This is a genomic window from Mycobacterium pseudoshottsii JCM 15466, from assembly GCF_003584745.1.
Taxonomy (GTDB): Bacteria; Actinomycetota; Actinomycetes; order Mycobacteriales; family Mycobacteriaceae; genus Mycobacterium; species Mycobacterium marinum.
In genome coordinates this window covers 2074689-2305374 of record NZ_AP018410.1, presented here as the reverse complement: position 1 = coordinate 2305374, position 230686 = coordinate 2074689, and the positions used below count along the sequence as shown (strand labels likewise).

At 66.3% G+C, this 230686-nt stretch carries 194 protein-coding genes, 4 tRNA genes and 29 pseudogenes (2 of these 227 only partly in view); 79 read left to right on the top strand and 148 right to left on the bottom strand.

Features of this window, described 5'->3' with window-relative positions; all coding sequences use genetic code 11:
• Window positions 1–1287 carry the 3' portion of a polyamine aminopropyltransferase gene (locus tag MPSD_RS10540; protein ID WP_086084648.1) on the top strand. Its footprint begins 294 nt before the window's first position, so 1287 of the gene's 1581 nt are visible here — the last part of the coding sequence; its start codon lies off the left edge, out of view; it ends in the stop codon at window positions 1285–1287.
• A 12-nt stretch (window positions 1288–1299) separates the two neighbouring features.
• On the opposite strand, the pseudogene MPSD_RS30765 reads toward MPSD_RS10540, so the two are convergent.
• From MPSD_RS30765 to MPSD_RS30745, 6 genes and pseudogenes are all read right to left on the bottom strand, one after another.
• Window positions 1300–3262: pseudogene (locus MPSD_RS30765) on the bottom strand (PE domain-containing protein).
• Window positions 3263–3425: 163 nt separating this feature from the next.
• Complete coding sequence (locus MPSD_RS30760; RefSeq protein ID WP_167470894.1) at window positions 3426–4712, bottom strand: hypothetical protein; 1287 nt, start codon at window positions 4710–4712, stop codon at window positions 3426–3428.
• A 46-nt stretch (window positions 4713–4758) separates the two neighbouring features.
• Window positions 4759–5136, bottom strand: coding sequence for a hypothetical protein (locus tag MPSD_RS30755; protein ID WP_020787908.1), 378 nt, complete (start codon window positions 5134–5136; stop codon window positions 4759–4761).
• The gene (locus MPSD_RS30750) at window positions 5133–7193 is read right to left on the bottom strand and encodes a PE family protein (protein ID WP_372509690.1); all 2061 of its coding nucleotides are present in this window, start codon (window positions 7191–7193) and stop codon (window positions 5133–5135) included. The genes MPSD_RS30755 and MPSD_RS30750 overlap by 4 nt, the downstream gene beginning before the upstream one ends.
• 202 nt (window positions 7194–7395) lie before the next feature.
• Window positions 7396–7893, bottom strand: coding sequence for a DUF6790 family protein (locus tag MPSD_RS10525; RefSeq protein ID WP_015355884.1), 498 nt, complete (start codon window positions 7891–7893; stop codon window positions 7396–7398).
• Between the two features lie 181 nt (window positions 7894–8074).
• Window positions 8075–11442: pseudogene (locus tag MPSD_RS30745) on the bottom strand (PE family protein).
• A gap of 460 nt (window positions 11443–11902) precedes the next feature.
• On the opposite strand from MPSD_RS30745, the gene MPSD_RS10515 reads away from it, so the two are divergent.
• Entirely contained in the window at window positions 11903–13120 is a 1218-nt protein-coding gene (locus MPSD_RS10515) for an Rv1453 family transcriptional regulator (RefSeq protein ID WP_086084647.1), read from the top strand.
• Between the two features lie 15 nt (window positions 13121–13135).
• Here the strand turns inward: MPSD_RS10515 and MPSD_RS10510 are convergent, their stop codons facing one another.
• Window positions 13136–13891, bottom strand: a complete 756-nt coding sequence (locus MPSD_RS10510) for a YebC/PmpR family DNA-binding transcriptional regulator (RefSeq protein WP_011741062.1) — start codon at window positions 13889–13891, stop codon at window positions 13136–13138.
• Window positions 13892–14165: 274 nt separating this feature from the next.
• On the opposite strand from MPSD_RS10510, the gene MPSD_RS10505 reads away from it, so the two are divergent.
• On the top strand, window positions 14166–15731 hold the full coding sequence (locus MPSD_RS10505) for a PE family protein (protein ID WP_086084646.1): 1566 nt from the start codon (window positions 14166–14168) through the stop codon (window positions 15729–15731).
• A 26-nt stretch (window positions 15732–15757) separates the two neighbouring features.
• On the opposite strand, the gene pdxT is transcribed toward MPSD_RS10505, so the two are convergent.
• The 11 genes from pdxT to MPSD_RS10450 form a co-directional block, all read right to left on the bottom strand.
• Window positions 15758–16354, bottom strand: a complete 597-nt coding sequence (gene pdxT, locus MPSD_RS10500) for a pyridoxal 5'-phosphate synthase glutaminase subunit PdxT (protein ID WP_036426716.1) — start codon at window positions 16352–16354, stop codon at window positions 15758–15760.
• Window positions 16355–16361: 7 nt separating this feature from the next.
• Window positions 16362–17207, bottom strand: coding sequence for an acyl-CoA thioesterase II (gene tesB, locus MPSD_RS10495; protein WP_012393869.1), 846 nt, complete (start codon window positions 17205–17207; stop codon window positions 16362–16364).
• Between the two features lie 9 nt (window positions 17208–17216).
• Window positions 17217–18065 carry a pyridoxal 5'-phosphate synthase lyase subunit PdxS gene (gene pdxS, locus MPSD_RS10490; protein WP_223161044.1) on the bottom strand — a complete coding sequence of 283 codons (849 nt, stop codon included), beginning with the start codon at window positions 18063–18065 and terminating at the stop codon, window positions 17217–17219.
• A 191-nt stretch (window positions 18066–18256) separates the two neighbouring features.
• Window positions 18257–19324, bottom strand: coding sequence for an NUDIX hydrolase (locus MPSD_RS10485; RefSeq protein WP_086084645.1), 1068 nt, complete (start codon window positions 19322–19324; stop codon window positions 18257–18259).
• Window positions 19324–20448 carry a glycosyltransferase family 4 protein gene (locus MPSD_RS10480; RefSeq protein ID WP_086084644.1) on the bottom strand — a complete coding sequence of 375 codons (1125 nt, stop codon included), beginning with the start codon at window positions 20446–20448 and terminating at the stop codon, window positions 19324–19326. Before MPSD_RS10480 ends, MPSD_RS10485 begins: the two co-directional genes overlap by 1 nt.
• Window positions 20448–21398 (bottom strand): phosphatidylinositol mannoside acyltransferase, encoded by a 951-nt coding sequence (locus MPSD_RS10475; RefSeq protein WP_086084643.1) that lies wholly within the window; start codon window positions 21396–21398, stop codon window positions 20448–20450. The genes MPSD_RS10480 and MPSD_RS10475 overlap by 1 nt, the downstream gene beginning before the upstream one ends.
• Entirely contained in the window at window positions 21395–22099 is a 705-nt protein-coding gene (gene pgsA / locus MPSD_RS10470) for a phosphatidylinositol phosphate synthase (protein WP_015355892.1), read from the bottom strand. Before pgsA (MPSD_RS10470) ends, MPSD_RS10475 begins: the two co-directional genes overlap by 4 nt.
• Before the next feature lie 7 nt (window positions 22100–22106).
• Window positions 22107–22679: an ATP adenylyltransferase gene (locus MPSD_RS10465; RefSeq protein ID WP_020787921.1), complete on the bottom strand. Its 573-nt coding sequence runs from the start codon at window positions 22677–22679 to the stop codon at window positions 22107–22109.
• A gap of 2 nt (window positions 22680–22681) precedes the next feature.
• Window positions 22682–24757, bottom strand: a complete 2076-nt coding sequence (thrS, locus tag MPSD_RS10460; RefSeq protein WP_020787922.1) for a threonine--tRNA ligase — start codon at window positions 24755–24757, stop codon at window positions 22682–22684.
• 127 nt (window positions 24758–24884) lie between these two features.
• The gene (locus MPSD_RS10455; RefSeq protein ID WP_020787923.1) at window positions 24885–25508 is read right to left on the bottom strand and encodes a PaaI family thioesterase; all 624 of its coding nucleotides are present in this window, start codon (window positions 25506–25508) and stop codon (window positions 24885–24887) included.
• An 86-nt stretch (window positions 25509–25594) separates the two neighbouring features.
• Complete coding sequence (locus tag MPSD_RS10450; RefSeq protein WP_012393860.1) at window positions 25595–26455, bottom strand: aldo/keto reductase; 861 nt, start codon at window positions 26453–26455, stop codon at window positions 25595–25597.
• A gap of 78 nt (window positions 26456–26533) precedes the next feature.
• Here MPSD_RS10450 and MPSD_RS10445 point away from each other — a divergent pair, with 78 nt between their 5' ends.
• Window positions 26534–27037, top strand: coding sequence for a DUF1990 domain-containing protein (locus MPSD_RS10445; RefSeq protein ID WP_012393859.1), 504 nt, complete (start codon window positions 26534–26536; stop codon window positions 27035–27037).
• A gap of 32 nt (window positions 27038–27069) precedes the next feature.
• Here the strand turns inward: MPSD_RS10445 and MPSD_RS10440 are convergent, their stop codons facing one another.
• From MPSD_RS10440 to fdxA, 5 genes are read right to left on the bottom strand one after another with little or no spacing between them, the layout of a single operon-like run.
• Entirely contained in the window at window positions 27070–28014 is a 945-nt protein-coding gene (locus MPSD_RS10440) for an NAD(P)H-dependent flavin oxidoreductase (RefSeq protein ID WP_020787924.1), read from the bottom strand.
• Window positions 28015–28016: 2 nt separating this feature from the next.
• Window positions 28017–28361 carry a cupin domain-containing protein gene (locus tag MPSD_RS10435; protein WP_012393857.1) on the bottom strand — a complete coding sequence of 115 codons (345 nt, stop codon included), beginning with the start codon at window positions 28359–28361 and terminating at the stop codon, window positions 28017–28019.
• A 12-nt stretch (window positions 28362–28373) separates the two neighbouring features.
• Window positions 28374–28748: a hypothetical protein gene (locus MPSD_RS10430; protein WP_085979890.1), complete on the bottom strand. Its 375-nt coding sequence runs from the start codon at window positions 28746–28748 to the stop codon at window positions 28374–28376.
• A gap of 47 nt (window positions 28749–28795) precedes the next feature.
• On the bottom strand, window positions 28796–29467 hold the full coding sequence (locus tag MPSD_RS10425) for a helix-turn-helix transcriptional regulator (RefSeq protein WP_011741077.1): 672 nt from the start codon (window positions 29465–29467) through the stop codon (window positions 28796–28798).
• A gap of 9 nt (window positions 29468–29476) precedes the next feature.
• Window positions 29477–29824 carry a ferredoxin gene (gene fdxA, locus MPSD_RS10420; protein ID WP_015355899.1) on the bottom strand — a complete coding sequence of 116 codons (348 nt, stop codon included), beginning with the start codon at window positions 29822–29824 and terminating at the stop codon, window positions 29477–29479.
• A 167-nt stretch (window positions 29825–29991) separates the two neighbouring features.
• Here fdxA and MPSD_RS10415 point away from each other — a divergent pair, with 167 nt between their 5' ends.
• The 3 genes and pseudogenes from MPSD_RS10415 to MPSD_RS10405 all read left to right on the top strand — a co-directional run bounded on the left by MPSD_RS10415 (window position 29992) and on the right by MPSD_RS10405 (window position 33448).
• Window positions 29992–31410 (top strand): MFS transporter, encoded by a 1419-nt coding sequence (locus MPSD_RS10415; protein ID WP_086084642.1) that lies wholly within the window; start codon window positions 29992–29994, stop codon window positions 31408–31410.
• A gap of 189 nt (window positions 31411–31599) precedes the next feature.
• Window positions 31600–32425 (top strand): annotated as a pseudogene (locus MPSD_RS10410) (class I SAM-dependent methyltransferase).
• 129 nt (window positions 32426–32554) lie between these two features.
• Window positions 32555–33448, top strand: a complete 894-nt coding sequence (locus tag MPSD_RS10405; RefSeq protein ID WP_020787927.1) for a universal stress protein — start codon at window positions 32555–32557, stop codon at window positions 33446–33448.
• On the opposite strand, the gene MPSD_RS10400 is transcribed toward MPSD_RS10405, so the two are convergent.
• The 5 genes from MPSD_RS10400 to MPSD_RS10380 form a co-directional block, all read right to left on the bottom strand.
• Window positions 33445–34239, bottom strand: a complete 795-nt coding sequence (locus tag MPSD_RS10400) for a universal stress protein (RefSeq protein WP_020787928.1) — start codon at window positions 34237–34239, stop codon at window positions 33445–33447. The genes MPSD_RS10405 and MPSD_RS10400 overlap by 4 nt on opposite strands.
• 53 nt (window positions 34240–34292) lie before the next feature.
• Window positions 34293–35471 (bottom strand): site-2 protease family protein, encoded by a 1179-nt coding sequence (locus MPSD_RS10395; RefSeq protein WP_086084641.1) that lies wholly within the window; start codon window positions 35469–35471, stop codon window positions 34293–34295.
• Window positions 35472–35560: 89 nt separating this feature from the next.
• Complete coding sequence (locus MPSD_RS10390; RefSeq protein WP_020787930.1) at window positions 35561–36238, bottom strand: hypothetical protein; 678 nt, start codon at window positions 36236–36238, stop codon at window positions 35561–35563.
• A 57-nt stretch (window positions 36239–36295) separates the two neighbouring features.
• Window positions 36296–37723 carry a wax ester/triacylglycerol synthase family O-acyltransferase gene (locus tag MPSD_RS10385; protein WP_020787931.1) on the bottom strand — a complete coding sequence of 476 codons (1428 nt, stop codon included), beginning with the start codon at window positions 37721–37723 and terminating at the stop codon, window positions 36296–36298.
• A gap of 15 nt (window positions 37724–37738) precedes the next feature.
• The gene (locus MPSD_RS10380; RefSeq protein WP_179953033.1) at window positions 37739–38992 is read right to left on the bottom strand and encodes an alpha/beta hydrolase family protein; all 1254 of its coding nucleotides are present in this window, start codon (window positions 38990–38992) and stop codon (window positions 37739–37741) included.
• A 254-nt stretch (window positions 38993–39246) separates the two neighbouring features.
• Here MPSD_RS10380 and MPSD_RS10370 point away from each other — a divergent pair.
• The 3 genes and pseudogenes from MPSD_RS10370 to MPSD_RS10360 all read left to right on the top strand — a co-directional run bounded on the left by MPSD_RS10370 (window position 39247) and on the right by MPSD_RS10360 (window position 43708).
• A pseudogene (locus MPSD_RS10370) lies at window positions 39247–41112 on the top strand (AMP-dependent synthetase/ligase).
• 61 nt (window positions 41113–41173) lie between these two features.
• Window positions 41174–42298 (top strand): Rv2629 family ribosome hibernation factor, encoded by a 1125-nt coding sequence (locus tag MPSD_RS10365; protein ID WP_020787936.1) that lies wholly within the window; start codon window positions 41174–41176, stop codon window positions 42296–42298.
• 99 nt (window positions 42299–42397) lie between these two features.
• Window positions 42398–43708 (top strand): phosphoribosyltransferase, encoded by a 1311-nt coding sequence (locus tag MPSD_RS10360; protein WP_020787937.1) that lies wholly within the window; start codon window positions 42398–42400, stop codon window positions 43706–43708.
• A 33-nt stretch (window positions 43709–43741) separates the two neighbouring features.
• Here the strand turns inward: MPSD_RS10360 and MPSD_RS10355 are convergent, their stop codons facing one another.
• Together MPSD_RS10355 and MPSD_RS30415 are read right to left on the bottom strand one after the other, a co-directional pair.
• On the bottom strand, window positions 43742–44023 hold the full coding sequence (locus tag MPSD_RS10355; RefSeq protein WP_036427414.1) for a DUF1876 domain-containing protein: 282 nt from the start codon (window positions 44021–44023) through the stop codon (window positions 43742–43744).
• 100 nt (window positions 44024–44123) lie between these two features.
• Window positions 44124–46337, bottom strand: a pseudogene (locus MPSD_RS30415) (PE family protein).
• 478 nt (window positions 46338–46815) lie between these two features.
• Between MPSD_RS30415 and MPSD_RS10340 the strand changes: the two are divergent.
• The 3 genes and pseudogenes from MPSD_RS10340 (at window position 46816) to MPSD_RS10330 (ending at window position 49952) form a co-directional block, all read left to right on the top strand.
• Entirely contained in the window at window positions 46816–48018 is a 1203-nt protein-coding gene (locus MPSD_RS10340; protein ID WP_420811897.1) for an ISAs1-like element IS2404/ISMul1 family transposase, read from the top strand.
• Between the two features lie 351 nt (window positions 48019–48369).
• Window positions 48370–48873: a nitroreductase/quinone reductase family protein gene (locus MPSD_RS10335; RefSeq protein WP_020787941.1), complete on the top strand. Its 504-nt coding sequence runs from the start codon at window positions 48370–48372 to the stop codon at window positions 48871–48873.
• A gap of 451 nt (window positions 48874–49324) precedes the next feature.
• Window positions 49325–49952: pseudogene (locus tag MPSD_RS10330) on the top strand (phosphotransferase-like protein).
• 9 nt (window positions 49953–49961) lie between these two features.
• Here MPSD_RS10330 and MPSD_RS10325 read toward each other — a convergent pair.
• On the bottom strand, window positions 49962–51599 hold the full coding sequence (locus tag MPSD_RS10325; RefSeq protein ID WP_086085839.1) for an acyl-CoA synthetase: 1638 nt from the start codon (window positions 51597–51599) through the stop codon (window positions 49962–49964).
• 231 nt (window positions 51600–51830) lie between these two features.
• Here MPSD_RS10325 and MPSD_RS10320 point away from each other — a divergent pair, with 231 nt between their 5' ends.
• Window positions 51831–52487, top strand: a complete 657-nt coding sequence (locus tag MPSD_RS10320) for a DedA family protein (protein WP_012393838.1) — start codon at window positions 51831–51833, stop codon at window positions 52485–52487.
• Between the two features lie 10 nt (window positions 52488–52497).
• Here MPSD_RS10320 and MPSD_RS10315 read toward each other — a convergent pair whose 3' ends face one another.
• Window positions 52498–53103 carry a TetR/AcrR family transcriptional regulator gene (locus MPSD_RS10315; protein ID WP_020787944.1) on the bottom strand — a complete coding sequence of 202 codons (606 nt, stop codon included), beginning with the start codon at window positions 53101–53103 and terminating at the stop codon, window positions 52498–52500.
• A 152-nt stretch (window positions 53104–53255) separates the two neighbouring features.
• Here MPSD_RS10315 and MPSD_RS10310 point away from each other — a divergent pair, with 152 nt between their 5' ends.
• On the top strand, window positions 53256–53696 hold the full coding sequence (locus MPSD_RS10310; protein ID WP_011741090.1) for an anti-sigma factor antagonist: 441 nt from the start codon (window positions 53256–53258) through the stop codon (window positions 53694–53696).
• A gap of 19 nt (window positions 53697–53715) precedes the next feature.
• Here the strand turns inward: MPSD_RS10310 and MPSD_RS10305 are convergent, their stop codons facing one another.
• The 3 genes from MPSD_RS10305 to MPSD_RS10295 all read right to left on the bottom strand — a co-directional run bounded on the left by MPSD_RS10305 (window position 53716) and on the right by MPSD_RS10295 (window position 55453).
• Window positions 53716–54663, bottom strand: a complete 948-nt coding sequence (locus MPSD_RS10305; protein WP_015355359.1) for a catalase family peroxidase — start codon at window positions 54661–54663, stop codon at window positions 53716–53718.
• Between the two features lie 42 nt (window positions 54664–54705).
• Window positions 54706–54996, bottom strand: coding sequence for a hypothetical protein (locus MPSD_RS10300; RefSeq protein ID WP_012393834.1), 291 nt, complete (start codon window positions 54994–54996; stop codon window positions 54706–54708).
• A gap of 97 nt (window positions 54997–55093) precedes the next feature.
• Entirely contained in the window at window positions 55094–55453 is a 360-nt protein-coding gene (locus MPSD_RS10295; protein ID WP_086085840.1) for an Rv2640c family ArsR-like transcriptional regulator, read from the bottom strand.
• A gap of 101 nt (window positions 55454–55554) precedes the next feature.
• On the opposite strand from MPSD_RS10295, the gene MPSD_RS10290 reads away from it, so the two are divergent.
• The 6 genes and pseudogenes from MPSD_RS10290 (at window position 55555) to MPSD_RS10255 (ending at window position 63000) form a co-directional block, all read left to right on the top strand.
• Window positions 55555–56025 (top strand): ArsI/CadI family heavy metal resistance metalloenzyme, encoded by a 471-nt coding sequence (locus tag MPSD_RS10290; protein ID WP_020787946.1) that lies wholly within the window; start codon window positions 55555–55557, stop codon window positions 56023–56025.
• 79 nt (window positions 56026–56104) lie between these two features.
• Complete coding sequence (locus tag MPSD_RS10285; protein WP_011741095.1) at window positions 56105–56482, top strand: ArsR/SmtB family transcription factor; 378 nt, start codon at window positions 56105–56107, stop codon at window positions 56480–56482.
• Window positions 56479–58000 (top strand): annotated as a pseudogene (gene arsB / locus MPSD_RS10280) (ACR3 family arsenite efflux transporter). The gene MPSD_RS10285 and the pseudogene arsB overlap by 4 nt, the downstream one beginning before the upstream one ends.
• 127 nt (window positions 58001–58127) lie before the next feature.
• Window positions 58128–58943, top strand: a complete 816-nt coding sequence (locus MPSD_RS10270) for a hypothetical protein (protein WP_020787949.1) — start codon at window positions 58128–58130, stop codon at window positions 58941–58943.
• A 223-nt stretch (window positions 58944–59166) separates the two neighbouring features.
• A complete protein-coding gene (locus MPSD_RS10260; protein WP_420811896.1) occupies window positions 59167–60369 on the top strand; it encodes an ISAs1-like element IS2404/ISMul1 family transposase in 1203 nt (400 codons plus the stop codon).
• 495 nt (window positions 60370–60864) lie between these two features.
• Window positions 60865–63000, top strand: a pseudogene (locus MPSD_RS10255) (PE family protein).
• 103 nt (window positions 63001–63103) lie between these two features.
• Here MPSD_RS10255 and MPSD_RS10250 read toward each other — a convergent pair.
• Window positions 63104–63175: transfer RNA gene (locus MPSD_RS10250), tRNA-Val, on the bottom strand.
• Window positions 63176–63345: 170 nt separating this feature from the next.
• Between MPSD_RS10250 and MPSD_RS10245 the strand changes: the two genes are divergently transcribed.
• The 4 genes from MPSD_RS10245 to MPSD_RS10230 all read left to right on the top strand — a co-directional run bounded on the left by MPSD_RS10245 (window position 63346) and on the right by MPSD_RS10230 (window position 65145).
• A tRNA-Gly gene (locus tag MPSD_RS10245) sits at window positions 63346–63418 on the top strand.
• 29 nt (window positions 63419–63447) lie between these two features.
• Window positions 63448–63521: transfer RNA gene (locus tag MPSD_RS10240), tRNA-Cys, on the top strand.
• Window positions 63522–63536: 15 nt separating this feature from the next.
• Window positions 63537–63611: transfer RNA gene (locus MPSD_RS10235), tRNA-Val, on the top strand.
• Between the two features lie 130 nt (window positions 63612–63741).
• On the top strand, window positions 63742–65145 hold the full coding sequence (locus MPSD_RS10230) for an APC family permease (protein ID WP_086085212.1): 1404 nt from the start codon (window positions 63742–63744) through the stop codon (window positions 65143–65145).
• Here MPSD_RS10230 and MPSD_RS10225 read toward each other — a convergent pair.
• The 3 genes and pseudogenes from MPSD_RS10225 to MPSD_RS10215 form a co-directional block, all read right to left on the bottom strand.
• Window positions 65123–66789 (bottom strand): annotated as a pseudogene (locus MPSD_RS10225) (tetratricopeptide repeat protein). The gene MPSD_RS10230 and the pseudogene MPSD_RS10225 sit on opposite strands and share 23 nt — an antisense overlap.
• Before the next feature lie 90 nt (window positions 66790–66879).
• A complete protein-coding gene (locus tag MPSD_RS10220) occupies window positions 66880–67782 on the bottom strand; it encodes an alpha/beta fold hydrolase (protein ID WP_232022805.1) in 903 nt (300 codons plus the stop codon).
• A 53-nt stretch (window positions 67783–67835) separates the two neighbouring features.
• The gene (locus MPSD_RS10215; RefSeq protein ID WP_011741101.1) at window positions 67836–68159 is read right to left on the bottom strand and encodes a DUF732 domain-containing protein; all 324 of its coding nucleotides are present in this window, start codon (window positions 68157–68159) and stop codon (window positions 67836–67838) included.
• A 108-nt stretch (window positions 68160–68267) separates the two neighbouring features.
• Here MPSD_RS10215 and MPSD_RS10210 point away from each other — a divergent pair, with 108 nt between their 5' ends.
• The 3 genes from MPSD_RS10210 to MPSD_RS10200 all read left to right on the top strand — a co-directional run bounded on the left by MPSD_RS10210 (window position 68268) and on the right by MPSD_RS10200 (window position 70155).
• Complete coding sequence (locus MPSD_RS10210; RefSeq protein ID WP_015355352.1) at window positions 68268–69011, top strand: Clp protease N-terminal domain-containing protein; 744 nt, start codon at window positions 68268–68270, stop codon at window positions 69009–69011.
• 78 nt (window positions 69012–69089) lie between these two features.
• Window positions 69090–69650, top strand: coding sequence for a hypothetical protein (locus MPSD_RS10205; RefSeq protein WP_020787955.1), 561 nt, complete (start codon window positions 69090–69092; stop codon window positions 69648–69650).
• Window position 69651: 1 nt separating this feature from the next.
• Window positions 69652–70155, top strand: coding sequence for a GNAT family N-acetyltransferase (locus MPSD_RS10200; protein WP_223161269.1), 504 nt, complete (start codon window positions 69652–69654; stop codon window positions 70153–70155).
• Here the strand turns inward: MPSD_RS10200 and zapE are convergent.
• Complete coding sequence (zapE, locus tag MPSD_RS10195; protein WP_015355349.1) at window positions 70133–71245, bottom strand: cell division protein ZapE; 1113 nt, start codon at window positions 71243–71245, stop codon at window positions 70133–70135. The two genes, MPSD_RS10200 and zapE, sit on opposite strands and share 23 nt — an antisense overlap.
• A gap of 21 nt (window positions 71246–71266) precedes the next feature.
• On the opposite strand from zapE, the gene MPSD_RS10190 reads away from it, so the two are divergent.
• The 4 genes from MPSD_RS10190 to msrB are packed head-to-tail and all read left to right on the top strand — an operon-like array spanning window position 71267 to window position 75436.
• Window positions 71267–72049, top strand: a complete 783-nt coding sequence (locus MPSD_RS10190; RefSeq protein WP_086085213.1) for a pyrimidine reductase family protein — start codon at window positions 71267–71269, stop codon at window positions 72047–72049.
• 30 nt (window positions 72050–72079) lie between these two features.
• Window positions 72080–73669, top strand: coding sequence for an alpha/beta fold hydrolase (locus MPSD_RS10185; RefSeq protein WP_085979809.1), 1590 nt, complete (start codon window positions 72080–72082; stop codon window positions 73667–73669).
• Between the two features lie 19 nt (window positions 73670–73688).
• Window positions 73689–74999: an arabinofuranan 3-O-arabinosyltransferase gene (gene aftC, locus MPSD_RS10180; RefSeq protein ID WP_086085214.1), complete on the top strand. Its 1311-nt coding sequence runs from the start codon at window positions 73689–73691 to the stop codon at window positions 74997–74999.
• On the top strand, window positions 74996–75436 hold the full coding sequence (gene msrB, locus MPSD_RS10175; RefSeq protein ID WP_020787957.1) for a peptide-methionine (R)-S-oxide reductase MsrB: 441 nt from the start codon (window positions 74996–74998) through the stop codon (window positions 75434–75436). The genes aftC and msrB overlap by 4 nt, the downstream gene beginning before the upstream one ends.
• Before the next feature lie 8 nt (window positions 75437–75444).
• On the opposite strand, the gene MPSD_RS10170 is transcribed toward msrB, so the two are convergent.
• From MPSD_RS10170 to hemE, 4 genes are read right to left on the bottom strand one after another with little or no spacing between them, the layout of a single operon-like run.
• Window positions 75445–76194 (bottom strand): class I SAM-dependent methyltransferase, encoded by a 750-nt coding sequence (locus MPSD_RS10170; protein ID WP_020724836.1) that lies wholly within the window; start codon window positions 76192–76194, stop codon window positions 75445–75447.
• On the bottom strand, window positions 76191–76886 hold the full coding sequence (gene hemQ / locus MPSD_RS10165) for a hydrogen peroxide-dependent heme synthase (protein WP_011741110.1): 696 nt from the start codon (window positions 76884–76886) through the stop codon (window positions 76191–76193). The genes MPSD_RS10170 and hemQ overlap by 4 nt, the downstream gene beginning before the upstream one ends.
• Window positions 76887–76891: 5 nt before the next feature.
• Window positions 76892–78259, bottom strand: a complete 1368-nt coding sequence (locus tag MPSD_RS10160) for a protoporphyrinogen oxidase (protein ID WP_036426726.1) — start codon at window positions 78257–78259, stop codon at window positions 76892–76894.
• On the bottom strand, window positions 78256–79317 hold the full coding sequence (gene hemE / locus MPSD_RS10155) for a uroporphyrinogen decarboxylase (protein WP_036426728.1): 1062 nt from the start codon (window positions 79315–79317) through the stop codon (window positions 78256–78258). The genes MPSD_RS10160 and hemE overlap by 4 nt, the downstream gene beginning before the upstream one ends.
• Window positions 79318–79439: 122 nt before the next feature.
• Here hemE and MPSD_RS10150 point away from each other — a divergent pair, with 122 nt between their 5' ends.
• From MPSD_RS10150 to MPSD_RS10140, 3 genes and pseudogenes are all read left to right on the top strand, one after another.
• Entirely contained in the window at window positions 79440–80249 is an 810-nt protein-coding gene (locus tag MPSD_RS10150; protein WP_020787960.1) for an enoyl-CoA hydratase/isomerase family protein, read from the top strand.
• 40 nt (window positions 80250–80289) lie between these two features.
• Window positions 80290–80969: pseudogene (locus MPSD_RS10145) on the top strand (DUF3000 domain-containing protein).
• Window position 80970: 1 nt separating this feature from the next.
• The gene (locus tag MPSD_RS10140; RefSeq protein WP_086085215.1) at window positions 80971–82278 is read left to right on the top strand and encodes a ribonuclease D; all 1308 of its coding nucleotides are present in this window, start codon (window positions 80971–80973) and stop codon (window positions 82276–82278) included.
• Here the strand turns inward: MPSD_RS10140 and MPSD_RS29150 are convergent.
• Window positions 82275–83136, bottom strand: a pseudogene (locus MPSD_RS29150) (transketolase C-terminal domain-containing protein); the annotation flags it as partial. The gene MPSD_RS10140 and the pseudogene MPSD_RS29150 overlap by 4 nt on opposite strands.
• A gap of 685 nt (window positions 83137–83821) precedes the next feature.
• Here MPSD_RS29150 and MPSD_RS10120 point away from each other — a divergent pair.
• A complete protein-coding gene (locus MPSD_RS10120) occupies window positions 83822–86428 on the top strand; it encodes a PE family protein (protein ID WP_119571723.1) in 2607 nt (868 codons plus the stop codon).
• Between the two features lie 42 nt (window positions 86429–86470).
• Here the strand turns inward: MPSD_RS10120 and dxs are convergent, their stop codons facing one another.
• Window positions 86471–88384 (bottom strand): 1-deoxy-D-xylulose-5-phosphate synthase, encoded by a 1914-nt coding sequence (dxs, locus tag MPSD_RS10115; RefSeq protein WP_012393811.1) that lies wholly within the window; start codon window positions 88382–88384, stop codon window positions 86471–86473.
• Window positions 88385–88587: 203 nt separating this feature from the next.
• On the opposite strand from dxs, the gene MPSD_RS10105 reads away from it, so the two are divergent.
• From MPSD_RS10105 to MPSD_RS10095, 3 genes are read left to right on the top strand one after another with little or no spacing between them, the layout of a single operon-like run.
• Window positions 88588–89031 (top strand): CBS domain-containing protein, encoded by a 444-nt coding sequence (locus MPSD_RS10105; protein ID WP_012393810.1) that lies wholly within the window; start codon window positions 88588–88590, stop codon window positions 89029–89031.
• 55 nt (window positions 89032–89086) lie between these two features.
• Window positions 89087–90376 (top strand): ArsB/NhaD family transporter, encoded by a 1290-nt coding sequence (locus MPSD_RS10100; protein WP_020787965.1) that lies wholly within the window; start codon window positions 89087–89089, stop codon window positions 90374–90376.
• A 38-nt stretch (window positions 90377–90414) separates the two neighbouring features.
• The gene (locus MPSD_RS10095; RefSeq protein WP_012393808.1) at window positions 90415–91701 is read left to right on the top strand and encodes an ArsB/NhaD family transporter; all 1287 of its coding nucleotides are present in this window, start codon (window positions 90415–90417) and stop codon (window positions 91699–91701) included.
• Window positions 91702–91706: 5 nt separating this feature from the next.
• On the opposite strand, the gene MPSD_RS10090 is transcribed toward MPSD_RS10095, so the two are convergent.
• The 5 genes and pseudogenes from MPSD_RS10090 to MPSD_RS10070 all read right to left on the bottom strand — a co-directional run bounded on the left by MPSD_RS10090 (window position 91707) and on the right by MPSD_RS10070 (window position 97390).
• On the bottom strand, window positions 91707–92471 hold the full coding sequence (locus MPSD_RS10090) for a hypothetical protein (protein ID WP_020724824.1): 765 nt from the start codon (window positions 92469–92471) through the stop codon (window positions 91707–91709).
• Complete coding sequence (locus MPSD_RS10085) at window positions 92468–93178, bottom strand: fluoroquinolone export ABC transporter permease subunit (protein WP_020787966.1); 711 nt, start codon at window positions 93176–93178, stop codon at window positions 92468–92470. Before MPSD_RS10085 ends, MPSD_RS10090 begins: the two co-directional genes overlap by 4 nt.
• A pseudogene (locus MPSD_RS10080) lies at window positions 93175–94074 on the bottom strand (ABC transporter ATP-binding protein). Before MPSD_RS10080 ends, MPSD_RS10085 begins: the two are co-directional and overlap by 4 nt.
• 116 nt (window positions 94075–94190) lie before the next feature.
• Entirely contained in the window at window positions 94191–95396 is a 1206-nt protein-coding gene (locus MPSD_RS10075; RefSeq protein WP_020724821.1) for a class I SAM-dependent RNA methyltransferase, read from the bottom strand.
• Window positions 95393–97390, bottom strand: a complete 1998-nt coding sequence (locus MPSD_RS10070; protein ID WP_015355339.1) for an APC family permease — start codon at window positions 97388–97390, stop codon at window positions 95393–95395. The genes MPSD_RS10075 and MPSD_RS10070 overlap by 4 nt, the downstream gene beginning before the upstream one ends.
• A gap of 132 nt (window positions 97391–97522) precedes the next feature.
• Between MPSD_RS10070 and MPSD_RS10065 the strand changes: the two genes are divergently transcribed.
• On the top strand, window positions 97523–98206 hold the full coding sequence (locus MPSD_RS10065) for a potassium channel family protein (protein WP_011741123.1): 684 nt from the start codon (window positions 97523–97525) through the stop codon (window positions 98204–98206).
• 52 nt (window positions 98207–98258) lie between these two features.
• On the top strand, window positions 98259–98921 hold the full coding sequence (locus tag MPSD_RS10060; RefSeq protein ID WP_011741124.1) for a potassium channel family protein: 663 nt from the start codon (window positions 98259–98261) through the stop codon (window positions 98919–98921).
• A gap of 218 nt (window positions 98922–99139) precedes the next feature.
• On the opposite strand, the gene MPSD_RS10055 is transcribed toward MPSD_RS10060, so the two are convergent.
• On the bottom strand, window positions 99140–99838 hold the full coding sequence (locus MPSD_RS10055; RefSeq protein ID WP_086085216.1) for a DUF3159 domain-containing protein: 699 nt from the start codon (window positions 99836–99838) through the stop codon (window positions 99140–99142).
• A 27-nt stretch (window positions 99839–99865) separates the two neighbouring features.
• The gene (locus tag MPSD_RS10050; protein WP_011741126.1) at window positions 99866–100234 is read right to left on the bottom strand and encodes an OB-fold nucleic acid binding domain-containing protein; all 369 of its coding nucleotides are present in this window, start codon (window positions 100232–100234) and stop codon (window positions 99866–99868) included.
• A gap of 167 nt (window positions 100235–100401) precedes the next feature.
• On the opposite strand from MPSD_RS10050, the gene MPSD_RS10045 reads away from it, so the two are divergent.
• Window positions 100402–101100 carry a serine aminopeptidase domain-containing protein gene (locus tag MPSD_RS10045; RefSeq protein ID WP_036427427.1) on the top strand — a complete coding sequence of 233 codons (699 nt, stop codon included), beginning with the start codon at window positions 100402–100404 and terminating at the stop codon, window positions 101098–101100.
• A 13-nt stretch (window positions 101101–101113) separates the two neighbouring features.
• On the opposite strand, the gene MPSD_RS10040 is transcribed toward MPSD_RS10045, so the two are convergent.
• Together MPSD_RS10040 and dut are read right to left on the bottom strand one after the other, a co-directional pair.
• Window positions 101114–101866, bottom strand: a complete 753-nt coding sequence (locus tag MPSD_RS10040; protein ID WP_051153710.1) for a DUF3710 domain-containing protein — start codon at window positions 101864–101866, stop codon at window positions 101114–101116.
• The gene (gene dut, locus MPSD_RS10035; protein ID WP_012393798.1) at window positions 101866–102330 is read right to left on the bottom strand and encodes a dUTP diphosphatase; all 465 of its coding nucleotides are present in this window, start codon (window positions 102328–102330) and stop codon (window positions 101866–101868) included. Before dut ends, MPSD_RS10040 begins: the two co-directional genes overlap by 1 nt.
• A gap of 25 nt (window positions 102331–102355) precedes the next feature.
• Between dut and MPSD_RS10030 the strand changes: the two genes are divergently transcribed.
• On the top strand, window positions 102356–102835 hold the full coding sequence (locus tag MPSD_RS10030) for a DUF3093 domain-containing protein (protein WP_086085217.1): 480 nt from the start codon (window positions 102356–102358) through the stop codon (window positions 102833–102835).
• Window positions 102836–102839: 4 nt separating this feature from the next.
• Here the strand turns inward: MPSD_RS10030 and MPSD_RS10025 are convergent, their stop codons facing one another.
• Window positions 102840–103142: a DUF4193 domain-containing protein gene (locus tag MPSD_RS10025; protein ID WP_011741131.1), complete on the bottom strand. Its 303-nt coding sequence runs from the start codon at window positions 103140–103142 to the stop codon at window positions 102840–102842.
• Between the two features lie 183 nt (window positions 103143–103325).
• Here MPSD_RS10025 and cei point away from each other — a divergent pair, with 183 nt between their 5' ends.
• On the top strand, window positions 103326–103979 hold the full coding sequence (gene cei, locus MPSD_RS10020) for an envelope integrity protein Cei (RefSeq protein ID WP_012393797.1): 654 nt from the start codon (window positions 103326–103328) through the stop codon (window positions 103977–103979).
• Between the two features lie 5 nt (window positions 103980–103984).
• On the opposite strand, the gene MPSD_RS10015 is transcribed toward cei, so the two are convergent.
• Window positions 103985–104854 (bottom strand): inositol monophosphatase family protein, encoded by an 870-nt coding sequence (locus tag MPSD_RS10015; protein WP_011741133.1) that lies wholly within the window; start codon window positions 104852–104854, stop codon window positions 103985–103987.
• A 277-nt stretch (window positions 104855–105131) separates the two neighbouring features.
• Here MPSD_RS10015 and ppgK point away from each other — a divergent pair, with 277 nt between their 5' ends.
• The 4 genes and pseudogenes from ppgK to MPSD_RS09990 all read left to right on the top strand — a co-directional run bounded on the left by ppgK (window position 105132) and on the right by MPSD_RS09990 (window position 110324).
• The gene (gene ppgK / locus MPSD_RS10010) at window positions 105132–105926 is read left to right on the top strand and encodes a polyphosphate--glucose phosphotransferase (protein WP_020787973.1); all 795 of its coding nucleotides are present in this window, start codon (window positions 105132–105134) and stop codon (window positions 105924–105926) included.
• A gap of 178 nt (window positions 105927–106104) precedes the next feature.
• Window positions 106105–107610: an RNA polymerase sigma factor gene (locus MPSD_RS10005; RefSeq protein ID WP_036427429.1), complete on the top strand. Its 1506-nt coding sequence runs from the start codon at window positions 106105–106107 to the stop codon at window positions 107608–107610.
• 209 nt (window positions 107611–107819) lie between these two features.
• A pseudogene (locus MPSD_RS30525) lies at window positions 107820–109775 on the top strand (PE domain-containing protein).
• A 114-nt stretch (window positions 109776–109889) separates the two neighbouring features.
• On the top strand, window positions 109890–110324 hold the full coding sequence (locus MPSD_RS09990; RefSeq protein ID WP_020787977.1) for a RidA family protein: 435 nt from the start codon (window positions 109890–109892) through the stop codon (window positions 110322–110324).
• On the opposite strand, the gene MPSD_RS09985 is transcribed toward MPSD_RS09990, so the two are convergent.
• Window positions 110252–110632, bottom strand: coding sequence for a DUF952 domain-containing protein (locus MPSD_RS09985; RefSeq protein ID WP_083866433.1), 381 nt, complete (start codon window positions 110630–110632; stop codon window positions 110252–110254). The two genes, MPSD_RS09990 and MPSD_RS09985, sit on opposite strands and share 73 nt — an antisense overlap.
• 126 nt (window positions 110633–110758) lie before the next feature.
• Here MPSD_RS09985 and MPSD_RS09980 point away from each other — a divergent pair, with 126 nt between their 5' ends.
• Window positions 110759–110944 carry a DUF7455 domain-containing protein gene (locus MPSD_RS09980; RefSeq protein ID WP_086085219.1) on the top strand — a complete coding sequence of 62 codons (186 nt, stop codon included), beginning with the start codon at window positions 110759–110761 and terminating at the stop codon, window positions 110942–110944.
• Window positions 110945–111009: 65 nt separating this feature from the next.
• A complete protein-coding gene (locus MPSD_RS09975; RefSeq protein WP_020787978.1) occupies window positions 111010–111984 on the top strand; it encodes a YihY/virulence factor BrkB family protein in 975 nt (324 codons plus the stop codon).
• On the opposite strand, the gene MPSD_RS09970 is transcribed toward MPSD_RS09975, so the two are convergent.
• Window positions 111985–112224, bottom strand: coding sequence for a DUF3039 domain-containing protein (locus MPSD_RS09970; protein ID WP_020728402.1), 240 nt, complete (start codon window positions 112222–112224; stop codon window positions 111985–111987).
• Window positions 112225–112269: 45 nt separating this feature from the next.
• Here MPSD_RS09970 and MPSD_RS09965 point away from each other — a divergent pair, with 45 nt between their 5' ends.
• The 3 genes from MPSD_RS09965 (at window position 112270) to MPSD_RS09955 (ending at window position 114678) form a co-directional block, all read left to right on the top strand.
• Window positions 112270–112698, top strand: coding sequence for a DUF3099 domain-containing protein (locus MPSD_RS09965; RefSeq protein ID WP_020787979.1), 429 nt, complete (start codon window positions 112270–112272; stop codon window positions 112696–112698).
• 164 nt (window positions 112699–112862) lie between these two features.
• Entirely contained in the window at window positions 112863–113834 is a 972-nt protein-coding gene (gene sigB / locus MPSD_RS09960; protein WP_015355326.1) for a sigma-70 family RNA polymerase sigma factor SigB, read from the top strand.
• 151 nt (window positions 113835–113985) lie between these two features.
• Window positions 113986–114678, top strand: a complete 693-nt coding sequence (locus MPSD_RS09955) for an iron-dependent transcriptional repressor DtxR (RefSeq protein ID WP_012393787.1) — start codon at window positions 113986–113988, stop codon at window positions 114676–114678.
• Between the two features lies 1 nt (window position 114679).
• On the opposite strand, the pseudogene MPSD_RS09950 reads toward MPSD_RS09955, so the two are convergent.
• From MPSD_RS09950 to MPSD_RS09935, 3 genes and pseudogenes are all read right to left on the bottom strand, one after another.
• Window positions 114680–115588 (bottom strand): annotated as a pseudogene (locus tag MPSD_RS09950) (DUF4192 domain-containing protein); the annotation flags it as partial.
• A 20-nt stretch (window positions 115589–115608) separates the two neighbouring features.
• Window positions 115609–116811, bottom strand: a complete 1203-nt coding sequence (locus tag MPSD_RS09945; protein WP_420811895.1) for an ISAs1-like element IS2404/ISMul1 family transposase — start codon at window positions 116809–116811, stop codon at window positions 115609–115611.
• Between the two features lie 144 nt (window positions 116812–116955).
• Window positions 116956–117123 (bottom strand): annotated as a pseudogene (locus tag MPSD_RS09935) (DUF4192 family protein); the annotation flags it as partial.
• Between the two features lie 114 nt (window positions 117124–117237).
• Between MPSD_RS09935 and sthA the strand changes: the two are divergent.
• Window positions 117238–118644 carry a Si-specific NAD(P)(+) transhydrogenase gene (sthA, locus tag MPSD_RS09930; protein ID WP_086085828.1) on the top strand — a complete coding sequence of 469 codons (1407 nt, stop codon included), beginning with the start codon at window positions 117238–117240 and terminating at the stop codon, window positions 118642–118644.
• Window positions 118645–118651: 7 nt separating this feature from the next.
• Here the strand turns inward: sthA and MPSD_RS09925 are convergent.
• Window positions 118652–119478 (bottom strand): annotated as a pseudogene (locus tag MPSD_RS09925) (trypsin-like serine peptidase).
• Between the two features lie 242 nt (window positions 119479–119720).
• On the opposite strand from MPSD_RS09925, the gene MPSD_RS09920 reads away from it, so the two are divergent.
• The 3 genes from MPSD_RS09920 to MPSD_RS09910 are packed head-to-tail and all read left to right on the top strand — an operon-like array spanning window position 119721 to window position 122504.
• Window positions 119721–120698 (top strand): proteasome assembly chaperone family protein, encoded by a 978-nt coding sequence (locus tag MPSD_RS09920; RefSeq protein ID WP_012393783.1) that lies wholly within the window; start codon window positions 119721–119723, stop codon window positions 120696–120698.
• 48 nt (window positions 120699–120746) lie between these two features.
• A complete protein-coding gene (locus tag MPSD_RS09915) occupies window positions 120747–121772 on the top strand; it encodes an alpha/beta fold hydrolase (protein WP_012393782.1) in 1026 nt (341 codons plus the stop codon).
• Window positions 121773–121817: 45 nt separating this feature from the next.
• A complete protein-coding gene (locus tag MPSD_RS09910; RefSeq protein WP_020787985.1) occupies window positions 121818–122504 on the top strand; it encodes a PhzF family phenazine biosynthesis protein in 687 nt (228 codons plus the stop codon).
• Window positions 122505–122513: 9 nt separating this feature from the next.
• On the opposite strand, the gene MPSD_RS09905 is transcribed toward MPSD_RS09910, so the two are convergent.
• The 3 genes from MPSD_RS09905 to MPSD_RS09895 form a co-directional block, all read right to left on the bottom strand.
• Window positions 122514–122999: a peroxynitrite isomerase gene (locus MPSD_RS09905; RefSeq protein ID WP_011741150.1), complete on the bottom strand. Its 486-nt coding sequence runs from the start codon at window positions 122997–122999 to the stop codon at window positions 122514–122516.
• A gap of 28 nt (window positions 123000–123027) precedes the next feature.
• Window positions 123028–123492: a transcriptional regulator NrdR gene (nrdR, locus tag MPSD_RS09900; RefSeq protein ID WP_020787986.1), complete on the bottom strand. Its 465-nt coding sequence runs from the start codon at window positions 123490–123492 to the stop codon at window positions 123028–123030.
• A 162-nt stretch (window positions 123493–123654) separates the two neighbouring features.
• Entirely contained in the window at window positions 123655–124197 is a 543-nt protein-coding gene (locus MPSD_RS09895; RefSeq protein WP_012393778.1) for a hypothetical protein, read from the bottom strand.
• Window positions 124198–124505: 308 nt separating this feature from the next.
• Between MPSD_RS09895 and lexA the strand changes: the two genes are divergently transcribed.
• Entirely contained in the window at window positions 124506–125228 is a 723-nt protein-coding gene (lexA, locus tag MPSD_RS09890) for a transcriptional repressor LexA (RefSeq protein WP_020787988.1), read from the top strand.
• 40 nt (window positions 125229–125268) lie between these two features.
• On the opposite strand, the gene MPSD_RS09885 is transcribed toward lexA, so the two are convergent.
• Window positions 125269–127569, bottom strand: a complete 2301-nt coding sequence (locus MPSD_RS09885) for an LGFP repeat-containing protein (RefSeq protein WP_174524139.1) — start codon at window positions 127567–127569, stop codon at window positions 125269–125271.
• Window positions 127570–127863: 294 nt separating this feature from the next.
• On the opposite strand from MPSD_RS09885, the pseudogene MPSD_RS09880 reads away from it, so the two are divergent.
• A pseudogene (locus MPSD_RS09880) lies at window positions 127864–128607 on the top strand (TerC/Alx family metal homeostasis membrane protein); the annotation flags it as partial.
• 24 nt (window positions 128608–128631) lie between these two features.
• Here the strand turns inward: MPSD_RS09880 and MPSD_RS09875 are convergent.
• Window positions 128632–129834: an ISAs1 family transposase gene (locus MPSD_RS09875; RefSeq protein ID WP_420811894.1), complete on the bottom strand. Its 1203-nt coding sequence runs from the start codon at window positions 129832–129834 to the stop codon at window positions 128632–128634.
• A 143-nt stretch (window positions 129835–129977) separates the two neighbouring features.
• Here MPSD_RS09875 and MPSD_RS09865 point away from each other — a divergent pair.
• A pseudogene (locus tag MPSD_RS09865) lies at window positions 129978–130421 on the top strand (TerC/Alx family metal homeostasis membrane protein); the annotation flags it as partial.
• Between the two features lie 28 nt (window positions 130422–130449).
• Here MPSD_RS09865 and MPSD_RS09860 read toward each other — a convergent pair.
• The 7 genes and pseudogenes from MPSD_RS09860 to MPSD_RS09830 all read right to left on the bottom strand — a co-directional run bounded on the left by MPSD_RS09860 (window position 130450) and on the right by MPSD_RS09830 (window position 137972).
• Complete coding sequence (locus tag MPSD_RS09860) at window positions 130450–131610, bottom strand: acyl-CoA dehydrogenase family protein (RefSeq protein ID WP_020787991.1); 1161 nt, start codon at window positions 131608–131610, stop codon at window positions 130450–130452.
• Window positions 131611–131753: 143 nt separating this feature from the next.
• Window positions 131754–133268, bottom strand: coding sequence for a GTPase HflX (gene hflX / locus MPSD_RS09855; protein ID WP_086085018.1), 1515 nt, complete (start codon window positions 133266–133268; stop codon window positions 131754–131756).
• Between the two features lie 46 nt (window positions 133269–133314).
• Window positions 133315–134187: a diaminopimelate epimerase gene (gene dapF / locus MPSD_RS09850; RefSeq protein WP_012393772.1), complete on the bottom strand. Its 873-nt coding sequence runs from the start codon at window positions 134185–134187 to the stop codon at window positions 133315–133317.
• A 4-nt stretch (window positions 134188–134191) separates the two neighbouring features.
• The gene (miaA, locus tag MPSD_RS09845; protein ID WP_086085017.1) at window positions 134192–135136 is read right to left on the bottom strand and encodes a tRNA (adenosine(37)-N6)-dimethylallyltransferase MiaA; all 945 of its coding nucleotides are present in this window, start codon (window positions 135134–135136) and stop codon (window positions 134192–134194) included.
• Window positions 135133–135828, bottom strand: coding sequence for a class III extradiol ring-cleavage dioxygenase family protein (locus tag MPSD_RS09840; RefSeq protein ID WP_020787995.1), 696 nt, complete (start codon window positions 135826–135828; stop codon window positions 135133–135135). The genes miaA and MPSD_RS09840 overlap by 4 nt, the downstream gene beginning before the upstream one ends.
• A 46-nt stretch (window positions 135829–135874) precedes the next feature.
• Window positions 135875–136852 (bottom strand): DMT family transporter, encoded by a 978-nt coding sequence (locus MPSD_RS09835; protein ID WP_011741160.1) that lies wholly within the window; start codon window positions 136850–136852, stop codon window positions 135875–135877.
• A gap of 219 nt (window positions 136853–137071) precedes the next feature.
• A pseudogene (locus MPSD_RS09830) lies at window positions 137072–137972 on the bottom strand (DMT family transporter).
• A 462-nt stretch (window positions 137973–138434) separates the two neighbouring features.
• On the opposite strand from MPSD_RS09830, the gene MPSD_RS09820 reads away from it, so the two are divergent.
• Together MPSD_RS09820 and MPSD_RS09815 are read left to right on the top strand one after the other, a co-directional pair.
• Window positions 138435–140240: a serine/threonine-protein kinase gene (locus tag MPSD_RS09820; protein ID WP_117420656.1), complete on the top strand. Its 1806-nt coding sequence runs from the start codon at window positions 138435–138437 to the stop codon at window positions 140238–140240.
• A 237-nt stretch (window positions 140241–140477) separates the two neighbouring features.
• A complete protein-coding gene (locus MPSD_RS09815) occupies window positions 140478–141830 on the top strand; it encodes a DUF349 domain-containing protein (RefSeq protein WP_086085015.1) in 1353 nt (450 codons plus the stop codon).
• Here MPSD_RS09815 and MPSD_RS09810 read toward each other — a convergent pair.
• The 4 genes from MPSD_RS09810 to recA form a co-directional block, all read right to left on the bottom strand.
• The gene (locus MPSD_RS09810; protein ID WP_012393766.1) at window positions 141827–142438 is read right to left on the bottom strand and encodes an Rv2732c family membrane protein; all 612 of its coding nucleotides are present in this window, start codon (window positions 142436–142438) and stop codon (window positions 141827–141829) included. The two genes, MPSD_RS09815 and MPSD_RS09810, sit on opposite strands and share 4 nt — an antisense overlap.
• Window positions 142435–143973, bottom strand: coding sequence for a tRNA (N6-isopentenyl adenosine(37)-C2)-methylthiotransferase MiaB (gene miaB / locus MPSD_RS09805; protein ID WP_223161124.1), 1539 nt, complete (start codon window positions 143971–143973; stop codon window positions 142435–142437). The genes MPSD_RS09810 and miaB overlap by 4 nt, the downstream gene beginning before the upstream one ends.
• Window positions 143974–144107: 134 nt before the next feature.
• Window positions 144108–144629, bottom strand: coding sequence for a recombination regulator RecX (recX, locus tag MPSD_RS09800; protein ID WP_011741165.1), 522 nt, complete (start codon window positions 144627–144629; stop codon window positions 144108–144110).
• Entirely contained in the window at window positions 144595–145635 is a 1041-nt protein-coding gene (recA, locus tag MPSD_RS09795) for a recombinase RecA (RefSeq protein WP_012393764.1), read from the bottom strand. Before recA ends, recX begins: the two co-directional genes overlap by 35 nt.
• A 170-nt stretch (window positions 145636–145805) precedes the next feature.
• Between recA and MPSD_RS09790 the strand changes: the two genes are divergently transcribed.
• Entirely contained in the window at window positions 145806–146453 is a 648-nt protein-coding gene (locus MPSD_RS09790) for a (2Fe-2S)-binding protein (RefSeq protein ID WP_020788003.1), read from the top strand.
• Window positions 146454–146465: 12 nt separating this feature from the next.
• Here MPSD_RS09790 and MPSD_RS09785 read toward each other — a convergent pair whose 3' ends face one another.
• Window positions 146466–146660 (bottom strand): DUF3046 domain-containing protein, encoded by a 195-nt coding sequence (locus MPSD_RS09785; protein ID WP_407070187.1) that lies wholly within the window; start codon window positions 146658–146660, stop codon window positions 146466–146468.
• A gap of 35 nt (window positions 146661–146695) precedes the next feature.
• The gene (locus tag MPSD_RS09780; protein ID WP_020788004.1) at window positions 146696–147862 is read right to left on the bottom strand and encodes a glycosyltransferase; all 1167 of its coding nucleotides are present in this window, start codon (window positions 147860–147862) and stop codon (window positions 146696–146698) included.
• A gap of 95 nt (window positions 147863–147957) precedes the next feature.
• Here MPSD_RS09780 and MPSD_RS09775 point away from each other — a divergent pair, with 95 nt between their 5' ends.
• Complete coding sequence (locus MPSD_RS09775) at window positions 147958–148398, top strand: limonene-1,2-epoxide hydrolase family protein (protein WP_020788005.1); 441 nt, start codon at window positions 147958–147960, stop codon at window positions 148396–148398.
• Window positions 148399–148406: 8 nt separating this feature from the next.
• Here the strand turns inward: MPSD_RS09775 and pspM are convergent, their stop codons facing one another.
• The 4 genes from pspM to pgsA (MPSD_RS09755) all read right to left on the bottom strand — a co-directional run bounded on the left by pspM (window position 148407) and on the right by pgsA (MPSD_RS09755) (window position 151274).
• The gene (pspM, locus tag MPSD_RS09770) at window positions 148407–149222 is read right to left on the bottom strand and encodes a phage shock envelope stress response protein PspM (protein WP_012393760.1); all 816 of its coding nucleotides are present in this window, start codon (window positions 149220–149222) and stop codon (window positions 148407–148409) included.
• A gap of 15 nt (window positions 149223–149237) precedes the next feature.
• Window positions 149238–150053: a phage shock protein PspA gene (pspA, locus tag MPSD_RS09765; RefSeq protein ID WP_012393759.1), complete on the bottom strand. Its 816-nt coding sequence runs from the start codon at window positions 150051–150053 to the stop codon at window positions 149238–149240.
• 158 nt (window positions 150054–150211) lie between these two features.
• The gene (gene clgR / locus MPSD_RS09760; RefSeq protein ID WP_036427433.1) at window positions 150212–150538 is read right to left on the bottom strand and encodes a transcriptional regulator ClgR; all 327 of its coding nucleotides are present in this window, start codon (window positions 150536–150538) and stop codon (window positions 150212–150214) included.
• 139 nt (window positions 150539–150677) lie between these two features.
• Complete coding sequence (gene pgsA, locus MPSD_RS09755; protein WP_181013034.1) at window positions 150678–151274, bottom strand: CDP-diacylglycerol--glycerol-3-phosphate 3-phosphatidyltransferase; 597 nt, start codon at window positions 151272–151274, stop codon at window positions 150678–150680.
• A 57-nt stretch (window positions 151275–151331) separates the two neighbouring features.
• Here pgsA (MPSD_RS09755) and MPSD_RS09750 point away from each other — a divergent pair, with 57 nt between their 5' ends.
• On the top strand, window positions 151332–151856 hold the full coding sequence (locus tag MPSD_RS09750) for an amino-acid N-acetyltransferase (RefSeq protein ID WP_011741175.1): 525 nt from the start codon (window positions 151332–151334) through the stop codon (window positions 151854–151856).
• A gap of 11 nt (window positions 151857–151867) precedes the next feature.
• Here the strand turns inward: MPSD_RS09750 and MPSD_RS09745 are convergent, their stop codons facing one another.
• The gene (locus MPSD_RS09745) at window positions 151868–154477 is read right to left on the bottom strand and encodes an FtsK/SpoIIIE family DNA translocase (protein ID WP_051153711.1); all 2610 of its coding nucleotides are present in this window, start codon (window positions 154475–154477) and stop codon (window positions 151868–151870) included.
• Between the two features lie 179 nt (window positions 154478–154656).
• On the opposite strand from MPSD_RS09745, the gene MPSD_RS09740 reads away from it, so the two are divergent.
• Genes MPSD_RS09740 through MPSD_RS09730 form a run of 3 tightly spaced genes read left to right on the top strand, consistent with a single transcriptional unit; the run spans window position 154657 to window position 156677 of the window.
• Window positions 154657–154968: a putative quinol monooxygenase gene (locus MPSD_RS09740; protein ID WP_012393755.1), complete on the top strand. Its 312-nt coding sequence runs from the start codon at window positions 154657–154659 to the stop codon at window positions 154966–154968.
• On the top strand, window positions 154968–155801 hold the full coding sequence (locus MPSD_RS09735) for a mycofactocin-coupled SDR family oxidoreductase (protein WP_036426741.1): 834 nt from the start codon (window positions 154968–154970) through the stop codon (window positions 155799–155801). Before MPSD_RS09740 ends, MPSD_RS09735 begins: the two co-directional genes overlap by 1 nt.
• Before the next feature lie 3 nt (window positions 155802–155804).
• The gene (locus MPSD_RS09730) at window positions 155805–156677 is read left to right on the top strand and encodes an SAM-dependent methyltransferase (protein ID WP_086085014.1); all 873 of its coding nucleotides are present in this window, start codon (window positions 155805–155807) and stop codon (window positions 156675–156677) included.
• Window positions 156678–156700: 23 nt separating this feature from the next.
• Here MPSD_RS09730 and MPSD_RS09725 read toward each other — a convergent pair whose 3' ends face one another.
• The 8 genes from MPSD_RS09725 to MPSD_RS09690 form a co-directional block, all read right to left on the bottom strand.
• Entirely contained in the window at window positions 156701–158377 is a 1677-nt protein-coding gene (locus tag MPSD_RS09725; RefSeq protein WP_020788009.1) for a ribonuclease J, read from the bottom strand.
• Between the two features lie 19 nt (window positions 158378–158396).
• Window positions 158397–159299: a 4-hydroxy-tetrahydrodipicolinate synthase gene (gene dapA, locus MPSD_RS09720; RefSeq protein WP_011740207.1), complete on the bottom strand. Its 903-nt coding sequence runs from the start codon at window positions 159297–159299 to the stop codon at window positions 158397–158399.
• Window positions 159300–159416: 117 nt separating this feature from the next.
• Window positions 159417–160169, bottom strand: a complete 753-nt coding sequence (gene thyX / locus MPSD_RS09715) for an FAD-dependent thymidylate synthase (RefSeq protein WP_020788010.1) — start codon at window positions 160167–160169, stop codon at window positions 159417–159419.
• A 10-nt stretch (window positions 160170–160179) separates the two neighbouring features.
• A complete protein-coding gene (locus tag MPSD_RS09710) occupies window positions 160180–161271 on the bottom strand; it encodes a restriction endonuclease subunit S (RefSeq protein ID WP_086085013.1) in 1092 nt (363 codons plus the stop codon).
• On the bottom strand, window positions 161262–162716 hold the full coding sequence (locus MPSD_RS09705) for a class I SAM-dependent DNA methyltransferase (RefSeq protein WP_086085012.1): 1455 nt from the start codon (window positions 162714–162716) through the stop codon (window positions 161262–161264). The genes MPSD_RS09710 and MPSD_RS09705 overlap by 10 nt, the downstream gene beginning before the upstream one ends.
• Window positions 162716–163930 (bottom strand): winged helix-turn-helix domain-containing protein, encoded by a 1215-nt coding sequence (locus MPSD_RS09700; RefSeq protein WP_020788012.1) that lies wholly within the window; start codon window positions 163928–163930, stop codon window positions 162716–162718. The genes MPSD_RS09705 and MPSD_RS09700 overlap by 1 nt, the downstream gene beginning before the upstream one ends.
• Window positions 163927–164424, bottom strand: coding sequence for a dihydrofolate reductase (locus MPSD_RS09695; protein WP_011740204.1), 498 nt, complete (start codon window positions 164422–164424; stop codon window positions 163927–163929). The genes MPSD_RS09700 and MPSD_RS09695 overlap by 4 nt, the downstream gene beginning before the upstream one ends.
• 7 nt (window positions 164425–164431) lie before the next feature.
• Window positions 164432–165232, bottom strand: a complete 801-nt coding sequence (locus tag MPSD_RS09690; RefSeq protein WP_015355295.1) for a thymidylate synthase — start codon at window positions 165230–165232, stop codon at window positions 164432–164434.
• A gap of 98 nt (window positions 165233–165330) precedes the next feature.
• Here MPSD_RS09690 and MPSD_RS09685 point away from each other — a divergent pair, with 98 nt between their 5' ends.
• Window positions 165331–166071, top strand: a complete 741-nt coding sequence (locus MPSD_RS09685) for an alpha/beta fold hydrolase (protein WP_020788014.1) — start codon at window positions 165331–165333, stop codon at window positions 166069–166071.
• A gap of 22 nt (window positions 166072–166093) precedes the next feature.
• Here the strand turns inward: MPSD_RS09685 and MPSD_RS09680 are convergent, their stop codons facing one another.
• The 3 genes from MPSD_RS09680 to MPSD_RS09670 are packed head-to-tail and all read right to left on the bottom strand — an operon-like array spanning window position 166094 to window position 169166.
• Window positions 166094–167197, bottom strand: coding sequence for an acyl-CoA dehydrogenase family protein (locus MPSD_RS09680; RefSeq protein WP_086085011.1), 1104 nt, complete (start codon window positions 167195–167197; stop codon window positions 166094–166096).
• Entirely contained in the window at window positions 167194–168387 is a 1194-nt protein-coding gene (locus tag MPSD_RS09675) for an acyl-CoA dehydrogenase family protein (protein WP_015355293.1), read from the bottom strand. Before MPSD_RS09675 ends, MPSD_RS09680 begins: the two co-directional genes overlap by 4 nt.
• Window positions 168384–169166 (bottom strand): SDR family oxidoreductase, encoded by a 783-nt coding sequence (locus tag MPSD_RS09670; protein WP_020788017.1) that lies wholly within the window; start codon window positions 169164–169166, stop codon window positions 168384–168386. The genes MPSD_RS09675 and MPSD_RS09670 overlap by 4 nt, the downstream gene beginning before the upstream one ends.
• Before the next feature lie 142 nt (window positions 169167–169308).
• Here MPSD_RS09670 and MPSD_RS09665 point away from each other — a divergent pair, with 142 nt between their 5' ends.
• Window positions 169309–169638: a PE-PGRS family protein gene (locus MPSD_RS09665; protein ID WP_172900676.1), complete on the top strand. Its 330-nt coding sequence runs from the start codon at window positions 169309–169311 to the stop codon at window positions 169636–169638.
• A gap of 16 nt (window positions 169639–169654) precedes the next feature.
• On the opposite strand, the gene MPSD_RS09660 is transcribed toward MPSD_RS09665, so the two are convergent.
• The 9 genes and pseudogenes from MPSD_RS09660 to dapB all read right to left on the bottom strand — a co-directional run bounded on the left by MPSD_RS09660 (window position 169655) and on the right by dapB (window position 179160).
• Window positions 169655–172888: an acetyl-CoA carboxylase family protein gene (locus tag MPSD_RS09660; protein WP_086085010.1), complete on the bottom strand. Its 3234-nt coding sequence runs from the start codon at window positions 172886–172888 to the stop codon at window positions 169655–169657.
• A 31-nt stretch (window positions 172889–172919) separates the two neighbouring features.
• Window positions 172920–173327 (bottom strand): PE/PPE C-terminal domain-containing protein, encoded by a 408-nt coding sequence (locus tag MPSD_RS30740; RefSeq protein WP_412176902.1) that lies wholly within the window; start codon window positions 173325–173327, stop codon window positions 172920–172922.
• 282 nt (window positions 173328–173609) lie between these two features.
• Window positions 173610–173918, bottom strand: a pseudogene (locus MPSD_RS30735) (PE family protein); the annotation flags it as partial.
• A 298-nt stretch (window positions 173919–174216) separates the two neighbouring features.
• A complete protein-coding gene (locus tag MPSD_RS09650) occupies window positions 174217–175764 on the bottom strand; it encodes a class I adenylate-forming enzyme family protein (protein ID WP_020788019.1) in 1548 nt (515 codons plus the stop codon).
• Window positions 175765–175863: 99 nt separating this feature from the next.
• Window positions 175864–176971: pseudogene (locus MPSD_RS09645) on the bottom strand (PPE family protein).
• Window positions 176972–177141: 170 nt separating this feature from the next.
• Entirely contained in the window at window positions 177142–177423 is a 282-nt protein-coding gene (locus MPSD_RS09640) for a hypothetical protein (protein ID WP_232022802.1), read from the bottom strand.
• A 75-nt stretch (window positions 177424–177498) separates the two neighbouring features.
• Window positions 177499–177900, bottom strand: a complete 402-nt coding sequence (locus MPSD_RS09635; RefSeq protein WP_085981912.1) for a flavodoxin family protein — start codon at window positions 177898–177900, stop codon at window positions 177499–177501.
• Between the two features lie 50 nt (window positions 177901–177950).
• Entirely contained in the window at window positions 177951–178415 is a 465-nt protein-coding gene (locus MPSD_RS09630; RefSeq protein WP_011740195.1) for a hypothetical protein, read from the bottom strand.
• Between the two features lie 7 nt (window positions 178416–178422).
• The gene (dapB, locus tag MPSD_RS09625) at window positions 178423–179160 is read right to left on the bottom strand and encodes a 4-hydroxy-tetrahydrodipicolinate reductase (protein ID WP_012393728.1); all 738 of its coding nucleotides are present in this window, start codon (window positions 179158–179160) and stop codon (window positions 178423–178425) included.
• A gap of 103 nt (window positions 179161–179263) precedes the next feature.
• On the opposite strand from dapB, the gene MPSD_RS09620 reads away from it, so the two are divergent.
• A complete protein-coding gene (locus MPSD_RS09620) occupies window positions 179264–180601 on the top strand; it encodes an HNH endonuclease signature motif containing protein (RefSeq protein WP_015355286.1) in 1338 nt (445 codons plus the stop codon).
• 6 nt (window positions 180602–180607) lie between these two features.
• Here MPSD_RS09620 and MPSD_RS09615 read toward each other — a convergent pair whose 3' ends face one another.
• Window positions 180608–181696: an NAD(P)H-dependent amine dehydrogenase family protein gene (locus MPSD_RS09615; protein WP_015355285.1), complete on the bottom strand. Its 1089-nt coding sequence runs from the start codon at window positions 181694–181696 to the stop codon at window positions 180608–180610.
• A 5-nt stretch (window positions 181697–181701) separates the two neighbouring features.
• Window positions 181702–182727: a Rieske 2Fe-2S domain-containing protein gene (locus tag MPSD_RS09610; protein ID WP_020788024.1), complete on the bottom strand. Its 1026-nt coding sequence runs from the start codon at window positions 182725–182727 to the stop codon at window positions 181702–181704.
• 123 nt (window positions 182728–182850) lie between these two features.
• Between MPSD_RS09610 and MPSD_RS09605 the strand changes: the two genes are divergently transcribed.
• Complete coding sequence (locus MPSD_RS09605; RefSeq protein WP_012393724.1) at window positions 182851–183492, top strand: TetR/AcrR family transcriptional regulator; 642 nt, start codon at window positions 182851–182853, stop codon at window positions 183490–183492.
• Between the two features lie 5 nt (window positions 183493–183497).
• Here the strand turns inward: MPSD_RS09605 and MPSD_RS09600 are convergent, their stop codons facing one another.
• From MPSD_RS09600 to aldR, 5 genes are all read right to left on the bottom strand, one after another.
• A complete protein-coding gene (locus MPSD_RS09600) occupies window positions 183498–184580 on the bottom strand; it encodes a PDR/VanB family oxidoreductase (protein WP_020788025.1) in 1083 nt (360 codons plus the stop codon).
• 13 nt (window positions 184581–184593) lie between these two features.
• A complete protein-coding gene (locus tag MPSD_RS09595; RefSeq protein WP_020788026.1) occupies window positions 184594–186354 on the bottom strand; it encodes an SDR family oxidoreductase in 1761 nt (586 codons plus the stop codon).
• A 5-nt stretch (window positions 186355–186359) separates the two neighbouring features.
• A complete protein-coding gene (locus tag MPSD_RS09590) occupies window positions 186360–187277 on the bottom strand; it encodes a metal-dependent hydrolase (RefSeq protein ID WP_020788027.1) in 918 nt (305 codons plus the stop codon).
• A gap of 104 nt (window positions 187278–187381) precedes the next feature.
• Window positions 187382–187846, bottom strand: a complete 465-nt coding sequence (locus MPSD_RS09585) for an SRPBCC family protein (protein WP_011740188.1) — start codon at window positions 187844–187846, stop codon at window positions 187382–187384.
• Between the two features lie 28 nt (window positions 187847–187874).
• The gene (gene aldR / locus MPSD_RS09580; RefSeq protein WP_015355280.1) at window positions 187875–188390 is read right to left on the bottom strand and encodes an HTH-type transcriptional regulator AldR; all 516 of its coding nucleotides are present in this window, start codon (window positions 188388–188390) and stop codon (window positions 187875–187877) included.
• A 117-nt stretch (window positions 188391–188507) separates the two neighbouring features.
• Here aldR and ald point away from each other — a divergent pair, with 117 nt between their 5' ends.
• Window positions 188508–189623 (top strand): alanine dehydrogenase, encoded by a 1116-nt coding sequence (gene ald / locus MPSD_RS09575; protein WP_086085009.1) that lies wholly within the window; start codon window positions 188508–188510, stop codon window positions 189621–189623.
• 76 nt (window positions 189624–189699) lie between these two features.
• On the opposite strand, the gene MPSD_RS09570 is transcribed toward ald, so the two are convergent.
• From MPSD_RS09570 to MPSD_RS09540, 7 genes are all read right to left on the bottom strand, one after another.
• A complete protein-coding gene (locus MPSD_RS09570) occupies window positions 189700–190734 on the bottom strand; it encodes a nitronate monooxygenase (protein ID WP_020788030.1) in 1035 nt (344 codons plus the stop codon).
• 4 nt (window positions 190735–190738) lie between these two features.
• Complete coding sequence (locus tag MPSD_RS09565; RefSeq protein ID WP_086085008.1) at window positions 190739–192055, bottom strand: M16 family metallopeptidase; 1317 nt, start codon at window positions 192053–192055, stop codon at window positions 190739–190741.
• A complete protein-coding gene (locus MPSD_RS09560) occupies window positions 192033–194321 on the bottom strand; it encodes a polyribonucleotide nucleotidyltransferase (RefSeq protein ID WP_012393717.1) in 2289 nt (762 codons plus the stop codon). Before MPSD_RS09560 ends, MPSD_RS09565 begins: the two co-directional genes overlap by 23 nt.
• Before the next feature lie 370 nt (window positions 194322–194691).
• On the bottom strand, window positions 194692–195090 hold the full coding sequence (locus MPSD_RS09555; RefSeq protein ID WP_012393716.1) for an SMI1/KNR4 family protein: 399 nt from the start codon (window positions 195088–195090) through the stop codon (window positions 194692–194694).
• A gap of 56 nt (window positions 195091–195146) precedes the next feature.
• Window positions 195147–195680: an LppU family putative lipoprotein gene (gene lppU / locus MPSD_RS09550; protein WP_015355276.1), complete on the bottom strand. Its 534-nt coding sequence runs from the start codon at window positions 195678–195680 to the stop codon at window positions 195147–195149.
• A gap of 11 nt (window positions 195681–195691) precedes the next feature.
• Window positions 195692–195961 carry a 30S ribosomal protein S15 gene (gene rpsO, locus MPSD_RS09545; RefSeq protein ID WP_011740180.1) on the bottom strand — a complete coding sequence of 90 codons (270 nt, stop codon included), beginning with the start codon at window positions 195959–195961 and terminating at the stop codon, window positions 195692–195694.
• Between the two features lie 125 nt (window positions 195962–196086).
• Window positions 196087–197061: a bifunctional riboflavin kinase/FAD synthetase gene (locus tag MPSD_RS09540; protein WP_012393715.1), complete on the bottom strand. Its 975-nt coding sequence runs from the start codon at window positions 197059–197061 to the stop codon at window positions 196087–196089.
• 180 nt (window positions 197062–197241) lie between these two features.
• Here MPSD_RS09540 and mntR point away from each other — a divergent pair, with 180 nt between their 5' ends.
• Window positions 197242–197934 (top strand): manganese-binding transcriptional regulator MntR, encoded by a 693-nt coding sequence (gene mntR, locus MPSD_RS09535; RefSeq protein ID WP_086085007.1) that lies wholly within the window; start codon window positions 197242–197244, stop codon window positions 197932–197934.
• Between the two features lie 16 nt (window positions 197935–197950).
• Here mntR and MPSD_RS09530 read toward each other — a convergent pair.
• The 10 genes and pseudogenes from MPSD_RS09530 to MPSD_RS09485 form a co-directional block, all read right to left on the bottom strand.
• Window positions 197951–199190, bottom strand: a pseudogene (locus tag MPSD_RS09530) (acyl-CoA dehydrogenase family protein).
• Between the two features lie 28 nt (window positions 199191–199218).
• Window positions 199219–200421, bottom strand: coding sequence for a lipid-transfer protein (locus MPSD_RS09525; protein ID WP_020788038.1), 1203 nt, complete (start codon window positions 200419–200421; stop codon window positions 199219–199221).
• Window positions 200422–200527: 106 nt separating this feature from the next.
• Entirely contained in the window at window positions 200528–201433 is a 906-nt protein-coding gene (truB, locus tag MPSD_RS09520; protein WP_015355271.1) for a tRNA pseudouridine(55) synthase TruB, read from the bottom strand.
• Window positions 201430–202113: a 4'-phosphopantetheinyl transferase PptT gene (gene pptT / locus MPSD_RS09515; protein WP_012393710.1), complete on the bottom strand. Its 684-nt coding sequence runs from the start codon at window positions 202111–202113 to the stop codon at window positions 201430–201432. The genes truB and pptT overlap by 4 nt, the downstream gene beginning before the upstream one ends.
• On the bottom strand, window positions 202110–203003 hold the full coding sequence (locus MPSD_RS09510; protein WP_231389696.1) for a metallophosphoesterase family protein: 894 nt from the start codon (window positions 203001–203003) through the stop codon (window positions 202110–202112). Before MPSD_RS09510 ends, pptT begins: the two co-directional genes overlap by 4 nt.
• A gap of 162 nt (window positions 203004–203165) precedes the next feature.
• Window positions 203166–203738, bottom strand: coding sequence for an LppA family lipoprotein (locus MPSD_RS09505; RefSeq protein WP_020788040.1), 573 nt, complete (start codon window positions 203736–203738; stop codon window positions 203166–203168).
• A gap of 57 nt (window positions 203739–203795) precedes the next feature.
• Window positions 203796–204368 (bottom strand): LppA family lipoprotein, encoded by a 573-nt coding sequence (locus tag MPSD_RS09500; protein WP_020788041.1) that lies wholly within the window; start codon window positions 204366–204368, stop codon window positions 203796–203798.
• A gap of 57 nt (window positions 204369–204425) precedes the next feature.
• Entirely contained in the window at window positions 204426–204998 is a 573-nt protein-coding gene (locus MPSD_RS09495) for an LppA family lipoprotein (protein WP_119571722.1), read from the bottom strand.
• The gene (locus tag MPSD_RS09490; protein ID WP_020788042.1) at window positions 204998–206686 is read right to left on the bottom strand and encodes an alpha/beta hydrolase family protein; all 1689 of its coding nucleotides are present in this window, start codon (window positions 206684–206686) and stop codon (window positions 204998–205000) included. Before MPSD_RS09490 ends, MPSD_RS09495 begins: the two co-directional genes overlap by 1 nt.
• Window positions 206677–206988 carry a WXG100 family type VII secretion target gene (locus tag MPSD_RS09485; RefSeq protein ID WP_011740170.1) on the bottom strand — a complete coding sequence of 104 codons (312 nt, stop codon included), beginning with the start codon at window positions 206986–206988 and terminating at the stop codon, window positions 206677–206679. The genes MPSD_RS09490 and MPSD_RS09485 overlap by 10 nt, the downstream gene beginning before the upstream one ends.
• 193 nt (window positions 206989–207181) lie before the next feature.
• Between MPSD_RS09485 and MPSD_RS09480 the strand changes: the two genes are divergently transcribed.
• The 3 genes from MPSD_RS09480 (at window position 207182) to MPSD_RS09465 (ending at window position 212859) form a co-directional block, all read left to right on the top strand.
• Complete coding sequence (locus tag MPSD_RS09480) at window positions 207182–207757, top strand: hypothetical protein (protein ID WP_015355268.1); 576 nt, start codon at window positions 207182–207184, stop codon at window positions 207755–207757.
• 31 nt (window positions 207758–207788) lie between these two features.
• On the top strand, window positions 207789–209501 hold the full coding sequence (locus MPSD_RS09475) for a CocE/NonD family hydrolase (protein WP_086085785.1): 1713 nt from the start codon (window positions 207789–207791) through the stop codon (window positions 209499–209501).
• A gap of 751 nt (window positions 209502–210252) precedes the next feature.
• Window positions 210253–212859 (top strand): discoidin domain-containing protein, encoded by a 2607-nt coding sequence (locus tag MPSD_RS09465; RefSeq protein WP_232022801.1) that lies wholly within the window; start codon window positions 210253–210255, stop codon window positions 212857–212859.
• A 26-nt stretch (window positions 212860–212885) separates the two neighbouring features.
• Here MPSD_RS09465 and MPSD_RS09460 read toward each other — a convergent pair.
• From MPSD_RS09460 to MPSD_RS09445, 4 genes and pseudogenes are all read right to left on the bottom strand, one after another.
• Window positions 212886–213432 (bottom strand): annotated as a pseudogene (locus tag MPSD_RS09460) (DUF1802 family protein).
• Between the two features lie 44 nt (window positions 213433–213476).
• The gene (locus MPSD_RS09455; protein ID WP_020788045.1) at window positions 213477–213704 is read right to left on the bottom strand and encodes a DUF2277 family protein; all 228 of its coding nucleotides are present in this window, start codon (window positions 213702–213704) and stop codon (window positions 213477–213479) included.
• 37 nt (window positions 213705–213741) lie between these two features.
• Window positions 213742–214917 carry a PPE family protein gene (locus MPSD_RS09450; RefSeq protein ID WP_086085786.1) on the bottom strand — a complete coding sequence of 392 codons (1176 nt, stop codon included), beginning with the start codon at window positions 214915–214917 and terminating at the stop codon, window positions 213742–213744.
• 131 nt (window positions 214918–215048) lie between these two features.
• Entirely contained in the window at window positions 215049–216245 is a 1197-nt protein-coding gene (locus tag MPSD_RS09445; RefSeq protein WP_012393699.1) for a PPE family protein, read from the bottom strand.
• A gap of 293 nt (window positions 216246–216538) precedes the next feature.
• On the opposite strand from MPSD_RS09445, the gene MPSD_RS09440 reads away from it, so the two are divergent.
• Together MPSD_RS09440 and MPSD_RS09435 are read left to right on the top strand one after the other, a co-directional pair.
• Window positions 216539–217288 carry an enoyl-CoA hydratase gene (locus MPSD_RS09440; RefSeq protein ID WP_036427437.1) on the top strand — a complete coding sequence of 250 codons (750 nt, stop codon included), beginning with the start codon at window positions 216539–216541 and terminating at the stop codon, window positions 217286–217288.
• Between the two features lie 49 nt (window positions 217289–217337).
• Window positions 217338–218282: an NAD(P)/FAD-dependent oxidoreductase gene (locus MPSD_RS09435; protein ID WP_020788048.1), complete on the top strand. Its 945-nt coding sequence runs from the start codon at window positions 217338–217340 to the stop codon at window positions 218280–218282.
• 29 nt (window positions 218283–218311) lie between these two features.
• Here the strand turns inward: MPSD_RS09435 and MPSD_RS09430 are convergent.
• The 14 genes and pseudogenes from MPSD_RS09430 to infB all read right to left on the bottom strand — a co-directional run.
• Window positions 218312–219396, bottom strand: a pseudogene (locus MPSD_RS09430) (ABC transporter ATP-binding protein).
• Window positions 219389–219829: pseudogene (locus MPSD_RS09425) on the bottom strand (extracellular solute-binding protein); the annotation flags it as partial. The pseudogenes MPSD_RS09430 and MPSD_RS09425, both read right to left, overlap by 8 nt.
• A gap of 15 nt (window positions 219830–219844) precedes the next feature.
• Window positions 219845–221048: pseudogene (locus tag MPSD_RS09420) on the bottom strand (ISAs1-like element IS2404/ISMul1 family transposase).
• A 143-nt stretch (window positions 221049–221191) separates the two neighbouring features.
• Window positions 221192–221834, bottom strand: a pseudogene (locus MPSD_RS09415) (extracellular solute-binding protein); the annotation flags it as partial.
• A gap of 14 nt (window positions 221835–221848) precedes the next feature.
• Window positions 221849–223051: an ISAs1-like element IS2404/ISMul1 family transposase gene (locus MPSD_RS09410; protein WP_420811893.1), complete on the bottom strand. Its 1203-nt coding sequence runs from the start codon at window positions 223049–223051 to the stop codon at window positions 221849–221851.
• 143 nt (window positions 223052–223194) lie between these two features.
• A pseudogene (locus MPSD_RS09400) lies at window positions 223195–223837 on the bottom strand (extracellular solute-binding protein); the annotation flags it as partial.
• A gap of 14 nt (window positions 223838–223851) precedes the next feature.
• Entirely contained in the window at window positions 223852–225054 is a 1203-nt protein-coding gene (locus MPSD_RS09395) for an ISAs1-like element IS2404/ISMul1 family transposase (protein WP_420811892.1), read from the bottom strand.
• A 135-nt stretch (window positions 225055–225189) separates the two neighbouring features.
• A pseudogene (locus tag MPSD_RS09385) lies at window positions 225190–225459 on the bottom strand (ABC transporter substrate-binding protein); the annotation flags it as partial.
• Window positions 225460–225465: 6 nt separating this feature from the next.
• Window positions 225466–226308 carry a carbohydrate ABC transporter permease gene (locus MPSD_RS09380; protein ID WP_086085815.1) on the bottom strand — a complete coding sequence of 281 codons (843 nt, stop codon included), beginning with the start codon at window positions 226306–226308 and terminating at the stop codon, window positions 225466–225468.
• A complete protein-coding gene (locus MPSD_RS09375) occupies window positions 226308–227207 on the bottom strand; it encodes a carbohydrate ABC transporter permease (RefSeq protein WP_011740164.1) in 900 nt (299 codons plus the stop codon). The genes MPSD_RS09380 and MPSD_RS09375 overlap by 1 nt, the downstream gene beginning before the upstream one ends.
• A 64-nt stretch (window positions 227208–227271) precedes the next feature.
• A complete protein-coding gene (locus MPSD_RS09370) occupies window positions 227272–228609 on the bottom strand; it encodes an MATE family efflux transporter (RefSeq protein WP_036426753.1) in 1338 nt (445 codons plus the stop codon).
• 15 nt (window positions 228610–228624) lie between these two features.
• Entirely contained in the window at window positions 228625–229599 is a 975-nt protein-coding gene (locus tag MPSD_RS09365; protein ID WP_036426755.1) for a DHH family phosphoesterase, read from the bottom strand.
• A gap of 4 nt (window positions 229600–229603) precedes the next feature.
• Window positions 229604–230131: a 30S ribosome-binding factor RbfA gene (gene rbfA / locus MPSD_RS09360; protein ID WP_012393691.1), complete on the bottom strand. Its 528-nt coding sequence runs from the start codon at window positions 230129–230131 to the stop codon at window positions 229604–229606.
• 12 nt (window positions 230132–230143) lie between these two features.
• Window positions 230144–230686: the final stretch of a translation initiation factor IF-2 gene (gene infB, locus MPSD_RS09355; RefSeq protein WP_086085816.1), read on the bottom strand. It continues 2274 nt past the right edge of the window; 543 of the gene's 2817 nt are visible here — the last part of the coding sequence; its start codon lies beyond the right edge, outside the window; the stop codon is at window positions 230144–230146.

Below are 230686 nucleotides of genomic sequence, written 5' to 3'. Positions count from 1 at the left end.
GGCGGGCTGTCCGCGGCGGCGCTTTACGTGGCGTTCGCCTTCATCGATGGGTCGACCTGGGTGCTTGCGCTGGGCACCGCCCTGATCGGCGGACTGGTCGGTGCCGAGGTCCCACTGCTGATGACGCTCCTGCAGCGCGGCCGGTTGGCCGAGGCGGCCGACACCGGCCGCACCCTGGCCAACCTCAACGCCGCCGACTATCTGGGGGCCCTGATCGGTGGACTGGTCTGGCCTTTCGTCCTGCTGCCGCATCTGGGCATGATCCGCGGTGCGGCCGCCACCGGCATCGTCAACCTGGTGGCGGCGGCCGTCGTGTCGATCTTCCTGCTCCGTCAGGTCGTTTCCACCCGGCAGCTGGCGATGGCGCTGTGCTCTCTACTTGCCGCGCTCGGGCTGCTGGTCACGCTGCTGGTCCATGCCCGCGACATCGAGACCACCAGCCGCCAAGAGCTTTACGCCGACCCGATCATCGCCTACCGCCACACCTCCTACCAGGAGATCGTGGTGACCCGGCGCGGCAACGACCTGCGTCTGTACCTCGATGGCGGGCTACAGTTCTCCACCCGAGACGAGTACCGCTACACCGAAAGCCTGGTCTACCCGGCACTGGGTGACGGCGCCCGCTCGGTGCTGGTGCTGGGCGGCGGTGACGGACTGGCGGCCCGTGAACTGCTGCGCCTGCCCCGCATCGAGCGGATCGTGCAGGTGGAACTGGACCCCGCGGTCATCGAGCTGGCGCGCACCACCATGCGCCAGGCCAACGGTGGTGCGCTGGATGACCCGCGCGTGCAGGTGGTGATCGGCGACGCGATGAAATGGCTGCGCGGGACTGACTCGGGCCAGTCCCGCCGCTTCGACGCGGTCATCGTCGACCTGCCCGATCCGGATACTCCGGCGTTGGGGCGGCTGTATTCCGCCGAGTTCTATGCGCTTGCCGCCCACGCCCTGGCCCCCGATGGCTTGATGGTGGTGCAGGCCGGCAGCCCGATTTCCACCCCGACCGCGTTCTGGCGCACCGTCTCAACCATCAAGGCCGCCGGATATGCGGTCACGCCCTACCACGTCCACGTGCCCACCTTCGGCGACTGGGGATTCGCCCTGGCCAGGCGGGGTGGCACCGCGCCCATCCCCGCCGTACCGGCCGACGCACCGTCGCTGCGCTTCCTCAACCAGCCGGTGCTCAACGCCGCCACCGTGTTCTCCAGCGACGTCGGACCCAACATGCTCGAGCCGTCCACCCTGAACAATCCGCGCATCGTCGAGGACATGCGCCGAGGATATAGGTGATCGCGGCCGGCTCTAGGGCAGGAATGGGTTGAAAACCGGCGGAATGATTTCGTTGCCGGTCACGCCGGTGAGCCGGATCCAAATCTGCGCGGGGATATTCACCAACTGGTAGACGCCGACTCCGAGCCATGAGACCGGTACCTGCAGGAAGCTGGGCACCGCATTGACGAGGTTTTCTACCTGCTCGTATACCACGAACGGAATCGTGGTCACGAGCGTGCGTGACGCCAGCCTCAGGCTGGTCGGAATATTCGGATACCCCTGCGCGGCGAAATCGGCGCTGAGCACACTGAAAAGGTTGTTGCCGGGGTCAACGTAGGTGCTGTCGAAACTGGGATCCGTCAGCGGCGCACCCTGCATGTACGGCAGCGGAGGAATGTGGAATTGGTCCAGGATTGTTGGTGTGGTGCTGACGATTTGCCATGAATTGTTGATAAATCCATCGTGGGCGTCGTTGTAGGCCTGATCGAAGATCAGGAAGGTTGCGGTCTCACGCGGCGATTGGAAGCCGTGAGTGAGACTGAACTGTTGGGCCCCCGTTTCACCATGGTCGGTGAGCACAAGCGTGGAGAATTCTTCGTGGTGCATTTGCTCCCAGTTGTATACCGCTCCCAATCTCCCACCGCCGTCTTGGGTTTGGGAACCAAGGTTGTAGTCCATGTTCCGAATGGCCAGCTGGTATTGCGGCGAATCACCACCGTACATATGTGCGTTGTTATCGACACCGACAAAGTACGAGAAGATGAGGTTTCCCTGTTGTGGATCGGCGGCCATAATCGCGGCCTGGGTCTTCGTGCCGACCAGGTTCTGCGTCGCGATCCAGTTCGTATCACCGGCGACCTGCGGGACGAACTCGATGTTGTCGGCCGGGTGCGAGCCGGCCCCGGCTATGTCGGCAATGACCGGCCAGTTTGCGATGACGGTGGTGTTGACCTGGTCGCCATAGGTGGCCTCGAGCTGGTTGTACACGGTCGACCAGGTGTCGTATGTCCAGGGAGTGAAGACGTTGTTGGACACGCCCGCCGTCTCGCTCCACACTCCGGTCTGGATGGTCGTCCACGAGGGGTTGGAGATGCTGGTGTGCCCGGAGATCGTCGACGCGGCGGTGACGCTATGCAGCATCAGCGCGTGGAAGTTCGGGGTGCCGGCGGGATCGGCCAGAATGCTGGCCAGGTTCGTGCCGTCGGTGCCGATCAACAGGAAATTCGCATCTGGTGCGGACAGAAAAAGAGCCAGGGCCTGTTGTTGAGACAGGTACAGCACGTCGGCGTGTCCCCCAGGGGTACCGGTGGCACCCGGGTTGCCTAACAAGGACAGCGCACTGCCGCCGAACCCTCCCGCCCCGCCGGCAATGTTTCCCGTTCCCCCCCTCCCGTACCGCCGGTCCCACCATTGCCCAGCAACCATCCGCCCGTGCCGCCGACGCCGCCGACGCCACCGCCGATGCCCCGACGCCGCCGACGCCGCCGTTACCGATCAGCCCGGCGTTTCCGCCAGACCCTCCCTGCTGGCCCGGTGCCCCCGAGCCACCCGCCCCGCCATTGCCCCACAGAATGCCGCCGGCCCCACCGGCTTGGCCGGTGCCGGGCGCGCCATTGGCTCCTTCGCCGATCAACGGACGCCCCAACAGCAGGTTCGTGGGCGCGTTGACCACACCCAGAACGTCATCGATGAGGATCTGCAGTGGGTTGGCATTGGCGGCCTCCGCGGCCGCATACGCCCCGCTGGCCGTACTCAGCGCCTGCACAAATTGCTCGTAGAACACCGCCGCGCGCGCACTGAGCAGCTGGTACTCCTGAGCGTGGCCAGCAAACAACGAGGCGATCGCCGTCGACACTTCGTCTCCGGCAGCGGCCATCAACGTACTGGTCGGAGCAAACGCGGCCAGGTTCGCCGCCATGATCGAAGAAGCGATGCCCTCCGCATCTGCCGCCGCTGTCATCAATAGGTCCGGTGCAGCGATCAGATACGACATGTTGGCCCTCCAACTCGGCAAGCCCGCAACCATCGGCAGCTGTGACCCCGCTCATAATTGCACTTTTTCGGCGCGTTTCCGAGTACTAGATTCAGGCGGCCGACGCGGCATGGCACGCAACCGGCATCGCATCACATACGAATTCGCTGCTGCCGCAATGTGTTCAGCCGCCCCCGGTTCCGCCGTCGCCACCGCTGCCGCCGATGACCCCGTTGGGACCGGAGCCCGCAGAGCCGACCTGGCCGGACCATCCAAAGCCGCTATCGCCGCCATGGCCGCCGGTGCCACCACTTCCGCCGGGGGCACCCGTGCCGAAAGGCGGCGGAGTTCCTGTCCCGGTGCCACCGCCACCGCCGGCGCCTCCGGTGCCACCGCGTCCGGCCCCCGCGGTTCCGGTACCGCCGTCACCGCCATCGCCGCCGGTACCACCATCGCCGGCGTCAGCAAACAGGGACGCGTCAGCCCCGCGGCCGCCGTTGCCCCCGGAGCCGCCCTTGCCGCCCGCACCATTGGTGCCGTTGCCGCCGTCACCGCCGACGCCGCCGGTACCACCCTTGTTGTAAATGCCGGCGCCGGAGCGGCCGCCGGTGCCCCCGGAGCCGCCGTCGCCACCGCTGGAGCCGTTACTGCCGGCGCCTCCGTCGCCGTACTCGGGGTTGACGATGCCACCGCCGTCGGCATTGCCACCCGCGCCGCCATTGCCCCCGGCGCCACCGGCGCCGGTACCGCCAGTGGGGCCTGCCCCGGCCACAGTGACCCCATCACCGCTGGTACCGCCGGCCCCACCGGCACCACCGGTCCCACCACCACCGCCAGCGCCACCGTGGCCCCCGTTGCCGGCGAAGGGTTCAAACACGGTGGCATCGGCTCCGCCGCCGCCGGTGCCACCCTTGCCTCCGGTGCCGCCGGTTCCGCCCTTGCCGCCAAGGCCGCCGGCGCCGGCATCGCCGTCGTGGAATGCTCCGCCAGCGTGGGCCTGACCACCAATCCCACCGACGCCGCCGGCGCCACCGGCGCCACCGCTACCGCCCAGGCCGCCCCCGCCGCCCGCGCCACCCGCACCGTCCTGAACGCCAGCGACACCGGCGCCGCCCGCCGAACCACCGCCGCCCTGCCCGCCGGCGGCGCCGTTCCCGCCGGCACCACCGTTTCCGCCCTTGCCGCCGTTGCCATAGAGTCCGCCGTCACCGCCGACACCGCCGGCCCCACCCTTGGCGCCGGCGGTTGCCGCACTGCCGCCATCTCCGCCGTCGCCTCCGTTACCACCCGCGGTCAGGCGGGACCCGGTCGCGCCGTCAGCACCGGTAGTCAAGCCGGTGCCGCCTTTGCCGCCCGCCCCGCCGGCGCCGTTATTGCCGCCGTGGCCACCGTTGCCGCCAGTGCCTGCGGAGCCCGCGGCCGCGTCTGCACCATCACCGCCGTTACCGGCGAGACCGCCGGTGCCGCCCATGCCGCCGGCTCCCCCGCACCCTCGGCTCCATCCGCGTACGAGGCCGCTAACGCTTTGCCGGCGGCTCCGCCATTACCGCCCTGCCCGCCGGACCCGCCTTTGCCGCCATCGCCGCCGGTTCCCCCGTTGACGTTGCCGCCCGAGACTCCGTGGTCGCCGTTGCTGCCGTTACCACCGACACCACCGCCACCGCCCATGCCGCCGTCACCACCATCGCCGCCCTGCCGGCCATGGCTCCACCCGAACCGCCGGCACCACCGGTACCGCCGGTCCCACCGGTAGAACCGTCTCCCCCGGTTTGTCCGCCCGGGGCGAGGAAGCTGATACCGCCCTGACCGGTGCCGCCGTCGCCGCCCTTACCGCCGTTGCCGTACAGTCCGCCGTCACCACCGTCTCCGCCGGCAGCGCCCTTGCCGCCGATCATGACGGAATCGGCGCCGCGCCCGCCGTTGCCGCCGTTGCCGCCGGATGTGGTCGTGGTCCCGGATGCGCCGTCCGTACCGGTGGTGGAGCCACTACCGCCGGTCCCGCCCGCGCCGCCGGCGCCGTTGTCGCCGCCGTCCCCGCCGGTGCCACCGATGCCATTGCCGCCATTGGCAAACGTGCCGGCCGCGCCGGTGCCGCCATCACCCGCGAGCCCTCCGGCACCACCTTTCCCGCCGGCCCCGCCCACGCCTTGGACACCGTCGGAATATCCGGCCGCCTGCGCATGACCGGCCAGCCCACCGTTACCGCCCTGGCCGCCGGCACCTCCGGCCCCGCCGTCACCGCCGCCGCCACCGTTGGGGTTCGGGCCGGTGACCCCGTCCGCCCCGCGCGAACCGCTACCTCCCGAGCCCCCCTGGCCACCATGACCGCCGGCACCACCGTCTCCGCCGTGACCCGCCATGGCGCCGCCCATCCCACCGGCGCCGCCTTCGCCGCCGGACCCGCCGATGCCGCCGCCACCACCGTCTTGTCCGGGTGGAAAGACGATCGAGAACCGCTCGCACCCCCCATCCCATCGCCGCCGGCGCCACCGGCGCCGCCGTTGCCATACCTTCCGCCGTCACCCCCCGCCCCACCAGAAGCACCGGAAATGCCGGTGCCATAGCCATCCGCACCACGACCGCCATTACCGCCGTTGCCGCCGGTGGTCGGGCTCAGCCCGCCCGCGCCGGCCGCCCCGGCGCTGGATCCGGCACCCCCGGCTCCGCCGGCGCCGCCGCTGCCCGGATCACCCCCGTGACCGCCGTTCCCGCCCGCACCGGTGCCGCCAAAGAACGTGCCGGCGGCGCCGTCTCCACCGTTGCCGGTCCCGCCACCGGCTCCCCCGTCGCCGCCGGCTCCACCCGCGCCCTGCCCACTCAAGAAGCTGATCCACCCGCCCCGGCCGCCGGCGCCACCAACCCCACCGGCGCCTCCGTCGCCACCATTACCGCCGTTGCCGCCCGCACTGCCCAAAGTCACCGCGTTGGCACCAGAACCACCGGCACCGCCGCTACCGCCAGAGCCCACAGAGCCGCCGGCCCCACCACCGCCGACCAACCAGCCACCGCGCCCACCGGCCCCGCCGTCACCGGCGTCACCGCCGCCGCTGCCGGCGTCACCGGCCCCACCCGAAGCACCGGCGCCACCGTGGGCTCCGTCACCACCGTGGCCACCGACACCCCACAGGCCGGCCGCCCCTCCCGTGCCGCCATGGCCACCGCTACCCGCGGCGACGCTCACAATGCCAGCACCGCCAGCACCGCCGACGCCACCGGCACCGCCACCTCCACCGTTGCCGTACACCAGACCGCCGAGGCCACCATCGCCACCGGCCCCGCCGCTGCCGGACCCCGCACCGGTACCGCCGTGGCCTCCGACACCACCGGTGCCAAATAGCCGGGCGTTGCCGCCCTGTCCGCCGGCCCCGCCATCGGTGGTGCCGATACCACCGGCACCACCGACCGCCCCGTTGCCGACCAACCCACTGGCACCACCGGCGCCGCCGTTGCCGATCAAGCCCGCCGCGCCACCGGCACCGCCGGCCTGGCCCGCCGCACCCGAGCCGCCGCTACCGCCATTGCCCCACAAGATGCCGCCGGCCGCACCGGCCTGCCCGGTCCCTGCGGCCCCGTCAGCGCCATTGCCGATCAGCGGCCGCCCGAACAATGCCTGAGTGGGAGCATTGACCAGGTTCAGCAGGTCTTGCTCGACGTTCTGCAGCGGCAACACGTTGACCAGTTCGGCGGCCGAATAGGCGCCGACGCCGTTGGTCAGCGTCTGCACAAACTGCTCATGAAAGACCGAAAGCTGCGTGCTGATCGCCTGGTACTCCAGCGCGTGCGTACCGAACAACGCCGCGATCACCGCAGATACCTCGTCGGCGCCGGCGGCCAATATGGTCGTGGTCGACCCCGCCGCCGCCACATTGGCCGCGCTGATCGTCGACCCCAACCGCTCCAAATCCGATGCCGCGACCGCCACCATTTCGGGAGCCACACCCACAAAAGACATCTCGCACCTTCCCGCAACCCGCCCCTGGCCAGCGGTCACCGATACGTCAAAGCCGTGTCAGGCGACACAACACCGCGCCATGGTTGCTGCTCGGGTTACGGGCGGCCAAGGGCAAAATCCCCCCAACCAATGCGCCCACCAATTGCAATGCACAATTGCCCACGCGGGGCTTGCCGGAAAAGGTTGGGTGCGACCTACCGGCCTACCGGACTACCGGCCGGTCGGGCACCGCGTCACCACCGTGTCGCCGCGACCCGACATACAGCGCCCACACGATGATGGGTAGCACAACGTCGATCCACAGCGGAACCCCGATGTTGTCCGGCTCGACGTTGTGCTCAGCTATCCAGAAATAGATGTGGCCGGCGGCATCGCCGAGGTATTGCACGCTGAGCACCACGATCGTTGCCAGCCAGAAGTGGCCTCGAAACCAGTACGCCATGATCCCCACCACGCCGATCGCCAGGTCACCCATGGCGTTCTCCCACTGGAAGCCGCCGTCGCCGCGGGTGTATCCGATCAATGTGGCGATGTGCGGGCCATCAAGGACGTGAAAGCCGGCTCCCAACAGTGAGTTGAACCCCACTACTGCCACCATCCACCACACCATGTGAACGTCGGCGGCCAGTCGGTCCTTGCTGCGCCAGCTTTGGACGAAGCCGCCGACCACCGCAACGAGAACTGCGGCAATCGTGAACATGTCTACCTTCCTCACTCCGTGTGCCTGCTGCGGGTTTCCGGCGCAATGTCCTCATGGCGTGCTGAGGTGCCTCGATGGCAGGCCGACCAAACCGAGCGCGATCGTGCCGTCGTCCCGGATGCACAGACCCGCTAGGTGGGGTCAAAGATACTGAAGTGGTTGATGCCGACGCGCGTGGTGATCACGTGCCGGCGCCGGCACCGCCGCTTCCGCCGGCTCCGCCGGTTCCACCAAACTGTCCGCTGGGGTCGCCGCCGTCTTGGCCGTCGGTTCCCGACTGGCCGCTAACGAACCCGCTCGACCCGCCGTCACCGCCATTTCCGCCGTCACCGCCGCTGCCGGCCGGAGTGGAACCGAAAGGCGGTTGGGAGCCGTTCCCACCGTTGCCGCCGGTGCCGCCCAACCCGCCATCCCCGCCGGGGCCGACCAGACTGTGGCCGCCGCCACCGCCCCTGCCGCCGGGACCTCCATTCTGGCCAAACCCGCCGGCCCCGCCGTTCCCGCCGTCGCCGCCGTCTCCGCCGCCGGCGACACCAAAGCCGCCCTGACCGCCGCCCCCACCCGGGCTGCCCACACCAAAGGCGGAGCTGCCGGAGTCACCGGCGTCGCCTCCGTCTCCTCCGTGGCCGCCAACCCCGGCCGTTCCTACGCCGCCGAGACCGCCCTGGCCGCCCCAGCCTCCCGTAGCGCCAGGAGAGCTGCCGCCGGCCCCGCCGTCCCCGCCGTCGCCACCTTGGGAGCCATCTCCGCCCACGCCACCCGCGCCGCCGGACCCTGCGGCCTCGAAGAGGCCACCGGTTCCACCGAAGCCACCGTTGCCGCCGTCGCCGCCCGCGGCCTGGCTGCCGTCAAGTCCCGATGCGCCCGAGGTTGAGCCGGCACCGCCTTCCCCACCGAGCCCGCCTGCGCCGGCATTGCCGCCAGCTCCGCCGTATTGGCCATTCGCACCTGGGGTGGTGCCGTGAAGTCCGTCGAAGCCGTTACCGCCGTTCCCGCCCATCGCGCCGTCGCCACCAGCACCGCTGCGGCCACCGTCACCGGCAACGGCCCCGCCATCACCACCAGCACCGCCGGCGCCACCAGCACCGCCGTCACCACCGTCAGCACCCGAGGCCCCGAAAGTCACGGCCGAGGTGCCGTCAACGCCGGCCTTGCCATCACCACCGTTACCGCCAACACCACCATCGCCGACCACCCCGCCGTCACCGCCGGCGCCGCCGGCCTGACCCGCAGCGGTGGCGTCGGCGCCGTCGCCGCCAGCACCACCGTCACCTCCGGTTCCGTATGCGCCCGCAGATGCACCGTTGGCGGCGTGGGTGCCATTGCCGCTGTCGCCGCCGAGGCCGCCACTGCCTCCAACGCCTGCGTCACCGCCGTTGCCGCCGTCTCCGGCGTTGCCTGCCTGCCCGCCGGCACCGCCGGAACCGCCGGAACCATGACTGCCGTCGAGGTATCCAGTCGCCTGCGCCAGCCCACCGGCACCACCGGCCCCGCCGGCCCCGCCATCTCCGCCGTCACCACCGGTTTGACCGGCCGCGCCAGCTACGGTGGCATCGGCGCCCGCCGACCCGCTGCCGCCGTGGCCTCCGTCGCCTCCGTCGCCTCCGGTTCCACCGGCACCACCATCACCGGCGTGCAGGCCGCCGGCACCGCCGGCACCGCCAGTTCCGCCGATGCTCCCGGCACCGCCATCGGTGCCGGAGAGCCCACCCGGGCTGATGAACGTGATGCCGGGGCTACCGTCTGCGCCGGTCCCCCCGTTCCCGCCGACACCACCGTCACCGACCAGACCGCCGTCGCCGCCGGCCCCGCCATCACCGCCGGCGCTGCCGGTGGTGACAGCGGCCGCACCGTCGCCGCCGGCCCCGCCATCGCCGCCGTGACCCGGCCCGTCATCGCCGGCGGTGAGACCTTCCATCCCCGCGGTCGAGCCGGCGCCGCCCTGCCCGCCAGCGCCTCCAAGACCTGGGTCGCCGCCGTCACCACCGTCGCCGCCCTTGCCACCGCCGACAATGGCGTCGGCCCCGTCGCTACCGTTGCCGGCCTGTCCGCCCAGACCTCCATCGCCGCCGGCGCCACCGACGCCTTGCATCCCGGTCTGGCCCTCCGGTCCGGCCCGCCTACACCACCATCACCGCCACGACCGCCGGCTCCACCTCGGCCACCATTGCCGCCATCATTGCCATCCGCGCCAGCACCGGCGGCCGCCGCGCCCTCGGCGCCTTTGCCTCCGGCCGCACCGTCACCACCAATCCCGCCGGCACCGCCGGCCCCGCCCGCCCCCTGGCTACCGTCGGCATAGCCGGCCGCCAACGCGTGACCGCCGGCACCACCCTCACCGCCGGCGCCGCCGGCGCCACCGGCACCACCGGCTCCGCCGACACCGCCATCCTGGCCCGCGCCAGCGGCATCGACACCGACCGAACCATCACCGCCGGTCCCACCGACTCCCCCAATTCCGCCGGCGCCGCCGGTAGTGATCGAGTCCGCACCAGCACCGCCGGCGCCGCCGTTGCCACCGCTGCTCGGGGTGGATCCGGTCGCGCCCGTCGCGGCGCGACTGCCGCCAGCGCCGGAACCGCCGGTCCCGCCCGCGCCGCCGGCGCCGGGGTCACCGCCGTTTCCGCCGTTGCCGCCGGTCCCAAATCCAGCACCCGGGTTCACCGCCATGGAGCCGTGCGCGCCGCCGCCTCCATCACCGGGAGTCCCGCCGGTGCCGCCGGCGCCGCCGACGCCGCCGGTACCGTGAGCGCTGAACAGCCACCCACCGGCCCCGCCATTGCCGCCGCCCTCACCCACGCCGTCAGCGACCCCACCGGTCCCACCCGCGCCGCCGTTGCCATACAGCCAGCCACCGGAACCACCGGCACCGCCAGAGCCGCTGCCCACACCACCGCTTCCGCCGGCACCCCCATTACCCCAGAGCCAGGTGTTGCCACCGGCCCCACCGACCGCGCCGGCACCGCCCACCCCGCCGGCGCCACCATTGCCGTAGAGCCAGCCGCCGGCACCGCCAGCTCCACCAGCACCGCCCGCGCCACCCGCGCCGCCCGCCCCGCCGGAGCCGATCAACCCCGCGGCTCCAGCGGCCCCGCCGGCTTGACCCACCCCGCCTGAGCCACCGGCACCACCGTTTCCGTACAGCAACCAACCGGCTCCACCGGCTTGGCCACTACCGGGCGCCCCGTTGGCGCCGTCTCCGATCAGCGGACGTCCAAACAGCGCCTGGGTGGGGGCATTCACCAACCCCAGCAAACCCTGCTCGGCATTGGCCGCCTCGGCCCGCAGATACGAACCGGCGCCGGTGTTCAGGCTTTGCGCGAATCGGTCATGGAAAGCCGCCAACTCTGCACTGATCGCCTGGTATTGCTGTGCGTGGGTGCCGAACAAGGCCGCGATCGCCGCCGACACCTCATCGGCGGCGGCCGACAATACCGTTGTTGTCGCTGCCGCAGCAACCGAATTCGCCTGGGCTATCGCCGAATTGATTCCCGACAAATCCGAAGCCGCCGCAACCACCATCTCCGGCGTCACACTCACAAATGACATTTGCCCCACCCTCCCGTTAACCCACCAGTACCCACGACGATCAACCCTTTGCCAGCGGTTGCCGACAAAGGGAAATGCGAAAAATATACCGCCAGTTCAAGCCCCTGTAGAGCTGGCGACCTACGAGCTGCGCCCCCAACGATCCCGGTTGCTCAAGTGCAGCCCAATGGACAAAAACTCCGAACCCGCCTTAGAAGACCGGCAGAAGTGCACCTACCAATTCACGCCGGTACGTGCTAATGGCGCACCCGAGTTCAACGAGCCTCGCCCGGCACGAATTACCGGCGTGGATATCTGCGGCCGTCCCGCAAACAACAAACGCGCAGCTAAACAACCTCGGATGCGGCGGCAGCACCCGGCGGGCACCGTCAGCCACGGATCGCTGCGACTGTGCCAAGCCCCGCTCTCCCCTACCATCGGGACCGTGGCGAGCCCAAGCAATCCATCACTCTCCCCACGCATGCGCGAGCTGATCCGCCACACCGCGCGCATCGCTCTCAACCCCACCCAGCAATGGCTCGATGAACTCGACCGCACCACCTTGGCCGCCAATCCGGCCCTTTCCGATGATCCCGCCCTGATCGAAATCATCAGCCGCGCAAACCGTGCCAACCTGATCCATTTCGCCATTGCCATCTTGCGCGATCCCGGCGGCCCGGTGCCAGCAAACTTCGGGCCCGAACCGCTGCGGATGGCCCAAGAGCTGCTCAACCGCGGCCTGGAGGCGCTCGCCGCCGACATCTACCGAATCGCGCACAACGTGGCATGGGAGCGCTGGACCGACATCGCGTTCGGCCTGACGTCCAACCCCCAAGAACTGCGCGACCTCCTCGATGTGGCGTTCCGCTCTTCCAACGACTTCATCGACGCCACCATTGCGGGCATCCCCGCACAGCTACCCCTGGAATACGATGCGCTGACCCGCGAAGTCAGCGCCCAGCGCCGCAAAGTCGTCGAACAGATCCTCGGCGGCGCCCCCGTCAACCGGGAACGCGCCGAAGCGCAGTTGGGCTATCTCCTGGATCGCGCCCATACCGCCGCCATCGTTTGGTCCGACGAGCCCGACGGCGACCACGGCCAACTGGACCAGGCGGCCGACGCGTTCTGCACGGCGCTCGGCTGTCGGGCACCATTGATCGTGGTCACCAATTCCGCGACTCGTTGGGTATGGGTGAACGACGCCGCCACCCCGGTCGGAGACCGTATCCAACAGGTGCTCACCGACGCGCCAACGGTACGGCTTGCCGTCGGCAACACCAGGCGAGGTATCGAGGGGTTCCGACGCAGTCACCGCGACGCACAGACGACGCAGCGCATGCTGACCCGGCTCGGCGCACCCCAGCGCACCGCCCACTTTGCGGACACCCAAATGGTCGAGTTGCTCACCCAAGACCTAGAGGGTGTCGACGAGTTCATCGAATGCACGCTCGGGGAATTCCAGTCGGCCAGCCCGGTACTGCACGCCACCTTGCTGACCTACATCAACCAGCAATGCAATGCCGCACGCACCGCAAAGGCCCTCTACATCCACCGCAATACGCTGGTGCACCGGCTCGAGACCGCGCACCGACTCCTGCCCCAGCCGGTCGAGGCGAACATCGTTCACATCGCCGTGGCACTGGAAGTCCTACAGTGGCGCAGCGATCGGGATGGCGATTCCCTTCGGGCCATCACCTAAGCCCGGGCACCGGGACTACTCCTCGTCGAGCTCCGCCAGCACCTCATCGGACACGTCCACGTTGGTCCACACGTTCTGAACGTCGTCGCTTTCTTCCAGCGCGTCGACCAGCTTGAAAACCTTGCGGGCCCCGTCGACGTCCACCGGCACGGTCACCGACGACTGAAAGCCCGCCTCGGCCGATTCGTAGTCGATGCCGGCATCCTGCAGCGCGGAGCGTACCGCGACCAGTTCACCCGGTTCGGAGATCACCTCGAAGCTGTCCCCGAGGTCGTTGACGTCCTCGGCGCCGGCTTCCAACACGGCCGCCAGCACGTCGTCTTCGGTCAGACCGTTCTTCTCCAGGGTCACCACGCCCTTGCGGGAAAACAGGTAGGACACCGACCCCGGATCAGCCATGGCGCCGCCATTGCGCGTCATCGCCACCCGCACCTCGCTGGCAGCGCGGTTGCGGTTGTCGGTCAGACACTCGATCAGTACGGCCACACCGTTGGGCGCGTAACCCTCGTACATGATGGTCTGCCAGTCCGCCCCACCGGCCTCTTCACCGGCACCGCGCTTGCGGGCCCGCTCGATGTTCTCGTTGGGCACCGAGCTTTTCTTGGCCTTTTGGATGGCGTCGTAGAGGGTGGGGTTTCCCGCCGGGTCACCGCCACCGACGCGAGCCGCGACCTCGATGTTCTTGATCAGCCGTGCGAACATCTTGCCGCGGCGGGCGTCGATGACGGCCTTCTTGTGCTTGGTGGTGGCCCACTTGGAATGGCCGCTCATCGCCGTCCTATCTCAAATCCTTTGAATGATGGCTAGCCGAGTCTACGTGGACGGCCGATCCGCTGACCCGGCCGGGAGACGCAATGCGGCGGTGGCCGCGCTGTGCCGTCGCCCTGCCCAATCTGGTGCATCCGGAGACACCATCCTCACTCGAAACAGCGCCGTTGGGCCCTCGAACGCGCTAGGTTGAGCTTTCTGGCGGATGTTCGGATTCCGATGGCCCCGTGAGCGGACCGTCTTGGCCGGTCACCGCGATGTATGTGTGAGGCGGCCGATGTCGTACATGTTCGCGGTACCCGACACGGTGGCGGCGGCCGCCGATTTGGCCGGTATCGGCTCGACACTCAACGCGGCCACTGCGGCGGCAGCGGCCCCGACCACCGGGGTGCTGGCCGCCGGGGCGGACCAGGTGTCGGCTGCGGTGGCAGCGCTGTTTTCTGGCCATGCCCTGGACTATCAGGCGCTGAGCACCCAGGTGGCGGCGTTTCACACACAATTCGTGGAGGCCGTGACCGGTGCCGGCAACGCGTATGCGGCCGCCGAGGCGGCCAATGCCTCGCCGTTGCTGGGCATATCGCAAGACATGCTGAATGCGGTCAATGGACCCACCGAGGCATTGTTGGGGCGACCGCTGATCGGCAACGGCGCTGACGGGACGGCTCCGGAGCAGGCCGGCGGCGACGGCGGTCTGTTGTATGGCAACGGCGGCGCCGGCGGGCCCGGCGGTGCCGGCGGCAATGCCGGGTTGATCGGCAACGGCGGGGCGGGCGGCAGCGGCGCGGCCCTCGGCCTGTTCGGCGACACCGGCGGCAACGGGGGGCTACTGTTCGGCAACGGCGGCACCGGCGGCGCCGGTGGCGAAGGCGGGAATTCGGCAACCACCGCGGGCGTCGGGGGTGCCGGCGGAGCCGGCGGGCTGCTCGTCGGTGCCGGCGGCCACGGCGGCACCGGCGGCACCTCGGCAAGTGGTACCGGCGCGACCGGTGGCAGCGGCGGGGCGGGCGGGCTGTTGTTCAGCCCCGGCGGCGCCGGCGGCGACGGTGGAGCCGGCTTCAGCGGTGCCGACGGCGGCGCTGGTGGGAACGGCGGGGCCGGCGGGTTGCTGTTCGGTACCGGCGGTGGCGGCGGCGAAGGCGGTGCCACCAGCCCGTCATCGAGTACCGGCAACGGTGGCGACGGCGGTATTGGCGGTACCAGCGGGCTGTTCGGCACCGGCGGCACCGGAGGCGCCGGTGGCGCCGGTGGCGCCGCGGCAAACGCCACGGGCGGCAACGGCGGGGCCGGCGGCGGCGGATTGTGGTTCGGCAACGGCGGCGCGGGCGGAATCGGCGGCTTCGATGCCCACGGAGACGGCGGCGCCGGCGGCAACGCCGGCATCTACGGCGGCAATGGCGGGGCCGGCGGCACCGGCGGCGTCGGGGTTGGTGGAAACCTCTTTACCGGCGGGCAAGGCGGCGCGGGCGGCAACGCCGGCTTGTTGGCCGGCAACGGCGGGGCCGGCGGCACCGGCGGCGACGCCGGGATGTTCGGCAACGGCGGTGCCGGTGGGGCCGGCGGCCACGGCGGCTACGACGATTCGGGCAGCGGTGGCCAGGGCGGTCATGGCGGGGACGGCGGCGCGGCCGGGACGATCGGTAACGGCGGTGACGGCGGCACCGGAGGCGACGCCCTGGTCAGCGGCGGCACCGGCGGCGACGGCGGTGACGGCGGCGACGCTCGGGAAATCGGTAACGGCGGTAACGGCGGCAACGCCGGGGCCGGCGCTACCGCGGGCAACGAAGGCACCGGCGGCACCGGCGGACAACTGATCGGCGTGAGTGGGACCGACGGGTCGACGTAGCCGGCGGTTGGGGCCGAACTTGTTGGCTAGGCCTTGCCGTTGACGATATCGACGAACAACCGATGGATGCTGCGGTCGCCGGTCACCTCCGGGTGAAACGCGGTTGCCAGCACCGAACCCTCCCGAACCGCGACGATATGGTCGCCGGCCCGGGCCAGCACCGTCACCCCAGCACCCACGCGCTCGACCCAGGGCGCCCGGATAAACACCGCGCGCACCGGATGATCAAGACCCGTGAACGCGATATCGCCTTCAAAAGAGTCGACTTGGCGCCCGAAAGCGTTGCGCCGCAACGTCATATCGATCCCGCGCAGTGGCAGCGCCTGGCGTCCTCGGACACCGGCGTCCAGGATCTCGCTGGCCAGCATGATCATGCCCGCGCACGCGCCATAGGCCGGAAGCCCGGCAGCCAATCGGGCACGCAACGGCTCGAGCAGATCGAACCCGCACAGCAGGTGGCTGATGGTGGTGGATTCGCCACCCGGAATCACCAATCCATCCACCGCGTCGAGTTCGCTGCGGCGGCGCACGGTCATCGGCTCGGCGCCGGCTTCGCCCAGCGCCGCCAGGTGCTCGCGGGTATCGCCCTGCAGCGCCAGCACCCCAACCCTCGGAATACTCACAACCCGCTCACTTTTCGCCCGGCTGATATCCGCTTGGGTAGCGGGTCAGCCCTTCCTGCATGACCGCGGCCACCAACTCGCCTCCCTGGGTGAAGATCTTGCCGTGCGTAAGTGCGCGACCCCCGCCTGCCGACGGCGATGACTGATCGTAGAGCAGCCACTCGTCGGCCCGAAACCCCCGCATGAACCACATCGCGTGGTCCAGGGACGCCACCTGCAGATGCTCACGCTCCGCCAGGTGGGTGACCTGCGCCGAACCCAGCAGGGTCAGATCGCTCATATAGGCCAAGGCACAGATGTGCAGCACCGGGTCATCAGGCAGCGGGTCGCGATGGCGAAACCACACCTGCTGCTGGGATGCCTTACCCGGTAGCGGCGCGAGCAGGTCCCGCGGCACGATGCGCACATCCCACTCCTCGAACTGCCGGAACCCGGCGTCGTCGAAGACCCGCACCGACCTCAATCCGGGTAGATCGTCGGGCGGTGGCGCCGCCGGCATCGCGTCCTGGTGGCTGATGCCGTTCTGCGCGGTCTGAAACGAAGCCCCCATGCTGAAGATGACCTCGCCGTGCTGAACGGCGTTGACCCGCCTGGTCACAAACGATCCGCCATCGCGAGTGCGCTCGACCAGAAAAACCGTGGGCTCCTGGGCGTCCCCGGAGCGCAGAAAGTACCCGTGCAACGAGTGGACCTGATAGCGCGGGTCGACCGTGCGCACCGCCGACACCAGTGACTGCCCGGCCACATGGCCGCCGAATGTGCGCTGCAGAAAGCCTGATTCCGGGCTGAAGACACTACCGCGATAGATGTTGACCTCGAGTTGCTCGAGATCAAGAATCTCCTCGATTGCCACGAAAGATTCTTACCACCCGCGCTGCGCCAGGCGATGCGGCTGCGCGATCTCCTCCACGTTGATGCCCACCATTGCCTCGCCCAGCCCGCGTGACACCTTGGCCAGCACGTCGGGGTCGTCGTAGAACGTGGTGGCCTTGACGATCGCGGCGGCCCGGTGTTCCGGGGCGCCGGACTTGAAGATGCCCGAGCCCACGAAGACGCCTTCGGCGCCCAGCTGCATCATCATCGCGGCATCGGCAGGAGTGGCGATACCGCCGGCCGTGAACAGGGTGGCCGGCAACTTGCCCGCCCTGGCCACCTCCACGACCAGTTCGTAGGGCGCCTGCAATTCCTTTGCCGCGACGAACAACTCGTCCTCGGACATCGACGTCAGCCGGCGAATCTCGCCGGCGATGGAGCGCATGTGCGTCGTCGCGTTGGAAACGTCACCGGTGCCGGCCTCACCCTTGGAGCGGATCATCGCCGCCCCCTCGCCGATGCGCCGCAGCGCCTCACCCAGATTCGTCGCCCCGCACACGAACGGCACGGTGAACTTCCACTTGTCGATGTGGTGGGTGTAGTCCGCGGGCGTGAGGACCTCGGATTCGTCGATGTAGTCCACCCCGAGGCTTTGCAGGATCTGCGCCTCGACGAAATGTCCGATACGCGCTTTAGCCATTACCGGAATGGTGACCGCCTCGATGATGCCCTCGATCATGTCGGGGTCGCTCATCCTCGACACCCCGCCCTGGGCGCGGATGTCGGCGGGCACCCGCTCTAGGGCCATGACCGCGACGGCGCCGGCCCCTTCAGCGATGCGTGCCTGCTCGGGGGTGACGACGTCCATGATGACGCCGCCCTTGAGCATCTCGGCCATGCCACGCTTGACCCTCGCCGTTCCGGTCTGGCTTGAACCCGACTGAGCCTGCTTGGACGATGCCGGATCTGGCCGGTCCCCACTGGGCTGGGTAGCGCTGTCCACTGTCTTTCTCCTTCAACTGTTGGAGTCTTACTTTAATGGGAACCACAAGCAAGTTTGCGGGACCGCAGTCCCGCCCGATATTCGGACTAGCGAATCGACCGGGGAACATATGCGGTGCGGACGGTCTGGTCGCCTCCCGCGCCGCCGCAAGCGGCGTCGACAATGCGATTGGCCTCGGCCAATAGCTCCCCGAGTTGGCGCGGGTAGACCTGCTCACCGGAGGCGTTGAGCGCGGCGATGTCGCTGACATCACACCAGCGGGCCCCGTGAACATAACGCCGTTCCAGCTCGGTCCGGCCATCCAGGGACGGCTCGAACCGACTGGTGCGGTGCACCAGATAGAACTCCTCGCTGTCGAGCTTGGAACCGTTGAACTCAAAGACCTCGTTACGTCGCCAGATGGGGCCCACCAGGTCGGCGGGGTCGACCCGCAAACCCGTCTCTTCGGCGAGCTCACGCGCCGCGGCCTGGGCCAGCCGCTCCCCCTTGCCCACCTCGCCGCCCACGGTGAACCACCACCGAGGCGCGCCGCCCTCGTCGAACGCCGCGGAGGCCGGGTCCGAACCGCATAGCAGCAGCACCGCGCCGCGGTCATCGAGCAGCACCACCCGCGCCGAGGTACGCCGGCCGATATCGCCGTCGTCGCTGTGCGCCTGCGCCTGCGGCCGCTCGGCGATCTCGAAATAGGCCGGCAGCGGAGCTCGCCCACCAAGACGGAAGGCGCGCACCATGCGCCGCTCGGCCAGCACCAGGGTGTCGCGCACGGCGTCGTTGTGGAATCTGCGGGCCAGCAATACCCGGGCCTCGGCATCGGCGAGTTCGGCCACCAGCGCCGACGGCAACGACGCCGGATCAACCATCGCCAGCGCGGCGGACAGTTCGTTTTCCGCATTCTCTCGTTCGTGTCGCGTCGCCTGCTCGGCGGCGTCGGCCAGCCGCGCCAACCGGCTGCCCTGGGGCGCGCCGCCGTAGGCATCGATCGCGACGGCGCGCGCCACCACGGCCCGGCGCGCCAGAGCACCGTCGAGCGCCTGCCAGGACAAGTCGTAGCGCACGTGCAATCGATCCAGCCGGTTGGCGCGCTGGTATCCCCAGGCCCCGAACACGACCAGCACGACGAGCAGCACGATGCCGGCGACAACCAACCACGTCATCAGCTCGCCACCTGCACCTTGACCCCGGCCCCGGCGACGGTCTCGTAGACCCGCATGATCTGGCTGGCCACCACCGACCAGTCGTAGCGGCGGACCGCTTCAGTGCCCGCCGCCACATAGCGCTCTCGCAGCTCCTGGCTATCAAGCACCTCGATCAGCGCGGCCGCCAGCGCGTCGCTGTCATCGACTGGAACCAGGCTCCCGATCTCGCCATCGCGCAGTACGCGCCGGAAGGCATCCAAGTCGCTGGCCACCACCGGGGTGCCGGCGGCCATGGCCTCAACCAGCACGATGCCAAAGCTCTCGCCGCCGGTATTGGGTGCGCAGTAGACGTCCGCACTGCGCATCGCCGATGCCTTGCCCGCGTCGTCGACCTGACCGAGAAAACGCATGTGCTCGGCCAGCTCACCCGCCTCATCGCGTAGTTCGTCTTCGTCACCGCGGCCCACGATCAGCAGCTGCACGTCGCTGAAGCGCTCCACCAACTTGGGCAGCGCCTCGAGCAGGACACTCATCCCCTTGCGGGGCTCGTCGTATCGGCCCAAGAACAGCACCGTCTTGCCGGGGCGGGGGTATCCGTCCAGACACGACGAGGACGCGAAAGAACCGACGTCGACACCGTTGGGAATTTCGACCGCGTCCGAGCCGAGCGCCTCCATCTGCCAACGCCTGGCCAGATCGGACACCGCGATGCGACCGACGATCTTCTCGTGCATGGGCCGCAAGATGCTCTGGAAGACGGTCAACGTCAGCGACTTGGTGGTCGAGGTGTGAAACGTTGCCACGATGGGGCCCTCGGCAATGTTGAGGGCCAGCATCGACAGACTCGGCGCGTTGGGCTCGTGCAGGTGCAGGACGTCGAAATCGCCCTCGGAAAGCCACTTTTTGACCTTGCGATGGGTGGCGGGGCCGAAGCGCAGCCGCGCCACCGACCCGTTGTAGGGAATGGGAACGGCCTTGCCGCCGGAGACGACATAGTCCGGCAGGGCCGCGTGCGGCGACGCCGGTGCCAGCACGCTGACCTCATGCCCACGGGCCCGCATCACCTCGGCGAGCTGTAAGACGTGTGACTGCACCCCACCCGCCACCTCGAACGAGTAGGGACACACCATTCCAATCCGCATCAGGGCTCCCGCAGCCGCGCGCGGCGGGCATCGGACAAGTCGGCCAACCATTGTGGCTGAAACATGTGCCAATCCTCGGGATGGTCCACGATGTTGGCTGCGAACCTATCGGCGAGCGCCTGGGTGATCGCTTCCACATCACCGCTGCTGCAATCCAGAGCCGGATAGACCTGAAAACCCCAGCCCTTGGGCTCAAACCAGCAGTGGGTCGGCAGCAGGGCGGCTCCCGTTTGGATCGCGAGTTTGGCCGGGCCCGCCGGCATCCGGGTGGGCTCGCCAAAGAAATCGACTTCAACACCGGTGCGGGTCAGATCACGCTCAGCCATCAGGCATACCACCCGGTTGTCCCGCAGTCGCTCACATAGCACCTCGAAGGGCGGCTCCGCACCGCCCGACAACGGAAGTACTTCGAAGCCAAGGGTTTCCCGATAGTCGATGAATCGCCGGTACAACGACTCGGGCTTGAGCCGCTCGGCGACGGTAGTGAAGGTGCCGTGCCGCTGCGCCAGCCACACCCCGGCCATGTCCCAGTTGCCGCTGTGTGGCAATGCCAGCACCACACCGCGTCCCGCGGCCAGCCCGGCATTGAGGTGATCTTTGCCCCCGATGGAACTGTCAATCTGGGCGGCGACCTTACGCAGGTTCATCGACGGAAGCCGAAACGCCTCCCGCCAGTAGCGGGCGTAGGACTCCAGCGACGCGCGCATCAGGGAGTCCGGGACCGCGCCGGCCCGCACCCCGGTTACCCGGGCCAGGTTCTTGCGAAGTTGCTCGGGCCCGCCGTGGCGGGCCGCGTAGTGCGCCCCGGCGTCGAAGGCGTTGCGCGCGGCGAACTCGGGCAGCGCCCGCACCATCCGCCATCCCGCCGCATACGCCAAGTCCGTCGCGTTGCCGACCAGGAGCTGCCGCGGAGCCCTGACCCATCGCAGGCCGGCCGGGGTGGAGATCACCGCTGGGTCTTTCCGGGGTCACCCGACCTCGGATGGCCCTGCGCGTCGTCGTCGCGCACCGGCGCACTGGGAACCAGCAGATCGGTGGCCCCCGGTGAGGTCCACACAGTGTACAACCGTTGTCCGCAGGTGATCACGCTGGTCACCGCCAGCAGCCACATCGCCACCGGCAGCGCCGGCGGCCAGGCGATGAACGGAAAATCGGACACCCCCGCACCGGCCAGTACGATGATCAGCCGCTCCGGTCGTTCAATGATGCCGCCGTCACCACGCAACCCGCTGGCTTCCGCCCGGGCCTTGATGTAGGAGATCACTTGCGAGGTGACCAGGCAGATCAACGTCGCCACCACCAGCAATCGGTCTCGCATGCCGAACGCGACCCACCACAGCAGCCCACTGAACACCGCGCCGTCGCTGATGCGATCGCAGGCCGCATCCAGCACCGCGCCAAATCGGGTGCCGCCGCCCCGTTCCCGTGCCATGGCTCCGTCGAGCATGTCGAAGAGCACGAAGAACCAGACCACGCACGCGCCGGGAAACAGCTTGCCCATCGGAAAAAGTACGAGCGCGCCGGCCACCGAAGCGGTGGTGCCGATGATGGTGACGGCATCGGGGGTCAGACCGATCCGGAGCAAGCCCCTTGCCAGCGGATTGGTGACCCGCGCAAATGCCGCCCGGGACAAGAAGGGCGCCTTGCTCATCGTTGCCTCATGATTGCCGAGCCCATTCGGTCGCCAGCAGCCGCCGGGTGTCGCGCAGCAACTGTGGGATGACCTTGGATCCGCCGATGATGGTGATGAAGTTCGCGTCCCCGCCCCAGCGCGGAACAACGTGCACATGCAGGTGCTCGGCCAGCGATCCGCCCGCCGATGTCCCCAGGTTCATGCCGACGTTGAAGCCGTGTGGCCGCGAGACGTTCTTGACGACGCAAATCGCTTTCTGGGTGAACGCCATCAGCTCGCCGCTCTCCGGCTCGGTGAGGTCTTCGAGCTCCGATACCCGCCGATACGGCACCACCATCAGGTGGCCGGGGTTGTAGGGGTACAGGTTGAGCACGGCGTAGACCAACTCGCCGCGGGCAACCACCAGACCTTCTTCATCAGACAGCCGCGGGATCTCGGTGAACGGCTGCGAGCGCGCGGAGTCCTCCCGCTTGAGCGGAGCCTCGGCGAGGTAGTTCATCCGGTACGGCGTCCAGAGCCGCTCCAGGTGGTCGCGCTCGCCGACGCCGCGGTCCAGGATGGTGCTGTCCTGTGGCTGCGCGCTTTCCTCGTTAGTCACCGTTACTCACCGCTATCCACCTTGACCAGTTCAGCTGTGGGAGTGGCGTTTTCGCGCCGGGATATCCAGTCCACGATCGCAGCTACCGCAGCCTCGCGTGGCACGCCGTTGATCTGCGTGCGGTCGCCGAACCGGAAGCTCACCGCGTCAGCCTGCACATCGCGGTCGCCGGCCAGCAGCATGAACGGCACCTTCTGGTTGGTGTGGTGCACGATCTTCTTGGCCATGCGGTCATCGCTGGTGTCCACCTCGACCCGCACCCCATGTGACTTCAACTGTGCGGCAACCTGTTCCAGGTAGGCGATGTGTTCGTCGGCAACCGGGATGCCGACCGCCTGAACGGGCGCCAGCCACGCCGGGAAGGCACCCGCGTAGTGCTCGGTGAGGATGCCGAAAAACCGCTCTATCGACCCGAACAGGGCACGGTGGATCATGACCGGGCGCTGGCGAGTCCCGTCGGCGGCGGTGTATTCGAGCCCGAATCGCTCCGGGAAGTTGAAGTCGAGCTGGATGGTCGACATCTGCCAGGTACGGCCCAGGGCGTCCTTGACCTGCACCGAGATCTTGGGCCCGTAGAAAGCCGCGCCACCGGGATCGGGTACCAGCTCCAGACCCGATTCCGCGCCCACCTCGGCGAGCACGTTGGTGGCTTCCTCCCAGACCTCATCGGAGCCGACGAACTTGTCCGGATCCTTGGTGGACAGTTCCAGATAGAAGTCGGCCAGTCCGTAGTCGCTGAGCAGATCGAGCACGAACCGCAGCAGCGAACGCAGCTCGTCACGCATCTGTTCGCGGGTGCAGAAGATATGCGCGTCGTCCATGGTCAATCCGCGCACCCGGGTCAGCCCATGCACCACACCGGACTTCTCGTAGCGGTAGACGGTGCCGAACTCGAAGAGCCGCAGCGGTAGTTCGCGATAGGACCTACCGCGCGCCCGGAAGATCAAGCAATGCATCGGGCAGTTCATCGGCTTGAGGTAATAGTCCTGGCCGGGTTTGCGCACCGTACCGTCCGCGTTGTACTCCGCGTCGATCTGCATCGGCGGGAACATGCCGTCGGCGTACCAGTCCAAGTGCCCCGAGGTGTGAAACAGCTGGGCCTTGGTGATGTGCGGACTGTTGACGAACTGGTAGCCGGCTTCGGTGTGCTTGCGACGCGAATAGTCCTCGAGCTCGCGCCGCACAATCCCACCCTTGGGATGGAAAACAGCTAGGCCAGAGCCTATTTCGTCGGGGAAACTGAACAGATCCAGCTCCACACCGAGCTTGCGATGGTCGCGGCGCTGTGCCTCTTCGATGAGCTCGATGTGCGTATCAAGCGCTTCTTGCGACTCCCATGCCGTCCCGTAGATCCGCTGCAGGCTGGCGTTCTTCTGGTCGCCCCGCCAGTAGGCCGCCGAGCTTCTGGTCAGTTTGAACGCCGGGATGTGCTTGGTAGTCGGGATGTGCGGTCCGCGGCACAGGTCACCCCAGACCCGTTCGCGGGTACGGGGATTGAGGTTGTCGTAGGCGGTGAGCTCATCGCCACCGACCTCCATGACATCGGGATCCCCGGACTTGTCATCGACGAGTTCGAGCTTGTAGGGCTCGTTGGCCAACTCCTCGCGCGCCTGATCCTTGGATTCGAAGACCCTGCGGTCGAAGAGCTGCCCTTCCTTGACGATCTGGCGCATCCGCTTCTCCAGCGCCTGAAGATCATCAGGGGTGAACGGCTCGAGCACTTCGAAGTCGTAGTAGAAGCCGTCGGTGATGGGCGGTCCGATACCCAGTTTGGCTTGTGGGAAGAGGTCTTGAACCGCTTGGGCCAGCACATGCGCGGTCGAGTGCCGGATAACGCTGCGACCGTCGTCGGTATTGGCCGCGATCGGGGTGACCTCCGCGTCAGCGTCGGGCACCCAGCTCAGGTCGCGCAGCTTGCCTTCGGCGTCTCGCACCACGACGATCGCGTCCGACGCGCCGCGTCTGGGCAGCCCCGCCTCACCGATTGCGGCGGCCGCCGTGGTCCCGGCAGGAACCCGGATCGGCTGCCGCGGGTCACCGCCGTCGGCTCCTGGGGCGGGTTGTGCGGGGACGCTCATCGGGGTGGTCTCCAAGGTTCGCGAGTGAATGGGCATGTCGAATCGAACGCGACCATGCTATCGGGGCGGAGCTGGTCGAACCCAAGCCGCGTGCTAGGTCCGCGTCGGCGTCTTGGCCGAAACCGGCTCAAGGCTGGCCGGGCTTGAGCCGCACAAACAACGCATCCGCCTCGGTCAGCAGGGTCTGGCCATCGCGCAACCGGCCGGACACGAAGATCTTGCGCCCGTCCACCCGGTCCACTCCGGCGTCGATTTGCAGCTCCTTTTCGATGGACACGATGTTGCGATAGTCGATCTTGAGGTAGGCGGTGCGCTGGCGCCGACTGCCGGTGAGCACCGACGCCGTCAAGCCCAGGAGCGTGTCGAACAACATGCCCAACGCACCACCATGGACCGCGCCATTGCGTCCGAGGTGGAACCGGGCGAAGCGGGCCCAGCCACCGATCCGGCCGTCTTGCGTCTTGCGCGCCGACATCGGGATGGTCGTGACGTTGCCCCGCATCGGCAAGTCCATTCGGCGCCCCGATGGTGACTCCCATTCGTCGGCGTCGAATGGCGCAAGCAGTATGGAGACCCGTTCGAGCAGGTCGGCGGCCTGGGTGATCACCTCGTCAGGCGCGTCGGCGGCACGCGCGTGGTCCTGCACCTTGCGCACCGCATCAATGAACCTGCCGTAGTCCGGTCCGCCCTTGTCGGTTGGCTGCGGCGGATTGAAGCCGCCGCCAGGGTGTTGCGACTGTTCGCGGGTCACCCTACCACCGTATTGCCTGCCGCCAGCCAAATGGGCGACACCGCGGCTGAGACTGGCTAGCCGGGCTCACGGGTCGCCGCCCGCCCCTACCCGCCGTGGGCGGCTCCGGCCACCGACAATGCTTCGAACTCCTGGTCAGAGAGCACAATCTCGGCAGCGGCGACGTTCTCCTGCAGGTGCGCTACCCGCGAGGTGCCGGGAATCGGCAGCATCACCGGCGACCGCTTGAGTAGCCACGCCAGGGCGAGCTGCGACGGCGTCGCGTGATGATCGTCGGCGATCTTGCGCAACGGACCGTCCGGCGCCGCCAGCGGGCCCGAGGCCAGCGGGAACCATGGGATGAATGCGATCCCCTGGCTGGTGGCCGCCTCCAGCAATGGTTCGGCGCCACGCGCGGCCAGGTTGTACATGTTCTGTACCGACACGATCTCGGTGATCTGTTGGGCCGCCTCGAGTTGGTCGACGTCGATCTCGGACAGCCCGATGTGGCGGATCTTGCCTTCGTTCTTCAGGGCGAGCAGCTCGCCCACCTGGTCGGCCAGTGGATAGTTGCGATCGATGCGGTGCAGCTGGAACAGGTCGATGGTGTCCACGCCCAGACGCCGCAGGCTCATCTCGCATTCCTGGCGCAGATAGCTCGGATTGCCCAGCGGCACCCACACGCCTGGGCCGGTACGCAGCAGCCCGGCCTTGGTGGCGATTACCAGCCCGGTGTAGGGGTGCAACGCCTCGTGAATGATCTCCTCGGACACGTAGGGGCCGTAAGAGTCGGCGGTGTCGATGAAGTTGACGCCCAGTTCGGCGGCCCGGCGCAGCACCCGTACGGCTTCGGCACGGTCGGCGGGCGGGCCCCAGACGCCGTCGCCGGTAAGGCGCATCGCGCCGAACCCGAGCCGGTTGACGGTCAGGTCGCCACCCAGGGTCAACGTTGCGGATGCTGCGGCCATGGCTTTCGCGCTGTGAGCACTCATTTTTCCGACCGTACGCCACGGGGCACACCCGATCCGGCGTGGCAAGCTGGGGGTGTGGACCTTCGCGCGCTTTCCGGGCAACAACTGACCTACCCGGAAGTGGGCGCCACCGCGGCCGGACAGTTGCCCCCGGGATACGCCCACCTCAGTGTGTCCGACCAGATCGGCACCGGCCGGAAGCGTTTTGAGGAGGCCGCCCACGCGGTGATGCATTGGGGCATGCAGCGTGGCGCCGGGCTGGCGGTGCGGGCCACCTCGGATACGGTCGCTGTTTCGACGGTGGCGGTGATCCAGATGATGGGTGTGTTGCGCGCGCCGTGCCGCGTGGTCTACGTCATCGACGAACCCGATATCCGCGGATTTGCCTATGGCACGCTGCCGGGGCACCCGGAATGCGGCGAGGAACGGTTTGCCATTCGCTACGACCCGGACACTTCCGGGGTTTTTGCGGAGGTGTCGTCGTTCTCCCGGCCGGCGACCTGGTGGAGCAAGGCCGGTGGCCCGTTTGTGGCACTGACTCAACGCATCATCGCCAAGCGCTACTTGCGCGGGGTGTAGGCGGCGTCAGCCGAGCCGGCGACAACGCGCGGTCACGCCCATCGCGCCAACAGCTCCCGCGCACCCGAGCACATCTGCTCGATCACCTCGCCGGCCGGCGCGCCGTCGGGGATCATCCCAACTCCCTGGCCCGCGTCGACCGGCGCCACCCGCAGGTCTTCGGCCGCGCTGGCAGCGGCCAGCTCGGCACGAGCATCCGCATCGGCGGCCAGTGCCGTCTCATTGCCGTTCCAGCGCGCGACGAAGTCGTTGGTCAACACCCGCGATGGGAACCGCTGAGGCCAGGGCAGGCCGTCGGCGACGTCGAAGACCCGGGTAGTGCTGGTGTCGGTTTCGCGCGCCGCGATCAGAGCCTGACGGCTCGGCTCCCCCGTCAGCGCCTCGGGGCACGCCGCCAGACGCGTGCCTACCCAGGCCCCCGCGGCACCGGCGGCCAGCACCGCGGCCAGGCTTCGGGGCGAGGCGATGCCGCCGCCGGCCAATACCGGCACCGAGACCGCGGCCAGGACCGCGTCGAGCAACGGCAGCGTTCCCAGCCGCACCTCGCCATGGCCACCCCCCTCGGCTCCGCGCGCCACCACGATGTCCACCCCCGCATCGGCGGCACGCCGGGCCCCCACAGCGTCGTAAACCTGTGTGACGGTGTGGATTCCGGCGTCACGGGCCGGGCCGACCCATGACCAGTCGGTGCCGAAACTGACCGACAACAGGGCGGGCCCGGCGGCAAGCGCATCCTCGAGCAGCCCCGCCTCACTGCGCATCACCCAGTCCACCAGCCCGATCCCGAACCTGCCGCTGACCTGCCGCAATTGTTCGGCCAAGGCAGCCCGGGTGGCCCGGCTTCCCATGCCGATCATGCCCAGTCCACCGGCCGCGGTGACAGCGGCGGCGAGCCGGCCACCGGCGACTCCGCCCATTGGGGCGTTGACGATGGGAACCCGCAGGCCGAAGCCCCGTGACCAGCCGGTAGCGAGCACCCCTAGTGGGCGCCGGGCTGGGACTTGAGCACGGTCAACACCACCACCGAATCCTCGATGGCGTGCAACGCGTGCCGCTGCGGCGGAATCGCGACATAGTCGCCCGTCTTGCCGTCCCAGGCGTCATCGCCGGTGGTGAGGCGCACATGTCCCTGTAGCACCTGCAGGGTCGCCTCACCCGGGCTGTCGTGTTCGCCGAGATTGTGGTCGGCCAGCAGTGCCAGCACGGTCTGGCGCAATTCGTGGGCGTGTCCGCCGTGGATCGTGTGGGCGGCCCGTCCGCTGTGTGACTGTTTTGCCTCGGCCAGCTTTTCGGAGGCGAGCGCGGTCAGCGAAAGCGATTCCATCGGTGAGTCCTTTCAGCCGTTCAGTAGCAGTATTCCCGCAACGATCAAGGCGACCACCTTGACCACTTCCAAACCGACGTACACGTAGTGCGCACGGGAGCGGGGCGCATCCAACCCGGCCAGCACCTGATCGGACCGGCGGGTCAGACGGGGACGCACCGCGAGCAACTGCACCGCTAGCGCTGCGACCACGACACCGAACGCCACGATAATCCGCAGCGGCGCCGGGCCCGACACCGCTATTGCCGCCAGGACCAGCGCGAAGACGACCTCAACGATATTGAGCGCGCGGAAGACCAACCGGCCGATGCCAAGCCCGATCTGCAGCGTCACGTGCGGCGCCCGGAACTTCAGCGGAGCTTCCAGAAACGAGATGGCCAGCACCATGCCGAGCCATATGAAGGTGACGGCGATTTGGGTCGCCGCTGCGGTGCTCAACTGAGGGCTCCTTCCGGCGAAAGGTGGGCCAAGCAAAGATCCGGTTCGACAAACGGGTCGAGCCGCTCGACGGTGACGGGCGCCCCCCAACTTTCCAGCGCCCCGCGCATGAGGCCCAAGTGAATTGGACACACCACGCCCGACCGGTTCTCGGCAAGTTCCAGAAACGGGCAGTGTCGCAGGGCAACCTGTTGCTGTCCGTCGGAGACTCGGCGCTCGGGAGCGAACCCGAGTCCGTCGAGGACGCCGACCAAGTGATCGATCGATTTCTCGGCGCTGTGCGCGGTCGTCGGGGCTTGCAGACGTTCGCCCCAGGCGCGGCCGGCGGCCAGCGCCTTGTCAACCGAATCGCTCTCGGCGGCAAGGCCGTTGCTGAGGATCTCGGCGAGGAGCTGGTAGTGGCGAGCGCCACCGCGGTCCATCTGCTGGACCGCCCGGAACATCAGCGGCGGGCGTCCGGGGCCGCGACGGCTGGGCTGCACGCGCTCCACCTGACCGTCATCGACCAAGCCGTCGAGGTGGAAGCGCACGGTGTTGGGGTGCACTCCCAGGTGCTCGGCGATCGCGACAATGCTCAGCGGATGGCCGAGGGCACGCAATACCCGCAGCACCGCGCGGCGACGCCCCGCCGGCTCCCCGCCCATTCTGGCGATCCGACCCTCTCCCATTTAAGAATCTTAAGCATCTGCGGCTTGAGGATGACCCGCCACGAGTGGCGTATCAACACCCAGTCGGCCAATCTTGGCAGCCCCGCCCGGCGAACCCAGCGGCCCGTCCCGGCCGGGCAGGGTTTCGGTGAAAAACGCCACGTTGTCGGCGAGATGCGGGTGCAGCTCCTGCGGCAGGTCGTCCTCGTAGTAGATCGCTTCGACCGGACACACGGGCTCGCAGGCGCCACAGTCCACGCATTCGTCGGGGTGGATGTACAGCGAGCGCCCACCCTCGTATATGCAATCGACCGGACACTCCTCCACACAGGCCCGATCCGTCACATCGATGCAGGGTTTTCCGATCACATACGTCATGGTTCCGGAGTTTATACAACATGATTTGTAAAAACTAGCGAGGCGGCAAAAGTTCTGTCCGACAACGTACTTGACGTCCGGATCGACGCAGTGACGGCGCGCCACCTCAACCGCTACGATTAAACGCCATGGGCCCAGTCTCCACGACACGGAGTGGAAGGGATTGCATGGGACGCTCACGTCACATCGCGCACTGGGACCCCGAGGATGTCCAGGCGTGGGAAGTCGGCAACAAGGCCATCGCCCGGCGCAATCTCGTCTTCTCCATCGCCACCATGCATGTCGGTTTCTCGATCTGGACCCTTTGGTCGGTAATGGTGCTGTTCATGCCGCAGTCCGTCTACGGCATCTCGGCCGCAGACAAGTTGCTGCTGGGCGCCACCGCGACGCTGGTTGGCGGCTGCGTGCGGATCCCCTACGTGATGGCCACCGCCCGATTCGGTGGCCGCAACTGGGCGACGTTCTCGTCGTTGGTACTGCTGGTGCCCACCGTCGGAGCAATCGTGCTGCTGGCCAACCCCGGACTGCCGCTGTGGCCATACCTGGTCTGTGCCGCCCTGAGCGGCCTGGGCGGCGGCAACTACTCCGCATCGCTGGCCAACGTCGAAGCCTTCTACCCACAACGGCTTAAGGGCGTAGCTCTAGGCCTCACCGGAGGGATCGGCAATCTGGGGGTGGCCGCCATCCAGGCGGTCGGCCTGTTGGTGCTGGCGACCGCGGGCCATGAAGCTCCATATTGGGTGTGCGCCGTCTACCTGGTGCTGATCGCCATCGCCGGCCTCGGCGCGGCCCTGTTCATGGACAACTTGACCCACGTGATCGAGGTCGGGCACGTGCGATCCGTTCTCGCGGTGCCCGATACCTGGGGCGTCTCGTTTCTCTACATGTGCGCCTCCGGCTCGTTCATCGGCTTCGCCTTCGTCTTCGGTCAGGTGCTGCAGTTCAACCTGCTGGCCGGCGGGCAGAGCACCGCACAGGCGTCGCTGCACGCCGCCGAGATCGCCTTCGTCGGTCCGCTGCTGGGGTCGCTGGCGCGCATAGTCGGCGGCAAATTGGGCGACCGCTTCGGTGGCGGCCGCGTCACCCTGGGGGTCTTCGTCGCCATGATCCTCAGTGCCGCACTGCTGGTCGCAGTCAGCACACACGCCGACCTCAACCACGGCGCCGGCGGGCGCATGACAGCTGCGACGCTGATCGGCTATGTGAGCGGCTTCATCGCGTTGTTCATCTTCTGCGGGATGGGCAAGGGAACCGTGTTCAAGCTGATCCCGTCGATATTCGCGGAGCGTAGTCAGCACCTGGACATCAGCGATATGCAACGCCGCCAATGGGCACGCATCATGTCGGGGGCACTGATCGGGTTCGCCGGCTCGGTGGGCGCACTGGGCGGCGTTGGGATCAACCTGGCTCTGCGCCAGTCATATGTGCACAGCGGCACCAAGACGCCGGCCTTCTGGGCGTTCCTGGTGTGTTACCTCTGCGCGGCCGCGCTGACCTGGGCACGGTACGTGCGCCCACGCAGCCCGGTTGACTCGGCGCCCCACAAACCTAACGAGGATCCGCAGCTCTCCGGTGCTGCCGCCTAGGCGCACGGTGGATACCTCGGCATGCATACTGGACCCGACCTGCAGGTCTTGATCCGCGCTGTCCGGGATCGGCCGGCCGAGTAACAAGGAGGGCATCATCGACCCGTATTCCGCCTCCGCGCTCTGGCATTGCACCGCCCATCCACGGCGCCCGCTGGTTGTGGGCCTACCGACCCGACCCACCGCCTGATGGCCGGCACTCAGGGCGAATCCGGACAGCCCCTCCCGCTGTCGAATCGCAGCGACGACCATCTGCAGGGGCACTGGCTGCTGGCGCGGCTGGGCAAACGGGTACTGCGCCCCGGCGGTGTCGAACTCACCCACACCCTGCTGGCCCGCGCCGACGTCAACCATGCCGACGTGCTCGAACTGGCGCCCGGCCTGGGCCGCACCGCGAGCGAGATCCTGGCCCGCCATCCGCGGTCCTACGTCGGAGCCGAAGCCGATCCCGATGCGGCGAACCTGGTGCGCACAATTGTGGCCGGGCACGGTGACGTGCGAGTCGCCGACGCGGCCGACACCGGATTGCCGGACTCCAGCGCTGATGTCGTCATCGGCGAGGCGATGCTGACCATGCAGGGCGATGCGGCCAAACACGCGATCGTCGCCGAGGCGGCGCGGGTGCTTCGCCCCCACGGGCGCTACGCCATCCACGAGCTGGCGCTGACGCCCGACGACGTGCCCGAAGAAATCAGCACCGAGGTCCGCCAGGCGCTGGCCCGGTCCATCAAAGTCAACGCCCGGCCGTTGACGGTGGCCGAATGGTCCCAGCTACTGGCCGGACACGGGCTGGTCGTCAGCCACGTGGCAACCGCGCCGATGGCGCTGTTGCAGCCACGGCGGATCATCGCCGATGAGGGCCTGTTGGGGGGCCCTGCGTTTTGCCAAGAACCTGCTCACCCAGCCGGCCGCGCGCAAACGAGTACTGATGATGCGCAGCACATTCCGCAAACACCGGGACCGCATGGCGGCGGTAGCCATCGTGGCCTACAAGCCCTCGGCATCGGGCAGTTGACGGCCGTAGCGCCGGCCCCCCGTGCGAGTGACAAACGGCTCTGACCGTGGTGACCGTTCGTCGTTAGAGTCGTGGGTAGCGGCCCGCCAATTCGGCCGAGCCGGCTGACCCGCCAACAAAGGACACGCCATGTCCTCCCAGAACCAACGATTGGGAATCATCGTCGGTATCGACGATTCACCGGCCGCGAAGGTGGCCATCCAGTGGGCAACGCGTGAAGCTGAGCTGCGAAACGCCCCGCTGACGCTCGTTCACGCGATCTCTCCCGACGTCGCGACGTGGTTGAACAAGCCATTGCCGCCCGGCCTGGCCCGCTGGCAGCGCGATCACGGCCACCAACTGGTCGAGGACGCGCTCAAGGTCATCGAGGAGGCCGCCGAGCGCGGCGGTCCCGCGGGGCTGGGTAGCGAAATCGTGCCTTCCGCCGCCGTTCCCGCCTTGGTCGACATGTCCAAGGACGCGGAGATGGTGGTAACCGGTTGCCACGGCAGCGGGCGCTGGCCGGGCCGGCCGCTGGGCTCAGTCAGTTCCGGGCTGCTGCGCTACGCGCACTGTCCGGTGGCCATCGTCCACGACGAGGACGCCTCGGCGCCGGATCGCGCCGCGGCGCCGGTGCTGGTGGGCATCGACGGCTCCCGGGCATCGGAATTCGCCACCGGCTTGGCCTTCGATGAGGCATCGCGCCGCCATACCGGGCTGGTGGCGGCGCATTCCTGGAGTGACGTCGATGTCTCGGAATGGCCGGGAATCGATTGGCCGGCAACGCAGTCGATGGCAGAACAGGTATTGGCCGAGCGCTTGGCGGGATGGCAAGAGCAATATCCCGATGTGAGCGTCAGCCGCGTGGTCGCGCGTGATCAGCCGGCCCGCCAGCTCGTGCAGCGGTCCGGCGAAGCCCAGCTGGTCGTCGTCGGTAGCCGCGGACGCGGTGGATTCGCCGGAATGGTGGTGGGTTCGGTGGCCGAATCCGTTGCCCGACTGGCCCGCGTGCCGGTGATCGTGGCGCGCGAGTCGCCGGCCTAGCCGCGGACCACGAGCACCGAGCACTCGGCGTGCCGAAAGATCGGGTGTCCGGATGGCCCCACCAGCCGCGCAACCTGATCGGCCTCGTCGGCGCCGATCACCGCCAACTGAACCCGCTCATCGTGATCGGCCAGAAATCGTGCGATGCCCGCCTGGGTGGTGATCGGATAGACGTGCACATCGGTATGGTGCTGGCCCCATTGCTGTACTCGACGTTCAAATTCCCCGTCCGCGGCGTCGGTGAGCTCCTCGGGGCGCCCACCGAGTGCGAGGATCGGTGCTTGGCGCAGTTTCGCCTCGTGGGCGGCGTATTCGATCACCGCGTCGTTGTCGGGCGCGTCGGTCACCCGCACCACGATCCAGTTGATGTCCGGCGGCGGCTGATCCGAGTTCGAACGGATGACCGCCACCGGGCAGTGCGCCTTTTCGGCGAGCTCGGTGGCCGTCGACCCCAGAATGGCTCGCGCGTAGCGGCCGATCCCTACTGAGCCCACGCAGACCAGCTCCGCATCGCGAGACGCCTCGACGAGCACGGCACCCGCCGGCCCGCGCGGGGTGTCGGTCTCCACTTTGACCGGCGCTGCGGTGACTTCGATCGCGGATTGCGCTGCGCGCAGCGATGTCTCGGCATGCGCGAGATCATGCTCGTACTCTTCGGGGGACGAATGAGCCGTCTTGAGCACCGATATCAGCCGCAACGGCACGCCGGCGCTGACCGCCTCCGCGGTGGCCCACAGCACTGCCGTGATACCCGCCGGTGAACCATCGATGCCAACGATGACCGGTTTCATGTCATTGCCCCTCTCCGGCACTGCTCACGTTCGGTAATCCACCAGATGGCCAATCAACCCGCGTTGGAATACTTTTCGTGCTGATCAGCGGAGTCCGCCGTGGCCCCCGGCCCGGCAAGCCGGTAGACGTTGATCAGCCGTGCGATGTCGCTGGCGGCGACGATGCCGACCACCGCACCGCCGTCGAGGACCAGCGCGCGGCTACCCCGGCCCGCCGGCGCCATCCGCTCGAGCAGCGTCGTCAGCGGCTCCTGCGGCGTTGCGGTGGGCACGTCATGCAGGGGTAGGGCGATTTCGCGGACCGTTGTGCCGCCTCGCCGCTCGGGCGCCAGCTCGCGCAGCTGCCGCAGGGTGACCAGACCCGTGATCGATCCATCCCGCTCGGTGACCGGGTAGGCCGAGTGCCGGTCGCCAAGCACATAGCGCGCAATGAACTCGTCGACGTCGATCCAGCCGGGAGCGGTATGTGGATGCGCGGTCATCGCGTCCGCGACCCGCAGGCCGGTAAAAAGCTGCTGAGTCGAGATCCGGGTTTCCTCCTCGCGGGCGGCGGCGAAGATGAACCAGCCGATGAAGGCCAACCACACACCGCCGACCAGGCCGCCGGCCACAAACTCCGCCAACCCCAAGATGATCAAGATCAGCGCGACCACCCGTCCGGCCCGCGCCGCACCGATTCCGGCGCGCACGATATCGCCGTGGCGTCGCCACAGGTAGGCCCGCACCAGCCGACCTCCGTCCAGCGGCGCCCCCGGCAGCAGATTGAACAGGCCCAGCATCAAATTGACCGCGGCCAGCCACCAGACGACGCTGACCACCAGATCCGGGGTTCGCACCATCGCCAGGGCGACGGCCACCGCGGTGAACATCGCGGACAGGGCCAGGCTGGTGGCTGGGCCCGCGAATGCGATCCGAAAAGCCGCCTTTGGAGTTTTGGCTTCCCCGCCCAGGGTGGTCACTCCCCCGAACAGCCAGAGCGTGACGTTTCCCACGGGTACCCCGGCCCGCCGCGCCGCGATGGCGTGCGCGAGCTCGTGGGCCAACAACGAGGCCAGCAGCACCAGTGCCCCGCACCCGCCGGCTATCCAATAGACCACCGCGCCATAGCCTTTGGCCGTTTCCGGCAATGTTGTGACCAGACTCCAGGTGAATAGCCAAAGAATGACCAGAACGCTCCAGTGAACCTTCACCGCAAAGCCGGCGATTCGTCCCAATGGGATCTCGTCGCTCACCGCGCTACCTCCAACCTGGCGGATTGCCCTGCAACGCTCACCAACGCGATCCACCTACTCCCGAACGTAGGGCGAGCCGGCGGACTGCGCTAGGGCCGTTCGGCCTTCCGATCGCCGGCCGGCTGCGGCTGGGCCGGGGCCAGACGTTCAACTCGGTGCTTGATTCCCAGCAGCAGACCCCGGGTGCCCAGCGAGATCAGCGGCCTGGCCAGCTCCAGGGCAAAGATCTCCCCCGGGTGGCGCAGGGCGATCCTGGCGCGCGTCAGCAGACGCACACGATCCTCCCAGTGCGGCTGAACGTGAAATGACCAGACCGCGTTCCAGCGTTGGTCCGGCTGGGTCGCGTTGAGCACCAGGTACTTTTCGGGCTCGATCGCAGCGACACGCAACGTCAGTCCGTCCGGCAATCCCAGCCACCCCGGCGGAGCCAGTCGAACCACATCGCCTACCGCAAGGTGTTGCCATTCCGGATGGATGCGATCGGCGTCGTAGCCAAGGCCGGCAAGGTTTTTCAGTCGCTCGCCGCCGTACCAGCCACCCCGGTCCTGCCCCATCTGCAGTAGCCAGGGCCACACGGCCGACACGGGCGCGTCGATGCACAACGCCTCGGTGGTCTGAGTCGCCGGATCCCCCACCAAACTGTCACCGGGCAACAGCATCTGAGCCTCTTGCTTGGTCGCGCCCCAGTTGCGGTAGTAGCGTCGCGCGGCGTAAAGCAGCGCCAACGAGGCTGTGGCTTCAGCAATCCGTTTCGTCGTCGTGCCCATATCCCCAGTCTGCGAGCACGGCATGCTCATTGACCAGGGCCAATGGTCCCCCATGCGCTAGCCGATGTGCCCCGACAGTCGGGGTGGCACGCCCACACAAGATTCCAGCTCGGTCAGGCATTCCTCGGTCAGCGGGATGAGGGTGTCGATATCGGGCATCACCTCGCGGCCCGCGACGTAGCCGAACCCGATCCGGTCAGCGTAGGAACACGTGGTGACGTTGAGCGCCTGACCGTCGTAGACGGTCGACACCGGATACATCTCGTCGACGTGTGCTCCGTTCCAATACCTTTCGGCGCGTGGGCCCCCAACGTGGGAAATCGGAAGGTTGTATCCGGTGCGGATTTTCGGGGTGAACGGCAGCAGCGGAAAGACAACGGTGGCAGCGATGCTGGCCGCCGTGGTGAGCAACGATGCCGCCGATCCCCGCGCGCTCACCCAGTGCTTGCCCTCCGACATCGACCGGTGAATCAGATCCAGGCGCCGGTGCGGATCTGGTAGATCGGTGTCCAAGGGGCACAACCAAAGACCGAACATGTTGGCGTGCTCGTCGGGTGCCGAAGGATGCTCGCGATCACGCACGGTGATCGGGCAGATGGCGACCAGGGAGTGATCGGGCAGTTCGGAATGGGCGAGCAACCAGCGGCGCAGCGCGCCGGCGATCACCGCGGTGACCACGTCGTTGGCCGTGACGTCGGCCGCCCGTTGTATCGCCTCGATGCGGTGCCGCGACCAACTGCCCGCCGCGACGGCGCGCTGAGCGCCCAAGCGGCCGTTGAACCGCGTGTAGGGTGCGGTGAACGGCAGCACCGTTGTGTGCCCGATCAAGCTGTCCCAGACCGTGGATGCCTCCCCGGCGACGACGTGATTGATCAGCCCGATGCCCGATGCCGCGGCACCGGCCAGCGAACGCAGCGGCGCAAAAAGGCGCGCCAGCAGCCCGGTCGAGGTAGACGACGGCGGGTGGTCCAGGTGGCGGTCGGCATAGAAGGGCGGCATCGACCGGCATTCGGGATCGGTGCTCAGCGCCTCGGCGATCATTTGAAAACCCGCCACACCATCGACGACGGTGTGATGCACCTTGATGTAGAACGCGAACCGGCCATCCTCGAGACCATCGATCAGATACGACATCCACATCGGGCGGGACAGTTCGAGCCGCTGCGCGTCCAGCTCGGCGATCAGCCGCCAGAACGCGTCGCGGCCGGCATCGACGCTGCGCCGCTGGCAGTGGTACCCGATGTCGACGGCTTGCGCATCTCTCCAGACCCAGACACCCCCGGTGTCCACGCCACGATGTGGGTATCGGCGCAGCCTCGGATCTATCGGTTCACCACCAGCCAGTGTTTCGCGGTGAAGCTGGTCGACGTAGTCGGCCCCGGAACCGGGTGGCGGTGACAGGATCAGCAGCGCACCGACATGCATGGGGTTGGATACCAACTCCGCGGTCAACATCAATGCGTCCAGCGGATCCAGCGGATGCATCCGGTTCCTCCGCAACTAGGCAGGGCGGTCGCGCTGCTCCGAGGGATCGTCGAGCAGGCCCGACTGCTGCAGCGCATCCTCGACGAACTGCTGCACCGGCCGAGATCGGAAGAACCCGGTATGTCCGCCCGGATACCAGACGATGTCGGGCTTACCCCAGTGTTCCCAAAGCCGGGCTACCTGCCGCCGCGGATGCACCAGCTGGTCGGCGACGCCGGCATAGATGAAGCGCCCGGCCCTGGGCGCCAGCGGAGTCAGGGCGAGCGGCGAGATCATGTGGCCGATGGGTTCGGCCAGCGCCACCGTCTCGCGGCGGGGGTCATCGCGACCAAAACCCGAGTGGCGGCCCAGCAAATCGACCAGATCCGCGACCGGCACACCGAGGATCGCGCAGGTCAGGTCGTCTTCCAGGCTGGCCACCAAGGACGCGATGTAGCCGCCGAGCGACAGACCGTTGATTCCGATCAGCGATTCGGGCTCCTGCATCCGGATCCAGGAGATCAGCCGACGGATGTCCCATACGGCCTGAGCGGTGGCATGGACGTTGTCGAGAACATCTTCGCCCAGATATACCGCGCCCTTGGGCAGGTCACGCGCCCGGGGACCGTGCATCGGCAGCACCGGCATGACGATGTTCAGGCCCAACTCGCGATGCAGCTTCCAGGACCGGAACAGCGCCAGATCGAGCGGGGCACGGCCCATCTCGGTGCCGTGTACGCAGACCAGCCAGGGGCGCGGTTCCCGGTGGCGCAGCAACAGCGCGTACTCGCGATTGTTCGCGGTGTACCCCAGCCACCGTTGGCCACCCGGCTCCCCCGGCAGCGGGGTGTACCCGCTGTCGAAGAACATCCGGTAGAAGGAGCGTTTGCGCCCCTTGACCTTGCGGACCGTGACCTCGGAGGGGGGCGGGGGGTCGGCGAAGAATGTCCGCGGGCGCTGCAGCCAGCCCTGATCGCCGTAGAACTGCAGGGCCAGCGCCACTTCGTCATCGATTCGCTCGAACACGTGTGGATCGCTGACCGGGCGACGCGCCTTGAGCCCCATCAGCGCGATCTCGTCCCGAAACGCCTGGGCCGCCAGGGCGATGGTGGGCCGGGCGATCGGGAGCCCGTCGGAGTCTTGATCGAGGTAGTCGCGCCACGACTCGGCGAAGTAACGACCGGTGTGCACGAAGGGCGTGACCACGCTGCCCAAGCCCCCGAGGCCAATCGGGTTGACTTGCCGGGCCCCTGGGCTTTCCTGTGCGTCATCGCCGGCCGGTTTCGCCATGGCGCTAAAGCTAACAGGTCGCCCAAAACGCCGGTTAGGGTCTTACGTCCCGAGCAGGTCACGGGCACCAACGGGCACCAAAGGACAATTGCCAATCGCCTGGATGACTTTGGGCCCTACCCCGGCCCAGGCAACCGCAGAAACATCGAAAGTGTCATCTAGCGACAGAAGAGATGCGTTATGCACTGCTTGCCAGGCCCACCAGAGATCCCGCTCGTCGGCGATGTTTGCACTGGTGAGAGGTGGTTTGCGTGATGCATCCCACGCTGGCCCACGAGCGGCCCGACATCGCCAAGATCGACAACCGGCCACCATCGGTGGCGCGGATGTTCCTAGACCGCGTGGCCGCCTCCCCGAGCGCCGAAGCGTTCCGCTATCCCCACGGTGACGACTGGGAGAGCGTCACCTGGGAGCAGGTTGGCGAGCGGGTAGGCCGCCTGGCGGCCGGCCTGATCTCGTTGGGCATCGCCCCGCAGGATCGGGTCGCGCTGGCATCGTCGACCCGATACGAATGGGTGCTCGTCGATTTCGCCGTGATGTGCGCCGGAGCGGCGACAACCACGGTGTATCCGACGACCATCGCCGCCGACGTCGCCTACATCGTGGCGAACTCCGGAAGTCGAGTCGTGGTCGCCGAGGACCAGACGCAGGTCGACAAACTGGTCGAACACCGCGCCGAACTGCCCGAGGTGGCCAGGGTGGTGGTGATCGACGGCAAGGGTGATGGCGGCTGGGTGATCACGCTCGCCGAACTCGAACAACTGGGCAAGCAGCTGCTTGCCGACTCCCCCGCCGCCGTGGACCAGCGGGTCGCCGCGATCGGCCCCGACCAGCTCGCCAGCCTCATCTACACCTCCGGAACCACCGGACGGCCCAAGGGTGTGCGGTTGACCCACGGGGCTTGGACGTACACCGCCTCGGCGATCGATGCCCTCAACGTGCTCGGCCCGGCCGACCTGAACTTTCTGTGGCTGCCGCTGGCCCACGCATTCGGCAAGGTGATGCTTTCGCTGCCGCTGCTCATCGGGTTCCCCACCGCGATCGACGGGCGGGTCGACCGGATCGTCGACAATCTGGCGGAGCTGCATCCCACCGTCATGGGGGCGGCGCCGCGCATCTTCGAAAAGGCTCACGCCCGGATCGAGCAGATGGTCGCCGAGCAGGGCGGGCTCAAGAAAGCGGTGTTCGACTGGTCGATCGGTGTGGGCTTGAAAGTCTCGGCCTCCCGGCAAGCCGGCCGCCAGCCCGCACTGCTGTCCAGGCTGGCCTACCAGCTGGCCGACCGGTAGGTGTTCTCCACCATTCGCGAGCGCTTCGGCGGCCGGATCCGCTTCTTCGTCTCCGCAGCCGCGGCCCTGGACCGCAACGTCGCGCAGTGGTTCGACGCGATCGGTATCACCGTGCTCGAAGGCTACGGGCTGACCGAGACCGCCGCGGCGTCGTTCATCAACCGCCCCAACGCCTATCGGTTCGGCACGGTCGGCTGGCCGTTTCCCGCTACCGAGGCGAAGATCGCCACGGATGGCGAGATCCTGCTGCGGGGCCCTGGCTTGATGACGTCCTACCACGACTTGCCCGAGGCCACCGAGGAGGCACTCGACCACGACGGGTGGTTTCACACCGGCGACATCGGGGAGATCGACGCCGACGGCTACCTGCGGATCACCGACCGCAAGAAGGACATGTTCAAGACCTCACAAGGTAAGTACGTCGCACCTGCCGCGATCCAGGTGAGGTTCAAAGGCCTGTGCCCCTACGCGGGCGAGCTGATCGTCGTCGGTGAAGCCAAGCCCTATTGCGTGGCCCTGGTCAGTCTGGACAGTGAAGCGATCACCGAGTGGGCCGCGGGGCATGGATTGGCCGGCAAGTCCTTCGCCGAGCTAACCCGCGACCCCAAGACACGCGAGTTGATCGCGGGCTACATCGACACGCTCAACGCCGAGCTCAACCGGTGGGAGCAGATCAAGAAATTCGCCGTGCTCGACCGCGAGCTGTCCATCGAATCCGGTGACCTGACACCGAGCATGAAGCTGCGCCGCAAGGTGGTTCTGGACAAGTCCGCCGACGAGATCTCGGCTCTCTACCAGCAACCAGCGGGCCAGGCACCCAAGAGCGGCTGAGCTCGCGCGACGAGACAGCAAGTATCACAACAACATAAACGACACAGCGGAGAAGTTTGGCATGCAATCAGATCGCCTCCATTGGCTAACAACTGCGGCTGGTCCATTCGCCTCGGTGTATTTCGATGACTCACACAACACCGCCGATGCCGCCGAGCGGCTGGAAGCGACATGGCGCGACATCCGGCGTCACCTCGACGGTCTGAAGGCCGACGATCAGCTCATCGGCCGGCTCGAAGAGGCGGTGTGCAACCACCGCCCGGCCGTCGGGCGGCGGGGCCGGGCGGTGGTGGCGACCAGCGACAAGGTGCTGGTCAACGAACAGCTCATCAGCCCACCGCCGGTAACCGTGGTGCGGCTGTCCGAGTACCCGTACCTGGTGCCGCTGATCGACCGCGAGATTCGGCGACCGACCTACGTGTTCGCGGCGGTGGATCACGCCGGCGCCGACGTCCGGTTGTATCGCGGTGACACGTTCAGCTGCACCAGCATCGACGGCGGCGGCCACCCCATCCACAAACCGGCCACCGCCGGCTGGAAGGGCTATGGCGACTTTCAGCACACCGCCGAGGAGGCCGCCCGGATGAACTACCGTGCCGTCGCCGACCACCTCACCCAGCTGGTGGACGAGGCCGACCCCGAGGTGGTGTTCGTCTCCGGTGAGATCCGATCCCGCTCCGACCTGGTTGCGGCACTGCCGCACCGGGCGGCCCAGCGAGTGTGGCAACTACATGGCGGCGCACGCAACAGCAGCATCGGTGAGGACGAGATCAACGAGCTCACCCTTGCCGAGTTTGCTCGCCGGCGAGACACCGAAATGGCCGAGGTGACACAGCGGTTCGAAGCGGAGCTGGGGCGGCGTTCGGGGCTGGCAACCGAGGGACTGTCAGCGGTCTGCGCGGCCCTGCGCAACGGCGAGGTCGACACCCTGATCGTCGGTGAGCTGCGCGACGCCACGGTGGTAACCGGGGCCGCGCTCACCACGATCGCCCCCAACGCCGACGTGCTGTCCGAGCTCGGCGAGCCCGTGGTGCGGATTGCCCGTGCCGATGAAGCGTTGCCATTCACCGCGATCGCGGCCGACGCCTCGCTGGTTCGAGCCGATGGTCAGATGGCGCCCGCCGACGGGGTGGGCGCGCTGCTGCGGTATCCGGCAAGCGACAGATTGGCCAGCCAGAGTTCGTAAGGCCTGACGGGCGATCTCGCGGGCGTAACGCCGTGGCGAACTCTGGCGTGACATTCGGCCCTGGCGTTACGCTCGCGTTGGTTGAAGGACACCCGAGGTATGAGGCAGTTCAGCGATCGCATCGACGCCGGCCGCAAATTGGGCCGCCGGCTGGAATTCCTACGTGGTCAAGACATTGTGGTGCTGGGTCTGCCGCGAGGCGGTGTCCCGGTGGCCTTCGAGGTAGCCAAAGCCTTGCACGCGCCACTTGATGTGCTGCTGGTGCGCAAGCTCGGTGTGCCGCTGCATTCCGAGCTGGCCTTCGGCGCCATCGGCGAGGGCGGCGTGCAGGTGATCAACAGTGCCGTGGTGCACGAGGCCGGGCTCGGAGAACAGGAGATGGCCGCGGTCGAGACCGCGCAGTGGGCCGAGTTGCAGCGCCGGGTGCAGCGCTACCGTGGCGATCGCCATCCGATCCCGCTGCGGGGCCGGATCGCGGTGATCGTCGATGATGGCGTCGCGACCGGAGCCACCGCCGCGGCCGCTTGCCAGGTTGCGCGCGCCCAGGGCGCCAGCCGGGTCATCCTGGCCGTTCCCATCGGTGCTACCGATACCGCACCACGATTCACTGAATACGCCGACGAGGTGGTGTGCCTGGAAACGCCCACGCCCTACTTTGCCGTCGGACAGGGATACGACAACTTCACCCAGACCTCCGATCAGGAGGTGGTGACGCTACTGGATCGGGCCCGTAGCGAATTCGGTGCGGGCCATCAGCCGCCAGTTCCTGCGCGGCGAGACGATGAGGTTCGGGTATTGGCGGGCCCGGTCTCGGTGATCGGGCGCCTCACCATTCCCGACCGCCCCACCGGAATCGTCGTCTTCGCCCACGGCAGCGGCAGCAGCCGCCACAGCCCGCGCAACCGCTACGTGGCCGAGGTACTCAACCAGGCCGGCCTGGCGACTCTGCTGCTGGATTTGCTGACGCCCGAGGAAGAACACAACCGCGCCAACGTGTTTGACATCGGATTACTCGCCCGGAGATTGGTCGGCGTCACCGGGTGGCTGGCGGCACAACCGGACACCACGGCGCTGCCGGTGGGATTCTTCGGGGCCAGCACTGGCGGCGGCGCGGCTCTGGTCGCGGCCGCGCACCCCGGCGTCAAGGTGCAGGCGGTGGTGTCCCGCGGCGGGCGGCCCGATCTCGCGGGCGATGCGCTGCGCGAAGTGCACGCTCCCACGCTGCTGATCGTCGGTGGTCGTGACGAGGCCGTCCTGGAGTTGAACCGGCAAGCGCAAGCGGCGATCCCGGCGCCGTGTGAGCTTGTGGTGGTTCCCGGTGCCACTCACCTCTTCGAAGAACCTGGCGCCCTCGAGCAAGTGGCGACACTGGCGCGTGATTGGTTCCTCGGCCACCTGCGCCATCACTAGTCAGCGCTCGCACGCGCTGCGATAGCCGGCGATTCAGTGGTGGAGGCCGGAAGCCGGCTCGTGCGTGCTGGCTTGGATGTCGGCCGACGTCGCCGCAAACAGCTGATTGGCCAAGTCGGATAACGCTCGGGCGATCGCGAGTTCATCGCCGATCTGAGCCACCGGCTCATCGGCCGGGTCAAGCCTGGCCAACCCGATACCAACCAGAGTCTGGTCGCCCCAGACCAGTCGCGCCTTTGCCCGGGTGCGCTCGTCGCGCTCTTCGATCAGCACATCCACGTGGCAGGACTTGGCGTTGGTGGTGTTTCCTGTCATCGCCGTCTCCTTTGTCTTGCAGACACATTCGATGCCACCACCACCGAACCCACCGGCAGTAGGGGCAAAGGTCACGAGACGCCGGGATGTCCAGCGACCATCACGGAACAATCTCTCCGGTCTGGCCGTTGCTGCCGGGCACCCCGAGAAGGCCGTCGAGACCGGTGTCGCCGCCCGTACCACCGGCCGCACCGCCGGCGCCGCCCTGACCACCCAGTGCCAAGTCACCACCGGCGCCGCCGGTACCACCGGTCTGGGCCGTGCCGCCGTTGCCACCACTGCCGCCGGCACCACCCTGGCCGCCCTGCCCGCCGGTACCGCCGGCGCCGGTAGCGCCGGTCGAACCAGCCCACCCGATCACGCCGCCGGCGCCACCGCTGGCGCCGGTAGTGCCGCCGGCGCCGCCGTCGCCACCGGTGCCGCCGTCGCCGCCGAGCACGCCATTGGCACCGATGCCACCGGTCGTCGTTCCCGAAGTGGTGGTGGCCGCGCCGCCGATACCGCCGTCCCCACCGGCCCCGCCGATGCCTCCGATTCCCCCGACGCCGCCGATACCGCCGGCGCCTCCGTTGCCCCCGATCCCGATGAACCCGGCCGCGCCGCCGGTGCCGCCGGCACCTCCAGCACCACCGGTCCCGCCGTTGCCACCGAGCCCTCCGACGCCTCCGACAGCGCCGTCGCCTCCGGTCGCCGCGGCGGCATCGCTGAAGGCTGCCCCACCGTCGCCACCGATACCGCCCGCATAGCCGGCCGCTCCGGTGCCGCCGTTGCCGATGAACATCCCGCCACGCCCACCGTTGCCGCCGGCACCGCCGGTGTCGCCATTACCGCCAGTTGCCCCCTGCAGCGTGCTACCGGCACCACCGATCCCGCCGTTACCACCTATCGCAGCACCGCTGATGGTGTTGTTCCCGAAGCCGCCGTCACCGCCGGCACCGCCGTCGCCGCCGCCGGTTCCACTGTCGGCACCAGCACCACCGTCGCCGCCGGTCGCCGTGCCGCCGGAACTACCGTCGGTTCTGCCCTCACCGCCCATCCCGCCTTCGCCGCCGTTGCCACCGTTGGGGCCAGCGGTACCGCCGCCCCCGCCCATACCGCCGGTGCCCGAGTTACCGTCGGTCGACTCGCCGAGCCCACCCGCACCGCCGGTGCCGCCGATTTCGTCGCCCGTGCCGGCGTCACCGGGATCCCCGTTGCCTCCCGTTACGTTGCCGTTGTTGCTTTGGTCAGCACCGGCGCCACCGGTACCGGCTGTGGCACCGGGGTCGGATTAGTCCCGTCTGTCCCCGCCAGACCGGTGCCGCCCTGGCCACCGGCACCACCCGAGCCGAACCAATTCGCGTTTCCGCCGTTGCCGCCCTGGCCGGGCAAACCGCCGAGGATGCCGGTCAGGCCGCTCCGCCACGCCCGCCGTTACCGCCGTCACCCAGGAGCGTTCCGTCGGCACCGCCGTCGCCACCGGCCGCCCCGGCCCCGCCCATCCCGCCATTGCCGCCGTTGCCGATCAGCGGGCCCGCGCCGCCCATGCCCCCGGCCGCCCCGACCCCTCCGGTACCGCCGACACCGCCGCCGAGGAAGCTGCCGGCACCGCCCGCGCCGCCGACGGCACCGTCGCCACCATCGCCACCGAACCCGCCGTTGCCGAAGAAGCCACCGGTGCCACCGGTGCCGCCCATGCCGCCGTCACCACCCATGTTCGAGGCCCCGCCCGCGCCCCCGGTCCCGCCGTTGCCCAAGAATCCGGCAGCCCCGCCGGTACCGCCGGCCAACCCGGTGGCGCCAACCCCGCCCACTCCGCCCGCCCCGCCGTTGCCCAGCAGCAGCCCGCCCCGTCCGCCCAGGCCGCCGGCGGCGCCCTCGCCACCGGTACCCCGGTGCCGCCATTGCCCCCATTGCCAAGCAGGATCCCGCCGTCGCCTCCGGCAGCGCCGGTGCCATCGGCACCGTTGGCGCCATGGCCGATCAAGGGGCGCCCCAATAGGGCCTGTGCGGGGGCGTTGACCACACCCATCAGTTGATCCAGCGGCGAGGCATTCGCGGCCTCAGCGGCCGCGTAGGCGCCGGCGCCGCCCGAAAGTGTTTGGAGGAAGCGCTCGTGAAACGCGGCCGCCTGAGCGCTCAGGCTCTGGTAGCCCTGGGCGTAGGACCCGAACAGCGCCGCGACGGCCGCCGATATTTCATCACCCGCTGCTGCCACGACGGTCGTTGTCGGCAGCGCCGCAGCGGCATTGGCCGTTGTGAGCACCGATCCGATGTTCGCCAGATCCGAGACCGCGGCCGTCACCGCGTCCGGAACAGCAATCACAAACGACATCTGCCAACCTCCCATACAGGACAAGCGATGATCGAGCGCTGGGCAGCATCAAATCCTATCCCCGTCACGAATAACACAATGGATATTCGCCCAACAGCGTGCGCGCGTCGGGGAAATTCGGTTGCCCCGCAAGCCCTTCTCCAACGCCCGACCGGACCAAACACGCCGCACTCCAGCTATCGCCGCACCCACGATCCGGCGCAATTGGCAGTCGCGACAAACTGAAATCCCCTGTACCGCAGATTGTTAATGGCGGGTACCGGAGAAATCCGTCCCGGCCGACCGTCGAAACCCGATAGATTCCGTTTTCGATACCAAAACCTAATCCCCGCACCCAGGGCTCCGGCGTTGTTGATTAGCAGGCTTGTGAGCTGGGTTGATGATCTTTGGTGCCGCGCTATTGGGGCCGGAGTGTAGGCACGGGCTATCTGGAGAACGATCGAGTTGGTTACTGTTCGTCGTTGGTCTGGAGTTGCCCGTGCCTACCGTTTCAGTATTGCCTGTGTCGTCGGTTCCAGAGGTGTTCGACCGCTGGAGTCCTGGTGAGCGCAGCGAGCTCATCGGATCGGAGTTTCTCGATGTGTTGGCCTCGGTGCCAGACCCGAGGGGCCCACGCGGTCGGAGGTATTCGCTGATGGCTTTGTTGGCGATCGCGGTTCTGGCCACTGCCGCGGGGATGCGCGGCTATGCTGGTTTTGCCACATGGGCGGCCACCGCTCCCGATGATGTGTTGGCCCAATTAGGGGTCCGGTTCCGGCGGCCCAGTGAGAAGACCTTCCGCGCTGTTTTGTCTCGGCTAGACCCCGCCGACCTCAACGCCAGGATGGGCAGTTACTTCACTGCACACGTGGCCAGCAGCGACCCCAGTGGATTGGTGCCGATCGCGTTGGACGGCAAGATGCTGCGTGGTGCTTTACGCGCCAAAGCGACAGCCACGCATCTCGTGTCGGTGTTCGCCCACCGTGCCCGATTGGTGCTCGGTCAACTCGCTGTCGCCGAGGAAAGCAATGAAATTCCCTGCGTACGTGCCCTGCTCACGCTGCTGCCGGGTAGCTTGCGGTGGCTGGTCACCGTGGATGCGATGCATACCCAGGTCGTCACCGCGAAGTTGATCTGCGCCACCTTGAAGTCGCACTACCTGATGATCGTCAAGTCCAACCAAGCCAAAATATTTGCGCGTATCACCGCGCTGCCCTGGGCCGAGGTGCCCGCAGCCGCTACCGACGACTCCCGCGGCCACGGCCGTGTCGAGACCCGCACCCTGCAAATCATCACCGCTGCACGAGGAATCGGCTTCCCCTACGCAAAACAAATCATCCGGATCACTCGTGAACGCTTGATCACCGCCACCGACCAGCGCAGCGTGGAGGTGGTCTATGCCATCTGCAGCCTGCCGTTCGAGCACGCCCGCCCTACCGCGATCATGACCTGGATGCGTCAACACTGGGGAATCGAGAACAGCCTGCACTGGATACGCGACGTCACCTTCGACGAAGACCGTCAAAGGGCACATACCGGAAACGGCGCACAGGTCCTAGCAACGCTACGCAACACCGCGATCAATCTGCACCGCCTCAACGGCGCCGACAACATCGCCGAAGCCTGCCGGATCACCGCTTTGACCGCCAACCGCCGCCTAGACCTCCTCAATCCACAATTCCCCAGCTCACAAGCCTGCTAATCAACAACGCAGGAGCCCTGGCCCCGCACCGAGCTTGGCCGAACTCCCAACTCGTCAAATCCCGATGAGACGATCGAAATCCTGTTCGAGCGGGGCGGAGCCGGGTTGAGCCATGAGCCCCTAGCGGGCAGCGATGCCACCGCCCGAGACCGAAAGCCATCGCAGCTAGCAAAAGCCCTGTGCCGCAAAGTCCCCCACACCATGGGCCGTCAATCCACGTCGAGCGACCGAACGCTCCGGGCAGACGGCGCGCTCGGGTCGAGCGCCGCGGCCGGCTCGAGAACGCACAACCGGTCAATATGTCGCGCCCATTGCACACGCTCAGCCCGATTCCGGTGAGACCCTTGACTCATGCCTCATGAAGGACCGAACCAGCTGTATGGCCTCTACCTGAGCATGCTGCGCCGAATAGGCCACTACCGATGGTTCGCGGCGATCTTCAAGCGCGTCGGCACGCCGGTAGACCGGGCGCTGATACGGGTGAGCCGGGGCCGGCTCTCCATGGGTGGTTCCGAGATGCCGACGATGCTGCTTACCACGAAAGGCAGGCGCACCGGCAAAGAGCGAACGGTTCCGCTGCACTACGTGTGGGATGGCTCGAACGTGGTCGCCGTGTGTGAGAACTTCGGCTTGGATACGGCCTCGAGTTGGCCGTACAACCTGCTCGCTGACCCGAAGGCCCGCATCGAGATTGACGGCGCTGCTGCTGACTATCTGTCGCGACCCGCCACGGCGCAAGAGGTGGACCGCAACATGCCGAGGCTGATCGCGCTGTGGCCTGCGCATGACACCTATGTCAAGCGCACCGGCACCCGCAAGGTGTTCGTCTTCGAGCCCGTGAGCGCGCGGCGCTGACGGACTGACGGGCTGAGGGGCTGAGGGGCTGAGGCCAAAGCGGCTACCCGTCGCCGCCGTTGCCGCCGAGCGCGAAGTCACCGCCGGTGCCGGCGGTGCTGGCACCGTTCCCACTGGCTGCGCCGCCGCTCCCGCCGTTGCCACCCGCACCGCCCTGACCGCCCGGACCGCCCGTGCCGCCAACCCCGGTGCCACCGGCAGCCCCCCGCCCAACATATCGAGCACTCGGTGGCTACCGATCCTAGGCCGCGGGCAACTCCCCGACAGGCATTCTGGAAAAGGTTGTATTCAGATCATCACAAGCCTGACCTCCGCGCGAAATCCGTCGTTGCGCTCATTCGGAAACTAAAGCGCAGCCACGCCCGCCACCCGCGTGATTGGCGATTTGCCCAGCAAATCTGGCTCGCAAACGGGCCCAACGCGCGAGCAGCTGCGATAGCCTCATGCCGCTATGACAGAAATGGCAAAGGGCAAGCTCATCCTCCTTAACGGCGGATCCAGCGCGGGAAAAACTTCGCTCGCGCTGGCATTCCAGGATTTGGCTGCCGAATGTTGGATGCACCTGGGTATCGACGTGTTTTGGAAGGCGCTGCCGCCCAAGCAACATGACCTCGCGCGAGTGTGGCCGCAGTACTACACCTGGGAAAGCGTGGTCGAGGCCGACGGGCTGGACTGGTTCACCGTGCACCCGGGGCCCATCCTGGACCAGGCCATGCATGCGCGCTACCACGCAATCAGGGCCTACCTGGACAACGGCATGAACGTCGTCGCCGATGACGTGATCTGGAAACGGGAGTGGCTCATCGATACACTCCAGATTTTCGAAGGTGCTCAGGTCTGGATGGTCGGGGTTCACGTCTCCGATGAAGAAGGCGCCCGTCGGGAAGAAGAGCGCGGCGACCGCTATGCGGGATGGAACCGCGGCAGCGCGCGCTGCCCACCGCGATGCCGAGTACGACTTCGAACTCGATACCACCGCGAGCCCGGTTCGGGAGCTGGCGCGCGAACTCTACGAGTCCTACCAGGCCTGCCCGCAACCCACGGCTTTCGACCGATTGCGCAAGCGCTTCCTGCCCTGAGCCGCAGCCTCAATCTTGCGGGGCGACGGTAGCTTTGGCCCACCGGTAATCCGGCTTGCCGGCCGGCGAACGTTGCACCTTGGGGCAGAAGACAATCTCCTTCGGCAGCTTGTAGCGGGCGATGTGTCGCGCGGCCTCCCCGATGATGCTGTCGGGGTCGGGGGCCGCGCCCTCGGCCAGCTGCACGATCGCGACGACTTCGTTTCCCCAGCGCGGGCTGGGCCGCCCCGTCACCACGACGTCATAGACGGCAGGATGCTCGGCGATCGCGGCCTCCACCTCCTCGACAAAGATCTTCTCGCCACCGGAATTGATGGTGACCGAATCCCGGCCCAGCAGCTCGATCGTGCCGTCGGCGTCCCAGCGCGCCCGGTCGCCGGGAACCGAATGCCGGATTCCTTCGATGACGGGAAAGGTCCGCGCGGTCTTGGCTTTGGCACCGAGGTAGCCCAGCGGTATCACGCCCTGCTGGGCAAGCCAGCCGATCTCGCTGTCCCCCGGCGTGAGGATTCTGGTCAAATCCTCGCTGACCACCACCGCACCCGGGATCGGGTCGAAGCGTCCGCTTGCGGGAAGCACCCGACTGGACACCTGGACCATTTGTGATCCCGATTCTGATGACCCGCCCGCGTCCAGGATCGTCAACTGCGGCAACAGATCGACGAAACGCTGCTTGACCCCGGCGCTGAGCGCGGCGCCACCCGAAATCAGCACCGACAGGGCGGACAGGTCGTAGTCGCCGGACTCGAGTTCGTCGAGCAATGGCCGGCCGAAGGCGTCGCCGACAATCGACAGCGACATCACCCGTTCCCGAGCGGCCATCGCCCACGCCGCGGCTGGATCGAAGCGGGTGGCCATTTGCGGCATCACAAACGGCCGGCCGCCGCACAGGCTGATGAACGCCGCCCACTGCGCAGCGCCGTGCATGAGCGGAGCGACCGTCATCGAGCCCGGTCCTCCTTGCCGGGATCGCTCGACGATGTCGTCGAGCCCGGTCACCAGCTCGCCGGTGCCGAACGTTCGCCCACCCATCGAGTTCATAAAGATGTCGTGCTGACGCCACAGCACCGCCTTCGGCATCCCGGTGGTGCCGCCGGTGTAGAGCATGTACAGGTCGTCTGGCGACAACTCGACGTCTAGCGGCTCGTCGGATACCGACGCCAGTAGCTCCTCATAGCGCACCGCGCCGGGCAGCGGATCATTTCCGGACTCATCGTCCACGTGGATCAGCTGCGGTTCACCGCCGGCCTTCTCCAACGTCTCGGCCAACGTCGGACCGAACCGAACGTGGCAGATGACCGCATCCGCGCCGGCATTGCGCAGCAGGTACGCGAGTTCGTCAGCAACGTAGCGATAGTTGATGTTGAACGGGGCGACCCGCGCCTGGTACGCGCCGACCATCCCTTCGAGGAACTCGTTGCAGTTGGTCATATACAGGCCGAGGTGACTTTGACCCGACTCGTAGGGCGCCAATTGCGACCGTTCCCGGCTGGCGCCGAAACCCCACTGGTGCAGCGCCCGAGCCAAGCGGCGGGCACGCCGTTCGGTTTGAGCGAAGGTGAATCGCCGATCCCCGTAGACGATGCAGTCTCGGTCCGGGTTGGCAGCGGCCACCGCCGAGAATACCTGGGCGATGTTGTATTCCACCGGCTCTCCTCAGCTCGTTCAAGCCAACGTCTGGGCCCCTAGCAACGCTATAACGCCGACCCCGATCTGCATGGCGAGTTGCGGCTGAACTTGGCGCCAGTTGCGCGAATTCGCCGAACCGCCGGCGAGTCGACCGTAATTGGCTGGATGCGACCGAGGCGCGGACGCGCCGATACATTGCTCGGCTGCGTTTCGGACGCACATCTCGCGTCCGTCAGGCATCCTTTAGCCATGGATGTGGAAGCCCTGCTGCACACGATTCCGCCACTAGCGGTCTACATCCTGGTCGGCGCCGTCGTCGGGGTCGAGAGCCTGGGCATTCCCCTTCCCGGGGAGATCGTGTTGGTCAGCGCCGCCCTCCTGTCATCGCATCACGAGCTGGCCGTGAATCCGGTCGGGGTTGGGGCGGCGGCCGTGATCGGCGCGGTGATCGGCGACTCGATCGGTTACACGATCGGACGCCGGTTCGGCATGCCGCTGTTCGACCGGCTCGGGCGGCGTTTTCCCAAGCACTTCGGCCCGGGGCACGTCGCGCTCGCCGAACGGTTGTTCAGTCGCTGGGGCTCTCGGGCGGTCTTCTTCGGTCGTTTTATCGCGCTGCTACGGATCCTGGCCGGCCCGCTGGCCGGTGCCCTGAAGATGCACTACCCGCGATTTCTGACCGCCAACGTGTCCGGGGCGATCTGCTGGGCGGGCGGTACCACCGCGCTGGTGTACTACGCAGGCATGGCGGCCGAACACTGGCTGCAGCGGTTCTCCTGGGTCGGGCTGGTGATCGCCGTCGTGGGCGGCCTCATCGCGGCGATCCTGCTGCGCGAACGCACCGCCCGGGCCATCGCCGAATTGGAGGAAGAACACCACCGCAAGGCGCAGACCGCCGAGGCTTGACCTGGCCTGACTAGCAGGCCGCCGCACCGGCCGCGCGGTGCTGTTCGATGAGCACCTGGGCCATGCGCTGGGCGCGGCGGGCCGAATCCGGGTCACCCACCGCTGCCAAGATAATGGCGCCCTTCATCAGGATGTGCCAGGACCAGGCAAAATCCTCGACGTCGTGCAGCCCTGCGGCCACCGCTCGTTCACGCACGATGCCGCGGACGTGGTCGATGTGGCCGATGCACGCCCGCCCGGCGGGGTGATCGGCCCTCAGTTCGAGCAACACGTTGATGAATGAGCAGCCTTCGTAGCCGTCGCGGCTTTGGAACCACTCGTGCAGGACGTCGAAGATCGCCAGCAACTGTTCCTCGAGCGTGTTGCCGCGCGCCCGTGACTTCTGCTCGATCAGACCGAAAGTCCAGAGTTCTTCGCGACGCTGCAGCACCGCCAGCACCAGGTCGTCCTTCGTGGCGAAGTGCCGATAGAGCGTGGCTCTGGCCACCCCGGCACGATCGATTACCTCATCGGTGCCGACGGTCCGGATGCCCCGCCGACTGAACAGATCGTATGCGGCCCCCAAAATGCGCTCGCGAGCCGACACAGCCGGCGTGGTGGCCTCCGGGATTGCCATAGCGAGGATTAACCATACTCTCAGGCCGAAGAGGTAGACAGACCACCCTGTCTTGTTATACAAATGAGATTCGAGCGACGAAAGTCTGTCTTCAGACGCGCAGGACGGGCATCCATCGCGGCGTTACGACGCCAGTCGATTAGGAGCGCACCATGAGCGTGGATATCGCAGAACCCTTTACCCCTCACCCAATGCTCAGCATCCGGCTGCTCCGCGAGTTGGGCGACCCGCACAGCACACTGCGGGCCGCCACCGACTTCCGCAGCACCGCGGTGTTGATCCACGCGGGCGGCGAGGTGGACGCGGCCAACGAACACACCTGGCGCCAGCTGATCGCCGAGACGGCCGCCAGTGCCCCGTCGCCGGGATTGTTCGTCGTCGACGTGAGCGGCCTTGATTTCATGGGCTGCTGCGCGTTCGAGGTTCTGGCCGAGCAGGCCGGCCGATGTCGCGCCCGCGGCGTCGAGCTGCGCATCGCCAGTGCCGCCCACACCCGCGTGACTCGCATCGTGGCGGCGTGCGGGCTCAGCGACGCACTGCCCGTCTACCGGTCGGTGGACGCCGCCCTAGCGTTGCCCGCCCCATCGGATTGAGCACCCGGCCCCGTTGGGTTCAAGCGGGGTCAGGCGGGGCCTGCGGGCCGCGATCCACACCGGTACGCAACTTGACCGACGCCGAGTACGCGAGTGTGCGAAAGCGAAGCACCGGGTCATCAGAGGCTTCGATGCCGTCGGTCACCCGCATCGGGTCGAACACGACGATATCGCCGTCGTGTTCGCGTTCGGTGTCAACGCCAGTGACGTCAAGGGTGCCGACGGTGACCATCTCCGAACCCTGCCAAGGCACCGACGGATCGACGATCGAATCCCCCGGGCCGGCGATTTGGACGCGAAAATAGAACCGCACCGGCCCGGCGGCGAGGCGGGTTTGCAGTTCGTCGGTGAGGAAGTCGGCGCCCTGGTTGCGGGCCGCCAGCGGCGACAGGAATTTCTCCCCGACCGCGGGAATCATGTGGTAGCGAACGAATCTCGCACTGCCGTCAGCGGCTACCCAGCGAAAAGCGTGCAGCCCGTGATATTCGCAGGTGGCGTAACTGGCCGGAATTCTGTTCGCCGCGCCCAGGATCGGCAGCGCGGCCAGCACGCGCGGGTGGGTGACCAGATACTTCGCAATGCGCGCCGGGGTGGTCAGGCTCGGCCGCAGCGCTTTGAGCAGATCTACGAACCCCTCCGGCGTGCTCGAGGTGAACAGCCGCGCGGTCTGCATCGACACATCGGTGGTGGACTTGTCGGGCAGTGTGAATTTCACTGCCATGCCGCGCACTCCGGGCGCGCCGTCGCGCTGGGTGGGCTTGCCCGATCCATTGGAAAACCGGATCAGCGCCGCGACGGTGGCGCCGTCGAAGTGTTTGGCGCGAGAAAGCCCGGCCGCCTCGGGGGTCGCGGTGAACGTGCCGCGATACAGGGTTCCCTTGGCGTGCAACGCCCGGTAACCGGGACACGCTCCCCCGGTCCCCCGGATCGCTTCGATCGCCTCGTCAGGAGTGACTGAACCGCCCATTGGCGAATCCTAAGTCCTGCCGTCGCCCCGCCGGGGCGGTGGCTACAGGTACGGGACCGTCGCGGTTGCGTACATCTGGGCGGGGTCGGCGAGCAATTCGTTGTATTTGTTCTGCAGCGTCGCGATGGAGTCCCCCACGGGTTTGTCGCAATAGCGGCAGTGCGCTTTGAACTGGCCCTGCCCGTCTTCGTCCGGCCAGAATCGGCGTGGCCCGACCTGTGCACCGGGGTCGAATTGGACCGACTGATGCGCGGCCTCTTTGAGGATCCTGCCCACCGGATGACCTTGCGGGCATTCGAGTTTCAACACGCCCAGCCCGTCGGAAAAGCTCATCGTCTGCCATCCTCCGTGTTGTTTTGGACAACCTGCCAAGGCTGACGGTATGCCATCGCGCCGGGTAGCGCCTCGCCGTGCGGCGACCGCGGCCGGCTCAGGTGCAGCAGTCGGGACTGAGCACCGCGCACAACGCCTGCAGGCCCTCGGTGTGCACTCGGTGAAAGACGTGCATGCCGCGCCGCTCGGAGACCACCAGGCCCGCCTTGCGCAGCTGGGTCAGGTGATGGCTGACGGTGCCATCGCTGAGGTTGAGCGCGGTGGCGAGGGTGCCACTGATCTCCTCCCCGGCCGGGGAACCGAAGAGCAGCGACATGATCTTGACCCGCGCCGGGTCCGCCAGGGCCTTGAGCCGCAGGGCCACCGCCAAGGCGTCGTCGTCGCCGATCGGTCCGGCGGCCACCGGGGCACAGCAAACGGGTGCGGAGATGTCGATCACGGGCAGGGCCTTGGGCACAAGTTCACTCTGCCAGATACCTTGACATATATCAAAAAAGTGACGACACTGGGCAGCGGCGCCACTTTGATATATGTCTAACCAGCCGGAGGTTTCACCCGATGTCCCGTGTTCAGCTTGCCCTCAATGTCGATGACCTTGACGCGGCAATCACGTTCTATTCCAAGCTGTTTAACGCCGAACCGGCCAAACGCAAACCCGGATACGCCAACTTTGCGGTGGCCGATCCCCCACTGAAGCTGGTGCTGCTGGAAAACCCCGGCGCTGGCGGCACCCTCAACCATCTCGGCGTGGAAGTCGGCGATAGCGACACCGTGCATGCCGAGATCGCCCGCTTGGCCGAGACCGGAATGTTCACCGAGGAAGAGATGGGCACGACGTGTTGTTTTGCCACCCAAAACAAGGTGTGGATGACCGGCCCCGGCGGTGAGCGCTGGGAGGTATACACCGTGCTGGCCGACTCCGAAACCTTCGGCACCAGTCCGCAACACCCCGCCGACCAGGAGAGCGACGCGGCCGAGGCGGGTGGGTGCTGCGGCGCGCAGACCGCGGCCGCGACATCCTGCTGCTAGGTGATGACCCGAGGCGGGTGGGGCGGCTGGGCCGAGCGCCCCACTTGCCATCGGATTCGATATCCATCAATATCGATGCATGTCGAATCGTGTCGAAATGGATGCGCCGTGCTGTGTGACAGCGCCGCTGCTGCGTGAGCCGCTCGAGGCCAGCTCAGCGGTCGAAATGGCGGCCCGATTCAAGGCATTGGCCGATCCGGTGCGGTTGCAGCTGCTGAGCTCGGTAGCAAGTCATGCCGGAGGCGAAGCCTGCGTCTGTGACATCTCCGCCGGAGTCGAGGTGGGCCAGCCCACGATTTCCCACCATCTCAAGGTGCTGCGGGACGCGGGTTTGCTCACTTCACAACGGCGCGCCTCGTGGGTGTACTACGCCGTGGTCCCGGAAGCACTCAACGCGCTGTCGCGGCTGTTGAGCGTTCACGCGGGCAGCGCAACCGAGCTGGAGACATCGGCATGACCGGCACCGTCGACCACCAGCCCGCGCCCGCGGTGGTGGGCAAGCTTTCCACCCTGGACCGGTTCTTGCCGGTATGGATCGGGCTGGCGATGGCCGCCGGGTTGCTGCTCGGGCGCTGGATTCCAGGCCTGAACACGGCATTGGAAAAGGTTCAGGTCGACGGGATCTCGCTCCCGATCGCCCTTGGCCTGCTGATCATGATGTATCCGGTACTGGCCAAGGTGCGCTACGACCGCCTCGATAGCGTCACCGGCGATCGCAAGCTGTTGATCAGTTCCCTGCTGCTGAATTGGGTGGCCGGCCCGGCGCTGATGTTCGCACTGGCCTGGCTGCTGCTGCCGGATCTGCCGGAGTACCGAACCGGCCTGATCATCGTCGGACTGGCCCGCTGCATCGCCATGGTGATCATCTGGAACGACCTGGCCCGCGGGGATCGCGAGGCGGCCGCGGTGCTGGTCGCGCTGAACTCGATTTTCCAGGTGGCGATGTTCGCGGTGCTGGGCTGGTTCTACCTGTCGGTACTTCCGGGTTGGCTGCATCTGACACAGACCACCATCTCCACCTCGCCGTGGCAGATCGCCAAATCGGTGCTGATCTTCCTTGGTATCCCGCTGCTGGCCGGATACCTGTCCCGGCGGTTGGGCGAGCGGGCGAAAGGCCGCGGCTGGCATGAATCCCGGTTTCTGCCCAAGGTCGGGCCGTGGGCGCTCTATGGCCTGCTGTTCACCATCGTGATCCTGTTTGCGCTGCAAGGCGATCAGATCACCAATCGCCCCCAGGATGTCGCGCGCATCGCGCTGCCGCTACTGGTCTACTTCGCCGTCATGTGGGGCGGCGGCTACCTGCTGGGCGCGGCGCTGCACCTGGGCTACCAACGCACCACGACCATGGCGTTCACCGCCGCGGGCAACAACTTCGAACTGGCCATCGCCGTGGCCATCGCCACCTACGGCGCAACCTCGGGTCAGGCGCTGGCCGGAGTCGTCGGCCCGCTGATCGAAGTGCCGGTTCTGGTGGGACTGGTCTATGTGTCCCTGGCGCTGCGCAACCGCTACTACGGTCCGGCCCCACCGGCGCAAGCACGACATGATCAAGCCCAGCGTCTTGTTCGTCTGCGTACACAACGCCGGACGTTCGCAGATGGCCGCCGGATGGCTGCGCCACCTCGCCGGTGATCGCATCGAAGTTCGCTCGGCCGGTACCGAGCCCGCTGACCGCATCAATCCCGTCGCGGTAGCAGCGATGGCCGAACTGGGCATCGACATCACCGCCAACACACCCGAGGTGCTCACCGGGGCGTGGGTACAGACCAGCGACGTCGTCATCACCATGGGCTGCGGCGACGCCTGCCCGTACTTCCCCGGCGTCAGCTACCGCGACTGGACCCTGGCCGACCCGGCCGGCCAGCCCCTCGACGTCGTGCGGCCGATCCGGGACGACATCGGCGAACGAGTGCGAGCCCTGATCGCCGAGTTGCTCAACGAGCATCCCGATACCGCGCAGATTTGCCGGGGATAGCCATTTCGGCCTCTTCCGAGGCGAGGTTTGCTAGGTTTTGTCGGGATCGTTACTGCCGGTGCGAAATCGCCCGCCGAGGAGACCTGTCAAATGAGCCAGCTCACGAGCCAGCCCGCCGGCGATCCATATGCGTGAGGCCGGTACTACTCCCGGGCCGGGGCAAATACTGCGGGTCGCCGTTCCCAGCTTCCTGTTGTTGTTCCTCGTCGCCTGTGGCGGGTCCGGACGGGTGAGCCACCCGGCGGCTCATGGCTCGTCGTCAGCGCAGGAAACCACCACTGCGCCAGAATTGAGCGCCGAACCGTTGCCCTTCAATGCCGGCGGCCTGCTTGCCGGTTCGGCGCACCCCAGCTTCCCCGAGGGGGAGCCGAACAAGATGTCCGTCGTTCAAGTCGGTCCGCTGACCGTGCATGAGGGCGGATCAGCCAAGCTCCCGTTTGCCTTCCGCAACAACACGAGCGAGACGATCTCATTCATCGACTGGACGGGGCTGGTCCGCAGTGAGGGCACCGTCATCAAGACCGGCAGCAGCCAGGGCACGATCCCCGCGCGGGTGAAGTCCGGCGAGGTGGGCCTTGCGTTCATCTACTTCGACGACAGGACGCCACCTCCACCCCCGGATGCCAAGTACGAGTTCTCGGTGAACAGCACCACCACCGATGCGGACCTGTCCGGCACGGCACTGCTCAAGGCCACCGAGGCCAACATGACGCCGTATTCCATCGTCGGAGCGGCCATCAACAACACCGGGAAATCCGTCGAGGGCCCATTCTCCGTCGCGGCCTACTGCTTTGACGGCAACAATTTGCTTAGCGAAGCGGACGCATTTGCTGAGCCGGATGATTTCGTCGCCGCCGGCAACCAGGTCACCTTCACCGTGGACCTCTTCGGCGCCGACTGCCCGACGTTTACCGTCGGGGTCAGCGGGTACTTCGCGGCCTGACCGGGGTCCGCTGCCGCGGCCTTGCCGTGCCCCAGGGGTAGCCAGGTGCCGCGGCGCACCTACCGGGCGGCCCCGGAGCCCAGGGCTCCGGCGTTGTTGATTAGCAGGCTTGTGAGCTGGGTTGATGATCTTTGGTGCCGCGCTATTGGGGCCGGAGTGTAGGCACGGGCTATCTGGAGAACGATCGAGTTGGTTACTGTTCGTCGTTGGTCTGGAGTTGCCCGTGCCTACCGTTTCAGTATTGCGTGTGTCGTCGGTTCCAGAGGTGTTCGACCGCTGGAGTCCTGGTGAGCGCAGCGAGTTCATCGGATCGGAGTTTCTCGATGTGTTGGCCTCGGTGCCAGACCCGAGGGGCCCACGCGGTCGGAGGTATTCGCTGATGGCTTTGTTGGCGATCGCGGTTCTGGCCACTGCCGCGGGGATGCGCGGCTATGCTGGTTTTGCCACATGGGCGGCCACCGCTCCCGATGATGTGTTGGCCCAATTAGGGGTCCGGTTCCGGCGGCCCAGTGAGAAGACCTTCCGCGCTGTTTTGTCTCGGCTAGACCCCGCCGACCTCAACGCCAGGATGGGCAGTTACTTCACTGCACACGTGGCCAGCAGCGACCCCAGTGGATTGGTGCCGATCGCGTTGGACGGCAAGATGCTGCGTGGTGCTTTACGCGCCAAAGCGACAGCCACGCATCTCGTGTCGGTGTTCGCCCACCGTGCCCGATTGGTGCTCGGTCAACTCGCTGTCGCCGAGAAAAGCAATGAAATTCCCTGCGTACGTGCCCTGCTCACGCTGCTGCCGGGTAGCTTGCGGTGGCTGGTCACCGTGGATGCGATGCATACCCAGGTCGTCACCGCGAAGTTGATCTGCGCCACCTTGAAGTCGCACTACCTGATGATCGTCAAGTCCAACCAAGCCAAAATATTTGCGCGTATCACCGCGCTGCCCTGGGCCGAGGTGCCCGCAGCCGCTACCGACGACTCCCGCGGCCACGGCCGTGTCGAGACCCGCACCCTGCAAATCATCACCGCTGCACGAGGAATCGGCTTCCCCTACGCAAAACAAATCATCCGGATCACTCGTGAACGCTTGATCACCGCCACCGACCAGCGCAGCGTGGAGGTGGTCTATGCCATCTGCAGCCTGCCGTTCGAGCACGCCCGCCCTACCGCGATCATGACCTGGATGCGTCAACACTGGGGAATCGAGAACAGCCTGCACTGGATACGCGACGTCACCTTCGACGAAGACCGTCAAAGGGCACATACCGGAAACGGCGCACAGGTCCTAGCAACGCTACGCAACACCGCGATCAATCTGCACCGCCTCAACGGCGCCGACAACATCGCCGAAGCCTGCCGGATCACCGCTTTGACCGCCAACCGCCGCCTAGACCTCCTCAATCCACAATTCCCCAGCTCACAAGCCTGCTAATCAACAACGCCGGAGCCCTGGCCCTGCCCCGGAGCCGGGATCGAACGGAATTTGTTTGCCGAATCGGCATGCCATTGACCAGCGTTACCCCCTGGCCCGCAAGGCTTTTAGCCGTTAACTCAGCAACAGCAGACGTCAACACGTAGTGCTTGTGATCGCACACGAACCCTGGCTGATCAGCAAACAAACACCTGAGGCACCGAGACGCGGCCGACGCGCCGCTAAGCAGGCAGATAGATCAATCGCACCCGAGTGGAGTCGCAGCTAGCAAAGTTTGCTATCCGAATAATTGGAATGGCATTCCACAATAGGAATTTCCGTTCTCGACGGTCACGAATTGCGGCAATGTACCGGCTCATCAAATGGCGGTTAAATACTCTGCAGATACCATCAAAACCCTGAATTCGCGAATGGTCGTGCCTAACATTGACGGCTGCGACTATTCGCCAACGAAACAGTGCCCCTCTGGCACGGCCAGGGGCTGGGAGGACACCGATGTCGTATGTGATCGCGGCCCCGGAAATGCTGGCGGGCGCAGCCACGGACCTGGCCGGCATCGGCGCTGCACTGCAGAGTGCCAACGGCGCCGCTGCGGCCCCGATCACCGGCGTGCTGGCCGCCGGCGCCGACGAAATCTCCGCGGCGGTGGCCGCACTGTTTTCCGGCCACGCCCTGGACTACCAGGCCCTGAGCACCCAGATGGCCGGGTTCCACCAGCAGTTCGTCACAGCCCTCAACAGCGCCGGGGCCTCCTATGCGGCCGCCGAGGCGGCCAGCGCCAACCCGCTGCAAGCTATCGAACAACAACTGCTCGGGGTGATCAACGCGCCCACCCAAGCCCTGTTGGGGCGGCCCCTGATCGGTGACGGCACCGCGGGCGCGCCCGGGCAGAACGGCGGCGACGGCGGACTTCTGTGGGCAACGGCGGGGCGGGTGGCGTCGGGACCGCCGCGCATCCCACCGGCGGCAGCGGCGGATCGGCCGGACTCATCGGCACCGGCGGGGCCGGCGGCGCCGGCTACGGCCCGGCCGCCCAAACCGGCGCGACCGGCGGCAGCGGCGGGGTTGGCGGAACCGGGGGCTGGCTGTACGGCAATGGCGGGGCCGGCGGAATCGGCGGCACCGGCGGCAGCGGGCTGGATGGGCCCGACAGCGGCGCGGCGGGTGGCGCCGGCGGTAGCGGCGGCAGCGGCGGTGCGGCCCGGCTATTCGGCAATGGCGGCGCCGGCGGTAGCGGCGGGCAAGGCGGCAACGGCGGCAGCGCCATCGAGACGGGCAACGGCAGTGCCACCGGTGCCGGCGGCACCGGTGGACACGGCGGCTGGCTAGTCGGCAACGGAGGAATCGGCGGCGATGGGGGCAGCGGCGGCGTAGGCGGCGACGCGGGCGCCTATGGACCCCCCGCAAACGGTGGCGCTGGAGGCCACGGCGGCATGGGCGGCGTAGGCGGCGACGCCGGGTTGCTGTGCGGCAGCGGCGGCGCCGGCGGGGTGGGCGGCAATGGCGCCATCGGTGGGACCGGTGTGATGAGCGGCGCCGGCGGCGCCGGCGGTGACGGCGGCAACGGCGGATACGCCCAGCTGATCGGTGACGGCGGCGGCGGCGCCGGCGGCGACGGGCTGCTGTTGAGCTCGGCCAGCGCCGCCCCGCTGTACGCGGTCGAACAACAGGTGCTCGGAGCGATCAACGCGCCCACCCATGCCCTGTTGGGGCGCCCGCTCATCGGCGACGGCGCCACGGGGGCAGCCGGGCAGAACGGCGGGGACGGCGGACTTCTGTGGGGCAACGGCGGAGCCGGCGGGACCGGAACCGCTGCGCATCCCACCGGCGGCAGCGGCGGATCGGCCGGACTCATCGGCAACGGCGGCGCCGGCGGCGCCGGCTACAGCGCGAGTGGCCTGCCCCCGCAGGGATCGGCGCACCCGGCGGCGCCGGCGGGGCCGGGGGAAGCGGCGGCTGGCTGGTCGGTAACGGCGGAGCCGGCGGAATCGGCGGAATCGGCGCCAGCGGCAGCTTCGGTGCGCCCAGCGGTCAGGGCGGCAACGGCGGCATCGGCGGAGCCGCGGGGCTGTTCGGCCAGGGCGGCGCCGGCGGCAACGGCGGGCAGGGCGGCGACGACTTCGCCCTGTCGGCTGGAGCGGGCGGGGCGGGCGGTGCCGGCGGGCACGGCGGCCAGCTTTACGGCGATGGCGGCGGCGGCGCCGGTGGCATGGGCGGCAGCGTTGACATCGCGGAGAGCGGGGTAACCGGTGGTCGCGGTGGCAGCGGCGGCGTGGGCGGCGGCGCCGGGCTGTGGGGCGCCGGCGGGCAGGGCGGCGACGGCGCGCAGGGCGGGGACGGCGGGGCGGGCGTCGACACCACCACCGGCGCGGGCGGCGACGGCGGCGCCGGCGCTGGTGGCGGAACCAGTGGGTTCCTGTACGGCAACGGCGGAGCCGGCGGTGCGGGCGGGCATGGCGGCGGTGGGCCAGGCATGGGCGGTGATGGCGGGACGGCGGCAGGGCCCAGCTGATCGGTGACGGCGGCAACGGCGGAGCGGGCGGCACCGCCGCCCCTGGCGGGACCGACGGGACCGCTGGCGCCGCCGGCAAAGGTGGAGTGCTGTTCGGAACCGACGGGGCAACCGGGTAACCACCACCGACCGCTGCCCGACGGCCGCTCGCGGCGCCTACGCCGGTGCTTGACTGCGAGTTCGCATCGGGCATGGGTGAAGAAAACCCATAAACAAACCTTGTGGTCCCGGCTGGGATCGAACCAGCGACCTTCCGCGTGTGAAGCGGACGCTCTCCCACTGAGCCACGGGACCGGCGCCGAACGGCAACGAGGAGGAAGACTAGCACGATCCACGGCGTCAATGAACGCGCCGTCTGAGCCGGCGACCACCAAAGCGCCCCAAAGGACCTCGCGATTTGTGCCCGTCCGCTCAAGTGGACTAGTGTCTTGCTTCGCACCGGACGACGATCTCGCCCGTTGCGCGCGGATGTAGCGCAGTTGGTAGCGCATCACCTTGCCAAGGTGAGGGTCGCGGGTTCGAATCCCGTCATCCGCTCGAAGGTGCAAGTGGCATCAATCCCCAGCGGTGGAGTGGCCGAGTGGTGAGGCAACGGCCTGCAAAGCCGTGCACACGGGTTCGATTCCCGTCTCCACCTCCAGATTTGATCTCCCCAGCGCGATTAGCTCAGCGGGAGAGCGCTTCCCTGACACGGAAGAGGTCACTGGTTCAATCCCAGTATCGCGCACCAGAGTCAGCGCAGTTCGCAGGTGCTACTTAGCACTGCTCATCAATTCTCGTGGTCGAATTCGGCTACACCGTCGCCTACCGTTCGAACCGCAGAGACGGTCGTCTCCGCTGCGGAGGTGTACGTAGTACTCATGTCTGAAGGGCCACAGCGGCGGGCCGAGGCCGCGCCGGCAACTCTTGCGGCATCGGCGCTACGGCCACGCAACGTGCTGGCGATCGCGGTCTCCGCGATTTCCCCGACGACGTCGGTGTTCTTGATCTACGGCGACGGGCTGCAGATCGCCGGAACCGGCGTCGTGTGGGCGTTTGTCATTGGCTCCGCCATCGCGGTGTGTATGGCGCTGTGTTACGCCGAGGTCGGCTCGGTCTTTCCCTCCGCCGGCGGCGCCTACACGATCGTGCGCCGCGCCATCAGCCCCGTAGCGGGTGGCGTCACCAGCGTGCTGTTCCTGCTGCTCGGAGTGGTCTCGACGGCCGCCATCCTGGTCGCCGCGGCGACGTATCTGTCGTCGCTGATCGGCGCCGCCGTACCGGTGCAGTGGCTGGCGCTGGGGATGATGGCGCTCATCACGGCGCTATCGATCGGGAAGATCGCCCCGGCCAGCTGGGTTGTCGCCGCCATGCTGGCCCTCGAACTGGCCGTGATCATCGTCTTCACCGTCGTGGCCTTCGCGCACGCTTCCGCGGTTACCAAGCCGTTCACCCAGCCGGTGACGGCCGGGCCCGGCGGCGCCCTCGTTGGTGTCGGCATCGCCGGTATTTTCGCTGCGGTCGGTCCGGCGCTGTTTGCCTTCAATGGCTACGACTGGCCGCTGTATTTCTCCGAGGAGACGGCGGGATCACGACGCGCGATTCCGCACGCCGTGGTCTTGTCCGCGGTCCTGGCCGTCGTGGTCGAGTGCGTCGCGGTGATCGCCGCGACCCTGGCCATCCGCGACATTCCCGCCGCCATCACCGATGGTTCTGCGGTCGAGTTTCTTGCCCGCCAAATAATGATGGGTCCGGCCGGCGCGACGGTTTTGGTCGCCGGCGTGGTGGTGGCGATGTTCGATACCGGCCTGGCGGCAAACCTCGGGTATGCGCGCGTCTACTACGCCGCGGCCAGGGATGGAATGCTGCCGCGACGGCTGCAACCTCTGTTCGGTCGACTGTCAGCCCGGTCGCGGGTCCCGGTGCACGGATTCCTCTTCCTCTTCCTCGGCAACGGCCTGCTGTGCGTCTTCATGTCGCTGCCCAAGCTCATCACGTTCACCGGCGTGGTCATCGCCATCGTGTATCTGCTGGTGGCGTTCTCGGCGATCGTCTGTCGTGTTCGGGACCGCGACTTGGTGCGGCCCTTTCGGATGCCGCTGTGGCCGCTGCCGCCGCTGCTGGCAGTCGTGGGCGTCGTCGTGACGCTGGCCACCCAGGAAGTCAAGGACCTCGCTATCGGCGCCGGCCTCGCCGCCGCCGCGGCCCTGGGTTATCGGATACCCCGGCGAAGGTTGCCCGCGCGCCCGGGCGGCGACCCCGTCACTGGTCGCAGCACGCCGTAACTCGGCATGCACACGAGGCGCGGATCGGCACGTCGGCACGGGCGGCGGCCAGCGCGAGCTGCTGGCCGATGATGGCGGCCTCAGCGGTTCGACCGAGCCGCTGCAGGCACTCGTGATACCCGTGCAGGCTCCAAACGTTTCCGGGATGCTGACGCGGCCGGGCCAGGGTGGGGTCCAGTCCCAGGTCGGCGGCATACACCGCGGCCGCCTCCTCGACATGGCCCTGTTCGAGCAGCAGCGCCCCATACGCATGCCGGGTGGGCTGCATCCAGCCCCAGGGCTCGTCGTAGGGCAGCGTGTCATCGAGTGTCACCGCGCGCCGTAGGTGCGCGAAGGCCTCGTCGAAACGCCCGTCGCGGTAGGCGATCTCACCGTCGAGCATGGCGGCGGCCACCGCGAGGATGTCGCGGCTGGTGTTGTTGAACAGGTACCGCGACTCCGGCACCCGCGCGCAGGCCTCGACGAACGCGGCGCGCTCGGCATGGGCCTGAGCGAGTTGGCCGGTGGCCGCCAGGGCGACACCACGGCCATAGTGAATCGTGGCCGTCGTGGTGCAGTAGAGGTCCCGGTCGCATGGCAGTGGTTGTGCGATCAGCTCCTGCCATCTGCCGAACCGCACCAGCACGTGGGTCCGTAGCGGCACGAACGCCTCGAGCCAGTCGGCCATCGGCGGAGATTCGATCGATAGCAGCTCGGCCCCCAGCTGGCCGGCCAGCTCGTCGGCAGCCCGCAGCGCGATCTGCGATTGCCCTTCGAACATCGCCGAGTACACGATGAAGTGCAGGTCGTGCGCGCGGTAGAGCGAGTAGAAGTTCAGCGGGCCCTCGCGACTGACGAACCGCCGATCCGCCCGCACCGCGGCAAGATTGGCCAGCACCGAGCTGCGGTAGTCGCCGCACAACACGTCGATATGGCTAGGCATGTGCTGCAGATGCCCGGCGTCGGGCACCAAGCCGCGCAACAGGTCGGCCGCCGGCAGGGCAACCTCGGGGGTCGCCGACATCTCCATGCGTGCAGGTACAGGTGCAGGATTCCCGGATGGGCCCGGCCCGCGGGGGTGGCCAGTGCCTGGTCCAGGAGGCGCTTGGCCTCGAGCACCCGCGAGCCGGCGGCCGGCTCCCCGGTCGCCGTGTCCCACAGGGCCCAGGCGGTGACGTTGAGCAGCGCGTCGGCGGCCAGGGCCTGCACGTCGACATCGGCCGGATAGGCGGCGGCCAGCTCTGCCATTGCGTCGGCGTAGGCGCCCAGGCCGGCGCGCAGCGCCTCCGCGTCGTCGGGGTCGTCGGTCGGGAAGCGGGCTTGCAGCGCCGCGACCAGGCCTTGGTCGACCGGACTGGCCCGTCCCTGGGCGGCCAGGGACAGCTCCATGCGTGCGCGGGCCAGTGACGTGGTCATATCGACGGGGTCGAACGCCACCCACGGCTTGTTGTAGTTCGGGCCCACCGCGTAGGCGATCCCCCACCGCGCAATGGCCAGGCCGGGATCAAGGTCCAGCGCCCGTTCAAAGCAGCGGATCGACTCTTCGTGATTGAACGCGTACGCCCACACCATCGCCCGGTCGAACCAGACCTGCGCCTGGGCGGAGGGGGTCTGGACGGGCCGGTGGTAGCTGCCGAGGTCGAAGTATTGCTCGCCGGCGGTCATCGCCACACCCCCGCCGCGTGGCCCCGCATCATCACCGCTGCGCCGCAAAGGATTCGACGACTTCGGCCAGCTCGTCGACCGCCTCCCAGTTCAGCAGGTGTCCCGCGCCGGGCACGGTGACCAGCCGGGCACCCGGGATTCCGGCGGCCAGCCGGTGCGAGTGGCTGGGCGGGGTGGTGCGATCCGAGGATCGCCTACCATCACCACCGCCGGCACCGAGATCTCGGCCAGCCGTGGATAGCGATCCTCGCGCGAGAACGCCCGCACGATGGGTAGGTGCGGTCCGTGCCGGTCGAGATGTTGATGGAACCACTCGAGGAATACCGAGATCATCGCCGGTGACGGACGCGCCCCGCACTGTGCCGCCCCGAACAGCACCGCGATGGTCCTGCTGCGCAGCAGCCGTTGCAGGATCCCGCGTTCCAGCAGCGGGATCTGTAGGCGGTTCTGCGGAGCCCCGTCCAGCACCCGGCCCGCCCAGGTGGCGAACAGCACCACCGCGCGCAGCCGCTGCGCCAGGGCGCCATGGTCGAGCAGGGCGCGGATGCTGACGAAGCCCCCCATCGAATGTCCGACCAGCACGCCGTCGCGGATGTCGAAGTGTTGCAGCACCGCGGCAAGATCGTCGGCCATGGGCTCCGATCCGATTCCCTCGGCGCCCAGTGTCGACCGGCCATGGCCGCGCTGATCAAAGGCAATCACCCGCAGGCCCCGGGCCAGCAGTTCGTCCCAGACGAAATTCCACTCGGTGAGGCTGGCGCAGTAGCCATGGACCAAAATCACCGGCGTCCCCCGGCCTGCCACCAACGCATGCAGCACGGCCCCGTCGGGGCGGGTGATCGCGACCCGCTCACCTTGTGGTTCGGCCAGCAACCGTTCCCTGGGAAACGGGTCGGGATTGCGCTCGATTCGGCGGGCCAGGGCCCGGGCACCACCCCAGCCGACCAGACCGCTGGCACCGGCTAGGGCCGCGGCGGCCAGCGTCGGTCTCATCCGTCCAGCTTGCCTGATTTGCCCGGCTCAGAGCACGCAATGGCCTAGCGGGCTCAGCCGGGAGGGTTTGCGCCGTGGCCGGAAAGGATCGCGGGGCAATAGGCATTGGCCGCGATCGCGGTGAACTTGGCTGCGCCATCTTCTTGGAGCCCGGAATTGGAGCTCTGTACCTGCTTGACAACGTCGACCGTCTGAGTCCCGTTGTTCACTTGCTGACATATCCATTTGGCGGCCGCGATCGCTCGTGCCGCGTCCGGATAGGTGATGCCGGCCTTTCCCAGCGCAACCAGGAATGCGTCATCGTTGGCATCGGCGTGTGCGGGTGCGGCCAGGCCGACCATGACGGCCAACCCTGTCACCCCAACCAAGAGCTTCATATCCCCCTGATGGTCCCAGACCGGCGCCATCCCTGCATCCCGGAGAACACGCCAAGATCGTCAACCTAGCGTTGACGAAACCGCTATCGTCAACCTATCGTTGACGACGTGGCCGATCCGACCAAAATCACCTATCCCGTCCGCCTCGACGAACTGATCGACGCGATCAAACAGGTCCACACCAACGCGCTGGACCAGCTGACCGACGCGGTCCTGGCCGCCGAACACCTCGGCGAGATCGCCGACCATCTGATCGGACACTTCGTCGACCAGGCGCGTCGTTCCGGAGCCTCATGGACCGACATCGGCAAGAGCATGGGAGTGACCAAACAGGCCGCGCAGAAGCGATTCGTCCCCCGAGCCGAAGCCACCACGCTGGACCCGGAGCAAGGCTTCGGACGCTTCACGCCGCGCGCTCGCAGCGCGGTGGTCGCCGCCCAGAACGCCGCCCACCAAGGCGCCAACGACGAGATCACCCCCGACCACCTGCTGCTGGGAGTGCTGGCCGACCCCGCCGCGCTGGCCACCGCGCTGCTGCGGATGCAAGCGATCGACACCGAGGCCCTGCGCGCGTCGGTGCGCCTACCCGCGGCCACCGGCGAAACCCCCGCCCTCATCCCGTTCAGCGGACCGGCGCGCAAGGTGCTGGAACTGACCTTCCGTGAGGCCCTTCGGCTCGGCCACAACTACATCGGCACCGAGCACATGCTGCTCGCGCTGCTCGAACTCGAGGACGGAGCCGGACCGCTACACCGATCCGGTGTCGAGAAGTCACGTGCGGAGGCCGATCTGAGCAGCGCGCTCGAGTCATTGACCGGCCACGGACCGGACGGCCGCCCCGGCAAGTCCTGAAGACTCAACCCCTCCCCTTCGCATTGCCGCATGTGTAATCATGCGAAGGTCCCAGAACAGGGCGCCGAGGAGGCAAACATGCACCGCTGGCCGAAGGTTGTTCGCTCCGCCCTCGTCGTTCTCGTGGCCCCCGTCTTTGCCGTCTTGCTCGCCGCCGGTGCCGGGGTGCTGGCATTGAACTCGGCCGCTCCCCGCGCCTGGGCCGGCGATGCGCCGATCGGACACATCGGTGACACGCTTCGAGTCGATACCGGCACCTATGTCGCCGACGTCACCGTGAGCAACGTGGTACCGGTCGATCCGCCGCCGGGATTCGGCTACACCCGCACCGGCGTGCCGGTGAAGAGCTTCCCCGGCAGCTCGGTGAACCGCGCCGACGTGACGGTCCGTGCGGTCCGGGTGCCCAATTCCTTCATCATGGCCACCAATTTCAGCTTCGACGGCGTCACCCAATTCGCCGACGCCTACAAGCCGCGCCCCTGCGACGCACCGGATTGGCTGGACGCCGCACTGGGCAACGCACCACAAGGCTCGATCGTGCGCGGCGGGGTGTACTGGGACGCCTATCGCGATCCGGTCTCCGTCGTCGTGCTGCTGGACCGCAAGACCGGCCAGCACCTCGCACAGTGGAACCTCTGAACTGAACGTCCAGATCGCCGCGGCGGGCCCCGTCGACGCCGCCGAGTTGGGTGCGGTGGCCGCGCGCACCTTCCCGCTGGCTTGTCCGCCCTCGGCACCGGCCGAACACGTCGCGTCGTTCATCGAGACCAACTTGTCGGGCGACCGGTTCGCCGAATATCTCAACGATCCGCAGCGCACCATTCTTGCCGCTCGCGCTGGCGGCCGAATTGTGGGCTACGCCATGCTTGTTCGCGCCGATACCGACGACTGCGATGTCGAGTTGTCCAAGCTGTACCTATTGCCCGACCAGCACGGCACCGGAACCGCCAAGGCGCTGATGGACAATGCGCTCACTACCGCCCAAGACTGGGGAGCCCGCCGGGTATGGCTCGGGGTGAACCAGGAAAACCAACGGGCACAACGCTTCTACGCCAAACGCGGGTTCACGGTGAGTGGCACCAGAACATTTCAGTTGGGCCCCCACCAAGAGAACGACTACATCATGGTTCGCGAGCTTCGCTGACCGGGGCCGTCAAAGCCAACAGTCGCGAGGTGGCACGTAGATACTTCTTGCGGTAACCGCCCGCCAGCATCTCCTCACTGAAAATGGTGTCCAGCTTGGCCCCGGATGCCACCACCGGGACGCCGGCGTCATAGAGCCGATCGGTGAGCGCCACCAGCCGCAGCGCAACATGTTGGTCCTCGATGGGGTGCACACCGGTCAGAAACACCGCGCTCACACCGTCGATCAGGGTCAGATACCGCGATGGATGCATGGTAGCCAGGTGGGCACACAGGGCGTCGAAGTCATCGAGGGTCGCGCCGCGCACCGTCGCAGCGCGCTGGGCGACCTGATCATCGGACAACGGCTGCGGCGCCGGCGGCAGGCCACGGTGGCGATAGTCCGGCCCCTCGATCCGCACCGTGGTGAAAATACTTGCCAGCGTGTTGATCTCGCGCAGAAAGTCCTGGGCGGCAAAGCGCCCCTCGCCCAGCTGTTCGGGCAGCGTATTGGAGGTGGCGGCCACCGACACGCCCCGCTGCACCAACGCCGAGAGCATCCGGGAGATCAGCGTGGTGTTACCGGGGTCATCAAGCTCGAACTCGTCGATGCACACGGCCGTGTGGTTGGCCAGCAGGTCGATGCATTCGGCGAAGCCGAAAACGCCCGCCAACTGGGTCAGCTCACCAAAGGTCGCGAACGCCTTGGGCTGTTCGGGTGCGTCCGGCCCCAAGCCGGGCAGCTGGTAGTAGGACGAGGCCAGCAAGTGCGTCTTGCCCACACCGAATCCGCCATCGAGGTACAGCCCGACCCCGGGCAACACCTCACGCCTGCCCAACAGCTTCTTGCGGCCAGCCCGGCGCTGCACCGCCTCCTGGCAGAAGTCCCGGCAGGCCACCAGGGCGGCGGCCTGGGTCGGTTCCGCGGGATCCGGCCGATACGTCGAGAAGCTCACCTCGGCGAAGGTTGGGGGCGGGCGCAATTGGGCAATCAGCCGCTCTGGCGACACCGACGGATGACGGTCCACCAGATGCGCCACCCCTCCCCAAGCACCCGCAGAAGTGGACCCGTGCATGCTGGCACTGTAGCGGCGTGTTGCAATCAACTTCATAGCCGACGTGGAGGTCTGCCCATGCCTGACCCAACCTCAGGCCGGTCCGCCGATGCACAGCTGACGCTGCTCGGAACCGACCGCCAACTCACCGACGAGGACCTGCCCGAGTTCTACGGCTATCCGGCGAAGCTGAGCGGCACCTGGTTGCGGGCCAATTTCATCACCAGCCTCGACGGCGGCGCGACCGTCGGGGGCACCAGCGGCGGCCTAGCGGGGCCGGGCGACCGAGCCGTGTTTGTCCTGCTGCGTGAGCTGGCCGACGTCATCCTGGTCGGCGCGGGCACGGTGCGCATCGAGGGCTACTCCGGCGCGCAACTGGGCGTCGCGGAACGCCAGCAGCGGCAGGCCCGCGGACAAAGCGAAATCCCGCAACTGGCGATCGCCACCAACTCCGGTCAGCTGGACCGGGATCTGCCCGTGTTCACCCGCACCGAGGTACCACCGCTGGTTCTGACCGCCGCGGCGGCCGTCTACGACACCCGCCGGAGGCTGACCGGCCTCGCCGAAGTGGTCGACTGCTCCGGCAAGGACCCCCACCGGGTCGACGAGGGCCTGCTGCTGGCCAGACTCGCCGGGCGGGGCATGCGCCGCATCCTCACCGAGGGCGGGCCAACGCTGTTCGGATCGCTGATCGAGCAGGATCTGCTCGACGAGTTGTGTCTGACCATCGCCCCCGTTGTGGTGGGTGGTCTGCCCCGGCGCATTGCGTCCGGCCCGGGCCAGCTGCAAACCCGGATGCACTGCGCTCACGTCATCACCGACGATGCCGGGTACCTCTACACCCGCTACGTTCGAGCCTGAACTGCACGTCGCGCAGCATCGCTGAGCGGAGTGGTTAGTGTTGTCGGCATGAGTCGGCGCCTCCCGTCCACCCCGATTCTCGTCGCGGTGGCCTTCTCGGTGACCACAGTGCTGGCTGCCTGCGTTCCGGTACTGGGCGCTGACCCGCGCTTTGCCACCAACACCGGCGCGCGCCCGCAGGGCGCCGCCACCACCACACCACCGCCCAGCGGCCCGCCGCCGATCGCCGCGCCCAAGAACGATCTGTCCTGGACCGACTGCACCTCACAGGTCTATTCCGATGCCGGCGTTCAGGGCGCCCCCGGCACCCGGCTGGAGTGCGCGACCTTCGACAACGACCTGGATCCGGTCAACGGCGGATCCGGGTCGGTCAGTATCGGCGTGGTGCGCGCCCGCTCCGGCCAGACGCCACGCGACGCCGGCCCGCTGGTCTTCACCACCGGCTCCGATCTGCCGTCGTCGACTCAGTTGCCGGTCTGGCTGTCTCATGCCGGCGCCGACGTGCTGCGCACCCACCCGATCGTTGCCATCGACCGCCGCGGGATGGGCATGTCGAGCCCGATCGACTGCCGGGACCACTACGAGCGCACCGAGATGCGTGATCAGTCGCAGTTCCAAACCGGCGATGACCCGGTGGCCAACCTTTCGACGATCTCCAACGAAGCCACCACCGATTGCACCGACGCCATCGCCCCCGGCGCATCCGCCTACGACAACGGACACGCCGCATCCGACATCGAGCGGCTGCGCAATCTGTGGGATGTGCCGGCACTGGCGCTGGTCGGCATCGGCAACGGCGCCCAGGTGGCCCTCACCTACGCCGGATCACGACCCGACAAGGTCGCCCGGCTGATCCTCGACTCCCCGGTGGCTTTGGGGGTCAGCGCCGAAGCCGCCGCTGAACAACAGGTCAAGGGTCAGCAAGCGGCGCTGGATGCGTTCGCCGCACAGTGTGTCGCGGTGCACTGCGCGCTCGGATCCGATCCCAAGGGCGCCGTCGCCGCACTGCTGAACGACGCCCGTTCCGACAACGGCCCCGGCGGCGAGTCGGTGGCCTCGATCGCCACCGCCATCACCACCGCCCTGGGCTTTCCCACCGGGGACCGCATCCGCACCACGACCAACCTGGCGGACGCGCTGGTGGCCGCCCGCGCGGGTGACATGAACCAGCTGTCCAACCTGATCAACCGGGCCGATGCCCTGCAGCACACCGACGGCCAGTTCGTCAGCTCGTGCAGCGACGCGGTGAATCGCCCCACCCCGGACCGGGTTCGCGAACTGGTGGTCGCCTGGGGCAAGCTCTATCCACAATTCGGCACGGTCGCCGCACTCAACCTGGTCAAGTGCGTGCACTGGCCCAGCGGCTCGACAACCGATGCCCCCAAGAGCCTCAAGGTCAACGTTCTGTTGCTGGGGGTGCAAAACGACCCGATCGTGGGCAACGAAGGCGTCGCCCAGACCGCGGCCACGATCATCAACGCCAACGCCGCCAGCAAGCGAGTGATGTGGCAGGGCATCGGACACGGTGCCAGCATCTATTCGTCCTGCGCGGTACCACCGCTGATCGGCTATCTCAACGACGGCAAACTGCCGGGCACCGACACCTACTGTCCCGCCTGAAACCGGCTCGACCGCCCCGGTGTACGGTGCGCTGGTGACCGCGGCTGACTCGACCCGAACCGGCTTGCGTGAATGCATGCAAGCCGCATTCCGTCCCCGTACCGGCCCACCGAGCGCGTCGGCGATATTGCGCTCGGTGCTGTGGCCGGCGACCATTTTGTCCGTACTGCATCGCGCCATCGTGCTGACGACCAACGGGAACATCACTGACGACTTCAAGCCGGTGTATCGGGCGGTGCTCAACTTCCGCCGCGGCTGGGACATCTATAACGAGCATTTCGACTACGTCGACCCGCACTATCTCTACCCGCCGGGCGGCACGCTGCTGATGGCCCCGTTCGGGTACCTGCCCTTCGCGCCGTCGCGCTACCTGTTCATCTCGATCAACACCGCGGCCATTCTGCTGGCGGCGTACCTGTTGCTGCGGCTGTTCAACTTCACGCTGACCTCGGTCGCCGCCCCCGCCCTGGTATTGGCCATGTTCACCACCGAGACCGTGACCAACACCCTGGTCTTCACCAACATCAACGGCTGCATTCTGCTGCTCGAGGTGCTGTTCCTGCGGTGGCTGTTGGACGGCCGGGTCAGTCATCAATGGTGGGCCGGGATAGCTATCGGATTCACGCTGGTGCTCAAACCACTACTCGGCCCGCTGCTGCTGCTGCCCCTGCTCAACCGCCAGTGGCGCACGCTGGTGACCGCCATCGTGATCCCCATCGTCATCAACCTGGCCGCCCTGCCGCTGATCAATCATCCGATGGACTTCTTCACGCGGACATTGCCCTACATCCTGGGCACCCGCGACTACTTCAACAGTTCGATCCAGGGCAATGGCATCTACTTCGGCCTGCCGACCTGGTTGATCCTGTTCCTGCGGCTGCTGTTCACCGCAATCGCGATCGCCAGCTTGTGGCTGCTGTACCGCTACTACCGCACCCGCGATCCCCTGTTCTGGTTCACCGCATCCTCGGGTATGCTGCTGCTGTGGTCGTGGCTGGCGATGTCGCTGGCCCAGGGCTACTACTCGATGATGCTGTTCCCGTTCCTGATGACGATCACGCTGCGTAACTCGGTGATCCGGAACTGGCCGGCGTGGCTGGGGATCTACGGCTTCATGACGCTGGATCGCTGGCTGCTGTTCAACTGGATGAGGTGGGGCCGCGCCCTCGAGTATCTGAAGATCACCTACGGGTGGTCGCTGCTGTTGATCGTGACGTTCACCGTGCTGTATTTCCGCTACCTCGACGCCAAGGCCGAAGACCGGTTGGACAGCGGGATCGATCCGGCGTGGCTGACGGCCGAGCGAGAGCGCGCTAGCGTGGACGCATGACCTCCTCCGACGCCGGCTCGCAGCGTCCGAAACTGCAACTCAGCGAAGACGAGTGGCGCAAGAGGCTCAGCCAGCGGGAGTACGACGTGCTGCGTCTGGCCGACACCGAACGGCCGTTCACCGGCGAGTACACCGACACCAAGACGCAGGGCATCTACCAATGCCGGGCCTGTGGCGCGGAGTTGTTCCGCAGTACCGAGAAGTTCGAATCCCATTGCGGCTGGCCGTCATTCTTTGACCCGTCGGCCAGCGAAGCGGTGATCCTGCGTCCCGACCACTCACTGGGCCAGCTGCGTACCGAGGTGCTATGCGCGAACTGCCACAGCCACCTGGGCCATGTGTTCGCCGGCGAGGGGTATCCGACACCGACGGATCTGCGTTACTGCATCAACTCGATCTCGCTGCGCCTGGTTCCCACGGACTCAGCAGCGCAATAGCAGGGGGGTTAGTCCAGCCGGGTGGCGTGGACTTCCCAGAACGGGACGTGCGCGATGCCGTCGGTCAGCCAGGGCTGGATCGTCTTGAACCGCTCCACCAAGGGCCCGACCTGGTCAGCCACCTCGGGGTTTCGCGCGGCCATAGTTTCCAGCGTCTCCATGCTCACCGTGGTGCGGTAGGTGGTCGGCCCCAGATAGGTGATCTCCCAACCGCCAAGTGGCAGCATCTCGCGGAAGTTTTCCTCCGGCAGCGACCGGATCGCGGTCAATCCGTTGACCTGGTGGGCGCCGAACTCGTACATGTAAAGCCGTGCGCCCGGCTTGGTCGCCCGCCACAACGCCTGCACGTAGGACCTCTGCAGCTCGGGCGCGGTACCGAACGTGTGATAGAAGGCGCAGTCGACGACGGTGTCGAATCGGTTGTCCAAGCCTTCCAGCCTCGTGGCATCGGCCACCTGGAAGTTCACCGACACCCCGGCCTTAGCCGCGTTGTCCCGGGCCCGCTCGATGGCGGTCGCCGATCCGTCGATGCCGGTCGCCGAGTAACCCTTGGACGCGTAATAGATCGCGTGGTGGCCGGGCCCGGTGCCCGGGTCGAGCACCTCCCCCTTGACCGCGCCCAGCGCGACCAGCTGCTCAACCACCGGTTGCGGGCCGCCGATGTCCCACGGTGTGGCCGCCGGCAAGCCGTGTGCCACCCGCTGGTCGCGATACATCTCCTCGAAGCGGGTGGGGTCGGTCGGATCCGGGGCGGTCATGGCAGCGAGGTCACCAGCTGCTCGACGGGCACCCGCGGCCCGCTGTAGAACGGCGTCTCCGCACGGGTGTGCCGTCGGGCGTCGGTGGCCCGCAGGTCACGCATCAAATCGACGATGCGGTCCAACTCGGGGGCCTCAAACGCCAGGATCCACTCGTAGTCCCCCAGCGCGAACGCCGGCACCGTGTTGGCCCGAACGTCCTTGTAGCCACGCGCGGCCATGCCGTGCTCGGCGAGCATGCGACGTCGCTCCTCGTCGGGCAGCAGATACCACTCGTAGGAGCGCACGAACGGATACACGCAGATGTAGGCGCCGGGCTCCTCGCCGGCTAGAAATGCCGGGATGTGGCTCTTGTTGAACTCGGCCGGACGATGCAGCCCGACGCTGCTCCACACCGGAGTGCAGGCCCGCCCCAAGGTGGTGGTGCGCCGAAAGTCCGAATAGGTCGCCTGCAACGTTTCGATGCGCTCGGCGTGGGTCCAGATCATGAAATCCGCGTCCGCCCGCAGGCCCGCGACGTCGTAGAGGCCGCGCACCACGACGCCGCGTTCCTCCTGCTGCTTGAAAAACGTCGCAGCGTCGTCGATCACGGCTTCGCGGTGGTCACCGAGTTCGCCCGGCCGCACAGAGAACACCGAGAACATCAGGTACCGAATGGTTGCGTTCAGGACGTCGTAGTCGAGGCGTGCCATGGCACCTATCGTGCCACTTGCGGGTTGAGCGCCCCAACGACGCCGTCCACCGCGCGGCTTGCCGCCCCGACACAGGCCGGCACCCCGATTCCGTCCAGATAGCTGCCGGCCACGGCCAATGTCGGGGGCAGCCCGGCCCGCACTTGCGCGACCAGCACCCCGTGACCGGGACCGTATTGCGGCATCGCCTCGATCCACCGCTGCACACGTGAATCGACGGGATCCACCGTCACACCGAACACCGTGGCCAGGTCGTCGCGCGCCCACGAAAGCAGCTGATGGTCGGACACGCGCTCGGCCAGGTCGTCGCCGAACCGCCCGAACGAAATCCGCAGCTGCTGGACGTCGCCCTGGATACCCCATTTCCGCGACGACAACGTGATTGCCTTGGCCCGCAACGGCTCACCGTTGGCCACCAGCACCCCGGAACACTGCGGGAAGGGGGTATCTGCCGGCACCGCCAGCGCCACCACAGCCGAGGAGGCACTGCGCACCCGGCTCGCGGCCGCGACGCTGCGCGGATCCACCCCGTCGACACCGTCGAGGATCCGCACCAGGCGCGGGGCCGGGATGGCCAGGATGACGGCGTCGGCGTGCCAGCGCCGGCCGGCATCGTCGTGCAGTGCCCAACCGGGTTCGATCTTGCTGACCGCGGCCTGCACCCACTGCACCCCACTGCGTGCGACCAGCTCCTCGACCAGCACCTGATAGCCGCCCGTCAAGGCACCGAACACCGGGCCGGCACTGGCCGGCGGCAAGCTCTGCCGAACCGCCTCGGTCAGGCTGGTGGCGCCGCGGTCCAGCTCCGCCGCCACCGCCGGGATGGCCGCGCGCACACCGATCGTGGCGGCCGAGCCCGCATAGACGCCGCACAGCAGCGGATCGACCGACCTGGTCACGGTCTGCTCGCCGAACCGCTCGGCCACCAGTTCGGCCACCGCGGGATCGCCGCCCGGGCGCCAGTGCAGCGGCCGGTCCGGTTCGGCCTCGATCTGGGCAATCGTGGCGTCGTCAACCAGGCCGGCAAGCGAGCGCGCCGAAGCCGGGATCCCCATCACGGTGCCCGTTGGCAGCGGGTGCAGCTCTTGGCAGCTGTAGATCAGCGGCCGGGCGCCCGTGGTGGAGCGCTGCAGCCCGGACAGACCGAGTTCGGCGAGCAGGGCGGGCATCTCCGGACGGCGCACCACGAACGCTTCGGCACCCAGATCCATCGGCTGTCCGCCGACCCGCTCGGTGCGCAAGATTCCGCCCAGCCGATCGCTGGGGTCCAACAGGGTGATCAAGGCGTCTTCACCGACCGCCAGCCGCAACCGGAAGGCCGCGGTCAGGCCCGAGATTCCACCGCCCACAACACAATACGAGCCCGGTGTCATAGCGAGTGAACCAGTGACACCAGGTCGGTCAGCACCCCCGGATCGGTCTGCGGCAGTACCCCGTGCCCCAGATTGAAGACGTACCCGGCCGCACCCGCGTCGACGGCCCGACGTCCATCGTCGACGACGGCGCGTGCGGCCCGTTCCACCGCGGGCCAGCCCGCCAGCAGCACCACCGGATCCAGGTTGCCCTGCAGCGCGGTGCCGGGTTGCACCCGGGCGGCGGCATCGGCCAGCGCGGTGCGCCAGTCCACCCCGACCACCTTCGCCGTCCCCGGCTTGACCGCCTCCGACATCGCACCCAGCAGTTCAGCGGTGCCGACCCCGAAGTGCGTCATCGGAACACCATGCTCGGCTAGCGTGGCGAATACCCGTGCGCTGTGCGGCAACGCGTACTGGCGGTAGTCGGCCAACGACAACATTCCCGCCCACGAGTCGAACACCTGGATGGCATTCACGCCGGCACGGATCTGACCGAGCAAAAATTCGATGGTGAGGTCGGTCAACTTGGTCATCAACGCATGCCAGGTCGCGGGCTCGGCCAACATCATCGCCTTGGTCCGGGCATGGTGGCGGCTGGGTCCGCCCTCGACCAGGTAGGAGGCCAACGTGAAGGGCGCTCCGGCGAATCCGATCAGCGGAGTGTCACCCAGCTCGGCGACCAACAGCTCAACCGCGTCGAGCACCGGCGCAATCGACTGGGGGTCAATGGGTTTGATGGCGTCGACATCGGCAACCGTACGCACCGGCGCAGCGATGACGGGTCCGACATCGGCCACGATGTCCAAGTCCACACCGGCCGCGCGCAGCGGTACCACGATGTCGGAGAACAGGATCGCGGCATCGACGTGGTAGCGGCGGATCGGTTGCATGGTGACCTCGCAGGCCACCTCGGGTTCGAAGCAGGCGGCCAGCATGCTGTGCTGGCGGCGCAGCGCCCGGTATTCCGGCAGTGAGCGGCCGGCCTGCCGCATGAACCACACCGGTACTCGGCTGGGTTTGCGGCCGGCCACCGCGGCCAGATAGGGCGACTGCGGAAGGTCGCGACGGGTACTCATCGGCCTCAATGCTGCCATGAGGGCTGCCATGAGGCGGTTTGGGCGGCCCCGCAGGCCATCGGGCCGCTGCGTAACATCACGACGGCAACCAGCTGGCAACCAGCAACGGTCAGGAGCGCCGCATGCCACTCACCTACCAAGATTTCCCCAGCCTTCGCTTCGAGCCGGGTGAGCACGGCGTGCTGAATCTGGTGCTGGACTCCCCCGGGCTGAATTCGGTCGGACCGCAGATGCACCGCGACCTCGCTGACGTCTGGCCGGTGATCGACCGTGACCCCGACGTGCGGGTGGTGCTGGTTCGTGGTGAGGGCAAAGCGTTTTCGTCCGGGGGCAGTTTTGAGCTCATCGACGAAACGATCGGCGACTACGAAGGCCGAATCCGCATCATGCGCGAGGCCCGTGACCTGGTGCTCAACCTGGTCAACCTCGACAAGCCGGTGGTTTCGGCGATTCGCGGCCCGGCCGTTGGCGCCGGTCTGGTGGTAGCGCTGCTCGCCGATATCTCGGCGGCAAGCGCAACCGCGAAAATCATCGACGGCCACACCAAGCTCGGGGTGGCGGCCGGTGACCACGCCGCGATCTGCTGGCCGCTGCTGGTCGGCATGGCCAAGGCCAAGTACTACCTACTCACCTGCGAGACACTGTCCGGCGAAGAAGCTGAACGCATCGGCCTGGTCTCGACGTGCGTCGATGACGATGAGGTGCTGCCCACCGCAACCCGGCTGGCCGAGAATCTGGCGCAGGGGGCGCAAAACGCGATCCGCTGGACCAAGCGTAGCCTCAATCACTGGTACCGGATGTTCGGGCCGACCTTCGAAACGTCGCTTGGCCTGGAGTTTCTCGGGTTCACCGGCCCCGATGTGCAGGAAGGCCTGGCCGCGCACCGGCAGAAGCGTCCCGCCCGGTTTACCGACCGCACCGAGGGGCCCTAGCCGGCGACGAAACGGCGCGCCTGTCCCCGCGTGTCGACCGATGGGTCTACCGTCGAATTCTGTGAACCGCGCCGACGATAAGACGGGGCGCAGCGATTGGGGGGCACCTCCCGCTTGCGGGGGAGAGGAGCGGCGCTTGTGACCTCAGCCGAACCGACCCCTTTCCGCGAGGCGGTAGCGGCGATGAACGCTGTCACCGTGCGGCCCGAGATTGAACTCGGCCCCATCCGCCCGCCACAGCGGCTGGCCCCGTACAGCTATGCCCTGGGGGCCGAAGTCAAGCATCCCGAGCTCGACATCGTGCCCGAACGATCCGAAGGCGACGCTTTCGGACGGCTGATTCTGCTCTATGACCCTGATGGTTCTGACGCGTGGGACGGCACCATTCGCCTGGTTGCCTACATTGAGGCCGATCTGGACTCGCACGAGGCGATCGATCCGCTGCTACCGGAAGTGGCGTGGAGTTGGCTGGTGGAGGCGCTGGAATCACGCACCGAACACGTGACCGCTCTCGGTGGCACCGTCACCGCCACCACATCGGTGCGCTACGGCGACATCTCCGGACCGCCGCGCGCCCATCAGCTCGAGCTACGAGCGTCGTGGACGGCGACCACACCCGATCTAGGCAGCCACGTCGAGGCGTTCTGCGCTGTCCTCGAGCACGCCGCGGGCCTGCCGCCGGCCGGGGTCGTCGACCTGGGCTCGAGGTCGCGCGCCTGATATGTGCTCAGCCCTATCTCCTGAGGGGAACGAACCGCCGGAGGGCACAGCACCCGAAGCCACTCCCCTGCTGAGCCCGGCGAGCGGGGTTCCGGAACTCTCCGTGACCGCCGGCCAGATCGAGGCGGCCGCGACACTCCTGGACCGCGGCAGCGGGCCCTTTGCCGTCGACGCCGAGCGCGCATCGGGCTTTCGTTACTCCAATCGGGCCTATCTGATCCAGATCCGGCGGGCCGGCGCCGGAACGGTGCTGATCGACCCGGTCAGCCACGGCGGTGACCCGCTGACCGTGCTGCAACCGCTGGCCGAAGTGCTGGCCAAAGACGAGTGGATCCTGCACTCGGCCGACCAGGACCTGCCCTGTCTGGCCGAGGTTGGGATGCGTCCGTCGGCGTTGTACGACACCGAACTGGCGGGGCGATTGGCCGGGTACGACCGGGTGAACCTGGCGACCATGGTCGAGCGGCTACTCGGCATGGGCCTGGTCAAAGGCCACGGCGCCGCCGACTGGTCCAAGCGTCCGCTGCCGTCGGACTGGCTCAACTACGCCGCGTTGGATGTGGAGTTGCTCATCGAGCTGCGCTCGGCGATCTCGGGGGTGCTGGCCGAGCAAGGTAAATTCGACTGGGCCGCGCAAGAATTCGAGTATCTGCGGACGTTCGAATCACGGTGGGTGCCGGCGACCGCCAAACCGGACCGCTGGCGGCGAACCTCGGGGATCCACAAAGTGCGTGACCGGCGAGGTCTGGCCGCCGTTCGCGAGTTGTGGATAACCAGAGATCGCATCGCCGAGCGTCGTGACATCGCGCCCCGCCGGATTCTGCCGGACTCGGCGATCATCGATGCCGCCCTCTCCGACCCGAAGTCGGTCGAAGACCTGGTGTCATTGCCGGTGTTCGGCGGGCGCAACCAGCGCCGTAACGCGACGATGTGGCTCGGGGCCCTCGACGTCGCGCGCAAGAGCCAGCATCCGCCGGAAGTGGCCGAACCCTCCAATGGGCCGCCCGTTCCGGCGCGGTGGAGCCGACGCAAACCCGAAGCTGCCGCGCGCCTGGAGGCCGCCCGCGCGGCGTTGTCCGAGGTGTCGGATTCGGTGGGAGTGCCGACGGAGAACCTGGTCACGCCCGAGCTGGTGCGGCGCCTGTGCTGGGACTGGGCACCGGTGGCCGCCGCCGAGATAACCAGCACCATCGATGAATTCTTGGCCACCGGGCAAGCCCGGGTCTGGCAGCGTGAGCTGGTGGTACCCGCCCTGGCCGCAGCGCTGGCCAATGCCGCCGAACCCGAGACCGAACCGGGCGCCCGCTAGTCGAGCTGTTCGGTGATCTCGGTTTCGACAACGCTGGAACCCAGCGCGACAACCCAGCCGGTGATGCGGCGGGCGACATCCTGGTCGGTGAGACCCAAGTCGGCCAACACCTCGCCACGCGACGCGTGATCGAAGAAATCCTGCGGCAGGCCCACATCGCGACACGGCAGGTCGATCTCGGCACGCCGCAGCGCTGCCGACACCGCTGACCCGGTCCCCCGGTTGACCCCGTTGCCTTCGAGGGTCACCAGCAGCTTGTGCGCCACCGCCAATTCGAGCACCGCGTCGGGGACGGGCAACACCCAGCGTGGGTCGACCACCGTCACCCCGATGCCCTGGTTGTGTAGCCGCTTGGCCACCGCCACCGCCAGCGCCATCGACGTCTCCGCGCCGCTCCAAAGCCGGAATATCGTCACCGACGTCACCTCTGGGGAATCATAAAGCCGTCGGACCATCACTGAACTCGAGCGCATCCCCCAGTTCCTCGCGCAACCGGGTGGCATCCCTGGGCGCGGCTACCCGCATTCCGGGGACGATGCCCAGCATCGACAAATCCCGCATGCCGTTGTGGGCCGGACCATCCGAACCGGTGATCCCTGCCCGGTCGAGCACCATGGTGACGGGCAGCTGGTGCAGCGCCACATCCATCCTCAACTGGTCGAATGCCCGGTTGAGGAACGTCGAATAGATCGCCACTACCGGGTGCATCCCACCCATCGCCAGCCCAGCTGCCGACGTGATCGCATGTTGCTCGGCAATGCCGACATCGAACAGGCGGTCCGGAAAGCGCTGCCCGAACGCCGTCAGCCCGGTCGGCCCCGGCATGGCCGCGGTGATGGCCACAAGGTGGCAACGGCGGTTCCGGCGTCGGCGCGGGCCTGGCCGGCGAAAACGGCGGCGCCGGAGCGGGCGGCACCAGCGCCGGAAGCCTAGGGCTGCCATCCCCAGCAGGGCCGGGGGACGTCGAGGCGCGGGTGAGCGAAGCCGTAGGACGGTGCGGCACATTTCGAATGTCGATAGACAAAGCGATTTATTTAGACGTGGTGAATTACAACTGCAGCAACCGCATCCGAATTAACTCCATAGAGAATTAATTTCCTGCCAGAAATTCAGCAGTGAATGACTTAAGAAAAGTGCTCAAATTAGTGGAAATAGCTACACATTGGAGTACATTCGTCCAATCTAATTCCCACCACATTCCATGTGAATGGCAAGCGAGGCAGATGTGTGGTTCCACGCCGAGAACTCCCTGCTGCTACACAGTAGCGCTGGTCGACAGCAGCGCAACCAGTCGCTGCGAGAGTCTGCCGAAGGGCCGGAAAAGAACTCTTTCTCATGTAATGGACGGCACGGTTCACAGCGAATTTCCGGTAGCCCGAGACATTGCCGACAACGAACCTTCGGTTCGAGACCGGGTGCGATCGCTGTCGCCCGACCGTGCGGAAACCATTCGGCCGTCCGGTGTTTTTCAGGGCGCGGTCAGCATTTGTCGACCGCGCTGCCTGAAGCCTGCGTTGTTGTTTGAGTTCGGAGGAGAAACCTGATGTCCTACCTAGCCATTGCACCGGAGATCGTGGCCGCCGCGGCCGCGGCTATGGACGGGATCGGCTCGGCCATCACCGCCGCCAATGCCGCCGCGGCGATCCCAACCAGCGCCATCGCGGCCGCGGCCGCCGATGAGATTTCGGCGGCCATCGCCGAACTGTTCGGCAACCACGCCCAGCAATATCAGGCCCTGAGCGCCCAAATGGCGCGGTTCCACGACCAGTTCGTGCGCAGCCTGTCCGGCGCAGCACAGACGTACGCCAGCGCCGAGGCCACCGGAGCCGCACCCCTGCAACCGGTGCTAGACCTGATCAACGGGCCCACCCAAGCACTGTTGGGACGCCCGCTGATCGGCAACGGCGCCAGCGGGGCCCTAGGCACCGGGCAGGCCGGCGGTGACGGGGGCCTGCTGATCGGCAACGGCGGCGCCGGCGGGGCCGCCGGACTGATCGGCTCCGGCGGCGCCGGCGGCATCGGCGGAACCGGCGCGGCCGGCGGAAAAGGCGGCAACGCCGTCCTCTTCGGCGCCGGAGGCAACGGCGGCATCGGCGGGACCGGAGCCGTTGGCGGGACCGGGGCGGCCGGCGGAGCCGGCGGCAACGGCGGGTTCCTCTTCGGCCACGGCGGTGACGGCGGCACCGGCGGCACCGGCGCCAGCGGCGTTGCTGGCGCCAACGGCGGTGCGGGCCAAACCGAACTAGCCGGAACCGACGGCGGTACCGGCGGCGTCGGCAGGGCCGGCGGCAAAGGCGGGCTGCTGTTCGGCGCCGGCGGCGAGGGCGGGGCCGGCGGCGCCGGCGGCACCGGTGGCGACGGGCTGCCCGCCACGACCGCTGGCGGCACTGGCGGCAACGCGGGCGACGGCGGCGAGGGCGGCGCTGGCGGTAACGCTGGAGCCGGCGGCGCGGGAGACCAAGGCGGCCTGTTCGGCAATGCGGGTACCACCGGCGCCGGCGGCGATGGCGGTAATGGCGGCAACGGCGGACTCGCAGGCAACGGCGGGGCCGGCGGCAACGGCGACGCTAGCAACCCCAACGGCGGGACCGGCGGCAACGGCGCCAACCCGGGAGCCGGCGGGGCCGGCGGCGCCGGCGGCAACGGGTCGCGCACCGGTGCACCCGGTACCACTGGCAACACCCCCACCACCGCGGCCGGCCACGGCGGCAAGGGCGGAGACGGCTTTAGTCCCGCCACCTCCGGTCAAGACGGCGGGTCTGGCGGCAAGGGCGGAGACGCCGGCCAATTCGGCAACGGTGGCAACGGCGGCAACGGCGGCAACGGAGCCGCCGGTGACGCGGCGGGCAGCGGCCACACCGGCGGCAACGGGGGCGCCGGCGGCGGCGGCGGTAACGCCGGTCAATTCGGTGAACCCGGCACGGGCGGATCCGGCGGGAACGGTGGCAAAGGCGGCGACGGCGCGGCCGGCGGCTTAGCCCAAGCCGGCGGAAACGGCGGCGAAGGCGGGGCCGGTGGCAACGCTGGCGCGGGAGGCCTGAGCGGCACCGGCGACAGCACCGGCAACGCCGGCACCGGCGGCAACGGCGGCCCCGGCGGCACCAACGGCACCGGCGGCAAGGGCGGCATCGGCGGCATCGGTGGCGACGGCCGCAACGGCAGTACCGGCGCCAACGGCGGCAACGGCGGGACAGGCGGCACTGGCGGAATCGGGGGTACCGCCGGGAGCGGCGGCACCGGGGGTAGCGCCGGCAACGCCGGCACCGGCGGCACCGGCGGCAATGGTGGCGCTGGTGACAGCGGCGCCTCTGGCGGCGCTGGCGGCGCTGGCGGCGAAGGCGGCGCCGGAATCGGCGGTAAAGACGGCGGTACCGGGGGCACTGGAGGCACTGGAGGTGCGGGCGTCGTCAGCGGCTTATCCGCCTTCCCCAGCGGCATCGGTGGCACCGGCGGAGCCGGCGGGCAGGGCGGCCAAGCAACCGGCGGCGGCAATGCCGGCGACGGCGGCACCGGCGGGCAGGGCGGAACAGGCGGGCAGGGCGCAACAAGCCCCTTCGAAGCCAGCTCCAGCGGCACCGGCGGGGCCGGCGGAGCCGGGGGGCTGGGCGGCCAAGCAGCCGACGGCGGCAATGCCGGCGACGGCGGCACCGGCGGGCAGGGCGGAACAGGCGGGCAGGGCGGAACAGGCGGGCAGGGCGCAGCAGCCCCCTCAGCCGCCAAGGCCGCCGGCAACGGCGGGGCCGGCGGCGACGGCGGGAACGGCGCCGACGCCAGCGGCGGCGGCAACGGCGGCGACGGCGGAAAGTCCGGCGGGGGCGGAACCGGCGGAACCGGCGGCAAGAGCTTAGGCAATCTACCCTCAGGTGACGGCGGAGTTGGAGGCAACGCCGGCACCGGCGGCAACGGTGGCAACGCAACCGATGGCGGTGCCGGCGGCAAAGGCGGAGACGGGGCCGCCGGCGGCACGGGCGGCAACGCCGGCGAGTTCCAGTCACTCCTCGGCATCGGCAAAGGCGGAGACGGCGGCGACGGCGGCACCGGCACACCCGTCGGGGCAGGCGGCCTGGCCGGTACCGGCGGTGCCGGCGGGTTTGGCATTTTCCCCGGCGGCCAGACCGGCCAGAATGGCACCGACGGCAAGGCCGGATGAACCCGTCCAGCCAACCGGGGCGGCAGCTAAGTCAGCGGAACCCTAGTCGAGATGTTCTTTGATCTCGGCTTCCGAAACGCAAGCACCCAGCGCGGCAACCCAACCGGTGACCCGGCGGGCCACGTCCTGATCGGTCAACCCCAGGTCGGCCAGCAGTTCACCGCGCGAGGCGTGCTCGAAGAACTGCTGCGGCAACCCCACATCGCGACAGGGCACGTCAATCTCGGCACGCCGCAGCGCAGCGGACACCGCTGACCCGACGCCACCGTTGACGCCGTTGTCCTCCAGCGTCACCACCAGCTTGTGTGCCACCGCCAGGTCGCCGATCCCATCGGCCACCGGCAACACCCAGCGAGGGTCGATCACCGTCACCCCGATCCCCTGGTTGTGCAGCCGTTTGGCCACCGCCAGCGCCATCGACGCCAATGCACCTACCGCTATCAGCAGCACGTCGTGGTTCAAGCCGCTAGCCGGCACAGCCAGCACATCCATGCCATCGCGCCGTTCCAGTGCCGGAATATCTTCGCCCACATCGCCTTTGGGGAACCGCAACGCCGTCGGTCCGTCATCGACGTCGAGCGCCTCGCCCAGTTCCTCGCGCAACCGGGTGGCATCCCTGGGTGCGGCTACCCGAATTCCGGGAACGATGCCCAGCATCGACAAATCCCACATGCCGTTGTGGCTCGGACCATCCGAACCGGTGATCCCGGCCCGGTCGAGCACCATGGTGACCGGCAGCTGGTGCAGCGCCACATCCATCATGATCTGGTCGAATGCGCGGTTCAGGAACGTCGAGTAGATCGCGACGACCGGATGCATTCCGCCCATCGCCAGCCCGGCCGCCGACGTCATCGCGTGTTGCTCGGCGATACCGACGTCGAACAGGCGGTCCGGGAACTGCTGGCCGAACGCGGTCAAACCGGTGGGGCCCGGCATGGCCGCGGTGATGGCCACGATGTCGCGGCGCTTGCCGGCGTATTCGATCAAGGCATCGGCGAACGTCGTCGTCCAGCCCGGGCCCGCCAGCTTGGTGGCCTGTCCGGTGGCCGGGTCGATCGGAACCGTGGAGTGCATCTGCTCGGCCACGTCGGCCTCGGCCGGGCCGTAACCCATGCCCTTGCGGGTGACCACGTGCACGATCACCGGGCCGCCGAAACCGCGGGCACTGCGCAACGCGACCTCTACCGCCCGCTCGTCGTGTCCGTCGACCGGGCCGACGTACTTCAACCCGAGGTCGGTGAACAGCAACTGCGGCGACAGGGAGTCCTTGATACCTGCCTTGACGCTGTGCATGAAGTGGTAACAGACTTCGCCGACCAGCGGCACCGCCCGCACCACGTCTCGGCCCTTCTCCAGCACCTGTTCGTAGGCCGGCTGCAACCGCAGCTTGGCCAGGTGGTCGGCGACCCCGCCGATGGTCGGCGCGTAGCTGCGGCCGTTGTCGTTGACGACGATGACCACCGGCCGGTGCGAGGCGGCGATGTTGTTCAGCGCTTCCCAACACATGCCGCCGGTGAGCGCGCCGTCGCCGACCACCGCAACCACATGCCGATTACGGAGCCCGCTCAGCTCGAACGCCTTGGACAGACCGTCGGCGTAGGACAGCGCCGCGCTGGCGTGGCTGGATTCCACCCAGTCGTGTTCGCTCTCGGCCCGGCACGGATAACCCGACAACCCGCCCTTCTTGCGCAGGCTCTCGAAGTCCTGGGCGCGGCCGGTCAGCATCTTGTGCACGTAGGCCTGGTGCCCTGTGTCGAAGATGATCGGATCGTGCGGCGAGTCGAACACCCGGTGCAAAGCCAGCGTCAGCTCCACGACCCCAAGATTCGGTCCCAGGTGTCCCCCGGTGGCGGCGACTTTGTGGACCAGAAACTCTCGGATTTCCTGAGCCAGCTCACGCAGCTGCGCCTGCGACAGGTGCTGCAGATCAGCGGGACCACGGATCTGTTGCAGCATCTCGCCAGTGTACGCAGCGCCTGCGCATCGGAGCCATCAATGACCTCCGCCGCCCATCGACCGGACGGCTTGATAGCGTCGGAGACCGGTGAGCCGGGAAGCCTGGTCGGCGTCTGATTGTCCTGCAAGCACTTACGACGCGAAAGAACACGATGGGTGCAAATGAGCTAACCCTGACCACACCGGCAACGTATGGTCACCATATGCGCGCCGAGGACATCGCCGAGGAGTATCCCGTAATCAGCATCGACTCAGACGCACTCGAGGCGGCACGCACGCTGGCCGAACACCGCCTGCCCGGGTTGCTGGTTACCAAGAAAACCGGCAGCCCTTACGCGGTGTTGCCGGCGTCGCAGGTGGTCCGATTCATCGTTCCCCGCTATGTCCAGGACGACCCATCGCTGGCCGGTGTGCTCAACGAATCGATGGCAGACCGCTGCGCGGAAAAACTGCGCGGCAAGAAGGTCAGCGATGTGTTGCCTGATCACCTCAATGACGTTCCGCCGGTCAATGCCGACGACACCATCATCGAGGTGGCCGCGCTGATGGCTCGGTTGCGCAGCCCGCTGCTCGCGGTGGTCAAGAACGGCAAGTTGCACGGGGTGATCACGGCATCGCGCCTTCTGGGAGCGGCGCTAAGGCCTTGATCTCAACGGATTCAGCGATAGACGGTCTGCGGGCAAAGACACAGGTAGCGACTCGATGAGCATTGTCGCGGTCGCCATCTTTGTGGTGGCCTATGCGCTGATCGCCAGCGAACGCGTCAACAAGACCCTGGTGGCGTTGGCCGGTGCCGCGATCGTGGTGATGCTGCCGGTCATCAATTCCGAGGACGTCTTCTATTCCCACGAGACCGGGGTCGACTGGGACGTCATCTTCTTGCTGCTCGGCATGATGATCATCGTCAGCGTGCTGCGTCAGACCGGTGTGTTCGAATACGTCGCGATCTGGGCGGCCAAGCGGGCCCGCGGCAAACCACTGCGGATCATGATCCTGTTGGTGATCGTCACCGCGGTCGCATCGGCGCTGCTGGACAACGTCACCACGGTGCTGCTGATCGCCCCGGTCACCCTGCTGGTGTGTGACCGGCTGGTGATCAACCCGGCGCCGTATCTGATGGCCGAAGCGTTCGCCTCCAACATCGGCGGCACCGCGACACTGGTCGGTGACCCGCCCAACATCGTCATCGCCAGCAAGGGCGGGCTGACGTTCAACGACTTCCTGGTCCACCTGGCTCCGATCGTGGTCATCGTGATGGCGGTGTTCATCCTGATGCTGCCGCGCCTGTTCCCCGGCTCATTCGAGGCCGACCCCGAGCGAGTCGCCGACGTGATGTCGCTGGAAGAGAAGGAGGCCATCCGCGACCACGGCCTGCTGATCAAGTGCGGCATCGTCCTGCTCCTGGTGTTCACGGCATTCGTCGCGAACTCCGCGCTGCACGTGAAGCCGTCCATGGTGGCGCTGATCGGTGCCGGCATCCTGGTGGTCGTCTCCCGGCTGGACCACTCCGACTATCTGTCCAGCGTCGAGTGGGACACGCTGCTGTTCTTCGTGGGTCTGTTCATCATGGTCGGTGCCCTGGTGAAAACCGGTGTGGTCACGCAGGTCGCGCAAATGGCGGTGACCGCGACCGGCGGCAACACCCTGCTGGCGACCATGGTGATCCTGGCCGCCTCGCTGGTGATCAGCGGCATCGTCAACAACGTTCCCTACGCGGCCACCATGACGCCGATCGTCGCCGAGTTGGTGCCGGTCCTGGGCGACAAGGGCAACCCGGACGTGTTGTGGTGGGCCCTTGCGCTGGGCACCGACTTCGGTGGCAACCTCACCGCGATCGGCGCCAGCGCCAACGTCATCGTCCTGGGCATCGCCAAGCGGGCCGACAATCCCATCTCCTTCTGGGAATTCACCCGTAAGGGCATCGTGGTCACCACGATGTCGCTGGTGCTGGCCGCCATCTACCTCTGGGTTCGCTACTTCGTACTGAGTTGACCCGTGCACACACCAGATAACGATTCATCGGAGACCCCGTGAGCGTCATTGCGATCGGGGTGTTCGTCGTCACCTACGCGCTCATCGCCAGCGACCGGGTCAGCAAGACCCGTGCGGCGCTGGTGGGTGCGGCGATCATGCTCGCGGTGGGCATCGTCGACTCCCACGACGTGTTCTACTCCCACGACACCGGAATCGACTGGGACGTCATCTTTCTGCTGCTGGGCATGATGATCATCGTCAGCGTGCTGCGCCAGACCGGCGTCTTTGAATACATCGCCATCTGGGCCGTCAAACGCGCCAATGGCTCCCCCACCCGCATCATGATTCTGCTGGTCCTGGTGATGGCGTTCGGTTCGGCCTTGTTGGACAACGTCACCACGGTGCTGCTGATCGCCCCCGTCACCCTGCTGGTGTGCGACCGGTTGGCGATCAACCCATCGCCGTTCTTGATGGCCGAGGTTTTCGCCGCCAACATCGGTGGCGCGGCAACACTGGTCGGCGACCCACCCAACATCATCATCGCCAGCCGAGCCGGACTGTCGTTCAACGACTTCCTGCTGAACATGGCCCCGGTCGTGCTCATCGTGCTGGTCATCTTCGTCGCACTGCTGCCCCGCTTGTTCGGCTCGGTCACCGTCGAGCCCGAACGGGTCTCCGACGTCATGTCGCTCAATGAGCGCGAAGCGATCAGTGACCGCAAATTGCTGATCAAGTGCGGCGTGGTGCTGCTGGCGGTGTTCGCGACCTTCATCGCCCATCCGGTGCTGCACATCCAGCCCTCGGTGGTGGCCCTGCTGGGCGCCGGCGTGCTGATCATCATCTCCGGACTGGGCGGCCGCGATTATCTGGCCAGCGTCGAGTGGGAAACGCTGCTGTTCTTCGCTGGGCTGTTCATCATGGTCGGGGCGCTGGTGAAGACCGGCGTCGTGGACAAACTCGCGCGCGCCTCGATCGAACTGACCGGCGGTAACGAACTATTCACCGTCTTGTTGATCATCGGGGTGTCGGCTCCGGTGTCGGGCATCATCGACAACATCCCCTACGTCGCCACCATGACGCCTATCGTCACCGAACTGGTCGCGGTGATGCCCGGTCAGGTCAACCCGGACGCGCTGTGGTGGGCGCTGGCCCTGGGTGCCGACTTCGGTGGCAACCTCACCGCCGTCGGAGCCAGCGCCAACGTCGTGATGCTGGGAATCGCCCGCCGGGCAGGCACTCCCATCTCATTCTGGGAATTCACCCGCAAAGGCATCGTGGTCACCACCATCTCACTGCTGGTGGCGGCGGCCTACCTGTGGCTGCGCTACTTCGTTTGGAGTTGACCCGGCTAGACCGAGGCCACGTGTTTGGCGTGGAAACGGCGGAACAGCGCCCAGGCCAGCGCCAGGTTGTAGGCGCTTCCCGCCACCAGGTACGGCCACCAGGTGGCGTGATCGCTGGCCAGCCAGAACGCTTTGGCCGGCCAGTACGGGGGCAACACCGCGAACACGAAGTTCCAGTTGGAGTGGATGAACCAGGGCAGGCAGGGCAATCCCGCGATCAGCATCCCCAGCGCGCGGACGGCGGCCAGCCCCTGAATCTTGTTGTTGGCCACGGCCAGAATCAACAGCAGGGTCACCACCGCCGACAGTCCCGCGAGCAGGCCGATCGGGATCAGCGAGGGCAACAGCCGCAGCTCGAGTATGCCGCTGAGCGACAACGTTGCCACCACATAGATGGTGGTGACCACCATGACGGTGGCGGCACGATAGACAAAGAAGGTCGACAGCGGCACCGGGGTGACCCGCAGCGCGGCCAGCGTGCCGGCGTCCACCTCGTCGAGAACGAGAAACGCCGCCAAACCACCGACGATGATGATGCTGGTCAGCAGCAGGAATGCGGTCAAGATCAGCGGATAGTAGGGCCTCAGGTCGAACCCGTTGCGATCGGCCAGCATCGTGGTCACCCGCGGCGTCAGCAGCGCGACTGCGCTGGTCCAGATGACGGGTGCGACCACGATCATGACCAACAGCGGCTCACGATAGGTACCGCGGATGTCGTTGCGCCCAAACGCGATCAGTGCGCGTATCGACGCGCCGGCCGGGGCGCTCACCAGCTACCCGCCGCTGCGACGACGTAACGGGCGAAGCTTGCCTCAGCCACTCGATACAGCACCCCGACACACACCGACGGATACAACAGCGCGTATCCGATTTGCCAGGGCGCCAGGGTCAGCTGACCGAAGGCCGCGCCGAGCAGCAACAGCGGCCCCTGGGTGGGAATGGCATACAGCACCGGGTGCGGCCACACCCCGGAGTAGTACAGCACCGGCAGATTCATTACCGCCAGCGGGATCGTCGCCACCAGGAACCAGTCGCTGATCGAGGCGAATGGCAACGAGCTGATGAACCCCACCAGCAGCATCAACAACGTCCCCAGCGCCACCGCGACGATCATCGGCGCGGCCGAGTAGGAAAACCCATGCGCGATGGTGGCCACCACCACCGCCACCCCGACCGAAACCATCAGCAGGACGGCCAGTTTGGCCGCCAGATATTCCCCGAACCGCAGCGGGGTGGCGATCACCGCGCTCAGCGTGCGCTCCTGCTTTTCGAAGAAGACCGTGCCGGCGACAAAGAAGAACCCGATGATGGTGATGTCACCGGAGAGCACGTAAGGTTCGGCAACCGAACGCAAGTCGGCCGGCATCGGCAGCAGCACCGCCAGCCAGATCAAGCCCGAAAACACCGCGGCATGCAGGAACCGCTGACGGTTTTGCAGCGTCAGCTCCAGCCGCAGCGCCGTGCTCAAGCGGCTCACGACAACCGCCGGCCGGTGACTTCGACGAATACGTCCTCGAGGCTGGCTTCCCTGCTGTGGATCGTCTCGACCTGATGTTCGCGCAGCACCGCGTGAAATGCCGGGTCGTCGGCCAGCGTGTCCAGCGAAAACTCCGCGGCGCTCAAACCACCGCCGTTGCCGCGATATTCGACCGTGACCAGGCGCTGGCTGCGGGCGATCTTCAGCTCGGCGGGCCGGTCAGACGCGACGATGCTCCCGTCGACGACAAAGGCCACCCGGTCACACAGCTCGTCCGCCGTCGCCATGTCGTGTGTGGTGAGAAACACCGTGCGCCCGCGTGCCTTCAGATCCATGATCATGTTCTTCACGCTGCGGGCGTTCACCGGATCCATCCCCGAAGTCGGTTCGTCCAGGAAGAGCAACTCGGGGTCGTTGAGTAGCGCCCTGGCGAACGTCAGGCGCATCTGCATGCCTTTGGAGTACTTGCCCGCCCGGGTATCTGCGTGGTCGGCCAATCCGACCGCCTCGAGTAGCTGCATCGGATCCAGCGTCGGCGCGCTGTAGAGCGAGGCGAAGAACTGCAGGTTCTCCAGCCCGGTGAGTTTCTGATAGTGATTGGGCAACTCGAACGACACGCCAATGCGCTCGTAGTATTCGGAGCCCCAGCTCGCCGGGTCTTTGCCCTACACCGCCACTTCACCGCCGTGGCCACGCAGTAGCCCGATAAGAATTCGTTGCGTCGTCGACTTGCCCGCACCGCTGGGACCGAGAAAGCCGAAGATTTCACCTCGGCCGACACTGAAATCCATGCCGCGCACCGCGGGTGTCGACGCTTTCGGATACGCGAAGGTGAGTCCACGGACCCGGATCACCTCGCCCACGGCGCCGGACACGGCCGGCTCGGGGTCGCGCATGCGCGCTCCTTTCGTCCAGTTCCGACCAGACTTCCCGGAGCGCCCTCGCCAGCATAATCAAGTTCGCGGCGCTTCGGGCCTCGGCGCGCGCGCATTCGGCCCCGACGCCCAACGGGCTAGCGGGTTAGCAGGGCAACGCACTCCACGTGATGGGTCAACGGGAAGGCATCGAACACCTTGATGGCGTCGACGCCGTACCCGTGGCCCCGATACAGGCCGAGGTCGCGAGCGAAAGACGCTGCTTCACAACCAATGTGAACCACACGGCGCACTCCGGCATCGGCCAGCAGATCAATGACCTCACGCCCGGCGCCCGATCGGGGCGGGTCCAGCACCGCAATATCGGCGCCACCGTCCTGAGCCGCCAGCACCCGTCGCACCGAATCGGTGACCACCTCGACCTGGGGCAGATCAGCCAGGGCGACGCGGGCCGCGGCCGAGGCCGCGCGCGCGGTGTCCACGCTCAAGACCCGTCCCGACTCCCCCACCGCGTCACCGAGCACCGCCGCGAAAACACCCGCTCCCCCGTAGAGATCCCAGGCGGTCATGCCGGCGCCGGGTTGGGCCCAGTCCGCGACCAGGCCGCTGTACACCTTCGCTGCGTCGCGGTGTGACTGCCAGAACGCCGTCGCCGGAATGCGCCAGCTGCGCTCACCCACCCGCTGCAGCACACGCGGGTCGCCCTCGACCACCTTGGCGTCGGTTCGCCGGCCCCGGCGCACCGTGAGCACCACGTGGCGTGCCCCGTCGTCACCGAGCGCCACATGCAGTTGCGCCCCGGCCGGCCAACCGGCCTTGGCCGACCGCTGCGCCAGCCCGTCCAGCATTCCGTCGGGCAGCTGCCCACAGCTCAGATCGGTGACCAGTTCGTTGCTGTGGTAGCGGTGGAAACCCACGCAATGGTCCGCTCCCACCTCGAGCCGAACCCGGGTACGCCACCCCGTCGGGCCGGCATCCGAGAGCGGCTCAGCCGCGCCGGACCAGCTGAAGCCGCCAAGGCGTTGCAGCTGTTCGCCAACCACGCTCGACTTGATCGCCCGGGCCGCGTCCGGGGCCGCAAACGCCAGATCACAACACCCGGCACCATCCACCCCGGCGATGGGGCACAACGACCCGATCCGGTCCGGCGACGGGTCGATGACCTCGATAACCTCTGCGTTCCAATAGGAACCACGTTGCGCGGTGACTCTGGCGAGCACCCGCTCCCCCGGTAGCGCATGGCGGACGAAGACCACTCGCCCCTCGTGGCGGGCCACGCAGCTACCGCCGTTGGCGGCCGCACCGGTGACCAGGTTCAGTTCAAGTGCCTGATTCGGGTTCAATCGAAAATGCCCCGCCGCATGTCGCCGGGAGCCGCATGCGGCTCCAACGTGTTGATCCGCTCCGACGACGTCAGCTGCCATGGCACCGAGGTGACCATCACCCCGGGCATGAACAGCAGCCGCGTCTTGAGCCGGAAGGCACTTTGGTTGTGCAACAGCTGCTCCCACCACCGGCCCACCACGTACTCCGGGATGAACACCGTCACCACGGTGCGTGGCGATTCCTTGCTGACCCGTTTGACGTAATCCAATACCGGACGGGTGATCTCGCGATAGGGCGAAGCAATGACCTTCAGCGGCACGCTGACGTCGCTGTCCTCCCACTGCCGCACCAGCTCGCGGGTCTCGACATCATCGACACTGACGGTGATCGCCTCGAGCACATCCGGACGGGTCGCCCGCGCGTAGGACAGGGCCCGCAGCGTGGGCAGGTGCAACTTCGAGACCAGCACCAAGGCGTGGTTGCGGCTGGGCAACACCACCTCGTTGTCATGGGCGGCGGCTTGCTCCTCCAGTTCCCGATTGACCGTGTCGTAGTGCCTTCGGATCATCTTCATCAGAATGAAGACCGAACCCATTGCCACAATGGCGATCCACGCGCCGGCAAGGAATTTGGTGACCAGGACGATCAACAGGACAGCCCCGGTGGACACCAGGCCGACCGAGTTGACCACCCGGGAGCGCACCATCTTGCGCCGGGCCGCGACATCGGTTTCGGTGCGCAGCAAGCGAGTCCAGTGCCGGACCATTCCGATCTGGCTCAGCGTGAACGAAATGAACACGCCGACGATGTAGAGCTGGATCAGCGCCGTCAGCTCAGCCCGGAACGCGACGACCGCCCCGACGGCCGCCGCGGACAAGAAGATGATGCCGTTGGAAAACGCCAGGCGATCCCCGCGGGTGTGTAGTTGGCGGGGCAGGTAACTGTGCTGAGCCAGCACCGAGCCCAGGACCGGGAAGCCGTTGAAGGCGGTGTTGGCGGCCAGCACCAAGATGAGCGCAGTCACCGCAGCGATCATCAGGAAGCCGAGGTGAAAGCTGCCGAATACGGCCTGCGCCAGCTGGGCGACCAGCGTCTTTTGCTGGTACCCGTCCGGAGCACCGGTCAACTGGGTATCCGGGTCGTCGACGACTTGGGCCCCGGTCTGCACGGCCAGCGCGACCACACCCATCAGCAGGGCCACCGCGATGGCGCCCAGCATGAGCAGCGTGGTCGCGGCGTTGCGCGACTTCGGCTTCTGGAAGGCCGGTACCCCGTTGCTGATCGCCTCCACACCGGTGAGCGCCGCACAGCCGGAGGAGAACGAGCGGGCCACCAAAAAAACCAGCGCGATGCCAACCACCTTGCCGTGCTCGGCGTGCATCACAAATCCAGCGGATTCGGCGCGTACCTGATTGCCCAGCACGTAGATCCGGAACAAGCCCCAGCCCAGCATGGCGCTGATCCCGATGATGAATGCATAAGTCGGGATGGCGAATGCCAGCCCTGATTCGCGGACGCCGCGCAGATTCAACGCCGTCACCAGCAGGATGGCGGCCACCGCGAAGAACACCTTGTGGTCATAGACGAATGGGATCGCCGAGCCGATGTTCGACATCGCCGAAGCTATCGAGACCGCAACGGTGAGAACGTAATCCACCATCAAGGCGCTGGCCACCACCAGGCCGGCGGTGGGCCCGAGGTTGGTGCTGACGACCTCGTAGTCCCCGCCGCCGGATGGGTAGGCGTGCACGTTCTGGCGGTAACTGGAGACCACGACGAGCAACACCGCTGCCACCGCCAGCGCGATCCACGGCGCCATCGAGTAGGCCGCCAGGCCCGCCACCGACAGCATCAGAAAGATCTCCTCCGGGGCGTATGCCACCGAGGACATCGCGTCGGAGGCAAACACCGGCAACGCGATCCGTTTTGGCAATAGCGTGTGGCTAAGCCGATCGCTGCGAAACGGCCGGCCGATTAGCAGCCGGCGCGCGGCCGTGGAAAGTTTGGACACGAGAGCCAAGGGTAAGCCCCATCGGCGTTGACGGTAGCGTTCCCTAGGCGAGAATTTTCCATAGGGGAATCGGCTGGCCAGTGTGGTTACCGATTGCGTTCGACGCGAGGGATACGGCCGAGAGGACGTCAAGTGCGAGTGGTAGTGATGGGCTGCGGCCGAGTCGGCTCTTCGGTGGCCGATGCACTGTCGCGAATCGGCCACGACGTGTCGGTGATCGACCGCGACGGCACTGCCTTCAACCGGCTCAGTGCCGAATTCGCCGGCGAGCGTGTTCTGGGCCAGGGATTCGACCGAGATGTGCTGCTCAGCGCGGGAATCGAGGGCGCCGACGCCTTCGCCGCGGTGTCCTCCGGAGACAACTCCAACATCATCTCGGCGCGTTTGGCCCGGGAGACCTTCGGCGTCAAACGCGTCGTCGCGCGGATCTATGACGCCAAGCGCGCCGAGGTCTACGAACGCCTCGGCATTCCCACCATCGCCACGGTGCCGTGGACAACCGACCGCCTGCTCAACGCCCTGCTCCGGGAGACCGAGACCGCCAAGTGGCGCGATCCCACCGGCACCGTCGCGGTCTGTGAAGTAGTGCTGCACGAAGACTGGGTCGGCTGCCGCGTCTCCGACCTGCAGCAGGCCACCGGTGCCCGGGTCGCGTTCCTACTCCGTTTCGGCACCGGCGTGCTGCCCGAACCGAAAACGGTGCTACAGGCCGGTGACCAGGTCTATGTCGCCGCCATCTCCGGGCGGGCGGCCGAGGCCGTCGCCATCGCGGCGCTGCCGCCGAGCGAGGATTTCGAGTCGGGGACCGCCAAATGAGCCGCGCTCGCGACGCACACATCGGCGCAGCCGGGGTTGAGGGGTGGGGCAAATGAAAGTCGTTGTCGCCGGCGCCGGCGCGGTCGGCCGCTCAGTCGCCCGCGAACTGATCGCAAACGCCCACGACGTGACCCTGATCGAACGCAACAGCGATCACGTCGACGACGACGCCATTCCGGCCGCGCATTGGCTGCTGGGCGATGCCTGCGAACTGAGCCTGCTGGAGTCGGTTCATCTCGAAGATTTCGATGTCGTGGTCGCCGCCACCGGCGATGACAAGGCCAACGTGGTGCTCAGCCTGCTGGCCAAGACGGAGTTCGCGGTGCCGCGGGTGGTGGCCCGGGTCAACGATCCCCGCAACGAGTGGCTTTTCACCGATGCCTGGGGCGTGGACGTGGCGGTGTCGACGCCCCGCATGTTGGCCTCACTGATCGAAGAGGCTGTCGCCGTCGGCGACCTGGTGCGGCTGATGGAATTCCGCAAGGGTCAGGCCAACCTGGTGGAAATCACCCTGCCCGACGACACGCCCTGGGGCGGTAAACCGGTGCGCAAACTGCAACTACCGCGGGATGCGGTGCTGGTCACGATCCTGCGCGGACCCCGCGTCATCGTCCCGCAAGCCGATGAACCCCTTGAAGGTGGCGACGAGTTGCTCTTCGTCGCGGTCACCGAGGCAGAGGAAGAGCTGAGCCAGCTGTTGCTGCCGTCGAGCTAGCCACCCGCGCGCTGTCGTTGCGCGAGCCAATGTGCGATTACGGCGCGCACTGTGCGCCGGTGGCGATGCAACGGGGGCAACGCCGCCCTCAGCGCGCACTCAAAGCCCTCCAAGGACACTGAACGCCCCGCCGGCTCCTCACGGCCCATGGGGAGCCCGCCGAGCACGCTCAACGCGGTACAGGGGCTCTCAGCGCCCTAAATGCGTCCGAACCGGGTCTAGAGCTCCCGGCAGGCCTCGGTGTCGACGGCAGCGACTTCTGCGGCCTCGGGCTCGTCAGCGGCCGGCATGGCCCGCCGGGCCGCCTTGATCGCCGCATAGGTCGCCAGCGCCGCCACCGCGGTCAGCGGCCAGCCCATCCCGATCCGCGCAACCCCTAGCCAGCCCGTCTTGTCGGCATCGTAGAGAAGCCGCTGGACGATGAACCGGGCCGCGAACACCAGCGTCCAACCCAGCGTTGCGACGTCAAACGCGTAGACGGCGCGGGGCACCTCACGCCAGCCCTGGTCACGCCCGCTGGTCCAGCTCCACAGAAAACCGACCACGGGCCGACGAACAACGATCGACAGGGCGAACACGACCGCCCACAGCAGCGACATCCAGATGCCGAGCAAGAAGTAGCCCTTGGACTGCCCCACCAGGTAGGCGACCAGCGCGCACCCGGCGACCCCGAAGAACCCGAAGAACCCGAAGAACCCGAAGAACCCGGAGACCGCAGGTTGGGTGGACTCGCGCCGGATCAGGCGCAGCAGCAGCACCAACCCGGCCGCGGCAAGCGCGGATCCGATGGCGGGCAAGAGTCCGCCGATACTGGATACTGCGACGAAGATCACTACCGGAACCGACGAGTAGACCAGCCCGCTCACCCCGCCGGCCTGTGCTAGCAAGCTCTCGGCGCTGACCCGGTTAGCGCTCACCGGCCGCCTCCGCCACCAAAGCGATGATCACCGCTGGATTTCGTAATGCGGGTTGTAGATGGCCTTGCTCCCGTTCTCGAGCTTGCCAAGCCGTCCCCGCACCCGCAGTGTGCGGCCCGAGTCGATGCCGGGGATCCGGCGTTGACCCAACCACACCAACGTCACGGTGTCGCTCCCGTCGAACAATTCGGCCCGAACACCGCCGGAACAACCCTTGCCGTTGGTTTCCACACTGCGCAGCGTGCCTACCATCGTGACTTCCTGGCCGCGTTGGCAGTCGATAGCCCGCTGCGCTCCGGTATTGACGACTTCGTCGGACAATTCTTCGACGTCGCGCTGCTCCGGGTCCTCCGTCAACCGACGGGTGAGCCGGCGCAGATAACCTTCGGCCCCCATGGCCTCTCCTGACACTCCAACGTCGTTTGGAAGCTGTGCTAGCTAGTGGCACTAGCTAGCAGCATTCCACAATGCCAACGGTCACCGTAGACCTGTTAGTTCCCGTCCGCCACACGGATCGCCCTACCGACGTTGGAGTACCTGAAATGACCGGGCACTATCGTGGGGTGCCAGTCGATCTGCGCGGTGTACCCGTCGCATTACTGCCCGGAACCGGCTCCGACGACGACTACGTCTACCGGGCCTTTTCCGGCCCGCTGCAAAGCGTGGAAGCCATCTTGGTGACACCGCCGCCGCAGCAAGAACACCTAATCGAGGGCTATCTGGCCGCACTGGATGAGGCCGCCCAGGCCGGTCCGATCGCCGTGGGCGGCGTGTCGATCGGTGCCGCGGTGGCCGTCGCGTGGGCGCTGGCCCATCCCGACCGGTGCGTTGCCGTGCTGGCCGCGCTGCCCGCATGGACCGGGGAACCTGGGCCGGCGCCGGCCGCCCACTCGGCGCGCTACACGGCAGCGCAATTGCGTCGCGACGGCCTGGCCACCACAACAACGCAGATGCGGGCATCCAGCCCACCCTGGTTGGCCGACGAGCTGGCTCGGTCCTGGCGGGTGCAATGGCCGCAGCTTCCCGATGCGATGGAACAGGCGGCCGACTACGTGGCGCCAAGCAGCACCGAATTGGGCCGCCTTACCGTGCCGCTGGGGGTGGCCGCCGCGACCGATGACCCGGTCCATCCACTGCAGGTCGGTCTCGACTGGGTGTCCGCAGCGGCACACGCCGCCTTGCGGACGGTGACGCTGGAGCAGATGGGGGCCGACACTTCGGCGCTGGGCGCCGCCTGCCTGGCCGCTCTGGCCGATATTTGAGCGCTGGGTACGCCTAGCCGCCGGTGGTGCTGCGCAGCTGCTGCATGGCAGATCCTTCGGCCCCGCGCCGCGGTGCCGGCTGGTCGGGCTCCTGCTGTCCCTGCTGTCCCTGCTCGTGCTGGGCCGCCGCAGCCTGCCGCAGTTGCTCCACCATCGACTCAGGCAACTGCACCGGCAGCGGGGTGCGCACCGGCAACGGCTTGTCGCCGCGGCGAATCACCGTGTCGGCCAGCGCCTCGCGGGCCTCATCGGTCAGCGTGTCGATGGTCTCGTGCGGACCGTTGACCACACACCGGACCATCCACCGATAGCCGTCGACGCCGATGAAGCGCACCACCCCGGAGGCGGTGCCGATCACTTCCCGACCCCACGGGCCATCCTTGATCGATACCTCGGCCGAATCCTTGCGCAGCGAGTCGGCGAGCTCCGATGCGACCTCACGCCACAGGCCGGCGGACTTGGGCGCCGCATAGGCAGCGATGGTGAAGCGACCGTTGGCCGTGACAACCCACACGGCGCTGGGAACTCCGCTCTCGGTCAGTTCGACCTGGACCTGGCCGCCTTCCGGCATGGGAACCAAGACCGATCCCAGATCGAGTCGGGCCAGCTGGGCAACCGACGGGTCGTCGAAGTCTTCGATGTCGAACGGGCCTACCAGGTCCACGTCATCTGCAGCCGGTTCGCCGACCTCGCGCGCTGCGGGCCCATCGGGTTCCACGGGGCTGCCGCTGCTGTCGCCTTTACGGGTGCGTCTACCGAATGCCATCACAAACTCGCATGTCCGCCGGAGGAACCATGACCACCATCACCACGGGATGTCGCGGCCAGCCCGGCCTCGTCGAAGGACGAAACCTCGACCAGCTCTAGCAACTCGACCCGCTGCACCAACAGCTGAGCGATACGGTCACCGCGGTTAACCACGATTGGCGTGGCCGGGTCGAGATTGATCAGCGCGACCTTGAGCTCGCCCCGGTACCCCGCGTCGATGGTGCCCGGGCTGTTGACGATCGAGAGCCCGACGCGGGAGGCCAGCCCCGAGCGGGGATGGACCAGACCCACCATGCCGAAAGGAATCGCGACCGCGACACCCGTGCGCACCAGGGCCCGCTGCCCCGGGGGCAGCACCACGTCTTCGGCGCTGTAGAGGTCTACCCCCGCGTCGCCATCGTGAGCGCGGCTGGGCAGCGGAAGCCCGGGGTCAAGACGCACAACGGCGAGACTGTTCGACACGGGGCCACAGACTACTCTTGACCGGATGTCCGAAACGCGCGTCGCGCCGCACAGCGTGCGATATCGCGAACGACTTTGGGCCCCCTGGTGGTGGTGGCCGTTGGGCTTCGCACTGGCAGGACTCATCGCGTTCGAGGTCAATCTGGGTATAGCCGCTCTCGCGGACTGGCTCCCGTACGCGATTTTGTTCACTGTGGCGGCCGCCGCATTGCTGTGGCTAGGCCGAGTCGAGATCCGAGTCATCGCCGGCGCGGATGGCGAAGTCGAGCTATGGGCCGGCGAGGCGCATCTGCCTGTCACCGTCATCGCCCGCTCCGCCGAAGTTCCACGCACGGCGAAGTCCGCGGCTTTGGGCCGTCAACTCGACCCAGCAGCGTATGTCCTGCACCGAGCGTGGGTCGGGCCCATGGTTCTGCTCGTTCTGGACGACCCAGACGACCCGACGCCGTACTGGCTGGTGAGCTGTCGCCACCCCGAGCGGGTCCTATCTGCATTGCGCAGCTGACCGATCAGGCGGCGCAGTCGGTACAGATCATCAAGCCGTTCTTCTCGCTGGCCAGGCGGCTGCGGTGTTGCACCAGGAAGCAGCTCGAGCAAGTGAACTCGTCAGCCTGCTTCGGAATGACACGCACCGACAGCTCTTCGCCGGATAAGTCAGCCCCTGGCAGCTCGAATGACTCAGCGGATTCCGATTCATCCACGTCGACCACCGACGAGGCGGCCTCGTTCCGTCGAGCCTTCAGCTCCTCCAGCGAATCCTCTGACACGTCGTCAGACTCTGTCCGCCGTGGAGCGTCATAGTCGGTAGGCATTGTTCCGTCCCCTCGCATGCCCTCATCACTTCAAGCAACGCTTTGTACCAGCGTCGAACGCATCCACCAAACGATTCGTGCCCGTATCTTGCTTGATTCAACTGTGATTTACGTCACATCTCTGAATCGGCCCTTGTAATCAGGCCTAAACGGTGCGGACAGCGTGCGGACTAGAGTGCACGTATGGTCGCACAAATCACCGAGGGTACCGCCTTCGACAAACACGGTCGGCCATTCCGGCGACGCAACCCCCGGCCCGCCATCATCGTCGTGATTCTGCTGGTGGTCTTGACCGGTGTGGTGTGGACAGTCGCGCTGACCCGCCCACCGGACATCACCGAGGCCGCGGTGTGCAACCCGCCGCCCCAACCGGCCGACGCGACGGCAACGGTCAAACTCGGTGAGCGGGTGTCGCGCACCGAAATGACCGACGTCACACCCGCACAACTGGGCGAGACCAAAGTCCGGGTGCTCAATGCCAGCGGCCGGGGCGGTCAAGCCGCCGACGTCGCTGGGGCGCTAAAAGACCTCGGATTCACCCAGCCGACCGCAGCAAACGACCCCGTCTATGCCGACACCCGTCTGGACTGCCAAGGCCAGATCCGATTCGGCACCGCCGGACAAGCGACCGCGGCGGCGGTATGGCTGGTCGCACCGTGCACCGAATTGTTCAACGACGGCCGGGCCGACGACTCCGTCGACCTCGTCCTGGGCACCGACTTCACCACCCTGGCGCACAACGACGACATTGACGCGGTGCTGAGCAGCCTGCGCCCGGGCGCCACCCAACCGCCGGACCCAACCCTGATAGCAAAGATCCACGCCAGTAGCTGTTAGCCGACTCAGTCCAGGGGTTCGAGCGCATTGAGTCGCTTCAGGACCCCCAACAGCTCATCGGCGACCCCAGGCGCGGCGGCGACGACCAAACCGGCGCCAACGACATCCGAGGCGGGCAACACCACCCGCGCTCCGGCCTCGGCGGCGATCAGCGCTCCCGCGGCGCGATCCCACAACTGCAGCCCGTGCTCGTAGTAGGCGTCGAGACGGCCGGCCGCGACCATGCACAGGTCCAGCGCCGCCGAACCGATCCGGCGCACGTCGCGGACCATTGGCAGCATCCGGGCCAGCAGGGCGGCCTGGGTGGCCCGGCGTCCCGCCGAGTAGCCAAACCCGGTGCCCAGCAACGCCATCGACAAATCCTCCACCGCGGTGCAGCGCAGCTCGCGGGTTCCCTGCTCGTCGGTGACGTGGGCGCCCTGGCCAAGCGCCGCCGAATACACGCTGCGGCCCACCACGTCGGCGACCGCCCCGGCCACCGACACGCCACCCACCTGGGCGCCGATCGACACCGCATAGGCCGGGATGCCGTAGACGAAGTTCACGGTGCCGTCGATGGGATCCAGCACCCAGGTAACGGCATCGTCGGGCGCCGGCGCCGAATCCGCGGGACCGCCACCCTCCTCCCCCACAATCGGGTCCCCGGGCCGAAGTTGCGCCAGTCGACTGCGCAGCAACCGTTCCGCATCGGTGTCGACGACGGTCACCGGGTCGGTCGGGGTGCTCTTGGCCCGCACCGCGTCCGACTCGTCAGCCGCGGCCGGATGGGCGCCAAACAGCTCGGCGCGCCGGCTGCGCACGAATTCGGCCGCCTCGGCGGCCAGGGTCTCAGCCACCACACGCAGCCGCGCAGGGTCGTTGTCAGGTCGTGTCACCGCTCTATCGCATCACAGTCGCCCCACGCAGCCCGCTCCTCACCACGCCAAGCCTGGTTTGTCGCCGGGCTCACCCCAAACAGCCCGCTCCTCACCAGGCCAAGCCTGGTTTGTCGCCGGGCTCACCCCAAACAGCCCGCTCCTCACCAGGCCAAGCCTGGTTTGTCGCCGGGCTCACCCCAAACAGCCCGCTCCTCACCAGGCCAAGCCTGGTTTGTCGCCGGGCTAAGGTGATCCGGACACAAAACGTCTCGCCACGTCTCGCCGAGGAGATCCGATGAACAGCACCGACCCAATGGCCCAAACCGCCGGTGCCGCACAGCCGCATCGCGGATTCGGGATTGACGTCGGCGGCAGCGGCATCAAAGGCGCGATCGTCGACCTGGACACGGGCCAGCTAATCGGCGAGCGCATCAAGCTGGCGACCCCGCAGCCCGCAACTCCGTCAGCGGTTGCCAAGACCATCGCCGAGGTGGTCGATCGATTCGGCTGGACCGGCCCGCTCGGGGTGACCTATCCGGGCGTGGTCACCCACGGCATCGTTCAGACGGCGGCCAACGTGGACAAGTCGTGGATCGGTACCAACGCGCGCGAGGTCATCAGCGCCGAATTGAACGGCCAGGACGTGACGATCCTCAACGACGCCGATGCGGCCGGGCTCGCCGAGGAACGGTACGGCGCCGGGAACAACCAGCCCGGCCTGGTGGTGCTCCTCACCTTCGGAACCGGTATCGGGTCGGCGGTCATCAACGACGGCACGCTCATACCCAACACAGAATTTGGCCATCTCGAGGTCGGCGGCAAGGAGGCCGAGCAACGGGCCGCGTCGTCGGTCAAGGAGAAAAACGACTGGAGCTACGAGAAGTGGACCAAGCAGGTGACGCGGGTCCTGGTGGCCATCGAAAACGCGATCTGGCCTGACCTTTTCATCGTCGGCGGTGGCATCAGCCGCAAGGCCGACAAGTGGGTGCACCTGCTGGAGAACCGCACGCCGGTGGTGGCGGCGACCCTGCAGAACACCGCCGGGATTGTCGGCGCGGCAATGGCCTCCAGCACCGATGTGACGCACTGAATTCTGCCCGCTCGGGCGGTGCACGCGCGCAGTGAAGTTACAATGGTCGTCGGCGACAGCCCAACCGATAGCGCGCGAGTATTCACGCTGATATCAACGCCGACATTCGACATAACAGACACTTTCGGTTAAGCACGCCCAGCCGCAGCCGGAAGTGAGTACCACCGAAGGGGTGTATGTGGCAGCGACCAAGGCAAGCCCGGAGACCGGTGAGCCGGTGAAACGCACCGCCACCAAGTCCCCGGCCAAGGCTGGGGCCAAGCGACCGACGAAGACCGCAAACGGCGCGGCCCCCGCCAAGCGGGCCGCAAAAACACCAGGTCAAGCCGACGACGCCACTACCGGCGACGCCCCGAAGAAGACGCGTCCGTCGGCCAGAGACACCAAGGCCGCCCGCGGAACCAAGGCGCCGGGCGAAGGCGCAACGGACCCAGACGCCAATCTGGACACCGCTGACGATCTTGATGCCGATCCGGACATCGACGTCGACTCCTCCGACGATCTCGACCTCGACTTGGATGACCTCGAAGACGAGGACGAAGCGGCCTCCGACGAGGCCGAGGGCGACGACGACTCGGACGAGGGCGACGACGCCGAGGACGGCGATGGGGCCAAGGCACCCGCGGCCGCGGCGCCGGGAACCCCTAGCGATGAAGAAGAGATCGCCGAGCCCAGCGAGAAAGACAAGGCTTCGGGGGACTTCGTCTGGGACGAGGACGAGTCGGAGGCATTGCGCCAGGCGCGCAAGGACGCCGAACTGACGGCATCCGCCGACTCGGTCCGCGCCTACCTCAAGCAGATCGGCAAGGTGGCGCTGCTCAACGCCGAGGAAGAGGTTGAGCTCGCCAAGCGCATCGAGGCCGGTCTCTACGCGACACAGCTGATGGCTGAGTTGACAGACCGCGGCGAGAAACTGCCCGCAGCCCAGCGCCGCGACATGATGTGGATCTGCCGCGACGGTGATCGTGCGAAAAACCACCTGCTGGAAGCCAACCTGCGTCTGGTGGTCTCGCTGGCCAAGCGCTACACGGGCCGCGGGATGGCGTTTCTGGACCTCATCCAGGAAGGCAACCTGGGCCTGATCCGTGCGGTCGAAAAGTTCGACTACACCAAGGGCTACAAGTTCTCCACCTACGCGACGTGGTGGATCCGCCAGGCCATCACCCGTGCCATGGCCGACCAGGCCCGCACCATCCGGATCCCGGTGCACATGGTCGAGGTGATCAACAAGCTGGGCCGCATCCAGCGCGAGCTGCTTCAGGACCTGGGCCGCGAGCCCACGCCGGAGGAGCTGGCCAAAGAAATGGACATCACCCCGGAGAAGGTGCTGGAGATCCAGCAGTACGCCCGGGAACCGATCTCGCTGGACCAGACCATCGGTGACGAAGGCGACAGCCAGCTCGGTGACTTCATCGAAGACAGCGAAGCGGTCGTCGCGGTGGATGCCGTGTCGTTCACCCTGCTGCAAGACCAGCTGCAGTCGGTGCTGGACACGCTCTCCGAGCGCGAGGCCGGCGTCGTACGTCTGCGCTTCGGTCTCACCGACGGCCAGCCGCGCACGCTCGACGAGATCGGCCAGGTCTACGGCGTCACCCGGGAACGCATCCGCCAGATCGAGTCGAAGACGATGTCCAAGCTGCGCCACCCCAGCCGCTCGCAGGTGCTGCGCGACTACCTGGACTGACATCCCGCGTAAGCGCACCGGATCAGCGGTTCTCTTGCAGCTCCGGCGCGCCCGCCGCGCGTTGTGGGGACCGTTGGCGTCGCCATCTACCTGAGGTGTCGAATAGCTGCGACCCGCCAGCGATTGCTGACATCCGGTGCACCAGGGCATAGTGTTCGGCGTACACATCGTGTTCTTTGGCAGTACTGACGCTCCCCGGGAGGTCGCCCATGCCGTCCTATGTGTTCGCCACGCCCGAGGCTCTGACCACGGTTTCGTCGGACCTGGCCGGGATCGGCATCGCCATTCGGTCGGCGAATTTGACGGCTGCGCCCTCGACAACGCAGGTGTTAGCCGCGGCACAGGACGAGGTCTCGGCGGCGATCGCAGGGTTCTTCAGCGGCCATGCCCAGCAATTTCAGACGCTCAGTGCGCAGGCCTCGGCCTTTCATGACCAGTTTGTGGAGACACTGAGCGGCGCCAGTGGCGCCTACGCGGCAGCCGAAGCGGCCAGCACCTCGCCGCTGCAGAACCTCGAACAGAGCTTGCTGGCGGTGATCAACGCCCCTAGCCAGGCGCTGACGGGGCGCCCGCTGATCGGCGATGGAGCCAACGGATCCCCGGGCACCGGGCAAAACGGCGGTGACGGCGGATGGCTGTGGGGCAATGGAGGCAATGGCGGCTCGGGTGCGCCCGGCGGCGCCGGTGGGGCCGGTGGGTCGGCGGGGCTGTAGGGCCGCGGGGGCGACGGGGGCGTCGGCGGGGACGCCACTATCGCCGGCGGGCCTGGCGGTAACGGTGGCGCCGGCGGAGCCAATGGGCTGATCGGAGGCGGTAACGGTGGCGCCGGTGGCGCCGGTGGCGCTGGCGCCCCAGGCGGCGACATCGCCGGTGGTACCGGCGGTGCCGGTGGCATCGGCGGGGCCAACCGTCAGCTTCTTTCACTAGACGGGACCGGTGGCGCCGGCGGCGGCGGCGGGTTCGGCGGCATCGGCGCTGCTGGAGGTGATGCCGGTGCCGGCGGGGCCGGCGGGGCCAACCAGGCGCTGTTGGGCGGTACCGGCGGCACTGGCGGAAACGGCGGCAACGGCGGTGCCGGCGGCGCGGGCGGCGGGCTCGGTGGCCAGGGTGGCGTGGGCGGTACCGGCGGCGTCAACCACGCGCTGCTGGGCGGCACCGGCGGTCACAATGGCCTTAACGGCAGCAACGGCAGTGACGGCATCACCGGGACGGGCTCTACCGGGGTGTACAAGCCCTACGTCGACATCACGCTGTGACCCTACCCGGATGGATCCGGATACAACTTCTCTGACGCCGCCAACGCGGGCATCACAGACGTCACGCTCGCGTTCATCACCGCCGACACCACAAATGGCCAAGCTGCCTGGGGTGGGTATACCGCCTACGACGTCACCGGCGGCTCCCAAATCTCCTACATCGAGAACCAGATCACCAACATGACCAACGCCGGCATCAACGGGACCATCTCCTTCGGTGGCCAGGCCGGCACCCCGCTCGCTGTGTACGCCGCGAACAACTCTCTCACCGCCACCCAGTTGGCCGCGCAGTATCAAGAGGTGATGAGCACCTATGGGATCTACAACATCGACTTCGACGACGAAGGCGCCATTCTGACCAACAGCTCGGCACTGACGTTGCAGGCCCAGGCGATCGCGCTCTCCCAGGCGTGGGGCACGGCCAACGGGACCCCGGTAACGGTCTCCTACACCGTTCCGGTGGCGCCCTCGGGTCTGACCGCTGAGGGCATGGCGCCGATCAATGCCGCGATCAGCAGTGGCGTGAACGTGTCGACAGTGAACATCATGGCGATGGACTACTACGACGACACCACCCAGATGGGCACCGCGGCAATCGACGCCGCGACCGCCACTCATGGTCAGCTGATGACGCTGTATCCCTCGCTCAGCAGCGATCAGGCGTGGGCCATGCTCGGCGTGACGCCCATGATCGGCGTCAACGACGACACCAGCGAAATCTTCACCCTCACCGACGCCCAAACGTTGACCTCGTTCGCGCAGGACAACAACATCGGCCAACTGTCGATGTGGCAGCTTCCTCGCGACCAGACCGGCGATATCGGGGTATCGAACAACAACGGCAGCGGAGTGGAACAGACGCCCTTCGAGTTCTCCGAGATCTTCGAGCAGTACGCCAGCAACTCCTGAGCCCGACCGCGGCCTGCCAACACATCTCGGCCTGCCCTCCCGCTGCATCGGCTTGAACTGCGGCTCAAGAAATTGAGCTGCACTCAGGGCCACTGAGGTCCTACTGTGACGCGCATGTCAACCAGCCGCACCATCATTTCGTCGGAATCGGATTTCGAGTCGGCCGTCGGTTACTCGCGCGCAGTTCGCATCGGCCCCCATGTCGCGGTGGCCGGAACGACCGGCAATGGCCCGGCCGGTGACATCGCCGCGCAAACCCGAGACGCCCTGCGGCGCATCGAGGTCGCACTCACCGATGCCGGGGCCAGCCTCGCCGATGTGATCCGCACCCGGATCTACGTGACCGACATTTCACGGTGGCGCGAAGTCGGCGACGTGCATGCGCAGGTCTTCGGCCACATCCGTCCGGTAGCCACCATGGGCGAGGTCTCCGCACTCATCGCGCCCGACTTGCTGGTCGAGATCGAAGCCGACGCCTACGTGCAGTCGCCAGGCGGGCAGCCAAGCCCCGAGACCGACCCGAAGGTGCCGTCGGGGCCTGGCCGGTAGGCGGTCACCCCGACCACCGCCTGCACCGGCAGCGGCCCATACAAATGCGGGAATAGCATCGAGGCCGGATCCGTTGGAACGCCTGGTTGCCACCGCACCGGTGACTGCAGCGCAGCAGGGTCGATGTGGAGCAGAACCAAGTCTGGACGGCCGTGGAACAGTCGATTCGCCGGAAGGTGCACCTGTTCGGGCGTCGACAGGTGGATGAACTCGGCACCAGGTTGTGGCGTTATGCACCCATGGTGACGAGCGTGCAACCACTCCTCGGCACCGCACATGTGCACCAGTGAACCGACCGTCGCAGACATACAGTCAGCTTGCCCGACCCGCAGGTCAAAAACTCGTGAGAAACGACACACCTCACAGCGGTCGGGGAACAAGGCGAAATCCCCATACGTCTGACAGAGTGAACTTACGCCAGGAACGGAGAAGCCATGACCGCAACTCTGACCAGTCCCGAATTGACTAGAGCAGACCGCTGCGACCGCTGCAGTGCAGCAGCGCGGGTGCGTGCGAAGCTGCCTTCTGGAGCCGTACTTCTCTTCTGCCAGCATCACGTCAACGAGCATGAGGCCAAGCTGCTCGAGCTAGCCGCAGTGCTGGAGGTCAGCGGCGACTAGATGCACCGAGCCAGCCCGGAGCCAACGTCGGCTGACCGAGCAGTCTTCGGTAATGCTGGACTGGTATGAGCGACCAAGTCCCCAGGCCGTCCCGCCATCACATCTGGCGTATTAGTTTAAGAACCCTCTCCAAAAGTTGGGACGACTCGATCTTTTCCGAGTCGGCGCAAGCGGGTTTCTGGTCGGCGCTGTCGCTGCCGCCGCTGCTGTTGGGAATGTTGGGCAGTTTGGCTTACGTGGCTCCGCTGTTCGGGCAGGACACGTCGCCCGCGATCGAAAAAACGATCATCTCGATGACCCACCGCTTCTTCTCCCCCAGCGTGGTCGACGAGATCATTGAACCCACCATCCGCGACATCACCGCCAACGCTCGTGGTGAGGTGGTATCGGTGGGTTTCCTGATCTCGCTGTGGGCAGGGTCATCGGCGATCTCGTCCTACGTCGATGCCATCGTCGAGGCCCATGACCAGACTCCCCTGCGTCATCCGGTGCGCCAGCGGTTCTTCGCACTCTTTCTCTACGTCGTGGGATTGCTGTTCATCGTCATCTCGGCGCCGGTGGCGGTGATGGGCCCGCGCAAGGTGAGCGAACACATCCCCGACAGCATGTCCAACCTCATGCACTACGGTTACTACCCGGCCCTGATCGCGGTACTGACCGTCGGGGTGATCATCTTGTACCGAGTATCGCTGCCGGTGCCGCTGCCGACCCATCGACTCATCCTGGGTGCCGTGCTTGCGATGGCGGTGTTTCTCATCGCCACGTTGGGGCTGCGGTTCTACTTGGGATGGATCACCCACACCGGCTATACCTACGGTGCACTGTCCACCCCGATCGCTTTCCTGCTGTTCGCATTCTTCGGCGGTTTTGCGGTCATGATCGGCGCCGAACTCAACGCCGCCATCCAAGAGGAATGGCCGGCACCGGCAACCCACGCGCACCGGCTGCGCAATTGGCTGCGGGCACGCACGGCTGCGGCTACCGGGTCCGCGGATTCGGAGTCACCGCAGTCCAACACCGCGGTCGACCCGCCGTCCTGATCAGTCCCTCTTGAGCTGTTCGTAGATCTGCTTGCAATCCGGGCAGACCGGCGAGCCCGGCTTGGCCGCCCGAGTCACCGGAAAGACCTCGCCGCACAACGCCACCACGTAATTGCCCATGACCGCGCTCTCGGCGATCTTGTCTTTCTTGACGTAGTGGAAGAATTTGGGGGTGTCGCTGCCGGTCCCGTCGTCGACGCGTTCTTCGGTATCGGGACGTTCGATCGTCTGCGTCTCCATGTATGACATTGTGCCTCCTGACTCGCTCCTGCCGGAATCCACCGGATGTGGGAGAGTGGAGGTATGACGCGAGACTCGGAGTTGAGTTTCGACGACTTCGACGACAAGCACCGCCCAGTGTTGATCACCGGCGCTGCGCCGTCCTACGAGGTGCAGCACCGAGCGCGAGTGCGCAAGTACCTGACCCTGATGGCCTTTCGGATCCCGGCGCTGATCCTTGCCGCGATCGCCTACGGCCTCTGGCACAACGGTTTGATTTCACTGCTGATCGTGGCCGCCTCGGTGCCGTTGCCATGGATGGCCGTACTCATCGCCAACGACCGGCCGCCGCGTAGCTCCGATGAGCCCCGCCGCTTCGACGACGCCCGGCGGCATACCGCCCTGTTCCCCACCGCTGAGCGGTTGGCGTTGGACGCCGGGCTGGAAGACCCCGCGCCACGGTGGGACGCGCAGCGCTTCGACGAGCGGGGCTAGTCCGGGTTCCGGTCAACCGACCCGGCGACACATTTCTCAGGACATTCTCAGCTCGGCGGCACATTCCTGCACGTCACGGGGTGTGAGATGACAGCTGCGCGGGAACTCTGCGGTGGAACCTGTCGTTAATCCTCATGACAGCACAAGCCGATCGGGAGGGCGAAATGGCACAGCCCATAGCAAGGGGCATCGTAGGCCGGGTTGACAGCGATCTGGACGCTCAAAGCCCTGCAGCGGACTTGGTGCGCGTGTATCTGAACGGCATCGGCAAGACGGCGTTGCTCAACGCCGAGGGCGAGGTGGAACTCGCCAAGCGCATCGAGGCCGGGCTCTACGCGGAGCATCTGTTGGCAACCCGCAAGCGCCTCGGCGACAACCGCAAACGCGAACTCGCCGCCGTGGTGCGCGATGGCGCGGAAGCGCGCCGCCACCTATTGGAAGCGAACCTGCGGCTGGTGGTGTCGTTGGCCAAGCGCTACACGGGTCGGGGCATGCCGTTGCTGGATCTCATCCAGGAGGGCAACCTGGGCCTGATCCGCGCGATGGAGAAGTTCGACTACACAAAGGGATTCAAGTTCTCGACGTACGCCACCTGGTGGATCCGTCAAGCCATCACCCGCGGCATGGCCGACCAGAGCCGCACCATTCGGCTGCCGGTCCACCTGGTCGAACAGGTCAACAAGCTGGCCCGGATCAAGCGTGAGATACACCAGAATCTGGGCCGCGAAGCCACCGACGAGGAACTCGCCGCCGAATCCGGCATTCCCGTCGAGAAGATCAACGACCTGTTGGAGCACAGCCGCGACCCGGTGAGCCTGGACATGCCGGTCGGCTCGGAGGAAGAGGCCCCGCTGGGCGACTTCATCGAAGATGCTGAGGCCATGTCCGCGGAGAACGCGGTCATCGCCGAACTGCTGCACACCGACATCCGCAGCGTGCTGGCCACCCTCGACGAACGTGAGCATCAGGTGATCCGGCTGCGCTTTGGCCTCGATGACGGCCAGCCACGCACCCTGGACCAGATCGGCAAACTGTTCGGCCTTTCCCGCGAGCGGGTACGTCAGATCGAGCGGGACGTGATGTGCAAGCTGCGCCACGGCGAACGCGCCGACCGGCTGCGCTCATACGCCAGTTGAGTAGTCAGCCCGTTGCCCGCTAGGTTGAGAGGCTAGGTACGAGACGGTGTGCCCGCCGCTATACGCGGCGGGCATACTGCTGCGGTGGGGTGTTTTGGCAGACCATGCAAGCAGCTGGCCAAGTAGACTCGGCGGCAACGGAGGATGCTGAATGAACGACTTGGTTGATACCACCGAGATGTATCTGCGGACGATCTATGACCTCGAAGAAGAGGGTGTCACCCCATTGCGCGCCCGGATCGCCGAGCGGCTCGAGCAAAGTGGGCCCACCGTCAGCCAGACCGTGTCGCGGATGGAGCGTGACGGGTTACTGCGCGTGGCCGGCGACCGCCACCTCGAATTGACCGACAAGGGCCGGGCCCTGGCGGTCGCGGTGATGCGCAAGCACCGCTTGGCCGAACGTTTACTCGTCGATGTCATCGGGTTGCCGTGGGAAGAGGTGCACGCCGAGGCATGCCGGTGGGAGCACGTGATGAGCGAAGACGTCGAACGGCGTCTGGTCAAGGTGCTCAACAACCCCACCACCTCCCCCTTCGGCAATCCGATTCCGGGTCTGCTGGACCTCGGTGTGGGACCGGAGTCCGACTCCTACGAAGCCAACTTGGTGCGGTTGACCGAATTGCCGTCGGGATCACCGGTCGCGGTGGTCGTCCGCCAGCTCACCGAGCACGTTCAGGGCGATATCGACTTGATCAGCCGGCTCAAGGACGCCGGCGTGGTACCCAACGCGCGGGTGACCGTCGAAACCAGCCCGGCCGGCGGGGTGACCATCCTCATCCCGGGACACGAGAACGTGACCCTGCCCCACGCGATGGCACACGCGGTCAAGGTCGAGAAGGTCTGACCTAGCCGGCGCATCGACCGTAGGGGCCCGATGCCCGCCGCGGAGGTAACTGCACCCCCAGCTGCTTTGCCAGCCGATAACCGGTGACCGCGAGGTCACGGATGTGCTCGGGGCGCAGACCGGACTGCAGCGCCGTGTCCAGCATGCCGGCCATGCGATGTCCTGGCGCGCAGCGCAGCGCCGCGTCCAGGGAAACCCCGGTCAGCGGCCCATCACCGCGCACATAGGCGCTGAACGCGAGCAAGACCAGCGCTTCGGCCCGGCATGGCGCCGGGAGCGCCCACGCCAGCACGCCCCACAAGGATTCGGCCTCATCCGCGTTTTCACCGACGGCAAGGGCATACAGCGTGTCGCGGACCTGAACGTCGGTCAGCGCGCATCCCAGCCGCGCCAGCTCCACCTCCGACAGGGATTGCCCGTCGGCAACCCGCGCGGCGGCGGCCATCGCGCTCTCGACGTCGCGGCGGGCGCATCGCGACGGGTCGGCCCGGTAGGAGATCTCCCGCTCGGCCGCGTGTTCGGCGAGGGCCCCGGCCAACTCGCCGGCACGCGCCGACTCGTCCAGCTCGACGACGGCTTGCAGGTCGGCACGCCGCGGGTAGAGACGGCGCCCGTCCAACACCGCCGCAACGGCCAGCGGCGACGCCGCCGGGTCGTCTATCAGCCCGCTAGAGCCGCACCCATCGACGCAATGCCAGCGTCCGCCCACCGCGATCTGGTCCACCACATGCGCCGCCCGCAGCACCACGTTGTGTTGCGAGAGCGCCTCGGCGAGCGCCGCGCACACTCGCCGGTACACCTCATTGCACGCCGGGCACTGTGCGCCGCCCTCGTCGACGATCACCGCGATGGCGGCCTGCGGATCGGCCCCTCCCGCGACCTCGGCGAGATGCTCGACCCGGTCAACAAGCAGGGCTCCGGCGTTGTTGATTAGCAGGCTTGTGAGCTGGGGAATTGTGGATTGAGGAGGTCTAGGCGGCGGTTGGCGGTCAAAGCGGTGATCCGGCAGGCTTCGGCGATGTTGTCGGCGCCGTTGAGGCGGTGCAGATTGATCGCGGTGTTGCGTAGCGTTGCTAGGACCTGTGCGCCGTTTCCGGTATGTGCCCTTTGACGGTCTTCGTCGAAGGTGACGTCGCGTATCCAGTGCAGGCTGTTCTCGATTCCCCAGTGTTGACGCATCCAGGTCATGATCGCGGTAGGGCGGGCGTGCTCGAACGGCAGGCTGCAGATGGCATAGACCACCTCCACGCTGCGCTGGTCGGTGGCGGTGATCAAGCGTTCACGAGTGATCCGGATGATTTGTTTTGCGTAGGGGAAGCCGATTCCTCGTGCAGCGGTGATGATTTGCAGGGTGCGGGTCTCGACACGGCCGTGGCCGCGGGAGTCGTCGGTAGCGGCTGCGGGCACCTCGGCCCAGGGCAGCGCGGTGATACGCGCAAGTATTTTGGCTTGGTTGGACTTGACGATCATCAGGTAGTGCGACTTCAAGGTGGCGCAGATCAACTTCGCGGTGACGACCTGGGTATGCATCGCATCCACGGTGACCAGCCACCGCAAGCTACCCGGCAGCAGCGTGAGCAGGGCACGTACGCAGGGAATTTCATTGCTTTTCTCGGCGACAGCGAGTTGACCGAGCACCAATCGGGCACGGTGGGCGAACACCGACACGAGATGCGTGGCTGTCGCTTTGGCGCGTAAAGCACCACGCAGCATCTTGCCGTCCAACGCGATCGGCACCAATCCACTGGGGTCGCTGCTGGCCACGTGTGCAGTGAAGTAACTGCCCATCCTGGCGTTGAGGTCGGCGGGGTCTAGCCGAGACAAAACAGCGCGGAAGGTCTTCTCACTGGGCCGCCGGAACCGGACCCCTAATTGGGCCAACACATCATCGGGAGCGGTGGCCGCCCATGTGGCAAAACCAGCATAGCCGCGCATCCCCGCGGCAGTGGCCAGAACCGCGATCGCCAACAAAGCCATCAGCGAATACCTCCGACCGCGTGGGCCCCTCGGGTCTGGCACCGAGGCCAACACATCGAGAAACTCCGATCCGATGAGCTCGCTGCGCTCACCAGGACTCCAGCGGTCGAACACCTCTGGAACCGACGACACAGGCAATACTGAAACGGTAGGCACGGGCAACTCCAGACCAACGACGAACAGTAACCAACTCGATCGTTCTCCAGATAGCCCGTGCCTACACTCCGGCCCCAATAGCGCGGCACCAAAGATCATCAACCCAGCTCACAAGCCTGCTAATCAACAACGCCGGAGCCCTGGGTCAACAAGGTCCTCGGACAAGTCGGCGCGCAGCACCGAACCCAGTTCGCCGTCATCGAGAGATACCAAGACCAGAGACTTTTCCGGCACGAATCCGAGAATGGCCAGAAGTGCCGCAATAAGTGCGGCAGGACGATTCAGTTCAAATTCAGATCGATGCTTCGTCATAGGCCTCAACGCTGGCCCTGCACACCGTCAGCCGGTGCACACACCGGGCGACCCAACTGCCCTCCTGTGGACGAATTGCCCACTGTGCGTTCTACTGTCTATTCCATGGGGTCGATGCGCGAATACGACATGGTGGTTATTGGTTCTGGGCCTGGCGGCCAGAAGGCCGCCATCGCCTCGGCCAAATTGGGTAAATCCGTCGCGATCATCGAGCGCGGCCGCATGCTGGGCGGGGTATGCGTCAATACGGGCACCATCCCGTCAAAGACGTTGCGCGAGGCGGTGCTTTACCTCACCGGCATGAACCAGCGCGAACTCTACGGAGCCAGCTACCGCGTCAAGGACCGAATCACCCCCGCCGACCTGCTGGCACGGACTCAGCACGTGATCGGCAAGGAAGTCGACGTGGTGCGTAACCAGCTGATGCGCAACCGGGTCGACCTGATCGTCGGCCATGGCCGCTTCGTCGACCCGCACAGCATCGTGGTCGAAGACCAGACACACCGGGAAAAGACCACGGTGACAGGCGATTACATCGTCATTGCCACCGGCACCAGGCCGGCCCGGCCATCCGGGGTCGAGTTCGACGAAGACAAGGTCCTCGACTCCGACGGGATCCTGGATCTCAAGTCGCTGCCGGCCTCGATGGTCGTGGTGGGCGCCGGAGTGATCGGGATCGAGTACGCGTCGATGTTCGCCGCGCTGGGCACCAAGGTGACCGTCGTCGAGAAGCGGGACAACATGCTCGACTTCTGCGATCCCGAGGTCGTCGAAGCGCTGAAATTCCACCTGCGCGATCTGGCGGTGACATTCCGGTTCGGCGAAGAGGTCACCGCGGTCGACGTCGGCTCAGCGGGAACGGTCACCACCCTGGCCAGCGGCAAGCAGATCCCCGCCGAAACGGTGATGTACTCCGCCGGACGCCAAGGCCAGACCGACCACCTGGATCTGGCCAACGCCGGACTCGAGGTCGAAGGTCGCGGGCGGATCTGGGTGGATGACAAGTTCAGGACCAAGGTCGAACACATCTACGCGGTGGGCGACGTCATCGGCTTCCCGGCGCTAGCCGCAACATCGATGGAGCAGGGCCGTCTCGCCGCCTACCACGCATTCGGCGAACCCACCGACGGCATCACCGAACTGCAGCCGATCGGCATCTACTCCATCCCCGAGATTTCCTACGTCGGGGCCACCGAGGTGGAGCTGACCAAGAACTCGATCCCCTACGAGGTGGGCGTAGCACGCTACCGCGAGCTGGCCCGCGGTCAGATCGCCGGCGACTCCTACGGCATGCTCAAGCTGCTGGTCTCCACCGAAGATCTCACCCTGCTGGGCGTGCACATCTTCGGTACCAGCGCCACCGAGATGGTGCACATCGGGCAGGCCATCATGGGCTGCGGCGGCACAGTCGAGTACCTGGTCGAGGCGGTGTTCAACTATCCGACCTTCTCCGAGGCCTACAAGGTGGCCGCGCTCGACGTGATGAACAAGGTCCGGGCGCTCAACCAGTTCCGCCGCTGATCGGGCCTCACAAGCACGCGTCGTCGAACTCGACCGGCGGGTCGTCGCCGGGTCCGCCGGCTTCGGCACGAACCAGAAGGGCAGCGGCGTGTTCGTCCAACGGTGCCGAATACGAGACGCTCTCGGTGCAGCCACCGCCTTCTAGACCACCGATTACCCCAGTGACGGTCCCAGCACTGACCCAGGGCGCCCCGCTTGTGCCGGCCACCAGGCCGTCGCATGACAATTCCGGAAACCCGCCCTCCGTGACCTCGGTGTTCGCCGAACAGGCGATGGGCGTGTCATCCAGACCCGCCGGGTAGCCGGTGACGGTCACCGGGGCGCCCCGCGCCGGGGCTCGGCCCAACAGCAGCGCGGAGCCGACCCGTGCTTGCAGCGATCCATCGCCGCTGACGCGGGCGATCGCGTAGTCGGCGCGCGGATCCTGGTTGGCGATCCAGCGTGGATCGAAATAGACCTGGTCGATCTTCCATCTCGACGGCGGCGGGTCGGCGCCGCCGAATCCCGGGATGAAGGACACCGCCGTGTGACCGCCCAGCAGGCAATGCGCGGCGGTCAGGACGAGGTCACCGCTGGTCGAATGCAACACCGCGCCCGTGCAGATGTGCACCGGCCCGTCATCGAGGAAGATCGCGCCACCCGCGGGTCCGGATCCACCGGGACGGCCACCGCGGCCTGGTTGCCGGGCGGGCTGGACCGCTGCCCGGGCAAGGAAGTTTGCTCAGACCGCTCACCGGCGCTGGGGGCTTGGCTGGTTGGCCGCCCGCAGCAACTCAGTAGCAGCGCCAGGCCGCCCCACAAGCAAATCACCGCAGCCAGGTTGCGCATCGACACCCATCTTGACCCATCTGGCCCCACCGCCGGGCGGCAAGCGGATGCGGATCGCTTTCACCTCGCCAATACACTTGTCAGCAACCCGCGCCACCGCATGACGCCGGCGACAGCGAATACAGCCGGGCGCTCGCGCGTTATGTATGAAACGAACAAACGAGTTTGTAATTAGTCACTGGTGCCCACTGATCTGCGAGACACTGATCAGGGCACCCTGGTCCGACCCCTGAGAGGAGGCAACACCCATGGCGCATGACCAAGACCCAGGCGAGGCGCAGGACTACCAGCCGGGCCAATCCGGCATGTATGAGCTTGAGTTCCCCGCGCCCCAGTTGTCGACGTCCGATGGCCGCGGTCCGGTGTTGGTGCATGCTTTGGAGGGCTTCTCCGACGCCGGTCATGCGATCCGGCTAGCCGCCACCCACCTCAAGGATGGTTTGGACACCGAGCTGGTCGCGTCGTTCGCGATCGACGAGTTATTGGACTATCGCTCGCGGCGACCGATGATGACGTTCAAGACCGACCACTTCACCAAGTATGACGATCCAGAGCTGAGCCTTTACGCACTGCGTGACAGTGTCGGCACACCGTTTCTGCTGTTGGCCGGGATGGAACCCGACCTGAAATGGGAGCGGTTCATCACCGCTGTTCGCCTGCTGGCCGAGCGGCTGGGGGTGCGCCAGACCATCGGATTGGGCACCGTTCCCATGGCCGTCCCGCACACGCGTCCCGTCACGATGACCGCTCACTCCAACAACCCGGAGCTCATCGCGGACTTCCAACCGTGGATTTCCGAAATCCAGGTTCCGGCGAGCGCATCCAACCTGTTGGAGTACCGGATGGCTCAGCATGGCCACGAGGTCGTCGGATTCACCGTGCACGTCCCCCACTACCTCACCCAAACCGACTACCCCGCTGCCGCGCAGGCACTGCTGGAACAGGTGGCCAAGACCGGTTCACTGGACCTTCCTCTAGCCGCACTAACAGACGCATCGGCGCAGGTCGGAGCCAAGATCGATGAGCAAGTACAGGCAAGCGCGGAAGTCGCTCAAGTGGTGGCAGCCCTCGAGCGCCAGTACGATGCGTTCATCGACGCCCAGGAAAACAGATCACTGCTAACGCGCGACGAGGATCTGCCTAGTGGCGACGAGCTGGGCGCGGAGTTCGAACGATTCTTGGCCCAGCAGGCAGAGAAGAAGTTCGACGACGACGACCAGCCATAACGCCCCCAAAAAATACGCCCCGGTCGGCCAGACAATGAGGTTGCCGAGATGACCGAGCGCAAGCGCAATCTTCGCCCGGTGCGGGAAGTGACTGCGCCGTCGCTTCAGTTCCGCACCATCCACGGATACAAGCGAGCGTTCCGGATCGCCGGGTCAGGTCCCGCGATCCTGCTAATCCACGGGATTGGCGACAATTCCACCACTTGGACCGGTATTCACGCCAAGCTCGCCCAGCGGTTCACCGTCATCGCCCCCGATCTGCTGGGGCACGGAAGGTCCGACAAGCCGCGCGCCGACTACTCGATCGCGGCCTATGCCAACGGCATGCGCGACCTGCTCAGCGTGCTCGACATCGAGCGCGTGACCATCATCGGCCATTCGCTCGGCGGCGGCGTTGCCATGCAATTCGCCTACCAGTTCCCACAGTTGGTGGACCGACTCATTCTGGTCGGGGCCGGTGGAGTTACCAAGGATGTCAACGTCGTCTTCCGTTTGGCCTCGCTGCCGATGGGCGCCGAGGCGTTGGCGTTGTTGCGGCTGCCCATGGTCCTGCCAACGGTTCAGCTCGCCGGCAAGGTGTTGGGCATGGCACTCGGCTCCACCGCGCTCGGCCAAGACCTTCCCAATGTGCTGCGAATACTCGACGACCTCCCCGAACCAACGGCCTCGTCGGCTTTCACCCGCACATTGCGGGCCGTGGTCGACTGGCGCGGCCAGATCGTCACGATGCTCGATCGCTGCTACTTGACCCAGGCCATCCCGGTGCAGATCATCTGGGGCAGTCGAGATGCCGTGGTCCCGGTTCGCCACGCCGAAATGGCACACGCGGCCATGCCGGGATCCAAGCTCGAGGTCTTCGAGGGATCCGGACATTTCCCGTTCCACGACGACCCCGCTCGTTTTATCGACATCGTCCTGCGCTTCATCGACAGCACCCAGCCTCCCGAATACGATCAAGCGGCGCTTCGGGAACTGCTGCGCACTGGCGGCGGTGAACGAACCGTTTCGGGCCCGGCCGACACCCGCGTGGCGGTGCTCAGCGCCATGGGTTCTGACGAACGCAGCGCCACCTGACCAGCCCTTATGCCGACGCCTAGGACGGCGTCGTAGAGTCGGGCCATGGGCATCGACGTAACGGTGTTGCGGGTCTTCACCGATCCAATCGGCAACTTCGGGAATCCACTCGGGGTGGTCGACGCCAGCAAGGTTGAACCCCGTGACCGGCAGCATCTGGCGAGCCGATTGGCCTACAGCGAAACAGTTTTCGTCGACCTTCCGGCCACCGGCTCGCACACCGCACACGCCACCATCTACACCCCCCGCACCGACATCGCATTCGCCGGCCACCCGACCGTTGGTGCGTCCTGGTGGCTGCGCGAGCAGGGAACACCGGTCAACACCCTGCAGGTGCCGGCCGGTCTCGTGCAGGTGCATCACGACCGCGACCTCACCACGATCAGCGCCCGCGCGGAGTGCGCACCCGAATTCGCTATCCACGACTTGGATTCCCCTGATGCCCTCGCGGCCGCCGACCCCTCTGACTTTGCCGATGACACGGCGCACTACCTATGGACATGGACCGACGACGCCGCCGGTGAGCTGCGGTCGCGGATGTTCGCCTCCAACCTGGGAGTCGAGGAAGACGAAGCAACCGGTTCCGCCGCAATGCGGCTTACCGACTACCTCAGCCGCGACCTCACCATCACCCAGGGCAAGGGATCAATAATCAACACGACCTGGAGTGCCGAAGGCTGGGTCGCGGTTGCCGGACGAGTCGTCAGCGACGGCGTGACGCACGTCGACTGACCGGGCGGATCAGGACTTTCGGCGCAACCGAGCGCCCAGATGGTGTTGCAGCGGCAGTCCGACCGCTCCCATGCGCAGCCGGTAGGACAGCTCGTCTCCGACCATCCGGAAAGATCGGCTCAGCGCAGTCACCTCTTTTGCCGTGGGGGTCATGCCGATGGCCGTGGTGACCATTTCCATCTCGATCACCCCGCCGCTTGCCGAATAGGTGCCCACCTCGATTTCGGTGATGCCACTCGGATGAGCCAGGACCAGCTCGACCTGGCCTGGTTTCGGCACGCGCAGATATCCGGTCTCCGCATGCAACGGCGTCCCGTCGGCAACTGCCCTGGTCTTCTGTGCGTAAACCAGGAACGGCTTGCCTACATGAGAGAACACAACCTCTTCGAGATATTCGAACGGCTCGATCGTCGGATACTCGCCGGCACCTTGTCCCGCCCAGGTGCCCAGCAGCGGGGCCAGCGCATCAAGATCCGGGTGCAAGTCGGCAGGCATGGGGCCAGCCTAACGAGGCGGCAATGGCTCAGCTCGAAGTAGGAACCTGGCGGTGTGCGCGCAACGCCTCGATTTCGCGCTCGAAATCCTCGGCCGAGGAGAACGAGCGATACACCGATGCAAATCGCAGGTAAGCCACCTCGTCGAGTTCACGCAGCGGCCCAAGGATGGCCAGGCCGACTTCGTGACTGGGGATTTCCGGCGAGCCAGCGGCGCGAACCGAGTCCGCCACCTGCTGGGCAAGCAGGTTCAGCGCGTCGTCGTCAACTTGGCGCCCCTGGCACGCCCGGCGCACCCCGCTGATGACTTTCTCCCGACTGAATGGTTCTGAGACACCGCTGCGCTTGACCACGGCAAGGACCGCGGTCTCGACAGTGGTGAATCGTCGCCCGCATTCCGGACATGACCGGCGACGCCGAATGGCCTGGCCCTCATCGGTTTCCCGCGAATCGATCACCCGGGAATCGGGATGCCGGCAGAACGGACAATGCATGGCCGCTCCTTCGGCGTCCTGACAATGCGGTACCTCGGACCTTTCCGAGAGTACCTGCGCGCTCCCCCGCACTGCCAACGCCGTCGCAATCCACCTCCGCTCGACGCCGCGGTAGCCGAGGAGCGTTGATGTGGAGCGGTTTTCGCTGTTCATCGGAGTGCGCTAGCCAACCGGCGCAATCAGCGTCTGCCCGGAAGCCGGCATCGACGAGCCCAACGCGTTCAATTCCCGGATGCGCTCGACGACCTGTCGAACCGGCGCGTCCGGAGCGACTCGAGCCGCCACGTCCTGCAGCGACTCCCCCGCGTCCACCCGGACCACCGCGAGCCGGTCCGGCACGCCCGATGAGATGGGTGACACATTGGCGGAGCCGCCATTGGCCATCTCGCCGAAGTGGGCGACCAACCCCAGCCAGAGCGTGATGATCGCGGCGAGCAGCGCCAGGCCCACCGTCGTCGCAACCGAAGCGGGACGCCGGCGATGGGCCGTGGCCGACAGCGCCACACCGGTGCCCCGGTAGCTCAGCGGGGCAACAGCCGGACGCGATGGGCGGACCCGCCGCGACGTGGCCAGCCTGCCCCGGCCGGTGACAGGCTCGTGGATGGCCCCCCCGACCGGCCCTCGAATGAACCTGCGCGCCTCACGGGTGCCCAACCGGACGGGCACGGCGGGCGAGACGGGCTGGACTGCCTGCATGAGTGTCATGTTCGTTCCTCCGGCTGACGGTTTATCGCTCAAGTGTTCGATACTGTAGTCGCTCACGTGTTCGATTTACCGAACATTTGATCGAGGCGTGTCGCTCGAGCAAAACGCTAGACCAAGCCACCGACAAGACCTGCCGGTCGCAACCAACTCCCATTTGCTGCGAATACCCGGCCTCGCGCCGAGTTACACCTTTGTGATTCGCCAGTTCGCGCCGCCGCGGCGGGCACCTGAGGCATGCCACTAACCCCGCGACACACTGGTCGAACACATGTTTGATTCTTGGGCGCGGTACGGCTACATTCAGTCCCATGAGCGACAGCAGCGACACCACGGTCGACGGGGCGAGTGACGGAGCCAGTGGAGCGGACAATCGCGCGCAATTAGTAGACACGGCGTTGACGGAGCGGCAGCGCACCATTTTGAACGTCATCCGGACGTCGGTGAACGATCGCGGATACCCACCGAGCATCCGGGAGATCGGCGATGCCGTCGGCTTGACGTCGACCTCGTCGGTCGCGCACCAACTACGCACCCTGGAGCGCAAGGGCTATCTGCGCCGCGACCCCAATCGCCCCCGCGCCGTCGACGTGCGTGGCGCTGACGACACGGTGACCGCCGCCCCGGTCACCGATGTCGCGGGTTCGGACGCGCTGCCGGAACCCACGTTTGTCCCGGTCCTGGGACGCATCGCGGCCGGCGGACCGATCCTGGCCGAGGAAGCCGTCGAAGATGTGTTCCCGCTACCGCGTGAGCTGGTTGGCCAGGGAACACTGTTTCTGCTCAAGGTTGTCGGGGAGTCCATGGTCGAAGCCGCGATCTGTGACGGCGACTGGGTGGTGGTGCGACAGCAGAACGTCGCAGACAACGGCGATATCGTTGCGGCGATGATCGACGGCGAGGCGACGGTCAAGACGTTCAAGCGCGCGGGAGGCCAGATATGGCTGATGCCGCACAACCCCGCCTTTGATCCGATCCCCGGCAATGACGCGACCGTGCTCGGCAAGGTGGTCACGGTTATCCGCAAGATATAGCGGCACCCGGGGTGCCAACCACCACGGGCAGTGCGGCCCTCTAGTCGGCCTTGATGAAACCGTTGGCTTGCGCGGCCGCTTCGGTGGCGAACCAGATCTCGGCAAGGGTGTCGTAGTACAGCGCACTGCTCGGCGTGTAGTACAGGCCGAAGCGGGCGCTGGCCTTGATGGGATATCCCTCCGGCGCCTGGTACGGGTCGTGGTCGAGCGGCATGTGGATCGTCGGTCGCGCCCCCGCGCTTGGCCCAGCTGCGGCGGCCGCTGGGGCATGGGCTTGCCGAGCATGCACGGTGACCTCGTCCTCGGAGTCATCCTCCGCCGTTTCGGCCGCGGCGTGCCGTCCGGCCCTGGGTGGACGAGGCGATCCGGCCGCTTCCGGGAGCACGCGGATCTCGGTCGTGGCGTCTGCGGTACCACCGCCGGGCATGAAGCTTTTCGGGAAATCGTCCTCGTGGACCGCGGTTTCCGGAACCGCTGCCTCCGGTGCCGCGGTCTCCGGAACGACTGGTTCCGGAACATACCGGTGCGGTAGCCCGAAGGCCTCGGTGACCGCGGTTTCCGGCACGGCGGTCTCCTGCCGCACCGCTTCGGCCAAGTCGGCGATGGAGATCACGGGGGTGGGTGTGGTGTCCACCGCGTCGGGGTCTTCGTCATCGGCCCCGAAGTCCTCGTGTTCGAAGTTTTCGTGCTCGAAGTCCTCATCTTCGAAGTCTTCATGTTCGAAGTCCTCGTGTGCGAACTCGTCCCGCTCGAAATCTTCGTGGAACGAGGGCGGCATCTCCTCGCCGTAGGCAGGGCCACCACCACCACGCGGCCAGCTGACCCGGGCCCCGGTGCCGGAGTCCGACGCCGCATGCGCCAGATCGTGATCATCAGGCGGGAAGTGTTCGGAACCGAAGTCCAACTCGTCATGGGGCCACTGGCCACCGATGGCGTCGTAGCCGGATTCCGCATCGTGCTCGGCCGGCTCATAGCCGTGGGTCTCCTGGCCGGCGCGACGCCGGCGCAGGCCAACAGCCATCACCACGAGGAATACCACCAGCAGCAGCACCGGGATGGCGGCCGCCAGCCACCACCAATGCCAGGTGAACTTCTTGCTGTGCGGGGGCGCCGCCGACGTGCTGGGCTGATTCTGGCCGGACACCTGAAGGCCCGAGAGCAGCGGCGCCAGGTTCGCCGGGTCGGTGCTGAAACTATTGGTCGCCCGGTTCCACGAAATCGTGCCGCCGGTGAACTTCTGCGACACCACATCGCCGGCCTCGGTCTGATCGGCGACCGGTGCGCCCAGTTTCCCGGTGGCACCCTTGAGCTTGTCCCAGGCGACCTTCATGGCTCCGCGCACGACGAAGGCGCCGTGATCGGGCGTCCAGAAGATCACCGGCTTGTCGGCCGCCGAGAAGGCAGCGACCCGGCTCGCCGGCTCGATGCCGCCGTCAGACTCGTTGGCGGTGGGGAAACCAAGGTCGCTGCTCACCGGCCCACCCAGCGACTCGTACTTCGCCAGAATCTCGCCCTCGACCGCGTTCGCACCGGTAGCCGGGCTGAAGAAGACCTTTCCGCCCTCGAACTCCTGGGCGATACCATCGCCGCCGATCGGGTACTGGGCGCCCTTCCTGGCGCCCAACGGGCCGGTGGCGCCGCCGGCGGCGCGCCAGGCCATATTGATGGCCGCGGTGGGGTCGATCGCCACCTGCAGGCCCTTGAGCTGATCGGCCAGTACCGTCGGGGTGGTGGTGAACTCCTTGGTCTGCCGGTTCCAGGACACCTCGCCGCCGGTGAACTTCTGCGAAGTGACCTCGCCGTCGAATGTCGCGTCCCCTATCGGGGCACCCAATACACCGCCGGAGCTGCCCAGCTTGTCCCACGCGGCGTTCATCGCGCCACGCACGACGAACGCCCCGTGGTCGGGCGTCCAGAAGATCACCGGGTTGTCGCTGGCGGAGAAGGTGCTCACCCGGCTATCGGGGCCGGCCAGACCGGGGACTTCATTAATCGTCGGAAAGCCCAGATCGCTGTCTGCCGGACCGCCTAGCTCGTCATACTTCGCCAGAATCGGGCCGTACATGTACTTGGCCCCAGTCTGCGGGGTGAAGAACATCTTTCCGCCGTCGAAGTCCAGCGCGAATCCGTCACCGACGGGATAAACGTCGCCCTTGCGGGCACCGAGTGTTGACGTATCGCCGCCGGCCTTGTCCCAAGCTTCCATCATGGCGGCTTCGGCGTCGCCGATCGGCGACGCCGTCGCGGTAGGCGCCAGCAACGTGACTGCCACCACCGAAGCCGCCAAACTGAGCAATGCACGCCCAATCAGCCTGCTCAATTGACCTCTCTGCCCGTTCACCAAGCCTCCCAGCCGATGCCGCTGCCCCGCCTAGCGTTTCAATGGACCGCCACCCTTGAGCCGTCCTCTAGCTACGATCCGCGTCGCTGCCAGGGGCCCCCATTACTTTGCTACAGCGAGTGACAAATGCGAAGTCAATTCGCAGATATTACGAAACGGATACCCAGCTGATGTCGAATCGATGCGGGGCCGAGCTCCTTTCGCGATGAACCGAACTGCTACCCGCACGGCGATTAGGTTACCGTGCGCACGAGCCTAACTCGACTTACACCGCGAGAGGAAACCCAGCTGGAAATGGGTGTTCCCACTATTGTCTGGGCCCTCACGATCGTGATGGTCGCGGCTCTGATGCTGTTCGACTACGTATTTCACGTACGTCATACCCACGTGCCGACGCTGCGTGAAGCCGCTTTATGGTCAGCGATCTACATCGGGGTTGCGATCCTGTTCGGTGTCGGCGTGGTGATCTTCGGCAGCATCGGCATGGGGATCGAATACTTCGCGGGCTACTTGAGCAACGAAGCCCTTTCTGTCGACAACCTATTCGTCTTCCTGGTGGTGATCAGCAGCTTCGGGGTCCCACGGGTCGCTCAGCAGAAGGTCTTGCTGTTCGGTGTTGCATTCGCACTCATCGCACGCACCGGTTTCATCCTGCTCGGTGGCGCAGTCATCGAACACTTCAACGCGGCCTTCTATGTGTTCGGTCTGACGCTGCTGATCATGGCGGGTAACCTCGCCAAACCCGCCGCAGCGGAAAGCCGCGACGCCGACAATCTCGCCATCCGCCTGGCCAATCGGTTCCTGCGTACCTCCCAGAACTACAACGGCGACCGATTTTTTATCGTGGAGAACGAAAGTCGGGTCATGACTCCGCTGCTTCTGGTAATGCTCGCGGTTGGCGGCAGCGACGTGCTGTTCGCGTTCGACTCGGTGCCGGCGCTGTTTGGCCTGACCCAGAACGTCTATCTGGTGTTCGCTGCGACCGCGTTCTCATTGTTGGGTCTGCGACAGTTGTACTTTCTGATCGACAATCTGCTGTACCCAGGGCTCCGGCGTTGTTGATTAGCGGGCTTGTGAGCTGGGGAATTGTGGATTGAGGAGGTCTAGGCGGCGGTTGGCGGTCAAAGCGGTGATCCGGCAGGCTTCGGCGATGTTGTCGGCGCCGTTGAGGCGGTGCAGATTGATCGCGGTGTTGCGTAGCGCTGCTAGGACCTGTGCGCCGTTTCCGGTATGTGCCCTTTGACGGTCTTCGTCGAAGGTGACGTCGCGTATCCAGTGCAGGCTGTTCTCGATTCCCCAGTGTTGACGCATCCAGGTCATGATCGCGGTAGGGCGGGCGTGCTCGAACGGCAGGCTGCAGATGGCATAGACCACCTCCACGCTGCGCTGGTCGGTGGCGGTGATCAAGCGTTCACGAGTGATCCGGATGATTTGTTTTGCGTAGGGGAAGCCGATTCCTCGTGCAGCGGTGATGATTTGCGGGGTGCGGGTCTCGACACGGCCGTGGCCGCGGGAGTCGTCGGTAGCGGCTGCGGGCACCTCGGCCCAGGGCAGCGCGGTGATACGCGCAAATATTTTGGCTTGGTTGGACTTGACGATCATCAGGTAGTGCGACTTCAAGGTGGCGCAGATCAACTTCGCGGTGACGACCTGGGTATGCATCGCATCCACGGTGACCAGCCACCGCAAGCTACCCGGCAGCAGCGTGAGCAGGGCACGTACGCAGGGAATTTCATTGCTTTCCTCGGCGACAGCGAGTTGACCGAGCACCAATCGGGCACGGTGGGCGAACACCGACACGAGATGCGTGGCTGTCGCTTTGGCGCGTAAAGCACCACGCAGCATCTTGCCGTCCAACGCGATCGGCACCAATCCACTGGGGTCGCGGCTGGCCACGTGTGCAGTGAAGTAACTGCCCATCCTGGCGTTGAGGTCGGCGGGGTCTAGCCGAGACAAAACAGCGCGGAAGGTCTTCTCACTGGGCCGCCGGAACCGGACCCCTAATTGGGCCAACACATCATCGGGAGCGGTGGCCGCCCATGTGGCAAAACCAGCATAGCCGCGCATCCCCGCGGCAGTGGCCAGAACCGCGATCGCCAACAAAGCCACCAGCGAATACCTCCGACCGCGTGGGCCCCTCGGGTCTGGCACCGAGGCCAACACATCGAGAAACTCCGATCCGATGAACTCGCTGCGCTCACCAGGACTCCAGCAGTCGAACACCTCTGGAACCGACGACACACGCAATACTGAAACGGTAGGCACGGGCAACTCCAGACCAACGACGAACAGTAACCAACTCGATCGTTCTCCAGATAGCCCGTGCCTACACTCCGGCCCCAATAGCGCGGCACCAAAGATCATCAACCCAGCTCACAAGCCTGCTAATCAACAACGCCGGAGCCCTGCTGCTGTACCGGCTGATCTATCTGCCCTACGGCCTAGCGACGATTCTGGGCTTCATCGGCATCAAGCTGATGCTAGAAGCGTTGCATCACAACACCATTGCATTCATTAACCGGGGCAGGCCGGTCACGACCGTGGAGATGAGCACCGCGATGTCGTTGACCGTGATTGTCGTCGTCCTACTTCTCACAACGGTGGCGTCATTGGTTTCGGTACGCGGACGCAGGGAAAACGCCGCTGCCCGAGCCCGTCGACACGCCCTGGAGTATCTCGATCTGCATCACCCGGCGGATCCGGTCGAACGAGAAGGGATCTTCGCAGCGCTGCTACAGGCCGAAGACGAAATCAGCTCACTCCCATTGAAACACCGCGCCCAGGTGCAGCAGGACACGGAGCTGACAACGCTGCTGCAACAGGCCCACAACGCGCGCGAAGCGCGCGAGTGAGACCCGTCAGAGCCACACCGCGGTGCGGCTAGATACCCAGGCTGCGGCCGATGATCTCTTTCATGATTTCGGTTGTGCCACCGTAAATCGTCTGCACCCGTGAATCCAGATAGGCTCGGGCAACTGGATATTCGCGCATGTACCCGTAGCCCCCGTGGAGCTGCAGGCACCGGTCGTTCAAGGACACCTGCTTCTCGGTGGAGTACCACTTGGCCATGGCGGCCTGCTCGGCCGTCAACTTGCCGTCAAGGTGCAACTCGATGAACTCGTCGACCATGATGCGGACCATGGTGGCCTCGGTGGCCAGCTCAGCCAGGACAAAGCGACTGTTCTGAAAATTGCCAATGGACCTGCCAAATGCCTTACGTTCCTTGGTGTATTGCAGCGTCTGGTCTAGCACCGATTCCATCCCGGCGGCGGCCATGATGGCGATGGAGATGCGCTCCTGGGGCAGGTTCTGCATCAGGTAGATGAAGCCCATTCCCTCTTGGCCAAGCAAGTTTTCGACCGGCACCTGCACGTCGGAGAAGGACAGTTCCGCGGTGTCCTGGGCATCCAGGCCGATCTTGTCGAGATGACGGCCCCGTTCGAAGCCCTCCATCCCGCGTTCGACCACCAGCAGCGAAAAGCCCTGGGCGCCTTTCTCGGGATCGGTCTGAGCTACCACGATGACCAAGTCCGCGTTGATCCCGTTGGTGATGAAGGTTTTTGAACCGTTCAGCAGGTAATGATCACCCTGCTTGACGGCGCGGGTCTTGATGCCCTGCAGGTCACTGCCGGTTCCCGGCTCAGTCATCGCGATCGCCGTAATGAACTCCCCGGTACAGAACTTCGGCAGCCAACGCTGCTTTTGCTCTTCGGTTGCCAACGCCAGCAGGTAGGGGGCCACGATGTCGTTGTGCAACCCGAAACCGATGCCGCTATAGCGCCCGGCGCTGGTCTCCTCGGTGATGATCGTGTTGTACCGGAAGTCGGGGTTGCCCCCGCCGCCGTACTCCTCGGGTACCGCCATGCCGAGGAAACCTTGTTTGCCGGCTTCAAGCCACACGCCTCGATCGACGATCTTGGCCTTTTCCCATTCGTCGTGACATGGCGCTACATGGCGCTCCAGAAAGCCGCGGTAAGACTCGCGGAATAGATCGTGCTCAGGTTCGAATAGAGTGCGCTGGTACTTGATGGCACTGCCCATGAATAGACCTCCGCCGAAGATAATCTTGCTGCACACCGTATACCAACCATACGGTTGGTAGGCCTGTTGGGGCCGTTATTGGGCATCCGGTTGCAACGAGTGGCAGGCCAACGCGAAATTTGCGGCAATAACCCGGGCGGCCGCTACTCCCCCGGCCCGGCAGGCGATGCAGCGAATTCCCGCAAAGTGGCCGCCAGTGCACCAGGCACCCGGGCCCTGATCCGGGTGCCCTCCGGCTGATGCTCCGCCTGCTGCACCCGCCCATCGGCGTGCATGCGCGCCACCAGGTCACCGCGGTCATATGGGATCACCACATCCACGGCGGTATCGGTGGGAGCGGCGAGCTCTGCCAGCTTGCGCCAGAGCACATCGATACCGTCGCCGGTGTGTGCGGAGACGAATAGCGCGCCGGGCAGAGCGTGACGCAGCTCGGCCAATGCCAGGTCACCGGCGGCATCCACCTTGTTGACGACCAGCAGCTCCTGCGGCGCCTCGGCGCCGGCACTGCCGGCCCTCCCATCACTGGCCTCACCGCCGCCTGTGGCCTCGTCGGCGATGACCTCGGAGATCACCTGGCGCACCGCGTTGATCTGGGCCAACGGGTTCGGGTCGGAGCCGTCGACGACGTGTAACAGCAGATCCGCGTCGATGACCTCTTCCAGCGTGGACCGAAACGCCTCGACCAGCTGGGTGGGCAGATGGCGCACGAAACCGACGGTGTCGGTGAACAGAAAGGGTCGCGCACCATTGGAATCGGGGTCGAACTCCGCGCGCCGGGTGGTTGGATCCAGTGTCGCGAACAACGCGTCCTGCACCAGGACCCCGGCGCCGGTGAGCGCGTTGAGCAGGCTGGACTTGCCGGCGTTGGTGTAGCCGACGATCGCAATCGAGGGCACGTCGCTATGCAGCCGCCGGCTGCGCTGAGTGTCGCGGGCCTGCTTCATCGCCTTGATCTCGCGCCGTAGCTTGGCCATCCGCTCCCGGATGCGACGACGGTCGGTCTCGATCTTGGTCTCACCCGGGCCGCGCAAGCCGACCCCGCCGCCGCTGCCACCGGCTCGGCCACCGGCCTGCCGCGACATCGACTCACCCCAGCCGCGCAGCCTCGGCAGCATGTACTCCATTTGAGCCAGCGCAACCTGGGCTTTGCCCTCTCGGCTGGTCGCGTGCTGGGCAAAGATGTCCAAAATCAGCGCGGTGCGGTCGATGACTTTGACCTTGACCGCCTTCTCCAGGGCGGTCAGCTGGGCCGGTGACAATTCGCCATCACAGATGACGGTGTCGGCCCCGGTCGCCACCACCACTTCGCGTAGTTCGGCGGCCTTGCCCGAGCCGATGTAGGTGGACGGGTCGGGCCCGTCACGACGTTGGATAAGCCCTTCGAGCACCTGGGAACCGGTGGTTTCGGCCAGTGCGGCCAGCTCCGCAAGGCTCGCCTGGTTGTCGGCCGCGGTACCTTCGGTCCACACGCCGACCAACACCACACGCTCCAGTCGCAGCTGTCGGTACTCGACCTCGGAGACGTCGGCGAGCTCGGTCGACAGCCCGGCGACGCGGCGCAGCGCGGACCGGTCTTCGAGGGCGAGCTCGCCGATGCTGGGCTCGGCGGCGGGCTGAGAAGCCCGCCGAACGGAATCGGGAAATTCGGAATATGTCATAGGCAATTAGCAATAGTGCACGGTGGATGGGTGTCGCGCACCTGAATTAACGCCGTTGATCGCGCCACCATTCCTCGCTGATCTCACCGCTGGCGACCAGCACCGACGGCCCGCGCAGCAGGCTGGTCGCATCGGTGATGTTGACCGTGACATCCCCGCCGGGAATGCGGACGGTCAGCGTGCCGGTCTCCTGTCCTGCGCTCGCCAGCGCGGCGACGGCGGCGGCGACGGTGCCGGTGCCGCAGGAGCGGGTTTCACCAACGCCGCGTTCATGAACACGCATGCACACCACGCCGGCGGCCGGCGCGGTGAGAACCTCGACGTTGACGCCCTCGGGAAATTGCGCGTGATCGAAGCTCACCGGGGCCCCCACATCCAACGCTGCCAGCTGCTCCGGTGTCAGCCCCGGATCAAGGCATGCCAGGTGCGGATTACCGACGTCAACGGCCACGCCGGATAACCGCCTGCCGCCAACGACGGCCTCCCCCGGCCCCAGCTTGTTGGCCTTGCCCATGTCGACGGTGACGTCGGCGTGGGTCTGATCGGCGTGGTGCACGGTAACCGGCCGCGGGCCGGCCAGTGACCCGACCACGAACTCATCGCGCGTCTCCAACCCGCTGGCTCGCAGGTAATGGGCGAACACTCGCACGCCGTTGCCACACATCTGAGCGGTCGACCCGTCGGCGTTGCGGTAGTCCATGTACCAGTCGCCCGGACTGACACCGTCGGGCAGACGGTGCAGAACACCGGCCGCCACGGCCGCATCCGCGGTGGTGACCCGCAGGATGCCGTCAGCGCCCAAACCCCGGCGGCGATCGCAGAGCGCCGCAACCTGCGCGGCGGTCAGCGACAGCCGGGCCGCCACGTCAGGCAACAGCACAAAATCGTTCTGGGTGCCGTGGCCCTTGGCGAAGATCACCAGATCAGGTTACGTGCCGCCACACCCGCAGCGCCTCATCGACCATGGCGACGCGATCGGAGGGACCGGTTGCGCCGGCGTCGCACCAGTGCACTCGGTGGTCCCGGCGAAACCACGACCGCTGCCGTCGGACGTAACGGCGGGTACCGAAATAGGTCTGCTCACGTGCGTCGTCGAGTAGCTCCGCGCCGCCGCCGGCGTCGAGAGCCGCGAGCACCTGGGCATAACCCAGCGCACGCGCGGCGGTCACCCCGTCGCGCAGACCCGCGCGCAGCAACACGCGCACTTCCTCGACCAGGCCCCGCTCGAACATCGAATCGGTGCGCACCGCCAGCCGATCATCCAGAATTGTTGTGTCGCAATCCAACCCGATAATCGCGGTGCCCCATTGGGCGGCGCCGATGCGCGGCGCGGATGCGGCGAACGGCTGCCCGGTGAGCTCGATGACCTCGAGCGCGCGCACGATGCGGCGACCGTCGGTGGGCAGGATCGTGGCGGCGGCGGCCGGGTCGCGCCGAGCCAGTTCGGCGTGCAGCTCGCCGACCCCGAGTTCGGCCAGACATTCTTCCCATCTGGCCCGCACCGCCGGATCGGTTGCCGGAAACGACCAGTTGTCGAGCAGCGACTGGACGTAGAGCATGGAACCGCCCACCACGATCGGCACATGCCCGCGAGCGATAATCGCCTCGATGTCGGCCGCCGCCGCCTGCTGGTAGCGGGCGACGGTCGCCGTTTCGGCGACGTTGAGGACGTCGAGTTGATGATGCGGGATGCCACGGCGCGCTGCGACCGACAGCTTCGCGGTGCCGATGTCCATGCCGCGATAGAGCTGCATCGCGTCGGCGTTCACGATCTCCGCGGGTACCTCGCCGGCCAGCCGCTCGGCCACGTCGAGCGCCAGTTGCGACTTTCCGCTGCCCGTCGGGCCGATGATCGCCAGTGGTCTCATGGCTGCCAGACACCGACGAAGCACCCCACACCGAAGGGTGCCCCGCGATAGAGCTCCGTGGCCGATCGGGGCCCGGCACCGCAAAGGCCGGCCAGCACCTGGAACGCGGGGCGCCCGAGCACTCGTTCGGGCAACCGCGCCAGGGCGGCGACGTCACCGCCGGCCAGCGCGTCGTCAAGGAGCAGTTGGGCCGGGGCGCCGGTGGGGTCATAGCCGCCCGGCGCGCTTGGGGTCAACGTATTGACGCCGTCGGCAACGACGAGCACACCGACCGGATCGGCCGTCCGGTCGATCTCGGCGCGCAGTAGCTTGCGCTGCACCAGTGCGTCTTCGGATTCCCGGCCGTGGGCGTAGACCTGGATTTTCGCGGTGGCGGCGGGCCGTACCTGACCGCGAACCCAACCCGCCAGCAATGCGCAGAGCGGAAGGTCGGACGGCGGACCCGGTTGCTCGCCAAGCGCTGGGGCAAGGCGGACCTGCACGTCTACCCCGAAGCCCGCAAAAGTCCCGACCGCGTCGGGGCCGGCTACCTGATCTTCGGGGCCGACCCCGATGCCAACCCAGTGGTTCGGCAACGAGCTCGCCGCTGCGACCACCGCCGACCTCAGGTCGGCCACTTCGGCGCCGGCCAGTCCGGTCAGTTCGGGGACAAGCACAGGCGCGGACGGGATGATCGCGATGGCGCTCAGCACGTCACCAAACTAGTGTCTCGGCGCGCGCCGGTTCGACCGGTTGGGGCTAACCCGCCGGCGCCCTGCGCAACCGGTCGGTCTGCACGTCGTCGTCGGCGGGCCCGAAGTGCATGGTGACCGCCCGGTGGGGCATCGTTGCCGGAATATGGCCACTCTCGACCGCCTCTTCGGCCACCTTCTCGGCCTCTCCGCGGGCCAGCGCTATCGTCGCGACGAGCACCAGGACCACGCCAAAGGCCACCACGACAAGCCCGGGGCCGGTGGTATCGAGTGTTTCGCCCAGGACGACCATGCCCAGCACCGCGCCCATCAATGGTTTGGCCACCACCACCGTCGGCAACGAGGCGGTCAACGTGCCCGCGCGAAACGAGGACTGCTGGAAGATCATTCCGCCCAGCGCGGCGGCGATCCAGACATAGAACTCCGGCGCGCGAAACAGTGCGCCGGCTCCCCCGCCGACCACTTCGACGACCGCCTTGGTGAGCACGGCGAACAGCGCCAACGAACACCCCGAGACCACCGCCAGCAGCACCGCGGCCACCGATCCTGACCAGATCCGTGCACCAAGCACACAGAACACCATTACCGGGCCCAGCACCGAGGCCACCACCATCCAGGTCGCCAGTGAACCACGCGACACGCCGACATCCGGGTCGCCAACGATGACCACCACCGCCAGCGAAACGGCCAACAGCACAGCCCAGGTCCACTCCCAGCGCGTCACCCGGCGCCGAGTAACACGGGCGTATATCGGCAGCGCGAACAACAGCGCCGTCACCTGCAGCGCCGACACCAGCACCACCGATCCCAGCGTCAGGGCGGCGGCCTGCAGCAGATAGTTCGCGATCGCGCCGAGGGCTCCCAGCCACCAGCGCGAGTCGCGCAATGACAGCCAGAACAGCTCCAGGTGGCCCACCTGTTCGTCGGTGATCTCCTGAGCGGAACGCTGACGCGTCACGTTGCCCAGCGCGGATGCGAACGCGGCACCCAGCGCGAGAACAGCCGCGATCTCCGTCGTCGTCATGGCCAACCTCCTCGCCAAAACTCGCCCTCGGGAAACCGTTCGTACATCCGGTATCCACTACCCGTTTTGGTGGTGTTCTCAACCAGGCTTACCCCGCCGGGCTGGCAACTAGCTGGATTCGAACCGACCCCAAATACCCACCGTGCACCCACCTAACAGCGGCAACTCTTTAGGAAGCTATGCAGAACCTGTGTGCCAGATGTGTTTCGGTTCACACGGCTACGGCATGGCAAGCTGGCCGGCCGCGTTGAGATTGTCGGCGGGCGCCATCATGGCGGCTTCGTCGCGAGCCAGCGCCACGGTGGCCACGATCACCACGGCAACGGCAACCAGCAACACAAACACGCCCAAGTCGCCGGCCTGTAGCACCTCGTCGAGCACCGTGACCCCCAACAGCGAAGCAATCACCGGCCTGGCCACGGTGATGGTCGGCAATGACGCGGTCAACGAGCCGGCCCGCAGCGATGATTGCTGAAGCATCAGACCGATCGGCAGCACCGTCATCCAGGCGTAGAACTCGGGGGCGCGCACTAGCGGCCCGAAGCCGGTGCCGATGAGCGTGACAACGCCTTTGGTAAACACCGTGAACACGGCCAGCACAGCTGGCCGAAGAGACCGCTAGTAGCACCGCCGACAGAGCACCGGAGGTGACCCGCGCCGCTACCACGCAGACCACCAAGGCCGGAATCATCACCGCGGCAACCACCGCCCAGGTCGACAGCGGGGCGCGCGCGTGGCCAGCCGTGGGATCCCCTGCCGTCACGATGACCGCCACCGCGCCGGCCAGCAAGATCGCCCACATCCACTCTCGAGCGGTGATCCGATGCTGAGTAAGCCAAGAATCGATCGGCAGGGCGAAAAGCAGCGCGGTCGCCTGCAGCGACTGCACCAGCACCACAGACCCCATGGTCAACGCGATGGCCTGCAGGGTGAAGCTGGACAGAGCCGCGGCGCTGCCCAGCCACCACTGACCATGGCGTAGCGAGAGGTGCAGCAGCGTGAAGTGACCAACCTCGTCCTCGGTGACCTGCTGCGCTGACCGCTGCAGCACCACGTAGCCGACCCCGGCCAGCAGCGCCGCGCCCAGGGCGAGCGACGCCGAGACTTCGACATTGGCCATTTGGTGCCCTCCCACCGCATTCAGCTGCAAGCTGTCTGCGTAAACCTTCCGTTAGGCAGTTGTTCAATAATGACCCGTGTGTGCTGGTTAAGCATCTCAATCGCGCGATCCCATAGAAATGGTTGCCTCACCCGGGCATCGGGCCGCGCATTTCGCAGCCGACCGGTCGGCCGCGACACCAGCTGGACGGTCCGCACGCCAGCAGCGCGCACACCCGATCACCGCAATTCACAAAATCGATCGGGGCGCCGGCTATGCCGATCCGACCTGCCCAAATTCCCGCGCGAGCACACAGCGCAACTAACGGAACGGTTGCAGCTATAGGACGGATGCTGCAGTTTTGGTGCATCCACAATGGTGAGCAATTACCGTCATGGTTGCTAGACCGGGGTATGCGGTCGGCAGGTCGGCCGGTGAGTGTGGCTTGCCGGTGCGATTACCCGCTGGTTTGAGGAGTAGGCGATGAGCGCCTCCGCGCGACGCTCGCGAGTAGGTACCCGCTTCGGGCCCTACTACCTCAAGCGACAGCTTGGCACCGGCGGCATGGGCGAGGTCTACGAGGCCGTGGACACCGTGAGACAGCGCGTGGTGGCACTGAAGTTGATGTCGGAGTCGCTCAGCCACGATCCCGTGTTTCGCATGCGGATGCAGCGTGAGGCCCGCAACGCGGGCAGGCTGCAAGAGCCGCACGTGGTGCCCATTCACGATTACGGTGAAATCGACGGGCAGCTCTACCTGGACATGCGCCTCATCGAGGGCACCCACCTGGCGCTGCTGCTGGAACGGTTCGGTCCGGTGACACCCCCGTGGGCGGTGGCGCTGGTGCATCAGGTCGCCTCCGCATTGGACGCCGCCCACGCGGCCGGCGTGATGCATCGGGATGTGAAACCGGAAAACATCCTGGTGACCCAGGATGACTTCGTTTACCTGGTGGACTTCGGGATCGCCAGTGCGGCGACCGACGAGAAACTGACGCAGATCGGCAGCGCGGTGGGGACCTGGAGGTACATGGCCCCGGAGCGGTTTTCCGACGCCGAAGTGAATCAGCGTGCCGACATCTATTCGCTGACCTGCGTGCTCCATGAGTGCCTGACCGGAACCCCGCCATATCGGGCGGACAGCGCCGGCATGTTGATCACCGCGCATCTGATGGCGCCCATCCCGCGTCCCAGCCAGCTGCGGCCCGGTATCCCCGCCACGTTCGACGCGGTGATCGCGCGCGGAATGGCCAAACGCCCGGAGGACCGCTTCGCAAGCGCGGGCGAACTGGCTGCGGCGGCGCACCAAGCGCTCAGCGCACCGCACCAGGCTCAAGAATTTCGCATCCTCAAACGTAGTGAGGAGGCCGGTGGCCTGCACACCGACGCCGCGGCAGAGGCCGGTATCACCTTTGCGAGCCCGTCGACGGCGTCACCATCGGCACCCACCCCGGTCGCATCGACTTCGCAGCCCGACCTGAGGATCTCCGGGCCCCTGTCGATTCCGTCATTCCCCACATCGGAAGCCAACGTCCCGTTATTCGACGCGAGCACGAGTTCTTGGGGCGATCTGACGGCCGCACCACCACCACAGGCACCCCCGGCGCCCCTGACACCCCCGACTCCCCCAGTTCCCCCGACGCCCCCGCAACCGCCGAAGCAGACGAGCGACACATCACCGTCGGGCCCGGGCCCACACTTCTTGGCCGCACGCCTGCGCAACCCGTGGATGCTGCTCGGCGCCGCCGCCCTGGTGGCCCTGATCGTCTTCGCCGCCCAGGGCATCTGGCTCAGCTTCCGGCCGAAGTCCGAGTCCGCTTCCACCAGCCCGTCGACGGCTTCGCCCAGCGCGCCCTCGCCGGCGTCGGCGGACGCGCTGGCCCGCCTACTGAGCACGCTTCCACTGGGTTACGCACCGGGCACCTGCCGGGCCTTTCTGCCGGCCAAGGACTCGCTGGCCAGGGTCACCTGCGACAAGAACGTCGACCCTGGGGGCCCGTCCCGGGGCGTGTACACGCTGTTCGGGGAAACGGCGACGCTGCGCCAGTATTTCGACGGCCTGCTGCGCACCGACATCATGGTCGACTGCCCAGGCGAGAAGAAGTCACCGACCGCCTGGCACCATCCCGATAGCCCACAGGTCGGCGGCATGATCTTCTGCGCGATCCAGGAGGGCAGTCCCTCGGTGGTGTGGACAAACGAAGCCCAGTTGATGATCAGCGTGGTCCAGGGCGATCCGCGGGGCCCCAACCTCGAAGAGCTCTACAGCTGGTGGAAAAAGCACTCGTGATAGCCGGCCTCGTTTGTGAAACTGTCCAGATGGGCAGTTAACCAACACCGACCAAGGTGTCGGTGTATGGCGGGGCAAGCTGCTTCAATACTGTTGGAACTGTTAGAACCGGTCTGTGCCCTCTGGTGAAGCCGTCGGCCCCATCAGAGCTGCAGATCGGATATTGGGTGCCACTTCGCGCGGCAGGTGCGCGGGATACGGACCGCGCAGAGGGTGCAAAGGGTAGGTGACGAGCGCATGACGGCTGACGAACCCCGCGGCAACGATTTGCACCCGACGGTTTCGGGCCCCGGCCCACGGCCGGGACCGCGGCCGGGACCCAGGCCCGGCCCCAGGCCGTCGCCCCGGCCCGTTGCCCATCCGGTGGTGGTATCCGCACCCAGCGATCCCCACCGGTTCGGTCGTGTCGACGACGACGGCACGGTCTGGCTGATCACCACCGCCGGCGAGCGCATCGTCGGGTCCTGGCAGGCCGGGGACGCCGAGGCCGCATTTGCGCATTTCGGCAGGCGTTTCGACGACTTGAACACCGAGATCACGCTGATGGAGGAGCGGCTGGCCGCCGGCACCGGAGACGCCCGCAAGATCCGCGCCAACGCCGCAGCGCTGGCCGAGACACTGCCGATCGCGTCGGTGCTCGGGGACCTCGATGCGCTGGCCACCAGGCTGGCCAGCCTGTGCGAACAGGCCGACAGCATGGCCGTCGCCGACCGCACCAAACGAGACGAACATCGGGCCGCCCAGACCTCGCGCAAAGAGGCGCTGGCCGCCGAGGCTGAGGAACTGGCCGCCAACTCGACCCAATGGAAGGCCGCCGGCGACCGGCTGCGCGCGATCCTCGACGAATGGAAGACGATCAGCGGCCTGGACCGCAAGGTCGATGACGCGTTGTGGAAGCGCTACTCGGCGGCCCGTGACACCTTCAACCGTCGACGGGGCTCCCATTTCGCCGAACTCGACCGTGAGCGATCTGGGGTCAAGCAGAGCAAAGAGCGGCTCTGCGAGCGCGCGGAGGAGTTGTCCGACTCCACGGACTGGGCCCCCACCAGCGCTGAATTCCGCAAACTACTCGCCGAATGGAAAGCGGCGGGACGCGCCAGCAAGGACGTCGACGATGCGTTATGGCGTCGTTTCAAAGCCGCCCAGGATGCCTTTTTCACCGCGCGCAACGCCGCGACCGCGGAGCGAGACGCCGAGTTCCGCGCCAATGCCACCGCCAAGGAGGCCCTGCTCGTCGAGGCGGAGAAGCTCGACACCACCAACCGCGACGCCGCGCGAGCAGCGCTTCGCACCATCACCGACAAGTGGGACGCGATCGGCCGCGTGCCCCGCGAGCGCACCGCCGAATTGGAGCGTCGGTTGCGCGCGGTCGAGAAAAAGGTGCGCGAAGCCGGCGAATCCAATTGGTCGGATCCACAGGCTCAGGCGCGCGCCGAGCAGTTCCAGGCCCGAGTCGAGCAGTTCGAACAGCAAGCCGCCAAGGCAGCCGCGGCGGGTAAGACCAAGGAAGCCGAACAGGCAAAGGCCAACGCCGAACAGTGGCGGCAGTGGGCGGCAGCCGCGGCCGACGCGCTGACCCGCAAAACCTAGTCCTGGTCTTTTTCGGCCGCGGTCCCGTCGGACTCATCGGGTGTGTTGAAGCTGTCCAACAAGGTCTGCGACTGTTGTTCGGCGACCACGCGACGACGCTGCTCTTCCGCAGCAAGCTGCACTATCGTGCGCTGCCACACCACCCGTGCCCAGTGAAACGTCAACAGGATCACCGCGATCCAAGACACGATGAGCCCGACGCCCGGACCCGGTTGACCCGCGGCCACGGTCTGGCGCGACCACACCGCCAACAGCCCGGTGCCACTGGCCAACGCCGAACCCGCCAGGGCCACCCACGCCAGCGTCCAGCGTCGTGTCATCAACGCCAGCATCGAGAAGCCCACGCCGAATACCAGTGTCAACCAGGCGAACACCTGCGACGGCAGCGTCACCGCGGCGTCGGTCGCCCCATTGCTGCTGAACAGCACATCCCATCCGCGCACGTTTCCGGTGTGCGGCAGGATGAACGACCCCAGCAGCACGAACACGAGGATCGCGACGACCAAAGCTCTGGCGCCGGGGTCGATCTCACGCGCCACCCGGCGTTCTGCCGCCTCGATTTCAGACCGGTAGGCGTCGAAATCCGCCACGTCAACCTCTCCGTTCATTGCGGGTCACCCGCGCTAGATCCAGCCCCGTCCGCCGATCCGCATCCGCCCGCCGATCCGCATGAGGTGGCTTCGGCCGCAACGGGAACCACGGGCCGCCCGATGCCGGGCATGCCCAGGCCGATGCCCCGAACGGTCTGTCCGTCGGCGTGCGCGTCACCGGCACGGGTACGGCGGTGGGCCAGAATGCCCCCGTCGGCAATCAGGTGGTGCGGAGCGGCATCGGTGACCTCCACGGTGACGATGTCGCCGGGGCGAACCGGCCCGTCACCGGCGCGGAAGTGAACCAGGCGCCCATCGCGCGCCCGGCCGCTCATGCGCGCCGTCAGGGTGTCCTTGCGTCCTTCTCCGGTGGCCACCAGCAGCTCGACGCGCTGTCCGACGATGGCCCGGTTGCCCTCCAGCGAGATCTGCTCCTGCAACTCGACGAGCCGCTCATACCGTTCCTGCACAACAGCTTTGGGCAACTGCCCGTCGAGTTCGGCCGCCGGGGTCCCGGGGCGCTTGGAGTACTGGAAGGTGAACGCGGCCGAGAACCGGGCCTGCCGCACCACATCAAGGGTGGCGGCAAAGTCCTGTTCGGTCTCACCCGGGAATCCCACGATCAGATCCGTGGTGATGGCCGCGTGCGGCATGGCGGCCCGAACCCGCTCGATGATGCCCAGATAGCGTTCGGCACGATAGGAGCGCCGCATCGCGCGCAGCACCCGATCCGATCCGGACTGCAGGGGCATGTGCAGGGCGGGGCACACGTTGGGTGTTTGTGCCATGGCCTCGATGACGTCATCGGTGAACTCGGCCGGGTGCGGCGAGGTAAACCGGACCCGCTCCAGCCCGTCGATGTCTCCGCAAGCCCGCAGCAACTCGGCGAAAGCGCCCCGGTTGCGCGGCAGTGCGGGGTCAGCGAAGGAGACGCCGTAGGCGTTGACGTTCTGCCCCAGCAGGGTGATCTCGACTACACCGGTATCCACCAGCGACTGGACCTCGGCCAGGATGTCTGCCGGGCTGCGATCGATCTCTTTGCCGCGCAGCGACGGCACGATGCAGAAGGTGCAGGTGTTGTTGCAGCCGACCGAGATCGATACCCAAGCGGCGTACGCAGACTCACGGGCGCTCGGCAGCGACGACGGGAACTGCTGCAGCGCCTCGGCGATCTCCACCTGAGCCACCCGGTTGTGCCGGGCGCGGTCGAGCAGCGCGGGCAACGACCCGATGTTATGGGTACCGAAAACCACGTCAACCCAGGGCGCTTTGCGCAGCAGCGCGTCGCGGTCTTTCTGGGCCAAGCAACCACCGACGGCGATTTGCATGTCCGGACTGGTGCGCTTGCGCGGGGCCAGGTGGCTGAGGTTGCCGTAGAGCTTGTTGTCGGCGTTTTCCCGTACCGCGCAGGTGTTGAAGACCACTACATCGGCATCGGTGCCCTCGGCCGCACGACGGTAGCCGGCGGCTTCGAGCAGGCCCGCCATTCGTTCGGAGTCGTGGACATTCATCTGGCAGCCGTAGGTGCGGACCTGATACGTGCGCGCCGACATGGGATCAGCATCATCGGCCGGGCCGGCAGACCCGGCGCCGTGCGCCACCGTCGAAGTCACGGGGCCATGGTACGGCGGCCGGCTGGCCGACAGCGTGTCGGCCGGTGGCCGAGCCCCTCCCGGACAGAGTCGGGCTAGACCCGCCGGCGATCTCGTTCGGCGGCCAGTTCTGCGATGACCACCTCGCACGCCACAGTCTGGCTGTAGCCACGACGCGCCAGCATCGCCACCAATCTGCGGGTCACCCGGGCGTCATCCTCGGTCAGCTTTTCGCGCCTGAGCTTGGTCCTGACGAGTTGCTCGGCCCTGCCTCGCTCGGCACCCGCGTCGAGTCCGGCCAGCGCGGTGCCGATCACATCCTGATCGACCCCTTTGGCCTGCAGCTCAGCGGCCAGTGCGCGCCTGCTCTTTCCCGCATTGGCCCGACGGGATTGCACCCAGTCCGCGGCAAAGTCGGCGTCGTCGACCAGACCTACCGCGGTAAGCCGATCCAGCACGCGATCGCCGACGTCCTCGGGGTAGCCACGTTTCGCCAGCTGACCGGCCAACTCTGCCCGAGTCCGGGATCGCGCGGTGAGCAGGCGCAGACATAACGCCCGCGCCTGCTCTTCGCGAGATGGCTCAGAAGTCGACGGGGGCGGGAAGGACACCGTCATCAGTCACCACTGCACCGATACCGAGCTTTTCTTTGATCTTCTTCTCGATCTCGTTGGCCACTTCGCCGTTCTCCAGCAGGAAGTTGCGGGCATTCTCCTTGCCCTGCCCGAGCTGTTCGCCCTCGTAGGTGAACCACGCACCGGATTTCCGGATGAAGCCCTGATCCACACCCATATCGATCAGCGAGCCTTCCCTGCTGATACCCCTGCCGTAGAGGATGTCGAACTCGGCCTGTTTGAACGGTGGCGAGACCTTGTTCTTGACGATCTTGACCCGGGTGCGGTTACCGACCGCATTGGTGCCGTCCTTGAGCGTTTCGATCCTACGCACATCCATGCGCACCGACGCGTAGAACTTCAGCGCCTTTCCACCCGTCGTCGTCTCGGGTGAGCCGAACATCACCCCGATTTTGTCGCGGAGCTGGTTGATGAAGATCGCCGTGGTTCCCGAATTGTTCAATGCGCCAGTCATCTTCCGCAGCGCCTGGCTCATCAGCCGGGCCTGCAGGCCGACATGGCTATCCCCCATTTCGCCTTCGAGCTCCGCGCGTGGCACCAGTGCGGCCACCGAGTCGATCACCACGATGTCGAGCGCCCCCGAACGGATCAGCATGTCGGCGATCTCGAGCGCCTGTTCACCGGTGTCCGGCTGGCTGACCAGCAGGGAATCGGTATCGACACCAAGCTTTTTGGCGTACTCGGGATCCAGCGCATGCTCGGCATCGATGAATGCCGCGACGCCGCCGGCGGCCTGGGCGTTGGCCACCGCGTGCAATGCCACGGTGGTCTTACCCGAGGATTCCGGGCCGTAGATCTCGATCACCCGGCCACGTGGCAGACCGCCGATGCCCAGGGCAACATCGAGTGCGATGGATCCGGTCGGGATGATCGAAATCGGTTGCCGTACCTCGTCGCCAAGGCGCATCACCGAACCTTTGCCATAACTCTTCTCGATCTGGGCCATCGCCAGTTCGAGTGCCTTTTCGCGGTCGGGAGCTTGCGCCATCGTGCCTCTCCTATAGTCGGTGTTCGATGACCGGTATGGGTCGGTTGGCTGTGACACTAAAGAAGACCACCGACAGATCGCGTCTTCGAGTGATGACCACAGTAGCCGAACATCTGTTCGATTCAAGTTTCGACACGCCGCGTGTGGCAATATCGGCTACCGATGGACGCATGAACATCTCCGCCGAGCTGGCCGAAATCGCCTCCTACGGAGGTTTTTTCGGGCTGACCGTGGGCGGCGACCCAACGGGATGGCATCCGGTCACCCAGGCCTATGCCAACGGGTTCTCGGACTTGATCGACGCCACCATCGAGCGCTATGGCACGCCAGAGGTGCGAATCGGCGCATCCCTGGTGCATCTCGGCCATGCCGCCCGGCTGTGGTCACCAGTGCTCGCATGCGTCTTGAGCCAGGGGGTAGTTCCCGACCTGACCAACCTGCAGCGTGCCGACAACGCCGCGCTGCTGCGGCTGCCCGAACCCATCGGCGAGCCCGCCGCACCGTCCCCGGAATTGTTGTATCGCGTCGTCATCAAGGACCACATGGAGCCGTTCGCAGCGGGCCTGCGCGCCAAGTTGGCGCCCGCGCTGCTGTCCGGCAACATCGCGTCGGCACTCGTCGGGGCGTCACGCGCGCTGATCTCGGCGCGGCCGGACTTGCGCCAGTCCGTAGCCAGCACCACCGCCGAGTTGCTGAGCATGGGCCGCCTGGCCGGATCAGGGGTGATCGCAGGCGCCGATCTGAGCTTCCGGCGCAACAGTTGCTGTCTCTACTACCGCCTGCCCGGCGCGGGGAAATGCGGCGACTGCCCGCTCTAGCGGGCGCCTAGATCACCACTGCTCACGGGGAACATCGAAGTCAGCGCACAACGCCCGCCACACGTCGCGAGGCTCCACACCCGCCTCGATCGCCTGGGCGGCGGTCCGGCCATCGAAGACCGTCAAGACGTGGTCGACCAGAACCGATGCGCCGTAGGCGGCACCAAACCGCAGCGTGATCCGTTCGTGAAACTCTGTCAGCCGCACGCCAGCCAACATACTGGGCCGGCCAGCCAATCCGGTCATCCCGCAAGCGCCAGCGCTTCGTGGCAGACCTGCACCGGATCGGCCACGTCGGCAATGCTGGCGGCGGCCCGTTGCGCCGCCTCCCGGTAACCGGGCGACGACAGCACCTCATTCACCGCGGCCGCCAGCGCATCAGCGCCCAGCGGCCGGATCAGCCGAGCGCTGCCCTGGCGTACCACGCGATTGGCTATCTCCCACTGGTCCCCGCCGCCGGGAACCACCACCAGGGGCACCCCGGCCAGCAACGTCTTGGAGACCATCCCATGACCGCCCCCGCAGATCACCACGTCGGCGTGGGTCAACAGCTCGGCCTGGCTGCCCAGCCCGACCGCCGCCCACGACGGTGTCACCAGATCGTCGCCGCCGAGCCGGGAGACCACCAGCCGCGATCCCGACGGCAGCGTGTCGCCCGGAATCAGCGACTCCAGTGCGACCGCGGCCAGTCCGGCGGTTCCGGACAATGCCGTGGACGGCGCGATGACCAGCACCGGACCCGAACCGGCAGGGACTTTCAGCAGCTGATCGGTCGGTTCGAAGTGCAACGGGCCGACCACGATCGCCTCGGCAGGCCAGTCCGGACGCGGCACCTCGAGGGCGGGCAGCGTAGCGATCAATCGCCGCAGCGGGCCCGGATCATGCTCTGCCAGGCCGATCTCGGCCCGCACCGCGGCGCGCTGTCGCAGGCCCGCACGCCAGGACCGCGCCGTCAGCGCCCGCATGGTGGTGTCGCGCAGCCGGCCGCGAATTCCGGTGCCCGGCGCCAGACCGCTGCCGATCGGCGGCAGGCCTTTCGACGGCCGATACAGCGGATGCGGGTTGAGCTCGATCCAGGGGATCCCCAACCGCTCGGCCGCCATTCCCCCGCAGGCGGTGATCACGTCGGACACCACCAGGTCGGGCGCCAGGTCGGACAGCGCCGGAGCGTTGAGCAGGGCCATCTGAGCGGCCCTGCGATGAATCCTGGCGCCGGCATCCAGATCCTCGTCGGTGGCGACCAGCCCCGCCAACTCAATGGCGTCAACGCCGGCCGCCCGAGCGGTGTCCAACCACTCCACACCGGTCAGCAGCGTTGGAATATCGCCGGCCGCCAAAAAGCGCCGGCACAGCGCAATCGCGGGAAACGAATGGCCGGGATCCGGCCCGGCGACCACGGCGACACGCACCGCACCACCCTGCCACAGTGCCTGGCCGGTGCCCAGCCACCGCCCAATCGCCGACCAGCCACCGCAGTTGCCCGTACTCGCTTACCCTGGCAACCATGACCGAGCTGACTCAAACAAGCCAAACAAGCACCGACAACATCCGCACGGTCGAGGGCTTCCTGAGTGCGCTTCAGGACGCGGACTACGAAGCGGCGAACGCGGCCCTAGACGACCACCTGGTGTACCAGAACGTCGGACTGCCGACGATCCGTGGCCGGAGCCGGGCGATGCGGCTGTTCCGCCAGATGGACGGGCGCATGGGGTTCGAGGTGAAGATCCATCGCGCCGCCGCCGATGGAGCCGCCGTACTCACCGAACGCACCGATGCATTGATTCTCGGCCCGCTGCGAATTCAGTTCTGGGTCTGCAGCGCGTTCGAGGTACACGACGAGCGCATCACGCTGTGGCGCGACTACTTCGATTTCTACGACATGACCAAGGCATTGCTGCGCGGGGTGGCCGGCGCGGTGATCCCAGCGCTGAAGGCACGCATGTAGGTGCACACCTAGCGGCGCGGTAACCCACCCAGTTCGTCGAAGGCCTGCGCCCAGCCGGCCAGGCGATCGGTAGCTCCGACCAGTTCGTGGCGGTAGCGCTGCTGCGACACCGCCTCGGCCACGGTGGCACCGTTGGCCGACGAAACCAATTGCGCTGCCGCGGTCACCATCTCGTTGTACTGACGCACGCCGGCGCCTAGTTGGGCGGTAAAGGCATTGATGGTGGGCACCAGTTGGCCACGCGAGGATTCCGAATACTGCGCCGCCCGCTCCATCGATACCACCTGGGCAGCCGTGGCGGCCATCGCCGCGGCGCTGTGGTTGGCCGCATCGGTCAGGTCCTGGATTTCGGCCGCAGGTACCAGCGCGCCCCGCTCCATCACACCCAACAGCGAGAAGAATCCACGTTCGGAGGCGCCCAGGGCGGCCATCGCGGGGCGGGCGGCCGAACCCATCGGCGGCAACCGCCGGGTGGTGGTCGGCCGCTGTGACGGCAACGGCTCCGACCGCAGCCAGTAGTAGCGGAAGAACAGCAACGTCGCGGGAATCACCTGCACCACCGCGATCGCTCCTGTGATCTGCAGCAGCAACGCGAACCAGCCCCACGCTGCCAGCACCGCCGTCACCGCGGCCCAAAAGACGCAGCCGGCGCTGAAGATCAGCGCCCACCGCAGCGCACGGCGGCGGCGGCGCAGCTGGCGAGCTCGCGGATCGGTGGCAGCGCTGATCTTGCGGGCGGCGAAGTCGGACAGATCACCCACGAAGTCGAGACCCCGCTGCAGCAACGCACGCCGCTGGCCGCGCTGAGCCGACTTCACCGCCATGTGAGACTCTCCGCCCTACTGCTGACCAAAAGGTTTCTCTGCGACCGCCCCACCGGTTTCGGTGGCCCCAGTGGCACCGGGAGTGGCCGCGCCTCCCGCCGGCAGCGACTCGCCGCGCATCGAGGCCCGGATCTGTTCCAGCCGGGAATGACCGGCCATCTGCACGCCGGCCTGCTGAACTTCGAGCATGCGGCCCTGCACCGAACTTTGGGCGAGCTCGGCCTGACCGAGTGCGGTGGCATACCGGCGTTCGATCTTGTCCCGCACCTCATCGAGGCTGGGGACGTTGCCGGGGGCGGCAAGCTCACTCATCGACCGCAGCGACGAGCTGACCTGCTCTTGCATCTTTGCCTGCTCCAGCTGGCTGAGCAGCTTGGTGCGTTCGGCAATCTTCTGCTGCAGCACCATCGAGTTCTGCTCGACTGCCCGCTTGGCCTGAGCCGCGGCATTGAGGGCCTGGTCGTGCAGCGCTTTGAGGTCTTCGACGCTCTGCTCGGCGGTCACCAGCTGGGCGGCAAACGCTTCGGCGGCGTTGTTGTACTCGACCGCCTTGGCCGCGTCGCCAGCGGCGGTGGCCTGGTCGGCCAGCGTCAGCGCCTGACGCACGTTGACCTGTAGCTTTTCGATGTCGGCCAGCTGGCGGTTGAGGCGCATCTCCAGCTGGCGCTGGTTTCCGATCACCTGTGCGGCCTGTTGGGTCAGCGCCTGATGGGTGCGCTGGGCTTCCTCAATAGCCTGCTGAATCTGCACTTTGGGGTCGGCGTGCTCGTCAATCTTGGAGTTGAACAGCGCCATGAGGTACTTCCACGCTTTGACGAACGGATTGGCCATCGGTTAGCTCCGCCTTCGTTTCTTGTGGGCCGGGTGGGTCCCGGGTAGGGCCCGATTGAGCTCAGCACACTTACCCTGTCGCTCAATTTAGTGGGTCCGGGCCGATCTCCCCACCCGTGATCCCATAACTGATCGACACCAGATCGGCTGCGCCGCGCTCAGGCCACCGCCAGCGACGCTACCTGGGGAATGACCAATCTGGTGCCGGCATCGATGGTGGCTCCGGTCGGCGCGGTCTGGATCGCGCGTTCGTCACGCGCCATCCGCTCACCCGCACCGATGAGCACCTCAGACAGCGGGACCTGCAACGCGTCGCAGATTGCATTGAGCAATTCGCTGGACGGCTCCTTGCGGCCACGCTCGATCTCGGACAGATACCCCAGACTCACCCGAGCGGTGTCGGACACCTCCCGCAGCGTCAGGCCCTGTGAAGTTCGCTCCCCGCGCAACACGTCGCCAATGACCTCGCGCACCAATGACGCCATCGCGCTCTCCTCCATCTGCCTTCAACATCCATGACGACCAAATCAAGCACCCAAATGCGGTTCAAGCGCCCGACCAGCAGCGCCCAAGAGCACTGGTTCTTAGATGAACGCGGCGTGAGCTGGTGTGGTTCCCGCTGGCTTACGACGCGCGTTTTCCGGCACGAATTTCGCGGACGGTCGATGCCACGTAGTCGATCCCGGTCACCACCGTGAGCACGATTGCGGCGGCCATCACGACCACCGCCGCCATGTGCAGCGGGCCGGAAAGCGGCAGGACGAACAGCCCGATCGCCACCGCTTGGACGACGGTCTTGAGCTTGCCGCCCCAGCTGGCGGGAATGACACCGCGGCGGATGACAGCCAGCCGCAGCATGGTCACCCCGAGTTCGCGGCTCAGGATCAACACCGTGACCCACCACGGCAGGTCGTTGAGCATCGATAGCCCGATCAGCGCCGCCCCGATCAGGGCCTTGTCCGCGATCGGATCAACAAACGCCCCGAATTCGGTGGCCATGCCGTAGTTGCGGGCGAGCAGTCCGTCAAATCGATCGGTGATGCTGGCAACCGCGAATACCGCCCATGCCGCTATCCGGAAAGTCGTTTGGTGACCTCCGTCATAGAACAGGAGGTACAAGAAAATCGGGACCAGCACAAAGCGCAGGCCAGTCAGGACGTTGGCTAGGTTGGCGATCCCTGCGGTTCCCGGCACCTGACCTGTTTGCGGCTGCCCTGACACCGCAACAGAATAACGTTTGACCAGCCGCCCCGCCGCCGATGTCGATACTGTTTTCTCGTGACCGAAAGTCAACAGGATTTCCGGCCGGTGGTCCGGCGTGCCAGAACGTCCGACGTCCCGGCGATCAAAAAGCTTGTCGACACCTATGCGGGGAAGATCCTGCTGGAGAAGAACCTGGTCACCCTTTACGAAGCGGTTCAGGAATTCTGGGTTGCCGAACACCCCGAAATCCAGGGCAACGTGATCGGCTGCGGGGCCCTGCACGTGTTGTGGTCGGACCTCGGTGAGGTCCGCACCGTCGCGGTGGATCCCGCTATGACCGGGCACGGCATCGGCCACGCGATTGTCGACCGACTGCTCGAGGTGGCCCGGGAACTGCAGCTAGAGCGACTATTCGTGCTGACGTTCGAGACCGAATTCTTCACCGCGCACGGGTTCACCGAGATCGAGGGCACGCCGGTGACCGCGGAGGTGTTCGAAGAGATGTGCCGCTCCTACGACATCGGCGTCGCGGAGTTTCTGGATCTGAGCTACATCAAGCCCAACATCTTGGGCAACACCCGGATGCTGTTGGTGCTTTAAGCCGTCACCGATCAATCCTCGTCCGGCGCGTCGTCGGCCACCCCGCCCCTGATCAAGGCCAGCGTTCCGGCCAATTCATCGGGCTTGACCAGCACCTCGCGGGCCTTCGAGCCTTCGCTCGGCCCGACGATGTTGCGCGTCTCCATCAGGTCCATCAGTCGGCCGGCTTTGGCGAACCCGACCCGCAGCTTGCGCTGCAACATCGAGGTGGAGCCGAACTGACTGGACACCACCAACTCCACGGCCTGCAGCAGCACGTCCATGTCGTCACCGATGTCCGAGTCGACGTCGGTGCGCTCACCGGTGGGCTTGGCGTTGGTGACACCCTCGGTGTACTCGGGCTCCGCCTGATCCTTACACGCGGTGACAACGGCGTGGATCTCCTCGTCGGTGATGAACGCGCCCTGCAGCCGGATCGGCTTGCCGGCGCCCATCGGCAGGAATAGGCCGTCACCCATACCGATCAGCTTTTCCGCGCCCGCCTGGTCCAGGATCACCCGGCTGTCGGTCAGTGAGGATGTGGCGAACGCCAGCCGGGACGGCACGTTGGTCTTGATCAAGCCGGTGACCACGTCGACCGAGGGCCGCTGGGTGGCCAGCACCAGATGGATGCCGGCGGCGCGGGCCTTCTGGGTGATCCGCACGATGGCTTCCTCGACGTCACGCGGCGCGGTCATCATCAGGTCGGCCAACTCGTCGACGATCGCAACGACATAGGGATAGGGCTTGTACACCCGCTGGCTGCCCAGTGGCGCGGTGATCGCTCCCGATCGCACCTTCTCGTTGAAGTCATCGATATGACGCACCCGGGACGCTTGCATGTCCTGGTAGCGCTGTTCCATCTCCTCGACCAGCCATGCGAGAGCGGCCGCCGCCTTCTTTGGCTGCGTGATGATCGGGGTGATCAGGTGCGGAATGCCTTCGTAAGGGGTCAGTTCCACCATCTTCGGGTCGATCAGGATCATCCTGACCTCTTCCGGGGTGGCCCGGGTCAGCAGGGAGACCAGCATGGAGTTGACGAAGCTGGACTTTCCGGACCCGGTGGAACCGGCGACCAGCAGGTGCGGCATCTTCGCCAGGTTGGCCGAGATGAAATCGCCCTCGATGTCTTTGCCCAGGCCGATCACCAGCGGGTGGTGGTCGCGGCGGGTCGTCGGAGCGGTGAGCACGTCGGCAAGCCGCACCATTTCGCGGTCGGTGTTGGGCACCTCGATGCCGACCGCCGACTTGCCGGGGATGGGAGCGAGCATCCGCACGCTCTCGGTGGCCACCGCGTAGGCGATGTTCTTCTGCAGCGCGGTGATCTTCTCCACCTTGACGCCGGGCCCCAGCTCGACCTCATACCGCGTGACGGTCGGACCGCGGGTGCAGCCGGTCACCGCCGCGTCGACCTTGAATTGGGTGAGCACATCCCCGATGGCGCCGGCCATGTGACTGTTGGCGGCGCTGCGCTTCTTGGGCGGATCTCCCGCCACCAACAGTTCCATCGATGGCAGTGCGTAGGGCCCCTCGACGACACGGTCGAGTACCAGGGTTTCCTGCTTCTCCGCCGGGGCGCTGCGGCCGGACTTTCCGGCCTTGCCGGCGCCGCGCGCGACGGCAGGTTCTGGAACGGTCGGCGCATCCGGCTCCCCGATTTCGCCGTCGGGCTCCGTGTTCGGCGAGGGCCAGGCCCGCAGCTCCTCGTCGGGCCGCAGCGGCACCTCGTCGTAGTAGCCGTCGGAGAAGTCCTCACGCGCGACTTCCACCGTGTCGGCATCATCACCGGCGAAATCCGAGTAGCCCTCGTAGTCATCGCCGTCGTCGAACTCGTCATCGTAGTACTCGCGCTGCAGCAGCCGGGTTCCGAACAGGCCACGTAGCACATCGGGAACCTCGCGGATTGTGGTCCCGGTCAACAGCAATAGTCCGAACAGCGCCCCGATGAACAGCAACGGAGCGGCGATCCACACGGTCAGCCCGTCGGATAGCGGTCCACCGATCGTGAATCCGATGAACCCCGCGGCACGCTGGCGCAACTCCGGGGATTCCGGCGAACCCGCCCACAAGTGCCGCAACCCCAGGAAAGACAGCGCGATCAGGCTGGACCCGAGAATCAGCCGGGGCCTGGTGTCGGGGTTCGGCTCGGTGCGCATCAGCACTATCGCCGTGCCTGCAAGAACGATCGGGAGCAGCACCACCGCCGAGCCGATGAACGTTCGCAGTACCGCATCCACCCACGCGCCGACCGGGCGGGCGGCGTCGAACCATGAACTCGCGGCGACGACCACCGCAATGCCCAGCACCACCAGCGCCACGCCGTCACGGCGATGCCCGGGTTCGATGTCACGAGCGCGCCCTATCGACCGCGCCGCCCCGCCGGTGCCCTTGGCCGCCATCATCCAGGTAGCGCGCATGGCTCGGCCGCCCGCGAGCCCGGCCACCTTGAGCACGGACTGATTGCGCCGCGGGATCGGCTTGGCTACCCGCTTGGCCGGCTTGCCCGCCGGCTTTCTGGTCCCCTTCGCCGGCCTTGCCGGCCCGGCGGAGGCAGTAGCTCTCCCGCCTCGGGAAACGCCCCCTGAAGCGGCCTTTGACCTGCTCGTTCGGGCTCCGGAGCGCACAGCGGTCTTACTAGCCATGCCAGCAAGACTAGTCGCAATTGCATCATCTGCACCACTTGCCACACTGGTAACGCAGGCTTCACCAGCATGTGCCCGCCTCGTTATCTTCGGGCCTGAGTAGGGTGGCCAAAGGTGACCAAAGTCATGCCCGGTCACACCACCAAAAACCCGCCGCAGTCTCCCCAGGAGGTCCCAGCATGCCCGTCGTCGTCGCCACGCTGACCGTCAAGCCGGAGTCGGTCGACGCCGTCCGCGACATCCTCACCACGGCGGTCGAAGAGGTGCACGGCGAACCCGGCTGCCAGCTCTACTCGCTGCATCAAACGGGCGAAACCTTCGTTTTCATCGAACAGTGGGCCGACGCGGAGGCACTGACCGCCCATAGCACCGCGCCCGCGGTGGCCAAGATGTTCACCGCGGCCGGCGAACACCTGGCCGGGGCGCCGGACATCAAGATGCTGGCGCCGATCCCCGCGGGAGATCCCGACAAAGGTCAACTCCGTCAGTGATGAGCCGGCCACTGGACGGCCCACTGAGCGGCCGTGTTGCCTTCATCACCGGGGCGGCGCGCGGGCAGGGTCGCGCGCATGCGCTTCGACTGGCCCGCGACGGCACAGATGTCATCGCGGTCGACCTGTGTGACCAGATCGCCAGCGTGCCGTATCCGCTGGGCACCGCCGAGGAATTGGCAACCACCGTCAAGCTCGTCGAGGACACCGGCGCCCGCATCGTGGCCAGCCAGGCCGACGTCCGGGATCGGGAAGCACTGGCCGCGGCGCTGCAAGCCGGGATCGACGAATTGGGCCAGGTCGACATTGTGGTGGCCAACGCCGGTATCGCACCGATGCAGTCCGGCGACGACGCCTGGCGTGACGTTATCGACGTCAACCTCAGCGGCGCCTACTACACGGTCGAGGTCGCGATACCGACCATGATCGAACAGGGCCGGGGCGGGTCGATCGTTCTGATCAGCTCGGCGGCCGGATTGGTTGGCATCAGCAACGCGGACGCCGGCGCCATCGGCTACGCCGCCTCCAAACACGCGTTGGTCGGGTTGATGCGCGTATACGCGAACCTGCTTGCACCGCACAGCATCCGGGTCAACTCGCTACACCCATCCGGGGTGGATACCCCGATGATCAACAACGAGTTCATCCGGCGCTGGCTCGCCGACCTGGTCGCCGAGACCGGCTCCGGCCCCGGCGCGGGCAACGCGCTGCCGGTGCAGATCCTGCAAGCCGATGACATCGCCGGTGCGCTGGCCTGGCTGGTGTCCGACGAGGCCCGTTACATCACCGGCGTCGCCCTGCCGGTGGATGCCGGCTGTGTGAACAAGAGGTAGTTGATGACCCGAAATCCCGCTGCGCAGACCGCCTTCGGCCCGATGGTGCTGTCGGCTGTCGAACAGAACGAGCCCGCCGAGCACCGCCTGGTCGACGACGACCTGGCGGATCTGTTCCTGCCCAGACCGCTGCGGTGGCTGGTCAGCGCGACCCGGCCGGCCGGCATTCGGCGCCTCTTCATCCGCTGGTCGGAGTGGTCCGGCAGCGGGCTCTGGGTCAATCTGACCTGCCGCAAACGATTCATCGGCGACAAACTTGGCGAGGCGCTCGACGACGTCGATGCGGTGGCGATTCTGGGCGCCGGGCTGGACACCCGCGCCTACCGACTGACCCGCAAGGTGCGCATTCCGATCTTCGAGGTGGACCTGCCGGTCAACATCGCTCGCAAGGCCAAGACGGTGCGACGGGTGCTGGGCGAACTACCGTTGTCGGTTCGGCTGGTGGCGTTGGACTTTGAGCATGACGACCTGCTCACCGCATTGGCCGAACATGGCTACCTCACCGACTTCCGGGTGTTCTTCATCTGCGAGGGCGTCACCCAATACCTCACCGAAGAGACCGTCCGGCGGACCCTGGAGGGGCTGCGCGCGGCGGCACCGGGCAGCCGCCTGGTGTTCACCTACGTCCGCCGCGACTTCATCGACGGAACCAATCGCTACGGCACCCGGACCTTGTACCGCTCGGTGCGCCAACGGCGTCAACTGTGGCATTTCGGCTTGCTGCCCGACGAGTTCCCCGAGTTTCTTGCCGAATACGGCTGGCGGCTGGTGGAACAGGCGGGGCCCGACGAGCTCGTCCAGCGCTATGTCGAGCCGGCCGGCCGCAAGCTCAACGCATCTCAGATCGAATGGTCGGCCTACGCCGAAAAACTCTGAGCCGGGCCGGAAGCGGCCGGTCCTCAGACTTCGATGACCGTGGGCACGATCATCGGCTGCCGGCGGTAGGTCTCACCGAACCATTTTCCGACGGTGCGGCGCACCCCCTGCGCGATCCTGATCGGATCGGTGACGTTGGCGGCAACCAGAGATTCCAGCTCGGCTTCGACCTTGCGCACGGCGGGCTCCAGCGCCTTGGGGTCTTCGGAGAATCCACGCGAATGCAGATGCGGCACAGCCGCGGGACGCCCGGTGCCCCGGTGCACGACCACGGTCACCGCGATAAAACCCGACGACAGGATCAGCCGCTCGCCCAGGGTGATTTCGCCGACATCGCCGGTGATCAAACCGTCGACGAACATCTTGCCAACCGGGACCGCACCGGCGATCGAAGCCTTGCGCCCCACCAGATCGACGCTGACCCCGTTCTCCGCCAACAGGATTGACTCCGGCGCCACCCCGGCGCTGGCGGCCAGCTTGGCGTTGGCCCGAAGCATTCGCCAGGTTCCGTGCACCGGCATGACGTTGCGTGGTCGCACCCCGTTGTACAGGAACAACAGCTCACCGGCGTAGGCATGGCCGGAAACGTGCACCCGGGCTTGGGCGTTGGTGACCACCCTGGCGCCGATCTTGGAGAGCGAGTCGATGACGCCGAAAACCGCTTCCTCATTGCCGGGGATCAGCGACGACGACAAAACGATGAGATCACCGGCAGTCAGCGTGATGCTGCGGTGCTCACCGCGCGACATCCGCGACAACGCCGACATCGGTTCGCCCTGGGTGCCGGTGGTAATCAACAACACCTGTTCGGGCGGCATCATCTCGGCGGCACCGATGTCGATCACATCGGAATCGTCCACCCGCAGAAAGCCCAGTTCCCTGGCGATGCCCATGTTGCGCACCATGGAGCGCCCCACGAAGGAAACTCGCCGGCCCAGTGCCACCGCGGCGTCGATGATCTGCTGCACCCGGTCGACGTTTGAGGCGAAACACGCCACGATGACCCGACCGTCGGCACCCCTGATCAGCCGGTGCAGGGTGGGACCCACCTCGCTTTCGGAGGGCCCGACACCGGGGATCTCGGAGTTGGTCGAATCACACAGGAACAGGTCAACACCGGCATCGCCGAGGCGCGACATGCCCGGTAAGTCGGTGGGGCGACCGTCGAGGGGCAGCTGATCAAGCTTGATATCACCGGTGTGCAGCACGGTTCCCGCGCCGGTGTAGACGGCGATCGCAAGGGCATCCGGCACGGAGTGGTTGACGGCGAAGTATTCGCACTCGAACACGCCGTGTCGACTGCTCTGCCCCTCCGCGACCTCGACGAACACCGGTTTGATCCGGTATTCGCGGCACTTGGCCGCAACCAGCGCCAGGGTGAACTTGGATCCGACGATGGGGATGTCCGGACGCAACCTGAGCAAGAACGGGATAGCCCCGATGTGGTCCTCGTGCGCGTGCGTGAGCACCAGCGCCTCGATATCGTCCAGGCGGTCCTCGATACGGCGCAGGTCGGGCAGGATCAAATCGACGCCCGGCTCGTCGTGGGTCGGGAACAGCACGCCGCAGTCGATGATCAGCAGCCGCCCCAGATGCTCGAACACCGTCATGTTGCGGCCGATTTCGTTGATGCCGCCCAGCGCGGTGACCCGCAACCCCCCGGAAGCCAACGGCGCTGGTGGGGGAAGTTCTTCGTTCACCGTCGACTCACCCTGGGATTCACCGAAGCACGGAGGCCGCGCGCATGTCAGCGGCCAACACGTCGATTTGCTCAGCGGTGGCGGCGACCTGCGGCAGCCTCGGGTCACCGACCTCGATACCTTGCAGCCGCAAGCCGGCCTTGGACAGCGTCACCCCGCCCAGTCGGGTCATCGCGTTGCACAGCGGACTGACCGCGACGTTGATCTTGCGGGCGGTGGCGACGTCCCCGGAACTGAATGCCGACAACATCTCCCGTAGCTGGCCAGCCGCCAGATGACCGATCACGCTGATGAAGCCGATGGCGCCCATGGCCAGCCAGGGCAGGTTGAGGGCGTCGTCGCCGGAGTAGTAGGCCAGTCCCGTGTCGGCCATGATCTGGGCACCGCTGGGCAGGTCCGCTTTGGCGTCCTTGACGCCGACGATGTTCGGGTGCTTTGCCAGGGCGCGGATTGTTTCGGACTCGATCGGCACCGCAGACCGCCCGGGGATGTCGTAGAGCAGCACGGGCAGCTCGGTCGCATCGGCCACCGCGGTGAAGTGCGCCAATAGCCCCGATTGTGGCGGCTTGGAGTAATACGGGGTCACCACCAACAGACCATGGGCGCCTTCGGCCGCAGCGGCCTTCGCCAGCCCAATGCTGTGCGCGGTGTCATTGGTGCCGGCCCCCGCAATCACCCGAGCCCGGTCGCCCACCGCTTCCAAGACGACTCTGAGCAGCTCACGCTTCTCGTCGTCGGTGGTAGTGGGCGACTCGCCGGTGGTACCGGAAACCACCAGTCCATCGCACCCCTGGTCCACCAGGTGATTCGCCAGTCGCGCCGCCGCGGCAAGATCAAGGGCGCCGTCGGAGCCGAATGGTGTCACCATCGCGGTCAGCAGTGTTCCCAGGCGTGCGGGAACGTCGAATCCGACGGTGCTCACGGTTCCCAAGATTACCTGGCGGCAGCAATCTTTTTTGCACCGGCGCAAGCGTGCGTGTTTGTCCGCCGACACGCCGCGAAGGCTGCCCGGATACGCACCCTCGCGCCAGGGCCGGACTCAGAACTCGGTGGCCAGCGGGCTGGTGGCGACCTCGCTGCCGTCGGCCAGGGTCGTGACCTCGAAGTCGGCGAACACCGCTGGCGCCACCGCGACGAGCTGACGCAGGCACTCGATGGCCAGCCGCCGGATCTCCACATCGGCATGCTCGCTGGCCCGCATGGCTATGAAGTGCCTCCACGCTCGGTAATTACCGCTGACCACGATCCGGGTTTCGGTCGCGTTGGGGAGCACGGCACGAGCGGCCTGGCGAGCCTGTTTGCGCCGCAGGACGGCGTTGGGCTGGTCAGCGAACCTGGCTTCCAGCTTGGTCAGCAGTTCGATGTAGGTGGCACGGCTGGCGTCGGCGGCGGCGATCAGGATTTCGCGCAGCTCGGGATCGTCCTCCAACCCCGGCGGCACGACGACCCGCGAGTCACCTTCGGGCACGTAGCGCTGGGATAGCTGCGAGTAGGAGAAGTGGCGGTGCCGGATCAGCTCGTGGGTGCACGATCGCGAGATGCCGCTGATGTAGAACGACACACTGGCGTGCTCGAGCACGGCAAAGTGCCCGACGTCGATGATGTGGCGCAGGTAACCGGCGTTGGTCGCGGTCTTGGGGTTGGGCTTGGACCAGCTCTGGTAGCAGGCGCGACCGGCGAACTCGACCAGCGCCTCGCCTCCGTCGGCGTCGGTGGTCCAGGGCACGTCGGGGGGCGCCAAGAACTCGGTCTTGGCGATCAGCTGTACGCGTAGCGGCGCAGTCTCGGCCACGGCGCTCACCTTAAGGCGTGCCGAGCGGCGACGCGAGGAGGAGCTCTCCCCCACTGACGGCGACCTCGCCGGTGACCAATCCCGGTAGCAGCGCGTCGCGCAGCGCGGCCAGCTGCGCGCACTGGCCACGGCGGGCATGACACAACGCGCCCAGATCGGTGATCGTCGCGGACTGGGCGGCTCCCAAGCGCCGGACGTCTGGCACCTGAAGGTCGAGCAGGTCTTTGGGCCCGATGCGCTGGTGACTTCCCGATGTTCCGGCGACCAGCTGTGCCAGCGAGGTTGAGACTTCGGGCTGACGCAGCGCCGACCACAGCACCGAGGTATCCACCCCGAACGGGCTCAATACGACGAACTCGCAGCTGGCCAGCGCCATCTGGGGCGGCAGGCGCACCACGTTCCAGATTCGCGGTACTCGGGGGTTCAGTTTCGCGAACAGCACACAGGGTTCGGACAAGTGGAACTTGCCGCTTTTGACCGATGCCCCGGCAACCGGCCGGGCGTGCGCCCCCGCATCAAAGGCGGGAAGGCTGAAATGGGCAACAACGTCGTCGAAGTCAGCGGGATTGACCAACTTCGTCGACCGGCGCGCCAGGCCCGACAGCCCGACGCGCGCATCGACCGACCCGACCATCGCGACCATCAGGGCCTCGGCGGCCTCGATGACCCGCTCGTTGTTGGCGATCTTGTCGTCCAGGGCGCCTAGCACCTCGGCGATTCGCCGACGCTCAGGTGCTTGGGCAACGTGGACCGAGACCTCGCGAAGAGTCCGCTGATTCAGCAACGGCTGTCCGGATCCCGCCCGGTGTTCATTGAGCCGGCACGTCTGCAGTGCGTAATACCAGTACCGGGTTTCCGCAGGGTCATTGGCACGGCAAACGTAGGCGTTATCGGTGACCCAGACATCGGAGTCGCAGTAGCGCACACTGCCGCAATAGGATCCAACGCGCCCCACCACAATCAGCGGACCGCTGACGTTGTGTTCGGCCGCGAAGCCGATCGGCCCGTTCGCACCGTATACGGAAACCCGGCCCCGGGCGCGTCGCGGCGGAGAGCAACTGCCGCTGCGGAATTCGAGGTGCTCGCCGAGCCTCACCTCCACCGCACCCGCCCCAACTGCGCACGCACCGCCTCGTCCAGTTTTGTCGATTCATCCAGCGCGGCCAGCAACTGGGTGGTCAACCTTGTGAGTTTGTCGCCGATCGGTTCGCCGTCAGCACAGGACGCTCCAGTCCCCACATAGCGCCCCGGCGTGAGCACGTACCCCTCGGCGCGGATCTCATCCAACGATGCCGGCCTGCAAAATCCCGGAATATCCTGGTAAACAGCACCTTTCGCGACGGCTGATGCGGATCCGAACCAGCCGTGATAGGTATCGCCGATGCGGGCTACGTCGTCATCGGTCAGGGTTCGCTCGCAGCGGTCCAACATGCTCCCGAGCCCGCGCGCGTCGATGAACAGCACCTGGCCCGAACGAGCTTTCTTGTCCTTGGCGAAGAACCACAGACACACCGGAATTCCGGTACTGCGAAACAGCTGCGTCGGCAGGGCGACCATGCATGAGACCAGGTCTGCATCAATGATTCCAGCGCGAATCCTGTCCTCTCCATTGGTTTTCGATGACATCGAGCCATTGGCCATCACCACCCCGGCCTGACCTGTCGGCGCGAGCTTGGACAGGATGTGCTGAATCCAGGCGAAGTTCGCATTTGCGGCGGGCGGAGTGCCGAACCGCCAACGCGGGTCCTGTTCGTCGCGGGCCCAATCCTTGATGTTGAAGGGCGGATTGGCCATCACGTAGTCCATCGGCACGCCGTCGTGTTGGTCGGTGGCGAAGGTGTCGCCCCAACGCGCGCCCAGGCCCGCATCATCGATCCCATGGACGGCCAGGTTCAACTTTGCCATCCGCCAGGTCTGCTCGACGCTCTCCTGACCGTAGATCGATATCTGCGCGGGGTCCCCGTCGTGGGCGCAGATGAAGCGCTCGGTTTGCACGAACATCCCGCCCGATCCGCAGCACGGGTCATAGATCCGACCGCTCGAGGGTTCGAGAATCTCCACGATCACTCGAACGACGCTGGGTGGGGTGAAGAATTCGCCGCCGCGTCGTCCCTCCGCGCGCGCGAAGTTGCCGAGGAAGTATTCGTACACCTCACCCATCAGGTCACGCGCGCGATGACTTGGCCGGCCACTGAATCGCGCCGCGCCGAGCACCTCGACCAGTTCGCCGAGCCGCCGCTGATCGACCTTGTGATACAGCTGCGGCAGGGTCGCGGCCAGCGACGGATTGGCCGTCATTACCGACAGCATCGCCGTGTCGATGAGCTGGCCGATGTCCGGTGATTTCGCATTGCCGGCCAACGCTTCCCAGCGCGCTTCGGGGGGCACCACGAATGGCTTGCGCCCGTCTCGGGCATCGGAAACGAACTTGAGAAAGACCAGGCCGAGAATGACGTCTTTGTACTGGCTGGCCGGAATGGACCCGCGCAGCTTCTCGGCGCCTTTCCAGAGCGTGTCTTTGAGCTCTTTCATCGTCGACGGTGCCATCAGCCGGTCCGCCTGACGGCGATCGCCAGCTCCCCGGCCAGATCACCCCGTCCGGACACGCTGACCCCGCTCAATCCCAGCCACGGCGCCATCGACGCCAACTCACCGGCGAGTGCCGCGGCGACCCGCGGCCCCGATGCGTCGGGTTCGGCGAACGCGCCCACCACCAGCAGGGTGTCGGTGGAACGGTCGGCCTTGAGGTCCACCCGTCCCACCAGCTGCCCGTCCAGCAGCAGCGGCCAGACGTAGTAGCCGTATTGGCGTTGGGCGGCCGGGGTGTAGATCTCGATGCGGTAGTGAAAGTCGAACAGGCGCTGCACCCGGGGCCGGAAAAAGATCAGCGGGTCAAACGGACACAACAGTGCGGTGCCGCGATCACGTCGTGGCAGGGATCGGCCCGCCCGCAGATATGCCGGGGCCGACCAACCCTGCACCTGCACCGGCTCGACCTCACCGGCGGCTACCAGATCGGCGAGCGCGGGCTTGACCTGCTGCGCGGACAGCCGGAAGTAGTCGCGGATGTCGGCCTCGGTCCCCACCCCCAGCGCGGAGGCCGCCCGCAATACGAGTTCGCGAACCGCCTCGTCATCGTCGACCTGCCGGGCCAGCACTTCGGGCGGCAACACCCTTTCCACCAGGTCGTAGTGACGAGCGAAGCCCAACCGGGTGGCGGTGGTGAGCACGCCGGACGCGAACAACGCCTCGGCAACCCATTTGGTGTCGCTGCGATTCCACCAGGGCCCCTGGCCCCCGCGCGGCTCCGCTGCCAGGTGAGCTTCGATCTGTCCCGCGCTGGACGGGCCGAGTTCGGCAACAGCGGCAACGACGTCGTCCACCAGGCGCGGGTTGGCCTTGACGATCTCGGTGCCCCACCTGCCGTGCCGGTACTGCCGCATCCGCCAGCGCAGCAACGGCCAGTCTTCGACGGCCATCAGCGCGGCCTCGTGCGCCCAGTATTCGGCGAGCAGCCGCGACGAGGGCGGGCCCCACGCGACCCGGTCCAGCACCTCCCGGTCGTAGGGCCCGAGCCGGCTGAACACCGGCGCGTAGTGGGCGCGCACCGACACCGACACCGAATCCAGCTGCAGCACCTGGATCCGGGAGATCAGCCGCCTCAGGTGTGCCTTGTTGATCCGGCCGGCCGGCTTGGGTTCGGCGAACCCCTGTGCGGCGACCGCCACCCGGCGGGCCTGGGCAACGGTCAAGGTGCTCATAGTCGGCGGTAGCTGTGCATCCGGTATCGCAGTCCCGAGCGGCTGACCAGCCACTCCCCCGAGGTGCCAGCCCAGGTCTGGTCGAGCACGGGGGCCAGGGCGTCCTCGTCCTCGGGCGGTAAGTCGACGTCGACCTCGGTGACTTCACACCTGTTCGCCAGGGGCAGCGCCAGCGCGTAGATCTGGGCGCCACCGATCACCCATGTCTCGGCATCCGGCTCGGCCGGACACAACGCCTGCTCGAGGGAACCCACCACCTGCGCTCCGTGCGCCACCAGACCAGTCTGGCGGGTCACTACGACATTTCGCCGGCCTGGCAGTGGCCGGTGGGCGGCGGGCAGGGAGTCCCAGGTCCGGCGGCCCATCACCACGGTGTGCCCCATGGTGAGCCGTTTGAAGTGCGCGAGATCCTCGGGCAGTCGCCACGGGATGCCGCCATCACGGCCGATGACCCCGGAGGTGGACTGAGCCCAGATCAGGCCCACCGACGTCATCTGCGCCTCATACAGCGACGGGAGCTTTGATCGCGGGATGGGGATCATAATCCTGCACGACGACGTCCTCGTAGGTATAGTCGAAGATCGAATCCCGTTGCGACAAGATTAGTTTCGGATAGGGCCGAGGCTCGCGACGCAGTTGCTCGGTGACCTGTTCGACGTGGTTGTCATAGATGTGGCAATCGCCGCCGGTCCAGATGAACTCGCCGACCGAAAGACCGGCCTGAGCGGCCATCATGTGGGTGAGCAGGGCGTAGCTGGCGATGTTGAAAGGCACCCCCAGAAACAGGTCGGCACTGCGCTGATACAGCTGGCAGCTCAGGCGGCCGTCGGCGACGTAGAACTGGAAAAAGGCGTGACACGGCGGCAGCGCCATTTGCGGGATCTGGCCGACATTCCAGGCCGACACGATGATGCGCCGCGAATCGGGGTCGGTACGCAGCAGTTCCAATGCGGCACTGATCTGGTCGATGTGCTCACCCGACGGAGTCGGCCAGGATCGCCACTGAACTCCGTAGATTGGGCCGAGATCGCCTGTTTCGCTGGCCCATTCGTCCCAGATGGTCACACCGTGCTGCTGCAACCAGCCCACGTTGGAGTCGCCGCGCAGAAACCACAGCAACTCATAAACGACCGACTTGAAGTGCACCTTCTTGGTGGTCAGCAAGGGGAAACCGCAACCGAGGTCGTACCGGATCTGCTGGCCGAACAGGCTGCGGGTCCCGGTGCCGGTGCGGTCGGATTTGGCGGTGCCCGTTTCGAGCACCCTGCGCAACAGATCCTCGTAAGGCGTCGCGATCGGCACGCGGTCAGCTTAGCGGTGATCGCGAGCCCAACGAAGCCAGGCACGGCGCGACGGCGCCGCCGAAGCTGGGGCGATCTAGCAGGAGTAGAACGGGTGCCATGCCGATAATCAGTGACAGCGTCTCCACTCCCGACGGCACCTGCCCGGTCCGTTTGTTCACTCCTGCCGGCCCGGGTCCCTGGCCAGGCGTGATCATGTTTCCCGACGCCGGCGGGGTGCGCGAGACCTTCGAGCAGATGGCGGCCACATTGGCCGGCCACGGCTACGTCGTGCTGCTGCCCGATGTGTACTACCGCGAGGGCGATTGGACGCCGTTCGCCATGGAAACGGTGTTCGGCGACGCGGACGAGCGCGCTCGACTCATGTTCATGCTCGGAACCCTGACGCCGGACCGAGTCACCCGCGACGCGGGCGCATACTTCGACTACCTGGCCACTCGCCCGCAGGTGAGCGGCGAGCGTTTCGGTGTATGCGGCTACTGCATGGGTGGGCGGATCTCGGTGCTGCTGGCCGGCCGGCAGCCGGACCGGGTGGCCGCCGCGGCGTCCTTTCACGGCGGTGGCCTGGTGACCGACAATCCCGACAGCCCGCATCTGTTGGCCGACCGGATGACCGCCAGGCTGTATGTGGGCGGCGCCACAAACGACCCGTCGTTCACCACCGACCACGCCGAACAATTGGAGAAGGCGCTGACGGCTGCGGGTGTCGAGCACACCATCGAGTGGTACCCGGGCGCGCACGGGTTCGCGGTTCCCGATAACCCGCCCTACGACGAAGCCTGCGCGCAGCGGCACTGGACCGCGATGACCGACCTGTTCGCCGCGACGCTGTCCCGCTAGGCCCCCGGCCCCGCCGCAGGATTCAGCTCACCGGGAGGTTGACCAGCTTGGCCAGTCGACCGCGGTGGCGATACGCGGTGCCGAGCGCCAACTGGTCGCTCTTGGCTCGCTTCAGGTAGAGATGGGCCGGATATTCCCAGGTCATCCCGATGCCTCCATGTAGTTGCACACACTCCTCAGCGGCGTGCACCGCGACATCACCGCAGTAGGCCGCGGCGATCGCCGCCGCAATCGCCGCGTCCTCATCACCGCGAGCACAGGTGTCGGCGCCGTAGCGGGCCGCGGCCCGCGCTGAGCCGACTTCCAGCCACAGGTCCGCCAGCCGGTGTTTGATCGCTTGATAGGAACCGATGGCACGGCCGAACTGTTTGCGCTGCTTCGTGTAAGCCAGCGTGGTGTCAAAGCACCACTGCGCAATCCCGAGCTGCTCGGAGGCCAGCAGCGCGGCACCTGTCTGCAACGCCTCAGCCAGCGCGGCCTCCGCCGAGCCGAGACCGACCGGTGCGGACGCGGCCCCCGAAAACACAACGTCGGCAAGCGGTCTGGTCATATCGAAGGCCAGCAACGGCACTATCTCGACGCCGGGCGCATTGGCGCGCACCGTATGCAGTTCCACTCCGTCGGCCCCGGCGACCGGCACCACCAGCACGTCGGCCTCCCGGGCACCCGCCACGCCGCAGACTCGCCCGGACAGCCCAGCGCTGCCACGACTCACCCCGGCAACGGGGTCACCCGGCGCCGTGGCCAACGGCACCACCAGGGCCGCGGTGAGCTCACCCTGCGCCAGCTCCGAGAGGGTCTCGGTCTCCCCGGAATGCAGCAACGCGACGGTGGCCAGTACCGCACTGGACAGGAACGGGACCGGCGCTACCGCCCAGCCGACTTCCTCCATGACCACCGCCGCCTCGCGCGCGCTGGCGCCGGCCCCACCAAGGGACTCGGGCACCAGCAAACCCGCGACCCCGAGCTCGGCGGCCAGCGTGCGCCACAGCTTGGCGAAGTCCGCCGAAGGCGAGTCGTAGGCGGCCACCACCGATTCGGGCGGGCAGCGCTCGGCGAACAACTGCCCAACGCTGGCCCGCAGCGCTTCCTCGGTGTCGGAGTACAGCAAGTCCCCGGTGCTCATCGGTCCAGGTCCTTCCAGGCGAGGGTCTTGTCCACGCGGTGTTCGCCGGGCAATCCCAGGACCCGCTCGGAGATGGTGTTGCGCAGGATTTCTGAGGTGCCTCCCTCGATCGAGTTACCGCGAGCCCGCAGGTAGCGGTAACCGGGCCCGCGTCCGGTGAGATCAACCGTGTCGGGTCTGCGCAGCGTCCAGTCGTCGTACTGCAGACCGGATTCGGGGTGTAATTCCAGTTCGAAGCCCGAGATCTGTTGCGCGAGCCGGGCAAACGCCACCTTCATGCCCGCCCCCTCCGGCCCGGGCTGACCCGAGGCGGCCTGCTGGCGCAGCCGTTCACCGGCCAGCCGCAGCACCTCCGCCTCGACCCACAGCCGCATCATGTCGTCGTGCATCGCCGGGTTGCGCAGCGCCGGTTCGGCGCGCCACGCTTCGGTGACCTTGCCGATCATGCCGCCCTCCCGCGGGACACCGGTTCGGGAGCCGATAGCGACGCGCTCGTTGTTGAGAGTGGTGGTCGCCACCCGCCAGCCACCGCCTTCGGGACCAAGCCGGTTCGCGTCGGGCACCCGGATGTCGGTCAGGAACACCTCGTTGAACTCCGCTTCGCCGGTGATCTGGCGCAGTGGCCGGATGTCGATCCCCGGTTGGGTCATGTCGCACAGTAAATAGGTCAAACCGGCGTGTTTGGGCACGTCGGGGTCGGTTCGCGCGACCAGGATCGCCATTTGCGCATGTTGCGCCATCGACGTCCATACCTTTTGCCCGTTGACAATCCAGTCCTGGGGCCGGTGTGGATCGCGAACGGCGCGGGTTGCCGCGGCGGCCAAGTCGGATCCGGCCCCGGGCTCGCTGAACAACTGGCAGTAGAGATGCTCTCCGGTGAACAACGGGCGCAAGAACTTCTGTTTCTGCTCCGCGGTGCCGAACGCGGCAATGGTCGGTGCCGCCATGCCGATGCCGATGATGTTTCGCCCGCCGCCGGCCGGCGGTGCACCGGCGGCGGCCAGCTGCTTGTCGACCTGCGCCTGGTAGGTGTGCGGCAGGTCGAGCCCGCCGAACCCGACCGGAAAATGCACCCAGGCCAGCCCGGCGTCAAATCGTGCACCGAGAAACTCGCGCGGGTCACTCGTGGCCGGGGGGTGCGCGTCGAGCAGAGTCTGGACCCGCGATTGCAGGTCGTCGGCGGCCGTCACGAGGCGCTGCCCGGCCGGGACTGGAAACCCGCCGCGCTGCCGAGCAGCAGACCGCCGTCAATCACCATGGTCTCGCCGGTGATCCAGCTCGCCGCGTCCGACACCAAAAAGCCGACGGCTTCGGCGACATCCACCGGTTCCCCGATCCGTCCGAGCGCGATGTTGGCCGCCAGCGGGTCCTCGTGGTCTTTCCACAGCGCTTCGGCGAGCTTGGTGCGCACCACACCGGGGCAGATCGCATTGACGCGCACCCGCGGTGAAAGTTCCAGCGCGAGCTGCTTGGTCACATGGATCAGGGCGGCCTTGGTGGCGTTGTACATCCCCATGGCCGGCGATTGGTGCATTCCGCCGATCGAGGCGGTATTGATCACGACGCCGCCGTGTTCGCCCATCCAGGCCTTGACCACCAGCGAGGTCCACATCAGCGGGGCCCACAGGTTGACATCGAAAATCTTGGTGAACCGGGCATGGTCCTGCCCGATCAGCGGACCGTAGGCCGGGTTGGTTCCCGCGTTGTTGATCAGGATGTCCACGCTGCCGAAGCGCTCGAGCGCGAGGTCGACGCACCCTCGCGCAGCCTCCTCATCGACCGCGTGAGCGCCGACGCCCACCGCCCGCTCACCCACCTCAGCGGCGGCGGCGTCGGCGGACTCCTGCTTGCGCGCGGTGAGCACCACGTTGGCGCCCGCGCCGGCGAGACGTTGTGCGATGGCCAACCCGATACCCCTTGAGGCTCCGGTGATTATCGCGGTGCGGCCGGTCAGATCCAGTGAGGTCATCGTGGTGTGCCTTCGGTTGTCGGTGAGCCGGACTCAGTCAATAACATCGTTGACGGGCACCTGTTGCACTCAATCCCTGCTGCCATGTTTCGGGCAGGCGCGCGCGTGGTATGCGATAAGGATGTTAGCGAAATCACACCTCATCAAACCACTGGTGGTGGCTGGGGCTGTCGCTACTGCGATCGCCGCAGCGCCGGTTGTCACAGCCGATGCCGTCGCGGCGGCCGGCCCGGCAGCGGCCACCACAGCAATCACTTTCCTCGCCACCGAACAGCCCGGCGGCAGCGGCTGCGACAGCAACGGCAACTGCGGATCCGGAGGGGTCAACGGTGGCCCCGGCGGCGGACCGGGCGGCCAAGGCTGCATCCCCGGCGTCGGTTGCGGCTCCGGAGGCCAGTTCTCCGGACCCGGTGGCGTGCCGGGCGGCCAGGGCTGCATCCCCGGCGTCGGTTGCGGCTCCGGCCACGGATAACCAGCCGCGCGAACCGTCAGCGTCCCGGCAGTCTGGTGATCCAGGCCCGGGACTCTGCCAGGTCTATCACGTCATCCAGTTCGAATGTGGTGGCCGACCGTAGCGCTTTGCCGTGTTGGTAGGCGGCCTGAACAAGACGATCGAAGAGTTCTTGGCGCTCGATGTCGTCGGCGGCCGCCGCGAGTTCTTTGCTAAAGCCAAGGCGGACCGCCCCTTCCAAGCCCATGCCGCCGATCTCCCCGGTGGGCCAGGCGATGGTGAATTCGGGGGCATGAAAGGAGCCGCCGGCCATCGCCATGGCTCCCAGCCTATATCCCTTGCGCAAGATGATCATTCCGAGCGGCACCGTCAACCGTGCGCCGGCCAGAAACATCCGGCCGAACCGGCGGACCGAGGCCTGCGTTTCCGCGTCTGGCCCAACCATGAACCCGGGCGTGTCACACAGTGAGATCACCGGAAACCGAAACGATTCGCAGAGCATGAGGAAGTCGGTCGCCTTGTCCGATGCTTCGGCATCGATGGCACCACCGAGGTGGTGACTGCTATTGGCGATCAAACCGTAGGCAACACCCTCGATCCGAACGAGTGCGGTGACGATGCCCACCCCATAGTCGGCGCGCAACTCCAATACCGAACCGACGTCCACAATGGACTCGATCGCACGGTGAACATCGTAGGCGCGCAACCGATTCTCCGGCACCACCTGGCGGGCCAACCGCGGATCCGGCGCCTGCCAACCCTCGACCTTGCCCTGGAAGTAGCCGAGATACCGTTTGGCAAGCGACACCGCATGGGCTTCGTCGCGGGCGACCAGACTTACCACGCCGTTTCGTCGTTGAACATCGATCGGGCCGATCGCCTCCGGGGGGTACACCCCGAGCCCACCGCCCTCGATCATTGCGGGACCACCCATCCCGATGTTGGCGTCCGGGGTCGCAATGATCACGTCGCATACTCCGTCGAGTGCGGCATTGCCGGCGAAGCAGCGGCCGGAAACGATCGACACCAACGGCACCCGCCCGCTGAGTCCGACCAGCATCCGGAAGGTCGGCACATCGAGTCCGGAAATGTTGCCGAGGTCGGTGTCCCCCGGCCGGCCACCACCGCCCTCGGCAAACAGCACGACCGGAATCCGTTTTCGAGCGGCCAGTCCGAAGACACGATCGGTCTTGGCGTGGTTGCGCATGCCTTGGGTTCCGGCCAGCACGGTGTAGTCATAGGACACCACCACCGCCTCGGCGGCGTTGCTTCCGAAGCGATCCGCGCCGATGGTTGCCAGCCCGGCCACCAGGCCGTCGGCCGGAGTGCTCACGATCAGGTCTTGCTCGGAGCGCCGGCTGCGTTGCGCCGCGATCGCCAGTGCACCGTATTCGACGAAGCTTCCGGCATCCACCAGGTCGGCGATGTTCTCCCGCGCCGTGCGTCGGCCTTGCTTGTGCCGCTTGCCGACGGCGAGTTCCCTGCCCTCGTCCAGAGTCAGCCGGTGGCGCGCCCGGACCTCCTCGAGATCGGCCCGCGAGCGATCCAGATCGACGGCCGCCAACGATGATTCGACGTCTTCTCCAGCATCGGTGCGGCAGAAGACTACTAGCGGGTCGCCCGTCGCAACGACCTGACCGGGCGTCACCAGTATCCGGACCGTGTGAAGCCGATGCGGCGCCGCCAGCACATGCTGCATTTTCATCGCTTCCAGAACCACCAGTTGGTCACCGGCGCCGATATCGACGCCCTCGGGCGGAACCTCGACGACGGTGCCCGCCATTTGGGCGCGCAGCGCCTGTTCACCGGGGTACAACTCGAGGGCCACCACACGGACCTCGCGCTGCTGCGACTGCGCCGCCTCTAACAGCGCCGGGAGTATCTCGTCGAGGAAGGTCGTCGGCACCACTCCGGACACAAGACGCTCATCCGAGAGCACTTCCCGCAACAGACCGGCGTTGGTCGCGATGCCCTCGATGCTGAAATCGGACAACACGGTCCGGGCCTTGCGCAACGCTGCCGGAAACGAAGAACCGTGTACGTGGGTGATCACCTTGGCCAGCAGCGAGTCGTAGAGCGGGCTGGGGACCAGGCCTGGCCGGCCATAGGTATCGACCCGCACGCCCGGACCGCTTGGCGGCGAGAACACGTTCAGGGTGCCGGTAGCGGGCGAGACCGAGCCGTCAGCGGCGAGGGTCTCCATGTTGATCCGGGTCTGGATGGCGATCCCGCGGCGCACGGCGGGCTCGCCGATGACTTCACTGCCGTCAGAGGCGATACCGGCGGGTAGTCCGAGCTGATGACCCAGTTCATAGTAGGAGGCGCCGCCGGCGATCGCCAACTGTGCGGCCACCAGGTCCACCCCGGTGACCTCTTCGGTGATGGTGTGTTCCACCTGAATTCGCGGATTGATCTCGAGAAAGACGAACTTGTCCCCCGCAACCAAGAATTCGACCGTGGCCACCCCGCGCAGGCCTACCCTGGCACACAACCGCGCGGCGGCCTGATGCAGCTGACGCCGCAGCAGGTCCGAAAGTTGCTGGGCTGGCGCTATTTCAACCAGCTTCTGGTAGCGCCGCTGGATACTGCAGTCCCGGTCACCAAGAGCCAGGGCACGTGTTTGGTGCCCGACGGGGGCGGCGACCACCTGGACCTCGATGTGGCGCGCGTTGTGCAGCAACGCCTCAGCGAACAGCGCGGGATTGCCGAATCCGAGTTGCGCTTCGGCCGCGCACTGCCAGTATGCGTTGTCGATCTGGTCACCGCACTCGACCTTGCGCATTCCGCGGCCGCCACCGCCGGCCAGCGCCTTGATCATGATGCCGCCATCCTGGTCAGCGAAGAAGGCACGGACGTCCTCGACGCTGCTCGGCCCTTCGGTCGCGGCCAACACCGGCACTCCGGCGGCAGTCGCGACGCCACGGGCAGAGACCTTGTTGCCCACCAGGTCCAGTACGTCGGCGTCCGGCCCGACAAACGTGTAGCCCGCGGCCGTGCAAGCCCACACAAATTCGGAGTTCTCGCTGAGAAATCCGTAGCCAGGATGGATCAGGCGGGCCCCGGCCTTCGCGGCCGCCGCGAGGATCGCCGCTCGGTCCAGGTAGGCGGATGCGCCCTTGCCAGGCAAACCGATCGCCTCATCGGCAGCGTGCACGTGTGGGGTCTCGGCGTCGTCTTCGGCATACACCGCCACCGTCGCGATTCCCAATTCATTTGCCGTGCGGATGATTCGCAGCGCAATCTCACCGCGGTTCGCGATTAGCAGAGTCATGAGTCCCGTCGGTTTTTCAGGTCAGTGGGGATCACACGACAACTTGCTTGGGCATGACGGTGGGTTTGAATCCATAGCGTGGCCCGGCAAAGCCCCCGCCCTTGCCTGCTACTGCCATTCCCGGTCCACCCGGCATCGCCGCTATTGGCCCGGATTCCTCGGGTACGGCCCAGCCGCTGCCGTCCAGCGCCGTGGTGCCAGAGGTCAGCGCGGGCGCGGCGCTGGACCAACCGACCGGAACCGACAACTTGCCCACCCCGGCGGCCTGCCCCAGACCCGCCTCAACGCCGGCCCCGCCGAAGCTCAACGGCGCCACCGCATGCCTTAGGCCCGCCGCGGGCGCGAGGGCTGGGGCAAGATCGGCAGCCACGGGCGCGCCCGCGGTCTCGATGGCGTTGAGGGTGTGGCCGAGGAAGACCGAATTGGGGATGGCCGCCATGACGAACCATGCCGCGGTGTTGACCGCACCGTTGATGGCGTTCTGCAGGAAGGGTGTCCCCAGCACGCTGCTGATGTCCTGAACCAGGGTGCTCAGCCCGGTCGCATCGACCAGTGATGCCGCCGGGGATGCCAGACCCATGACCGCCCCTGGCACGTTGGTGATCAGATTGCCCAGGCCCACCTGCTCGACAGTGGTGGCCGCGGCGGCCTGGCTCACGGCGGCCGCCTGGCTTGCCAGCCCGGCCGGGTTGGCGATCTGCGCGGGCGTGGTCAAAGGATTCAGCGTGCCGGCGGCCGCCGACGAATTGGCCGTCTCTGCGGCCGCATAGGTGCCAGCGCTGACCCCGAGCGTTCTGACGAACATGTCGTAGAGGGTCGCCGCCTCGGCGCTAACCTGCTGATACAGGGTTCCGTAGGCGGTGAACAGTGACGCCTGCAGCGCCGACACCTCGTCTGCTGCCGCGGGAATGACTCCGGTCGTGGTCGGAGCCACGGCGGCCACGTTCTCCGCATCCATCGTCGCACCGATGGTCTCCAGCTTGCCCGCCGCTGCCGCCAGCTCTTCGGGCTGTGTAGTCAGAAAAGACATCTATTGCTCCTTCCTTGTGAAACATTCCGGCTCATTGCCGCGACCGAATTTCCTGTACATTTGCTGAACACTTTCTGAATATTTTCCGATTGGCTCCTGTGCACTGAGATAAGGCTAGTGATATGCACCCCCGCACTTCCGGCCCAAAGACGCAGGCGAGGAATCCATTTACGGTTTCTTAACGCCGACGCCGACAGCGCTAACACTGTCCATTCGAGCGTGTCACCTTGGCACGGCCGACCGCACCGAATTGAGCCTTGTGGCGAAAAAATTTCTGCGGGCCGTGCGCGCGCGTCAGTCACCGCAAGGCCGCGCCCCACTGGATCTGCTCGCGAAGCTTGGCCTTGAGCAGCTTGCCTCCGGCGTTGCGCGGCAACGGATTGGTCACCACGGTCACGTATTGCGGGACTTTGAAGTCCGCGAGCTGGGCCCGACAGTGTTGCAGCACCGCGGCCACATCGATCGGGTCGGCGCCCCCGAACAGCACCGCTCCGACCTTCTCCCCTATCACCTCGTCGGGCACGGCCAACACACACTCGTCGGCGATGCTGGGCGCGGACAACAACACGGATTCGACCTCGACACTCGAGACGTTCTCCCCACCCCGGTTGATGATGTCTTTGAGTCGATCGATGACGTGCACCCGGCCCGCATCGTCGACGCGGACCACGTCACCGGTATGCAACCAGCCGTCCACGATCGTCGCCGACGTGGCCTCCGGCCGATTCCAGTAGCCCGCCGTCACATTGGCGCCACGCACCACCAGCTCGCCTACCAGCTCACCTGGACCGGTCCCGCCGTCGCGCAACGGAATTACCCCCAGGTCCACCGAAGGAACCGCATATCCGACCGAATCGGCGTGCTCGACGGCCTCCGGGTCGGGCAGCACGGTCATCAGCGAGGCGGACTCCGTCATGCCGTATCCATTCAACACCGTGGCCCGCGGAAACGCTTCCTTCACCCGCCGCACCAGCGACGGCGCTATCGGCGCACCCCCGTAGCAGACCTGGCGGACTCCCGAAACATCGGCAGCGCCAAAATCCTTGTGCCACAGCAGTAAAGAATACACCGCCGGAACGGTCACCAGGAGCGAGATCCGCTCTGCGAGAAGCGTTACGAGCGCCTGGTCAAGGTCGAGTGCAGGCAGGATCACCGCGACGCCGCCAAGCCGGGCGGCCGTCAACAGCTGTGAGTTACAGCCTGTCACATGAAACAACGGTACCGTGATCAGGGTGCGCAGTTGCTCACCGAGATCCGTCGCCAATCCGAGACATCTGAGCCCGTTCTCGGTGTTGGTCAGGAACGCCTCGTGGGTCGTTGGCACGCCCTTGGGGTGTCCGGTGGTGCCCGACGTGTAGAACAGCGCTGCGACATCACGCCGGCCGAGTTGCTCGGTCACATACGGATCGCCATCGGGCAGCGCGTCCTGTGGTGCCAGGTCGATCCGTGCCCCGCAGTCGTTTAGCACGAATTCGACCTCGGGGCGGGCCGAGCGTGTGTTGACCGCAACCGCGATCCCCCCGGCCATCAGTACCCCCCAAAATGCCAGCACCCAATTGATGCCCGCCGGGTATCGCACGGCCACCCGGTCACCTGGTTTCAGGCCGTCGGCCCGCAGCCCTCCGGCCACTCGCGATGCGCGGCACCACAACTGGCGGTAGGTCAACCGGTCGCCACCGACTTCGATCACCGCCATGGCGTCGGGACGGCTGTCGAACTGCTCGCCGAGCATTTCCAGCAGGGTGGCCGGCAGTTCGTCGTAGCGCGCGACGCCGTTGCGATCGACGCAAACCCCTACTCGCGGGAACGGGTTGTGGTCGCGGGAGATTTCGATGACCGAACTCATGTCCCAATCCTTTTGCTACTACATCAGCGCTCACCGGTGTCGTTGTTGCCCCATATCAACAAACGGTAGGAGCGGCCGGCTGCGTAGTCCAGGTTCAGGTCAGACGAGGACTTTCTTCGGCATCACCCTCGGTTTGACTCCGTACCGCGGGCCTGGCCGCGCACCAGCACCGTTGGTGCCGGCGACCATCCCCGCCGGGCTCGGCACGTCCTCGTCGGGAACCGCCCAGCCCGTGCCGTCGGAGGCGGCGCCGCCGGTCGCAGCCGGTGCCGCGGTAGTCCAGCCCACCGGCACCGACAGCGCACCGACCGAGGATGCATCGCCAACGCCCGCGGAGGTGACCGTTTGGGCCAGTGCGGATCCCGCCGCGGCCGCCGGGGCGACCCCGCCCGCGGAGGTTGCGGTATTGGCGCTGGTCTGCAAGGTCAGCAGATTGGCAGCGATCATGGTGGCATAGTCCGCGGTCGCGCCCAGGCCGTGAAACGCGGACTCTACGAACCGCGGAATATCCAGAAAGATGATGTCCTCTATGAAAGCGCCGAGTGACGTCACATGCGGTGAGGATGTCACGGGAGCCGACAGGCTCATGACCGCATCGGAAACCGTGCTGATCAGGTTCTCGAAACCCGCCTGCTGCACCGAAACAGAGGCGGCAGCGTGGCTGACCGCGACCGCCTGGCTGGCGATCCCGCCCGGATTGGTGGTCTCCGACGGCCGGGTCAGTGGATTCAGTCTTACGGCACCCGCGCAAGAGGCCGCATAGCCGTACATGGCCGACGCGTCTTGGGCCCACATCTCGCCGTAACGTGCCTCGGTAGCCGCGATAGCCGGCACATTTTGCCCAAAGATGTTGGTCGCCATCAGTGCCGCCAGCCGCGCTCGGTTCGCCGCAACCTCGGCCGGGGGCACTGTCATGGCGAATGCGGTTTCGAAGGCGGCCACCGACGCCGCGGCCTGCGCCGCAGCAAGTGCTGAGGATTCAGCGGTGTAGCTCAACCAGGCCAGCAACGGCTGTGCCGCGGCGGCCAGTACCCAACCACTGATCGGAACTGAGCCGGGTGATGACCGACTCGATGGCGGACGCGGCGGTGCTCAGCTCGACAGCGATGTCGTTCCATGCCGCCGCGGCCCCCAGCAGCGGAGCCGCTCCCGCGCCGAAGTACATGCGCGCGGAGTTTATCTCCGGAGGTAGAGCTCCAAAATCCACTTGGGATTCCATTTCTCGTTCTAGCCGGGGATATTGGCGTTCTGTGCTCCAGGTGTGCCATCCATTATCCAACAGCCTGCCCGCCAATGCGGGCTCAAGCGCGCCGATTGCAGCTTCTTATTGCAACGCACTCGAAGTTTGCCTGCACCCGAGTTCCTTGCCGGACACAATTACCGTCTCGGCGTAGGTGTCGCCGATTGTGCGAGCAGGAAGTCCGCGCAGCGCTCTCCGATCATGATCGAGGGGGCATTGGTGTTGGCGCGGGGAATGCGAGGCAGCGCCGAGGCGTGGCTCCCCATCGCGACGCTGCAAGCGGGATGGCGGGTGGTGATCGCGGTTTCTCGAATGCATGCCTTCACATCGGAACCCGGGCCTGGGAGAAGTTCAGGCCCGACAGCGGATGCGATCGGCTCGGTGGCGACGATTTCCCTTGCCCGTTCCAACGCGCGCACCAGCGCATCGACGTCGTCGCGCTCGGCTCGAATGCCCCTGTCTTGGGATCGGCGCGCATCACGGCAGCACGGGACTCACTCCATCAATTGCGCGGCGACCGTCGCGCCGAGGTTCCAACACGCCTCGACATCTGCCTTGGTCGGCTTACCCATCACCACGACGGTCTCCGCGGCCTTTACCCACCCGAGTCCGGCGGTGATGCCGTCGATGGCACGTAGGGCTCCCTCGGTGCCCTCATTGCCGTGCATCCAGGCCCCGAAGGGCCGACCTCGCGTCGAGTCGAGCAATTGGTAGTAGGACTGGTCAAACGCGTGCTTGAGCGCGCCCGAGATGTAGCCAAGGTTCGCCGGGGTGCCCAGCAAGTACCCGTGCGCCTCCAGCATCTCTACCGGTGAGACGGTCAACGCGGGCCGCCGGACGACCTCCACACCCTCGATCTCAGGGTCAGTCGCCCCGGCCACCACCGCCTCGAACATCTCCTGGCAGTGCGGCGACGGCGTGTGGTGCACGATCAACAGTCGCTTGCTCACTGCCGCGCCTGCAGTTCGACAGCGGTTCTCATGGCTTCGCGGGCACGGCGGCGGTCCCCCGCGTAATCGTAGGCACGGGCCAGCCGGTACCAGCGCCGCCAATTTTGCGGGTCCTCTTCCAACTCGGCGCGCATCGTGTCGAACAACGCGTCAGCCGCATCGCGCTCGATCCGGCCCGACGCGCGCCGCGGCAGCCCGTCGGCGTCGAGTTCTAGTCCCTCTTCGGCGATGAGGCGGGCCAGCTTCTGATGCGTGAATCCAGCTCGTAGCGTCGCGACCATCGCCCATAACCCGATCAGCGGCATGATCAGCAGCGCCAACCCCAGCCCCACCGCGGCCGCGCGACCCGAGCCGATCATCGCGAACGCAAGCCGGCCGAGCATGACGAAATACGCCAGTAGGGCTACGCACATGAAGGCAATCAGCACCTGAACACGCACGGTGCGCACAGTGTCACTCATTGGTCACTCACTGCAGGTTGAGCAGCGGCTCAATACCTATGGTCAGGCCGGGACGCTCCCGGACCCGACGCACCGCCAGCAGCACACCGGGCACAAACGATGTCCGGTCCAGGCTGTCGTGGCGGATTGTGAGCGTCTCCCCCTGCGTACCGAACAACACCTCCTGGTGAGCGACGAGTCCGGCCAAGCGCACCGCGTGCACCGGGATCCCGTCGACGTCGGCGCCACGAGCTCCCGGCAGGCTGGTGCTGGTGGCATCGGGGTTGGGCGCCAGGCCTTCCCGCGCCTCGGCGATCAACTTTGCGGTACGGGTGGCCGTGCCCGATGGTGCGTCCGCCTTTTGTGGATGATGCAGCTCGATGATCTCAGCGGAGTCGAAGAACGGCGCAGCCTGCTTGGCGAAATGCATGGATAACACCGCCCCGATAGCAAAATTCGGCGCGATCAACACTGCCGTGCTTGGCTTTTTGGCCAGCCATGATTGCACCTGCTCGACCCGCTCGGCGGTGAAACCTGTGGTTCCGACCACGGCGTGAATTCCATTGTCGATCAGGAACTCCAGGTTGCCCATCACCACGTCGGGGTGGGTGAAGTCGATGACGGCCTCAGTGTTTGTCTCGGTCAAGGTACTCAGTGGATCACCGGCGTCCACCTCGGCGGACAGGGTCAAGTCCGCAGCGGACTCGACCGCCGAAACCATCGTCGCACCGACTTTTCCCTTGGCTCCCAATACGCCTACTCGCATGGCCTTCACCCTAGACCCGGCACCGTCATCCACAGTCCGGCGTTCATCCACAGCGGCCGTTGACCGCCGCACCCGTGTTGCCGCACACACATAGAATTCGAACATGTATTCGATATCCGCCTTGTTGGACGCGCTGGACGCGGCGGTGGCGGCGATCGGTGAAGCCGACCTTGGCCACCTCGAGCCCGCCGCTCGGCTGCGCGCGCTGCAGCGGCTGGAGAACGCGCGACGACGCCAAGCGGTGGTCAGCCACGACGTGATCGCGGGCCTGGCCACCGAAGATCCGGCCGACATCGGCGGCCCGGTCTACAAGGTGGTCGCCGACTGGCTGCGCATCAGCTGCGCCGAAGCCCGTCGCCGGGTTCACGATGCCCAACAACTATCACCGCGCATCACGCTGACCGGCCAACCGCTGCCGGCGGAACTGCCCGCCACGGCACAGGTGTGGCGCCGGGGCCTGCTGGATGGCCAGCACGTAAAGGTCATAGCGGCCTTCGTGCGCGATCTCCCCCAGGACACACCGGCCAACACGGTCAGACAAGCGGAACAATTTCTGGCCCGGCAAGCGGTGCAGCTGCGGCCCGACCAACTCGAAAAGGTCGCCAACCGCGCCGCGGTGCTGATCAATCCCGACGGAAAGTTCTCCGACGCCGACCGGGCCCGCCAGCGTGGCTTTACCTGGTGCGCTCAACGCCCCGACGGCATGAGCATCGGCAAACTCATCGCCACCCCACAACTGCGTGCCCATCTCGATGCATGGCTGGCCCGGTTCGCCGCACCCGGAATGTGCAACCCCGATGACGAAACACCCTGCGTCAAAGGCGAACCCACCGACGAGGTCACCGACAAAGATCTGCGCAGCCCCGCCCAGCGCCGCCACGACGCCCTCAACGCCCTGCTCGACGGCCGGCTAGGTGATCCAAAACTCGGTGCCCACAACGGATTGCCGGTGACGGTCATCGTGTCGACCACGCTGCGGGAACTGACTTCGGGCACGGGCCGCGCGGTGACCGGCGGTGGGACGTTTGTGCCCATGCGCGACGTGATCCGGATGGCCAGCCGCGCATATCACTACTTGGCAGTTTTCGACGAACATTCAAATCGCCCCCTGTATCTCGGACGATCTCGCCGACTAGCCTCGGCCGATCAGCGGCTGGTCCTCTACGCGCAGGACCGCGGCTGCACCCACCCCGGCTGCGACGTGCCCGGCTACTGGTGCGAAGTGCACCACACCGACGAGTGGGCGGCCGGCGGCCCAACCGACGTCGACAAACTCACCTTTGCCTGCAAGCCCGATCACAAGCTGGCCGGAAATGGCTGGCAAACAACGAAACTCCCCAACGGACGGACCGCATGGATCCCGCCCCCACAGCTCGACCGCGGCGCACGCACCAATGACTACCATCACCCCGAGCGCCTCTTCGACGACGGGGGGCCCTGACCGGGGCTAGTTCTTGAACCGCCCGGCAAACCCGCGCAATGGAAGCTCAGCGCTGGTGATCAAGCCGGGCCGTGCCGCCACCACCGACTTGATCGAGTTGAGGGCGGGCATGCCGGTGACCGTCATGCCGATGGAGGCGAAGTTGTCCGGGTTGGACAGGTCCACACCGGCTTTCGGGAAGATCATGTGCTTGTTGTAGATGCACGGGTCACCCTTGATCTGGGTGATGTAGCAGCCCTTGATGTTCCAGCTCGGGTCGGTGTGCGGCGTCATCTGCCACTCCAGGTGTGTCTCCACCCGCGGCACCCCGCCGACCATGCCCTGATACTTGAGATAATTACCGCCGAGTGAGCCCTTGGGCAGCGTGTACCAGCCCAGGTCGACGTCCTTGGTGCAGGCCCCGAGTTCGTAACTGAACTTGACCTCGTCGAGCGGCAAGTCGAAACAGTCCGCCATCATCAGCACGCTGTCGGCGAAGACCCGCGTGTACTTCTCCAGCTTGGCCGGAATGTCCGGGTCATCAACCGGTTGACCGTAACCGACCTCGATCCAGGTCTCCTTGGAGTGGTGGCATGACACGTCGACGGACTCGATCGTGGTGACGTTCTCGATCTCGGCCACATCAGCTGAGCACACCACACCCAGGATCTGGTTCAGGCCGGGGTTCATGCCGGTGCCGTAGAACGTGGCGCCGCCCTTTTCACACGCCTCGGCCAACAGCTGCGTCACCGGCTTGCCCGATGGATGTGGATGGTTGTGATCGCGGTGCCACCCGGTGATCCAGTCGGCGGTGGTGACGATATTGATGCCCGCCTCGAGCACTTTGACATAGAGGTCTTCGTCGGGGAACACACCGTGAAACGTGAGCACATCCGGCTTGGCCGCGACGATGTCGGAGACGCTGCCCGTGGCCGTTACGCCGATCGGGCCGATACCGGCCAGTTCCCCGGCATCTGCGCCGACCTTGTCTGGCGAATAGCAGTGCAGCCCGATCAGCTCCAGGTCGGGCCGGGTTTGTAGCCGTTTGATCATCTCGCGACCGACGTTGCCGGTGGCGACCTGAAAGACCCGAATCGGTTGGGGCCGTGCACTCATTCGGTTCAGCCTTTCTGCAACGCTGCATACACCTCGGCGGCGCTGCCGCCGATGCCGTCGGGATAGAACTGCTTGGCCCATCGGCGAATTGCGGTGAATCCGGCGAGTTCATCAGTGGTTAGCGCTGGCGGGTCGCAGTAGCGCTGATGAGCCCAAATCTGGATGTCTTGCTTGAACTGACGGATCACTTCCCGGCCGAATTCGGCAGTTTTGAGTTCGGCTCGGGCCGGATCCTTACCCGGGGTACGGCCGATGTAGACCATGAACCGGACATCGGAAGTGGATTCGTCGACCGGCGTGATCGCCGAAATGGTGCGATTGTCGACCATGCCCCAGCTCTTGGTGACCGCCACTCCCAGGCCGCCGTTGATCGCCTCCACGCCGCTGTTGATGTCCTCGATCTGCTGGCCGTCATCGCCTTCGAAGGTGATGGTGAAGTCGACGAAAGACACTGGGCCGTCGAAGTCGTGGCGGGTGAACACCGGCACTATCGGAGTGTTGTGCACGTACTTGAAGTGCGCGAAATCCACCCCGTTCTCGAGCACGTATTGCGGATGCAGTTCCAATGTGTGCCGGTAGAGGCGCTGCTGCGGATAGTAGTCGGCGACGCTGCTGCCATCGTTGAAGCCGGCGAACACATCCGGGGCGTCGAAGAACGGCGCACGGCCTTCGACATCGTGCCAAAGGTAGACCGACGCATTGCGCTCCACCACGGGATAGGTACGAATGCGGCGCCCTCGATTTGGCCGGTCCTGATACGGAATGCACACGTTGCGACCCAGCTGATTCCACTGCCACCCATGGAACGGACACTGCAGCACCTCGCCAACGACCTTGCCGCCGTAGCCGAGGTGGGCGCCAAGATGTTCGCAATAGGCGTTCATCACGGTGAGCTGGCCCGACTCGGCCCGCCAGGCGATCAATTCCTGGTCGAAGTACTTCATGGTGCGTACGTCACCCACGCCGATCTCGTCGGACCAGGCGACCTGGAACCATCCGGTCGGCTTCATCGACAGCGGCGGCTTGGCCATCTGAGCAGTCCTCCTTGGCGGCTTCGTACGAATGATAGGCCGCCCCGCCAAAAAATCACAGCACCTTCTATGAAAATGTGGATTTGCCCCTACTGCCATCGCGACAGCCGATACCATCGGCACATGACTCGGGCCGGAGTCGCAGGCAGACGCCCCAACCGGCGCGGCAACGCCACCCGCGAGAGCATGCTCGAAGCGGCGCTGACGTCACTTGCTTCCGGGGATCCGGGCTCGGTTTCGGCCAACCGCATCGCCAAGGAGATCGGCGCCACCTGGGGTGCGGTGCAATACCAGTTTGGCGACGTCGACGGTTTCTGGGCCGCCGTACTGCACCGCACCGCCGAGCGGCGTGCGGGGTCGATGTTGGCATTGTCGAAGCCGCTGCAGTCCGGCCGGCCCCTGCAGGAGCGAGTTGCCGCCGTCATCGAGACCCTGTTTCACGGCCTGGCATCGGCCGATTCACGCGCAATAGAGAACCTGCGCGCCGCGCTGCCCCGAGACCCAGGCGAACTCGAGCGCCTCTATCCCCGCACCGCGGCCGAGCTGTTCTCCTGGGGCAGAAGCTGGCTCGAAACGTGCCAGAACGCCTTCGCCGATCTCGATGTCGACCCCAACCGGGTGCGTGAGGTCGCCGCCCTCATTCCCGGCGCGATGCGCGGGCTGGTGTCAGAGCGACAACTGGGTTCCTACGCCGACCTCGAGCTGGCACGACGCGCGCTCACCAATGCGCTGGCGGGTTACCTGAAGAATTCTCGAACACCCTGAGTCGCTCAGGCGTCGATGACGACCCGAGCGCTGTGCCCCCGCGAAACACAGACCAGCATTTCGTCGTCCCCCTGCGCCGCCCGGCCACGGTGATCAACCTGTCCGGCAAGCACTTTGACCTTGCACGTGCCACAGAATCCCTGTTGGCAGGAGTACGCGGTCGTCGAATCGTGGTCGAGCATGACGTCCAGCGCTGTCCGATTCGCCGGGATGCTCAGCACCTCGCCGGTGCGCGCGAGCTCCAGCTCGAACGGCACCCCGTCCACGACCGGCGGCGGGCTGAATCGTTCGTAGTGCAAAGGTGCACAGGGATATTCAGCACGCGCCGCGCGTACCGCCTCCAGCATTGGGGGTGGCCCGCACACGTAGACGGCCGTCTTCGGTCCGGCGCCGGCCACCAGATCTTCCACTTGGGCAAAGCGCCCGTGTTCGTCGTCGGCCCACACCGACACCCGCTCCGGTGCCATAGCCACGAGCTCATCGAGTAGGGGCATGTACTCGCGGCTGCGACCGGCATACATCGCGCGCCAATTGACGCCGCGCTGGTGGGCCAGCGCGACCATCGGCAGAATCGGAGTCACCCCGATACCGCCGATCACAAAGAGCATGTCGTGCTCGGCAGCACCGAGATAGAACGCGTTGCGCGGCCCCTCGAAGACCAGGATGTCTCCCGGTTGGTAAGCGGCGTGCATCTCGATGGAACCGCCGCCCCCGTCGGCGATGCGGCGCACCGCGATGCGGTAGTCGGTGCGGCGCCCCGGTGGGCCGCACAGCGAATACTGGCGGCGCCGGCCAGAGGGCAGCTGCACGTCGATGTGCCCCCCGGGTGACCAGGACGGAAGCAATCCGCCGTCCGGGTCTGCCAGGGTCAGCGCGACCACGTCGGGCGCGACGAGCTCGCGCTCAACCACCCTGGCGCGATGTGTCCGGCCCACCGGCGTTACCCGCGACGGATTCCACCGCGAGAACCGGGCGAATCCACCGAACATGGTGCGCACACCCCACAATGCGGTGGCAAAGCGATCCCGGTGGCTGCGACCGTACAGATCGGCGGGCCTGCTGGTCCAGCTGCTCTCCGACACCGCCATATCCCCCAACTTTCTACCGCTGCCGGATGTCCAAGCGTGCGAACATCCGAATCATCGACGGGCTGATGCGCCGCATCGCGTAGCCCACCTTGGATTCCGCGGCCACCGGCAACACGGCCGGCCCGGACCTGATGGCCTTCACGATCGCCCTTGCGGTCGCTTCCGGGGTGAAATTACGACGCCGATAGGCCGCGTCCGCCTTCTGCCGGGCGCGCTCTTGTTGCTCGGTCGACATCCCGGCGTAGACAGTGCTCTTGGCGATGTTGGTGTTGACGAAGCCCGGGCACACCGCTGTGACGCTGATGCCTTCGTCGGCTAGGTCGGCGCGCAACGCTTCGCTGAACCCCAGCACCGCGGCCTTGGTGGTGCTGTAGGCGACCATCGATTTCGACGGGAGATACGCGGCGGCCGACGCGATGTTGATGATCGTTCCGCCCTGACCGCGCTCGACCATCTGGGCACCGAATGCTCGGCTCCCGCTGATGACGCCACCGACATTGATCCCCAGGATCGCGTCCCAGTGCTGCGGGGTCGTCTCCAAAAACCTGCCCGCCATCCCGATTCCGGCGTTGTTCACCAGGATGTCGACGACACCATGTTCGTCAAGGACTTGCGCGGCAAGGTCGTTCATCGCCGTTTCGTCGCTGACATCGACCTGGTACACGGCCGCCGCCGCGCCCGCGGCGCGCACCTGTGTTGCGCTCTCGTTGGCCGCGGCAAGGTCACGGTCGGCGATTATCACCATGCGGGCGCCCTGGCGCGCCAGCTCCACCGCGGTGGCTCGGCCGATGCCCGCACCCGCCCCGGTGACCAAAGCGAGCTGACCGCGCACCTCACCCGGGCCCGCGCGCACCACGGTCGCCGCGGCGTCGCCCGTACCCGCAACGACCCGGTCCACCCAGTCGGCGGTCAGCCGTGCGACCACGTCCGGACGCGAGGTCACCACCCAGTGCCCGCCCTCGATCGGGACCACCCTGCCGCCGCCCGGAATCGCGCCGGTGAAACGTTGCAGAGCCGGCGTCACGAACATGTCTTTCCTGGGCACCAACACCTGAACCGGCACGCTGGTCTGCGGGAGTGACGACCCATCGGTGACAAATCCGGCGGGCATGTTGGCCCGATAGAGGTTGAGCGCGTTCACATAGTCCCCGATCGAGCGCGGCGTCTGACCACGCTGACTGCGGGTGCTCGATTGACCGATGCGCTCAAACGCCCCAACGAGTTTCACCCCGATGCCGGAACGGAAGAAGAGTTCCGGCACGACCGGGCACAAGAAGAACCCGATGTATCCCGAACTGGCAAGCTGCCTGGCAACCTGGGCCGCCGAGCGGGGGGTGCGCCCCGAGCGCAGGAACGCACCCGCGTACTGCAGGTGCGGGCCCGAGATAGAGGTAAATGAGGCGACCTTTTCCATGACCGAGTCGGCGGTCACCGCGGCCCAGCCCTGAATCGAGCCCCAATCGTGTGCCAGCAGGTGCACCCGATCGACGCCCAGGCTGTCGATCACCGCGCCGGTGTCAGAAACCAGCTGTTCCAGCCGGTACCCGGAACGACTGGCAGGACAGGATGATTCGCCGGAGCCGCGCACGTCATAGGCAACCACGTTGTAGCGATCGCCGAGCAGCTCGGCCACCGGATCCCACAGGTGGTGGTTATCGGGCCAGCCGTGAACGGCCAAAATGGTCGGGCACTGCGGATCTAGCGGCGTGTAGTGATACACAGCCAGGGTGGCGCCGTCGGATGCGGTGATTCCCGTTCGCGAAGCGGTGTTCATTGGCCTCAGTGCGACGCCCGGGCGGCGGGAGAGACGGCCAGGTAGTCGACGGCCCGCTCGAGTCCACCCAACTGCGAGGGGTGAAAGCCCGGCTTGTAGTAGTCGCCTACCACCCGGATCAGTCGCCACGGGCCGGGCGTCAGACCGCGACGCGCGGACCTGACGTAGTCCCGCCACCGTGGTTTGGTGCCCGGCGCCAGCAGCGGATCCACCGTATACATGAACCGGACCCCGCGAATCCACAGCAACAGCATCACCGGCGTCACGGCCAGCTGCGCACGCACTTGCCGCCAATACCCCGCGCGCAGGTGCTTCACGGTGTCGAACGCCACCGCCTTGTGCTCGACCTCTTCTGCGCCGTGCCACCGGAGCATGTCCAGCATCACCGGGTCGGTGCCGACCACGTCGAGTTGCGGCGAGTTCAGAATCCACTCCCCCAATACGGCGGTGTAGTGCTCGATTGCCGCGATGAAGGAGACCTGCTCCAGCAGCCAGCGGTGCCGTTGTCGCGGATTGCGTCCCGGCTTCTCCGCCAGCAGCTTCCCGAACAGCCACCTGATCTGGTCGGTATAAGGCGTCACGTCCACGCCCTGGGCCTCGAAGTGGGCCAGCACACCGGAGTGTGCCTGGGAGTGCATCGCCTCCTGGCCGATGAACCCCTGCACATCCAGCCGCAGCTGATCATCCTTGATCAATGGCAACGTCTTCTTGAAGACCTCGACGAAGAATTCCTCGCCGGCGGGCAGCAGCAGGTGCAGCACGTTGAGCACATGGGTGGGCAGCGGCTCGTTGGGAACGTAATGAAACGGCAGGTTCGCCCAGTCGAACTCGACATCGCGAGCCTCGAGAACGAGACGCTCGTGGTCGGCCGCACCCGATTCTCCAGAGTGCGGCCCCACTGCGCGGTTATCGACGGTGAACATAAGGCCCCCTTGCCTTGGACGTTTACATTAACGCCTCATATGTCGCCTCAATAGACAACTCGTGCTCGCAAGTATAGTGATGCAATCCCCCGATGGTGAAGAACTCAGTCGCCAGCCTCAGCACGTTGCTTCAGGCGCTGCAGCGTGGTCGCGATGTGCTCGGCGTTTGTCGCGGCCCGATCCTTGACCCCGGTCGCCAGGCCGGCCACCTTGCGGAACCACCCGGGCCGCCGGTCCCAGGTGCTCTCGGTGACCCGGCAACCGCCATCGGCACCGACGATGTCGTACTGCCACCGCGACACCGGAATGAAGATGGAGTGGACATCGAACGCGAAGATCCGGCCCGGTTCCGCGTCGGTCACCGTGCAGGTCGTCTTCCAGCGCCGGCCACCGTTTCGGTTGTGGCCGACGAACACGGCCCCCTTACCGACTCCATCGCCTTTCTGCAGTTCCATCGCCACCGCCTCCTCGGCCAGCGACGCCAGTGTCCTCAGGTCGGTGATCAGTCCGTACACCCGCTCGGGGGTGGCATCGATCTCGACAGTGGCCGCCACAGAAGGCTTGGTCATTGGGTGATCATAACCAGGGCGGACCGGCCTAAAGGGGCGCGGCCCCGCGTAGATGTTCGAAGATCAGCGACGTTTGGGTGCCCGCGACGTTGATGTCCGCGTTGAGGTTCTCCACCACAAATGAGCGCAGGTCATCGGTGTCCCGAGCGGCGACATGCAACAGAAAGTCTTCGGCACCGGCCAGGAAGTAGACATCCATCACCTGTCGCTTGCGGCGGATCTGCTGAATGAAGCTGCGGATCTTGCCACGGGCGTTGGCCTGCAGGCTGACCGAGATCATCGCCTGCAGCGGTTGGCCCACCGCGACGGGGTCGATATCGGTGTAAAACCCGCGGATCACGCCGAGATCGACCAGTCGGCGAACCCGGCCGTGGCATGTCGAAGGCGCGATCCCGACCGCCTGGGCCAGGGCATTGTTGGTGATCCTGGCATCGCCATGCAGCAGCAGCAGGATCTTGCGGTCCATGTCGTCAAGCACAGCGGGCCGAACATCCTTCGGCGAGTCTCCCTCTCGGCCGCTAGATCCCGTTAGGTCATCAGACATGCATCCACATTACAGAATTATCATCAGTGTAATTGCATAACTTCCGAAGTTTTTTCACACTTATGGAACCGCGTCACACAAGCCCGTCAAACCCCCACCAAATCGGCAGGAGCGAATATGCGAGTCGGTATTCCAACCGAAACCAAAGACAACGAATTCCGGGTTGCGATCACCCCGGCCGGCGTCGCCGCCTTGACCAAGCGCGGCCACGAGGTGCTGATCCAGGCCGGCGCCGGAGAAGGCTCCGCCATCTCCGACTCCGACTTCAAGGCCGCCGGTGCCCAGCTGATCAGCACCGCCGACCAGGTGTGGGCGGATGCGGACCTGCTGCTCAAGGTCAAGGAACCGATCGAGTCCGAGTACGGCCGGCTGCGCCGGGGCCAGACCCTGTTCACCTACCTGCACCTGGCCGCCTCGCGCCCCTGCACCGATGCCCTGCTGAAGTCCGGCACCACGTCCATCGCCTACGAGACGGTGCAGACCGCCGACGGCGCATTGCCGCTGCTGGCCCCCATGAGCGAGGTCGCCGGGCGCCTGTCCGCCCAGGCTGGGGCCTACCACCTGATGCGCACCCACGGCGGTCGCGGCGTGCTGATGGGCGGCGTCCCCGGCGTCAAGCCTGCCGACGTCGTGGTGATCGGCGCGGGCACGGCCGGCTACAACGCCGCCCGCGTCGCCAACGGCATGGGCGCGATGGTCACCGTGCTGGATGTCAACATCAACAAGCTCCGCCAGATCGACGCGGAGTTCGGCGGTCGCGTCCGGACCCGCTACTCGTCGACCCTCGACCTTGAGGATGCGGCAGTCAACGCCGACCTGCTGATCGGGGCCGTGCTGGTGCCCGGCGCCAAGGCACCCAAGTTGATTCCGAACTCGCTGGTAGCGCGGATGAAGAAGGGTGCCGTGCTGGTGGACATCTCCATCGACCAGGGCGGCTGCTTCGAGGACTCCCGGCCGACCACGCACACGTCGCCGACGTTCACCGTCCACGACACGGTGTTCTACTGCGTCGCGAACATGCCCGGCGCCGCGCCCCGCACGTCGACCTACGCGCTGACCAACGCGACCATGCCCTACGTGCTCAAGCTCGCCGACCTGGGTTGGCAAGCGGCCTGCCTCTCGGATTCCGCACTGGCTAAAGGCCTTTCGACTCACGAAGGCGCGCTGCTGGCAGATCACGTGGCCGCCGACCTCGACCTGCCGTTCACCGACCCGGCGAGCGTGCTCGGCTAACCGAATCACAACCGACGCTGGCCACCTGCCCACCATGCAGGTGGCCAGTGTCGCGTCGGGGGCCGTTGGGCCGGACCTACAGCGACCACACGTCCGGCGCCAGGGCGGCAACGATGTCGGCCGCCGGTCCCGCCTGGGCCGCCCGGTAGGCCGTCCCCGCCCACAGGTTTGTTCCGTGGGGGTCGTCCGCCTCGATCGCCGCCGCCCGGATGGGCTTGGTCATCTGATTGACCTCCGGATAGCCGAGCGGCGCGACCCGGTCAAGCAGTCGAGTGAAGTTGTTCGCCAGCCCTCGCGCATAGCGGCCGGAGAAAGCACGGGTGACTAGCGTGGAGTCGAACTCCGGGTTCTTCAGGGCAACTCGGTGCACCGAGCTGGTACCCGCTTCATCAGCAAGCAACAGCGCCGTCCCCACCTGTGCAGCAACCGCTCCCCTGCGCAGCACGGCTGCCACTTCGTCGGCGGTACCAAGACCGCCCGCCGCGATCAGCGGCACATCGTGGGTACGGCCGATGTGATCGAGTAGTTGGTGCAGGGACTCCTCGCCCGGCTCCGTATCCGGCGCGAACGTACCGCGATGCCCGCCCGCGCCGGGGCCCTGAACCACCAGGTTGTCAGCGCCGGCCGCGATGGCCACCCCGGCCTCATAAGCCGACGTCACCGTGACCGAAACCAACAAACCCAGCGCACTGAGCTGGCGGACCACATCGGGCGGCGGCGCACCGAAGGTGAACGACACCAGCTCCGGACGAATGTCGGCCACGACTTCGAGCTTGCGTTCCCACTCGTCGTCATCACCGTGAATGGGTTGTCCCACCTCGACGTGGTAGTACTCGGCGACCTCCGCGAGTTCTTCTGCGTAGTACTCCAGCTGCAACCAGTCGGCGACGCTGGGCTGGGGCACAAAGATATTGGCTCCGATCGGGCCGGTGGTGGCGGCCCGCGCAGCGGAGATGTCATCGGCGAACTGGTCGGCGGTCCGATACCCGCCAGCGACGAAGCCCAGCCCGCCCGCGTTCGACACGGCCGCGGCCAAGGCCGGGGTTCCTGGGCCGCCCGCCATCGGAGCACCCACGATGGGTACCGCGATGTCCCAGAAACCCAGTACCATCGACCTAATTTACCATCGCTCGAAGTTGTTGCGGCAGCTGTCGTTTCGAGGTATACGGGCCGAGAACCGCGGCGCCGTATCGTTTCACCAGCAGCCGGCGGGCCAGTGCGTTGACCTCGTCGACCGTGACCCGATCGATTTGCTGCAAAGTGTGTTCGATAGCGCGGTGCTTGCCGTAGTTCAATTCGCTGCGGCCGATGCGGCTCATTCGCGAGCTGGAATCCTCTAGCCCCAGCACCAGCCCGCCACGCAGCGAACCCTTGGCAATACGGCATTCGGACTCGGTGATGCCGTCGCGTGCCACCGCCTCCAGCACCTCTCTGGTCACGCGCATCACTTCGGCGAAACGTTCCGGAAGACAGGCGGCATACACCGACAGCGCTCCACTGTCAGCGAAGATGTCCAGCGCCGAATAGACCGAATAGGCAAGACCGCGGGACTCGCGGATCTCCTGGAACAGCCGCGAGCTCAATCCGCCGCCGAGCGCGGTATGCAGCACCGACAAAGCCCAGCGGTGCTCCCAGCCACGTCCGGGCGTGCGGACTCCCAACGACACGTGGGTCTGTTCGGCTTCCCGGTCCGCCAGCACCAGCTGCGGGGTGCCGTTGACCCGGCCCGTGCCTTTGCGCGGGGCGACGGGCCGGCGGCCGCGGACCAAGCGTGGCCCGAAGTGCTCGCGCACCAACCCGACCACCTGGTTGTGGTCGACATTGCCGGCTACCGCGACGACCATCCGATCCGGTGTGTAGCGGCGCATGTGAAACGAGTGCAGCTGGGCTCGCGTCATCGCCGAGACGGATTGCGTACTGCCGATCACCGGCCGGCCGACCGGATGGTCACCGTACATGGCCGTCAAGAACATGTCCGCCAGTGCGTCCTCGGGGTCATCGTCGCGCATCGCGATCTCCTCGAGAACGACGTCACGTTCCAGCTCGACATCGTCGGCGGCGCAGCGTCCGTTGAGCACCACGTCGGCCACCAGTTCCACGGCCAGCTCTAGGTCGTTGTCGAGCACGTGCGCGTAGTAGCAGGTGTGCTCCTTGGCGGTGAACGCGTTGAGCTCCCCACCGACGGCGTCCATCGCCTGAGCGATGTCCACCGCGGTGCGGGTCGGGGTCGACTTGAAGAGCAGGTGCTCGAGGAAGTGCGCGGCACCGGCCACCGTCGTGCCCTCGTCCCGCGACCCGACCCCTACCCAGACCCCGACCGACGCGGAGCGCACCGCAGGCAGGTATTCGGTGACGACCCGCAGACCGCCCGGCAGTGTGGTGCGGCGCAGTGCCGGGACGGCCGCAGGGTCAGCTGCTTGCCGTGGCGGCATCGGCCGGCGCCGGGGAATCGGCGGCCGCCGCAGCGGCTGAATCGTCGTCCTCGGCCACCAACACCAGCGAGATCTTGCCGCGCTTGTCGATGTCGGCGATCTCCACCCGCAGCTTGTCGCCGACATTGACGACGTCCTCGACCTTGGCGATGCGCTTGCCCTTGCCCAGCTTGGAGATGTGCACCAGGCCATCGCGACCGGGCAGCAGCGACACAAAGGCACCGAAGTCGGTCGTCTTGACCACCGTGCCCAGGAACCGCTCACCAACGGTAGGCAGTTGCGGGTTGGCGATGGCGTTGATCTTGTCGATGGCAGCCTGAGCCGACGGCCCGTCGGTGGCGCCGACGAACACGGTGCCATCGTCCTCGATGGAGATTTGCGCGCCGGTCTCCTCGGTGATCGAGTTGATGACCTTGCCCTTGGGCCCGATCACCTCACCGATCTTGTCCACCGGAACCTTGATGGTGGTCACCCGAGGCGCGTACGGGCTCATCTCGTCGGGCGTGTCAATGGCCTCGGCCATGACCTCGAGGATGGTCAGGCGCGCATCCTTCGCCTGGGCCAGCGCACCGGCCAGAACCTGCGACGGGATCCCATCGAGCTTGGTGTCCAGCTGCAGTGCAGTGACGAAGTCCTTGGTTCCGGCGACCTTGAAGTCCATGTCACCGAACGCGTCTTCGGCGCCCAGGATGTCGGTCAAGGTGACGAAACGGCGCTCGGTCTTGCCGTCCACCTCGACATCGTCGGACACCAGGCCCATGGCGATACCGGCCACCGGCGCCTTCAACGGCACGCCGGCGTTGAGCAGCGCCAGCGTCGAAGCGCACACCGACCCCATCGAGGTCGAGCCGTTGGAACCCAGCGCTTCGGATACCTGGCGAATGGCGTACGGGAATTCCTCAACGCTGGGCAGCACCGGCATCAGCGCCCGCTCCGCCAGCGCACCGTGCCCGATCTCCCGTCGCTTGGGCGAACCGACCCGGCCGGTCTCACCAGTGGAGAACGGCGGGAAGTTGTAGTGGTGCATGTACCGCTTGGTGGTCTCCGGCCCCAGCGAGTCGATCTGCTGCGCCATCTTGACCATGTCGAGCGTGGTCACGCCGAGAATCTGGGTCTCACCGCGCTCGAATAGCGCGCTGCCGTGGGCCCGCGGAACCAGGGCGACTTCGGCCGACAATGCGCGGATGTCGGTGATGCCGCGGCCGTCGATGCGGAAGTGATCGGTGACGATGCGCTGCCGTACCAGCTTCTTGGTCAGCGAGCGAAACGCGGCGCCGATCTCTTTTTCCCGGCCCTCGTAGGTGTCGGCCAGCCGTTCGAGCACCTCGGCCTTGATTTCCTCGGTGCGCTGGTTTCGTTCGGCCTTACCACCGATGGTCAACGCCGCGGCCAGTCCATCGGTAGCCACCGAGGACACCGCGTAGTAGACGTCGTCGCCGTATTCGGGGAACACCGGATATTCGGCACCGGTCTTGGCGGTGGCCCCAGATGCGTCGGCCAGCTCCTGCTGCGCGGTGCACAGCGCCGCGATGAACGGCTTGGCCGCTTCCAGACCCTGCGCGACCACGCTCTCGGTCGGCGCCGGGGCGCCACCCTCAACCAGCTCGATGACCTTGTCGGTGGCCTCGGCCTCGACCATCATGATCGCGACGTCGGGCGTGCCGTCTTCCTCGGTGCCGACAATCCGTCCGGCAACCACCATGTCGAACACGGCGCGCTCGAGCTGCTCGACGTTGGGGAATGCGACCCACTGGCCGTCGATGAGGGCCACCCGCACGCCCCCGACGGGACCGGAGAACGGCAGCCCGGCCAGTTGGGTCGAGGCCGACGCGGCGTTGATCGCCACCACGTCGTACAGGTCGTTGGGGTCCAGGCTCAGGATCGTCACCACGACCTGGATCTCGTTGCGCAGTCCGTTGACGAACGACGGCCGCAGCGGGCGGTCGATGAGCCGGCAGGTCAGGATCGCATCGGTGGAGGGGCGGCCCTCACGACGGAAGAACGAACCGGGGATGCGGCCGGCGGCATACATCCGCTCTTCGACATCGACGGTCAGCGGAAAGAAGTCGAAATGCTCTTTGGGGTTCTTGCTGGCGGTGGTCGCCGACAGCAACATGTTCTCGTCGTCGAGGTATGCGACCACCGAGCCGGCAGCCTGCTGGGCCAATCGGCCAGTCTCGAAACGGATGGTGCGGGTGCCGAAGCTCCCGTTGTCGATGGTGGCGGTTGCTTCGAACACGCCTTCTTCAGTTTCAGCTACAGACATAACGTCCGTGCGGCCCTCTCTGGGTTATTCAGCTGTTTCGCGGCGTCACACGCAACCCGATGAGTTTGCAGGACTCCTCGCGGACCCAGATGGGCCGGCCTGGATGCGGCTACGGCCGTCGATCGAAGCGGCCGGACTTTCCCCAGATCCGGGGTGCCCGGCAGCCACTACCGAAGACCGCCCGATACAGGCAGGGCTGCTCCCTCGGACATACGTAGCGACTCGCTGGAACGGCGCACGCGGATCTGCGTGAACCGCACCACAGTGCCTGGGCCGAATGGGCCCAGAACTTCCTCACTGTACACCGGCCAATTCGCCACGATGCCCGGCCATGATGGGAACCTGTCGACGATTATCGAGGGCTCCGGTTCTAAGCCAATTCCAGTTCCGTGAAATCGTCGGCGACCTTCTCGAGCTCGCCCAACTCGTGGTCCCAGCAGAAGACCTCGTCGCGCAATGCCGAACCATTCACACCAGGCAACAAGACGAGCCGGTCGCCGCAACCGTTGGCCCCAATGGCGACGGCGTTGACCGGAAAGCCGAACCATTCCTTGGAGCTTGCCGTCTCGCGGACAATGTCATTGCAGGTCCGCTTCAGCCGCTGTTTGTCGCTCGTGTCGAAGAAGGGGTGCAAGTCCCAGACGTCCGACGACGTCTCGACAGCCCCACCGTTATCGGCCATCATCTTCGCCCGGAACGCCGCGGGGAAGGTAACTCCGAGCTTCTCCTCGGTGTCGAGGATGTACTTCTCAGCGACCGGGAAGGGCATCAACTTCTCCTGATGGAACGATCAAATTCTCCTGATGGAACGATCAAACTCACCCACTACGTCTGGGAACTGCCGCCGACGTCCTCCACACAGACAACGAACCGCCGTTCGGTGTAGGTGTAGCCCACACCGCTGGCGCACTGATCCACGGTGACCGGGGATGCGACATCTTGGAGAATCTGGGTGGCCCGTTGCCGGTGCGGCGCCGACGCGTCGTTGCAGCCCACTCGAAACGGGTCGGTCTTGTGGTCCGGGTCGACACTCATACAACTGCCCAGCACCCAGTCGACGTCCAGGCACAGGGTGCTGTTTGCGCCGCCCAGCACGTTGCGGCTGGAGTACGACGAATCCACGTCGGCCGGGCACTCCGTGTGGTCGGTCCCATCCTTGGCGACGGCAACGACCTTGAAGTTGGAGTCCTCGCTGCCGCACGCAGCCTTGGTGGCCTGCGGCCGGTCCGGCGGTCCGGCAAGTTTGAGGCAGTCACCCACCGCCAGGTCGGCGGCCTTGGTGGTTGACGAGCAACCCACCAAGACGCCGGATGCCGGCACCGCCAGAACCATCAGCACGGCCAAGAACAAGGCGCGCATCGCGCCGGGGGTCAGCGACGCAGGCCCAGACGCTCAATGAGCGAGCGATAGCGCTGCACATCGATCTGGGAGATGTACTTGATCAGCCGGCGCCGGCGCCCCACCAGGAGCAGCAGTCCACGCCGCGAGTGGTGGTCGTGCTTGTGCACCTTGAGGTGCTCGGTGAGGTCAGAGATCCGCTTGGTCAGCAGCGCAATCTGCGCCTCCGGGGATCCGGTGTCGGTCTCATGAAGACCGTAGGAATTCAGAATTTCCTTTTTCTGCTCGGCAGTCAGCGCCACGAAACATCTCCATCAATTGGTCCGCGATCAGGGATTAGCCGGCGCGGCCACCGCGAACCGCAGCACGCGCCGATGTCGTCGGGCAGTCTAGCAGCGGTGTGGCCGACAGACACAAACGCCGCGGGTCAGCCGGTCGACAGCAGGACCCGGGTCCGTTCGGTATCCGCCCCGATCTCGGCGACCAATTCGGGCACGGAAGCGAATTTCTTCTGGCCTCGGATGCGGGCAACAAAGTCCAGCGCCACGTGCTGACCGTAGAGGTCCGCGGCGGTGTCCAGGACAAACGCCTCGACCGTGCGGGTGCGTCCGGAGAACGTCGGGTTGGTCCCGACCGAGACGGCCGCCTGGTAACGCTCCCCCGGTATGACCGCGCCGGTCACCGGGCCGTGTCCCAGGACGGTGAACCAGGCGGCGTAGACCCCGTCGGCCGGTATGGCCGAATACATCGGCGGCGCAACGTTAGCGGTGGGGAACCCCAGTTCGGCGCCACGCCCGTAGCCGCGGACCACGACGCCCTCGACACGATGCGGGCGGCCCAGGGCTTCGGTGGCCGCCATGACATCACCGGCGTCCACACACGACCGGATGTAGGTGGACGAGAACGTCACGGTCTCGTTGCTGTGGTGCTCGGACACCAGCGACATGGCCTCCACGGCGAACCCGAATCGCTCGCCGGCGTGGCGCAGGGTGTCGACGCTGCCGGCCGCCTTCTTGCCGAAGGTGAAGTTCTCACCGACCACGACCTCGACCACGTGCAGGTGCTCGACCAGCAGTTCGTGGATGAAGCGATCCGGTGTGAGCTTCATGAAATCGGTGGTGAACGGCATCACCAGGAACACGTCGATGCCCAGCTCTTCGACCAATTCAGCGCGACGGGTCAGCGTCGTCAGCTGCGCCGGGTGGCTGCCGGGGTAGACCACTTCCATCGGGTGTGGATCGAAGGTCATCATCACGGTCGGCACGCCGCGCGCCCTGCCGGCCTTCACGGCGTGCGCGATCAACTCGGCATGCCCGCGGTGCACACCGTCGAATACCCCGACGGTGAGCACGCACCTGCCCCAGTCCGTGGGGATCTCGTCCTGGCCACGCCACCGCTGCACAACCGCAAGCCTACGGCGCGATGGGACCGCGGCGTACAGCATCGCTGGGGTTGGCGGGTCTTGCCGGCACTGTCCGAGCGGGTTCGGCGCGCGCTCGGACGGTCATCGGGGTCCACCGGGACACGCTCGTTTGGCGGGCTGGACCGCCGATCAGGCGTGGGTTGCCTAAACTTTCTCCTTGTGAGGGCTGACGAGGAGCCTGGCGGTCTCACCACGGTTGCCCAGGACTATCTGAAAGTCATTTGGGCGGCGCAGGAGTGGTCGCGGGAAAGGGTCAGCACCAAGATGCTGGCGGAGAAGATCGGCGTGTCGGCCAGCACCGCTTCGGAGTCGATACGCAAACTAGCCGAGCAGGGCTTGGTCGACCACGAAAAGTACGGTGCAGTGACCCTGACCGACTCGGGGCGGCGAGCCGCGCTGACGATGGTGCGCCGGCACCGGCTCTTGGAAACCTTCCTGGTCAATGAGCTCGGCTACGGCTGGGATGAGGTGCACGACGAGGCCGAGGTGCTCGAGCACGCGGTATCGGATCGCCTGGTGGCCCGGATCGACGCGAAGCTGGGCTTCCCGCGGCGGGATCCCCATGGTGATCCCATTCCCGCCTCCGACGGGCAAGTGCCCACCCCACCGGCCCGCCAGCTGTGGGCCTGTCGGGATGGTGACACCGCGACCGTGGCACGCATATCCGATGCCGACCCGGAGATGCTGCGGTATTTCGACAGTGTCGGGATCAACCTCGACTCGCAGCTGCGGGTCCTGACCCGGCGTGAGTTCGCCGGCATGATCTCGGTGGCGATCGAATCGGCCGACGGCGCCGCGAACACGGTCGATTTGGGGAGCCCCGCGGCGCGAGCGATCTGGGTGGTGGCCTGATCGGTCTGATCCGACCTCAGCCAAGAAGGCCCTTGGCGATGTGAGTTACCTGGACCTCATTGCTTCCGGCATAGATCATCAGCGACTTTGCATCGCGCGCAAGCTGTTCCACCCGGTACTCGGCCATGTAGCCGTTGCCGCCAAATAACTGGACGGCCTCCATCGCGACGTCGGTGGCGGCTTCGGAGGAGTACAGCTTGATCGCCGACGCTTCGGCCAGTGTCGGTTCCCTGCCCGCCTTGAACTTCTCGAGTGTCTGAAAGACCATGTTCTCGACGTTGATTCGGGCCACCTCCATCTTGGCCAGCTTGAGCTGGATCAGTTGGAACTGCCCGATGTTCTTGCCCCACAACGTACGAGTCTTTGCGTAGTCCACGCACAATCGGTGACATTCGTTGATGATGCCCAGCGCCATCAGCGCCACCCCGAGACGTTCCACGGCGAAATTGGCACGGGCGCTCTCACGTCCGTCACCGTCGCCGTGGTGTTCACTCTCGCCGAGCAGACGGTCCGGAGTCAGCCGCACGTTGTCGAAGAACAACTCACCGGCCGGCGAGGACATCATGCCCATTTTCTTGAATGGCTTGCCTTGCGTGAGGCCTGCCATACCCGATTCGAGCACAAAGATGAGTACCGGCCGGTCCCGCCGGTCCGAGGACGTGGCTCCGGCCTCGTCGAGTTTGGCGTACACCAACAACACGTCGGCGTAAGGACCGTTGGTGATGAAAGTCTTCTGACCGTTGAGGATGTAGTCGGCGCCGTCACGTTTGACGTGAGTCTTCATGCCGCCGAACGCATCCGAGTCGGAATCCGGCTCGGTGATCGCCCAGGCCGCGATCTTTTCCAGCGTCATCAACTCGGGCAACCAGCGCTGCTTCTGCGCCAGCGTGCCGCGGCTCATGATGGTCGCCGCGCCCAATCCAAGGCTCACCGCGACCGTGCTCAGCAAGCCGATGCTGACTCCGGCGAGCTCGGACACCAGCACCGCGGCCCATCGACGCCTGGGGCCCCAGGCCACCCGAACCGCTGGTTCGGTGCCGCTTTTCGCCTTGGTTGGCGCGCTCGGCGTCCAATATCGACTTGACCGATTCGGCGGCCAGCACATCCAAACCGAACTGACTGAACAGCTTGCGCATGATCGGATACGGCGATAGCGCACCGGTTTCCAGTTCATCCAGATTTGGCCGAATCTCCCTGTCGATGAATTGACGAACCGCGTCGCGCATCATCAGATCTGTGTCGGACCACTCGATCATCGGAGCCGCCTCGCCGCCCGCTCGCCGCTCAGCGTTCGGCGCGCTGGTAGGCGGTGACCACGGCGGCGCCACCGAGCCCGATATTGTGCTGTAGCGCGGCCGTGACGTTGTCGACCTGCCTCCTGTCGGCGGTGCCACGAAGCTGCCAGGTGAGTTCGCAGCACTGGGCCAGACCGGTCGCACCGAGCGGATGCCCCTTGGAGATCAGCCCACCCGAAGGGTTGACCACCCAACGTCCGCCGTAGGTGGTGTCGCCGTTGTCGATCAGTTTGGGCGCCTCACCTTGGCCACACAGGCCCAGCGCTTCGTAGAGCAACAACTCGTTGGCCGAGAAGCAGTCGTGCAGCTCGATCACTTGAAAGTCTTCGGGGCCAAGTCCAGATTGTTGGTAAACGCGCTGTGCCGCTTGAACATTCATGTCGTATCCGATGAGGTTCTTGGCGCTGCCGTCGAAGGTCGACGCGAAGTCGGTGGTCATGGCCTGGCCGACGATCTCGACCGCTCGCCCGGCCAGCCCGTGGCTGTCGACGAAGGATTCCGACGCCAGGATCGCCGCCCCCGAGCCGTCTGAGGTCGGCGAACACTGCAGCTTGGTGAGTGGTTCGTAGATCATCCGCGACGCCAGGATGTCGTCGAGCGTGTAGGCCTCCTGGAACTGCGCGAACGGGTTGTTGACCGAATGCTTGTGGTTCTTGAAGCCAATCTTGGCGAAGTGCTCGGCCGTGCTGCCGTACTGCTGCATGTGTTCGCGTCCGGCGGCCCCAAACATCCAGGGAGCCACCGGAAACGCGAATTCGGCTATTTGGGCCAGCGCCTTGACGTGTTTGTCCATCGGTTGCGTGCGGTCGTCGTAGGACGAGGACAGCGAGCCCGGCTTCATCTTCTCGAAGCCCAGCGCGACGGTGCAGTCGGCGAGTCCGCCGCGGATCGCCTGTGCCGCCAGGAACAACGCGGTGGAACCGGTGGAGCAGTTGTTGTTGACGTTGACGACCGGAATGCCCGTCATACCCAGCTCGTAGACCGCCCGCTGACCCGACGTCGACTCTCCATAGACATAGCCGACGTAGGCGTGCTCGACTTCGCGGTACTCGATGCCGGCGTCATTGAGCGCGTTGGTTCCCGACTCGCGCGCCATGTCGGGATAATCCCAGCCTTCACGACAACCCGGCTTCTCAAACTTCGTCATGCCGACGCCGATGACAAAAACCCTGTTCGACCCGTTGTTAGGCATCTTTACCCCTACTACCCTTCCAGGCCCCCCTTAGCGGCTGAAAGGCCGGAACGACCCCTCTTGCACAGTGTGCAACCCGGCCGCATCGACTTTAGGGGCGGGTCCCCTACATCGTCGCCGGGCGGATCACCACCACCGACTTGGTGCGGCGCCCCTCGTCGCGCAACAGCGCAATCACCCGGCCATCGGCATCGCTGGCGGCGTAGATGCCGTCGATTCCGGCCGGTTCAAGGGGACGACCGTTGCCCACGGACTGAGATTCGTCGACGGTGAGGTCGCGGCGCGGAAACATCAGCAGGCAGGCCTGATCGAGGGTCAGGCTCAGCGCCGGCCGCTCGGCCAGCTCGTCGAGTGACGCGGCCTGGGACAGGTCGAAGTGACTAACGCGAGTGCGCCGCAGCGACGTCAAATGGCCGCCCACATCGAGCGCCGCACCAAGATCGCGCGCCAGGGCGCGGATGTAGGTCCCTGACGAGCAGTCGACTTCGACGTCGATATCGATCACATCGGCGCCGCGCCGAAGATCCATCAGCTCGAATCGGTCGATGCGCACCGGGCGCGCCGCAAGCTCGACCGTCTGGCCTTCCCGGGCCAGTTGATACGCGCGCCGGCCGTCCACCTTGATCGCGCTGACCGCCGACGGAACTTGTCTGATGTCGCCAGTCAAATCCAAGATCGCCGCCGCGATTGCCTCGGGTGCGACATGTTCGGCGGACACCGAGGCCAGCGGCTCGCCTTCGGCGTCCTCGGTGGAGGTCGTCTGGCCCAACCGGATGGTGGCGGCGTACGACTTCGACGTGGCGGTCAGCAGGCCAAGGATCTTGGTGGCACGCTCGATGCCGATCACCAGCACACCGGTGGCCATCGGGTCCAGGGTTCCCGCGTGGCCGACCCGGCGGGTGCCAAAGATCCTGCGGCAGCGCCCAACCACGTCGTGGCTGGTCATTGCGCCCGGCTTGTCGACCACAACGATGCCCGGGCCAAAGCCGGGACCGGCGTTCTGCCGGCTCATAGCACGATCGCGGTCAGCACCAGCCCGCGCTCAACCGACCATCGACCGTGAAGTGTCGTCAGGGGCGGGCCCCACAGCGCACTCGGATCGATCAAGATGCGGGAGACAAAGCGGCCGGTCCGCCCCGAGTCGTCGGCCTCGAACGTGATGTGCGCGTCCTCGAATCCCAGCCACCGATTGGTCAGCGGAAACCATACTTTGTAGGTTGCTTCCTTGGCGCAGAACAGTATTCGGTCCCAGTGCAGGCCGTCCGGCATTGCCGACGGTATCTCGTCGCGCTCTTCGGGCAGGCTGATCGCATCGAGCACGCCGTTGGGCAACACGTCATGCGGTTCGGCGTCGATGCCCACCGAACGCACCGCGGCGCTGCGACCGACCACGGCACCGCGGTAGCCCGAGCAGTGGGTGAGGCTACCCACCACGCCGTCGGGCCAGCACGGTTGCCCCTTGTCGCCCTTGAGAATCGGCACCGGCGGCACACCGAGGTCGCCCAACGCGACGCGAGCACAGTGGCGGACGGTGATGAACTCGTTGCGCCGCTTGGCAACCGACCTGGCGATCAGTGGTTCCTCTTCGGGCAGCGGCACCAGGCCGGGCGGGTCCGAGTACAGCTCCGCATACGCCAGATCATCGACCACGGTGCCGGGTAGAACCGACGACACCAACATGCTGATTGTCACCGCTCCTGCCGCTGCCGCAGTCTTTCCCGGAACTTGGTGGCCTGCGCCCTCATCTCCGGAGTGATCACGAAATGACCGCCGAAGTCGTTGAGGTACCCCGGCGCGTACTGGGGGTCCGGCAACACCTGACGCAGCCAGCTGTAGGGCTTGCGTCGACGCCATTCCCGCGGGTAGCCCACCGACACCTCTTCAAAGCGCACGCCGTCATGCCATGTGGTGCGCGGGATGTGCAGATGGCCGTAGACCGAACACAGCGCGTTGTAGCGGGTATGCCAGTCGGCCGTCTTAGTGGTTCCACACCACATCGAGAATTCCGGGTAGAACATCGCGTCACACGGTTCGCGCAGCAGCGGGAAGTGATTCACCAGCACGGTGGGCTGCATCCAGTCGAGCTGTTCGAGACGGGCGCGGGTAGCGGCAACCCGCTCGCGGCACCAGGCATCCCGGGTGGCATAGGGCTCGGGCGAGAGCAGGAATTCGTCGGTGGCCACCACATTGCGTTGCTTGGCGATGGCCATACCCTCGGCTTTGGTGGTCGCGCCGCTGGGCAGAAACGAGTAGTCGTACAGCAAGAACATCGGCACGATGGTGGCCGGGCCACCCCGTTCGGTCCATACCGGGAAGGGGTGCTCGGGTGTCACCACGCCCATTTCGTCGCACATGTTGACCAGGTAGTCATAGCGCGCCCGGCCAAAAATCTGCATCGGATCGCGGGTGGTGGTCCAAAGCTCATGGTTTCCGGGCACCCAGATCACCTTTGCGAATCGCCGCCGCAGCAAGTCCAGCGACCAACGAATCTCGTCGGTGCGCTCGGCAACGTCGCCGGCGACGATCAGCCAGTCCTCTGGCGAGGAGGGGTACAGCGACTCGGTGACCGGCTTGTTGCCCATATGACCGGTGTGCAGATCGGAGACAGCCCACAACGTCGGCTGCGCCCCGCCGGTCGATTCGTGTCCTGTCACGACTCACCAGCCTAACGACCCGGTGAAGTGGAGACGAAATCCTTGGGTCCCGCACACCTCGGGCGCAGCGGCGGGGTTCAAGGCCCCAGGCTAAGGGGTCGGCGGTGGGCTGGGTGTGTCGGTCTCACTGATCCGGCAGTCCGACTGCGCCGTGAGCGATGAGGCCACCTGGGTGCCCAGTTTGAACTCGACGCCCCCGTGCCCAGCGAGGTAGACGTCATGGTCACCCGGCTTGTCCTTCATCACCCCAAAGGTGGTGGCACCGAACTGCTGCCCACCATCTTTGACAATCCGAACAGCCTGCGGCCACTTGTCGTCGGGAATCGGCCCGCTGAATCCGACCATGAAATACGCCGTTCTGGCCCTGGTCCACTCGTAATCGCCTCCACACCCATTCCAGCTGTCCACATCCATCGACCAGGTCAACCCCGGCACCAGGGCCGCGATCGCATCGGCCATCCGGGTCACCGCGGCGCGGTACTGATCCTTGGCCGCCTCCAACGAAGGCTTGGCCCGCAACGGGTTCTCCAGTTCAGCAACCTTCTCCGGACTCAACGGGCCCTCCTGCTCACCACCACGCCCAAGACCACCAGAACCACTGGAACCACATCCCAGCACCAGCACACAAACCAGCGCCAGCAACCCCACCAGCCGCCACCGCATCAATACCCCCCTTCACACCGCTGCGGCAGGCGCCGACAAGCACCGTCCGGCAACCGGCTACGGGGGCGGCGGTGGGCTGGGTGTGTCGGTTTCACTGATCCGGCAGTCCGACTGCGCCGTGAGCGATGAGGCCACCTGGGTGCCCAGTTTGAACTCGACGCCCCCGTGCCCAGCGAGGTAGACGTCATGGTCACCCGGCTTGTCCTTCATCACCCCAAAGGTGATGGCGCCGAACTGCTGCCCACCATCTTTGACAATCCGAACAGCCTGCGGCCACTTGTCGTCGGGAATCGGCCCGCTGAATCCGACCATGAAATACGCCATTTTGGCGTTGGTCCAGACGTACTCGCCACCGCAATGATTCCAGCTGTCCACATCCATCGACCAGGTCAACCCCGGCACCAGAGCCGCGATCGCATCGGCCATCCGGGTCACCGCCGCGCGGTACTGATCCTTGGCCGCCTCCAACGAAGGCTTGGCCCGCAACGGGTTCTCCAGTTCAGCAACCTTCTCCGGACTCAACGGGCCCTCCTGCTCACCACCACGCCCAAGACCACCAGAACCACTGGAACCACATCCCAGCACCAGCACACAAACCAGCGCCAGCAACCCCACCAGCCGCCACCGCATCAATACCCCCCTTCACACCGCTGCGGCAGGCGCCGACAAGCACCGTCCGGCAACCGGCTACGGGGGCGGCGGTGGGCTGGGTGTGTCGGTTTCACTGATCCGGCAGTCCGACTGCGCCGTGAGCGATGAGGCCACCTGGGTGCCCAGTTTGAACTCGACGCCCCCGTGCCCAGCGAGGTAGACGTCATGGTCACCCGGCTTGTCCTTCATCACCCCAAAGGTGATGGCGCCGAACTGCTGCCCACCATCTTTGACAATCCGAACAGCCTGCGGCCACTTGTCGTCGGGAATCGGCCCGCTGAATCCGACCATGAAATACGCCATTTTGGCGTTGGTCCAGACGTACTCGCCACCGCAATGATTCCAGCTGTCCACATCCATCGACCAGGTCAACCCCGGCACCAGAGCCGCGATCGCATCGGCCATCCGGGTCACCGCCGCGCGGTACTGATCCTTGGCCGCCTCCAACGAAGGCTTGGCCCGCAACGGGTTCTCCAGTTCAGCAACCTTCTCCGGACTGAACGGGCCCTCCTGCTCACCACCACGCCCAAGACCACCAGAACCACTGGAACCGCACCCCAGCACCAGCACACAAACCAGCGCCAACAACCCCACCAGCCGCCACCGCATCAATGCCCTCCCGCCAATACGTGGCCGGGCGCTGCCGGCATCCCGCCGCCCAGAACCGGCGGAAGCAACGGCGCGCCGACCTTATTGTCCGGCAGCCCAGCGGCGATCGCCGCCAGGTTATAGCCCGACATCCGCAGCTGTGGCTGCCCGGCGGCATCTTGGAAGACTCGCGGATAATCACCATGGGCATACACCCCGTCCCGCCAGATCCCACCGGGATCGAAACCGGCCTGTGACGACAACTCCGTCAAGCCGGGAGTCAGATACGGGTCCGGCCCCCAACCGTGCAGCGGGGCCAGCGGGGCCACCACGCCGGTGATCAAATCGTGCGGCGCCTGCATGACATAAGCATGCCCGTGCTCGAGTCCCAGTTGAGCCGGGCTGTAGAGCTCCAGGCCGGGTGAACCGTAGAACACGACATCGTTGACGGGATGCGCGCCATGGGCGTTGAGGTCCTGCAGGGCCAGCGACGCCGTCAACGAGCCATAGGAGTGCCCCAACACGGTGAGGTGGCCGGAGGGGTTATTGGCGCGCACCTGCTGCAAATACCTGGACAAATCGCCGGCGCCCGCACGTGCCTGCCCATCGGTCATGGTCTGCCACAGGTCACCCGCAGTTGCGGTGTCGAGCGGGTTGGGGGGCGGCTCATAGCCCATCCAGGCGATCGCGGCGACCGACGTCGGTTTGCCGGCATTCTTCAACTGCCGCATTTCTTCGCTTTGTAGATTCCGCGCCTCTGTGACCATGCCCGGCAGGGTGCCCCGGGTGGTGGAACCGACTCCGGGCACGGTCACCGAAACATTGGCTGCGGTGTCCGGATTACCCACAGCCACCGCAGCCAGCACCTGCTGGTGCGGGTCGTCCGGAACCCGCAACTGGGCCAGGTAGGTTTCCGGGGCGTTTCGCAGTGCCTGATCAACAGCATCTAGATCGCCCAGCCGGCCCTTGGCGGCGGTCAGCTGATCGCCAAGGGCGGCGAGCTGGCCCATCGCATCGCTGTCGAGGATGCCGTTGTTGTAGTCGCTGGCGGCCCGCGCCGCCAGCTGGTCATAGCGCCCCTGCAACTGCCCAATCCGGGCTCGCAGCTTGGCGCGTTCCTCACGCAACAGCTCCTCGTTGGCATCGCTGGCCCGCTGAGTCGGTGTCAGTCCCTCGGGTCCGACCGGCGCACCGGCCTCGGCCGGGATGGGCGAATCACCGTCGGCCATGTTGACCGCTGACGCCAATTCCTCGTCGATGGTGTTCGCCTCAACCACAATCGCCCCCAGGTCAGCCTGCAGCTCGGCTTGCTTGGCAAGCACCCGCGCCCATTCGGACTCGGTGTGGCGCAAGCCCGCAATCGGCACCACCCGGCTGCTCAGCGCATCGATCTGCAGTTCGGCGGCCGCGGCGGCATTGCGCAACGCGGCCAACTCCGATTGGACCTTCACAATCCCATCAGCGGCCCGATCCGCCGCCCTCGCAACTGCCAACGCTTCATTACCGTGGGCGTCGAGATCGCGGCGAAGTCCCGCGTTCTGATGCGCGGCAGCCTCGGCGGTCTTGCCACGGGAGTTGGCAAAAATCGACAGCGTGGCCAGCTGACGCGACACCTCCAAGCTCACCTGGACTCGGGCGGTGGCCGCGTGGAACACCTCCCGAACCGCTTGCGCGTCCCACCGATCGATATCGGCGACCGTCAGCGACATCGATCAAAACCAACGCCCACTTGGGCGAGCGCGCGGGCCCGCTCCTCCTCCGCCGCCGCATGCGCGACGGCGGCTTGATGCAGGCCGCGTGCATGATCGCCGATTCTGCTCAACAACGCCCTCGACATTTCCAACCAGTCGTCCATGGCGGCATTGAGAGCCAGCGCCGACGCGCCCTGCCACCCGGACTGAGCGGCCTGGATCCGATGATCGGACGACAAATGTCCGGCCGCCAAGTCCTCCCCCTGCCCGGTGACATGCGCCGCTGAGCGCACCCATTGCTCCGGGTTGATCTCAAACACCCAGACATTCTTGCACTGGGCGCCACCAAGCGCACTTCATCGCGGGTCAGGGCGAAATTCGAGCTGCGCCACGCTCGAGTTGGCCACCAAGAAATCAACCCCCCGGACTAGAACAAGTTCTCGTTTGACTGTGGCGGCGCGGAGCCGACTTGTACACTCCGGGCAAAGGGACCGCCCAAAGGCAGGGGGTGTCGTGCTTACCAAAGTGCGTCTGGCCGGAGCGCTTGGCGCACTGGTCGCAGCGGCGGTGATCGGCTGGCAGGGCGTCGCGCCGGCCCCCACCAGAGGCGAAAACATCGATCTGCGCTCAACCACCGCGCCGCTGTCGAGCACGATGAAGAGCCCGATCGTGGAGACCAACAACGTACGCCCGTTCGACGCGTGCGAAGACATCCCGTTCGACGCCGTGCAGCGACTCGGTCTGGCCTACACGCCGCCTGAACACGAGGATGGGTTGCGGTGCCACTTCGATGCGGGCAACTACCAGATGGCCGTCGAAACGATCGTCTGGCGCACCTACGCTCAGACCCTGCCGCCGGATGCCATCGAGACCACTATCGCGGGCCACCGGGCGGCTCAGTACTGGGTGATGAAGCCGACCTATCACAACAGCTTCTGGTTCTCCTCCTGCATGGTCACCTTCAAAACCAGCTACGGGGTGATCCAGCAGTCGCTCTACTACTCCACCGTCTACTCCGAGCCCGATGTCGACTGCCAGGCAACCAACCTGCAGCGGGCAAATGAACTTGCCCCCTACTACGTTTTCTAGCTCCGCTAGCGAGCGTGGCTAACCTGGGGATATGAGCATCACTTCAACCGACGTCGGGCAGCCCACGCTGCGCGCCTTGACCAAACGAGTCGGCGGCAGCGCGGCCGGCGGCGCTCTCGGCGGCTTATTGGGCCTACCGCGCGCGACCACTCGCTACACCGTGAGCCGCGTCGGAGTCCCGATGCGCGACGGTGTCCACCTGGTGGCCGACCACTACTGCCCCACTACGTCGCGACCTGCCGGGACCGTGCTGGTCCGCGGACCCTACGGGCGCGGATTTCCGTTCTCGTTGGTGTTCGCCCGCCTGTATGCCGCCCGCGGCTACCACGTCGTGCTGCAGAGCGTGCGGGGAACCTTCGGGTCCGCCGGGCAGTTCGAGCCAATGGTCAACGAGGCGGCCGACGGCGCGGACACCGTCGAGTGGCTGCGCCGGCAGCCCTGGTTCACCGGCCGGTTCGCCACCATCGGGGTGTCCTACCTGGGGTTCACCCAGTGGGCGTTGTTGCAGGATCCGCCTCCGGAGCTGGCCGCGGCGGTGATCACCGCGGGCCCCCACGACTTGCGGTCCTCGGTCTGGGGCACCGGCTCGTTTGCCATCAACGACTTCCTGGGCTGGAGCGAGTTGGTCGCCCGCCAGGAGGATCCGGTGCGCATCCGGACCGGAATCCGCCAACTGACCGCCCCGCGCCGGGTGGCGCGAGCGGCGGCCGAATTACCGATGGGTGAATCGGCCAGGACGCTGCTCGGTACGGGGGCGCCGTGGTTCGAATCGTGGCTCGAGCACACCGACCACAGCGATCCGTTTTGGGACCGGATGCGCTCCCCGGACGCATTGGACCGGGTGCAGGTTCCGATACTTCTGGTCGGCGGTTGGCAAGACGTCTTTGTGCAACAAACGTTGCAGCAGTATCGGCATCTGCGCGACCGCGGCGTGGACGTCGCGCTGACCATCGGCCCCTGGACTCACTCGCAGCTACTCAGCAAAGGGCTGGCCGTCAGCGCACAAGAGACGTTGGACTGGCTCGACACCCACCTGGGCGGCACGGCCGAGTTGCGCCGGCCCGACGCGGTTCGCGTCTACGTGACCGGCGAGGGCTGGCGCCACCTTTCGGACTGGCCGCCGAAAACCACTGACCATGAGCTCTACCTGCACCCCACCGGCCGCCTCAGCGAGATCGCGCCGCCCGACGCAACGACACCGGCAACGTTCCGCTACGACCCCACCGATCCCACCCCGACCATCGGCGGCCCGCTGTTGTCCTCCAAAGCCGGCTATCGCAACGACAGTCGGCTCGCGTCACGCAATGACGTGCTCACCTTTACCGGCTCCGCGCTGACCCATGATCTGTGGATTCACGGGCACCCGGTGATCGAGTTGACCCACAGCTCGGACAATCCCAACGTCGACGTGTTTGTCCGGATCAGTGAGGTCGACAGCAACGGGCGATCCCGCAACGTCAGTGACGGTTACCAGCGACTGGGCGACGCGCCCGAAACGGTCCGCATCGAACTCGATCCGATCGCTCACCGCTTCAAGGCCGGCTCGCGTATTCGCGTCTTGATTGCGGGCAGCTGGTTCCCGCGTTATGCCCGCCACCTGGGCACCGACGAGCCGACCCTGACCGGACGGCAGGTGCAACCGGCCACCCACTCGGTGTACTTCGGCCAGTCGCGGCTGCTGCTGGGTGTCGACCAGTCAGCCAACGACATCACGGACGCGGGCAGCGACGAATCACCCGAATGACGCGTCCGCACGGGATCTGCGATTGAGACGAATTAGCCTGGCAGTCAATGCGATTCGGCCGAGAGAGCCGAAATGGCGGCTCGACGGGCTTGGCCCGGAGATGCGCCGACCGCGGATTGAAATGCGCAGTAGCGCAGTGCAGCACGTCAACGATCAATGAGCGCCCAACGCGGGCGCTAGCATCCCTGAACTCCTCCGCCGCGGCACGGTCGGTCAGCAAAATCTGGAGCCGGCAGTTTCCGCCTCTGCACCTCAATAGCACTGCTTTCCATAGCATTTGGGATATCTGCCCGTCATTGATTGCAGCGTCGCGCGATTTGGCTGGGGTGCAGACCCGCGCTGCCTGTGTGGTTCGCGTCCGCGACCGGCTCTGGGTATGCTCGGCTCCCGTCGAGTTCAAGACCGACTTGCTCACACGGCGCAAGCCGCCGGACCCGTACCGATTGGACGGGGTCAAGCCCACCCATGATGGAACTATTGACGATTTGGTGCGTTACATGATCGAGGTATTGACCAGTTGTTCGCTGGGCGGCGCGGGCGCTGTGGTGCCCACCGCCGCGCGATCCGCCCTCAGCGCAGCCGACTTCGGAGTCGAACGGCCCACCGTGCCGGGCGCACGACGTTCACCTGGGGGTTCGCTCACGTGAAGGCCGACCAGAATGCCCACCGGGCCGATGTGACCCCGGCGTTTCAGACTCGAGCGCGCCGCGGTCGGCTCTTAACCCGATTCTGCACCGTTGTTGCAGCCGGGATGCTGACCGCTTCCGCCGTGGCACCGAGCCAGGCGACCCCGGCAGCGGCCGATCGCTGCGATGGTGGACCAGGTTGGGAGTTCACGTCTGACGAGTTCGACAACTCGTATGGCCGGCACGCCTTCGTCGGCAACGGCTACCTGTCGCAACAAGTGCCGCCGGCGGGCATGGGGTATGCGCAGACCGGTGAGGAGACCGGATTCCCCCTCTTCACACCGCGTTTCGACGGCGCTTTCACCGCGGGCTTGTACTCCGTGGCTCCGACCAAGCAGAGCTCCGTGCCCCGGCGTGCCATCGCGGCGATACCCACGTGGTCGACGTTGGAGGTACAGCAAGGCGCCCACAAGTACTCGCCCGATGTGTCCCCGAAGCAGGTGTCGAATTTTCGGCAGACGCTCAACGTCAGGTGCGGGCTACTGCGCACGTCGTTGACGTGGACGACACCAGACGGGCGTGCGACGGACCTGGAGTACCAGGTGCTGGCCGATCGAGCGAACCCGCACGTCGGGGCGGTGCGCCTGAAGATGACGCCGCACTGGAGCGGACCGGCTCAGGTCGTCGACCGAATCGATGGGGCCGGAGCACGGCGGGTACAGCCGACCGGGTCTGGTGCCGACGAAAACACCATTCATGTCGGCTTTTCCACCGACGGGGTGGGTGTGAACGGCGCGGTCGCGTCAACGCTGCAGGCCGGTCCGTCAGCAAAGGTGCGCGAACACCACCACCGCGCCGACGGTCTGACCGCTGAGCATGCCGTCGATTTCCAAGTCGAGCCGGGTCACACCTACGAATTCGCAAAGTTCGTGGGCGTGGACACCAGGCGCCGAGATGCCTCGACCGCGGTGCGGTTCTCCCGGGATGCGGCCGAGCGCGGTTGGGGCAATGTGTTCGCGACGCATGCCGAGCAGTGGTCGCGGCTGTGGCGAAGCGACGTCCGAGTTGTCGGGCGTCCACAGCTGCAGGACGCGTTGCGTTCAACGAACTACGCCCTGCTGTCCAGCATCCGTGAGGGTCAGGCCAGCAGCGTCGCGCCGGCCGGGCTGAGCAGTGACAACTACGCCGGGCTGATCTTTTGGGATACCGAGCTGTGGATGTACCCGAATCTGCTGCTCGCGCACCCCGAAATCGCGCGCAACATCATCGATTACCGGGTGACAACGCTGCCGGCAGCGCGCCGTAACGCGCAATCGATCGGCGAGAAGGGCGCTTTCTACCCGTGGACGAGTGCGGACACCGGCGATGTATACGCCGACTGCCACAGCTGGGATCCGCCGCACTGCCTGACCCAAAACCATCTGCAAAGTGACGTCGGGTTTGCCATGTGGCAGTACTACCTGGCCACCGGCGACCGGCAATGGCTACGCCACGACGGCTGGCCGGTCCTGCAGGCGGTCGCCGAGTACTGGGCCGGCCGCGTGCGGGTCAATCGTGACGGGAGCTACTCGGTTGCCAACGTCGCCGGGCCCGACGAGTACAGCAACGGTGTCACCGATGGCGTGTTCACCAACGCGGGCGCCGCCATGGCGCTCACCCGCGCCACCGAAGCGGCGCGGCTGATTGGCGAAACGGCACCCCCGCGATGGGAACAGATCGCCGAACACCTGCGGATTCCGTTCGACCAGAGCCACAAGGTGTTCATGCAGTACGACGGCTACCGAGACAGCACGATCAAGCAGGCCGACTCCGTATTGCTCCAATATCCGTTGGAGTGGCCGATGTCACGTGAAGCCGCGACCAACACCCTCGACTTCTACGCACCGCGCACCAACCCGGACGGTCCTGCCATGACGGATGCCGTGCACGCAATCGACGCGGCCGCCACCGGCGAACCGGGGTGTGCGACCAACACCTACCTGGACCGTTCCGTGCTGCCATACCTCAGAGCGCCATTCGCGCAGCTTTCGGAAACTCGCGATGACAGTGGCAGTGCGCGCACAGGGCCTCCGGCGTTTAGCTTCCTGACCGGCGGCGGCGGATTCACGCAGGTGTTCACCTTCGGTCTGACCGGCCTGCGACTGCGCGCCGACGGCATCGTCGTCGACCCGATGCTGCCGCCGCAGCTCGCCGACGGCGTGGAAGTTGCCAACCTGCATTGGCAGGGCCGCACCTTCGACATCGCCATCGGGCCCCAGACCACACAGGTCAGCCTTCGCGACGGTGAGCCATTCACGGTGCACGCCACGGACGGGGACCATGTGGTGAGCGCGCAAGAGCCGCTGGTCCTCCAGACCCGGCGCCCGGATCTCACACCGACCAGCGATGTCGCTCGGTGCCGACCCGCGACCGCCACATCGGAGGAGCCGGGACGGTACGCCGAGGCTGCGGTCGACGGCAACAACGCGACCAGCTGGGCGCCCAACGGAACCGCGGGCTCCCTCACTTTCGACTTGGGCCAGCCACGGCAGCTCACCAAGATCGCGACGGCGTGGACTGATGTTGCGCCGAGCTCCTTGCGCCTGTTCACCTCCGTTGATGGTGAGCATTTCAGCGAAACGGGGACCGAGCTTACGCCGCCGCGGCTAGCCCGCTACGTGAAACTGGAAGTCACCGGGCCAGCGCAGCAACATGTCGGATTGCGTGAATTGGTGGTAACCGATCGGAGTTGACGTTGCGGGTTTCAGGCGCCGGCTAGTCAGCCGACGGCATCACGGACGCGGGCAGCGACCTGCGATAGCAGCGCCTCGTCGTGCACCGGTGCCGCGTTGCTCGGCGCAATCGGCAACCGGACCCAACTGGTGCACCCCCCGAACTCCGGAACGCGGCGCACCCGCACGGGCTCGGCGAGCGGGATCGCCGACACCACCAGCACGGCAAGCTTGTGTTTGGGCCGGAAGTCGAGCCGCTCGGACCGTACCGACTCTGCGGTCCAGATGTGCAGATCCTCGATTTCTCCCAGCCCCTCCGGACGGTTGACGGGCAGTGCGGCAACAACTTTCGCTGCCGCACGGATCAGCAGGTGGTCGTCGGTGCTATCGGCAGCGGCGGCGGTCAGTAGATCCCGGTGCTCGGGTCGAACCCGCTCGGTGTGGCTGTGCGCCACCGTCGGAAACAGCAAAAACTCTTGCGCCGCAACCTCGAATCGCTTCTCACCGATGCCCCCCCTTGCGCAGCAGCACCTTCTGGCGCCCGTCCAGTAGCGCGTGCACCGCGGCGCTCCACTCCTTCAGCGCGGGCGTCATGGCGATTGCGAGCCCGCCAACCGCGCCACCACCTCTGGTCGGCGCTACGGCGGAACCGTCTTTGGCGGCTGCCGCCGGGGGGCTAGCCCGGCGAGCAACCGTGTCGTGGTCGCAGTGACTTCGGCGACCGCGGCTTCAAACGCTTCCGCGTTGGCAGCCGAGGGATGGGTGATCCCGCTGACTTTGCGCACATACTGGCGCGCCGCGGCCGCGATTTCCTGGGCAGTGGCCGGCGGCTCCAGCCCGCGCAGTTCGGTGATGTTCCGGCACATACCTCCACGATAGGCACCATGGGTCCGCTCGACCCCGCTACCCGCCAGCAGGAGTGCGTTGCATCACCCGATAGCGGAATCCGTATTTCTGCTCCGCCACGGCGGTATTCCTGCAGGCCGCTGTCATCGGCATGCCCTGCAGGTATGCGTTCGACTTCGCACTCGCCACCGAGCCGGCCAGGTCGAGCTGCTCATCGGCGGCGGCGTTGGCGAATTCTCGAACCCCAGCACCCCAACTGCTCGGCGTCGACAGGGATCCCGTCAACCGCGCCTTGCCCATTGCCGCCGACACCGGGCGGGTCAGCGTGCCCAAATCCTCCTCGAACTCCGCGGCGGCCCCGCCATGGGCGCCGTGCAGCATCGACCCCCAGTTGTCAACGACAGAGGATCCCGAGCCCCCGGCGCCACTGGCGGTCCCGGGAATGGCTTGCAGCGCTATCGATGTGGAAAACTGCGCAATCCCCAGGGCGAAGTAGCTTTGCCCCAACAGCCGGACCACCGTGGTCCTTTCGGCGGGCGTGATGCCGGGCAGGTGCGCTTCGAGCCATTGCGCCAACGCCGCGAGCCGCGGGAGGGCGACGGGTCGCCGGGTCGCCGCCAACAGCGTTGACCCGCCAGCCACCGCGGTTGTGGTGGCGGCTTTTCCCATCGCGGATGCTTGCCACAGCGGTCCAGGCAGGTTGGTCGTCGCGGGCGGCGGCACGAAGGGGGTCAGCCTGGTGGCGGTCGCCGAGGATGCGGCGTAGCCGTACATCGCGGCGGCGTCCTGGGCCCACATCTCGGCGTATTGGGCCTCCGTGACCGCGATCGCCGGGGTGTTCTGACCGAAGAAGTTGGTGACGATGAGCGTCGTCAACAAGACCCGGTTAGCCGCGACCACGGGCGGGGGCACGGTCATGACGAATGCCGCCTCATAGGCGGCCGCGGCCGACCGCGCCTGACTGGCGGTCCGTTCGGCCCGGATGGCGCTGGCGCGCAACCATGCCACATACGGGGCGGACGCACCCACCATCGAAGCCGCCGCCGGACCGACCCACGGCCCACTCGTCAGCTCGGAAATCACCGATGTATAGCCGGAGGCCAGCACACCGAGCTCGAAGGCGACCGCATCCCATGCCGCCGCGGCCGCCAGCATGGATCGCGAGCCTGGGCCGAAATACATCAGCGCAGAGTTGATTTCGGGTGGTCGTGCCCCATAGTCGGCATGGGCCATCAGCGCTTTCCCGATTGGATGCGGTCGCCTGAATACAGGAAAGTCTGCATCGGGACATCGTCATAGGTTGGGTCAGCACTTGTGTCCTGGCTGTCGGGCGGGACCGTTATCACGTTGGTCGCGATCACGTTTCAGCCGGCAAAGGGTGGGCGTGCCATCACGGTGGGGCGGACACCGTATCGGGGACCCGAACCGGATGCGCCGAGCCCGGGACCGCCAAGCGGCATGCCCCCCAACAGGTTCCCGGCGCCTCCACCGTCGGGTGCGAACTTGAGCGTCTCGATCGGCATGCGTGCTGGCATGGACTCGAGATCCGGGACGGACTGCGCCCACGACGGCGGCACCGACAACCGCCCCAGCGACGCGGCGTGCCCCAGATGTGCCGATACCTGCCCGCCGCCGTCAATCAGGCCGCCCAGACCGGCTAACCCACTGGCGGCGCCGCCAGTGGCCGCCGCGGTGGTGCCGCTGAGCAATCCCAGGGTCTTGCTCATCTGAATGAAGTTGTTCGCCATCCCAATGCTGAAATAGGGCAAGCCCTCGGTGTTGTAGAAAAAGCTGGCATATGGCTGCAAATCGGTGAGCAGCGCCGAAATCGAGGTGGGGAAAGTCGTTCCGAACAAGATTTGCCACAGCCAACCCAGCGGGGAGTCTGGTGTGGTCGAGGCTGCAAGGGGCGCAACAATGCCATGCAACGCCTTGGGGATCTCCGAAATTAGCCGCGACAGCGTTGTTTGACTGGTGCCGGCCAATGTTGCCGCCGAGTGTGCGACCGCAGCGATCTGCCCGGAACCGGCGCCGGGGCTAACGATCTGCTGCGGCTGCGTGAACGGGGTCAACTCCGTGGCCGACGAGGTGGCCGCGGCGTACTCGTACATGGCCGCGGCGTCTTGAGCCCACATCTGGCCGTACTCGGTTTCCAAGGCGGTAATCACCGCGGTGTTCTGACCGAAGACATTCGATGCGATCAGCTCGGCCAACCGCACCCGATTCGCCGAGATCAGCGGCGGTGGCACCACCGCACCAAACGCGGTCTCGTAGGCCGCCGCCGAGGCTCTGGCCTGCATCGCCGTGTGCTCGGCCTGTGCGGCGGTGGCCCGCATCCAGACCACATAGGGCGCGACCGCATCTGCCATCGCCACCGATGCCGGGCCCAGCCACCCTTCCTCGACCAGCCCGATGACCAGGGATTCATAGCTGGTCGCCGCCGAATCCAACTCCGCGGCAACGCGGTTCCAGACCGATGCCGCAGCGGTCATCGACGTCGACCCCGGACCCATATACATAAGCGCGGAGGTGACTTCAGGCGGTCTGCGCCCAAAATCCATCTCTTCGTCTCCTCACCTCGGAAGTAGCAGCGGTTACGAGATCTGCGCCGGCTGTGCCGCAGACACCCAAAAAGCGAGCCCGTCAACAGTTTTCCTACAAAACAGTTGCTATATGCAGTAATTGGCCGCTCGCAGGAAACGGTAGCGTCTATTCACGCGAAACCCAAGTGGGTTCAACACTGTTCACCGTTGATACACCACCCAGCCACTCCAAATTCGGCGCCGAGGGCTGCGGCCCCTTCCTGCCAACCAGCCGGATAGGGGTCCTTGCCAGCGCCGACTACGGTGAAATCATGACCAACGAAATCCTGCTGATTGATACTGCTGAGCGGGTGCTCACTTTGACCCTCAACCGCCCGCAATCACGCAATGCTCTATCGGCGGCCCTGCGGGATCAGTTTTTCGCGGCTCTCGCCGCGGCCGAGACCGACGACGACGTCGACGTCATCATCCTCACCGGCGCCGATCCGGTGTTCTGCGCCGGACTGGATCTCAAGGAGCTCGGCGGGCAATCAGCACTGCCCGACATCTCGCCGCGCTGGCCGGCCCTCACCAAGCCGGTGATCGGAGCCATCAACGGTGCCGCGGTGACGGGCGGACTCGAACTCGCCTTGTACTGCGACATCCTGATCGCCTCCGAGCAGGCACGCTTCGCCGACACTCACGCGCGAGTCGGACTGTTGCCCACCTGGGGCCTCAGCGTGCGGTTGCCCCAGAAGGTGGGCGTGGGCCTGGCCCGGCGCATGAGCCTCACCGGGGACTACCTTTCGGCCACCGACGCGCTGCGCGCGGGCCTGGTCACCGAGGTCGTGGAGCACCAGCAACTGCTGCCCGCCGCACGCCAGGTCGCGGCGTCCATCGTTGGCAACAACCAGAACGCGGTCCGAGCCTTACTCGCGTCCTACCACCGCATCGATGATTCTTCGACCGCGCAGGGGCTGTGGCTGGAAGCAACTGCCGCTAGAGAATTCCGGACCAGCGGCGACGATATCGCGGCCAACCGCGAGGCTGTCCTCAATCGCGGACGTTCCCAAGTGCGGTAGCGATCACACCGCGCTTGCCTGAACGCAGAACTGCAGGGATCCTTGCCAGATGACCGATCCCCATGACGTCGTCGTCATCGGTAGCGGTCCAGCCGGATTGAGCAGTGCGTTAACGCTCGCCCGAGCCCGAAGATCCGTCCTGGTCATCGATGGCGGGCAACCGCGCAATGCGCGGTCAGCCGGGGTCCATGATTTCTTGACCCGCGACGGTTTTGCCCCCGCGGATCTCATTTCCGCCGGTCATGCCGAAATTGCGGGTTATGGCGGCCAACTCCGCCAGGGCCAGGTCATGGCGGCACACCGCAACGGATCGATGTTCGAGGTTTCCATCACCGACTGCAGCACGATTCGCGCACGCAAGCTGCTTATCGCTTCGGGGCTGGTGGACCATTTGCCCGACATCACCGGCCTGGCCGAGCTATGGGGCACCGATGTGCTGTATTGCCCGTACTGCCACGGGTGGGAGGTGCGAGACCAGCCGATCGGCGTCCTGGCAACCGGGCCCGAATCCGTCCATCAGGCCCTCATGTTCCGACAGTGGAGTCCGCGGATCACGCTCTTTCTCAACGGCGCAGTCGATCCGAGCGAACCCGAGCGAGCCCGGCTGCACGCCCGCCAGATCGAAGTCATAACCTCGCCGGTCACCGAGGTTGTCAGCAACGACGGGCGACTAGAGGCCGTCGCGCTCGCCGACGGCAACCGCGTCGCGCTGGCAGCGCTCGCGCTGTTGCCGCGGATGGTCGCCAACACCGATTTCCTAGAACCGCTGGGGCTTCGCTTGGTGACCCACCCGTCGGGTTTCGGCGAGAATCTGAAGACCGATGGCAGCGGCCGTACCTCGGTGCCCGGCGTCTACGCCGCCGGCAACGCGGCCGACATTTCGGCTCACGTGGTCAACTCGGCGTCTTCTGGCCTGCTCGCCGCTATGGCCATCAACGCCGACCTGGTCGACGAGGACACCGAGCAAGCACTTCTGGGGGTTGCTGACCGATGACATCGGGTCCGCGATAGCACCGGTACTGCTCAACGGATGCGCGACTCGGTTCGACTATCGAAGAAGCACACTTCCTGCGGATTCGGCGCGCGATCGACAACGAATCCCCCGCACCGACGGTGGTGTGTCGATCGGACCGGATCACGATCCGCCGGGTCCGTGACGACCACCCGTCCTGGGCGAAGGGGGTTGCGTAGATGAACGATTCGAAGCCCAATTCCTCGACCTGTTCGACGCGAACACCCAATGATGCGGCGGCATCGCCTCCTACCACATCCCAGGACTCCGGCCGGACGCCAATCAGCACCCGGTCGGCGGCGCCGCGCGGAACCGGTATCACCAGACCGGACAGTCGCGCCACCCCATCGGCGACCGAAGCCTCGATGAGGTTCATCGCCGGCGCCCCGATGAAAGTGGCGACGAAAGTGTTCACCGGGTTGTCATACAATTCCCGGGGCGTATCAACCTGTTGCAGCACACCGTCTTTGAGTACGGCGACCCGATGGCCCATTGTCATGGCCTCCACATGGTCGTGTGTGACGTACACGGTGGTGGTGCCCAGCTGACGTTGCAGCCCCGAGATGTGCGATCTGGTGCTCACTCGCAGCTTGGCATCCAAATTCGACAACGGTTCGTCCATGCAAAAGACCCGCGGCCGGCGCACGATGGCTCGTCCCATCGCCACCCGCTGGCGCTGTCCACCCGAAAGCTTCGACGGCTTACGATCCAGCAGCTCGGTCAGTTCCAGCATGCTGGCAACTTCGAGAACTCGTTGCCGAGTGTCCGCGCGCGACATGCCGGCATTGCGCAACGCAAATCCCATGTTCTGCGCCACCGTCATATTCGGGTAAAGCGCGTAGTTCTAGAATACCATCGCGACATCGCGAGCCCGCGGCGGAAGGTCGGTGACATCCGTATCGCCGATAGTAATACGACCGCTCTCAACGGATTCCAGTCCGGCCAGCACCCGCAGTATGGTGGATTTGCCGCAACCGGAAGGGCCGACCAGCACCAGAAACTCGCCGTCGGCGATCTCGAGGTCCAGGTTGTTCACAGCGGGCGCACCACTGCCTGGATACCGATAGGTGACCCCGGAGTACTGCACTTTAGCCATGCTGGCGAAGCTTTCGCACGATCTGTCGGTCCAGAATGATCTGCAGCTGCCTTTCAATACTTGCGAATGTCTTTGCCACGTTTGTTCCCCGCAACCCGATGGACTCGAGCCCGGCGGAGATGATTCGATCGGCACCGGGCAGGAAGACCCGCGCGTAGTCCTGCGGGCGGGTGTGGGGAAGCTGGTTGATCGCAACTCTGGCGCGCGGATGATCCGCCAAATACTTCTGTTCGCTGGGGACATCGGCTGCCGACTTTCGCACCGCCAGATATCCGGTGCGCTGACTGAAATAGGCGGTATTGACTGGGTTGGTGATGTACTCGATGAACCTGAGTGCGTTGCGCTTGCGTTCGTCGGAGAGCTTGGTGGGAATCGCCAGGCCCGCCCCACCTGTCGGGCATTCGGGGGCTCCGCCCGGGCCGGTAGGCCAGGGCTCCTGCGTTGTTGATTAGCAGGCTTGTGAGCTGGGGAATTGTGGATTGAGGAGGTCTAGGCGGCGGTTGGCGGTCAAAGCGGTGATCCGGCAGGCTTCGGCGATGTTGTCGGCGCCGTTGAGGCGGTGCAGATTGATCGCGGTGTTGCGTAGCGTTGCTAGGACCTGTGCGCCGTTTCCGGTATGTGCCCTTTGACGGTCTTCGTCGAAGGTGACGTCGCGTATCCAGTGCAGGCTGTTCTCGATTCCCCAGTGTTGACGCATCCAGGTCATGATCGCGGTAGGGCGGGCGTGCTCGAACGGCAGGCTGCAGATGGCATAGACCACCTCCACGCTGCGCTGGTCGGTGGCGGTGATCAAGCGTTCACGAGTGATCCGGATGATTTGTTTTGCGTAGGGGAAGCCGATTCCTCGTGCAGCGGTGATGATTTGCGGGGTGCGGGTCTCGACACGGCCGTGGCCGCGGGAGTCGTCGGTAGCGGCTGTGGGCACCTCGGCCCAGGGCAGCGCGGTGATACGCGCAAGTATTTTGGCTTGGTTGGACTTGACGATCATCAGGTAGTGCGACTTCAAGGTGGCGCAGATCAACTTCGCGGTGACGACCTGGGTATGCATCGCATCCACGGTGACCAGCCACCGCAAGCTACCCGGCAGCAGCGTGAGCAGGGCACGTACGCAGGGAATTTCATTGCTTTCCTCGGCGACAGCGAGTTGACCGAGCACCAATCGGGCACGGTGGGCGAACACCGACACGAGATGCGTGGCTGTCGCTTTGGCGCGTAAAGCACCACGCAGCATCTTGCCATCCAACGCGATCGGCACCAATCCACTGGGGTCGCTGCTGGCCACGTGTGCAGTGAAGTAACTGCCCATCCTGGCGTTGAGGTCGGCGGGGTCTAGCCGAGACAAAACAGCGCGGAAGGTCTTCTCACTGGGCCGCCCGGAACCGGACCCCTAATTGGGCCAACACATCATCGGGAGCGGTGGCCGCCCATGTGGCAAAACCAGCATAGCCGCGCATCCCCGCGGCAGTGGCCAGAACCGCGATCGCCAACAAAGCCACCAGCGAATACCTCCGACCGCGTGGGCCCCTCGGGTCTGGCACCGAGGCCAACACATCGAGAAACTCCGATCCGATGAACTCGCTGCGCTCACCAGGACTCCAGCAGTCGAACACCTCTGGAACCGACGACACACGCAATACTGAAACGGTAGGCACGGGCAACTCCAGACCAACGACGAACAGTAACCAACTCGATCGTTCTCCAGATAGCCCGTGCCTACACTCCGGCCCCAATAGCGCGGCACCAAAGATCATCAACCCAGCTCACAAGCCTGCTAATCAACAACGCCGGAGCCCTGGCCGGTAGGCACGGGCGCCGCACCAAAGTCGAATTTGGCCATCTGGGTAATGCCGGTCAGCGAGCCGGTCGAGGCGACCGCGGAGGCCATGATTCCGGTGGCGAATTCGTTGGCGATGTTGTTGGCGACCGCCGCATAACGCTTGGTATGGATGCTGTCCCGGTAAAAGTTGCCCGCCGCGATGGTGTCGGGGTCGGTGAATCGCAGCGTCCACAGATCCGAGTAAGAACCATCGAAGGTCCAGTTCACTCCTTGGAACGTCCACGAGATCAATTCGGCATTGGCCCAGCCGTGGGCCCACTGCCGTTCATCGACGACGCGTTGTAGCCGCGGGCCCCAGTCATCGAATTCTTGCCAACTGTTCGGCCCGCGATCGGGCAATCCGGCCCGCTGCCATACCGCCTTGTTGTAGTAGAACAGCGGCGTCGAGCGCGCATAGGGCAACGCGTAATGCCGTCCGTTGAACTCGTAGTCGGCCAGCAGTGTGTCCACATAATCAGAGGTGTCCACACCGATCTGGCGAAATAGTTTATCGAGGGGGGGAAATCACGCCGCTCAAGGCAAAGTGAAACCACCAGATATCTTCCAGCACAACCACATCGGGCACGTCATCGCCGATAAGTGCGGCGTTGAACTTCAGGGCTCCGGCGTTGTTGATTAGCAGGCTTGTGAGCTGGGGAATTGTGGATTGAGGAGGTCTAGGCGGCGGTTGGCGGTCAAAGCGGTGATCCGGCAGGCTTCGGCGATGTTGTCGGCGCCGTTGAGGCGGTGCAGATTGATCGCGGTGTTGCGTAGCGTTGCTAGGACCTGTGCGCCGTTTCCGGTATGTGCCCTTTGACGGTCTTCGTCGAAGGTGACGTCGCGTATCCAGTGCAGGCTGTTCTCGATTCCCCAGTGTTGACGCATCCAGGCCATGATCGCGGTAGGGCGGGCGTGCTCGAACGGCAGGCTGCAGATGGCATAGACCACCTCCACGCTGCGCTGGTCGGTGGCGGTGATCAAGCGTTCACGAGTGATCCGAATGATTTGTTTTGCGTAGGGGAAGCCGATTCCTCGTGCAGCGGTGATGATTTGCAGGGTGCGGGTCTCGACACGGCCGTGGCCGCGGGAGTCGTCGGTAGCGGCTGCGGGCACCTCGGCCCAGGGCAGCGCGGTGATACGCGCAAATATTTTGGCTTGGTTGGACTTGACGATCATCAGGTAGTGCGACTTCAAGGTGGCGCAGATCAACTTCGCGGTGACGACCTGGGTATGCATCGCATCCACGGTGACCAGCCACCGCAAGCTACCCGGCAGCAGCGTGAGCAGGGCACGTACGCAGGGAATTTCATTGCTTTTCTCGGCGACAGCGAGTTGACCGAGCACCAATCGGGCACGGTGGGCGAACACCGACACGAGATGCGTGGCTGTCGCTTTGGCGCGTAAAGCACCACGCAGCATCTTGCCGTCCAACGCGATCGGCACCAATCCACTGGGGTCGCTGCTGGCCACGTGTGCAGTGAAGTAACTGCCCATCCTGGCGTTGAGGTCGGCGGGGTCTAGCCGAGACAAAACAGCGCGGAAGGTCTTCTCACTGGGCCGCCGGAACCGGACCCCTAATTGGGCCAACACATCATCGGGAGCGGTGGCCGCCCATGTGGCAAAACCAGCATAGCCGCGCATCCCCGCGGCAGTGGCCAGAACCGCGATCGCCAACAAAGCCACCAGCGAATACCTCCGACCGCGTGGGCCCCTCGGGTCTGGCACCGAGGCCAACACATCGAGAAACTCCGATCCGATGAGCTCGCTGCGCTCACCAGGACTCCAGCAGTCGAACACCTCTGGAACCGACGACACACGCAATACTGAAACGGTAGGCACGGGCAACTCCAGACCAACGACGAACAGTAACCAACTCGATCGTTCTCCAGATAGCCCGTGCCTACACTCCGGCCCCAATAGCGCGGCACCAAAGATCATCAACCCAGCTCACAAGCCTGCTAATCAACAACGCCGGAGCCCTGGCCGGTAGGCACGGGCGCCGCACCAAAGTCGAATTTGGCCATCTGGGTAATGCCGGTCAGCGAGCCGGTCGAGGCGACCGCGGAGGCCATGATTCCGGTGGCGAATTCGTTGGCGATGTTGTTGGCGACCGCCGCATAACGCTTGGTATGGATGCTGTCCCGGTAAAAGTTGCCCGCCGCGATGGTGTCGGGGTCGGTGAATCGCAGCGTCCACAGATCCGAGTAAGAACCATCGAAGGTCCAGTTCACTCCTTGGAACGTCCACGAGATCAATTCGGCATTGGCCCAGCCGTGGGCCCACTGCCGTTCATCGACGACGCGTTGTAGCCGCGGGCCCCAGTCATCGAATTCTTGCCAACTGTTCGGCCCGCGATCGGGCAATCCGGCCCGCTGCCATACCGCCTTGTTGTAGTAGAACAGCGGCGTCGAGCGCGCATAGGGCAACGCGTAATGCCGTCCGTTGAACTCGTAGTCGGCCAGCAGTGTGTCCACATAATCAGAGGTGTCCACACCGATCTGGCGAAATAGTTTATCGAGGGGGGGAAATCACGCCGCTCAAGGCAAAGTGAAACCACCAGATATATTCCAGCACAACCACATCGGGCACGTCATCGCCGATAAGTGCGGCGTTGAACTTCAGGGCTCCGGCGTTGTTGATTAGCAGGCTTGTGAGCTGGGGAATTGTGGATTGAGGAGGTCTAGGCGGCGGTTGGCGGTCAAAGCGGTGATCCGGCAGGCTTCGGCGATGTTGTCGGCGCCGTTGAGGCGGTGCAGATTGATCGCGGTGTTGCGTAGCGTTGCTAGGACCTGTGCGCCGTTTCCGGTATGTGCCCTTTGACGGTCTTCGTCGAAGGTGACGTCGCGTATCCAGTGCAGGCTGTTCTCGATTCCCCAGTGTTGACGCATCCAGGCCATGATCGCGGTAGGGCGGGCGTGCTCGAACGGCAGGCTGCAAATGGCATAGACCACCTCCACGCTGCGCTGGTCGGTGGCGGTGATCAAGCGTTCACGAGTGATCCGGATGATTTGTTTTGCGTAGGGGAAGCCGATTCCTCGTGCAGCGGTGATGATTTGCAGGGTGCGGGTCTCGACACGGCCGTGGCCGCGGGAGTCGTCGGTAGCGGCTGCGGGCACCTCGGCCCAGGGCAGCGCGGTGATACGCGCAAATATTTTGGCTTGGTTGGACTTGACGATCATCAGGTAGTGCGACTTCAAGGTGGCGCAGATCAACTTCGCGGTGACGACCTGGGTATGCATCGCATCCACGGTGACCAGCCACCGCAAGCTACCCGGCAGCAGCGTGAGCAGGGCACGTACGCAGGGAATTTCATTGCTTTTCTCGGCGACAGCGAGTTGACCGAGCACCAATCGGGCACGGTGGGCGAACACCGACACGAGATGCGTGGCTGTCGCTTTGGCGCGTAAAGCACCACGCAGCATCTTGCCGTCCAACGCGATCGGCACCAATCCACTGGGGTCGCTGCTGGCCACGTGTGCAGTGAAGTAACTGCCCATCCTGGCGTTGAGGTCGGCGGGGTCTAGCCGAGACAAAACAGCGCGGAAGGTCTTCTCACTGGGCCGCCGGAACCGGACCCCTAATTGGGCCAACACATCATCGGGAGCGGTGGCCGCCCATGTGGCAAAACCAGCATAGCCGCGCATCCCCGCGGCAGTGGCCAGAACCGCGATCGCCAACAAAGCCACCAGCGAATACCTCCGACCGCGTGGGCCCCTCGGGTCTGGCACCGAGGCCAACACATCGAGAAACTCCGATCCGATGAACTCGCTGCGCTCACCAGGACTCCAGCGGTCGAACACCTCTGGAACCGACGACACACGCAATACTGAAACGGTAGGCACGGGCAACTCCAGACCAACGACGAACAGTAACCAACTCGATCGTTCTCCAGATAGCCCGTGCCTACACTCCGGCCCCAATAGCGCGGCACCAAAGATCATCAACCCAGCTCACAAGCCTGCTAATCAACAACGCCGGAGCCCTGCGTTGAACTTCTCCGCCACTTCGTCGTAGTCCATGCCGGCATCGACCAATTTGACCGACAAGCCGGGAAACTGCTGCTGAAAACAGTCGATCAGAACCTTCTCCACGCCGGATGATTGACCCGGATGATTGGACCAGAACGAGATCGGTCCGGGCCCCGACTTGATCGAGACGTTGTTGGTGATCCCGGCGCATCCGGCCGTCACACCGGCCGCGGCAGCACTTGCGAGCGACAGAAACCGTCTGCGATGCATGGAGTTCATGGCCCACTACCCCTTAACCGCACCCGAGGTGAGGCCCTTGATCATGCGCCGCTGCAATCCGATGAAGATGACCAGGATCGGCAACATCGCCAACAGTGTCACTGCCATCACCGGACCCCAGTTCGTCACGCCCTCGGCCTGCTGAAGGAAAGTCAGCCCCACTGGCAGCGGCGCCACCGATTCGTCGTCGGACATCAGAAATGGCCACAGGTATTCATTCCATTCGTTGACGACTGTAATGATGCCGAAGGCCACCATGGTGGGACCGGACATCGGCAACACCACTCGAAATAGCAGTTGCCACCAACGCGCCCCGTCCATCCGCGCGGCCTCGATGACCTCGCTGGGCAGCGAAAAAAATTGATTGCGCATCAGGAAGGTTCCGAACGCGACTCCGGCAAGGGGCAAGATGATGCCGGGAAACGTGTTGCGCAGCCCCAGCTGAGCGATCAGCGCGTAGTTGGAGATGACGGTGATCTGGTTGGGCACCATCAGCGCGGCAATGATCAACAAGAACACCGGGGTTTTGCCCGGGAACTGGACAAACACCAAGCCGAATGCGCTGAACACACCGAGGGCGAACTTCACCACAGCCAGCACCGAGGTGATAATCACCGAGTTACGCAGGAAGGTCCAAAACGGGATCTGCCGGGTGGCCGTCCAATAGTTCTGCGGATACCAGTGCGGCGGCCACCAGTTGGTCGGTTGTGAGTAGATGTCCGCCTGTTCCTTGAACGAGGTGAAGAACACGAACAGTAGCGGCCCGGCCACCACAGCCATCACCAACAACATGGCGACATAGCCGAGCACACGAACGATGGCCCTCGAGCCGCGCGGGCGCAAGGACATCACTGCTGCTGCCCTCTATCCATGACTCGCACCTGGTAGTAGGTGACGACCAACAGGAAAAGAAACATCATCGTTGCGATGGTGGCGCCGTAGCCGGCGCGGAAGTTTCGGAAGGTCTCCAGATACACCTGGTACACCATCGTTGTGGTCCCGGTTCCTTCCGGTCCGCCGCGGGTCATGACGTTGATTACATCGAACACCTGCAGCGAGTTGATCAGCACCGTAATCGACAGGAAGAAGGTGGTTGGCCGCAACTGCGGCAGCAGTACCCGCCGAAAGCTCGTCCACCGGCTCGCGCCGTCGATTTCTGCGGCCTCCAATAGATCTCGACGCACGCCCTGCAACGCCGCCAGATAGATCACGCAGGTGTATCCGAGGTTCTTCCACACATAGGTGACCGTCACCATGAACAACGCCCAGGGCGTGTCCTGGTAGAAGTCGGGAGCGTTGACCCCGACCCGGTGCAACAAGTCTTGCACCAGACCGAAATGTGGATCGAACACGAACTGGGCTGCCAGACCGACGGCCGCACCCGAGATCACAAACGGTGCGAAGACCGTTGAGCGCACCAGGTTTCGCCCGCGCAACGGTTGGTCGAGCAGCATCGCCAGCAGCAGTCCCAGCACCATCGATCCGGCCACCGCTGCGGTGGTGAAAATCGCCGTGTTGGCCACGATCTGGCGGGTGTCCGGACGACTGAACCACTCGATGTAGTTGGAGAATCCGACGAATTCCGCAGTGGGGTCGGAGATATTCCAGTCAAAGAACGACAACCTGATATTGTCGACCAATGGGCGGTAGACGAACAGCAACAACAATGCCAGGTTGGGGCCCACCAAAGCGACGAATAGCGCGTAATCCCGCCACGACCGGTTCCGCCGTGGCCGCGTCGTCGTCACCGGCGCAGTGTATCGGCGGTTGCTGGGGAGTTCTCGTCAAGATCCAAGATCGGCGCCGGGCGAGTCAAGCCGTCCCCGTCAAGGCCCACCGGCCACTCATCGCCCGCCATCCGACGAATATCAGCCGCAGCACGATGAAGGTGGCAAGGCCCGACCAGATGCCCGCCAGCCCCCAGCCGTACACCAACGACAGCCAGGTGAGCGGCAAGAACCCCGCCAGCGCGCTGACCACGGTCGCGGTACGCATGAAGGCGGCGTCACCAGCACCCAACAACACCCCGTCGAGTGCGAAAACGATTCCGGCAAAAGGTAACTGCGCAACAAGGAACCACCACGGCACGGTGACCGCCGCGAGCACCGCCGCATCGTCGGTGAACAGCGCGGGCAGCACCGGGGCCCCCAGCGCCAAAGCCGCCGCCAACATGCCCGCGGCAAGCAGCGAAAACACTGTCACCCGCCATGCCACCCACTTCGCGTGTGCGGCGTCCCCGGCCCCGAGTGCCGCCCCCACCAGCGATTGGGCCGCAATGGCCAGTGAATCGAGAACCAGGGCGAAAAAGCCCCACAGCTGCAGCACCACCTGGTGTGCAGCCAGAGCGGCAGCGCCGAACCTGGCAGCCACCGCCGCGGCCGAGATAAAACACGCCTGGAACCCCATCGTCCGCACGATCAGATCGCGAGCCAGCACCAATTGCTCCCGCAGTATGTGGCGGTCGGGTCGCAACGACACCCGCTCGGCGAGCAGCGCGCCCCCGAACAGCAACGCCGCCAGCCACTGCCCCACCAGATTGGCCACCGCCGAGCCGGCCAGTTCCATTCGCGGCAAGCCCAGCCAGCCGTACACCAGCAGCGGACACAGCAGTGCCGACAACCCAAAACCGGCAACCACGTAGCGCAGCGGCCGAACGGTGTCCTGCACGCCCCGCATCCAGCCGTTGCCCGCGAGCGAGATGAGGATCGCCGGCGTGCCCAAAATGGCGATCCGCAGCCAGGGCAGCGCCGTCCCCGCGATATCGCCGCTACCCGCGCGGGCCCCGGCGATCACCGAGACCAGGGGCACCGCGGCGATCTGCACCACAAGGATGGTCAACAGCCCGAGCGCCACCGCCAACCAGGTCGCCTGCACGCCTTCGGCGACCGCCGCCACCCGGTCGCCCGCCCCGTAGTGGCGCGCCGAACGCGCCGTCGTGCCGTAGGACAGAAACGTCGCCTGAGAACCGACCAGGCCCAGAACCAGACTGCCGATGGCCAGACCCGCCAGGGCCAAGGCCCCAAGCCGACCTATCACTGCGGTATCGAACAACAGATACAGCGGCTCGGCGGCCAGCACACCCAGCGCGGGCAACACCAGCGCTGCGATCTTGCGGCCGCCGGCGTCGGGCCGCCCGGCGTCGGGCCCCATTTCCCGCAAAGAGGGTCAGCCCAGCGCTGCGAGCAGCGACGCCACGACGTCATCGATCGAGCCGGTGGTCGAATACCCCGCCGCCAGCAGGTGGCCCCCGCCACCGAACGCTGAGGCGACCACGCTCAAATCGATGTCCTTCTTGGCCCGCATCGACACCGACCACTGCTGGGGGTCGACCTCTTTGAAAACGACCGCGACCTCGGCCTGCCGGGTGGTGCGCACGATGTCGACGATGCTCTCCACCTCTTCGGCGCGCGCCCGCACAAACTCCTGGTGCTCGACGACCGCGTAGACCAATCCCCGACCGGCTACCGCCTCGGGCAGCAGCTGCGCCGAGCCGAGCACCCGGGAGAGCATCGGCAACCACATGAACGGGTGGGTATCCATCAGCGATCGGCTGATCGCGGCGTTGTCCACGCCGATGTCCACCAGCCGGGCCGCCAGCCGCAGGCCGCGCGGACTCGCCCACCTAAACGACCCGGTGTCGGTGGTGAGACCGGCATAGATGCAGTGCGCGACGTCCAGATCGATCGGCTTGCCCCACGCATCGAGAATCTCGGCCACCATCATGGTGGTCGAGTCGGCCGAGCAATCGATGAAGTTGGCCGTGCCAAACTCGGCGTTGGACGCGTGGTGATCGATGACCAGCACGCTGCGGCCCGGATCGGCCAGGTCACTGAGCCCACCGAGACGCTTGATGCTGGGGACGTCGACGGTCACCATCAAGTCGACGTCGCGGCGCATCTCGTCGGCATCGACAAGCAGGGCGCAACCGGGCAGCGACGCCAGCGACTCAGGCAGCGTGGCGGGGGCGGCGAAACTCACCTCGACCTGCTTGCCGCACCCGTCCAACACCAACGCCAGGGCCAGCCCCGCGCCGATCGTGTCGGCGTCGGGGTGGACATGGGCGATTACCGCAATGCTGTCGGCGGCCGAAAGCAGCTCGGCCGCGCCGACGGCGTCGACGCGCACCCCCGGACATCGCATCTGCTCAATCTTCGGCTTGGTAGTCGTCACCGGTGTTCTCAGCCTCGAGCCCGTCGCTAGTTCGAATGACCAGTCCCCCGGCATCCGACGGTTCGTCGGCCGATCCCCTGTCGCGGTAGGGATCGGCCTCCCCCGCCGGCTTGGCACCGACTCGCACCCGCGCCAGATCTGCGTCGGCGGCGCGGGCACGGGCCAACAACTCGTCCATCCGATGCACGGTGTCGGACGTGACGTCCCGGGTGAACGTCAGGGTCGGGGTGAAGCGCACGCCAGTGCCGGCTCCGACCTTGGTGCGCAGCACCCCCTTGGCCCGTTCCAGTGCCGCCGCGGCGGCCGCGTAGTCCGGCTCATCGTCCAACGTCGGCCCCATCACGGTGTAGTACACCGTCGCATCGTGCAGATCGGCCGTCACCTTGGCGTCGGTGATGGTCACCCCGACCAGCCCCGGATCCTTGATCTCGTACTCGATCGCCGACGCGACGATCGTGGTGATCCGTTTGGCCAGCCGGCGCGCTCGCGCCGGGTCAGCCATGCTCGCGCCCCATCAGGAGCGGTCTTTCTGGACCAGCTCGTAGGACTCGATGAAGTCGCCCTCTTTGAGGTCGGAGTAGCCCAGCGTCATACCGCACTCGAATCCCTCGCGGACCTCGGTCACGTCGTCCTTCTCCCGACGCAACGAGTGAATCGAGAGGTTCTCGACGACCACGATGTTGTCTCGCAACAACCGGGCCTTCGCGTTGCGGCGAACCACACCGGAGCTGATCATGCAGCCCGCGATGAGGCCGACCTTCGAGGACCGGAACAGCGCCCGGATCTCTGCGCGCCCGAGCTCGACCTCTTCGTAGATCGGCTTGAGCATGCCGCGCAGGGCCTTCTCGATCTCATCGATCGCCTGGTAGATGACCGAGTAGTAGCGAATCTCCACACCTTCGCGGTTGGCCAGCTCGGTGGCCTTGCCCTCGGCACGCACGTTGAAACCGATGATGATCGCATCCGAAGCCGACGCCAGGTTGACGTTGGTCTCGGTGATGCCACCGACACCGCGGTCGATGACACGCAGGGCCACCTCGTCGTCGACCTCGATACC

What these genes read in the sequence shown, in the direction of transcription:
- MPSD_RS30760 (WP_167470894.1), bottom strand. Translation starts at nt 4,712, where the DNA reads ATGGGCGGCACCGGCGGTCTCGCCGGTAACGGCGGTGATGGTGCAGAC.
- MPSD_RS30755 (WP_020787908.1), bottom strand. Translation starts at nt 5,136, where the DNA reads ATGATCGGCGGCAAGGGCGCTGCCGGCGGAGACGGTGGTGACGGCGGA.
- MPSD_RS30750 (WP_372509690.1), bottom strand. Translation starts at nt 7,193, where the DNA reads ATGTCTTTTGTGGGTGTGGCTCCCGAAATGGTGGCGGTCGCGGCATCG.
- MPSD_RS10525 (WP_015355884.1), bottom strand. Translation starts at nt 7,893, where the DNA reads ATGTTCACGATTGCCGCAGTTCTCGTTGCGGTGGTCGGCGGCTTCGTC.
- MPSD_RS10515 (WP_086084647.1), top strand. Translation starts at nt 11,903, where the DNA reads ATGCGCGAGCTGATCCGCCACACCGCGCGCATCGCTCTCAACCCCACC.
- MPSD_RS10510 (WP_011741062.1), bottom strand. Translation starts at nt 13,891, where the DNA reads ATGAGCGGCCATTCCAAGTGGGCCACCACCAAGCACAAGAAGGCCGTC.
- MPSD_RS10505 (WP_086084646.1), top strand. Translation starts at nt 14,166, where the DNA reads ATGTCGTACATGTTCGCGGTACCCGACACGGTGGCGGCGGCCGCCGAT.
- pdxS (WP_223161044.1), bottom strand. Translation starts at nt 18,065, where the DNA reads ATGGCCGAGATGCTCAAGGGCGGCGTCATCATGGACGTCGTCACCCCC.
- MPSD_RS10485 (WP_086084645.1), bottom strand. Translation starts at nt 19,324, where the DNA reads ATGACGTGGTTGGTTGTCGCCGGCATCGTGCTGCTCGTCGTGCTGGTC.
- MPSD_RS10480 (WP_086084644.1), bottom strand. Translation starts at nt 20,448, where the DNA reads ATGCGGATTGGAATGGTGTGTCCCTACTCGTTCGAGGTGGCGGGTGGG.
- pgsA (WP_015355892.1), bottom strand. Translation starts at nt 22,099, where the DNA reads ATGAGCAAGGCGCCCTTCTTGTCCCGGGCGGCATTTGCGCGGGTCACC.
- thrS (WP_020787922.1), bottom strand. Translation starts at nt 24,757, where the DNA reads ATGAGCGTCCCCGCACAACCCGCCCCAGGAGCCGACGGCGGTGACCCG.
- MPSD_RS10450 (WP_012393860.1), bottom strand. Translation starts at nt 26,455, where the DNA reads ATGGCCGCAGCATCCGCAACGTTGACCCTGGGTGGCGACCTGACCGTC.
- MPSD_RS10435 (WP_012393857.1), bottom strand. Translation starts at nt 28,361, where the DNA reads ATGGAATCGCTTTCGCTGACCGCGCTCGCCTCCGAAAAGCTGGCCGAG.
- MPSD_RS10430 (WP_085979890.1), bottom strand. Translation starts at nt 28,748, where the DNA reads ATGGTGCTGGCCATCTCGTTTCTGGAAGCTCCGCTGAAGTTCCGGGCG.
- MPSD_RS10425 (WP_011741077.1), bottom strand. Translation starts at nt 29,467, where the DNA reads ATGGGAGAGGGTCGGATCGCCAGAATGGGCGGGGAGCCGGCGGGGCGT.
- fdxA (WP_015355899.1), bottom strand. Translation starts at nt 29,824, where the DNA reads ATGACGTATGTGATCGGAAAACCCTGCATCGATGTGACGGATCGGGCC.
- MPSD_RS10415 (WP_086084642.1), top strand. Translation starts at nt 29,992, where the DNA reads ATGGGACGCTCACGTCACATCGCGCACTGGGACCCCGAGGATGTCCAG.
- MPSD_RS10405 (WP_020787927.1), top strand. Translation starts at nt 32,555, where the DNA reads ATGTCCTCCCAGAACCAACGATTGGGAATCATCGTCGGTATCGACGAT.
- MPSD_RS10400 (WP_020787928.1), bottom strand. Translation starts at nt 34,239, where the DNA reads ATGAAACCGGTCATCGTTGGCATCGATGGTTCACCGGCGGGTATCACG.
- MPSD_RS10390 (WP_020787930.1), bottom strand. Translation starts at nt 36,238, where the DNA reads ATGGGCACGACGACGAAACGGATTGCTGAAGCCACAGCCTCGTTGGCG.
- MPSD_RS10385 (WP_020787931.1), bottom strand. Translation starts at nt 37,723, where the DNA reads ATGCATCCGCTGGATCCGCTGGACGCATTGATGTTGACCGCGGAGTTG.
- MPSD_RS10380 (WP_179953033.1), bottom strand. Translation starts at nt 38,992, where the DNA reads ATGGCGAAACCGGCCGGCGATGACGCACAGGAAAGCCCAGGGGCCCGG.
- MPSD_RS10365 (WP_020787936.1), top strand. Translation starts at nt 41,174, where the DNA reads ATGCAATCAGATCGCCTCCATTGGCTAACAACTGCGGCTGGTCCATTC.
- MPSD_RS10360 (WP_020787937.1), top strand. Translation starts at nt 42,398, where the DNA reads ATGAGGCAGTTCAGCGATCGCATCGACGCCGGCCGCAAATTGGGCCGC.
- MPSD_RS10355 (WP_036427414.1), bottom strand. Translation starts at nt 44,023, where the DNA reads ATGACAGGAAACACCACCAACGCCAAGTCCTGCCACGTGGATGTGCTG.
- MPSD_RS10335 (WP_020787941.1), top strand. Translation starts at nt 48,370, where the DNA reads ATGCCTCATGAAGGACCGAACCAGCTGTATGGCCTCTACCTGAGCATG.
- MPSD_RS10320 (WP_012393838.1), top strand. Translation starts at nt 51,831, where the DNA reads ATGGATGTGGAAGCCCTGCTGCACACGATTCCGCCACTAGCGGTCTAC.
- MPSD_RS10315 (WP_020787944.1), bottom strand. Translation starts at nt 53,103, where the DNA reads ATGGCAATCCCGGAGGCCACCACGCCGGCTGTGTCGGCTCGCGAGCGC.
- MPSD_RS10310 (WP_011741090.1), top strand. Translation starts at nt 53,256, where the DNA reads ATGAGCGTGGATATCGCAGAACCCTTTACCCCTCACCCAATGCTCAGC.
- MPSD_RS10305 (WP_015355359.1), bottom strand. Translation starts at nt 54,663, where the DNA reads ATGGGCGGTTCAGTCACTCCTGACGAGGCGATCGAAGCGATCCGGGGG.
- MPSD_RS10300 (WP_012393834.1), bottom strand. Translation starts at nt 54,996, where the DNA reads ATGAGCTTTTCCGACGGGCTGGGCGTGTTGAAACTCGAATGCCCGCAA.
- MPSD_RS10290 (WP_020787946.1), top strand. Translation starts at nt 55,555, where the DNA reads ATGTCCCGTGTTCAGCTTGCCCTCAATGTCGATGACCTTGACGCGGCA.
- MPSD_RS10285 (WP_011741095.1), top strand. Translation starts at nt 56,105, where the DNA reads ATGTCGAATCGTGTCGAAATGGATGCGCCGTGCTGTGTGACAGCGCCG.
- MPSD_RS10270 (WP_020787949.1), top strand. Translation starts at nt 58,128, where the DNA reads ATGCGTGAGGCCGGTACTACTCCCGGGCCGGGGCAAATACTGCGGGTC.
- MPSD_RS10230 (WP_086085212.1), top strand. Translation starts at nt 63,742, where the DNA reads ATGTCTGAAGGGCCACAGCGGCGGGCCGAGGCCGCGCCGGCAACTCTT.
- MPSD_RS10220 (WP_232022805.1), bottom strand. Translation starts at nt 67,782, where the DNA reads ATGAGACCGACGCTGGCCGCCGCGGCCCTAGCCGGTGCCAGCGGTCTG.
- MPSD_RS10215 (WP_011741101.1), bottom strand. Translation starts at nt 68,159, where the DNA reads ATGAAGCTCTTGGTTGGGGTGACAGGGTTGGCCGTCATGGTCGGCCTG.
- MPSD_RS10205 (WP_020787955.1), top strand. Translation starts at nt 69,090, where the DNA reads ATGCACCGCTGGCCGAAGGTTGTTCGCTCCGCCCTCGTCGTTCTCGTG.
- zapE (WP_015355349.1), bottom strand. Translation starts at nt 71,245, where the DNA reads ATGAAGTTGATTGCAACACGCCGCTACAGTGCCAGCATGCACGGGTCC.
- MPSD_RS10190 (WP_086085213.1), top strand. Translation starts at nt 71,267, where the DNA reads ATGCCTGACCCAACCTCAGGCCGGTCCGCCGATGCACAGCTGACGCTG.
- msrB (WP_020787957.1), top strand. Translation starts at nt 74,996, where the DNA reads ATGACCTCCTCCGACGCCGGCTCGCAGCGTCCGAAACTGCAACTCAGC.
- MPSD_RS10170 (WP_020724836.1), bottom strand. Translation starts at nt 76,194, where the DNA reads ATGACCGCCCCGGATCCGACCGACCCCACCCGCTTCGAGGAGATGTAT.
- hemQ (WP_011741110.1), bottom strand. Translation starts at nt 76,886, where the DNA reads ATGGCACGCCTCGACTACGACGTCCTGAACGCAACCATTCGGTACCTG.
- MPSD_RS10160 (WP_036426726.1), bottom strand. Translation starts at nt 78,259, where the DNA reads ATGACACCGGGCTCGTATTGTGTTGTGGGCGGTGGAATCTCGGGCCTG.
- hemE (WP_036426728.1), bottom strand. Translation starts at nt 79,317, where the DNA reads ATGAGTACCCGTCGCGACCTTCCGCAGTCGCCCTATCTGGCCGCGGTG.
- MPSD_RS10150 (WP_020787960.1), top strand. Translation starts at nt 79,440, where the DNA reads ATGCCACTCACCTACCAAGATTTCCCCAGCCTTCGCTTCGAGCCGGGT.
- MPSD_RS10140 (WP_086085215.1), top strand. Translation starts at nt 80,971, where the DNA reads ATGTGCTCAGCCCTATCTCCTGAGGGGAACGAACCGCCGGAGGGCACA.
- MPSD_RS10120 (WP_119571723.1), top strand. Translation starts at nt 83,822, where the DNA reads ATGTCCTACCTAGCCATTGCACCGGAGATCGTGGCCGCCGCGGCCGCG.
- dxs (WP_012393811.1), bottom strand. Translation starts at nt 88,384, where the DNA reads ATGCTGCAACAGATCCGTGGTCCCGCTGATCTGCAGCACCTGTCGCAG.
- MPSD_RS10105 (WP_012393810.1), top strand. Translation starts at nt 88,588, where the DNA reads ATGCGCGCCGAGGACATCGCCGAGGAGTATCCCGTAATCAGCATCGAC.
- MPSD_RS10100 (WP_020787965.1), top strand. Translation starts at nt 89,087, where the DNA reads ATGAGCATTGTCGCGGTCGCCATCTTTGTGGTGGCCTATGCGCTGATC.
- MPSD_RS10060 (WP_011741124.1), top strand. Translation starts at nt 98,259, where the DNA reads ATGAAAGTCGTTGTCGCCGGCGCCGGCGCGGTCGGCCGCTCAGTCGCC.
- MPSD_RS10050 (WP_011741126.1), bottom strand. Translation starts at nt 100,234, where the DNA reads ATGGGGGCCGAAGGTTATCTGCGCCGGCTCACCCGTCGGTTGACGGAG.
- MPSD_RS10040 (WP_051153710.1), bottom strand. Translation starts at nt 101,866, where the DNA reads ATGGCATTCGGTAGACGCACCCGTAAAGGCGACAGCAGCGGCAGCCCC.
- MPSD_RS10030 (WP_086085217.1), top strand. Translation starts at nt 102,356, where the DNA reads ATGTCCGAAACGCGCGTCGCGCCGCACAGCGTGCGATATCGCGAACGA.
- MPSD_RS10025 (WP_011741131.1), bottom strand. Translation starts at nt 103,142, where the DNA reads ATGCCTACCGACTATGACGCTCCACGGCGGACAGAGTCTGACGACGTG.
- cei (WP_012393797.1), top strand. Translation starts at nt 103,326, where the DNA reads ATGGTCGCACAAATCACCGAGGGTACCGCCTTCGACAAACACGGTCGG.
- ppgK (WP_020787973.1), top strand. Translation starts at nt 105,132, where the DNA reads ATGAACAGCACCGACCCAATGGCCCAAACCGCCGGTGCCGCACAGCCG.
- MPSD_RS09990 (WP_020787977.1), top strand. Translation starts at nt 109,890, where the DNA reads ATGTCAACCAGCCGCACCATCATTTCGTCGGAATCGGATTTCGAGTCG.
- MPSD_RS09985 (WP_083866433.1), bottom strand. Translation starts at nt 110,632, where the DNA reads ATGTCTGCGACGGTCGGTTCACTGGTGCACATGTGCGGTGCCGAGGAG.
- MPSD_RS09980 (WP_086085219.1), top strand. Translation starts at nt 110,759, where the DNA reads ATGACCGCAACTCTGACCAGTCCCGAATTGACTAGAGCAGACCGCTGC.
- MPSD_RS09975 (WP_020787978.1), top strand. Translation starts at nt 111,010, where the DNA reads ATGAGCGACCAAGTCCCCAGGCCGTCCCGCCATCACATCTGGCGTATT.
- MPSD_RS09970 (WP_020728402.1), bottom strand. Translation starts at nt 112,224, where the DNA reads ATGGAGACGCAGACGATCGAACGTCCCGATACCGAAGAACGCGTCGAC.
- MPSD_RS09965 (WP_020787979.1), top strand. Translation starts at nt 112,270, where the DNA reads ATGTGGGAGAGTGGAGGTATGACGCGAGACTCGGAGTTGAGTTTCGAC.
- sigB (WP_015355326.1), top strand. Translation starts at nt 112,863, where the DNA reads ATGGCACAGCCCATAGCAAGGGGCATCGTAGGCCGGGTTGACAGCGAT.
- MPSD_RS09955 (WP_012393787.1), top strand. Translation starts at nt 113,986, where the DNA reads ATGAACGACTTGGTTGATACCACCGAGATGTATCTGCGGACGATCTAT.
- sthA (WP_086085828.1), top strand. Translation starts at nt 117,238, where the DNA reads ATGCGCGAATACGACATGGTGGTTATTGGTTCTGGGCCTGGCGGCCAG.
- MPSD_RS09920 (WP_012393783.1), top strand. Translation starts at nt 119,721, where the DNA reads ATGGCGCATGACCAAGACCCAGGCGAGGCGCAGGACTACCAGCCGGGC.
- MPSD_RS09915 (WP_012393782.1), top strand. Translation starts at nt 120,747, where the DNA reads ATGACCGAGCGCAAGCGCAATCTTCGCCCGGTGCGGGAAGTGACTGCG.
- MPSD_RS09910 (WP_020787985.1), top strand. Translation starts at nt 121,818, where the DNA reads ATGGGCATCGACGTAACGGTGTTGCGGGTCTTCACCGATCCAATCGGC.
- MPSD_RS09905 (WP_011741150.1), bottom strand. Translation starts at nt 122,999, where the DNA reads ATGCCTGCCGACTTGCACCCGGATCTTGATGCGCTGGCCCCGCTGCTG.
- nrdR (WP_020787986.1), bottom strand. Translation starts at nt 123,492, where the DNA reads ATGCATTGTCCGTTCTGCCGGCATCCCGATTCCCGGGTGATCGATTCG.
- MPSD_RS09895 (WP_012393778.1), bottom strand. Translation starts at nt 124,197, where the DNA reads ATGACACTCATGCAGGCAGTCCAGCCCGTCTCGCCCGCCGTGCCCGTC.
- lexA (WP_020787988.1), top strand. Translation starts at nt 124,506, where the DNA reads ATGAGCGACAGCAGCGACACCACGGTCGACGGGGCGAGTGACGGAGCC.
- MPSD_RS09860 (WP_020787991.1), bottom strand. Translation starts at nt 131,610, where the DNA reads ATGGGCAGTGCCATCAAGTACCAGCGCACTCTATTCGAACCTGAGCAC.
- hflX (WP_086085018.1), bottom strand. Translation starts at nt 133,268, where the DNA reads ATGACATATTCCGAATTTCCCGATTCCGTTCGGCGGGCTTCTCAGCCC.
- miaA (WP_086085017.1), bottom strand. Translation starts at nt 135,136, where the DNA reads ATGAGACCACTGGCGATCATCGGCCCGACGGGCAGCGGAAAGTCGCAA.
- MPSD_RS09835 (WP_011741160.1), bottom strand. Translation starts at nt 136,852, where the DNA reads ATGACGACGACGGAGATCGCGGCTGTTCTCGCGCTGGGTGCCGCGTTC.
- MPSD_RS09820 (WP_117420656.1), top strand. Translation starts at nt 138,435, where the DNA reads ATGAGCGCCTCCGCGCGACGCTCGCGAGTAGGTACCCGCTTCGGGCCC.
- MPSD_RS09815 (WP_086085015.1), top strand. Translation starts at nt 140,478, where the DNA reads ATGACGGCTGACGAACCCCGCGGCAACGATTTGCACCCGACGGTTTCG.
- MPSD_RS09810 (WP_012393766.1), bottom strand. Translation starts at nt 142,438, where the DNA reads ATGAACGGAGAGGTTGACGTGGCGGATTTCGACGCCTACCGGTCTGAA.
- miaB (WP_223161124.1), bottom strand. Translation starts at nt 143,973, where the DNA reads ATGTCGGCGCGCACGTATCAGGTCCGCACCTACGGCTGCCAGATGAAT.
- recX (WP_011741165.1), bottom strand. Translation starts at nt 144,629, where the DNA reads ATGACGGTGTCCTTCCCGCCCCCGTCGACTTCTGAGCCATCTCGCGAA.
- recA (WP_012393764.1), bottom strand. Translation starts at nt 145,635, where the DNA reads ATGGCGCAAGCTCCCGACCGCGAAAAGGCACTCGAACTGGCGATGGCC.
- MPSD_RS09790 (WP_020788003.1), top strand. Translation starts at nt 145,806, where the DNA reads ATGAACATCTCCGCCGAGCTGGCCGAAATCGCCTCCTACGGAGGTTTT.
- MPSD_RS09775 (WP_020788005.1), top strand. Translation starts at nt 147,958, where the DNA reads ATGACCGAGCTGACTCAAACAAGCCAAACAAGCACCGACAACATCCGC.
- pspM (WP_012393760.1), bottom strand. Translation starts at nt 149,222, where the DNA reads ATGGCGGTGAAGTCGGCTCAGCGCGGCCAGCGGCGTGCGTTGCTGCAG.
- pspA (WP_012393759.1), bottom strand. Translation starts at nt 150,053, where the DNA reads ATGGCCAATCCGTTCGTCAAAGCGTGGAAGTACCTCATGGCGCTGTTC.
- clgR (WP_036427433.1), bottom strand. Translation starts at nt 150,538, where the DNA reads ATGGCGTCATTGGTGCGCGAGGTCATTGGCGACGTGTTGCGCGGGGAG.
- MPSD_RS09745 (WP_051153711.1), bottom strand. Translation starts at nt 154,477, where the DNA reads ATGGCTAGTAAGACCGCTGTGCGCTCCGGAGCCCGAACGAGCAGGTCA.
- MPSD_RS09740 (WP_012393755.1), top strand. Translation starts at nt 154,657, where the DNA reads ATGCCCGTCGTCGTCGCCACGCTGACCGTCAAGCCGGAGTCGGTCGAC.
- MPSD_RS09735 (WP_036426741.1), top strand. Translation starts at nt 154,968, where the DNA reads ATGAGCCGGCCACTGGACGGCCCACTGAGCGGCCGTGTTGCCTTCATC.
- MPSD_RS09730 (WP_086085014.1), top strand. Translation starts at nt 155,805, where the DNA reads ATGACCCGAAATCCCGCTGCGCAGACCGCCTTCGGCCCGATGGTGCTG.
- MPSD_RS09705 (WP_086085012.1), bottom strand. Translation starts at nt 162,716, where the DNA reads ATGGCACCGTCGACGATGAAAGAGCTCAAAGACACGCTCTGGAAAGGC.
- MPSD_RS09700 (WP_020788012.1), bottom strand. Translation starts at nt 163,930, where the DNA reads ATGAGCACCTTGACCGTTGCCCAGGCCCGCCGGGTGGCGGTCGCCGCA.
- MPSD_RS09695 (WP_011740204.1), bottom strand. Translation starts at nt 164,424, where the DNA reads ATGACGTCGGTGGGCCTGATCTGGGCTCAGTCCACCTCCGGGGTCATC.
- MPSD_RS09685 (WP_020788014.1), top strand. Translation starts at nt 165,331, where the DNA reads ATGCCGATAATCAGTGACAGCGTCTCCACTCCCGACGGCACCTGCCCG.
- MPSD_RS09680 (WP_086085011.1), bottom strand. Translation starts at nt 167,197, where the DNA reads ATGAGCACCGGGGACTTGCTGTACTCCGACACCGAGGAAGCGCTGCGG.
- MPSD_RS09670 (WP_020788017.1), bottom strand. Translation starts at nt 169,166, where the DNA reads ATGACCTCACTGGATCTGACCGGCCGCACCGCGATAATCACCGGAGCC.
- MPSD_RS09660 (WP_086085010.1), bottom strand. Translation starts at nt 172,888, where the DNA reads ATGACTCTGCTAATCGCGAACCGCGGTGAGATTGCGCTGCGAATCATC.
- MPSD_RS30740 (WP_412176902.1), bottom strand. Translation starts at nt 173,327, where the DNA reads ATGGCGGCCATCCCCAATTCGGTCTTCCTCGGCCACACCCTCAACGCC.
- MPSD_RS09650 (WP_020788019.1), bottom strand. Translation starts at nt 175,764, where the DNA reads ATGAGTTCGGTCATCGAAATCTCCCGCGACCACAACCCGTTCCCGCGA.
- MPSD_RS09635 (WP_085981912.1), bottom strand. Translation starts at nt 177,900, where the DNA reads ATGTTCGAGGCGGTGGTGGCCGGGGCGACTGACCCTGAGATCGAGGGT.
- MPSD_RS09630 (WP_011740195.1), bottom strand. Translation starts at nt 178,415, where the DNA reads ATGAGTGACACTGTGCGCACCGTGCGTGTTCAGGTGCTGATTGCCTTC.
- dapB (WP_012393728.1), bottom strand. Translation starts at nt 179,160, where the DNA reads ATGCGAGTAGGCGTATTGGGAGCCAAGGGAAAAGTCGGTGCGACGATG.
- MPSD_RS09620 (WP_015355286.1), top strand. Translation starts at nt 179,264, where the DNA reads ATGTATTCGATATCCGCCTTGTTGGACGCGCTGGACGCGGCGGTGGCG.
- MPSD_RS09615 (WP_015355285.1), bottom strand. Translation starts at nt 181,696, where the DNA reads ATGAGTGCACGGCCCCAACCGATTCGGGTCTTTCAGGTCGCCACCGGC.
- MPSD_RS09610 (WP_020788024.1), bottom strand. Translation starts at nt 182,727, where the DNA reads ATGGCCAAGCCGCCGCTGTCGATGAAGCCGACCGGATGGTTCCAGGTC.
- MPSD_RS09605 (WP_012393724.1), top strand. Translation starts at nt 182,851, where the DNA reads ATGACTCGGGCCGGAGTCGCAGGCAGACGCCCCAACCGGCGCGGCAAC.
- MPSD_RS09600 (WP_020788025.1), bottom strand. Translation starts at nt 184,580, where the DNA reads ATGGCGGTGTCGGAGAGCAGCTGGACCAGCAGGCCCGCCGATCTGTAC.
- MPSD_RS09595 (WP_020788026.1), bottom strand. Translation starts at nt 186,354, where the DNA reads ATGAACACCGCTTCGCGAACGGGAATCACCGCATCCGACGGCGCCACC.
- MPSD_RS09590 (WP_020788027.1), bottom strand. Translation starts at nt 187,277, where the DNA reads ATGTTCACCGTCGATAACCGCGCAGTGGGGCCGCACTCTGGAGAATCG.
- MPSD_RS09585 (WP_011740188.1), bottom strand. Translation starts at nt 187,846, where the DNA reads ATGACCAAGCCTTCTGTGGCGGCCACTGTCGAGATCGATGCCACCCCC.
- aldR (WP_015355280.1), bottom strand. Translation starts at nt 188,390, where the DNA reads ATGTCTGATGACCTAACGGGATCTAGCGGCCGAGAGGGAGACTCGCCG.
- ald (WP_086085009.1), top strand. Translation starts at nt 188,508, where the DNA reads ATGCGAGTCGGTATTCCAACCGAAACCAAAGACAACGAATTCCGGGTT.
- MPSD_RS09570 (WP_020788030.1), bottom strand. Translation starts at nt 190,734, where the DNA reads ATGGTACTGGGTTTCTGGGACATCGCGGTACCCATCGTGGGTGCTCCG.
- MPSD_RS09565 (WP_086085008.1), bottom strand. Translation starts at nt 192,055, where the DNA reads ATGCCGCCACGGCAAGCAGCTGACCCTGCGGCCGTCCCGGCACTGCGC.
- MPSD_RS09560 (WP_012393717.1), bottom strand. Translation starts at nt 194,321, where the DNA reads ATGTCTGTAGCTGAAACTGAAGAAGGCGTGTTCGAAGCAACCGCCACC.
- MPSD_RS09555 (WP_012393716.1), bottom strand. Translation starts at nt 195,090, where the DNA reads ATGCCCTTCCCGGTCGCTGAGAAGTACATCCTCGACACCGAGGAGAAG.
- lppU (WP_015355276.1), bottom strand. Translation starts at nt 195,680, where the DNA reads ATGCGCGCCTTGTTCTTGGCCGTGCTGATGGTTCTGGCGGTGCCGGCA.
- MPSD_RS09525 (WP_020788038.1), bottom strand. Translation starts at nt 200,421, where the DNA reads ATGCCTAACAACGGGTCGAACAGGGTTTTTGTCATCGGCGTCGGCATG.
- truB (WP_015355271.1), bottom strand. Translation starts at nt 201,433, where the DNA reads ATGAGCCGGCAGAACGCCGGTCCCGGCTTTGGCCCGGGCATCGTTGTG.
- MPSD_RS09510 (WP_231389696.1), bottom strand. Translation starts at nt 203,003, where the DNA reads ATGGGCAACAAGCCGGTCACCGAGTCGCTGTACCCCTCCTCGCCAGAG.
- MPSD_RS09505 (WP_020788040.1), bottom strand. Translation starts at nt 203,738, where the DNA reads ATGCGGTGGCGGCTGGTGGGGTTGCTGGCGCTGGTTTGTGTGCTGGTG.
- MPSD_RS09500 (WP_020788041.1), bottom strand. Translation starts at nt 204,368, where the DNA reads ATGCGGTGGCGGCTGGTGGGGTTGCTGGCGCTGGTTTGTGTGCTGGTG.
- MPSD_RS09495 (WP_119571722.1), bottom strand. Translation starts at nt 204,998, where the DNA reads ATGCGGTGGCGGCTGGTGGGGTTGTTGGCGCTGGTTTGTGTGCTGGTG.
- MPSD_RS09490 (WP_020788042.1), bottom strand. Translation starts at nt 206,686, where the DNA reads ATGTCGCTGACGGTCGCCGATATCGATCGGTGGGACGCGCAAGCGGTT.
- MPSD_RS09475 (WP_086085785.1), top strand. Translation starts at nt 207,789, where the DNA reads ATGAGCATCACTTCAACCGACGTCGGGCAGCCCACGCTGCGCGCCTTG.
- MPSD_RS09465 (WP_232022801.1), top strand. Translation starts at nt 210,253, where the DNA reads ATGCTGACCGCTTCCGCCGTGGCACCGAGCCAGGCGACCCCGGCAGCG.
- MPSD_RS09455 (WP_020788045.1), bottom strand. Translation starts at nt 213,704, where the DNA reads ATGTGCCGGAACATCACCGAACTGCGCGGGCTGGAGCCGCCGGCCACT.
- MPSD_RS09450 (WP_086085786.1), bottom strand. Translation starts at nt 214,917, where the DNA reads ATGGCCCATGCCGACTATGGGGCACGACCACCCGAAATCAACTCTGCG.
- MPSD_RS09445 (WP_012393699.1), bottom strand. Translation starts at nt 216,245, where the DNA reads ATGGATTTTGGGCGCAGACCGCCTGAAGTCACCTCCGCGCTTATGTAT.
- MPSD_RS09440 (WP_036427437.1), top strand. Translation starts at nt 216,539, where the DNA reads ATGACCAACGAAATCCTGCTGATTGATACTGCTGAGCGGGTGCTCACT.
- MPSD_RS09435 (WP_020788048.1), top strand. Translation starts at nt 217,338, where the DNA reads ATGACCGATCCCCATGACGTCGTCGTCATCGGTAGCGGTCCAGCCGGA.
- MPSD_RS09380 (WP_086085815.1), bottom strand. Translation starts at nt 226,308, where the DNA reads ATGTCCTTGCGCCCGCGCGGCTCGAGGGCCATCGTTCGTGTGCTCGGC.
- MPSD_RS09370 (WP_036426753.1), bottom strand. Translation starts at nt 228,609, where the DNA reads ATGGGGCCCGACGCCGGGCGGCCCGACGCCGGCGGCCGCAAGATCGCA.
- MPSD_RS09365 (WP_036426755.1), bottom strand. Translation starts at nt 229,599, where the DNA reads ATGCGATGTCCGGGGGTGCGCGTCGACGCCGTCGGCGCGGCCGAGCTG.
- rbfA (WP_012393691.1), bottom strand. Translation starts at nt 230,131, where the DNA reads ATGGCTGACCCGGCGCGAGCGCGCCGGCTGGCCAAACGGATCACCACG.